Source organism: Leptothrix mechoopdaensis (SeqCode) (assembly GCF_053893855.1).
Map to the genome: position 1 here is coordinate 2,555,855 of NZ_CM132699.1, position 230,686 is coordinate 2,786,540.

General features: G+C 68.3%; 179 protein-coding genes, 6 tRNA genes, 2 pseudogenes and 2 riboswitches (2 of these 189 cut by a window edge). Of the genes and pseudogenes, 76 read left to right on the forward strand and 111 right to left on the reverse strand.

The window, feature by feature from the left end:
• The 11 genes from ACWA7K_RS11160 to ACWA7K_RS11210 all read left to right on the forward strand — a co-directional run.
• Nucleotides 1-1,263, forward strand: partial view of a glutamine synthetase family protein gene (locus tag ACWA7K_RS11160; RefSeq protein ID WP_456168525.1) — the 3' portion only. Its footprint begins 105 nt before the window's first position; the window shows 1,263 of its 1,368 coding nt (coding positions 106-1,368); the start codon falls outside the window, past its left edge; its stop codon occupies nucleotides 1,261-1,263.
• Nucleotides 1,264-1,298: 35 nt separating this feature from the next.
• Complete coding sequence (locus ACWA7K_RS11165) at nucleotides 1,299-2,696, forward strand: aspartate aminotransferase family protein (protein ID WP_456168527.1); 1,398 nt, start codon at nucleotides 1,299-1,301, stop codon at nucleotides 2,694-2,696.
• A gap of 158 nt (nucleotides 2,697-2,854) precedes the next feature.
• The gene (locus ACWA7K_RS11170; protein ID WP_456168529.1) at nucleotides 2,855-3,985 is read left to right on the forward strand and encodes a polyamine ABC transporter substrate-binding protein; all 1,131 of its coding nucleotides are present in this window, start codon (nucleotides 2,855-2,857) and stop codon (nucleotides 3,983-3,985) included.
• Between the two features lie 15 nt (nucleotides 3,986-4,000).
• Nucleotides 4,001-5,413 (forward strand): DUF3138 family protein, encoded by a 1,413-nt coding sequence (locus tag ACWA7K_RS11175; protein ID WP_456168531.1) that lies wholly within the window; start codon nucleotides 4,001-4,003, stop codon nucleotides 5,411-5,413.
• Nucleotides 5,414-5,415: 2 nt separating this feature from the next.
• Nucleotides 5,416-6,927 (forward strand): aldehyde dehydrogenase, encoded by a 1,512-nt coding sequence (locus tag ACWA7K_RS11180; protein ID WP_456168533.1) that lies wholly within the window; start codon nucleotides 5,416-5,418, stop codon nucleotides 6,925-6,927.
• 147 nt (nucleotides 6,928-7,074) lie between these two features.
• Entirely contained in the window at nucleotides 7,075-8,202 is a 1,128-nt protein-coding gene (locus ACWA7K_RS11185; RefSeq protein WP_456168535.1) for a polyamine ABC transporter substrate-binding protein, read from the forward strand.
• Nucleotides 8,203-8,267: 65 nt separating this feature from the next.
• Nucleotides 8,268-9,368, forward strand: coding sequence for an ABC transporter ATP-binding protein (locus ACWA7K_RS11190; RefSeq protein ID WP_456168537.1), 1,101 nt, complete (start codon nucleotides 8,268-8,270; stop codon nucleotides 9,366-9,368).
• 13 nt (nucleotides 9,369-9,381) lie between these two features.
• On the forward strand, nucleotides 9,382-10,332 hold the full coding sequence (locus tag ACWA7K_RS11195) for an ABC transporter permease (protein ID WP_456168539.1): 951 nt from the start codon (nucleotides 9,382-9,384) through the stop codon (nucleotides 10,330-10,332).
• Complete coding sequence (locus ACWA7K_RS11200) at nucleotides 10,329-11,168, forward strand: ABC transporter permease (RefSeq protein WP_456168541.1); 840 nt, start codon at nucleotides 10,329-10,331, stop codon at nucleotides 11,166-11,168. The genes ACWA7K_RS11195 and ACWA7K_RS11200 overlap by 4 nt, the downstream gene beginning before the upstream one ends.
• Before the next feature lie 22 nt (nucleotides 11,169-11,190).
• Nucleotides 11,191-12,507 (forward strand): type III glutamate--ammonia ligase, encoded by a 1,317-nt coding sequence (glnT, locus tag ACWA7K_RS11205; protein ID WP_456168543.1) that lies wholly within the window; start codon nucleotides 11,191-11,193, stop codon nucleotides 12,505-12,507.
• A 91-nt stretch (nucleotides 12,508-12,598) separates the two neighbouring features.
• Nucleotides 12,599-13,477 carry a DMT family transporter gene (locus ACWA7K_RS11210; protein WP_456168778.1) on the forward strand — a complete coding sequence of 293 codons (879 nt, stop codon included), beginning with the start codon at nucleotides 12,599-12,601 and terminating at the stop codon, nucleotides 13,475-13,477.
• Here ACWA7K_RS11210 and ACWA7K_RS11215 read toward each other — a convergent pair.
• The 7 genes from ACWA7K_RS11215 to ACWA7K_RS11245 all read right to left on the reverse strand — a co-directional run bounded on the left by ACWA7K_RS11215 (nucleotide 13,454) and on the right by ACWA7K_RS11245 (nucleotide 24,134).
• Nucleotides 13,454-15,388 (reverse strand): diguanylate cyclase domain-containing protein, encoded by a 1,935-nt coding sequence (locus tag ACWA7K_RS11215; RefSeq protein ID WP_456168545.1) that lies wholly within the window; start codon nucleotides 15,386-15,388, stop codon nucleotides 13,454-13,456. The genes ACWA7K_RS11210 and ACWA7K_RS11215 overlap by 24 nt on opposite strands.
• 4 nt (nucleotides 15,389-15,392) lie before the next feature.
• The gene (locus tag ACWA7K_RS11220) at nucleotides 15,393-16,691 is read right to left on the reverse strand and encodes a GGDEF domain-containing protein (protein ID WP_456168547.1); all 1,299 of its coding nucleotides are present in this window, start codon (nucleotides 16,689-16,691) and stop codon (nucleotides 15,393-15,395) included.
• Nucleotides 16,692-16,777: 86 nt separating this feature from the next.
• Entirely contained in the window at nucleotides 16,778-17,812 is a 1,035-nt protein-coding gene (dusA, locus tag ACWA7K_RS11225) for a tRNA dihydrouridine(20/20a) synthase DusA (RefSeq protein WP_456210108.1), read from the reverse strand.
• 97 nt (nucleotides 17,813-17,909) lie between these two features.
• Nucleotides 17,910-19,526 carry a hypothetical protein gene (locus ACWA7K_RS11230; protein WP_456168551.1) on the reverse strand — a complete coding sequence of 539 codons (1,617 nt, stop codon included), beginning with the start codon at nucleotides 19,524-19,526 and terminating at the stop codon, nucleotides 17,910-17,912.
• A complete protein-coding gene (locus ACWA7K_RS11235; protein WP_456168552.1) occupies nucleotides 19,523-21,667 on the reverse strand; it encodes a diguanylate cyclase in 2,145 nt (714 codons plus the stop codon). The genes ACWA7K_RS11230 and ACWA7K_RS11235 overlap by 4 nt, the downstream gene beginning before the upstream one ends.
• A gap of 89 nt (nucleotides 21,668-21,756) precedes the next feature.
• Nucleotides 21,757-22,380, reverse strand: coding sequence for a response regulator (locus ACWA7K_RS11240; protein ID WP_456168554.1), 624 nt, complete (start codon nucleotides 22,378-22,380; stop codon nucleotides 21,757-21,759).
• On the reverse strand, nucleotides 22,377-24,134 hold the full coding sequence (locus tag ACWA7K_RS11245) for a PAS domain-containing sensor histidine kinase (RefSeq protein WP_456168556.1): 1,758 nt from the start codon (nucleotides 24,132-24,134) through the stop codon (nucleotides 22,377-22,379). Before ACWA7K_RS11245 ends, ACWA7K_RS11240 begins: the two co-directional genes overlap by 4 nt.
• Before the next feature lie 286 nt (nucleotides 24,135-24,420).
• On the opposite strand from ACWA7K_RS11245, the gene ACWA7K_RS11250 reads away from it, so the two are divergent.
• Complete coding sequence (locus tag ACWA7K_RS11250) at nucleotides 24,421-25,443, forward strand: putative bifunctional diguanylate cyclase/phosphodiesterase (RefSeq protein ID WP_456210110.1); 1,023 nt, start codon at nucleotides 24,421-24,423, stop codon at nucleotides 25,441-25,443.
• A 159-nt stretch (nucleotides 25,444-25,602) separates the two neighbouring features.
• On the opposite strand, the gene selD is transcribed toward ACWA7K_RS11250, so the two are convergent.
• From selD to rimP, 8 genes are all read right to left on the reverse strand, one after another.
• A complete protein-coding gene (gene selD / locus ACWA7K_RS11255; RefSeq protein WP_456168560.1) occupies nucleotides 25,603-26,706 on the reverse strand; it encodes a selenide, water dikinase SelD in 1,104 nt (367 codons plus the stop codon).
• 28 nt (nucleotides 26,707-26,734) lie between these two features.
• A complete protein-coding gene (locus ACWA7K_RS11260) occupies nucleotides 26,735-27,706 on the reverse strand; it encodes a DMT family transporter (RefSeq protein WP_456168562.1) in 972 nt (323 codons plus the stop codon).
• Between the two features lie 29 nt (nucleotides 27,707-27,735).
• On the reverse strand, nucleotides 27,736-29,571 hold the full coding sequence (gene typA / locus ACWA7K_RS11265) for a translational GTPase TypA (protein ID WP_456168564.1): 1,836 nt from the start codon (nucleotides 29,569-29,571) through the stop codon (nucleotides 27,736-27,738).
• Nucleotides 29,568-30,593 (reverse strand): tRNA pseudouridine(55) synthase TruB, encoded by a 1,026-nt coding sequence (gene truB, locus ACWA7K_RS11270; RefSeq protein WP_456168566.1) that lies wholly within the window; start codon nucleotides 30,591-30,593, stop codon nucleotides 29,568-29,570. Before truB ends, typA begins: the two co-directional genes overlap by 4 nt.
• Nucleotides 30,594-30,621: 28 nt before the next feature.
• The gene (gene rbfA / locus ACWA7K_RS11275; protein ID WP_456168568.1) at nucleotides 30,622-30,993 is read right to left on the reverse strand and encodes a 30S ribosome-binding factor RbfA; all 372 of its coding nucleotides are present in this window, start codon (nucleotides 30,991-30,993) and stop codon (nucleotides 30,622-30,624) included.
• 70 nt (nucleotides 30,994-31,063) lie between these two features.
• Nucleotides 31,064-34,015, reverse strand: coding sequence for a translation initiation factor IF-2 (gene infB, locus ACWA7K_RS11280; RefSeq protein ID WP_456168570.1), 2,952 nt, complete (start codon nucleotides 34,013-34,015; stop codon nucleotides 31,064-31,066).
• Nucleotides 34,016-34,077: 62 nt separating this feature from the next.
• Nucleotides 34,078-35,556, reverse strand: a complete 1,479-nt coding sequence (gene nusA, locus ACWA7K_RS11285) for a transcription termination factor NusA (RefSeq protein ID WP_456168572.1) — start codon at nucleotides 35,554-35,556, stop codon at nucleotides 34,078-34,080.
• The gene (gene rimP / locus ACWA7K_RS11290) at nucleotides 35,553-36,164 is read right to left on the reverse strand and encodes a ribosome maturation factor RimP (protein WP_456168574.1); all 612 of its coding nucleotides are present in this window, start codon (nucleotides 36,162-36,164) and stop codon (nucleotides 35,553-35,555) included. The genes nusA and rimP overlap by 4 nt, the downstream gene beginning before the upstream one ends.
• A 641-nt stretch (nucleotides 36,165-36,805) precedes the next feature.
• Here rimP and fabI point away from each other — a divergent pair.
• From fabI to ACWA7K_RS11315, 5 genes are all read left to right on the forward strand, one after another.
• On the forward strand, nucleotides 36,806-37,600 hold the full coding sequence (gene fabI / locus ACWA7K_RS11295; RefSeq protein WP_456168576.1) for an enoyl-ACP reductase FabI: 795 nt from the start codon (nucleotides 36,806-36,808) through the stop codon (nucleotides 37,598-37,600).
• Between the two features lie 31 nt (nucleotides 37,601-37,631).
• The gene (locus tag ACWA7K_RS11300) at nucleotides 37,632-38,333 is read left to right on the forward strand and encodes a response regulator transcription factor (RefSeq protein WP_456168578.1); all 702 of its coding nucleotides are present in this window, start codon (nucleotides 37,632-37,634) and stop codon (nucleotides 38,331-38,333) included.
• Nucleotides 38,334-38,351: 18 nt separating this feature from the next.
• Nucleotides 38,352-39,890 carry a sensor histidine kinase gene (locus ACWA7K_RS11305; RefSeq protein WP_456168580.1) on the forward strand — a complete coding sequence of 513 codons (1,539 nt, stop codon included), beginning with the start codon at nucleotides 38,352-38,354 and terminating at the stop codon, nucleotides 39,888-39,890.
• On the forward strand, nucleotides 39,887-41,149 hold the full coding sequence (locus tag ACWA7K_RS11310; protein WP_456168582.1) for an ABC transporter substrate-binding protein: 1,263 nt from the start codon (nucleotides 39,887-39,889) through the stop codon (nucleotides 41,147-41,149). The genes ACWA7K_RS11305 and ACWA7K_RS11310 overlap by 4 nt, the downstream gene beginning before the upstream one ends.
• Nucleotides 41,150-41,284: 135 nt before the next feature.
• On the forward strand, nucleotides 41,285-42,277 hold the full coding sequence (locus tag ACWA7K_RS11315) for a glucokinase (RefSeq protein ID WP_456168584.1): 993 nt from the start codon (nucleotides 41,285-41,287) through the stop codon (nucleotides 42,275-42,277).
• Nucleotides 42,278-42,390: 113 nt separating this feature from the next.
• On the opposite strand, the gene ACWA7K_RS11320 is transcribed toward ACWA7K_RS11315, so the two are convergent.
• The 24 genes from ACWA7K_RS11320 to ACWA7K_RS11435 form a co-directional block, all read right to left on the reverse strand.
• Nucleotides 42,391-42,467 (reverse strand) — tRNA-Asp (locus ACWA7K_RS11320).
• A gap of 70 nt (nucleotides 42,468-42,537) precedes the next feature.
• A tRNA-Glu gene (locus tag ACWA7K_RS11325) sits at nucleotides 42,538-42,613 on the reverse strand.
• A 62-nt stretch (nucleotides 42,614-42,675) separates the two neighbouring features.
• A tRNA-Asp gene (locus ACWA7K_RS11330) sits at nucleotides 42,676-42,752 on the reverse strand.
• A gap of 58 nt (nucleotides 42,753-42,810) precedes the next feature.
• Nucleotides 42,811-42,886, reverse strand: a tRNA-Glu gene (locus ACWA7K_RS11335).
• Between the two features lie 35 nt (nucleotides 42,887-42,921).
• Nucleotides 42,922-42,997, reverse strand: a tRNA-Ala gene (locus tag ACWA7K_RS11340).
• Nucleotides 42,998-43,116: 119 nt separating this feature from the next.
• Entirely contained in the window at nucleotides 43,117-44,529 is a 1,413-nt protein-coding gene (gene gltX / locus ACWA7K_RS11345) for a glutamate--tRNA ligase (protein ID WP_456168586.1), read from the reverse strand.
• A gap of 32 nt (nucleotides 44,530-44,561) precedes the next feature.
• Entirely contained in the window at nucleotides 44,562-45,815 is a 1,254-nt protein-coding gene (locus tag ACWA7K_RS11350; RefSeq protein ID WP_456168588.1) for an O-succinylhomoserine sulfhydrylase, read from the reverse strand.
• A 37-nt stretch (nucleotides 45,816-45,852) separates the two neighbouring features.
• Nucleotides 45,853-47,373 (reverse strand): amidophosphoribosyltransferase, encoded by a 1,521-nt coding sequence (gene purF / locus ACWA7K_RS11355; protein ID WP_456168590.1) that lies wholly within the window; start codon nucleotides 47,371-47,373, stop codon nucleotides 45,853-45,855.
• 86 nt (nucleotides 47,374-47,459) lie between these two features.
• The gene (locus tag ACWA7K_RS11360) at nucleotides 47,460-47,972 is read right to left on the reverse strand and encodes a CvpA family protein (RefSeq protein WP_456168592.1); all 513 of its coding nucleotides are present in this window, start codon (nucleotides 47,970-47,972) and stop codon (nucleotides 47,460-47,462) included.
• 10 nt (nucleotides 47,973-47,982) lie between these two features.
• Nucleotides 47,983-48,813, reverse strand: a complete 831-nt coding sequence (locus tag ACWA7K_RS11365; RefSeq protein WP_456168594.1) for an SPOR domain-containing protein — start codon at nucleotides 48,811-48,813, stop codon at nucleotides 47,983-47,985.
• A gap of 127 nt (nucleotides 48,814-48,940) precedes the next feature.
• Nucleotides 48,941-50,254 (reverse strand): bifunctional tetrahydrofolate synthase/dihydrofolate synthase, encoded by a 1,314-nt coding sequence (gene folC, locus ACWA7K_RS11370; RefSeq protein ID WP_456168596.1) that lies wholly within the window; start codon nucleotides 50,252-50,254, stop codon nucleotides 48,941-48,943.
• Nucleotides 50,255-50,363: 109 nt separating this feature from the next.
• Entirely contained in the window at nucleotides 50,364-51,236 is an 873-nt protein-coding gene (gene accD / locus ACWA7K_RS11375; protein ID WP_456168598.1) for an acetyl-CoA carboxylase, carboxyltransferase subunit beta, read from the reverse strand.
• Nucleotides 51,233-52,057, reverse strand: coding sequence for a tryptophan synthase subunit alpha (gene trpA, locus ACWA7K_RS11380; RefSeq protein WP_456168600.1), 825 nt, complete (start codon nucleotides 52,055-52,057; stop codon nucleotides 51,233-51,235). The genes accD and trpA overlap by 4 nt, the downstream gene beginning before the upstream one ends.
• The gene (gene trpB, locus ACWA7K_RS11385) at nucleotides 52,054-53,370 is read right to left on the reverse strand and encodes a tryptophan synthase subunit beta (RefSeq protein WP_456168602.1); all 1,317 of its coding nucleotides are present in this window, start codon (nucleotides 53,368-53,370) and stop codon (nucleotides 52,054-52,056) included. Before trpB ends, trpA begins: the two co-directional genes overlap by 4 nt.
• 98 nt (nucleotides 53,371-53,468) lie before the next feature.
• Nucleotides 53,469-54,134 (reverse strand): phosphoribosylanthranilate isomerase, encoded by a 666-nt coding sequence (locus ACWA7K_RS11390; protein ID WP_456168604.1) that lies wholly within the window; start codon nucleotides 54,132-54,134, stop codon nucleotides 53,469-53,471.
• A gap of 38 nt (nucleotides 54,135-54,172) precedes the next feature.
• Nucleotides 54,173-54,979 (reverse strand): tRNA pseudouridine(38-40) synthase TruA, encoded by an 807-nt coding sequence (gene truA / locus ACWA7K_RS11395; RefSeq protein WP_456168606.1) that lies wholly within the window; start codon nucleotides 54,977-54,979, stop codon nucleotides 54,173-54,175.
• 53 nt (nucleotides 54,980-55,032) lie between these two features.
• A complete protein-coding gene (locus ACWA7K_RS11400) occupies nucleotides 55,033-57,729 on the reverse strand; it encodes a FimV/HubP family polar landmark protein (protein WP_456210112.1) in 2,697 nt (898 codons plus the stop codon).
• Nucleotides 57,730-58,092: 363 nt separating this feature from the next.
• Nucleotides 58,093-59,220, reverse strand: coding sequence for an aspartate-semialdehyde dehydrogenase (gene asd / locus ACWA7K_RS11405; protein ID WP_456168612.1), 1,128 nt, complete (start codon nucleotides 59,218-59,220; stop codon nucleotides 58,093-58,095).
• 93 nt (nucleotides 59,221-59,313) lie between these two features.
• Entirely contained in the window at nucleotides 59,314-60,426 is a 1,113-nt protein-coding gene (gene leuB, locus ACWA7K_RS11410) for a 3-isopropylmalate dehydrogenase (RefSeq protein ID WP_456168614.1), read from the reverse strand.
• A gap of 45 nt (nucleotides 60,427-60,471) precedes the next feature.
• Entirely contained in the window at nucleotides 60,472-61,119 is a 648-nt protein-coding gene (gene leuD / locus ACWA7K_RS11415) for a 3-isopropylmalate dehydratase small subunit (protein WP_456168616.1), read from the reverse strand.
• Between the two features lie 18 nt (nucleotides 61,120-61,137).
• Nucleotides 61,138-62,562: a 3-isopropylmalate dehydratase large subunit gene (leuC, locus tag ACWA7K_RS11420; RefSeq protein WP_456168618.1), complete on the reverse strand. Its 1,425-nt coding sequence runs from the start codon at nucleotides 62,560-62,562 to the stop codon at nucleotides 61,138-61,140.
• A 20-nt stretch (nucleotides 62,563-62,582) separates the two neighbouring features.
• Nucleotides 62,583-63,527, reverse strand: a complete 945-nt coding sequence (locus ACWA7K_RS11425; protein ID WP_456168620.1) for a LysR family transcriptional regulator — start codon at nucleotides 63,525-63,527, stop codon at nucleotides 62,583-62,585.
• A gap of 133 nt (nucleotides 63,528-63,660) precedes the next feature.
• Nucleotides 63,661-64,884, reverse strand: coding sequence for a hypothetical protein (locus tag ACWA7K_RS11430; RefSeq protein WP_456168622.1), 1,224 nt, complete (start codon nucleotides 64,882-64,884; stop codon nucleotides 63,661-63,663).
• Nucleotides 64,885-64,946: 62 nt separating this feature from the next.
• Nucleotides 64,947-65,729 carry a GntR family transcriptional regulator gene (locus ACWA7K_RS11435; protein WP_456168624.1) on the reverse strand — a complete coding sequence of 261 codons (783 nt, stop codon included), beginning with the start codon at nucleotides 65,727-65,729 and terminating at the stop codon, nucleotides 64,947-64,949.
• 77 nt (nucleotides 65,730-65,806) lie between these two features.
• On the opposite strand from ACWA7K_RS11435, the gene ACWA7K_RS11440 reads away from it, so the two are divergent.
• Entirely contained in the window at nucleotides 65,807-66,859 is a 1,053-nt protein-coding gene (locus ACWA7K_RS11440; RefSeq protein WP_456168626.1) for an aromatic ring-hydroxylating dioxygenase subunit alpha, read from the forward strand.
• A 56-nt stretch (nucleotides 66,860-66,915) separates the two neighbouring features.
• Nucleotides 66,916-67,194, forward strand: a pseudogene (locus tag ACWA7K_RS11445) (2Fe-2S iron-sulfur cluster-binding protein); the annotation flags it as partial.
• Nucleotides 67,195-67,277: 83 nt separating this feature from the next.
• On the opposite strand, the gene ACWA7K_RS11450 reads toward ACWA7K_RS11445, so the two are convergent.
• The 10 genes from ACWA7K_RS11450 to ACWA7K_RS11495 all read right to left on the reverse strand — a co-directional run bounded on the left by ACWA7K_RS11450 (nucleotide 67,278) and on the right by ACWA7K_RS11495 (nucleotide 79,371).
• Nucleotides 67,278-67,760: a hypothetical protein gene (locus tag ACWA7K_RS11450; RefSeq protein WP_456168628.1), complete on the reverse strand. Its 483-nt coding sequence runs from the start codon at nucleotides 67,758-67,760 to the stop codon at nucleotides 67,278-67,280.
• Nucleotides 67,761-67,772: 12 nt separating this feature from the next.
• Nucleotides 67,773-68,909: an ImmA/IrrE family metallo-endopeptidase gene (locus tag ACWA7K_RS11455; protein WP_456168630.1), complete on the reverse strand. Its 1,137-nt coding sequence runs from the start codon at nucleotides 68,907-68,909 to the stop codon at nucleotides 67,773-67,775.
• 152 nt (nucleotides 68,910-69,061) lie between these two features.
• Nucleotides 69,062-70,420, reverse strand: coding sequence for a methyl-accepting chemotaxis protein (locus ACWA7K_RS11460; protein WP_456161513.1), 1,359 nt, complete (start codon nucleotides 70,418-70,420; stop codon nucleotides 69,062-69,064).
• Between the two features lie 42 nt (nucleotides 70,421-70,462).
• Nucleotides 70,463-71,176: an RNA polymerase sigma factor FliA gene (locus tag ACWA7K_RS11465; RefSeq protein ID WP_456161514.1), complete on the reverse strand. Its 714-nt coding sequence runs from the start codon at nucleotides 71,174-71,176 to the stop codon at nucleotides 70,463-70,465.
• Nucleotides 71,177-71,190: 14 nt separating this feature from the next.
• Nucleotides 71,191-72,060 carry a flagellar biosynthesis protein gene (locus ACWA7K_RS11470; RefSeq protein ID WP_456161515.1) on the reverse strand — a complete coding sequence of 290 codons (870 nt, stop codon included), beginning with the start codon at nucleotides 72,058-72,060 and terminating at the stop codon, nucleotides 71,191-71,193.
• Nucleotides 72,061-72,067: 7 nt separating this feature from the next.
• Nucleotides 72,068-73,762 carry a flagellar biosynthesis protein FlhF gene (gene flhF, locus ACWA7K_RS11475; RefSeq protein ID WP_456161517.1) on the reverse strand — a complete coding sequence of 565 codons (1,695 nt, stop codon included), beginning with the start codon at nucleotides 73,760-73,762 and terminating at the stop codon, nucleotides 72,068-72,070.
• Between the two features lie 70 nt (nucleotides 73,763-73,832).
• Nucleotides 73,833-75,863 carry a flagellar biosynthesis protein FlhA gene (flhA, locus tag ACWA7K_RS11480; RefSeq protein ID WP_456168780.1) on the reverse strand — a complete coding sequence of 677 codons (2,031 nt, stop codon included), beginning with the start codon at nucleotides 75,861-75,863 and terminating at the stop codon, nucleotides 73,833-73,835.
• 77 nt (nucleotides 75,864-75,940) lie between these two features.
• Nucleotides 75,941-77,089: a flagellar biosynthesis protein FlhB gene (flhB, locus tag ACWA7K_RS11485; RefSeq protein WP_456161519.1), complete on the reverse strand. Its 1,149-nt coding sequence runs from the start codon at nucleotides 77,087-77,089 to the stop codon at nucleotides 75,941-75,943.
• 125 nt (nucleotides 77,090-77,214) lie between these two features.
• Nucleotides 77,215-78,483 carry an HD-GYP domain-containing protein gene (locus ACWA7K_RS11490; RefSeq protein ID WP_456161521.1) on the reverse strand — a complete coding sequence of 423 codons (1,269 nt, stop codon included), beginning with the start codon at nucleotides 78,481-78,483 and terminating at the stop codon, nucleotides 77,215-77,217.
• Nucleotides 78,484-78,690: 207 nt separating this feature from the next.
• Nucleotides 78,691-79,371 carry a c-type cytochrome gene (locus tag ACWA7K_RS11495; protein WP_456161523.1) on the reverse strand — a complete coding sequence of 227 codons (681 nt, stop codon included), beginning with the start codon at nucleotides 79,369-79,371 and terminating at the stop codon, nucleotides 78,691-78,693.
• 306 nt (nucleotides 79,372-79,677) lie between these two features.
• Between ACWA7K_RS11495 and ACWA7K_RS11500 the strand changes: the two genes are divergently transcribed.
• From ACWA7K_RS11500 to ubiA, 3 genes are all read left to right on the forward strand, one after another.
• Nucleotides 79,678-80,613, forward strand: coding sequence for a LysR substrate-binding domain-containing protein (locus ACWA7K_RS11500; RefSeq protein WP_456161524.1), 936 nt, complete (start codon nucleotides 79,678-79,680; stop codon nucleotides 80,611-80,613).
• 156 nt (nucleotides 80,614-80,769) lie between these two features.
• The gene (locus ACWA7K_RS11505; RefSeq protein WP_456161525.1) at nucleotides 80,770-83,379 is read left to right on the forward strand and encodes a putative bifunctional diguanylate cyclase/phosphodiesterase; all 2,610 of its coding nucleotides are present in this window, start codon (nucleotides 80,770-80,772) and stop codon (nucleotides 83,377-83,379) included.
• Complete coding sequence (ubiA, locus tag ACWA7K_RS11510; protein WP_456161526.1) at nucleotides 83,328-84,200, forward strand: 4-hydroxybenzoate octaprenyltransferase; 873 nt, start codon at nucleotides 83,328-83,330, stop codon at nucleotides 84,198-84,200. Before ACWA7K_RS11505 ends, ubiA begins: the two co-directional genes overlap by 52 nt.
• 4 nt (nucleotides 84,201-84,204) lie before the next feature.
• Here the strand turns inward: ubiA and pdxA are convergent, their stop codons facing one another.
• Nucleotides 84,205-85,266, reverse strand: coding sequence for a 4-hydroxythreonine-4-phosphate dehydrogenase PdxA (gene pdxA / locus ACWA7K_RS11515; RefSeq protein WP_456161527.1), 1,062 nt, complete (start codon nucleotides 85,264-85,266; stop codon nucleotides 84,205-84,207).
• 88 nt (nucleotides 85,267-85,354) lie between these two features.
• On the opposite strand from pdxA, the gene hisI reads away from it, so the two are divergent.
• The 6 genes from hisI to tatC all read left to right on the forward strand — a co-directional run bounded on the left by hisI (nucleotide 85,355) and on the right by tatC (nucleotide 88,274).
• Nucleotides 85,355-85,747, forward strand: coding sequence for a phosphoribosyl-AMP cyclohydrolase (hisI, locus tag ACWA7K_RS11520; RefSeq protein WP_456161528.1), 393 nt, complete (start codon nucleotides 85,355-85,357; stop codon nucleotides 85,745-85,747).
• Complete coding sequence (locus ACWA7K_RS11525) at nucleotides 85,744-86,115, forward strand: phosphoribosyl-ATP diphosphatase (RefSeq protein WP_456161529.1); 372 nt, start codon at nucleotides 85,744-85,746, stop codon at nucleotides 86,113-86,115. Before hisI ends, ACWA7K_RS11525 begins: the two co-directional genes overlap by 4 nt.
• A gap of 31 nt (nucleotides 86,116-86,146) precedes the next feature.
• Nucleotides 86,147-86,494, forward strand: coding sequence for a histidine triad nucleotide-binding protein (locus ACWA7K_RS11530; protein ID WP_456161530.1), 348 nt, complete (start codon nucleotides 86,147-86,149; stop codon nucleotides 86,492-86,494).
• A 100-nt stretch (nucleotides 86,495-86,594) separates the two neighbouring features.
• The gene (gene tatA / locus ACWA7K_RS11535; protein WP_456161531.1) at nucleotides 86,595-86,840 is read left to right on the forward strand and encodes a Sec-independent protein translocase subunit TatA; all 246 of its coding nucleotides are present in this window, start codon (nucleotides 86,595-86,597) and stop codon (nucleotides 86,838-86,840) included.
• 98 nt (nucleotides 86,841-86,938) lie between these two features.
• A complete protein-coding gene (gene tatB, locus ACWA7K_RS11540; RefSeq protein ID WP_456161533.1) occupies nucleotides 86,939-87,421 on the forward strand; it encodes a Sec-independent protein translocase protein TatB in 483 nt (160 codons plus the stop codon).
• A 64-nt stretch (nucleotides 87,422-87,485) separates the two neighbouring features.
• Nucleotides 87,486-88,274 (forward strand): twin-arginine translocase subunit TatC, encoded by a 789-nt coding sequence (tatC, locus tag ACWA7K_RS11545; RefSeq protein ID WP_456210114.1) that lies wholly within the window; start codon nucleotides 87,486-87,488, stop codon nucleotides 88,272-88,274.
• 13 nt (nucleotides 88,275-88,287) lie between these two features.
• On the opposite strand, the gene ACWA7K_RS11550 is transcribed toward tatC, so the two are convergent.
• The 4 genes from ACWA7K_RS11550 to ACWA7K_RS11565 form a co-directional block, all read right to left on the reverse strand.
• Complete coding sequence (locus ACWA7K_RS11550) at nucleotides 88,288-88,839, reverse strand: toxin-activating lysine-acyltransferase (protein ID WP_456161537.1); 552 nt, start codon at nucleotides 88,837-88,839, stop codon at nucleotides 88,288-88,290.
• 9 nt (nucleotides 88,840-88,848) lie between these two features.
• Complete coding sequence (locus ACWA7K_RS11555; RefSeq protein WP_456161539.1) at nucleotides 88,849-97,119, reverse strand: hypothetical protein; 8,271 nt, start codon at nucleotides 97,117-97,119, stop codon at nucleotides 88,849-88,851.
• The gene (locus tag ACWA7K_RS11560; RefSeq protein WP_456161540.1) at nucleotides 97,064-99,928 is read right to left on the reverse strand and encodes an Ig-like domain-containing protein; all 2,865 of its coding nucleotides are present in this window, start codon (nucleotides 99,926-99,928) and stop codon (nucleotides 97,064-97,066) included. Before ACWA7K_RS11560 ends, ACWA7K_RS11555 begins: the two co-directional genes overlap by 56 nt.
• A 311-nt stretch (nucleotides 99,929-100,239) precedes the next feature.
• Nucleotides 100,240-101,466, reverse strand: a complete 1,227-nt coding sequence (locus ACWA7K_RS11565; RefSeq protein ID WP_456168782.1) for a S1C family serine protease — start codon at nucleotides 101,464-101,466, stop codon at nucleotides 100,240-100,242.
• Between the two features lie 20 nt (nucleotides 101,467-101,486).
• Here ACWA7K_RS11565 and ACWA7K_RS11570 point away from each other — a divergent pair, with 20 nt between their 5' ends.
• A complete protein-coding gene (locus ACWA7K_RS11570) occupies nucleotides 101,487-102,242 on the forward strand; it encodes a Nif3-like dinuclear metal center hexameric protein (protein ID WP_456210463.1) in 756 nt (251 codons plus the stop codon).
• A gap of 16 nt (nucleotides 102,243-102,258) precedes the next feature.
• On the opposite strand, the gene ACWA7K_RS11575 is transcribed toward ACWA7K_RS11570, so the two are convergent.
• Entirely contained in the window at nucleotides 102,259-102,948 is a 690-nt protein-coding gene (locus ACWA7K_RS11575; RefSeq protein ID WP_456161544.1) for a glutathione S-transferase family protein, read from the reverse strand.
• Nucleotides 102,949-102,963: 15 nt separating this feature from the next.
• Nucleotides 102,964-103,827, reverse strand: a complete 864-nt coding sequence (locus tag ACWA7K_RS11580) for a dioxygenase family protein (protein ID WP_456161546.1) — start codon at nucleotides 103,825-103,827, stop codon at nucleotides 102,964-102,966.
• 209 nt (nucleotides 103,828-104,036) lie between these two features.
• Between ACWA7K_RS11580 and ACWA7K_RS11585 the strand changes: the two genes are divergently transcribed.
• Nucleotides 104,037-106,532 (forward strand): ABC transporter permease, encoded by a 2,496-nt coding sequence (locus ACWA7K_RS11585; RefSeq protein ID WP_456168784.1) that lies wholly within the window; start codon nucleotides 104,037-104,039, stop codon nucleotides 106,530-106,532.
• A gap of 68 nt (nucleotides 106,533-106,600) precedes the next feature.
• On the opposite strand, the gene ACWA7K_RS11590 is transcribed toward ACWA7K_RS11585, so the two are convergent.
• From ACWA7K_RS11590 to ACWA7K_RS11615, 6 genes are all read right to left on the reverse strand, one after another.
• Nucleotides 106,601-107,488 carry a DMT family transporter gene (locus ACWA7K_RS11590; RefSeq protein ID WP_456161548.1) on the reverse strand — a complete coding sequence of 296 codons (888 nt, stop codon included), beginning with the start codon at nucleotides 107,486-107,488 and terminating at the stop codon, nucleotides 106,601-106,603.
• Between the two features lie 602 nt (nucleotides 107,489-108,090).
• The gene (locus ACWA7K_RS11595; RefSeq protein ID WP_456161549.1) at nucleotides 108,091-109,638 is read right to left on the reverse strand and encodes a methyl-accepting chemotaxis protein; all 1,548 of its coding nucleotides are present in this window, start codon (nucleotides 109,636-109,638) and stop codon (nucleotides 108,091-108,093) included.
• A gap of 49 nt (nucleotides 109,639-109,687) precedes the next feature.
• A complete protein-coding gene (locus ACWA7K_RS11600) occupies nucleotides 109,688-111,496 on the reverse strand; it encodes a methyl-accepting chemotaxis protein (protein ID WP_456161551.1) in 1,809 nt (602 codons plus the stop codon).
• A gap of 42 nt (nucleotides 111,497-111,538) precedes the next feature.
• The gene (locus ACWA7K_RS11605) at nucleotides 111,539-113,740 is read right to left on the reverse strand and encodes a chemotaxis protein CheA (RefSeq protein ID WP_456161553.1); all 2,202 of its coding nucleotides are present in this window, start codon (nucleotides 113,738-113,740) and stop codon (nucleotides 111,539-111,541) included.
• Nucleotides 113,741-113,831: 91 nt separating this feature from the next.
• Nucleotides 113,832-114,194 carry a response regulator gene (locus tag ACWA7K_RS11610; RefSeq protein WP_456161554.1) on the reverse strand — a complete coding sequence of 121 codons (363 nt, stop codon included), beginning with the start codon at nucleotides 114,192-114,194 and terminating at the stop codon, nucleotides 113,832-113,834.
• An 82-nt stretch (nucleotides 114,195-114,276) separates the two neighbouring features.
• Nucleotides 114,277-114,738, reverse strand: coding sequence for a hypothetical protein (locus tag ACWA7K_RS11615; protein ID WP_456161556.1), 462 nt, complete (start codon nucleotides 114,736-114,738; stop codon nucleotides 114,277-114,279).
• A 207-nt stretch (nucleotides 114,739-114,945) separates the two neighbouring features.
• On the opposite strand from ACWA7K_RS11615, the gene ACWA7K_RS11620 reads away from it, so the two are divergent.
• Nucleotides 114,946-116,151: a response regulator gene (locus tag ACWA7K_RS11620; RefSeq protein ID WP_456161558.1), complete on the forward strand. Its 1,206-nt coding sequence runs from the start codon at nucleotides 114,946-114,948 to the stop codon at nucleotides 116,149-116,151.
• Nucleotides 116,148-116,777 (forward strand): response regulator, encoded by a 630-nt coding sequence (locus ACWA7K_RS11625; RefSeq protein ID WP_456161560.1) that lies wholly within the window; start codon nucleotides 116,148-116,150, stop codon nucleotides 116,775-116,777. The genes ACWA7K_RS11620 and ACWA7K_RS11625 overlap by 4 nt, the downstream gene beginning before the upstream one ends.
• 90 nt (nucleotides 116,778-116,867) lie before the next feature.
• Here the strand turns inward: ACWA7K_RS11625 and hisF are convergent, their stop codons facing one another.
• The 13 genes from hisF to ACWA7K_RS11690 form a co-directional block, all read right to left on the reverse strand.
• Entirely contained in the window at nucleotides 116,868-117,647 is a 780-nt protein-coding gene (hisF, locus tag ACWA7K_RS11630; protein ID WP_456161562.1) for an imidazole glycerol phosphate synthase subunit HisF, read from the reverse strand.
• Between the two features lie 3 nt (nucleotides 117,648-117,650).
• The gene (locus ACWA7K_RS11635; protein WP_456161564.1) at nucleotides 117,651-118,016 is read right to left on the reverse strand and encodes a nucleotidyltransferase family protein; all 366 of its coding nucleotides are present in this window, start codon (nucleotides 118,014-118,016) and stop codon (nucleotides 117,651-117,653) included.
• A complete protein-coding gene (locus ACWA7K_RS11640) occupies nucleotides 118,000-118,449 on the reverse strand; it encodes a nucleotidyltransferase substrate binding protein (RefSeq protein WP_456161565.1) in 450 nt (149 codons plus the stop codon). Before ACWA7K_RS11640 ends, ACWA7K_RS11635 begins: the two co-directional genes overlap by 17 nt.
• Entirely contained in the window at nucleotides 118,439-119,182 is a 744-nt protein-coding gene (gene hisA, locus ACWA7K_RS11645) for a 1-(5-phosphoribosyl)-5-[(5-phosphoribosylamino)methylideneamino]imidazole-4-carboxamide isomerase (protein WP_456161567.1), read from the reverse strand. The genes ACWA7K_RS11640 and hisA overlap by 11 nt, the downstream gene beginning before the upstream one ends.
• A 133-nt stretch (nucleotides 119,183-119,315) precedes the next feature.
• A complete protein-coding gene (hisH, locus tag ACWA7K_RS11650; RefSeq protein WP_456161569.1) occupies nucleotides 119,316-119,963 on the reverse strand; it encodes an imidazole glycerol phosphate synthase subunit HisH in 648 nt (215 codons plus the stop codon).
• On the reverse strand, nucleotides 119,963-120,574 hold the full coding sequence (gene hisB / locus ACWA7K_RS11655) for an imidazoleglycerol-phosphate dehydratase HisB (RefSeq protein ID WP_456168786.1): 612 nt from the start codon (nucleotides 120,572-120,574) through the stop codon (nucleotides 119,963-119,965). The genes hisH and hisB overlap by 1 nt, the downstream gene beginning before the upstream one ends.
• A gap of 72 nt (nucleotides 120,575-120,646) precedes the next feature.
• The gene (gene hisC, locus ACWA7K_RS11660) at nucleotides 120,647-121,747 is read right to left on the reverse strand and encodes a histidinol-phosphate transaminase (RefSeq protein WP_456161571.1); all 1,101 of its coding nucleotides are present in this window, start codon (nucleotides 121,745-121,747) and stop codon (nucleotides 120,647-120,649) included.
• Nucleotides 121,744-123,069 (reverse strand): histidinol dehydrogenase, encoded by a 1,326-nt coding sequence (gene hisD / locus ACWA7K_RS11665; RefSeq protein WP_456161573.1) that lies wholly within the window; start codon nucleotides 123,067-123,069, stop codon nucleotides 121,744-121,746. Before hisD ends, hisC begins: the two co-directional genes overlap by 4 nt.
• A gap of 31 nt (nucleotides 123,070-123,100) precedes the next feature.
• A complete protein-coding gene (gene hisG / locus ACWA7K_RS11670; protein ID WP_456161575.1) occupies nucleotides 123,101-123,754 on the reverse strand; it encodes an ATP phosphoribosyltransferase in 654 nt (217 codons plus the stop codon).
• Nucleotides 123,751-125,016 carry a UDP-N-acetylglucosamine 1-carboxyvinyltransferase gene (gene murA / locus ACWA7K_RS11675; RefSeq protein WP_456161576.1) on the reverse strand — a complete coding sequence of 422 codons (1,266 nt, stop codon included), beginning with the start codon at nucleotides 125,014-125,016 and terminating at the stop codon, nucleotides 123,751-123,753. Before murA ends, hisG begins: the two co-directional genes overlap by 4 nt.
• 145 nt (nucleotides 125,017-125,161) lie before the next feature.
• Complete coding sequence (locus ACWA7K_RS11680) at nucleotides 125,162-125,422, reverse strand: BolA family protein (RefSeq protein ID WP_456161577.1); 261 nt, start codon at nucleotides 125,420-125,422, stop codon at nucleotides 125,162-125,164.
• 85 nt (nucleotides 125,423-125,507) lie between these two features.
• Nucleotides 125,508-126,272 (reverse strand): ABC transporter permease, encoded by a 765-nt coding sequence (locus ACWA7K_RS11685; protein ID WP_456161579.1) that lies wholly within the window; start codon nucleotides 126,270-126,272, stop codon nucleotides 125,508-125,510.
• Nucleotides 126,269-127,210, reverse strand: a complete 942-nt coding sequence (locus tag ACWA7K_RS11690) for an ABC transporter ATP-binding protein (RefSeq protein ID WP_456161580.1) — start codon at nucleotides 127,208-127,210, stop codon at nucleotides 126,269-126,271. The genes ACWA7K_RS11685 and ACWA7K_RS11690 overlap by 4 nt, the downstream gene beginning before the upstream one ends.
• Nucleotides 127,211-127,340: 130 nt before the next feature.
• On the opposite strand from ACWA7K_RS11690, the gene ACWA7K_RS11695 reads away from it, so the two are divergent.
• Complete coding sequence (locus ACWA7K_RS11695) at nucleotides 127,341-128,057, forward strand: TetR/AcrR family transcriptional regulator (RefSeq protein WP_456161581.1); 717 nt, start codon at nucleotides 127,341-127,343, stop codon at nucleotides 128,055-128,057.
• A 12-nt stretch (nucleotides 128,058-128,069) separates the two neighbouring features.
• Here ACWA7K_RS11695 and ACWA7K_RS11700 read toward each other — a convergent pair whose 3' ends face one another.
• From ACWA7K_RS11700 to ACWA7K_RS11750, 11 genes and pseudogenes are all read right to left on the reverse strand, one after another.
• Nucleotides 128,070-128,438 carry a VOC family protein gene (locus ACWA7K_RS11700; RefSeq protein ID WP_456161582.1) on the reverse strand — a complete coding sequence of 123 codons (369 nt, stop codon included), beginning with the start codon at nucleotides 128,436-128,438 and terminating at the stop codon, nucleotides 128,070-128,072.
• Nucleotides 128,435-128,944: a GFA family protein gene (locus ACWA7K_RS11705; protein WP_456161583.1), complete on the reverse strand. Its 510-nt coding sequence runs from the start codon at nucleotides 128,942-128,944 to the stop codon at nucleotides 128,435-128,437. The genes ACWA7K_RS11700 and ACWA7K_RS11705 overlap by 4 nt, the downstream gene beginning before the upstream one ends.
• A gap of 171 nt (nucleotides 128,945-129,115) precedes the next feature.
• Complete coding sequence (locus ACWA7K_RS11710) at nucleotides 129,116-129,481, reverse strand: hypothetical protein (protein ID WP_456161584.1); 366 nt, start codon at nucleotides 129,479-129,481, stop codon at nucleotides 129,116-129,118.
• Nucleotides 129,482-129,597: 116 nt separating this feature from the next.
• Nucleotides 129,598-132,653 (reverse strand): annotated as a pseudogene (locus tag ACWA7K_RS11715) (type III restriction-modification system endonuclease).
• Nucleotides 132,654-132,663: 10 nt separating this feature from the next.
• On the reverse strand, nucleotides 132,664-134,625 hold the full coding sequence (locus ACWA7K_RS11720) for a site-specific DNA-methyltransferase (protein WP_456161585.1): 1,962 nt from the start codon (nucleotides 134,623-134,625) through the stop codon (nucleotides 132,664-132,666).
• Between the two features lie 107 nt (nucleotides 134,626-134,732).
• Nucleotides 134,733-136,622 (reverse strand): ATP-dependent nuclease, encoded by a 1,890-nt coding sequence (locus ACWA7K_RS11725; RefSeq protein ID WP_456161586.1) that lies wholly within the window; start codon nucleotides 136,620-136,622, stop codon nucleotides 134,733-134,735.
• 22 nt (nucleotides 136,623-136,644) lie between these two features.
• Nucleotides 136,645-137,319, reverse strand: a complete 675-nt coding sequence (locus ACWA7K_RS11730) for a DUF4391 domain-containing protein (protein WP_456161587.1) — start codon at nucleotides 137,317-137,319, stop codon at nucleotides 136,645-136,647.
• Nucleotides 137,316-140,591 (reverse strand): helicase-related protein, encoded by a 3,276-nt coding sequence (locus ACWA7K_RS11735; protein WP_456161588.1) that lies wholly within the window; start codon nucleotides 140,589-140,591, stop codon nucleotides 137,316-137,318. Before ACWA7K_RS11735 ends, ACWA7K_RS11730 begins: the two co-directional genes overlap by 4 nt.
• A 165-nt stretch (nucleotides 140,592-140,756) precedes the next feature.
• Nucleotides 140,757-142,853, reverse strand: coding sequence for an ATP-dependent DNA helicase RecG (gene recG / locus ACWA7K_RS11740; protein WP_456161589.1), 2,097 nt, complete (start codon nucleotides 142,851-142,853; stop codon nucleotides 140,757-140,759).
• Nucleotides 142,843-143,247: a type II toxin-antitoxin system death-on-curing family toxin gene (locus ACWA7K_RS11745; protein WP_456161590.1), complete on the reverse strand. Its 405-nt coding sequence runs from the start codon at nucleotides 143,245-143,247 to the stop codon at nucleotides 142,843-142,845. The genes recG and ACWA7K_RS11745 overlap by 11 nt, the downstream gene beginning before the upstream one ends.
• Nucleotides 143,248-143,250: 3 nt before the next feature.
• The gene (locus tag ACWA7K_RS11750) at nucleotides 143,251-143,475 is read right to left on the reverse strand and encodes an AbrB/MazE/SpoVT family DNA-binding domain-containing protein (RefSeq protein WP_456161591.1); all 225 of its coding nucleotides are present in this window, start codon (nucleotides 143,473-143,475) and stop codon (nucleotides 143,251-143,253) included.
• Nucleotides 143,476-143,608: 133 nt separating this feature from the next.
• Between ACWA7K_RS11750 and queA the strand changes: the two genes are divergently transcribed.
• The 3 genes from queA to ACWA7K_RS11765 all read left to right on the forward strand — a co-directional run bounded on the left by queA (nucleotide 143,609) and on the right by ACWA7K_RS11765 (nucleotide 147,752).
• The gene (queA, locus tag ACWA7K_RS11755; protein WP_456161592.1) at nucleotides 143,609-144,688 is read left to right on the forward strand and encodes a tRNA preQ1(34) S-adenosylmethionine ribosyltransferase-isomerase QueA; all 1,080 of its coding nucleotides are present in this window, start codon (nucleotides 143,609-143,611) and stop codon (nucleotides 144,686-144,688) included.
• Nucleotides 144,689-144,889: 201 nt separating this feature from the next.
• Nucleotides 144,890-145,294 (forward strand): c-type cytochrome, encoded by a 405-nt coding sequence (locus tag ACWA7K_RS11760; RefSeq protein WP_456161593.1) that lies wholly within the window; start codon nucleotides 144,890-144,892, stop codon nucleotides 145,292-145,294.
• A 52-nt stretch (nucleotides 145,295-145,346) separates the two neighbouring features.
• Complete coding sequence (locus tag ACWA7K_RS11765) at nucleotides 145,347-147,752, forward strand: ATP-binding protein (protein ID WP_456161594.1); 2,406 nt, start codon at nucleotides 145,347-145,349, stop codon at nucleotides 147,750-147,752.
• On the opposite strand, the gene ACWA7K_RS11770 is transcribed toward ACWA7K_RS11765, so the two are convergent.
• From ACWA7K_RS11770 to hemP, 7 genes are all read right to left on the reverse strand, one after another.
• Nucleotides 147,739-148,395 carry a LuxR C-terminal-related transcriptional regulator gene (locus ACWA7K_RS11770; RefSeq protein WP_456161595.1) on the reverse strand — a complete coding sequence of 219 codons (657 nt, stop codon included), beginning with the start codon at nucleotides 148,393-148,395 and terminating at the stop codon, nucleotides 147,739-147,741. The two genes, ACWA7K_RS11765 and ACWA7K_RS11770, sit on opposite strands and share 14 nt — an antisense overlap.
• 165 nt (nucleotides 148,396-148,560) lie before the next feature.
• Nucleotides 148,561-148,986 (reverse strand): ExbD/TolR family protein, encoded by a 426-nt coding sequence (locus ACWA7K_RS11775; RefSeq protein ID WP_456161596.1) that lies wholly within the window; start codon nucleotides 148,984-148,986, stop codon nucleotides 148,561-148,563.
• A 15-nt stretch (nucleotides 148,987-149,001) separates the two neighbouring features.
• Nucleotides 149,002-149,793 carry a MotA/TolQ/ExbB proton channel family protein gene (locus ACWA7K_RS11780; RefSeq protein WP_456161597.1) on the reverse strand — a complete coding sequence of 264 codons (792 nt, stop codon included), beginning with the start codon at nucleotides 149,791-149,793 and terminating at the stop codon, nucleotides 149,002-149,004.
• A gap of 44 nt (nucleotides 149,794-149,837) precedes the next feature.
• Entirely contained in the window at nucleotides 149,838-150,566 is a 729-nt protein-coding gene (locus ACWA7K_RS11785; RefSeq protein WP_456161598.1) for an energy transducer TonB, read from the reverse strand.
• 20 nt (nucleotides 150,567-150,586) lie between these two features.
• Nucleotides 150,587-151,282 (reverse strand): Fe2+-dependent dioxygenase, encoded by a 696-nt coding sequence (locus tag ACWA7K_RS11790; protein ID WP_456161599.1) that lies wholly within the window; start codon nucleotides 151,280-151,282, stop codon nucleotides 150,587-150,589.
• Between the two features lie 34 nt (nucleotides 151,283-151,316).
• Nucleotides 151,317-153,614 carry a TonB-dependent receptor gene (locus ACWA7K_RS11795; RefSeq protein ID WP_456161600.1) on the reverse strand — a complete coding sequence of 766 codons (2,298 nt, stop codon included), beginning with the start codon at nucleotides 153,612-153,614 and terminating at the stop codon, nucleotides 151,317-151,319.
• A 136-nt stretch (nucleotides 153,615-153,750) separates the two neighbouring features.
• Entirely contained in the window at nucleotides 153,751-153,954 is a 204-nt protein-coding gene (gene hemP / locus ACWA7K_RS11800) for a hemin uptake protein HemP (protein WP_456161601.1), read from the reverse strand.
• Nucleotides 153,955-154,058: 104 nt separating this feature from the next.
• Between hemP and ACWA7K_RS11805 the strand changes: the two genes are divergently transcribed.
• From ACWA7K_RS11805 to fabB, 3 genes are all read left to right on the forward strand, one after another.
• A complete protein-coding gene (locus ACWA7K_RS11805) occupies nucleotides 154,059-154,955 on the forward strand; it encodes a ChaN family lipoprotein (RefSeq protein ID WP_456161602.1) in 897 nt (298 codons plus the stop codon).
• A gap of 151 nt (nucleotides 154,956-155,106) precedes the next feature.
• Nucleotides 155,107-155,652, forward strand: coding sequence for a 3-hydroxyacyl-[acyl-carrier-protein] dehydratase FabA (gene fabA, locus ACWA7K_RS11810; protein WP_456168788.1), 546 nt, complete (start codon nucleotides 155,107-155,109; stop codon nucleotides 155,650-155,652).
• A complete protein-coding gene (fabB, locus tag ACWA7K_RS11815; RefSeq protein WP_456161603.1) occupies nucleotides 155,652-156,866 on the forward strand; it encodes a beta-ketoacyl-ACP synthase I in 1,215 nt (404 codons plus the stop codon). The genes fabA and fabB overlap by 1 nt, the downstream gene beginning before the upstream one ends.
• A gap of 61 nt (nucleotides 156,867-156,927) precedes the next feature.
• On the opposite strand, the gene ACWA7K_RS11820 is transcribed toward fabB, so the two are convergent.
• The gene (locus ACWA7K_RS11820; protein ID WP_456161604.1) at nucleotides 156,928-157,863 is read right to left on the reverse strand and encodes a LysR family transcriptional regulator; all 936 of its coding nucleotides are present in this window, start codon (nucleotides 157,861-157,863) and stop codon (nucleotides 156,928-156,930) included.
• A gap of 135 nt (nucleotides 157,864-157,998) precedes the next feature.
• Between ACWA7K_RS11820 and ACWA7K_RS11825 the strand changes: the two genes are divergently transcribed.
• The 13 genes from ACWA7K_RS11825 to ilvD all read left to right on the forward strand — a co-directional run bounded on the left by ACWA7K_RS11825 (nucleotide 157,999) and on the right by ilvD (nucleotide 171,332).
• Nucleotides 157,999-158,289 carry a DUF1127 domain-containing protein gene (locus ACWA7K_RS11825; protein WP_456161605.1) on the forward strand — a complete coding sequence of 97 codons (291 nt, stop codon included), beginning with the start codon at nucleotides 157,999-158,001 and terminating at the stop codon, nucleotides 158,287-158,289.
• Nucleotides 158,290-158,331: 42 nt separating this feature from the next.
• Nucleotides 158,332-159,504 (forward strand): tRNA guanosine(34) transglycosylase Tgt, encoded by a 1,173-nt coding sequence (tgt, locus tag ACWA7K_RS11830; protein ID WP_456161606.1) that lies wholly within the window; start codon nucleotides 158,332-158,334, stop codon nucleotides 159,502-159,504.
• Nucleotides 159,505-159,560: 56 nt separating this feature from the next.
• Nucleotides 159,561-159,791, forward strand: coding sequence for a type II toxin-antitoxin system Phd/YefM family antitoxin (locus ACWA7K_RS11835; protein ID WP_456161607.1), 231 nt, complete (start codon nucleotides 159,561-159,563; stop codon nucleotides 159,789-159,791).
• A 20-nt stretch (nucleotides 159,792-159,811) separates the two neighbouring features.
• On the forward strand, nucleotides 159,812-160,213 hold the full coding sequence (locus ACWA7K_RS11840; protein WP_456161608.1) for a type II toxin-antitoxin system VapC family toxin: 402 nt from the start codon (nucleotides 159,812-159,814) through the stop codon (nucleotides 160,211-160,213).
• A 21-nt stretch (nucleotides 160,214-160,234) separates the two neighbouring features.
• On the forward strand, nucleotides 160,235-160,876 hold the full coding sequence (locus ACWA7K_RS11845) for an SGNH/GDSL hydrolase family protein (RefSeq protein WP_456161609.1): 642 nt from the start codon (nucleotides 160,235-160,237) through the stop codon (nucleotides 160,874-160,876).
• Between the two features lie 83 nt (nucleotides 160,877-160,959).
• Nucleotides 160,960-161,994: a recombination-associated protein RdgC gene (locus ACWA7K_RS11850; RefSeq protein WP_456161610.1), complete on the forward strand. Its 1,035-nt coding sequence runs from the start codon at nucleotides 160,960-160,962 to the stop codon at nucleotides 161,992-161,994.
• 54 nt (nucleotides 161,995-162,048) lie between these two features.
• Nucleotides 162,049-162,190, forward strand: a riboswitch (glycine riboswitch).
• Nucleotides 162,191-162,200: 10 nt separating this feature from the next.
• A riboswitch (glycine riboswitch) is annotated at nucleotides 162,201-162,327 on the forward strand.
• Nucleotides 162,328-162,389: 62 nt separating this feature from the next.
• Complete coding sequence (gene gcvT, locus ACWA7K_RS11855; protein WP_456161611.1) at nucleotides 162,390-163,526, forward strand: glycine cleavage system aminomethyltransferase GcvT; 1,137 nt, start codon at nucleotides 162,390-162,392, stop codon at nucleotides 163,524-163,526.
• An 80-nt stretch (nucleotides 163,527-163,606) separates the two neighbouring features.
• Nucleotides 163,607-163,981, forward strand: coding sequence for a glycine cleavage system protein GcvH (gene gcvH / locus ACWA7K_RS11860; RefSeq protein WP_456161612.1), 375 nt, complete (start codon nucleotides 163,607-163,609; stop codon nucleotides 163,979-163,981).
• Nucleotides 163,982-164,079: 98 nt separating this feature from the next.
• Nucleotides 164,080-167,025, forward strand: a complete 2,946-nt coding sequence (gene gcvP, locus ACWA7K_RS11865; RefSeq protein WP_456161613.1) for an aminomethyl-transferring glycine dehydrogenase — start codon at nucleotides 164,080-164,082, stop codon at nucleotides 167,023-167,025.
• A 3-nt stretch (nucleotides 167,026-167,028) separates the two neighbouring features.
• Complete coding sequence (locus ACWA7K_RS11870) at nucleotides 167,029-167,376, forward strand: DUF2442 domain-containing protein (RefSeq protein ID WP_456161614.1); 348 nt, start codon at nucleotides 167,029-167,031, stop codon at nucleotides 167,374-167,376.
• A gap of 48 nt (nucleotides 167,377-167,424) precedes the next feature.
• A complete protein-coding gene (locus tag ACWA7K_RS11875; protein WP_456161615.1) occupies nucleotides 167,425-168,486 on the forward strand; it encodes a threonine aldolase family protein in 1,062 nt (353 codons plus the stop codon).
• Nucleotides 168,487-168,579: 93 nt separating this feature from the next.
• On the forward strand, nucleotides 168,580-169,335 hold the full coding sequence (ypfH, locus tag ACWA7K_RS11880; RefSeq protein WP_456161616.1) for an esterase: 756 nt from the start codon (nucleotides 168,580-168,582) through the stop codon (nucleotides 169,333-169,335).
• Between the two features lie 137 nt (nucleotides 169,336-169,472).
• Entirely contained in the window at nucleotides 169,473-171,332 is a 1,860-nt protein-coding gene (gene ilvD / locus ACWA7K_RS11885) for a dihydroxy-acid dehydratase (protein ID WP_456161617.1), read from the forward strand.
• Between the two features lie 4 nt (nucleotides 171,333-171,336).
• On the opposite strand, the gene ACWA7K_RS11890 is transcribed toward ilvD, so the two are convergent.
• From ACWA7K_RS11890 to ACWA7K_RS11900, 3 genes are read right to left on the reverse strand one after another with little or no spacing between them, the layout of a single operon-like run.
• Nucleotides 171,337-171,717 (reverse strand): c-type cytochrome, encoded by a 381-nt coding sequence (locus ACWA7K_RS11890; RefSeq protein WP_456161618.1) that lies wholly within the window; start codon nucleotides 171,715-171,717, stop codon nucleotides 171,337-171,339.
• Nucleotides 171,718-171,740: 23 nt separating this feature from the next.
• Entirely contained in the window at nucleotides 171,741-173,054 is a 1,314-nt protein-coding gene (locus ACWA7K_RS11895) for a hypothetical protein (RefSeq protein WP_456161619.1), read from the reverse strand.
• Nucleotides 173,051-175,042, reverse strand: a complete 1,992-nt coding sequence (locus ACWA7K_RS11900; protein ID WP_456161620.1) for an aminotransferase class V-fold PLP-dependent enzyme — start codon at nucleotides 175,040-175,042, stop codon at nucleotides 173,051-173,053. Before ACWA7K_RS11900 ends, ACWA7K_RS11895 begins: the two co-directional genes overlap by 4 nt.
• Before the next feature lie 113 nt (nucleotides 175,043-175,155).
• On the opposite strand from ACWA7K_RS11900, the gene ACWA7K_RS11905 reads away from it, so the two are divergent.
• The 7 genes from ACWA7K_RS11905 (at nucleotide 175,156) to ACWA7K_RS11935 (ending at nucleotide 184,226) form a co-directional block, all read left to right on the forward strand.
• Nucleotides 175,156-175,878: a response regulator gene (locus tag ACWA7K_RS11905; protein ID WP_456210117.1), complete on the forward strand. Its 723-nt coding sequence runs from the start codon at nucleotides 175,156-175,158 to the stop codon at nucleotides 175,876-175,878.
• The gene (locus tag ACWA7K_RS11910) at nucleotides 175,871-177,781 is read left to right on the forward strand and encodes an ATP-binding protein (protein ID WP_456161622.1); all 1,911 of its coding nucleotides are present in this window, start codon (nucleotides 175,871-175,873) and stop codon (nucleotides 177,779-177,781) included. Before ACWA7K_RS11905 ends, ACWA7K_RS11910 begins: the two co-directional genes overlap by 8 nt.
• A gap of 149 nt (nucleotides 177,782-177,930) precedes the next feature.
• The gene (locus tag ACWA7K_RS11915; protein ID WP_456161623.1) at nucleotides 177,931-179,130 is read left to right on the forward strand and encodes an FIST N-terminal domain-containing protein; all 1,200 of its coding nucleotides are present in this window, start codon (nucleotides 177,931-177,933) and stop codon (nucleotides 179,128-179,130) included.
• A complete protein-coding gene (locus ACWA7K_RS11920; protein WP_456161624.1) occupies nucleotides 179,123-180,226 on the forward strand; it encodes a diguanylate cyclase in 1,104 nt (367 codons plus the stop codon). The genes ACWA7K_RS11915 and ACWA7K_RS11920 overlap by 8 nt, the downstream gene beginning before the upstream one ends.
• 136 nt (nucleotides 180,227-180,362) lie before the next feature.
• Nucleotides 180,363-181,202 carry an N-acetylmuramoyl-L-alanine amidase gene (locus ACWA7K_RS11925; protein WP_456161625.1) on the forward strand — a complete coding sequence of 280 codons (840 nt, stop codon included), beginning with the start codon at nucleotides 180,363-180,365 and terminating at the stop codon, nucleotides 181,200-181,202.
• 131 nt (nucleotides 181,203-181,333) lie between these two features.
• A complete protein-coding gene (locus ACWA7K_RS11930) occupies nucleotides 181,334-182,365 on the forward strand; it encodes a caspase family protein (RefSeq protein WP_456161626.1) in 1,032 nt (343 codons plus the stop codon).
• Between the two features lie 25 nt (nucleotides 182,366-182,390).
• A complete protein-coding gene (locus ACWA7K_RS11935; protein ID WP_456161627.1) occupies nucleotides 182,391-184,226 on the forward strand; it encodes a hypothetical protein in 1,836 nt (611 codons plus the stop codon).
• A 37-nt stretch (nucleotides 184,227-184,263) separates the two neighbouring features.
• Here ACWA7K_RS11935 and ACWA7K_RS11940 read toward each other — a convergent pair whose 3' ends face one another.
• Nucleotides 184,264-185,067, reverse strand: a complete 804-nt coding sequence (locus tag ACWA7K_RS11940) for an SDR family oxidoreductase (RefSeq protein ID WP_456161628.1) — start codon at nucleotides 185,065-185,067, stop codon at nucleotides 184,264-184,266.
• Nucleotides 185,068-185,160: 93 nt separating this feature from the next.
• On the opposite strand from ACWA7K_RS11940, the gene ACWA7K_RS11945 reads away from it, so the two are divergent.
• Entirely contained in the window at nucleotides 185,161-186,090 is a 930-nt protein-coding gene (locus ACWA7K_RS11945) for an alpha/beta fold hydrolase (RefSeq protein WP_456161629.1), read from the forward strand.
• A gap of 35 nt (nucleotides 186,091-186,125) precedes the next feature.
• Nucleotides 186,126-187,985 (forward strand): EAL domain-containing protein, encoded by a 1,860-nt coding sequence (locus tag ACWA7K_RS11950; protein WP_456161630.1) that lies wholly within the window; start codon nucleotides 186,126-186,128, stop codon nucleotides 187,983-187,985.
• A 475-nt stretch (nucleotides 187,986-188,460) separates the two neighbouring features.
• On the opposite strand, the gene ACWA7K_RS11955 is transcribed toward ACWA7K_RS11950, so the two are convergent.
• Both ACWA7K_RS11955 and ACWA7K_RS11960 read right to left on the reverse strand, forming a co-directional pair.
• Entirely contained in the window at nucleotides 188,461-189,081 is a 621-nt protein-coding gene (locus tag ACWA7K_RS11955) for a YbhB/YbcL family Raf kinase inhibitor-like protein (RefSeq protein ID WP_456161631.1), read from the reverse strand.
• A 93-nt stretch (nucleotides 189,082-189,174) separates the two neighbouring features.
• Entirely contained in the window at nucleotides 189,175-190,134 is a 960-nt protein-coding gene (locus ACWA7K_RS11960) for a helix-turn-helix domain-containing protein (RefSeq protein ID WP_456161632.1), read from the reverse strand.
• A gap of 134 nt (nucleotides 190,135-190,268) precedes the next feature.
• On the opposite strand from ACWA7K_RS11960, the gene ACWA7K_RS11965 reads away from it, so the two are divergent.
• Genes ACWA7K_RS11965 through ACWA7K_RS11975 form a run of 3 tightly spaced genes read left to right on the forward strand, consistent with a single transcriptional unit; the run spans nucleotide 190,269 to nucleotide 193,391 of the window.
• Complete coding sequence (locus ACWA7K_RS11965; protein WP_456161633.1) at nucleotides 190,269-191,075, forward strand: ThuA domain-containing protein; 807 nt, start codon at nucleotides 190,269-190,271, stop codon at nucleotides 191,073-191,075.
• Nucleotides 191,072-192,175 carry a Gfo/Idh/MocA family protein gene (locus tag ACWA7K_RS11970; RefSeq protein WP_456161634.1) on the forward strand — a complete coding sequence of 368 codons (1,104 nt, stop codon included), beginning with the start codon at nucleotides 191,072-191,074 and terminating at the stop codon, nucleotides 192,173-192,175. The genes ACWA7K_RS11965 and ACWA7K_RS11970 overlap by 4 nt, the downstream gene beginning before the upstream one ends.
• Before the next feature lie 7 nt (nucleotides 192,176-192,182).
• Complete coding sequence (locus ACWA7K_RS11975; protein ID WP_456161635.1) at nucleotides 192,183-193,391, forward strand: MFS transporter; 1,209 nt, start codon at nucleotides 192,183-192,185, stop codon at nucleotides 193,389-193,391.
• Nucleotides 193,392-193,422: 31 nt separating this feature from the next.
• Here the strand turns inward: ACWA7K_RS11975 and ACWA7K_RS11980 are convergent, their stop codons facing one another.
• Together ACWA7K_RS11980 and ACWA7K_RS11985 are read right to left on the reverse strand one after the other, a co-directional pair.
• A complete protein-coding gene (locus ACWA7K_RS11980) occupies nucleotides 193,423-194,070 on the reverse strand; it encodes an SCO family protein (RefSeq protein WP_456161636.1) in 648 nt (215 codons plus the stop codon).
• Nucleotides 194,071-194,141: 71 nt separating this feature from the next.
• Entirely contained in the window at nucleotides 194,142-196,031 is a 1,890-nt protein-coding gene (locus ACWA7K_RS11985; protein WP_456161637.1) for a multicopper oxidase family protein, read from the reverse strand.
• Between the two features lie 569 nt (nucleotides 196,032-196,600).
• Here ACWA7K_RS11985 and ACWA7K_RS11990 point away from each other — a divergent pair.
• The 3 genes from ACWA7K_RS11990 to ACWA7K_RS12000 are packed head-to-tail and all read left to right on the forward strand — an operon-like array spanning nucleotide 196,601 to nucleotide 199,949.
• Nucleotides 196,601-198,004, forward strand: coding sequence for a cation:proton antiporter domain-containing protein (locus ACWA7K_RS11990; RefSeq protein ID WP_456161638.1), 1,404 nt, complete (start codon nucleotides 196,601-196,603; stop codon nucleotides 198,002-198,004).
• On the forward strand, nucleotides 198,004-199,134 hold the full coding sequence (locus tag ACWA7K_RS11995) for a YbdK family carboxylate-amine ligase (RefSeq protein WP_456168790.1): 1,131 nt from the start codon (nucleotides 198,004-198,006) through the stop codon (nucleotides 199,132-199,134). The genes ACWA7K_RS11990 and ACWA7K_RS11995 overlap by 1 nt, the downstream gene beginning before the upstream one ends.
• 56 nt (nucleotides 199,135-199,190) lie before the next feature.
• Nucleotides 199,191-199,949, forward strand: coding sequence for a gamma-glutamyl-gamma-aminobutyrate hydrolase family protein (locus ACWA7K_RS12000; protein WP_456210119.1), 759 nt, complete (start codon nucleotides 199,191-199,193; stop codon nucleotides 199,947-199,949).
• Between the two features lie 6 nt (nucleotides 199,950-199,955).
• On the opposite strand, the gene ACWA7K_RS12005 is transcribed toward ACWA7K_RS12000, so the two are convergent.
• The 7 genes from ACWA7K_RS12005 to ACWA7K_RS12035 all read right to left on the reverse strand — a co-directional run bounded on the left by ACWA7K_RS12005 (nucleotide 199,956) and on the right by ACWA7K_RS12035 (nucleotide 219,350).
• A complete protein-coding gene (locus ACWA7K_RS12005) occupies nucleotides 199,956-208,361 on the reverse strand; it encodes a tandem-95 repeat protein (RefSeq protein WP_456161640.1) in 8,406 nt (2,801 codons plus the stop codon).
• Between the two features lie 613 nt (nucleotides 208,362-208,974).
• Nucleotides 208,975-213,198, reverse strand: a complete 4,224-nt coding sequence (locus ACWA7K_RS12010; protein WP_456161641.1) for a beta strand repeat-containing protein — start codon at nucleotides 213,196-213,198, stop codon at nucleotides 208,975-208,977.
• Between the two features lie 130 nt (nucleotides 213,199-213,328).
• A complete protein-coding gene (locus ACWA7K_RS12015) occupies nucleotides 213,329-214,399 on the reverse strand; it encodes a LacI family DNA-binding transcriptional regulator (RefSeq protein WP_456161642.1) in 1,071 nt (356 codons plus the stop codon).
• Nucleotides 214,400-214,431: 32 nt separating this feature from the next.
• Nucleotides 214,432-215,859, reverse strand: coding sequence for an alpha-galactosidase (gene melA, locus ACWA7K_RS12020; RefSeq protein WP_456161643.1), 1,428 nt, complete (start codon nucleotides 215,857-215,859; stop codon nucleotides 214,432-214,434).
• Nucleotides 215,860-216,009: 150 nt separating this feature from the next.
• The gene (locus tag ACWA7K_RS12025) at nucleotides 216,010-217,314 is read right to left on the reverse strand and encodes an ABC transporter substrate-binding protein (RefSeq protein WP_456161644.1); all 1,305 of its coding nucleotides are present in this window, start codon (nucleotides 217,312-217,314) and stop codon (nucleotides 216,010-216,012) included.
• 108 nt (nucleotides 217,315-217,422) lie between these two features.
• Nucleotides 217,423-218,349, reverse strand: a complete 927-nt coding sequence (locus ACWA7K_RS12030; protein ID WP_456161645.1) for a carbohydrate ABC transporter permease — start codon at nucleotides 218,347-218,349, stop codon at nucleotides 217,423-217,425.
• Nucleotides 218,350-218,399: 50 nt separating this feature from the next.
• Nucleotides 218,400-219,350, reverse strand: a complete 951-nt coding sequence (locus ACWA7K_RS12035; RefSeq protein ID WP_456161646.1) for a carbohydrate ABC transporter permease — start codon at nucleotides 219,348-219,350, stop codon at nucleotides 218,400-218,402.
• 358 nt (nucleotides 219,351-219,708) lie between these two features.
• Between ACWA7K_RS12035 and ACWA7K_RS12040 the strand changes: the two genes are divergently transcribed.
• The 8 genes from ACWA7K_RS12040 (at nucleotide 219,709) to galK (ending at nucleotide 229,661) form a co-directional block, all read left to right on the forward strand.
• The gene (locus ACWA7K_RS12040) at nucleotides 219,709-220,752 is read left to right on the forward strand and encodes a LacI family DNA-binding transcriptional regulator (protein ID WP_456168792.1); all 1,044 of its coding nucleotides are present in this window, start codon (nucleotides 219,709-219,711) and stop codon (nucleotides 220,750-220,752) included.
• Nucleotides 220,753-220,884: 132 nt separating this feature from the next.
• Nucleotides 220,885-222,060 carry an ABC transporter ATP-binding protein gene (locus ACWA7K_RS12045; protein WP_456161647.1) on the forward strand — a complete coding sequence of 392 codons (1,176 nt, stop codon included), beginning with the start codon at nucleotides 220,885-220,887 and terminating at the stop codon, nucleotides 222,058-222,060.
• A 105-nt stretch (nucleotides 222,061-222,165) separates the two neighbouring features.
• Nucleotides 222,166-224,268, forward strand: a complete 2,103-nt coding sequence (locus ACWA7K_RS12050; RefSeq protein WP_456161648.1) for a beta-galactosidase — start codon at nucleotides 222,166-222,168, stop codon at nucleotides 224,266-224,268.
• Between the two features lie 26 nt (nucleotides 224,269-224,294).
• Nucleotides 224,295-225,527 (forward strand): ABC transporter substrate-binding protein, encoded by a 1,233-nt coding sequence (locus ACWA7K_RS12055; RefSeq protein WP_456161649.1) that lies wholly within the window; start codon nucleotides 224,295-224,297, stop codon nucleotides 225,525-225,527.
• 145 nt (nucleotides 225,528-225,672) lie between these two features.
• Nucleotides 225,673-226,587, forward strand: a complete 915-nt coding sequence (locus ACWA7K_RS12060; protein WP_456161650.1) for a carbohydrate ABC transporter permease — start codon at nucleotides 225,673-225,675, stop codon at nucleotides 226,585-226,587.
• Nucleotides 226,587-227,438 carry a carbohydrate ABC transporter permease gene (locus tag ACWA7K_RS12065; protein WP_456161651.1) on the forward strand — a complete coding sequence of 284 codons (852 nt, stop codon included), beginning with the start codon at nucleotides 226,587-226,589 and terminating at the stop codon, nucleotides 227,436-227,438. The genes ACWA7K_RS12060 and ACWA7K_RS12065 overlap by 1 nt, the downstream gene beginning before the upstream one ends.
• A 10-nt stretch (nucleotides 227,439-227,448) precedes the next feature.
• Nucleotides 227,449-228,462 carry a UDP-glucose 4-epimerase GalE gene (gene galE / locus ACWA7K_RS12070; protein ID WP_456161652.1) on the forward strand — a complete coding sequence of 338 codons (1,014 nt, stop codon included), beginning with the start codon at nucleotides 227,449-227,451 and terminating at the stop codon, nucleotides 228,460-228,462.
• A gap of 5 nt (nucleotides 228,463-228,467) precedes the next feature.
• On the forward strand, nucleotides 228,468-229,661 hold the full coding sequence (gene galK, locus ACWA7K_RS12075) for a galactokinase (RefSeq protein WP_456161653.1): 1,194 nt from the start codon (nucleotides 228,468-228,470) through the stop codon (nucleotides 229,659-229,661).
• An 80-nt stretch (nucleotides 229,662-229,741) separates the two neighbouring features.
• Here the strand turns inward: galK and ACWA7K_RS12080 are convergent, their stop codons facing one another.
• Nucleotides 229,742-230,269, reverse strand: a complete 528-nt coding sequence (locus tag ACWA7K_RS12080) for a c-type cytochrome (protein ID WP_456161654.1) — start codon at nucleotides 230,267-230,269, stop codon at nucleotides 229,742-229,744.
• A 133-nt stretch (nucleotides 230,270-230,402) separates the two neighbouring features.
• Between ACWA7K_RS12080 and ACWA7K_RS12085 the strand changes: the two genes are divergently transcribed.
• Nucleotides 230,403-230,478 (forward strand) — tRNA-Arg (locus ACWA7K_RS12085).
• Between the two features lie 112 nt (nucleotides 230,479-230,590).
• On the opposite strand, the gene ACWA7K_RS12090 is transcribed toward ACWA7K_RS12085, so the two are convergent.
• Nucleotides 230,591-230,686, reverse strand: the 3' end of a protein-coding gene (locus ACWA7K_RS12090) for a Bug family tripartite tricarboxylate transporter substrate binding protein (protein WP_456161655.1). It continues 924 nt past the right edge of the window; the window shows 96 of its 1,020 coding nt (coding positions 925-1,020); the start codon falls outside the window, past its right edge — the gene reads right to left on this strand; it ends in the stop codon at nucleotides 230,591-230,593.

Sequence of the window (230,686 nt, forward strand, 5' to 3'; positions counted from 1 at the left end):
CGCGGCAAGATCCTGCCGCGAGAGAAGTTCACCGAAGACCGCGGCATGCGCCTGCCCGAGGCGGTCGTCGCGATGGGCGTCACCGGCGAGTTCCCTGAAGAAGGGCCGTACTACGACGTCATCAACCCCACCGACCGCGACATGCACCTGCGCCCCGATCCGCGCACCGTGCGCATCGTGCCGTGGGCGACCGACCCGACCGCGCAGGTCATCCACGACTGCTACGACAAGGAAGGCCGCATCGTGCCGTTCGCGCCGCGCTCGGTGCTGCGGCGCATCTGCGAGCTCTACGAGGCCGAGGGCTGGAACCCGGTCGTCGCGCCCGAGCTGGAGTTCTACCTGGTCGCGCGCAACACCGATCCGGACATCCCGCTGAAGCCGCCCAAGGGCCGCAGCGGCCGGGCCGAGACCTCGCGCCAGGCCTATTCGATCGACGCGGTCAACGAGTTCGATCCGCTGTTCGAGGACGTCTACTCCTACTGCGAGCAGATGGAGCTGAACGTCGACACGCTGATCCACGAGGTCGGTGCCGGCCAGATGGAGATCAACTTCTTCCACGACCACCCGCTCGGGCTGGCCGACGAGGTGTTCTTCTTCAAGCGCACCGTGCGCGAGGCCGCGATGCGGCACGACATGTTCGCCACCTTCATGGCCAAGCCGATCGCCGGTGAGCCGGGCAGCGCGATGCACGTGCACCAGTCGATCGTCAACCAGGCCAACGGCCGCAACCTGTTCAGCAACGAGGACGGCAGCCCGAGCCGCGAGTTCTACTGGTACATCGGCGGGCTGCAGAAGTACATCCCGGCGGCGATGGCGCTGTTCGCGCCCTACGTCAACAGCTACCGCCGGCTGTCGCGCTTCACGGCCGCGCCGATCAACATCCAGTGGGGCACCGACAACCGCACCGTCGGCATCCGCAGCCCGGTCGCCGGACCGGCCGCGCGGCGGATCGAGAACCGCGTCATCGGCGCCGATGCCAACCCCTATGTCGCGCTGGCCGCCACGCTGGCCTGCGGCTACCTGGGCATCAAGAACCGCATCGAGCCGACGCCCGAATGCAAGGGCGACGCCTACCTGGGCGACTTCCAGCTGCCGCGCAGCCTGGGCGAGGCGCTGGAGCTGCTGCGCCACGAGAAGGACCTGGCCGACGTGCTGGGCCAGGAGTTCGTCACCGTCTACACCGAGGTCAAGGAGATCGAATACGCCGAGTTCATGAAGGTCATCTCACCGTGGGAACGCGAGCACCTGCTGCTGCACGTCTGACCCCCCGCGATGCACCCACCTTCAGGAGAAACCCGATGAACACGACTCAGACGACCCGGACCACGGCCGAATGGCAGGCCGCCGATGCGGCGCATTTCCTGCATCCCTTCACCGACTTCCAGGCGCTGGCCCGCAAGGGCTCGCGCGTCATCACGCACGGCGAGAACGTCTACCTGCGCGACAGCGACGGCCACCGGCTGTTCGACGCGATGAGCGGCCTGTGGTGCGTCAACGTCGGCTACGGCCAGCAGGCCCTGGTCGACGCCGCGACCCGGCAGATGCAGCAGCTGGCCTTCTACAACGCCTTCTTCCAGACCACCACGCAGCCGGCGGTCGAGCTGGCCGAGCTGCTGGCCGAGATCGCGCCGCCGGGCTTCCAGCACGTCTTCTTCTCGGGCTCCGGCTCGGAAGGCAACGACACCGTCGTGCGCATGGTGCGGCGCTACTGGGAGCTGCAGGGCCAGCCCGGCCGCGACGTCATCATCAGCCGCTGGAACGCCTATCACGGCTCGACGATGGCGGGCGCCTCGCTCGGCGGCATGAAGTACATGCATGCCCAGGGCGGCCTGCCGATCCCCGGCATCACCCACATCGACCAGCCCTACTGGATCGAACACGGCCGGGGCATGGACCGGGCCGCCTTCGGCAAGCTCGCCGCAAGCTGGCTGGAGGCCAGGATCCTGGCGGTCGGTCCCGAGCGCGTGGCCGCCTTCATCGGCGAGCCGATCCAGGGCGCCGGCGGCGTCATCGTGCCGCCCGAGACCTACTGGCCCGAGATCCAGCGCATCTGCGACCAGTACGGCATCCTGCTGGTCAGCGACGAGGTCATCTGCGGCTTCGGCCGCACCGGCAACTGGTTCGGCTGCCAGACGGTCGGCAGCCGGCCGGACCTGATCACCTTCGCCAAGGGCGTCACCAGCGGCTACGTGCCGCTCGGCGGCGTGCTGGTCGGCGAACGGGTCGCCAAGGCGCTGATCGAGCAGGGCGGCGAGTTCGAGCACGGCTACACCTACTCGGGCCATCCGGTGGCCTGCGCGGTGGCGCTGGCCAACATCCGGCTGATCCGCGAGCAGCGCCTGGTCGAGCGGGTGCGCGACGAGACCGGCCCCTACCTGGCGCAGCAGTTCGAGGCCCTGCGCGAGCACCCGCTGATCGGCGACACGCAGACCTGCGGCCTGATGGGCGCGATGCTGCTGGCCAAGGCCAAGGGTGGCGCCGAAGGCCCGGTGCTGTTCGATCCGGCACTGGAGGTCGGCATGATGTGCCGGGCCCACTGCTTCGCCAACGGCCTGGTGATGCGCGCGGTCGGCGACCGCATGATCATCGCGCCGCCGCTGGTCCTGACACGCGACCAGGTCGACGAGCTGATGGGGCTGATCCGCCACTGTCTCGACCTGACCTGGCAAGAACTGAAGGCGCGCGGGCTGACCTGATCAGCGCCGCACTGCCCACCCAACACCCGGGAGGGAGCCGGATCGGCGCCAGGCTGGTGCCGATCTTGCAACCCGAGTGGCGTGCCGCAGCCGGCGCAGACCGGCTCGACGCACCGAGGAAACCTGTCGTCGATCCACGAGAACCAGGAGCCGCTCTCATGCCCAACTTGCAGAACCCCCGTCATACCGTCCGCCGCTGGGCGCTGGCCGCACTCGCGGCCTGTGCCCTCGGCCCTGCCGCCGTCCAGGCCCAGGAAGAGGAGAAGGTCCTCAACATCTACAACTGGTCGGACTACATCGCCGAGGACACGATCCGGAACTTCGAGAAGGAGACCGGCATCCGCGTGCGCTACGACAACTTCGACAACAACGAGATCGTCCACGCCAAGCTGGTGGCCGGCAAGACCGGCTACGACATCGTCGTGCCGTCGTCGAACTGGGCCAAGCTGCAGATCGACGCGGGCCTGATCCGCAAGCTCGACAAGGCGCAGATCCCCAACCTGAAGAACCTCGACCCGGCGGTGCAGGCGCAGCTCGCGACCATGGACCCGGGCAACGAGCACATGGTCAACTGGCTGTGGGGCTTCACGACCGTCGGCATCAACGTCGAGAAGGTCAAGGCCGCGCTCGGCGGCATGCCGATGCCCGAGAACGTCTGGGACCTGGTCTTCAAGCCCGAGTACATCAGCAAGCTCAAGAGCTGCGGCGTGTCCTTCCTGGACTCGGCCACCGAGGTCGTGCCGGCCGCGCTGCACTACCTGGGCAAGCCGTCCTTCAGCAAGACGCCGGCCGACTACACCCAGGCGGCGGCGCTGCTCAAGAGCGTGCGGCCCTACGTGACGCTGTTCAGCTCGTCGGGCTACATCAACGACATGGCGGCCGGCGGCATCTGCGTCGCGCTGGGCTGGTCCGGCGACATCAACATCGCCCGCCAGCGCGCCATCGACGGCAAGACCGGCCAGAACCTGCAGGCGCTGATCCCCGTCACCGGCGGGCTGCTGTTCTTCGACTCGATGGTCATCCCCAACGACGCCACGCACCCCGGCAACGCGCACAAGTTCATCAACTACATCCTGCGTCCGGAAGTGCATGCCGGCCTGAGCAACAAGGTCTTCTACGCCAACCCGAACAAGGAATCGATCAAGTTCGTCAAGCCCGAGGTGGCCAACAACCCGACGGTCTTCCTGTCGGCCGCCGACATGGCCCGGATGAAGCCGCCCGGTGCCCTGAACAACGACCTGCGCCGACTGATGACGCGCACCTACACCGGCTTCAAGACCGGCCTCTGAACACGGGAGAACGACATGCAAGACACCCGCATCCAGACCTCGCTCGCCCCGGTCCTGTCGACCGTCGCCGCCGCCGCGCTGCTGGCGCTGGCGCTGCCCGCCGCCGCCCAGTCCAACGAGGAACTGCTGCGCGAGCTGCGCGCGCTGAAGGACCGCGTCAACCAGCTCGAACAGCAGCTGCAGTCGGCCAGGCCGGCGGCGCCTGCAGCCGGCCAGTGGGGCATGACGCCCGAGCAGTCGCAGGAGTTCGCGCGCATCGCCACCAAGGCCGAGGCCCTGGAGGACAACCGCGACGCGATGGGCTTCAAGGGCCTGAAGGTCTCGGGCTACATGGACCCGACCTACATCGTCAACAAGCGCCAGAACACGGCCGGATTCCAGTTCCTCAACGGCGTCGGCGACGACACCTATGCCTACGACAACTCGTACTTCGGCAGCGTCGCGCTGGACATCCTCAAGGAGACCGACAGCGGCACCAAGTACCACCTGACGCTGGTGCCGAATCGCGGCACCGAGTCGGTCATGACCGGCGGCAACCGCATCGTCCAGGAAGCCTCGGTGCAGGTGCCGCTGGGTGATCCGGCCACGCTGCTGATCGCCGGCCACGTGCCCGACTGGTCCGGCTACGAATACGCCCAGCCGACGCTGAACAAGCTGATCACGCACAACCTGCTGTTCGACCTGACGCTGCCGACCGCCTACACCGGCGCGGGCATGCAGGTCACCAGCGGCAAGTGGATCACCAAGGCCATGCTGGCCAACATGAACACCTCGAAGCGTTCGGCCGGCAACAAGGCGCCGGTGCTGACCTACCGGGCCGACTACGCCGCGACCGAATACTTCGGCGTCGGCTTCGCGGGCGTGCACGGCACGGCGGCCAACTTCACCGAGAACGTCGTCGACGGCACCGGTGCGGTGGTCACCCAGCCCGACTCGCGCGTCGACCTGTTCGAGATCGACGCCTTCTACACGCGCGGCGACTGGAACTTCAACGGCCAGTTCTCGGTCGGCCGCCAGGCCAGGGCGGCCATCTCGACGGCCGCGGGCACGACCACGCTCGACCCGGCCGACCTGCGCGAGGCCCAGTGGTGGGGCCTGTCGGCGCTGGCGTCCTACAAGTTCAGCCAGCGGGTCGAGGGCATCGTGCGGGGCGACTACATCCACAACCGCAAGAACGGCGGCGGCCTGCTGACCTATGCGACCAACAACGATCGCAACGGCATCGGCAACGACGGCATCGACACCGAGACCGGCGCCAACCGCTATGCGCTGACCTTCGGCCTGAACTACGCGATCGACCCGACCGTGGTGTTCAAGACCGAGGTGCGCTTCGACGGTGCCGACCGTGCGGTGTTCGCCGACGTCAAGACCGGCGTGGCCGCCAAGTCCAACCAGCTGCTCGCGACCTCGCTGGTCGTGAGCTTCTGAGCATGGCCGGCGCCACCACCCCCGGCAGCAGCCCCGACTGGCACGCCCGTGCCCGCGAGCTGGTCATCGACGGTCGGGCCTGGATCGGCGGCGAGCGTGTCGACGCCGTCTCCGGCGCGACCTTCGACAAGCGCTCGCCGGTCGACGGCCGGCTGCTGGCGGCGGTGGCGCGCGGCGAGGCCGCCGACGTCGACCGCGCGGTGCGGTCGGCCCGCGCGGCCTTCGAGGACGGCCGCTGGTCGCGCCAGCCACCGGCCGCGCGCAAGCGCGTGCTGCAGCGCTGGTCCGAGCTGATCAGCGCCGCACGCGACGAGCTCGCGCTGCTGGAGACGCTCGACATGGGCAAGCCGATCCGCTACGCGCTGAGCGTGGACGTGGCCGCGACCGCCCGCACCATCGCCTGGTACGGCGAGGCGATCGACAAGGTCTACGACGAGATCGCCCCGACCGGCCCGGGCGCGCTGGCCCTGATCACCCGCGAGGCGATGGGCGTGATCGGCTGCATCGTGCCGTGGAACTACCCGATGATCATGGCGGCCTGGAAGCTCGGGCCGGCGCTGGCCACGGGCAACTCGGTCGTCATGAAGCCCAGCGAGAAGTCGCCGCTGACGGCGCTGAAGCTGGCCGAACTCGCGCTGCAGGCCGGCATCCCGCCGGGTGTCTTCAACGTCGTGCCGGGCTACGGCCACGAGGCCGGCGAGGCGCTGGCGCTGCACATGGACGTCGACGCGATCGGCTTCACCGGCTCGACCCGCACCGGCCGTCGCATGCTGGACTACGCCTCGCGCTCGAACCTCAAGCGGGTCTGGAACGAGCTGGGCGGCAAGTCGGCCGTGCTGGTCTTCCCCGACCACCGCGACCCGGCGCAGGCCGCCCGCACCGTCGCCGGCGCGATGTACTTCAACCAGGGCGAGTCGTGCAACGCGCCGTCGCGGCTGCTGGTCCACGAGTCGATCGCCGACGAGGTCGTCGCCGTGCTGGCCGAGGAAGCGCCGAAGTACCGCCCCGGCGACCCGCTCGATGCCGCGACCGTGATGGGCGCGCTGGTCGACGACGGCCAGCTGCGCACGGTGCTGGGCTACATCGAGTCCGGCCGCGCCGAGGGCGCACGCTGCATCAGCGGCGGCGAACAGGCCCGCACCGGCAGCGGCGGGCCTTATGTCGAGCCGACGCTGTTCGACGGCGTCACGCCGCAGATGCGGATCGCCCGCGAGGAGATCTTCGGCCCGGTGCTGTCGGTGATGCGCTTCTCCGACGAGGCCGAGGCCGTCGCGCTCGCCAACGGCACCGACTACGGCCTGCAGGCCAGCGTCTGGAGCCACGACATCAACCGCGCGCATCGCGTGGCACGTGCCTTGCGAGCCGGCACGGTGCACGTCAACCAGTACGACGACGACGACATCACGGTGCCGTTCGGCGGCGTCCGCCAGAGCGGCAACGGCCGCGACAAGTCGCTGCATGCGCTGGAGAAATACACCGAGCTGAAGACCACCTGGCTGCGCATCGACGGCTGACCCGCGACCGATCCGAAGCGTGAAATCCTTGCACCATAATTCGCGCCGCAAAGCGCACCGGTCTCGCCGATCCGACGGGTGGAACCGGGCTGCGACGCAGTGTCTCGAAGACCCGACCCTTTACACCTCACCCGTGCAGGAGCCCTGATGAACACGAAGATCTCTCGCCCCGCGTCGATGCTCAAGACCCTCCTGGCGACCCTCGCGGTTGCCGCCTCCTTCGGCGCGCACGCGCAGGAAGAGAAGGTCCTGAACATCTACAACTGGGCCGACTACATCGCCGAAGACACGATCAAGAACTTCGAGAAGGAAACCGGCATCAAGGTCCGCTACGACAACTTCGACAGCAACGAGGCGCTGCACGCCAAGCTGGTCGCGGGCAAGTCGGGCTATGACATCGTGGTGCCCGGCTCGCACTTCGCCAAGCAGCAGATCGAGGCCGGCCTGCTGATGACGCTCGACAAGAGCAAGCTGCCCAACCTGAAGAACCTCGACCCGGCGATCCAGGCCCAGCTGGCCAAGATGGACCCGGGCAACGAGCACATCGTCGACTGGCTTTGGGGCTACACGACCGTGGGCATCAACGCCGAGCGCGTCAAGAAGGCCCTGGGCGACATGCCGATGCCCGACAACGCCTGGGACCTGGTCTTCAACCCCGAGTACGCCAAGAAGCTCAAGAGCTGCGGCGTGTCCTTCCTCGACACCGCCTCGGAAATCCTGCCGCTCGCGCTGAAGTACATCGGCAAGGAACCGCACAGCAAGAACGCCGAGGACTACAAGGCGGCCGGCGAGATGCTCAAGGCGATCCGTCCCTACGTGACGCGCTTTGCCGGTTCGGGCTCCGACTACATCGACCAGATGGCCACCGGCAAGCTCTGCGCGGTGGTGGGCTGGTCGGGCGACATCATGATCGCCAAGGACAAGTCGGCCAAGGCCAAGAAGCCGCAGCAGCTGGAAGTGCTGCTGCCCAAGACCGGCGGCCTGCTGTTCTTCGACACCATGGCCATCCCGAAGGACGCCAAGCATCCGGACAACGCGCACAAGTTCATCGACTACATCCTGCGCCCCGAGGTGCATGCGTCGCTGACCAACGCGGTGTTCTATGCGAACCCGAACAAGGCGTCGCTGGCCTTCGTGAAGCCGGCCATCGCCAAGGATCCGGCGGTGTTCCCGAGCGAAGCCGCGCTGGCCACGATGATCCCGCCGGGCACGCCCGACAACGCCACGCGCAAGCTGATCACCCGCACCTTCACCAACTTCAAGGCCGGCCGCTGAGCTGAGCCTGGACGGGCCGGCGCGCCGCCTCGCGCGACCGGCCCCCATCGACAAGAGGGAGCCTCATGAGCACTGCCCCGGGCGACAGCGCCTTCCTGCGGATCGAGTCCGTCGTGAAGGACTTCGGTGACTTCCGTGCCGTCGACCAGGTCAGCCTGGACGTCGCGCGTGGCGAGATCTTCGCCCTGCTGGGCTCGTCGGGCTGCGGCAAGAGCACGTTGCTGCGCATGCTGGCCGGCTTCGAGACGCCGACCTCCGGACGCATCGTGCTCAACGGCCAGGACTTGGCCGGCCTGCCGCCCTACCGGCGGCCGGTCAACATGATGTTCCAGTCGTATGCGCTGTTTCCGCACCTGACGGTGTGGGACAACATCGCCTTCGGCCTGCGCCGCGACGGCCTGCCCAAGGCAGAGGTCGAGCAGCGGGTCGAGGAGATGCTGCGCCTGACCCAGCTCGGCAAGTTCGGCAAGCGCAAGCCGCACCAGCTGTCGGGCGGCCAGCAGCAGCGGGTCGCGCTGGCCCGCAGCCTGGCCAAGAAGCCGCAGCTGCTGCTGCTCGATGAACCGCTGGGCGCGCTCGACAAGAAGCTGCGCGAGCAGACCCAGGTCGAGCTGGTCAACATCATCCGCAGCGTCGGCGTGACCTGCGTCATGGTCACGCACGACCAGGAAGAGGCGATGACGATGGCCTCGCGGCTGGCCGTCATGAGCGAAGGCCGCTTCCTGCAGGTCGGCGGCCCGGCCGACATCTACGAGACACCGACCACCCGCTTCGTCGCCGACTTCATCGGCAACGTCAACCTGATGGACGGCACGATCACGCTGGACGAGCCCGACCGCGTCGAGATCGGCTGCCCGGACGTCGTCCACCACGTCGGCCACGGCATCACCGGCTACCTGGGCATGCCCGTCACCGTGGCGGTGCGGCCCGAGAAGATCCACCTCACCCGCGAGCCGCTGGACCAGCCGCACAACCAGACGCGCGGCACCGTGCATGCGGTGTCCTACTTCGGCAGCCACACGCTCTACCACCTGAAGCTCGCCAGCGGCGCCACGCTGAAGGTGATGGTCGAGAACGAGGAGCGCCTGCACAGCGGCAACCCCGTCATGGGCGACGTGGTCTGGGCCAACTGGTCGCCGACCGCCCAGGTCGTGCTGACCCAATGAGCGGGACCCCCTGATGCCCGCCGCCCGCGCCCCCCTCCCGCAGCGCCTGCTCGCGCTGCTGCGTTCGCTCGGCGGACGTGGCAGCGTGCTGGGACTGCCCTACCTGTGGCTGCTGGTCTTCTTCCTGCTGCCCTTCCTGATCGTGCTGCGCATCAGCCTGGCGCAGATGGACGGCGCGCTGGTCAGCGACCTGTTCCACTGGACCGACACCGAGCTCACGCTGACGATCCGGCTCGGCAACTACCAGCTGCTGTTCACCGACGACCTGTACTGGTCGACCTACGGGCTGTCGCTGCTCTATGCCGGCGTCACGACGCTGTTCTGCCTGCTGATCGGCTACCCCTTCGCCTACTTCATGGCGCGTTCGTCGTCGGCGCTGCAGCCGCTGCTGCTGATGGGCGTGATGCTGCCGTTCTGGACCAGCTTCCTGCTGCGCGTCTATGCCTGGAAGGCCCTGCTCGACGCCGACACCGGCTGGGTCGGCACGGCGCTGAAGGCGATCCACGCCGACAAGCTGCTGTTCGCGATCGGGGCGATCCCGGCCGAGGGGCAGTTCATGTACAGCCCGTTCTCGCTGGTCATCGGCATGGTCTACACCTACCTGCCCTTCATGGTGCTGCCGCTGTTCGGCACGCTGTCCAAGCTCGACATCCGCCTGCTCGAAGCCGCGCAGGACCTGGGCGCGACGCCGTGGCAGACCTTCTGGCGCGTGACGGTGCCGCTGTCGCGCGGCGGCATCGTGGCCGGCGCGATGCTGGTCTTCATCCCCTGCGTGGGCGAGTACGTCATCCCCGAACTGCTGGGCGGCCCGCAGACGCTGATGATCGGCCGGGTGCTGTGGGACGAGTTCTTCAGCAACAACGACTGGCCGATGGCCTCCAGCGTCGCGGTGGTCATGATCATGCTGATCCTGGTGCCGCTGGCGATCTTCAACCGGGCCCAGACCGAGGCTGACAAGCGATGATCACGACGCCCACCGCCCGCTGGGTCAGCCGGCTCTGGCTGTTCGCCGGCTTCGCCTTCCTCTACCTGCCGATCGTCTCGCTGGTCGTCTTCAGCTTCACCGAGTCGCCGGTGCCCAACGTCTGGGGCGGCTTCTCGCTGCGCTGGTACGAGAAGCTGGTCGGCGACGAGGACATCCGCGCCGCGCTGTGGCTGAGCCTGCAGGTCGCCGCCGGATCGGCCACCGGCTCGGTCGTGCTTGGCACGCTGGCCGCCTTCGCGCTGGTGCGCTTCGGCAAGTTCCGCGGCCGCACGCTGTTCGCCGGCATGGTCAACGCGCCGCTGGTGATGCCCGAGGTGATCGTCGGCCTGTCGCTGCTGCTGATGCTGGTGTCGGTGCAGCGCGTGTTCGGCTTCCCCGAACGTGGCCTGATGACGATCTGGCTCGGCCACCTGCTGGTCGGCATGGCCTACGCGACGGTGGTCATCGCTGCCCGCCTGCGCGACCTGAATCCGCAGTTCGAGGAAGCCGCCCAGGACCTGGGCGCCCGCCCGGCGCAGGTCTTCTTCCTGGTCACGCTGCCGATGATTGCCCAGAGCATGATGGCCGCCTGGCTGCTGACCTTCACGCTGTCGCTGGACGACGTGGTGATGTCGGCCTTCCTGTCCGGCCCGGGATCGACCACGCTGCCGCTGGTGATCTTCTCGCGCGCCCGGCTCGGCCTGGACCCGACGGTGAACGCGCTGGCGACCGTGGTGATCGCGGTCGTCGCGGTCTTCGTGGTCGTCTCCAGCTACATGATCGCGGCGCGCGAGCGTCGCCTCTACAAGGAACAGCAGGCGGCGCTCAAGGGCTGAGCGCACGCGGCTGGACGACCGCATGGCACAGGCCCTCATCGTCGAGCTCGAACGCCAGGGCGTGCACACGCTGCTGGTGCAGTTCACGGACATCCACGGCGTGCCCAAGGGCAAGCTCGTGCCGGTCGACCAGCTCGAAGCGGTGCTGGTCGACGGCGCCGGATTCGCCGGGCCGTCGATCGCCGGCACCGGCCTGCCGCGCACCGGCCCGCGTGCCGAGTACCACGCCCGCGGCGACCTCGCCACGCTGCAGCCCCTGCCGTGGTGGCCGGGCGTCGCGCGCATCGTCGGCGACGGCCATGTGGCCGGCCAGCCCTTCGACGCCTGCCCGCGCCAGGTGCTGCACCGCCAGATCGCCCGGCTGGCCGGACATGGCTGGCAACTGCAGGTCGGCATCGAGCCCGAGTTCTTCCTGCTGCGCCGCGATGCCGACGGCCGCTGGCAGCCGGCCGATCCGCTCGACCGGCTCGACAAGCCCAGCTACGACCTGCAGAGCCTGCCGCGCCAGGCGCCGCTGCTGCAGGCCTTGCGCGCCGCGCTTGAAGCCGACGGCGCGCTGGTCCAGCAGATCGACCACGAGGACGCGCACGGCCAGTACGAGCTGAACTTCCGCCACGACGGCGTGCTGGCCAGCTGCGACCGCCTGATGCTGTTCAAGCTCGCGGCCCAGCGGCTGGCCGAGGAACACGGCGTCGTCTGCTCCTTCATGCCCAAGCCGTGGGCCAACCAGCCCGGCAGCGGCCTGCATTTCCACGTCTCGCTGTGGGCCGGCGAACAGCCGGTGTTCGAGGACGTCGAAGAAGCCCGCGGCCTGGCCGGCCACTTCATCGCCGGCGTGCTGGCGCACAGCGCGGCGCTGTGCGCGCTGGCCGCGCCGACGGTGAACTCCTACAAGCGGCTGGTGGTCGGCGAGAGCCTGTCGGGCACCAGCTGGGCGCCGGCCTATGTGGCGCACGGCCCGAACAACCGCACCGCGCTGGTCCGCACCCTGCCCGGCCGCTTCGAATGGCGCCTGCCCGATGCCAGCGCCAATCCCTACCTGGCGGCCGCCGGACTGATCGCCGCCGGGCTCGACGGCATCGCGCGCCAGCTCGATCCGGGCCCCGCCGTCACCGACGACCTGTTCGCGCTCGACCTGGCCACGCTGCGCGCGCGCGGCATAGCCGTGCTGCCGCAAAGCCTGGCCGAGGCCGCCGACGCGCTGGCCGCCGACACCGTGCTGGCCGAGGCCCTGGGCGCGACGCTGCACACCCAGCTGCTGGCCTTGCAGCGCGACGAGGCGCTGCAGTACGCGCGCCAGGTCACGGCCTGGGAACTGGCGCGTTATGCCGCGCGCTGACACGACCTTGACCCACGTCCCGTCCCCTTCCGCGACCGCGCCCGCCGCCCACCGCACGCCCTGGCTGTCCTACCTCTGCCTGGCCGCCAGCATGGCGCTGGTGGGCAGTTACGTGGGCCTGTCCAAGAGCCTGGTGGCCGTCTTCCCGGTCTTCCTGCTGGCGGGCCTGCGTTTCCTGATCGCGGCGGTCGCGATGGCCGGCTGGCTGCGCAAGCCCGCCGACGAAGCACCGCTCGGGCCGCGCCAGTGGCGCCTGCTGTTCCTGGAAAGCCTGCTCGGCAACTTCCTGTTCTCGATCTGCATGCTCTACGGCGTGGCGATGAGCACGGCGCTGGCCGCCGGCGTGATCATGGCGGCGCTGCCGGCCGCCGTGGCGCTGCTGTCGCGCATCGTGCTGGGCGAGCGACTGGAGGCGCGCGTGCTGGCCGGCATCGCCTGCGCCGTCGGCGGCATCGCGGTCGTGGCCTTCGTGAAGGCCGGCCCGTCCGGTGTCGCGCCGCTGGATGCCGGCCGGCAGACCTGGGGTCACCTGCTGCTGGTCGGCGCGGTGTTCTGCGAGGCCAGCTACGTGATCATCGGCAAGCAGCTGACCGGCCATGTCGGCGCGCGCCGCATCAGCGCGATCGTCAACCTGTGGGGCCTGGCGCTGGTCAGCCCGCTGGCGATCTGGCAGGCGCTGGGCTACGACTTCGGCGCGGTCGGCGCGGGCACCTGGGGCCTGCTGACCTTCTACGCGCTGGCCGCCAGCACCGCGACGGTGTGGCTCTGGATGACCGGCCTGCGACACGTCAGCGCCGCCCGCGCCGGCGTCTTCACCGTGATGCTGCCGCTGGCCGCTGCCGCCGTCGGCGTCTTCCTGCTCGGCGAGCGGGTCAGCTCACCGCAGCTGGCCGCCTACGCGCTGGCGCTGGCCGGCCTGCTGCTGGCGACCTGGCCGGCCGGGCGCTCAGATCGAGCGGTCGAACAGTGACTCGTTGACCGCGTTCTCGTGCTGCCGGTGCGCGGCCTTCTGCGCGTACATCGCCTGATCGGCATCGTCGAGCACCCCGTCGGCATCGGCATCCTGAGGCCCGAACACGCGCCAGCCCAGGCTGGCCCGGATGCCCTGCTGCAGGTCGCCCATCTCCAGCGGCTGTGACAGCGCGTGGTCGAGCTTGACCACCAGCTGCTGCACGTCCTGCAGCGCGGCCTCGGGCTCGGCGCCCAGGTCCGGGCAGACCACCACGAACTCGTCGCCACCGAGCCGCGCCACCGTGTCGCTCATGCGCACGTGGGCAACCAGCCGGCGGGCGGTCTCGACCAGCACGCGGTCGCCGGCCTCGTGGCCGTGGGCGTCGTTGAGTTCCTTGAAGTGGTCGAGGTCGATGAAGATCAGCGCGCCGTGGCGGCGGTCGCGGCGGGCCCGCACCAGCGCCTGGCCGAGCCGGTCCATCAGCAGCCGGCGATTGGGCAGGCGCGTCAGCGCATCGAGGAAGGCCAGGCTGCGGATCTCCTCCTCCATCGCCTTCTGGCGCGACACGTCGCGGTTGATGCTGGAGGCGCCGACCACGCGCCCGCTCTCGTCGTAGAGCGGCGCCACCGACACCGAGACGTCGACCCGATGGCCATCGCGGTGCAGCCGCACCGTCTCGAACGGCTCGATGACCTCGCCGCGCACGATGCGCGCCATGATCTCGGTCTCTTCCTGCAGCCGCTCCGGCGGCAGCAGCCGGGTGATGGACTGGCCGAGCATCTCCGGCTCCTGCCAGCCGAAGACCGCCTCGGCGCCGGCATTCCAGCTCGTCACGTGGCTGTCCAGCGACTTGCAGATGATGGCGTCGCGCGAGTACTGCACGACCGCCTCGAAGCGCTGTTCGGCCACGCCGATGCGGCGCAGCGACGCGCGGTAGAGCAGCCAGACCAGCACGGTCACGGTCAGCACGGCAACGCCGGCGAGCAGGCCGATCATCGTCAGCTGGCGCTGCCAGTCGGACACGAAGTCGTCGATCGCCAGGCCGACGATGACCACCAGCGGCAGGCCCTTCACGCGCCGCCAGGCGTTGATCCGCTCGATGCCGTCGATGGCGGTGCTGGCGGTGTAGAAGCCTTCGTCGCCGGGGCGGTTCATCTCGTCGCGCAGCTGGCGCGAGACCTCGGTGCCGCCGATCACCTTGTCCTCCTGGGCCGGCCAGGGCTTGCGGTAGACCAGCGCCATGCGCTGGGTGCGCAGCGTCGCGGCGCCACGTTCGCCCAGCTCCAGCCCTTCCACGACGCGGTCGAGCCGGTGGATCGGCAGGTCGGCGACGACCGCGCCGATGAAGCGCCCGGACGGGTCGATCACCGGCCGCATCAGCGTCAGCACCCACTCGCCGCCGGGCGTGTCGCGCCGCGGCCCTTCGACCAGCAGGCGGGCCGGCTTGAGCTGCGCCAGCCGCGCCAGCGCCCCGCCTTCGGCCAGCGCCGGATCGCGCTCGCCGCCGGTCAGCCAGCGGCCTTCGGCATTGGCGATGCGCAGGTCGCGCAGGCTGCTGGCGCGTTCGACCTGCTGCTGCATGGCCGGCGTCAGCGCGGCCTCGCCCTGGGCGCGCCGCGACTCGCGGGCGGCCACGACCATCAGGCTCGCGTCGGCCTGCTCGAACAGGCTGCGCACGTTGGCGTCGATCAGCCGGGCGATGTTCTGCGTCGCCAGGGCCGCACGTTCGCGCTGACGGTCGCGTTCGAGCATCAGCGCCAGCCCGGCCAGCGCCAGCACCAGCAGGACCACCAGGGCAACCGCGAGCAGGTAGGGCCAGCGCGGCGAGGCCGAACGCCGCGACGGCCGGCCCGGCCAGTGACGCCGGTGCGGCGGGCCGAAACTGCGGCTGACGATGGCGGACTCGGGCGTGTCCAGCGGGATCGTCATGCGTTCAGCCCTGCACCGCGTTCGGCGGTGCGACACCCACGGCACCCCGGCCCTGCTGGCGCACCTGCGCCAGCGCCTGTTCGGCGGCCGAGAACAGCCGGTCACATTGCTGCGGCACGGGCACCAGCGCCCGGCCGGGCTGGCACGACACGGCCAGGCAGGCCAGCGGCGTCGCGGTGCCGTCGGCCATTGGCAGGCGCAGGCGGTGGATCGCCAGGTGCAGGCGCTCGGCCAGCGAGCGGGCCTCTTCCTGGGTCGTCTGCGGCAGCAGGATCGCGAAGGTCTCGGTCGTCATCCGGCCGACCTCGTCGGTCGCCCGCAAGCTCTCGGTCAGCAGGTGCGAGACGGCCACCAGCACGCGCTCACCGGCCGGCGCGCCCCAGCGCTCGATCACCGGCCGCAGCGGGTCCAGCTCGACCAGCACCAGGCAGGTCTCGCCGCCGTGGCGCTGTGCCCGCATCAGCTCGCGCTGGATCAGGCGCAGCATCTCGACCCGGTTCCAGACCTGCGTGAGCGGGTCGCGCACGGCCTGCAGCTGCATCTCCTCGGTGCGCTCCTGCAGCTGCAGGCGACAGCTCTGCAGCTCGACCACCAGCGTCTCCTTGAGCACGTGCTTGCGCCAGATCATCAGGCTGACCATGAAGCCCAGCCCGCAGGCGATCAGGCCGTCGATGCGGTTGGCGACCAGCTGGGCACCGTCGCCCTGGGTCAGGCCGATCGCCCAGGCATAGACCAGGAAGGCCAGGCCGTACATCGGCGCCGAACGTTGCGGCCGCAGCAGGAACAGCGCGCCGACCAGCACGCAGCCGATCAGGAAGGACGTGATGCTCGCGCCGACCCACTGGTCGATGCTCGCCACGACGATGGTGAAACCGAACACGCTGCCGACGCCCCAGACCTCCAGCACCTCCTGCAGCCCGCGACGGTGACGCGGCTGGCGACGGGTCCAGACGATCAGCCCGCCGACCAGCGCCAGGTTGCCGGCCATCGCCAGATGCACCAGCACGACCGCCTCGCGCCAGCGCGCCCGCGCCTGGCCGAGTTCGACGTTCGAGCTGCCGACGGTGCTGGCCGCGCCGCCCGACGCCGCCGACGCCGGCCCCGCTCCGGCAAGTCCGAAATGGCGCAGCAGGCCGCTGCCGGAGGTCGGGGCGGCGACCGCGTGGTCGTTCCAGGAGCTGGCGACATGCAACAGGCTCAGCGGCACCAGCAGCGCCGTCAGCCAGATCATCCGGCGCAGGTTCTCGAGCAGCGCCTGGACCGCAATGCGCTCATTGCGAGCCCAGACACTGCGCCATTTCACGACCGCTCCCGACACCACCGCTCCCACCCGTTGTTCGCGTTGATCTTCACCGTCCGGTGCTGCGGGGCGCTGCGCCTCGCGGCGACTCAGCTCGACGCTTGGGAAAGTGTATTCGCCTGGGGTGCAGGCGCCGTGCCCGGTTGGGGCGCCCGTTCGTGCAACAGCGCCGGTGCGACGTCCCGCTGACGGGCGTCAGACCAGAACTGGCGCCAGGCGCGGGCGCCGGCCACGCCGTTCCACAGGCCCAGCGCATGGCGCATCGCCTGGGTCCAGGGCCGGCCGGCCTCGTGGCCGCGTTGCAGGTGCGCGATCCAGGCCGCCTCGACCTCGCGCCGGTCGGCCGCCGGTGCCGGCGTGCCGAAGAAACGCGGGTCCCAGCCGATCATCTGCCAGGGCTCGTGGTACGCCTGCCGGCCGACCATGACGCCGTCGACATGCTGCAGGTGGTGGGCGATCTCGTCGTCGCTGCGGATACCGCCGTTGATGACGATCGTCAGCTGCGGGAACTCGCGCTTGAGCTGGTGCACCAGCTCGTGGCGCAGCGGCGGGATGTCGCGGTTCTCCTTCGGGCTCAGGCCCTGCAGCCAGGCGTTGCGGGCATGCACGATGAAGACCTCGCAGCCGGCCTCGGCCAAGGTGCCGACGAAGTCGCGCACGAAGTCGTAGCGCTCGATGCGGTCGATGCCGATGCGGTGCTTGACGGTGACCGGGATGTCGACCGCGTCGCGCATCGCCTTGACGCCGTCGGCCACCAGCGCCGGCTCGGCCATCAGGCAGGCCCCGAAGGCGCCGCGCTGGACCCGCTCGCTCGGACAGCCGCAGTTGAGGTTGACCTCGTCATAACCCCAGCGCTGCGCCAGCTTCGCGCAGGCCGCCAAGTCGGCCGGTTCGCTGCCACCGAGCTGCAGGGCGACCGGGTGTTCGACCTCGCCGAAGTCCAGGTGCCGGTGCTGGTCGCCGTGCAGCAGCGCGCCGGTCGTGACCATCTCGGTGTACAGCCGCGTGTGGCGTGTCAGCAGGCGGTGGAAGTGGCGGCAGTTCGAGTCGGTCCAGTCCAGCATCGGCGCGACGCTGAGGCGCCACGGGCTGGGGAGGACGGCGGGTTCAGGAGACGGATGCATCGGCAGCGGGGCACAACGGGGCACAACGAGGCACAACGAAGCAGGAAGGCTCTCGGGTCAGCCCGCGATTGTCGGTGCAGACCCGCCCGGCCCCGTCTCACAGGTCGATGCTGAGGAAGCGCGCCGAGGTCAGCAGCACGGCGGCCGATGCGGCGTTGATGAGCGCGGCCTGGCGGATCTCGGCCGGCGCCAGGTGCCGGCGCCCCTCGCGCAGCAGCAGCACGTCGATGCGGTCGATCAGGCTGGTGACGACGCTGCGGTCGAGGTTGTCGACCAGCACGATCAGCGCCTCGCCGGCGATCGGGACGACCGCGTCGTTGCTGCGCAAGCTGCGCGCGAGCGTCTGCATCAGCGACGGCAGGCGCGGCGACGGCAGCGAGCTGTCGAGGCCGTCCGCCGGCCCGCCGACCGGCTCGGGCGGCGCGGTCGCGGCCGCGTGGGCGGGCGTCGACACCAGCCGGCCGATCGGGCCGACGGTCATCATCTCCAGCACCGGCTCGTCGGTCATGCGCTCGGTCTCGTTGCCGGACGACAGGGGCGCCAGGTTGCTGCTGGCACCGGCCGCGCGGTTGACGGGCATGTCGACGTGCAGCCACAGCACCGGCCGATCGGCCTGCGGGCCGCGACCGTAGCCCTGCCGGGCCAGGTGCCATTCGAGCGCCATGACGTTGCGGAAGGTCGGCGCGCCGGAGCGCGGCTCGGCGCGTCCGCGCCCGCCCGTGCCCCGCACGCGCGGCTCGTTCCAGACCATGCCCAGCAGGCCGACGATGCACAGCCGCAGGCACATCAGCAGCAGCACCGCGTAGCCGTCCGGTCCGTCGAACGGCGAGGCGCCGGGGTTCCAGTGATCGATCAGCAGCAGCAGGCCGACCGACAGTCCCGAAGCCAGCGCCGCTCCATAGACCCCGCCCAGCCAGCCGCTCAGGAAGGTGTAGGCCGGCAGCAGCACCATCGCGCCCGGCAGCGGGGCCAGCAAGGCCGCCAAGGCCGCCGCCGTGCCAGCGATGCCCGCCAGCACGCGCGCACCGGGGATCGGCCAGATGTCCCAGCTGAGCAGCGGAACGATCACCAGCACAGACACGCCGCTGGCCAACACCTGGCTCCAGCCGAGCAGCCACAAGGCGGCCCCCGGCTGCGAACCCAGCGCGACGCCGCCCATGACATGCAGCACCAGATGCAGGCCGACCACGCACAGCGCCACCACCACGGCCAGCGGCAGCAGCCGCAGGCCGATCAGGCGCGCGGTCGCGGCCAGACGGCGCAACGGCGGCGGGCGCCGGTCCCTCGCCAGCTCGACCCACATCGCCTCGACATGGCGGGCCGCGATGACCGCCTGGATGGCCAGCAGGTAACCGCAACCGAGGGCCTGCACGATGCGCTCGGGCCAGTCCAGGCCGTGGGGCTGCGCAAGGCGCTGGGCGCCCCCTTCCAGCAGCGCCAGCAGCAGCCCGAGCACGGCGACGCACCGGAGCGATCCGGCCCGCCACCGCATCGCCAGCACCACCGCCGGCCCGGTGGCCAGGGTCACCAGCGGCATGTCGCCCGGCGTGGTGCTGGCCTGCCCGGCACCGAACACCACCAGGGGCAGCAGAAGCGCGGCGAGCGCGCGCATCAGCAGCAGTTGTCGGTCGCCCGGTTGCGGCAGTCCGGCGGCCGCCACCGGCTTGTCGCCGGCGCCGCCTTCCGGTGTCGCCGCGTCGGTGCGCCGGTTCACGTCGCAGCCTCGGCGCCCGCCGCAGCGTCGGGTGCCGAGACGACGACGCGGTTGCGCCCGGCGTGTTTCGCCTCGTAGACGGCCGCATCGGCGCGCTTGAACAGCAGGTCGGCATCGTCGCCCGGCAGCGTCGCGGCCACGCCGATCGACACGGTGATGTGGGCAAAGCCGCCGTCGGTGGGGATCTCCAGCGCCGCGATGGTCTTGCGCATCTCGTCGGCACGGGACGCCGCGAAATCGAGGTCCGAGCCGGGCAGCACGACCACGAACTCCTCGCCGCCGTAGCGGCAGACCACGTCCTCGCTGCGGTGGTTGTCCTGCAGCACACGGGCGATCTGGCGCAGCACCTCGTCGCCACCGGCATGGCCGTAGTGGTCGTTGACGCGCTTGAAGTGGTCGGCGTCGACCACCATCAGCGCCAGCGGGCGGTTCTCGCGCTGGGCCCGGTGCATCTCGCGGCGCAGCGTCGCGTCCAGGTAGCGGCGGTTGAACAGGCCCGTCAGCGGATCGCGCACGCTGGCGTCACGCAGCTTGGACTGCAGCTGCTCGACCTCCTCGATGATCCGGCCGCGCTGGGCCGACAGCAGCGTCAGCTCGATCTCGGCGCGCTTGCGCATGGTGATGTCGATGGCCGCGGCGAACGCGCAGGGCTTGCCCTCGTATTCGACCGCCCGCATCGTTAGCAGCGACCAGTGCGCCGCCTCGGCGCCGACGCCCGGCCGCTCCAGCTCGATGTCGCGCAGGATGCGGCTGCTCTGCAGGCGCTGCATCAGTTCGCCACCCGGGCGCAGCGCCGGCAGGCTGTCGTGGATGCGCAGCTCGGCGGTGCTGCTGGCCAGACCGAGCGCGCCGATCGCGCGTTCGTTGGCATAGGCGACCTGGCCGTCGCGGATGCCGAACATCAGCACCGGGAAGGGCGCGACGTCCATCAGGAACTGGAAGCGCAGGTCGTCGTCGCCCTGTTGCTGACGGGCCGCCTTGAGCTGCTCGATCTCGGCCCGGCCCCGCGCGGCGATGCGCCACAGGCCCCAGACGGTCAGCCACAGCGCCAGCACCAGCCCGCCGAGGGCGAGGCGGATCGGATCGGGCAACAGCGCGACCGACTCGTGCCGCTCCGGTCTCAGCAGGCCCTCCAGCCGGGCGGCGTCATCCCTGCCGGCCAGCCCCAGCCGGACCTGCTCGACCGCCACGCGCTGCCAGTGCGACTGGCTCATGTGGCCCAGCTCGATGTCGTCGCGGCGGCTCAGGCGCTCCATCTCCTGGCCTTCCAGCACCAGCTGCTCGACGCTCTGGTGCGGCGTGTACAGGCGATGGATCAGCATCGCCGTGCCCTCGATGTCGTCGAAGGCAGCCTGCCAGCCTCGCAAGGTCGCGCGACGGAAACGTTCGACCCGCAGCGGCTCGCGCGCCAGCAGGGCCTCGGAGGTGAACAGCACCTCGCTGTAGAAGCCCGGCAGGCGCCGGTCGGGCTCGATGATCCAGTGCGGCACCCCGCGCCAGGCCAGCTCCTGGGCCTCGACCGTGCGGTAGCCCGCCATCAGGTCGAGCTCGCCCTCGGCGAACCGGTCGACCGGATCAGGCGGCAGGACCTGCGGCAGTCGGGCCAGGTCGATGCCCACGGCCGCCAGCGGCACGGCCAGTTCGGCCTGATCGGCCAGGTTGCCGCGCCACATGACGCGCCCGGACGCCAGTTCGGCCAGCTTCGGACCGGTCGGTGGATGGTCGGCCGTGCGGCCGTCGGACGGAGCGCGCCGGGCGATCCAGACCAGTGGCGACTCCTGCAGGATCGCGGCCAGCGCCACGACCGGCTCGCCCTTCATCCGTGCCAGCGCCAGGCCCGAATTGCCGACGCCGAACTGCGCCAGCCCGAGCCGCACGGCGTTGATCGACGAGGCCGAGCCATAACCCCCCGGGCGCAGCTCGACGTCGAAACCTTCCTCGCGGTAGTAGCCGCGCGCCAGCGCGACGTAGTAGCCGGCGAACTGGAACTGGTGCGACCAGCTCAGCTGCACCGACACGGCATCCATCGCCCGGGCCGGGCCGGCCAGCAACGCCCCCAGCGCGAGCACGAGCAGCCATGCCGCCCGGAGGCCCCTGCGCCAGCCTGGCGGTCCGGCGGCCTTCTCGATCATCCTGTCCATCCCTGGTCCCCGATGCGGTTTGACGGTCGGTGTCGCGGTTGTTGTCGTTGCCGTTGCCGTTGTCGTCGTCTGCTACTGCCGGCCGGAGCCTACATGTCCAGACCGCTGCGCATCGCGAGCCGGATCAAGTCGGCGTTGTTGTCCACGCCAAGCTTGCGCATCAGGTTCATCTTGTGGGTGCTGACCGTCTTGGCGCTGAGGAACATCCGGTCGGCGATGTCGCCCAGGCGCACGCCGGCGACGATCAGCGCGAGCACTTCCTTCTCGCGCCGGGTCAGGCGCCATTCGCCGCTCTCGCCCGGACCGTCCAGCACCATGCGCTGCGCCAGCGCGGACTCGACGAAACGCTCGCCGACGGCGAGCTTGCGCACGGCGGTCATCAGCGTCTGGATGTCGGCGCCCTTGCTGAGGAAGCCGCGCGCGCCCTGTTCCAGCGAGCGCTGCACGATCGACGGCGAGCCGTGCATCGTCAGCACCAGCACCGGCAGCGCCGGCCAGGTCTGGCGGATGCGCGCCAGCAGCACTGGCCCGCTCTCGCCGGGCATGTTGAGGTCCAGCAGCAGGACATCGGGCAGGCCACGGCGCAGCAGCTCGAACAGCGCCTCGCCATTGGCGGCCTGGCCGATCACGTCCATGTCCTCCTGACCGGCGAAGAGTTCCGCCAGACCGGCCCGCATGATGGCGTGGTCATCTGCCAGCACGATCCGGATCATGACTGGCCCTCCCCGACGATCGTTCGGCTGGACGCAGGCCACGGCATCTCCAGCCGCACCTTGCAACCCTGGCCGGCCTCGCTGCGCAGCTGGAGCTGCGCGCCGAGGCGCAAGGCCCGCTCCTGCATGCCGAACAGGCCGAAGTGGCCATGCCGGCGGCGCAAGGCCAGGTCGAAGCCGATGCCGTCGTCGACCACCTCGATCACCAGCACGTCGGTGCCGGCGCGCAGCGACACGTTGACCTGACGGGCCTGCGCATGGCGGGTGATGTTGCCGAGCGATTCCTGGACGATGCGGAACAGGTCCTGCGTGCTGTCGTCGTCCAGCGTGGCGCAGCGGCCGGCCGGGTCGTCGATCACCACCTCGCAAGGCAGTTCGGCGCGCAGCCGGAAGTCGTCGGCCAGCCATTCGATGGCGCTGGCCAGACCGAGTTCCAGCGCGGGCGGACGCATCAGCGCGCTGAAGTCGCGGACCATCTCGAGGGCCTCGTCGATCAGCTCGCCGACGGCATCGCTGCCACGGCCCTTCTCGTCGCCGCCAGGGGCCGCGCGGTCGAGCATCTGCACGCGCAGCTTGATCGTGCTGAGCACCTGGCCCAGCCCGTCGTGCAGGTCGGCCGCCATGCGCTTGCGCAGCTGGTCCAGCCGGGATTCGCTCTGCGCCGACAGCTCGCGCAGCTGCGCGCTCAGGTCCGACAGGTCCTGCGCCGCCAGCTGCGATTCGGTGACGTCCTGGACCGTGCCGTGGACCCGGATGACCTGACCGTTGCGGTCGGTCTCGGGTTCGACCCGCACGGCATGCCACTGCATCATCCGTCCGCCGCCGCGGCACGGGCATCGCACGATGATCTGGCCGGAGTGGCCGTCCAGCGCCTTGTCGCGCAAGCCCAGCAGCAGCGGCCGGTCGCGCGGGTCCAGCGCGGTGAGCATGTCCACCATCGTCAGCCGGCCGTCGATCGGCAGGCCGCCCAGCATGCGCAGCAGCTGCGGCGAACAGTGGAAGGTGCCGCTGCGCACGTCGTGTTCGAAGCTGCCGATGCGCGCCAGCGTCTGCGCGGCCTGCAGGTTGGCCTCCGAACGCCCCAGCGCCTGCAGAGCCTGTTCGCGCGCGGACACGGTCGCGAGCCACTCGGAGACGTCGCGCACCAGCATCAGCCGGGCCTCGCGGCCCTGGTAGTGCATCGGCCGCGAGTTCAGGTGCACGAAGAAGGTCGAACCGTCGGCGCGGCGGTGCTGCCACAGCCCGCCGCTGGCCGGCATGCCGCTGCCCAGGCGTTCGAGGTAGGTGTCCATCCGGGCGTGTTCCGCGCCGGTGTGCAGGTCGCCCAGCGACAGGCCGCGCCAGCCCTCGACGCGCCAGCCGTACTGCTCGCACGCGGCCGGGTTGGCCGACAGGATCGCGCGGGTCTCGACATCGACGATCAGCAGCGCCTGCGGATGGGCCAGGAACAGCAGGTCCTGGGCCTCGCGGTCATCGGAGACGAGTTCGGTGCCGTCCTGATCGGGCGTGCGCTCCTGCAGCCGTTGCTGGCATCGCGCCAGCGCCATGCGCAGGTCGTCCAGCGACAGGGCCTGCGCGTGCAAGGTGGCACGTGCGGCGTGCAGCAGTTCCTCGATCAGCGGGGATGCGCCGTCATCGGCGCGGCGGCGGATGCTGCGGGCCAGCGATCGGGCCTCGCGAAGCTGGTCGATCTGACGCCCCAGGCGTTCGATCAGCTGCTGGCTCTCCAGGTCGTGGTCGGGAAACTCGGACATCAAGGGTACGCGGGGAAAACAGGCGCCCGGGCGGCCTTGCCCTCTTCGGGACGGCTCACTGCGGTCAGGCCTGCGGGTGGATCGGTGGGGCGCATGCACGGCCAAGGAACCCGTGACAACCGGGATTGGTTCACACCGCACTGATGTGGGCAATCAGGGAAGCCTGAGCCATTTCAGCCCTGCCCGATGGGCGTTGAACCCGGCTGACCAGACACTGTTCCCGAATCAGAAACCGGATCTGCAACCGGTTTTCAGGCCATACCCAAGACTGCCGTCTCCCATGAGCATGACCCCGACATCCCGGACCGCCTACCGCCTGTGGCAGCGCTGGATGGGCGCCTCGCCGGCACCGGCGCGCCCCGACTTCGAGCGCACGCTGCCCATGCCCCTGCCGATGCGCGTCGCCAGGCGCGGCGGCGACGAGATCGTGACCGTGATCGAACCGCTTCATGGCACCTTGAGCCTGGCTGCGGCGGCGAACGGCGACACCCTGCAGATGTCGGATTGGGAAGATTCGGATGTCATCGATCCGGACGTCGCCGACGAGGGTCGGCCACTGTTGCGGGCCTTGGCCCGCGGCCAGTTCGAGCTGCATTACCAGGCCCAGTTCGATTGCGTCAACCGTCAATTGATTGGCGTCGAAGCCCTGCTTCGTTGGCTGGATCCGACACATGGCCTGCGCATGCCGGGCGAATTCATCGGCGCCGCCGAACGCAGTGGCGCGATCCGGCACCTCGACGCCTGGGCGCTGCGCACCGCCTGCCAGCAGATGCGGCATTGGCAGGACATGGGCATCGCGCCGCCCTTGATGGCCGTCAACGTGTCGGCCCCGCTGTTCGCCCGCGACGACCTGGTCGACCTGGTCGCCGAGGTGCTGCGCGAGACCGGTCTGGACGCGGATTGCCTCGAACTGGAGATCGTCGAGCGCGCGCTGCTGGACCCCGTGCACGCGGCACCGACGATGCGCCGCCTGCGCGCGATGGGCGTGCGGCTGGCGATCGACGACTTCGGCACCGGCTACTCGTCGCTCGGCTACCTGAGCCGCTATCCCGTCAACCGCCTGAAGATCGACCGCTGCTTCGTCGCCGCGATGGGCCGTGACCGCACCAGCGTGGCCATCACCGATGCGGTGGTCGCACTCGGCCTGAGCCTGGGCCTGGACGTCGTGGCCGAAGGTGTCGAGACCGAGGATCAGCTTGAACACCTGCGGCTGCACCTCTGTCCGGCGGCACAGGGCTGGCTGTTCGGCCACCCTCAGCCGGCGGGCACGTTCGCGCACCTGCTGCGGCGCGAAAACCAGCGGCGCTGAATCGAAGGCGTCAGGAAAACACGAGGCGACCAAGGCGATACCCGGGGGAAGTTGGCAGGCCCCGTGGCCTGCCCATCGTCCCTATCGGCTGCCGCCCGAGCGAATTCAGACCCGGTCGGGTATCACCGGCTCGAACATCGTCGAATCCTTGTCGGATGTTCAGCCGACGTACAGGCCGGTCGGACGTTCGACCGTCGCCGACAGCACCTCGCCGACCGGCCGGGCCGCCTCGAAGCCGTGGCGGCGGAAGGTCGCCAGCACGGCGTCCAGCGCGGCGGGCGCGCACGCCACCAGCAGGCCACCGCTGGTCTGCGGGTCGGTCAGCAGCGCGCGGTCGACCGCCGCGAAGCCGGCCGGCAGCGTGACCTCGGCGCCATAGCCGGCCCAGTTGCGGCCGGAAGCGCCGGTCACGCAACCCTGTTCGGCCAGGCCGCGCACGCCGTCCAGCAGCGGCACGGCCGACCAGTCGATCCGAACGGCGCAGCGCGAGCCGCGCGCCAGTTCCAGCGCGTGGCCGGCCAGGCCGAAGCCGGTGACGTCGGTCAGCGCATGCACGCCGTCGATGGCCGCCAGGTCCGGCCCCGGCGTGTTCAGGCGCGTGGTGGTGTCGAGCATCCGGGCGTAGCCGGCGTCGTCCAGCAGGTTCTTCTTCAGCGCGGCCGACTGCACACCCACGCCGATCGGCTTGCCCAGCACCAGCACGTCACCGGGCTGTGCATCGGCGTTGCGCTTGATGCGGTCGGGGTGGACCAGGCCGAGCGCCACCAGCCCGTAGATGGCCTCGACCGAGTCGATCGTGTGGCCGCCGGCGATCGGGATGCCGGCAGCGCGGCAGGCGCTCGCGCCACCTTCGAGGATGCGGCCGATCGTCGCCGTGCCCAGCACGTTGATCGGCATGCCCACCAGCGCCAGCGCGAAGATCGGCCGGCCGCCCATCGCGTAGACGTCGCTGATCGCGTTGGTCGCGGCGATGCGGCCGAAGTCGTGCGGGTCGTCGACGATCGGCATGAAGAAGTCGGTCGTCGCGACCAGCGCCTGCTCGTCGTTGAGGCGGTAGACGGCGGCGTCGTCCGAGGTCTCGATGCCCACCAGCAGTTCCGGCGGCAACGGCATCGCGGCGGTGCCGCGCAGGATCTCGGACAGCACGCCCGGGGCGATCTTGCAGCCGCAGCCGCCGCCATGCGAGAGCGAGGTCAGGCGCGGTTCGGCCGGGCGGGTGTCGGACGTCGAAGGTGTGGCAGGCGTGGCAGGCGTGGCAGACAAGGCAGGACTCCGTCAGGAGCGGGCCGGCTCAGGCCCGCGAGGTCGTTGCGGTCGATGGGGTCGTGGACGTCGATGGGGTCGATGGGGTCGAGGGCCGCACAGGCTCATCGCGTGAGCCCCACAGCGCCAGCGCCTCGTTGATGGCGAGCGCGGCCAGCACCAGCGAGCCGCCGCCGATCACCGCCGGGGTCGGCGATTCGTCCGAGCCCAGCCAGGTCCAGGCGACGCCGAACAGCACCTCCAGCAGGCCCAGCAGCGAGGCCTCGGGCGCCTTCAGCACGGCGCCGACGGCAACCGCCAGCACACACGGGATCGCCAGCTGCACGACGCCCAGCATCACCAGCAGGCCGACGTCATGCCGGCTGGCCTGCAGCGGCCAGGCCAGCGCCAGCATCAGCAGGGCCGACAAGGTGGTGCCGATCAGCACGGCCGGCGTCATGTCGCGGCGGTCGTCCGGATGGGCCCGCGCGTTGACCTGCGCCAGCGTCCACATCGTCGCGCCGGCGATCGGCACGGTCAGCGCGACCAGCGTGCCCCAGAGGTCGGAGGCCGATCCGCCGCCGACCTGCGAGCCGTACATCCACGCGATGCCGATGCCGGCCACGACGACCGCGATCCAGGTCCGCAGCGGCAGGCGCTGGCCCAGCACGATGCGGGCGATCAGCGCGGTGAACACCGGCGCCAGCGACATCGTGATCAGCACGTTGGCGACGGTGGTCATCGTCAGCGCCAGCATGAAGGACGTGAACAGCACGCACCAGCACAGCGCCGACAGGAACATCGTGCGGCCACCCTCGCGGATGCTGCGCCACAGCGTCGCCGGGCCGCGCCACCACGACAGCAGCAGCGCCAGCGCGACGCCGTTGGCGGCGGCGCGCCAGAAGGTCACCTCGAAGGACCGGGCCGAATCGAGGTGGCGCGAGACCACCCCGGCGATGCTCCACAGCAGCGTCACCACCAGCATGGTGGCCACGGCGCGGCGATGGGTCAGCGCGATCATGCCGGCCGGTCGACCTTCAGCGTCGGGACTCAGGCGACGGCCGATTCGCGCGAGGCGCGCTTGCGCTCGTGCTCGGACAGGTGACGCTTGCGCAGGCGCACGCTCTTGGGCGTGATCTCGACCAGCTCGTCGTCCTCGATGAACTCGACGCCGTACTCCAGCGTCAGCTCGATCGGCGGCGTGATCTTGATCGCGTCTTCCTTGCCGCTGACACGGAAGTTGGTCAGCTGCTTGGTGCGGGTCGCGTTGACGACGAGGTCGTTGTCGCGGCTGTGGATGCCCACGATCATGCCCTCGTACACCGGGTCGCCGGCCTTCACGAACATGCGGCCGCGGTCATCGAGCTTGCCCAGCGCGTAGGTGAAGATCTCGCCGGCATCCATCGAGATCAGCACGCCGTTCTTGCGGCTGGCGATGTCGCCCTTGTGCGGCTCGTAGCCGTCGAAGATGTTGCTGATCAGGCCCGAGCCGCGGGTCAGGTTCAGGAACTCGTTGCTGAAGCCGATCAGGCCACGCGCCGGGATGCGGTACTCGAGGCGCACGCGGCCACGGCCGTCCGGCTCCATGTTGACCAGTTCGCCCTTGCGCTCGCCGAGCGCCTGCATGACGCCGCCCTGGTGGGTTTCCTCGACGTCGGCGGTGACCAGCTCGATCGGCTCGCACTTGACGCCGTCGATCTCGCGGAACACCACGCGCGGCTTGCTGACGGCCAGCTCGTAGCCTTCGCGGCGCATGTTCTCCAGCAGGATGGTCAGGTGCAGTTCGCCCCGGCCCATGACCTCGAAGATGCCGTCCTCGTCGGTCTCCTTGACGCGCAGCGCGACGTTGCTCTGCAGTTCCTTCTGCAGGCGGTCCCAGATCTGGCGGCTGGTGACGTACTTGCCTTCACGGCCGGCCAGCGGGCTGGTGTTGACGCAGAAGTTCATCGTCAGCGTCGGCTCGTCGACCTTGAGCATCGGCAGCGGGCTCGGGTTCAGCGGGTCGGTCACGGTCACGCCGATGCCGATCTCGTCGATGCCGTTGATCAGCACGATGTCGCCCGGGCCGGCTTCGGTCACCTGCACGCGGTCCAGACCCTGGAAGGTCAGCACCTGGTTGACGCGGCCCTTGACGGCCTTGCCGTCCGGACCTTCCATGACGACCACGTCCATGCCCGGCTTGACGGTGCCGGCGTTGACGCGGCCGACGCCGATGCGGCCGACGAAGGTCGAGTAGTCCAGCGCCGAGATCTGCAGCTGCAGCGGCGCGGTCGGGTCGCCTTCATGCGACGGCACGTGCTTGAGCACGGTGTTGAACAGGGCCGACATGTCGGGGCCCCACTGCTCGCCCGGTGCACCCTCTTCCAGCGAGGTCCAGCCGTTGATGCCCGAGGCGTAGACGACGGGGAAGTCGAGCTGCTCGTCGGTCGCGCCGAGCTTGTCGAACAGGTCGAAGGCGGCGTTGATGACGGCGTCCGGCTTGGCGCCCGGCTTGTCGACCTTGTTGACGACGACGATGGGCTTGAGGCCCAGCGCCAGCGCCTTCTTGGTCACGAAGCGGGTCTGCGGCATCGGGCCTTCCTGGGCGTCGATCAGCAGCACCACGCCGTCGACCATCGACAGCGCACGTTCGACCTCGCCACCGAAGTCGGCGTGTCCGGGCGTGTCGACGATGTTGATGTGGGTGCCTTCCCAGCTGACGGCGCAGTTCTTGGCCAGGATGGTGATGCCACGCTCGCGTTCGATGGCGTTGCTGTCCATCACGGTGTCGACGACCTTCTCGTGTTCGGCGAAGGTGCCGCTCTGGCGCAGGAGCTGGTCCACCATGGTGGTCTTGCCGTGGTCGACGTGGGCGATGATGGCGATGTTGCGGATTTGCTTGGTCATGGCGTTGAGGCTGCGGCAACGGGCCGCATGGCCTGGATTTCGAGAGGGCTGAGAAGGCGGTCGGCGATCAGTTCGCCTGCTGTGATGTGTGCGCTGCCGAGCAGCGTGCGGCCATCCGGGCCGTAGACACGCACGGCCGCCTGGTCGGGGCCCTGGCCGCGGCGGCGCATGCCGGCCAGGAACCGGGCGGCGTCATCGGCCGCCAGCGTGAGCGCCGGCCAGTCGCGCAGCAGCGCGTCCGGCGGCAGGAGACAGGCCTCGCGGCCGGCCTCGTCGAGTTGCAGGAAATCTTCCAGCGAGATCGCCTGGGCCAGTTGCAGGGGGCCGCTGGCGGTGCGGCGCAGCGCCGACAGGTGGGCACCACAGCCGAGCCGCTCGCCGATGTCCTCGGCCAGCGTGCGGATGTAGGTGCCCTTGCTGCAGCGCACGTCGATCACCAGCTCGTGCGGCGCCGCAGCATCCCACGCGACGATGTCGATGCGGTGAATCGTCACCGCGCGCGGCGTGCGTTCCAGCACGATGCCCTCGCGGGCGTATTCGTAGAGCGCCTTGCCCTGCACCTTCAGCGCCGAATGCATCGGCGGCAGCTGCAGCTGCTCGCCGCTCAGCGCGGCACAGGCGGCCTCGATCGCGGCGCGGTCGCATTGCACCGGGCGTTCGAGCAGCACGGCGCCCTCGCGGTCGCCGCCGACCGTCGTCTGGCCCAGGTGCAGGGTGGCGCGGTAGGCCTTGTCCGATTCGAGGCTGACCTGCGAGAACTTGGTCGCCGCGCCCAGGCAGATCGGCAGCAGGCCGGTGGCCAGCGGGTCGAGCGTGCCGGTGTGGCCGGCCTTCTCGGCGCGCAGCTGGTTCTTGACCTTCTGCAGCGCGTCGTTGCTGGTCCAGCCGACCGGCTTGTCCAGCAGCAGCACGCCATGCACCGGCCGACGCGGCAGGCGCACGCGCGGCGCCGGAGCGGCCGCACCCACGCCCGTGCCGGCGGGGGCACGTGCGGTGTCGGGGGCGGTCAGCAGGTCGGACATCCGTTCAGCTCGGGGTTCAGTGTTGCGGTCAGTCTTCAGAGTCCAGCGCGCGGGTCGAGTTCGCCTGCCGGATCAGCGTGTTGATCTCGGCCGCCCGTTCGGTGGTGCGGTCGAAGTGGAAATGCAGCGTCGGCACGGTGTGGATCTGCAGGCGCTTGAACAGGCCGTTGCGCAGGAAACCGGCCGCCTCGTTGAGCGCCGCCTCGCATTCGGCCGAATCGCCGATCAGCAGCGAGAAATAGACCTGCGCGTGGGCATAGTCCGGCGTGATGTCGACCGAGTTGATCGTCAGCATGCCGATGCGCGGGTCCTTGAGCGTGCGGATCAGCTCGGACAGGTCACGCTGGATCTGGTCCGAGACCCGGAAGCTCCGATTCGGCGCCGCCTTCTTGTGTCGCATGGTTCAGGTCTTTCAAACGAGGAACCCCGCCTAGGCGGGGCTCCCGACGACTGCGGTGCAGCGAGCGGACTCAGAGAGTTCGCGCGACTTCCTTGATCTCGTAGATCTCCAGCACGTCACCTTCGGAGATGTCGCTGTAGTTCTTGAGCTTGATGCCGCACTCGAAGCCTTCCTTGACTTCCTTGACATCGTCCTTGAGTCGACGGACCGATTCGATCTCGCCGGTGTAGATGACGATGTTGTCGCGCAGCAGGCGGAAGCGCGCGTTGCGGCGCACCAGGCCCGAGGTGACCATCGAGCCGGCCACCGTGCCGATCTTCGAAGCCACGAAGACCTGGCGGATCTCGGCGGTGCCGAGCGCCTCTTCGCGCTGCTCCGGCGCCAGCATGCCGGCCATCGCCGCCTTCACCTCGTCGACCGCGTCGTAGATGATGTTGTAGTAGCGCAGGTCGACGCCGTTGCCTTCGGCCAGCTTGCGCGCACCGGCATCGGCCCGCACGTTGAAGCCGATGATGACGCCCTTCGAGGCGATCGCCAGGTTGACGTCCGACTCGCTGATGCCACCGACGGCGGCGTGCACGATCTGCACCTTGACCTCGTCGGTCGACAGCTTGAGCAGCGAAGTCGCCAGCGCTTCCTGCGAACCCTGCACGTCGGCCTTGATGATCAGCGGCAGCATCTGCGCGGCACCCTGACCCATGCTGTCGAACATGTTCTCGAGGTTCGCGGCCTGGCGCTTGTTCAGCGTCACTTCGCGGTACTTGCCCTGACGGAAGGTCGCGATTTCGCGGGCACGGCGTTCGTCGGACAGCACCATGAACTCGTCGCCAGCGGCCGGGACCTCGGTCAGGCCCTGGATCTCGACCGGGATCGACGGACCGGCTTCCTGCGCGTCCTTGCCGTCCTCGTCGAGCATGGCGCGCACGCGGCCATAGCTCTTGCCGGCCAGCACCACGTCGCCACGCTTGAGCGTGCCCGACTGCACCAGCACCGTCGCCACCGGACCGCGGCCCTTGTCGAGCTTGGCTTCGATCACCAGGCCCTTGGCCAGCGCCTCGACCGGCGAGGTCAGCTCCAGCACCTCGGCCTGCAGCAGCACCTGCTCGAGCAGCTCGTCGATGCCCTGGCCGGTCTTGGCCGACACCGGGCAGAACGGCGACTCGCCGCCGAACTCTTCCGGCACGACACCCTCGGCCACCAGCTCGCTGCGCACGCGCTCGAGGTTGGAGTCCGGCTTGTCGATCTTGTTGATCGCGACGACCACCGGCACGCCGGCAGCCTTGGCGTGGGCGATCGCTTCCTTGGTCTGCGGCATCACGCCGTCGTCGGCGGCCACGACCAGGATGACGATGTCGGTCGCCTTCGCACCACGGGCACGCATGGCCGTGAAGGCTTCGTGGCCCGGGGTGTCGAGGAAGGTGATGACGCCACGCGGCGTCTCGACGTGATACGCGCCGATGTGCTGCGTGATGCCGCCGGCTTCGCCCGCCGCCACGCGGGTGGTGCGGATGTAGTCCAGCAGCGAGGTCTTGCCGTGGTCGACGTGACCCATGACGGTGACGACCGGCGGGCGGGCCAGCGCCTCGCCCGAGGCGGCGGCGTGTTCCTCTTCCAGGAAGGCATCCGGGTCGTCGAGCTTGGCCGGGAAGGCCTTGTGACCCATTTCCTCGACCACGATCATCGCGGTCTCCTGGTCGAGCTGCTGGTTGATGGTGACCATCTGGCCCAGCAGCATCAGCTTCTTGATGACCTCGGAGGCCTTGACGCTCATCTTGTGCGCCAGGTCGGCCACCGAGATGGTCTCGGGCACATGGACCTCGTAGACCTGGGCCTCGACCGGGGCCTGGAAGTTCGAGCCGCTGTCGTTGCGGTCGCCACGGCGACCCCCACGGCCACCGGCCGGCGAACGCCAGCCACCGCGGCTGGTGTCCGGACCACGGCCCTTGGCCGGCGCGGCCGGCGTGCCACGCTTCTTGTCATCGGCCCAGCTCGACGAGAGCTTCTCGGACTTGACCGACTTCTTCTCGCCCGGCTTGGCGGTGGCGGCGGCGCCCGGAGCGCCCGGCGCAGCGCCGGTCTTCGGACGGTGGATGGTGCCCTTGATGCCGTCCTTGGGCGTCGCGCCCGGCGCCGGTACGGCCGGCTTCGGCTCTTCCGGCTTCTTGGCGGTCAGCACCTTCTTGGGCGCGGACATCATGGCGCGGATCGCGGCGGCCTCGGCCTCGGCGGCCTTGCGGCGCTTATCGAGCTCGGCGGCCTTCTGGGCTTCGCCGGCGGCGATGTCGGCGGCCTTGACGACACGCAGACCCGACGCGGGGGCGGCGGCCACAGGGGCAGCCGCAGGCGCCACGGCGGGTGCGGCGGCGGGCGCAGCAGCCACCGGCGCGGCCGGCGCGGGTGCCTCGGCCGGCTTGGCGGCGTCGGCCGGCGCACCGGTCGACACCGGGGTCGACACGGCAGCGGCGGCGGCAGCGGCAGCGGCCTCGGCGGCTGCACGTGCAGCGGCTTCGGCGGCGGCGCGCTCGGCGGCCTCGCGCTCGGCCTGCTCGCGGGCTTCACGTTCGCGGCGGGCTTGTTCTTCAGCCTCGCGCTGGCGTTCAGCGGCGGCCTGGGCCTCCTGCTCGCGCTGCAGCTCGGCCTGACGGGCGGCTTCTTCCTCGGCGCGCTGGGCCTCGAGGTCATCGGCCTCGGCCACGGCATCGCCGCCGGTCGAACCGACGTCGTCGCGCTTGACGAACACGCGCTTCTTGCGAACCTCGACCTGGATGGTGCGGGCCTTGCCGGAAGCGTCGGCCTGCTTGATCTCGCTGGTCGACTTCTTCGTCAGCGTGATCTTCTTGCGGTCGGCGCTGTTGGTGCCATGCGAGTTGCGCAGGTAAGCCAGCAGCTTTTCCTTGTCGGACTCGGTCAGCGGATCGCTCGCCGAGGCCTTGCTCACGCCAGCGTGTTGGAGTTGCTCGAGCAGTGTCGACTCCGGGCGATTGAGCTCGGTCGCGAACTGGGCAACGGTGGTCACTGCCATGTGGTGCTTTCCTCGGGGAACGTGCGTGTGCGGCGGTGTAGGGGTCGGTGCGGCGGGGTGGTTCAGGTGGTGAACCAGTGCTCGCGCGCCTTGAGGATCAGGGCCTTGGCGGCCGCGTCGTCGATGCCGGTCATCTCGGTCAGCTCGTCGACGGCCAGATCGGCCAGATCGTCACGGGTGTGGACGCCGCCATCGGACAGGCGGGCGATCAGGTCGGCGGTCAGGCCTTCCAGGTCGCGCAGGTCCTGGGACACCTCCTCGACCTTCTCCTCGCGGACGATTTCCATCGTCAGCAGGGCGTCCTTGGCACGGGTGCGCAGCTCCTGCACCGTTTCCTCGTCGAAGGCCTCGATCTCGAGCATTTCCTGCATCGGGACATAGGCCACCTCTTCGAGGCTGGTGAAGCCCTCGGCGATCAGGATGTCGGCAACTTCCTCGTCGACATCGAGCTTGTCGACGAACAGCGCGCGGATGCCATCGCTTTCCTCGGCCTGCTTGGCGGCCGATTCCTCGGCCGTCATGATGTTGATGCGCCAGCCGGTCAGCTCGGAGGCGAGCCGCACGTTCTGGCCACCGCGGCCGATCGCGATGGCGAGGTTCTCCTCGTCGACCACGACGTCCATCGCGTGCTTCTCCTCGTCGACGACGATGGACTGCACGTTGGCCGGTGCCAGGGCGCCGATGACGAACTGCGCCGGGTCTTCCGACCACAGCACGATGTCGACCCGCTCGCCGGCCAGCTCATTCGTGACCGCGTTGACGCGCGAACCGCGCACGCCGACGCAGGTGCCGATCGGATCGACGCGCTTGTCACGCGACAGCACGGCGATCTTGGCGCGCGAACCGGCATCACGGGCGCAGCTCTTGATCTCCAGCAGGCCCTGCTCGATCTCGGGCACTTCCTGGCGGAACAGCTCGATCATGAAGGACGGCGCCGAACGCGACAGCACGATCTGCGGGCCGCGCAAGGTCGGGTCGACCTCGATGATCATGGCCCGCACGCGGTCGCCGGTGCGCAGGTTTTCCTTGGGGATCAGCTCGTTGCGGCGCAGGCGGCCTTCGACGCGGCCGCTCTCGATGATCATGTCGCCCTTGTCCAGGCGCTTGACGGTGCCCACGAAGATCTTCTCGCCACGCGAGAGGAAGTCGTTGAGCAGCTGCTCGCGCTCGGCGTCACGGATCTTCTGCAGGATGACCTGCTTGGCCGCCTGAGCGCCGATGCGACCGATCGGCACGGACTCGACCGGCTCCTCGATGTAGTCGTCCACATCGATCTCGCCAATCTGTTCCTTGGCCTCGAAATGCAGGATCTCGGCCTCGGGCAGCTGCAGGCCGGCCTCGTCCGGCACGACATGCCAGCGCCGGAAGGTCTCGTAGACGCCGGTCTCGCGATCGATCGACACGCGGATGTCGACCTCGCCCTCGTACAGCTTCTTGGTGGCCGATGCCAGCGCCAGCTCGACGGCGCCAAACACCACATCACGGTCGACGTTCTTCTCGCGCGAGATCGCGTCCACCAGCATCAACAGTTCGCGGTTCATTCTTCGTGACCTCCGGTCTGCTCGGCCGCGCCTTCGGGCGCCACCTCGGTGCGGCGCTTGCGCCCCTTGAAGTCCACCACGGGCACCAGTCGTGCCTCGCGGACCTCGTCGAGCACAAAGCCCAGCACCGTGTCTTCCTTGCCGACCTTGAAGATCAGCTCGTAACTCGTCACCGCATCGGCGACCGGCGCCGTGGCAGCGGTGGCGTCGGTGGACGCCACATCGGGAATGGCGGGAGCGGCCGCGACGAGGCGCAGCACACCCTTGTAGTTCTTGCGGCCCTGGAACGGGACCTTCAGCGTGATCTCGATCTCGAGGCCCTCGAAGCGGGCGTAGTCGGCCGGCTTGCGCAGCGGACGATCGAGACCCGGCGAGGCGACCTCGAGCCGGGCGTAGTCGACGTTCTCGACCTCGAGAACATTGAGCAACTGGCGGGTGACGATCTCGCAGTCCTCGACCAACACGAACTCGCTGGGCCCGGTCGGATAGACGACGCCGGGCACGCGGTCGATGCTGACCTGCAGCAGGCCACGGGCACCCCGCTCGCACTCCACGAGCTCGTAGCCCATCCCGGTCACTGTCTTCTCGACGGCCTGCAGCCAATTCATCAACGTCGTCCCAAACCCCGTGTCACACGCCAGACTTCACTAACCCGCCCGCGCCAGGCGACAACCCGGCAGACGGCACAGCACCACACGACCAAAGGCAGCCCAGGCCGCGCAGCGTCGCAAGACCGGTCGCCTTGCCCGCCATGCAGCCGGCTGCCAGACCCTGGCCTCCAGACGAGACCACCGCGGTGTCTGCCGCAACAGGCCGGTCAGCTCAACGATGACACCCCGAAGGACACCAACACCGCTGCGCCGCCCGACCCGCGCCGGATGTCGCATCAAGACCTCTTGTCGGCGGGATTCGCAGGGCCTCTCCACCAGCAGCGGAGCGACACCCTCACGAACCACACGCGCAAAAAAAATGGGCCGGAAGCTCCGCCCATCCCTTCTGGCACCCGAAACATGTCCTGGCAGCCGGCAACGCCAGCCCCATGATTCCTGTTCCCGGTGACGTCGACCGACTCAACCGGACCCGACCCTTGAACCGGTCCGAAAACCAGCCCGAGGCGTACGCCCGATGCGCCTGCAAAGCCTTCACGCGAAACGCCGATGATAGCCGAGAGCGCCCGAACCGGCAACCAATCGTGAACTTTGCCTCCCTGGCGTGCCACAATCCCGGGCTTTATTCGAACGGAGACTCCATGGGTTTTCTCGCTGGCAAGCGCCTCCTGATCACCGGCCTGTTGTCCAACCGCTCGATTGCCTATGGCATCGCGCGCGCCTGTCACCGTGAGGGGGCCGAACTGGCCTTCAGCTACGTGGGCGAACGCTTCAAGGACCGCATCACCGAATTCGCCGCCGAATTCGACTCCAAGCTGATCTTCGACTGCGACGTCGGCAACGACGAGCAGATCGACCAGATGTTCGCGGACCTCGGCGTCGCCTGGCCGGAAGGCTTCGACGGCTTCGTGCACTCGATCGGGTTCGCGCCGCGCGAGGCCATCGCCGGCGATTTCCTCGATGGCCTGAGCCGCGAGTCCTTCCGCATCGCGCACGACATCTCGGCCTACAGCTTCCCGGCCATGGCCAAGGCTGCCGCGTCGCGCCTGCGCCCGAACGCGGCGCTGCTGACGCTGAGCTACCTTGGCGCCGTGCGCTACGTGCCGTCGTACAACACGATGGGCCTGGCGAAGGCGTCGCTCGAAGCCAGCGTGCGCTACACCGCGTCCAGCCTCGGCCCGAAGGGCATCCGCGTCAACGGCATCTCGGCCGGTCCGATCAAGACGCTGGCCGCGTCGGGCATCAAGGGCTTCGGCAAGATCCTCGACGTGGTCGAGAACCACGCCCCGCTGCGCCGCAACGTCACGATCGAGGACGTCGGCAACGTCGCCGCCTTCATGCTGTCGGACCTGGCCTCGGGCGTCACCGCCGAGATCACCTATGTCGACTGCGGCTTCAGCCAGGTGATGGGCGGCATCGCCGAAGGCGTCGCCTGAATGGCGCCCGGCTCGCAGGCGTGACGCCGACATGACCCACGCCCTGCGCGCCCTGCTGGCAGAGGACGACGCCATCCTGGCGGACGCCCTGTCGGCCAACCTGCGCCAGGCCGGCTTCCAGGTCGAGGTGGCAGAGAACGGCGCGGTCGCCGAGTACCTGCTGACACGGCAGTCGTTCGAGGTCGGCATCATCGACCTCGGCCTGCCGCTGGTCGACGGCCTGACGGTCGTCCAGCGGGTCCGGCAGGCCAAGCCGCAGATGCCGCTGCTGATCCTGACGGCGCTCGATGCGCTCGAACACCGGGTGGCCGGCCTCAACGCCGGCGCGGACGACTACCTCACCAAGCCTTTCGATTTCCCCGAGCTGGAGGCCCGCATCCGCGCGGTGCTGCGCCGTGCCGGGCTGAACGAAGCGGCCTTCGAGGGCGGCTCGACCGCCACCGCCGTCGGCCAGCTGGTCTTCGACCGCGACCTGCGCCGCGCCACGATCGCCGGCCAGTCGATGGAGCTGACGCCGCGCGAATGGCTGCTGCTGGACCTGCTGCTGACGCAGCGGCGCAAGGTCATCACCAAGGAGCAGATCGCCCAGGCCTGGTCCGCCGACCTGTCCGAGAGCGGCGGCCCGAGTTCGCTGGAGGTCTACATCCACCGCCTGCGCCGCAAGCTCGAAGGTTCGGGTGTGGGCATCCGCACGGTGCGCGGGCTGGGTTACCTGCTCGAGACGCAGGACTGACGTCCGCCCGGCCGGCCGATGAACCCGTCGAACCCCCCCGGGTCCAGCCGACTCTTCCAGCGCGTGCCGGTGCTGTCACCGGGACGTCGCTCGCTGCACCGTCACCTGCTGCTGTGGCTGCTGCTGCCGCAGCTGGTGTTGTGGCTGGCCGCCGCCGGCGTCAGCTACAACGTGGCGCTGCGCCACGCCAACCAGGCCAATGACCGCGGGCTCTACCTCGCGTCCCGGGCGCTGGCTCGGCAGGTCAAGCCGACCGGTTCGGGCCTTCGGGTCGACTTCCCGCGTGCGGCCAAGGACATCATCGAGTCCGACCCCGACGACCAGGTCTATTACATGGTCAGCACGCCGCCGGGCCAGTTCATCCTCGGCAACCTGAAGTTGCCGCCGCCGCCGCCAGAGGTTCCGGAGCCGATCGATCAGCCCGTCTTCTACGACGCCGTCATCGAGACCGGTCCGCCGCAGCAGTCGCTGCAGACCGCCGTGCGTGTCGCCGCGATCACGCTGCAGTGGGGCGATCTGGCCGCGCCGCAGCGCATGCGCGTGCAGATTGCCAAGAGCCGCGTCAGCCGCGAGGCGCTGACCCGCACGATCCTGGTCGACACCGCCCTGCCGCTGTCCTTGCTGATGGCGGCGATGTGGCTGCTCGTGAGCGTCGGCGTGCGCACCGGCCTGGCGCCGCTGGCCCGTCTGCGTGACGCGGTCAGCGGACGCGGCCCTGACGACCTCGCGCCGATCGAGCTCGACGCCGCGCCCGAAGAGGTGCGCGACCTCGCCGCCGCGCTGAACACGCTGCTGGCGGCCGTGCGCGACAACGTCGTGCACCAGCGCCGTTTCATCAGCGACGCCGCCCACCAGCTGCGCACACCGCTGGCCGGCCTCAAGAGCCAGACCGAACTGGCACTGCGCGAGACGACCGACCCGGTGCTGCACGCCCGGCTGGCCCGCGTGCACGAGAGCGCCACGCGCAGCGCCCACCTGGTCACGCAGCTGCTGACGCTGGCCCGCGCCGAACCGGAGTCGGCCGCCGCGCAGGCCCGCAGCCGGTTCGACCTGCGGCGTCTCGCCCATGACCTGACCGCCGAACTGGTGCCGCGCGCCCTGAAGGCCGGCATCGACCTCGGCATCGACGAGACCGAAGGCCCGTCACCCGAGACGCCTGAAGCGGACGGCGATGCGCCCGCCGGACCGGTCACGGCGCACTGGGTCGAGGGCAATGCGCTGCTGATCCGCGAAGCACTGAGCAACGTGATCGACAACGCGATCCGCTACAGCGGCCGTGGCGCCGAAGTGAGCGTGCGCTGTCGTGTTGATGGCCCGGACGGCGTGACGGTCGAGGTGGACGACAACGGGCCCGGCATCGCGGCGGCCCTGCAGGGCCAGGTCTTCGACCGCTTCTTCAGGGCCACCGCCGAAGGCACCGGCTGTGGCCTCGGGCTGGCGATCGTCAAGGAGATCGTCGAGCGTCATCACGGCCGCGTCACCATGCAGGGCCTGCAGCCACGCGGCTTGCGCGTGCGCATCACCCTGCCGGCAGCGCCTTCGAGAGCGCCGACATGACGGCAAGGCCCTCACGCACGAAACGCCTGTTGCAGCTGGGCGCGCTCGCCGGCTCGCTGCTGGCGGGGGCGCGCGCCGGAGAGGTGGAGGTCCTGCACTACTGGACCTCCGGTGGCGAGGCCCGCTCGGTCGCGGCGCTGAAGGCCCAGCTCGAGAAACAGGGGCACGCCTGGCGAGATTTCGTCGTCGTCGGCGGCGGGGGCGAGTCGGCCATGTCGGTGCTGAAGGCGCGGGTCCAGTCGGGCAATGCGCCGGCCGCCGCGCAGATCAAGGGGGCGACGATCCAGCAATGGGCCCGCGAAGGGCTGCTGACCCAGCTCGACGACATCGCCAGCCGTGACCGCTGGGACAGCCTGCTGCCGCCGGTGGTGGCCGATGCCATGAAGTTCCAGGGCAAGTACGTCGCCGTGCCGGTCAACGTCCACCGCGTCAACTGGCTGTGGGCCAACCCGGACGCCCTGAAGAAGGCCGGTGCGCGGCTGCCGACGAACTGGGACGAGTTCTTCGTGGCGGCCGACCGGCTGAAGGCGGCCGGCCTGATCCCGGTGGCCCACGGCGGTCAGTCGTGGCAGGAGTTCACGCTGTTCGAGAGCGTCGTGCTCGGCATCGGCGGTGCAGACTTCTATCGCCGCGCCCTGGTCCAGCTCGATCCGCCCACGCTGTATGGCGAGACGATGAAGCAGGCGCTCACCACCTTCCGGCGCATCAAGGATTACACAGACCGCGACGCGCCCGGGCGCGACTGGAACGAGGCGACCGCGATGGTGATCCGCGGCGAAGCCGGCATGCAGCTGATGGGCGACTGGGCCAAGGGCGAGTTCGTCGCAGCGGGCAAGGTGCCGGGCAAGGACTTCCTGTGCGTCGCCGCCCCCGGAACGGCGAAGGCCTACACCTTCAACATCGACTCGTTCGCGATGTTCCAGGTCCAGGGCGAGGAACGCATCCGGGCACAGAAGGACCTGGCGACCGCGATCCTGTCGCCCGAGTTCCAGGAGGTCTTCAACCTCAACAAGGGCTCGATCCCGGTGCGCATGGCGATGAACCTGGCACGTTTCGACGACTGCGCGCGCCTGTCGGCCAGCGACTTCGTCTCGACCGGTCGCAGCGGCACGCTGGTGCCCTCGATCGCCCACGGCATGGCCGTGGCGCCGGCCTTGCAGGACATGCTGCAGGAGATCGTCAGCCAGTTCTGGAACAACGACCGCATCAGCGTCGACCAGGCGACCCGCCGCCTGGCCGCAGCCGCCCGGACGCGCTGAGACGCGGACTGGTTCCCAGCTTGTAACCCGGGCGAGGCTTGGCGCCGCCGATGCCGCGCTACGATGCCCGATGCCTGCGCCGAACGCCCTCCAGGGGCCGCGCACCTTCCCGAATCCCGCCAGAAGAAGACGCCGATGAAGCCCTCCGCACCGCACGCCCCCTACCCCCGACTCGTCGGCGACATTGGCGGCACCAACGCCCGGTTCGGCTGGATCGCCGAGGCCCCGGCCGACGGAGCGGAGCCGCTGATCACCGACGTGCACACGCTGCCGACGGCCGACCATGCCCAGCTGGCCGACGCGGCACGCGCCTACCTCGCCCGCATCGGTCGCGGCCAGCCGGGCTCGATGGCCTTCGGCATCGCCAACCCGATCACTGGTGACGAGGTCCGCATGACCAATCACCACTGGAGCTTCTCGCTGTCGGGCCTGCAGGCAGAACTGGGGCTGCAGCGGCTGGTGGTCATCAACGATTTCACCGCGCTGGCGCTGGCCTTGCCTTCGCTGAAGGCCCACGAGATTCGCCAATTGGGTGGCGGTGCGGCACGTCCGAACGCACCGATCGCGCTTCTGGGTGCGGGCACGGGGCTGGGCGTGTCGGGACTGATCCACAGCGCCGCAGGCTGGACGGCACTGGCGGGAGAAGGCGGTCACGTGACGCTCGCCGCGACCGATGACCGCGAAGCTGCCGTGCTGGAGCACATGCGCCGCGTCTTCGGCCACGTTTCGGCCGAACGGGCCTTGTCGGGCAGCGGGCTGGTCAACCTCTACAACGCGGTGTCGCACCTGCACGCCTCGGCGGCACAGCCGCTGTCGCCGGCCGATGTCACGCAGAAGGCGCTGGACGGCAGCGACGCGGCGTGCGTCGAGGCAGTCGAACACTTCTGCGCCTTCCTGGGCAACGTCGCCGGCAATCTGGCGCTGTCGCTGGGCTCGCTGGGTGGCGTCTACCTGGGCGGCGGCATCGTGCCGCGCCTGGGCGCGTTCTTCGACCGCTCAAAGTTCCGCCAGCGCTTCGAGTCCAAGGGCCGTTTCGAGAGCTACCTTGCCGCGATTCCCGTCTACGTGATCGACGCCAGCGTCTCCCCTGCCCTGGCCGGCGCGGCACGCGCGCTGGGCGAGGACTGACCGGCGAGAGACAGGGCGTCGTTGCACAGACGGCGCCAGAAACAACAAAGCCGCTGCAGGATTTCCTGAAGCGGCTTTTCCATTGAGATCATCCAATCTGGCTGCAAACCAGATGGCGGAGTGGACGGGACTCGAACCCGCGACCCCCGGCGTGACAGGCCGGTATTCTAACCAACTGAACTACCACTCCGCAGTGGCAAACAAACTCTGGCCGAATCTGCAAAATCGCTAGCACGATTTCCGCCAAATCTCGGCAGATTTGGCGACCCCTAGGGGATTCGAACCCCTGTTACAACCGTGAAAGGGTCGTGTCCTAGGCCTCTAGACGAAGGGGTCAGACGCAATTCGATCACTGAAAAACAAACGGGCCATGATTTGAGCATGACCCGCAAGATACTTGGCGGAGTGGACGGGACTCGAACCCGCGACCCCCGGCGTGACAGGCCGGTATTCTAACCAACTGAACTACCACTCCGCGTCGGTGACGATCAGCAGAACCGCTTTTGGCGATTCCCGCCAAGTCTCGTCAAACTTGGCGACCCCTAGGGGATTCGAACCCCTGTTACAACCGTGAAAGGGTCGTGTCCTAGGCCTCTAGACGAAGGGGTCAAGACCTTTTCGTTCAAACTCGGCGGCACCCAAATTGGTGGAGGTAAGCGGGATCGAACCGCTGACCTCTTGCATGCCATGCAAGCGCTCTCCCAGCTGAGCTATACCCCCGTTGGTGACGTCGCAAACTGCCTTGGATATCTCAGGACATTTCTGTCTTTTGCCATCCGCCGCTGCTTGCTTCATCAAGCGCCGCCTTGTTCAAGCGAGAATGCAATTATGGAGTGGTTTCAAACACGACGCAAGCGTTCGAGCACAATTTTTTTGTCGAACAGCGACAACACGGCATCGACCGACGGCGTCTGTGCACGACCGCACACCGCGACGCGGACCGGCACGGCGAGTTGCGGCATCTTGAGCCGGTACTCGCCCAGCGTGTCCTTGAGCGCCTGGGCGATCGACGCCACGTCCCATGCCGCCAGATCCTCCAGACGCTGCGCCAGCGAGGCAACGGCCGGGCGCACCGCATCGGTCAGGTGCGCGGCACGGTCCTCGTCGCTCGGCTGGACGTCGCGGAAGTAGATCGACAGCCAGTCCGCCAGCTCGACCGTCGTGCTGCAGCGGTCCTTGAACAGCGCGCACAGCGCCGCCAGACGCTCGTCGGCCACCGCGTTCACGCCGATGCGTTCGAGCTGCGTCGCCACCAGATCCGCCAGCACCGCGTTGTCGCAGCGCTTCATGTGCTGGGCGTTGACCCAGCGGAGCTTGGCCTCGTCGAACTGGCCGGCGCTGCGGCCGAGGTGGTCCAGGTCGAACCACTCGATCAGTTGCTCGCGGCTGAAGATCTCGTCGTCGCCGTGGCTCCAACCCAGTCGGGCCAGGTAGTTGACGACCGCATCGGCGAGGTAGCCCTCGTCGCGGTACTGCGTCACCGGCTTGGCGCCGTGGCGCTTGCTCATCTTCTCGCCCTGCTCGTTGAGCACGGTCGGCAGGTGGGCATAGACCGGCGGCTCGTGGCCGAGCGCACGGAAGACGTGGATCTGCCGCGGCGTGTTGTTGACGTGGTCATCGCCGCGGATCACGTGGGTGATCTTCATGTCGATGTCGTCGACCACGACGCAGAAGTTGTAGGTCGGCGTGCCGTCCGGACGCGCCACGACCAGGTCGTCGAGCTCGTCGTTGCTGATCTCGATGCGACCCTTGACCTTGTCGTCCCAGACCACCGAGCCGCCCTTGGGCGTGCGAAAGCGCAGCACCGGCAACACGCCTTCGGGCACCGGCGGCAGCACCTTGCCCTCTTCCGGGCGCCAGGTGCCGTCGTAGCGCGGCTTCTCCTTGGCGGCCATCTGGCGCTCGCGCAGCGCATCGAGTTCGGCCGTGCTCATGTAGCAGGGGTAGACCAGGCCTTGCGCACGCATCTGCGCGAGCACTTCCTTGTAGCGGTCCATGCGCTGCATCTGATAGAACGGACCTTCATCGTGGTCCAGCCCCAGCCAGCGCATGCCCTCGACGATCACGTCGACGGCTTCCTGCGAGGACCGCTCGACATCGGTGTCCTCGATGCGCAGCACGAACACGCCCTTCGTGGCCCGCGCGAAGGCCCACGGGTAGAGGGCCGAGCGGATGTTGCCGAGGTGGATGAAGCCGGTCGGTGACGGCGCGAAGCGGGTGCGGACTTGGGTGACTGGGGGGACTTGCGACATGGGCAGCTTCATTCGGTTCGTGTTCGGGCCGGTCAGATCAGCGCCAGACCGCGCGCGAGATCGGCCTTCAGGTCGTCGATGTGCTCGAGGCCGACGGCCACGCGGATCATGCCCTGCGTGATGCCGGCGGACAGCCGCTGCTCTTCGGTCAGGCGGCCATGCGACGTGCTGGCCGGGTGCGTGATCGTCGTCTTGGTGTCACCCAGGTTGGCGGTGATCGAGCAGATGCGCGTCGCGTCGATGACCGAGAAGGCGTTGGCCCGACCGGCCGTGGCGCCCTCGCCCCGCACGACGAAGCTGACGACCGCGCCGCCGCAGCCGTTCTGCTGCGACATGGCCAGTTCATGCTGCGGATGCGACGGCAGCCCGGGATACCAGACGGCGGCCACCTGCGGCTGCTGTTCGAGCCACTGCGCCAGCGCGAGTGCCGACTCACTCTGCGCGCGCATCCGGATCGCCAGCGTCTCCAGGCCCTTGAGCACGACCCAGGCGTTGAACGGCGACAGGCACATGCCGGCCGAGCGCATCACCGGGACGAACTTGCCTTCGACGATGGCCTCGGGCCCGCAGATCGCGCCGGCCACCACGCGGCCCTGGCCGTCCAGGTACTTGGTGCCCGAATGGATGATCAGGTCGGCGCCCAGCTTCACCGGTTGCTGCAGGGCCGGCGAGCAGAAGCAGTTGTCGACCGCCAGCAGCGCACCGGCGGCATGGGCGATGTCGGCCAGCGCGCGGATGTCGCAGACCTCGGTCAGCGGGTTGCTGGGCGTCTCGGCGAACAGCAGCTTCGTCTCGGGCCGGATCGCGGCACGCCACTCGGCCACGTCGGTCTGCGAGACGAAGGTGGTCTGGACGCCGAACTTGCCGAACTCGCCCTGCAGCAGCTTGATGGTCGAGCCGAACACGCTGCGCGAGCAGACGACGTGGTCGCCGGCCTTCAGCAGGCCCATCACCAGCAGCATGATCGCGGCCATGCCGCTGGACGTGGCGATGCAGGACTCGGTCCCCTCGAGCGCGGCCAGCCGGCGCTCCATCATCATCGTCGTCGGATTGGTGAAGCGGCTGTAGACGAAGGCCTCTTCCTCGTTGGCGAAACGCGCCGCAGCGGTCGCCGCATCGGGGTGGACGAAGCTGCTGGTCAGGAACAGCGCCTCGGAGTTCTCGCCCCAGGGCGTCGCGGGCAGGCCCTCGCGCACGGCCAGCGTGTCCAGCCGCGCATCGGCGGGCAGGTCGACGCGGGGCAGGCGTTTCGGCTCGGTCCTGGATCGGTTCGTGTCGGTCGTCATGTGGCGCTCGTTGCGGGTTCCCGTCTCGGGCCCGGGTTCATTCGCTGGCGTTCTGGAGGGCAAGACGGCCGCGATCGGCAGCGCTTTCCTCGTCCTGGGGCTGGTTGCTGCGCTGGGTCTGCATGGCCTGGAAGTCGGCCGCGCTGACATCGCCGGTGATGTAGACGCCGTCGAAGCACGAGGCCTCGAAGCCCGCCAGCGCCGGGTTCAGTGCAGCCACCGCGCGCTTCATCGCGTCGACGTCCTGGTAGATCAGCGCGTCGCAGCCGATGTAGGCGCGGATCTCCTCCATCGAGCGGTTGTGCGCGATCAGCTCCTCGCTGGTCGGCATGTCGATGCCGTAGACGTTCGGGTAGCGCACCGGCGGCGCGGCCGAGGCCATGTAGACCTTGTTGGCGCCGGCCTCGCGGGCCATCTGCACGATCTCCTTGGAGGTCGTGCCGCGCACGATCGAGTCGTCGACCAGCAGCACGTTGCGGCCCTTGAACTCCATGCCGATCGCGTTGAGCTTCTGGCGCACACTCTTCTTGCGCACCGCCTGGCCCGGCATGATGAAGGTGCGGCCGACGTAGCGGTTCTTGACGAAGCCTTCGCGATACGGCTTGCCCAGCTTCTGCGCCAGCTGCATGGCCGACGGACGGCTCGATTCGGGGATCGGGATGACGACGTCGATGTCCGACGGCGGCATCGTGTTGATCACGCGCTGGGCCAGCGTCTCGCCCATGTTGAGGCGGGCGTGGTAGACCGACACGCCGTCGATCACCGAGTCGGGCCGCGCGAGGTACACGAACTCGAACACGCACGGGTTCAGCGACGGCGAAACGGCGCACTGCTGTGCGTGCAGTTCGCCGTTCATGTCGATGAACACGGCCTCTCCGGGCGCCACGTCGCGCAGCATGCGGAAGCCCGAGCCTTCCAGCGCGACCGATTCGCTGGCCACCATCCACTCGACGCCCTTGGCGCCTTGCTGCGAGCCCAGGCACAGCGGCCGGATGCCGTACGGGTCGCGGAAGGCCAGCAGGCCATAGCCGGCGATCAGCGCGACGACGGCATACGAACCCTTGACGCGCCGATGCACGGCGGCCACGGCCTTGAAGACTTCCACCGGCGACAGCGGCAGGTCCCGCGCGGCCAGTTCCAGCTCGTGCGCGAGGATGTTGATCAGGACCTCGGTGTCGCTCTCGGTGTTGATGTGGCGGCGATCGATGTCGAACAGCTCCTGCTTCAGCGCATGCGCGTTGGTCAGGTTGCCGTTGTGGACCAGCACAACGCCGAACGGCGCGTTGACGTAGAAGGGCTGGGCCTCTTCCTCGCTGTAGGCATTGCCGGCGGTCGGGTAGCGGACCTGGCCCAGGCCCATCGTGCCCGGCAGCGCACGCATGTTGCGGGTGCGGAACACGTCGCGGACCATGCCGCGCGCCTTGTGCATGAAGAACTTGGTGCCCACCGCCGTCACGATGCCGGCGGCATCCTGGCCGCGGTGCTGCAGCAGCAGCAGGGCGTCATAGATCTGTTGATTGACGGGCGAGTTCGACGTCACCCCGACGATGCCACACATCGTTCACTCCGAAAAAAGGGATCCCGCAAGCGCCGCCGTCGAGGGTCGAGGGCCAGCCGCTGCGGGACAACCCGTATTGTCCACGCTCAAGGCGTCACGCGCCGGCCCGAAGGCTGGGTCCAGTCGTCCGGCAGATAGGGCTTGACGCCGGCCAGTGCGGCCTGGGCGGCCGTCACCGAGACCGATTCGCGCCAGAACGGCTTGCGCGCCAGCGGCGTGAAGCCGGCCAGCGTCACCAGCAGCACGACGATCAGCGCGCCGCGCAGCATCCCGAACAGCCCCCCCAGCACGCGGTCGACCGGTGCCAGCACGCTGGCCTTGATGATCTGCGACAGCAGCCAGGACAGGATGCGCCAGACCAGCATCGCCAGCGCTAAGGTCAGCACGAAGCCGATGCCCACGCGCAGGCTGGACCCCGGCGGCGCCCAGCCCAGCCAGTCGCCGACCGGCAAGGCGGCCGAACGGGCCAGCAGCCAGGCGACCAGCCAGCCGAGCACCGACAGCACCTCGTGCACCAGCCCGCGCAGCAGACCGAGCAGCACCGACAGCGCCAGGATCACGACTGCGCCGATGTCGACCCACGAGGCGTCCAGCGTCATCGGGCGGGCCTCATTGCGGCACGATCATGCCGGGCAGGCCGGCGGCGCGCAGCTGGGCAGCGGCCTTGTCGGCCTCCTCGCGCGAGGCATAGGGGCCGACCCGCACGCGTGTACGGGTGCCGCCGGGCGTCTCGACGGTCTGCACGCTCGAACGCAGACCCAGCTTGTCCAGCTTCGCCCGGGTCTCGCGCACCGCATTCGCCTCGGCGAAGGCACCGACCTGGACCACGAAGTGGGCACCGTCGGCCTTGGGCGGCTCGGGTTTGGGGGCGGGCTTCTCGACCGGCTTCTCGACCGGCTTCTCGACCGGTTTCTCGACCGGCTTGACGGGCGGCTTGGTGGGAGGCTTTTCGGAAGGCTTCTCGGCCGGCTTTTCGGTAGGTTTCTCGACAGGCTTGACGACCGGCTTCGGCGGTGTCGGCTCGACCGGTGCGGGCGGCGGTGGCGGGACCGGCGCCGGCTCTGCCGCGACGGGTGCGACCGGTGCGGGGGTCGGTGCGGGGGTCGGCGCAGCGGGCGCCACCGGTGCCGGCGGCGTGGCCGGTGTCGTCGTGTTCGCGGGCGTCGGCTGCACGACCGCGACGGTGCCCGGCTGACCGTCCTGGCGCGCCCCTTCGACGGTCACCGGACCGCTGACGGGCCGGGGCTTGGACTCGAACACCATCGGCAGCAGCACGACGGCCAGCACGACCAGCACGGCGGCGCCGATCAGGCGTCGGCGGGCGCGAACGCGCAGCTGCTCGACGGCGGCATCGTCCTGCGGCACGGCGCCACGTCCGTGGCCGGGAACGGCGCCCGAACGGGCGTCTTGCGGTCGCTGAAGGAAGGAAGGCAGACGCATCAGGCGGAGGGTCCGGGTGGTCCGACGCGATGCGTCGGCGTCGGGTTGGAACGGTCGTCGATCGTCGTGATCGGCCTGGCGCAGGCGCAGGTCCGGTCGCCGGCGGGCATCGGACTCGGACCTCGGTTCACCCGAGGTGCGCGCTGCCCAGCCGCGGCAGTCCGGCCTCGATCACGCCACCCACGGTGTAGAAGGAACCGAAGCAGACGATTCTATCTGCCGGGTCCGCGCCGGCGATGGCCGCCGCCAGGGCGCTGGACGGGTCGGGATGACAGGAAATGGTGACCGCCGGCAACGGCGCCGAGCCGGCCGGATGCGCCGCCCGCGCCGCTTCGACGACCCGGGCCAGCTCGGCCGCCGGTGCCGCACGCGGCGTCGGCAGGTCGGCGCAATGCCACTGGTCGACCAGCGGCAGCAGCGGCTGGATCAGGCCGGCCAGGTCCTTGTCGGCCATCGCACCCAGCACGACATGGGTGCGCGGGTGATAGGCCATCTGGTCGAGGTTGCGCGCCAGCACGGCCGCGGCGTGCGGGTTGTGCGCGACGTCCAGCACCAGCGTCGGCTGGCCCGGCACGATCTGGAACCGACCGGGCAGCTCGACCATCGCCAGACCGTTGCGGACCGCCTGAGCCGGCACCGGCAGTCGCGAGCGCATGGCGTCCAGCGCAGCCAGCACGCCGGAAGCGTTGAGCAGCTGGTTGGCGCCCCGCAGCGCCGGGTAGGCCATGGCGTTGTAGCGCCGGCCCCGACCGCTCCAGGACCACTGCTGGCGATCGCCCGCGTAGTTGAAGTCGCGGCCGAAGCACCACAGGTCGACGCCCAGGTCGGCCGCGTGGGCCAGCAGGCTGGCCGGCGGCTGCGGGTCGGAGACGATGGCCGGGCGGCCGGCGCGCATCACGCCGGCCTTCTCGCGCCCGATCAACTCGCGGTCGGGCCCGAGGAACTCCATGTGGTCCAGGTCGATGCTGGTGATGACGGCGCAGTCGGCGTCGATCACGTTGACCGCGTCCAGCCGGCCGCCGAGGCCGACCTCGAGCACGACCGCATCGAGCGGCAGCGCCGACAGGTGGCGCAGCAAGGCCAGCGTGGTGAACTCGAAGTAGGTCAGCGAGCCGCCTTCGCGGGCCGCCTCGACGGCCTCGAAGTCGGCCAGCAGCGCATCGGCCCGGACGATCTCGCCGTTGACGCGCAGGCGCTCCTCGAAATGCACCAGATGCGGCGAGGTGTAGACGCCGACGCGGTAGCCGGCCTGCGTCAGGATCGCCTCCAGCATCGCGCAGGTCGAACCCTTGCCGTTGGTACCGGCCACGGTGAAGACCGGCACGTCGAAGCGCAGGTCCATGCGGCGGGCGACGCTGGCGACGCGTTCGAGCGTCAGGTCGATCGTGCGCGGGTGCAGGCGTTCGCAGTGCGACAGCCACTCGGCAAGGGTGCGGTACATCGGCAGGAAGGCTCCGGGACGGCGGTATCGGGACAGACCGCCCAAATGGACAGGGGCGCCTCGCGACGCCCCCGATGCGTGCCGGCCGTGGGGCCGGCCCGGTTCAAGCTCAGGCGACCGCGTCGGCGCTCTGGCGCTGCAGCATCGCCAGCACGCGGGCGATGGTCGGACGCAGCTGGCGGCGGTCGACGATCATGTCCAGCGCACCCTTCTCGACCAGGAACTCGCTGCGCTGGAAGCCTTCAGGCAGCTTCTCGCGCACGGTGTTCTCGATCACGCGCGGACCGGCGAAGCCGATCAGCGCCTTGGGCTCGGCCATCACGACGTCGCCCACGAAGGCGAAGCTGGCCGAGACGCCGCCCATCGTCGGGTCGGTCAGCACGCTGACGTAGGGCAGCTTCGCCTTGGCCAGGCGCGTCAGAGCGGCATTGGTCTTGGCCATCTGCATCAGCGACAGCAGGCCTTCCTGCATGCGCGCGCCGCCTGTGGCGGTGAAGCAGACGAACGGCACCTTCTGCTCGATCGCGGTCTCGACGCCGCGCACGAAACGCTCGCCGACCACCGAACCCATCGAGCCGCCCATGAAGTCGAACTCGAAGCAGGCGGCGACCAGCGGGATGCTCATCACCGAGCCGCCCATGACGATCAGGGCATCGGTCTCGCCGGTGGCCTCCATCGCTTCCTTGATGCGGTCGGGGTACTTCTTGCTGTCCTTGAACTTCAGCGGGTCGACCGGCACGACCTCCTGGCCGACCTCGTAGCGGCCCTCGGCATCGAGGAAGGCGTCCAGACGGGCGCGGGCGTCGATGCGGTGGTGGTGCGAGCACTTCGGGCAGACGTTGACGTTCTGCTCCAGGTCGGTGTTGTAGAGCACCGTCTCGCAGGACGGGCACTTGACCCACAGACCCTCGGGCACCGAGCGGCGCTCGGTCGGATTGGTCTGCTGGATCCTCGGCGGCAGCAGCTTGTCGAGCCAACTCATGCGCTTGCTCCTGGCGGAATTTGGAGGGAATCCAGCGCCGCGCGGATCTCGGCGATGAAGCCGGAGGCGGCTGAAACGACCTGCTCGCGCGGGGCGTCCTGGATCAATTGGATGATACGGGAACCGATCACGACGGCATCCGAGACCCGGGCGACGGCGATCGCCGTCTGGGCGTCGCGAATGCCGAAGCCCACCCCCACCGGCACGCGCACGTGCTCGCGGATGCGCGGGACCATCGCGGCGACCGCGTCGGTGTCGAGGTTGCCGGCGCCGGTCACGCCCTTGAGCGACACGTAGTAGACGTAGCCGGTGGCGATGCGGCCGACGTCGGCCATGCGGGCGTCGGTCGAGGTCGGGGCGAGCAGGAAGATCGGGTCCATGCCGGACGCGCGCAGCCGGGTCGCGAAGGCCTCGCATTCCTGCGGCGGGTAGTCGACCACCAGCACGCCGTCGACACCGGCGGCGCGGGCGTCGTCGACGAAGCGGTCCTGGCCGTAACGCTCGATCGGGTTGGCGTAGCCCATCAGCACGACCGGCGTGACGGCATCGCGCTGGCGGAACTCGCGCACCATGTCCAGCACGCGGGCGGTCGTGATGCCCCGTGCCAGCGCGCGTTCGCTGGCGCGCTGGATCACCGGGCCGTCGGCCATCGGGTCCGAGAACGGCACGCCCAGCTCGATCACGTCGGCGCCGGCGGCGGCCATGCCGTGCATCAGGTCGACCGTGACGTCGGCGAACGGATCACCGGCGGTGACGTAGGGAATCAGGGCCTTGCGGCCTTGCGCACGCAGGCGCTCGAAGGTGGCGGCGATGCGGTTCATCGGGCGGCTCCAGAAGTCGTTCCGGTCGTCGATCCACTCGCGCGGCTGAACTCGATGACCTGGTCGGCGGCACCCTGGCCCTTGACGGACTGGCCGCGACAGGACGGTCGACAGTAGAAGTCGGCACCCGACAGGTCGGCGACGGTGCCGATGTCCTTGTCGCCACGGCCGGACAGGTTGACCAGGATGTGCTGGTCGGGCCGCATCGTCGCGGCCAGCTTCATCGCATGGGCGACCGCGTGGCTCGATTCGAGCGCCGGGATGATGCCCTCGGTGCGGCACAGGCGATGGAAGGCGCTGAGCGCCTCGGCATCGGTGATGCCGACGTACTCGGCCCGGCCGATGTCCTTCAGGTAGGCGTGCTCGGGGCCGACGCCGGGGTAGTCCAGGCCGGCCGAGACCGAATGCGTCTCGGTGATCTGGCCATCGGCGTCCTGCAGCACGTAGGTGCGGTTGCCGTGCAACACGCCCGGCGCGCCACGCTGCAGCGAGGCCGAGTGCCGGCCCGATTCCAGGCCCTCGCCCGCCGCCTCGACGCCGATCAGGCGGACCTGCTCGTGCGGGATGTAGGGGTAGAAGATGCCCATCGCGTTGCTGCCACCGCCGACACAGGCGATCACCGCATCGGGCTGGCGGCCGATCATCTCGGGCATCTGCACCAGGCACTCGTCGCCGATGACACGCTGGAAGTCGCGCACCATCGCCGGATACGGGTGTGGGCCGGCCACGGTGCCGATGATGTAGAAGGTGTTCTCGACGTTGGTAACCCAGTCGCGCATGGCCTCGTTCAGCGCGTCCTTCAGCGTCTTGCTGCCGGACTCCACCGGCACGACACGCGCGCCCAGCAGGTGCATGCGGTAGACGTTCGGGCTCTGGCGCTTGACGTCCTCGCTGCCCATGTAGACCACGCATTCGAGGCCGTAACGCGCGCAGATCGTCGCAGTGGCCACGCCGTGCTGGCCGGCGCCGGTCTCGGCGATGACACGCGGCTTGCCCATGCGCTTGGCCAGCAGCGCCTGGCCGATGGTGTTGTTGACCTTGTGCGCGCCGGTGTGGTTCAAGTCCTCGCGCTTCAGGAAGATCTGCGCCCCGCCGATCTCGCGGCTCAGCCGGTCGGCGTGGTAGACCGGGCTCGGGCGGCCGACGAAATGGGCCAGCTCGCGGCGGTATTCGGCCTTGAACTCGGGATCGTCCTTGTAGTGGTCGTAGGCGGCGCGCAGTTCCTCGATGGCCTGGCTGAGCGTCTCGGCGACGAAGCTGCCGCCGTAGATCCCGAAGTGCCCGCGGGCATCGGGTTGCTGGTAATCGAACATGGTGTGTCTCTCGCGGAAGGGCCGCGCCACGGCGGGCACGGCGGGGACCGGTAGGAGCGCCGACGCGGGCGCTCCGGAAGGGGATCAGGCCGGATGTGTCAGACGGTCGGCGGGGTGGCAGCGAGCCGGGCATCGGCCTCGCGGACCGCGTCGCAGAAGCGGCGCATCAGGACAGGGTCCTTGATGCCCTTGCCCACCTCGACGCCGGAGCTGACGTCAACGGCACAGGGCCGGACGCGGGCGATCCCATCGATCACGTTTGCAGGACTCAACCCACCAGACAAAACGACCGGAGCGGGGACGTCGGCGGGAATGAGCGACCAATCGAAGACCTTTCCACCTCCCCCGTATCCCTCGACATGGGCGTCCAGGAGCAGGGCCTGGGCAGCGGGAAAAGTGCGCGCGAAGTTTAACAAGTCGAACCCATGCGAGACCCGCGCGGCGCGCAGGTAGGGTCGTCCTGCGGCATCGCACTGCGACGCCGTCTCGTCGCCGTGGAACTGCAGCAGCAAGGTGGGGATGTGCGCGCAGGCGCGGGCGATCTCGTCGGGCGTGGCGTTGACGAACAGGCCAACCGGCGTCACGAAAGGCGGCAGACGGCGTGCCAGCTCGGCGGCCTGCTCGACCGTCACGGCGCGCGGACTGCGGGCGTAGAAGACGAAGCCGATGGCGTCGGCACCGGCCGCCACGGCGGCATCGACATCTTCGGGCCGGGTCAGGCCGCAGATCTTGATGCGGGTGCGGGCAAAGGGCGGCTTGGACATCGGCAGGAAAGACCACCGGGCAAGCGGCGGCAGGCGGGTCAGAAGGACAGCACGGCGGTGTCCGCCGGCAAGGCATCGAAGGGCGGCGTGCGCTCGGGCAGGCCGAACCCGGCATCGTATCGCGGGCCCAGGAAATGCAACCCGTCGGGCATGAAGGTCGGCGCAGCGAGCTTGCGGTCGCGCGAGGCCAGCACGTCGGCCAGCCAGCCCGGTTCGCGCCGCCCGCTGGCCACCATGATCAGGCAGCCCATGATGTTGCGGACCATGTGGTGCAGGAAGGCCGAGCCCTCGAACTCCAGCCGCCAGATCGCGCCCTGGCGCCGGATCGTGATCTCGCGCAGCTGCTTGACCGGCGACAGCGCCTGGCACTCCGACGAGCGGAAGGCCGAGAAGTCGTGTTCGCCGATCAGCAGGTCGGCCGCCGCGCGCAGACGATGGCCGTCCAGCGGCCGGAAGGTCCAGCCGAGCCGGCCGGCCTCGATCGCGGGCCGCACCGGCGACTCCAGCAGCAGGTAGGCATAACGCCGGCCGCGCGCCCCGTTGCGCGCATGGAAGTGATCCGGCACGTGCCGGCACCACTGCACCGCGATGTCGTCAGGCAGGAAGGTGTTGGTGCCGCGGACCCAGGAGTAGTCCTCGCGCACGCGGTCGGTGTCGAGGTGGACGACTTGGTTGAGCGCGTGCACGCCCGCGTCGGTCCGGCCCGCGCAGACGGTGCGGACCTCACAAGCGGCGAAGCGGCCGAGGGCCGCTTCGAGCGCATCCTGCACCGTGCCACCGCCCGGCTGGCTCTGCCAGCCCTTGTAGGCGGTGCCCCGGTAGCTCAGGCCGAGCGCGACGCGCACGGCACCGAGCCCCTGGTCGGCATGGTCATCGCGGTGACGAGGTCATCGGCCGATCAACCCAGCTTGTCCAGCATGGCCTGGGCCTTGGCCCGCAGCGTGCCGTCGGCGTTGTCGATCACTTCCTGCAGCAGGTCGCGAGCGCCCTCGAAGTCGCCGATCTGGTTGAACTCCTCGGCCAGTTCCAGCTTGCGGGCCAGCGGGTCGGAACCGTCGTCGCCCACGCCACTGTCATAGGCCTCGACGTTCAGCGGGGCCGGGATCGAACCCGGGCGGCTCTGCGGCGCATCGAGGTCGAGCGACAGGTCGGCCAGGTCGATCGTCGGGCTCGGCGAGGCGGCCGGCTTGTTGCGCGGCACGTCATCGAGCTCGAAGTCCAGGCTGGCACTGCCCTGGAAGTCGCCCGTCGCCGGACGGCTGTCGAACGAGGACGGCGCACTGCCGAACGACGAGGGCACGCTCGGGAAGGTGTTCGACACCGACGTGCCGGGCCTCGGATCGTCCATCGCGGCCGGGACCGAGATGTCGAGGTCCACCGCCGCGCTGGGGGTGCCCAGCGGATCGGCGCTCAGGTCGAGGTCGGGCACGCTGTGCTCGAAGCGCGACGGCGACGGCACGATCGACTGCGGCATCGTGCTGGCGCCCAGCGGCTCGCCACCACCGGCTTCCGCCGTGCTGCCGATGCCCGGCGCACCGCCCGGCTCGTACAGCGGATTGTCCGGATCGATCGAGCGACCCAGCTCCTGCGCGCGGGTCCAGTCCTCGCCCTGACCGCCGGTCAGGCCGTAGAGCTCGCCGGCCAGCAGTTCATAGCCCTTGGTGTCGCGGCGCTTGGCGTAGACCTCCAGCAGCTTGGTGCGAATGGCGAGGCGATCCGGGTTGGCGCGCATCGCCTCCTTCAGGATCTCCTCGGCCTGCAGGTCGCGGCCATACGCGAGGTAGACATCGGCCTCGGCGACCGGGTCGACATCGCCGATGGCATCGATCTGGCTGAGCGAGTAGCTCATCGACGACGGCGCACCCGAGGCGTCACGCGTGTCGACGCGCTGGCCACCGCTCGCACCGAAGAACGAGTCGGGCTGCAGGCGGCTCTCCAGGAAGGAGGTCACGCCGGCGTCTTCCTTGTTGCGACCGCGCAGGCGGTAGTAACCCAGACCGACCAGCAGCGCGATCACCACACCGGCGCCCGGCAGGACCCAGGGGTTCTCGGACAGGGTGTCGAGCAGCGACGGCTCCTCGGCCATCGGCGGGGCCGGCGGCGCAGCCGAAGCTGCAGCACTGGCGGCTTCGCCAACGCCGGACATCGCGGCGGAAGCCGCAGCCAGGGCGGCATCGGCGGCAGCGGACGACGAGGCGGCCGCCACGACGACCGGAGCGGACGCAGCCGTCGGCTCGGGTGCAGGAGCCGGCGCGGGCTCAGGCGCCTTGGCGACCGGCAGGGTCGGCGCGGGCAAGGCCGGTGCGGAGGCCACCGCAGGCGTCGGTGCCGGCGCGGCGGCCGTCGACGCGGACGCGGCCTGCAGCTTCTTCAGGTCCTCGACGTTGCGGGCCAGTTCGCTGGCACGGGCACTCGCCTCCTTGGCGGCGCGGTCGGCGGCGATCTTGTCCTCGGGCGACACGGCGGGCGTCTTGCCGGCCACAGCCTTGCCCTTGTCGAGCTTGAGGCGATCCTGCTGGGCGGCCGCCGGCTGCTTCTGGTCCTGGACCTCGGCGGTGACCTTGCCACTGCCCTGTCGCGCCGGTGCGGCATCGCCAGCCGGGGCCGGGACGACGCTGGCCAGCTTCTGGCGGTAGGCGTTGAAGTCGGCGCTCTGGGCCACGATCACGCGACGGGCTTCCTGCGCGTCGATCGCGTTCAGCTGCTCGCCGGCCGGCACGTTCAGGATCACGCCCGAACGCAGGCGGTTCATGTTGTTGCCGACGAAGGCCTGCGGGTTGCCCTGGTAGAGGCCGACCAGCATCTGGTCGAGCGACACGCCGGAGGGCTGCACCTTGCGGGCGATCGACGACAGCGTGTCACCCGGGCGGACCTTGAGTTCGGTCGCGGCCACATCGGAAGCGGCCGGCGCGGGCGCGGCCGGTGCCTCGACCTTCTCGGGCTTCTCGGGCTTCTCAGCCTTGGCCTTGGACTTGCCACGAACGGCGAGGTCGCCCTTGCCCAGCGCAGCTGCGGGCGCGGTCGGAGCCGCCTCGACGGCCGGGGCGGGCGCAGGCTCCGCAGCCGGCGCCGCCGCCACGGCGGGTGCCGGGACAGGAGCGGGAACGGGTGCAGCGGCGACCGGCGCAGGCGCGGGAGCCGGAACCGGCGGAGCCGCTGCGACGGCGGGCGCCGGCGCGGAAGGTGCCTTCGCGGTGGCCGGCGGATCGAACAGCAGCGTGTATTCGCGCAGCAGACGGCCACTCGACCAGGACAGTTCGAGGATCACGTCGACGAACGGCTCCTGCACCGACTGATTGCTCGAGATCCGCAGGAAGGCGGAGCCGTCCGGCCGGCGCTGCAACGCGACGGACGTCTGCGGCAGCACCGGGTTGTAGTCGACACCGGCGATCCGGTAGGCATCCGGCGGTGCGATGCGCACGCGCAGGTTCGAAGCCTCTTCAGGCGTCAGGCTGGTGACGTCGATCTCGGCCCGCAGCCCTTCGCCGAGCGCGGATTGCACGGTCAGACGGCCCAGGCTCAGCGCCCATGCAGAAGGGCTGCCCGCGAGCAATGCGGTCAAGGCGACCGCGGCCGCCACCTGCTTCAGAGCCATGCGACCAGCGCCAGACATATCGGTTTTCAAGGCTTCTCCCATGCCCCAGCTTGGCTTGCGCACAAACCGACGCTTCAGGTCGAGCAAAAGTGCGTCAAACGAACGTAGTTTCAGGATTCAAGCGCCTCGGGACAGACCCTGGACAGACATCTCAAAAATCCTGAAAACACAATAACATCAAGAAGATACAAAGACAAGCTCATGCACTGCCTGATGTTCTGCAGGGTATCGAGGAATGTGCAGGTTGTTGTAACCGCCGTTGCCGGTCGACAACGACGGTTCTATCCCGTCCTGACACGGGTATCTCGCGGCCCGGTGCGCCGTTGCAGCGCCCGGGTATATCCGCGAGAGCAGGAACGCGCGTCAGGCGTCCAGCAGGATGCGCAGCATGCGGCGCAGCGGCTCGGCCGCGCCCCACAGCAGCTGGTCGCCGATCGTGAAGGCGCCGAGATACTCGGGGCCCATCGCCATCTTGCGCAGCCGGCCGACCGGAATCGTCAGCGTGCCGGTCACCGCCACCGGCGTCAGGTCACGGACGGTGGCCTCGCGGGTATTGGGCACCACCTTCACCCAGGCGTTGTCGGCGGCGATCATGGCCTCGATGTCGGCCAGCGGCACGTCGCGCTTGAGCTTGAAGGTCAGCGCCTGGCTGTGGCAGCGCATCGCGCCGATGCGCACGCAGAAGCCGTCGACCGGCACCGCGGGCGCACTGAAGCCTTCGCCCTGGCCCAGGATCTTGTTGGTCTCGGCCATGCCCTTCCACTCTTCGCGGGAGGTGCCGTTGCCCAGGTCCTTGTCGATCCACGGGATCAGCGAGCCGCCCAGCGGCACGCCGAAGTTGGCGGTCTCGGCATCGGTCAGCGAACGCTGCCTGGCGATGATCTTGCGATCGATCTCGAGGATGGCGCTCTTCGGATCGTCCAGCAGCGAACGCACTTCGCTGTTGAGCGTGCCGAACTGCGTCAGCAGCTCGCGCATGTGCTGCGCACCGCCGCCCGACGCCGCCTGGTAGGTCTGCGTGCTCATCCACTCGACCAGACCGGCCTTGTAGAGCGCGCCCACGCCCATCAGCATGCAGCTGACGGTGCAGTTGCCGCCGACCCAGTTGCGGCCGCCCTTGGCCAGCGCGTCCTTGATGACCGGCATGTTGACCGGGTCGAGGATGATGACGGCGTCGTCCTTCATCCGCAGCGTCGAGGCCGCGTCGATCCAGTGGCCGTTCCAGCCCGCCGCGCGCAGCTTCGGGAACACCTCGGAGGTGTAGTCGCCGCCTTGCGCCGTGATGATGATCTCGCAGCGCTTGAGCGCGTCGATGTCGAACGCGTCCTGCAGCTTCGTCTCGTTCTTCGCCATCGACGGGGCCGCGCCGCCGGCGTTGCTGGTCGAGAAGAACATCGGCTCGAACAGGTCGAAGTCGCCTTCGGCCTGCATGCGGTCCATCAAGACGGAGCCGACCATGCCGCGCCAGCCGACCAATCCTACGAGTGCCATGTGTATCGCCTTTCAGTGGTGTGTCCGGACCCCCGTGTTCCCCGGCTCGCTTCGCCGGGGTCCAGGTGTGGGGGCGAGACGATCCGGAGCTGACTAGCTCTTGGTAATCGTGGTGATGGTTTTGCCGCCGGTCTGTCCGACCAGGGCCGCGACGACCGCGTCACCCATCTCGCGCGTGCCGACCCGCTGCGTGCCTTCGGACCAGATGTCGCCGGTGCGCAGACCGGCGGACAGCACCGCACTGACGGCGGATTCGATCCGGTCGGCGGCTTCGGGCTGGTTGAGGGAGTAGCGGAGCATCATGGCAGCGGACAAGATTGTAGCCAGCGGGTTTGCAACACCCTGACCGGCGATGTCCGGCGCGCTGCCGTGGCTGGGTTCATACAGTCCCTGGTTGCGGTCGTTCAGCGAGGCCGACGGCAGCATGCCGATCGAGCCGGTCAGCATCGCCGCCTCGTCCGACAGGATGTCGCCGAACATGTTGCCGGTGACGACCACGTCGAACTTCTTCGGCGCCTTGACCAGCTGCATCGCCGCGTTGTCGACGTACATGTGGTCCAGCGCGACGTCCGGGTACTGCTGGCCGACCTCGATCATGATGTCCTTCCAGAACTGGAAGGTCTCGAGCACGTTGGCCTTGTCGACGCTGGTGACGCGCTTGTTGCGGCGGCGCGCGGCCTGGAAGGCGACGTGGGCGATGCGCTCGACCTCGGGGCGGCTGTAGCGCATCGTGTCGAAGGCTTCCTCGGCGCCCGGGAACAGGCCGTCGACGGCGGTGCGGCGGCCGCGCGGCTGGCCGAAGTAGATGTCGCCGGTCAGCTCGCGGATGATCAGGATGTCCAGCCCCGCGACCAGTTCCGGCTTCAGGCTCGACGCGTGGGTGAGCTGCTCGTAGCAGATCGCCGGACGGAAGTTGGCGAACAGGCCCAGGTTCTTGCGCAGGCCCAGGATGGCCTGCTCCGGCCGCAGCGCACGTTCGAGCTTGTCGTACTTCCAGTCGCCGACGGCGCCGAACAGCACCGCGTCGGCCGCCTTGGCCAGGTTCAGCGTCGACTCGGGCAGCGGGTGGCCATGCGCCTCGTAGGCGGCACCGCCGACCAGCGCGGTCTCCATCTCGAAGCTCAGGTCGAGCACGTTCAGGACCTTGACCGCCTCGGCGACGATCTCGGTGCCGATGCCGTCGCCCGGCAGGATGGCAATCTTCATGGGGATGCTTTCAGACGTTGAAGTGGGATGCGGGTGCCGCCGCGCTCACAGCGAGCGCTGCGCCAGCCAGGGCATGCGGGCCAGCCGCTCGGCCTCGTAGCTGCGGATCTTGTCGGCGTGGCGCAGGGTCAGGCCGATGTCGTCGTAGCCGTTGATCAGGCAGTACTTGCGGAAGGGCTGCACGTCGAAGGCGATCTCGGTGCCGTCGGGCTTGACCACCACCTGGCGCGGCAGGTCGATCGTCAGCTGGTAGCCGACGAAGCCGTGGACCTCGTCGAACAGCCGGGCCACGACCGACTCCGGCAGCACGATCGGCAGCAGGCCGTTCTTGAAGCAGTTGTTGAAGAAGATGTCGGCGTAGCTCGTCGCGATGATGGCGCGGAAGCCGTACTGCTCCAGCGCCCACGGCGCGTGTTCGCGGCTGGAGCCGCAGCCGAAGTTCTCGCGCGCCAGCAGCACCGAGGCGCCCTGGTAGCGCGACTGGTTCAGCACGAAGTCCGGGTTCGGCTTGCGGCTGGCCGGATCCTGGCCGGGCTCGCCCTTGTCCAGGTAGCGCCACTCGTCGAACAGGTTGGGGCCGAAGCCGGTGCGGGCGATCGACTTGAGGAACTGCTTGGGGATGATCGCGTCGGTGTCGACGTTGGCGCGGTCCATCGGGGCGACCAGGCCCTTGAGCACTGTGAAGGCTTGCATGTGGGTCCTCGCGGCGGATCAGGCGATGCGACGGATGTCGACGAAATGGCCGTTCATGGCGGCAGCGGCGGCCATCGCCGGGCTGACCAGGTGGGTGCGCCCACCGTTGCCCTGACGGCCCTCGAAGTTGCGGTTGCTGGTGGAGGCGCAACGCTCGCCCGGCTCCAGCCGGTCGGCGTTCATCGCCAGGCACATCGAACAACCCGGCTCGCGCCATTCGAAGCCGGCGGCGCGGAAGACCTCGTGCAGGCCTTCCGATTCGGCCTGCGCCTTGACCAGGCCCGAGCCCGGCACGACCAGCGCCAGCTTGACGTTGGACGCCACGCGCCCGCCGATGCGGCGCACGACGGCGGCGGCCTCGCGGATGTCCTCGATGCGGCTGTTGGTGCAAGAGCCGATGAAGACCTTGTCGATGCGCACGTCGGCAATCGCCTTGTTCGGCTCCAGCCCCATGTAGGTCAGCGCCCGCTCGATGGCCGAACGCTTGACGTCGTCCTTCTCCTTGTCGGGATCGGGCACGCGCTCGTCGATCGCCAGCACCATCTCCGGGCTGGTGCCCCAGGTGACCTGCGGGCGGATCTGGGCGGCGTCGAGCTCGACCACCGCGTCGAACACTGCATCGGCATCGCTGTGCAGCGTGCGCCAGTGGCTCACGGCCTGATCCCACTCGACGCCCTTGGGCGCGAACGGGCGGCCCTTGACGTAGGCCAGCGTGGTGTCGTCGACGGCGACCAGGCCGGCGCGTGCGCCCGCCTCGATCGCCATGTTGCAGACCGTCATGCGGCCTTCCATGCTGAGCGCGCGGATGGCGCTGCCGCCGAACTCGATCGTGTAGCCGGTGCCGCCGGCCGTGCCGATGCGGCCGATGATGGCCAGCACGATGTCCTTGGCGGTCAGGCCCGGCGAGAGTCGGCCCTCGACCTTGACCAGCATGTTCTTCGCCTTCTTGGCCAGCAGCGTCTGCGTGGCCATGACGTGCTCGACCTCGCTGGTGCCGATGCCGTGCGCCAGCGCGCCGAACGCGCCGTGCGTGCTGGTGTGGCTGTCACCGCAGACGACGGTCATGCCCGGCAGCGTCGCGCCGTTCTCGGGGCCGATGACGTGCACGATGCCCTGGCGCTGGTCCATGAACGGGAAATACGCCGCCGCGCCGAACTCGCGGATGTTGCTGTCCAGCGTCTGGATCTGCAGCTTGCTGATCGGGTCGGCGATGCCGTCGTAGCCCAGCTCCCAGCCGGTGGTCGGCGTGTTGTGGTCGGCCGTGGCGACCACCGAGCTGACGCGCCAGACCTTGCGGCCGGCCAGCCGCAGCCCTTCGAAGGCCTGCGGGCTGGTCACCTCATGGACCAGGTGGCGGTCGATGTACAGCACGGCAGTGCCGTCTTCCTCGGTGTGGACGACGTGTTCGTCCCACAGCTTGTCGTAGAGGGTGCGTCCGGTCATGGCGACTCCAGTCGGGCGGTTCAGGGGGCGGGGGATGAAGGGGATGGGGACACGTTGCCGGCGGGCCCGGACGGCGTCGGCGCGCCCTGGCACAGCAGGTCGACGAAGCGGCGCGTGACGACGGGCAGGACTTCCTGCGCGCGCACCGCGATCAGGTAGTCGCGGCGCGCCCACGGCTCGTCGAGCGCGACCAGCCCGATCGCGCACGAGCGCGACAGCCGCTGCGCGACACCGGTCGGGATGATCGCCACGCCCAGGCCGGCGGCGACCAGCTGCGCGATGGCGTCGAAGCCGCGCACCTGCAGCCGCGCCTTCAGGCTGCGGCCCTGCGCGGCGGCCTCGGCCAGGATGATGTCCTGCGCCGCTGCACCGACATGCAGGCCGACGAAGTCGACGTCGAGCAGTTCGGCCAGCTTCAGCGCCGTGCGGCGCGCCAGCGGGTGGGCCTTCGGCGCGATCACGGTCAGCTCGCCGTGGCGGTACAGGCGGGTCTGCAGGCCGCTCTCGATCACCGGCGGCACGAAGATGCCGACGTCGGCCTGGCCTTGCAGCACCGCGCGCTGCACCTGCGTGCTGGTCTCGTCCTCCAGGCTGACCTGCACGCCCGGATGGGCCTGCGAGAAGGCGGCCAGATCGGGTGGCAGGCATTCGGCGATGGCCGACGAGTTCGCCACCACCCGCAGCGTGCCGCGCAGGCCGTGGGCGTATTCGGCCACCTCGTCCTCCAGCGCGTTCAGGCTGGCGTGCAGCGAGCGGACGTGGCGCACCAGCGCCTGGCCCGCCGAGGTCGGCTCGATGCCGCGCGCGCGGCGCTCGAACAGCTGCACGCCCAGGCGCGACTCCAGGTCGCTCAGGCGCTTGCTCGCCGCGGCCAGCGCGAGATGCTCGCGCTGCGCGCCGCGGGTGATGCTGCGGGTTTCGGCGATGGCCAGCACGAGGTTGAGCGTGACGAGATCGAAGCGCATGGAAGGCTGTCCGGGACCCCGGTCAGCGGCGGGACGTCATCGTCGCACGCAGGCACCGCCGGGCCCATCGGGGGTCGGCAATTGTGCCTTCGCGCGGCGCGAAGGCTCGAAAACCTGATGGCCGTGGACGGATTCAGTCGGCCGGCTTCGGCGGCGGCGACGACGGCTCGGCGTGCCGGTCGGCCACCAGCAGCCCGAGCGCACCCAGGCAGCCGACCGCCCCGCCGATCAGCGCGGTGGTGTGGAAGCTGCCGAACTGGGCGCCGAGCGCGAACACGGCCGAGGCCAGCAGGTCGCCGAACAGCTTCTGGATCGCCAGCAGCGCGCCGGCCGTGCCCGGGCGTTCGTGCAGCAGGTCCTGCAGGTAGGTGATCTGCAGGCTGAAGATCAGCGCCCCGGTCGCGCCGCCCATGAAGGTCAGGCCCCAGACCAGCGGCGACGCCGCCGCGCCCTGCAGCAGCACCAGGTGCAGGCTGTAGAGCAGCCCGCCGGCCACCAGCAGGCGCGAGCGGCTGAAGCCGCGCCCCCACATCGGCAGCGTCAGCATCACCGGCACTTCCCAGCCCGCGACGATGCCCATGTAGAGCGCCGAATCGCCCGGGTTGCGCTCCGGCGTGGCCGCGAAGATCAGCGGCAGCAGCGAGGTGTAGAGCATCGGCACCGAGCTGACCGAGCCCATCATCGCCAGCCGCACCATCACCGGCTTGCGCAGGATCTCGCGGAAGGCCTGCCCCCAGTTGAGGCCCGACGGCGCGTCCTCCCAGTGCGTCTCGCCGTCGCGCGGCCAGCGCAGCACCAGCGCCAGCGTGGTCGCCGCGCTGACGGCGAAGGCGCCCCAGTAGACGTGCAGCAGCGCACCGCCGCCGCCGAGGAACAGCTTCCAGACCAGCATCGCCAGCAGGAAGGTCAGCGACATGCAGGCCCGCAGCGCCGACAGCACCGCCGTGCGCGCCTCCGGCCGGTGCGACAGCGCCAGCCGCGCCAGCGCGTAGTACTGGCCGGCCAGCGCCGCCGTCACCGGCACGGCGAAGCCGTGGCAGAACACGAAGGTGACCGGCCCGGGCGCCACCACCATCAGGCCGAGGCCGAAGGTGCCGACCGACGAGGTCAGGATCGCCAGCATCCGCCGGTTCGCATGCCGGTCGCCCAGCATGCCCAGCAGCACCGAGGCCGTCACCGCCACCGCCGAGGCCAGCACCAGCACGCCCGAGTAGGCCGACGGCGACAGGCCGAACTGCTGGATCGCCATCAGCGACTGGAACGGGTGGACCGATGCCGCGTAGGCGCCCAGGAAGAGCAGCGACAGCGCGGCGACCGGCAGCGCCGGGGTCAGCAGGATCAGCGAGAGGTAGGACATGCAGGCGACGGGTTCGGGGCAGGTGGCGCTACGGCGACGAAGGCCGGCAGTCTCGTCGATCCTCAGCCCGGCGGTGCCGGCGGCGCGAAACGCCCGCCGATCAGCGGACCGGCTTCGAGCCCGAGGTGGCGGCCGTAGCGGAAGCCGACCCAGGCGTGTTCGCGCATCAGCATCTCGACCCGCGCCGACTCGCGCAGCGCCAGCGCCTCGACCACCAGCTGGTGCTGCAGCTGGGCGTGCTGGAGCTTGCGGAACTCGCGGTCGAGCGCCTGCGGGTCGATCACGATCGAGTCGGCCGAGGCAAACGGCAGGTGGTCGTTGCGCGCGATGGCGTCGGCGATGACGCGGCTGGCGCCCGACTCGACCAGCGTGCGGTGGAAACGCTCGTTCAGCGCGCTCCAGCGGCCGATGTCCTCGGGCACCAGCCGGCCCTTGGCGAGCACCGCCTCGCCCTCGTCCAGGCAGGCCTGCAGCACGGCCAGCTCGTCGGCGGTGGCGCCACGTTCGGCCAGGTGGCGGGCGGCCAGGCCTTCGAGCACGCCGCGGACCTCGATCGCGCAGCGCACGTCCGCTTCCGAGATCGCCCGCACCGCATAGCCGCGCGCGCCGGCCTTCTCCAGCAGGCCCTCCTGCTCCAGCGTGCGGAAGGCCAGCCGCACCGGCGTGCGCGACACGCCCAGCGCCTGCGCGACCGGGATCTCGGCCACGCGCAGGCCGGGCGGGTAGTCGCCGTTGATGATCTTCTGGCGCAGCGCGGCGACCACGGTCGGGGTGTCGGATGACGGCGCGTCGGGCGAAGGCAGCGAAGAAGGCAAGTCCGGCATATCGCGGTCGATTGGATCCATCGGGTCTTCCTTCTTTGACATTCGTGACCTTGACCGCTCTAATTCAACCACGATTGGATCCAATCCAGGAGAGAAGGATGTTCATCCGGAACACGTGGTACGTGGCCGCCAGCGCCGACGAGATCGACGGCCAGCCGCTCGGCCGGATGGTCTGCGGCGAGCGCATCGTCTTCCACCGGGGCGCGCAGGGGCAGCCGGTGGCGCTGGAGGACTGGTGCCCGCACCGGGGCGCGCCGCTGTCGCTGGGCCGCGTCGTCGATGGCCTGCTGGTCTGCGGCTACCACGGCCTGACGATGGGTTGCGACGGCCGCACCGTCGCGATGCCGGGCCAGCGCGTGCGCGGCTTCCCGGCCTGCCGCACCTACCCGGTGGTCGAGCGCCACGGCTTCATCTGGGTCTGGCCCGGCGACGCGGCGCAGGCCGACGCGGCGCTGATCCCCGAGCTGGCCTGGGCCAGCGACCCGGCCTGGCGCTACGGCGGCGGGATGTACCACGTGCGCTGCGACCACCGGCTGATGATCGACAACCTGATGGACCTGACACACGAGACCTACGTGCACGCCGGCAGCATCGGCCAGCCCGAGATCGACGAGACGCCGTGCCGGACGACGGTCGACGGCGACACCGCGACGACCGCCCGCTTCATGGACGGGATCCAAGCGCCGCCGTTCTGGCGCATGGCGATGCGCGCCCACGGCCTGGACGACAGCGCGCCGGTCGACCGCTGGCAGGTCTGCCACTTCAGCCCGCCCAGCCACGTGATGATCGAGGTCGGCGTCGCGCTGGCCGGCCAGGGCGGGCGCGCGGCGCCGCTGGCGCAACGCGCGTCGGCCATCGTGGTCGACTTCATCACGCCCGAGACCGAGACCAGCATCTGGTACTTCTGGGGCATGGCGCGCAACTTCCGGCCCGACGACGAGGCGCTGACCGCGCAGATCCGCGAAGGCCAGCGCAAGATCTTCGGCGAGGACCTGGAGATGCTCGAACGCCAGCAGGCCAACCTGCTGAGATGGCCCGAGCGCGAGATGCTCAAGCTCAACATCGACGCCGGCGGCGTGCACGCGCGCAAGGTGATCGCGCGGCGGGTCGAGGCGGAACTCGTGGCCAGGTTGCCGGGGGTGACGCCATGACGCCCTCACCTTCCCGCCCCGCCGACAACGCCGTTGCACCCGAGACGGCCGGCTCGGCTGACCCGTCAGGCCGCTTCGAGGTCGAGCTCGCCAGCTCGGGCCGCGTCATCCCGATCGCGGCGGACGTGACCGTGCTGCAGGCGCTGCGCGCGGCCGGTGTCGACCTGCCCAGCTCCTGCGAACAGGGCATCTGCGGCACCTGCCTGACATCCGTGCTGGCGGGCATCCCCGATCACCGGGACCAGTACCTGGTGCCCGAGGAACAGGCCGCCAACGACTGCTTCCTGCCGTGTTGCTCGCGCTCGAAGACGGCGCGGCTGGTGATCGATCTCTGATCGATCCTAGCCAGCGGCGGCACACGACGAATACAAAAGAGCCCGCCGATGGCGGGCTCTTAAAGGACGGGCTAAGCGGTTGGTTACGCCGCCTTGGCATCGTCGTCAGGGCTGTTAATACGCCACTGCACGTCGTCGTTGAAGTCCATTTCCATGATGATTGGTTCTTCCGATCCGTTGACCCTGTTCCAGTGCATCACATCGAAAGTTAGTTGCACCGCGTCGCCAACCATTTGCTCACGGCGCTGTTGGAACGATCGGTGGGCGATCTTGCGCGGGGCGTCGTCAATGTCGGTCCAGAGCGTGGTCTGTTGACTGCCTTGCCACGTCGTGACGGCAAGATTCACACGATACGGCTTGCCTGTGACTTCATCGCGTCGCACCTCTTCACGTGCCGCAGCCGAGAACTGTTCCGCCAATCGATCCAACGCAGTTTTGGGCTTTGGCAGCGGCCAGCCCATGTTCGCCGCGTACTTGGCGACATCGTGCATGTCAACGGAGGTATGGCCAGTAGCCTCCTTGTAACGCTTAATGATGGCGTGCATTTCTTGTGCCTTCGTTGCCACGACAACCTCCGCTTAAAAATCAATCGAGGCAACATTGCCCCACCCATCGGCAACCGCCCCCGGTGTCACGATTGATCGGATCTTGACCAAGTGGCTTGTGAAGCGGTTGTACTGCCCAGTTCTCCGGCGTAACTGGCCTGCGACTAGCCCCGGATGAATCTTGAGAGTTGCGGCCACGCCAAGGATGTCGCGGTCAGCAAAAGTGGGCGCCTTGCGAGCGATGAAGCTGTCCATCGTCTTTTTGGGCACGCAGAACTCTGCTGCCGCACTGTTGGCGAAGAACTCTTCCTCGGAGACCGCTTCGTCTGACTTTGCGCCTTCGATATCGGTGTCGATGGTAATTTCAGACTTGCCGTGCTGCCGCAGGACATGTTCGAGTTCGTGTCGCAGCACGAACCAGAAGTTGTCGATTCGGTCAAAGCGCATCGAAAGCCCGATCACCGGTGCATTCTCATTGAGCCACAAGCAAACACCATCGATCTTTGCGGATGGCAGTGACTCAACGATCACGAACCTAATGCCGCACTCAGCCAAGATTCGAGGCACTTTTCGGGCCTCCTCGGCTGCAGCGAGCAAGGGTTTCAGCAGTTCAACCGCCCGCAGCCCACTAGCATGCGTGTAGTTTGAGACGAGCATATTTGCGGCGAGTTGCTTGACCCGGTACAGCCACGCTAGCTGAACAGGTGTCGCGTCCGCCGACACAGCTGTACGCTTTGCGGCGTGGGGCATTATCTCGATCTCTTCAACGCTATCGACCCCGAAGAAGGTGGACAAAGCCTTCTCAACCGCTGGCATGTCACGCACGTCTGAGGCATCCAACCAGCCTCGCTTGATCATTTCCGATACAGGCAGGCCGCCGAAGAGGTGCGCGCGGGTGGCGCGCTTTGGATTGGGGCGAGCGACAAGTCGAGCCTTTGCCAAGTCGAAGTCGCGCTGCAGTGCCAAAAACCGACCGGCCTCTACGCCGAACACCTCTTCAAGCGAGATCGCGATCTCTGGAGTGACTGCCTTCTTGTCGGTAATCAGCTTGCTGACGCCGGTCTCATCTGCTTCAAGGACTACAGCTAGAACGCGGTTAGTCCAGCCCCTCTCCTCGAGGAGGGCGGCGATCAGTTGCCCCGGGGTTCTAAACTGCGTGTCGGATTCCATGTTTGCGATTCTATGCCAACTTGCAAAAAATCGCAAACTCTCATTCTTTGGGCTGGCCGCGCTAGGCGCAAGCGGCGGGATCAGCCTGATCGTTGTGGATCAAGGGGCGTTTGCCTCGTCGAGAAATGCGACCTTGATCGAACCTTGATCGTTCAGAACTTGAACGCCAGCCGCAGCCCGCCCCAGTGGCGGCCGCCGACCTGGATCGGCGCGCTGGCCTCCTTCATCAGCACGTACTGGCCGCCGCCCATGTCGCGGCGGTAGGTCTGCAGCAGGAACGGTCGCTGGTTGCGGCCCGAGGCCAGGCCGGTGCGGTCGTTGAAGATGCGGCGGTAGCGGCTGTTGGCGGTGTCCCAGGCCAGGTCGCCGCGCTGCGGGTGGCAGTACTTGCGGTTGTGGGTCGCGACATAGCCGTTGCGGTCGGTCGCGATGCAGAACACGACCTTGTCGCTCCAGCCCAGCATCGGCTCCTGGATCGCCGGCAGCAGCTCGTCGCTCAGCGTCGTGTGGCGCGCGACATGCTGGGCCGGGTTGGTGCCCGCGATCGGCTGGTAGTGCTCGTCGAACAGGTCGGCCATCGAGATGCGGCCCTGCGCGACGGCCTGCTCGAAGGCGGCCGAGACCCGCGCCGCCGCGTCCTGCACGGCCCGGATGTAGGGCGTGTCGACGGTCTCGATGCCACTGCCGGCGAGGTCGTCGATCAGGCTCTCGGACAGCTTCAGGAACTGGTCGCTGCAACCCATCGCCGAGTCCAGGTTGATCATCGCGGCCTGCATCTCGTCACCCAGCCGGTGGGTCTGGTCGCTGACGGCGGCACAGGTGCTGCGGCTGTGGACCGCCGCCTCGTCGATGCGGGCGACACCCGCCTCGACCTGCGCGAACGCGAGGTGGATGCCGCGGGTCGGCTTGCGGTCGGCCTCGACGCGGATGTCCTGCGAGAAGGTCTCGATGCGCTCGTCCAGTTGCTTGAGCGTGCCCATGATGGTCTTGGAGGACGACTCGACGCGGCCGGCCAGGTCCTTGACCGCATCGGCGACGACGCCGAAGCCGCGTCCGGCATCTCCGGCGCGCTTGGCCTCGACCGAGGCGTTGAAGGCGACCAGCCGGGTCTGCAAGGCGATCTGCGTGATGTCGCCGGCGGCATCGGACACCTGCTTGAGCACGTTGACGATGCCGGCCACCTCGTCGGCGACCTGGCGGGCGACCTGGCGGGCGTTGGCGACGGCGGTCAGGCTGGCCTGGGTGGCGCCGCCGATGGCTTCCTGCGACGACTGCACGGCTTCGAGCTGGCGGTTCAGCTCGCTCAGCGCCTCGACCTGGCGGACGACGACCTTCTGGGTGTCCTCGATCGCGCCGCGCGCCTGCGCCGCGTCGCGGCCGATCTGCGAGGCCTGGCCGGACAGCCGGCCGATCAGTTCGGGTTCGAGCGTCGGCATCGCGGGCTCGACCGGCAGGCTGGCGATCGGGTCGTTCGAGGCGCCACGCGGGCGCCCGCGGAGAAAGGCCAGCATCGGCAAGCTCCTGTGAGGGGTTCGTTCAGGCCCTGGGCGAGTTCACCAGGCGCGCAGCTTGGCGCGCAGACGGGCAATCGACTGGCTGTGCAGCTGGCAGACACGCGACTCGGTGACGCCCAGCACGGCGGCGATCTCCTTGAGGTTCATGTCCTGCTCGTAGTACATGCTCATGACGTACTGCTCGCGCTCGGGCAGGTTCTTGATCGCGTCCACCAGCGCCTGGCGCATCCGGTGGTCGTTGAGCTGCGACAGCGGGTCGCCGCTCTCGTCGGCCACGTGGCGGTCGAGGTAGTCGTTGTCGCCGTCGTCGCCGCCGATGTCTTCCAGGTAGATCAGCTGGGTGCCGCGCACCTTGTTGAGCAGGTCCTGGTATTCGGCCAGCGTGACGCCCATCTCCTTGGCGATCTCGCTTTCCTGCGGCGTGCGGCCCAGGCGCTGTTCGAGGCGGTGCACGGCACCCTCGATGTCGCGCTGGTGCTTGCGGTTGCCGCGGCTCATCCAGTCGGCGCCGCGCAGCTCGTCGAGCATGGCGCCGCGGATGCGCTGGGTGGCGAAGGTCTCGAACTGCACGCCCTGGCCGCTGTCGAAGCGGCTCAGCGCATCGGTCAGGCCGATCATGCCGACCTGGATCAGGTCGTCGATCTCGACGTTGGCCGGCAGCTTGGCAATCATCTGGTGGGCCAGTCGACGCACCAGCGGGCTGTACTGCTTGAGCAGCGCGTTGACGTCGAGTTGTCCCTTGGCGGTGTACATGTGGGTCTCCGCGATCAGCTGATCGACAGGCGGGGGGCGGGCAGCGCGCTGCGCAGGCCGGCGTGTTCATGCTCGCTGGCCATCAGCACGGCGGCCGATTGGAGTGAGGCCTCGACCAGCGCCATCAGGCCGCGCGTGGGCACGGCGGTCGGCGGCTCGGCCGGGTCGACCCGCACGCAGCTGTGCTGCACGCCGCCGAGGAACATGTCGGCGCAGTGCGACAGGCGGTCGGCGACGGCCTGGGCACGCGGCGACTCGGGCGGCGCGCACAGCAGCAGGTCGTGGCTGAGCCAGTCGGCGCGCTGGGCAAACACCTTCATCGCGGCGTAGGCATGGGTCATGGCATCGGGCTGGTCGTCGCACAGGACGATCGGGCGGGGCCGGCTCAGGCCCTCGTCGCCACGGCCGAACAGGCGCGCGATCTCGACCGCGCTGGCGTGCACCAGCACGACCTGCGACTGCGGCGCGGCATCGACCACGGCATCGAGGAAGCCGCGGGTCGATCCCCGGCTGTCGACCCAGCGCACCGGCAGGCCACGGGCAGCCAGGTAATGGACACGGGCGGACAGCGGCTCGATGCCCTCGGCCAGATCGAAGCTCGACAGCTCCTCGGGCGGCGCACCGCGCTCGGAGGCGTCGACCAGCAGCGTGTCCAGCTCCATCAGCTCCAGCGCGCTGCACAGGCGTTCGATCAGCACGCCGCCGTGGGCGACGAAGGGGTTGGAGACGACCGGAATGAACCGCAGCGAGCGCTGCGAGAACAGCCGGCGCAGGCCGTCGGCCTGGTCGGCCGGCTGGGTGCGACGGAAGCTCGGCTGGCCGAGCAGCGTGTCGATCGACGGCGGAGCAGCGGGCTTGGACTTGCTGGCCATGGTGCGCGGCATCCCGGGTTCAGGCCTCGCTGCGGCCACTGCGGCCGGCGGACGGCGTGGCAGCGGCCGAGCGGCTGCTGCGACGCGGCGCGGGCGGCGCCGGCGGCGTGGCGAACAGCAGGTTGACGTCGTTGGCATCGAGGCGCCAGGCCTGCGTGCCGCTGTTGCGCAGCGCGCGCTGCATCAGCGCATGGGCGGTCAGGCGGTGCCAGTCTTCCGGCACGCGCTGGCCGTTGGCGACGGCCACGACCTTCAGGCGATGGCGGATCAGCGCGTCCAGCGCCGGGCCGAGCTTGACGGCCTCGTCGACCTTGGACAGCACGATGCCCTTGGCCTGGGTCGCCTTGTAGGCCAGCAGCACGTCCTCGATGGTCTCGCCCTGCGCGGCGGCGTTGACCACCAGCAGGCGCTTGATCGAGCGGTGCGACAGCATCTCCAGCAGCTCGCGGGTGCGCGAGTCGCGCTGGGCCAGGCCGGCGGTGTCGATCAGCACCATCTTCTTGGACGACAGCAGGTCGAGCAGGTCTTCCAGCGCGACACGGTCATGCGCGGTGTGGACCGGCACGCCAAGGATGCGGCCGTAGGCGCGCAGCTGTTCGTGGGCGCCCAGACGATAGGCGTCCAGCGTGATCAGGCCGAGGTTGGCCGCGCCGTGGCGGGTCGCGAAGGCGGCGGCCAGCTTGGCCGTCGAAGTGGTCTTGCCCACGCCGGTCGAGCCGACCAGCGCGAACACGCCGCCCTGGTCCTCGATGGCCGGATCGGCCTCGCCGGTGACCAGGTTGCGTTCGAGGATCTCGGTGGCCCAGGCGGTCTCGTCGGCCACCTCGTCACCGAGGCCGTCGACCAGCTTGCGGATCAGCGCGGGCGAGAAGCCGCAGTCGATCAGGCGGGCCGTCAGCTGGGCCTGCTTCGGGCTCTTCTGCAGGCGCTCCATGAAGGCCAGCGCGCCGAAGCGTTCCTCGATCAGGCCCTTCATCGCGCGCAGCTCGCTCATCATGGCGTGATCGGCTGCGCCGCTGCGGCTGGCGCTGCCGCCACGACGGTCGCTGCCGTGCAGCGCGTCGAGTTCGGCCGGCGTGGTCAGGCCGCTGCCGATGTCGGTGTCCTGCAGCGGCTGGACCGGCCGGCTGCGGCGCGACGGAGCGGCCGCCTGCGGGGCGTGGGCAGGGGCCTGCGCGGCCTGGCGGGCGGTCGTGGCCGACTGCGGCGACACCAGCTCGGCATAGGTCGGCAGATGGCCGGCCGGCGCGTCGCGCTGGGCCAGCCGCTGCTCGATCGCCTCGGGCGACACGGGCACCGGCTTCATCGTCTGGGCGCGCAGCTCGGCCTGGCGCTTCTTGAGCATGCGCTCGCGCACATAGTCCTGGAACGACAGCGTGCTCATCGCGAGCTGGCCGACGTCGTCCTGCACCGGCTGTTCTGGACGCTGCTGCGGCACCTGCTGGGCGGCACGGTCACGCAGCGAGCTGCGGGCCTGGCTGGCAGGGGCCGGGGCAGCGGCGCGCGGAGCCAGCGGCGCCGGGCGGGTCACGCCAGCGGCGACACCTTCACCGAAACGCTCGATCTGCTCGACGCTCTCGGGCGGCATGGCCAGGATCTCGACGCCTTCGGTGCAGGGCTTGGTCGACAGCACCACGGCGTTGTCGCCGAAGGCCTGACGGACCTTCTGCATCGCCTCGCGTGAGTTGCGACCGACGAAACGCTTGACGTTCATGCTGCCTCCTGCCGGGCCGATGCGATGGCCATGTCACGGGCGGTTGGCAGACCGATGGATGCGGGGTGGGTCATGCGTTCGCTCCGATGATCGAGCCGATGCGGATCGAGTGGGTGTCTGGGATCTCGCTGTGCCCCAGCACGCGCAGCCGGGGGGCGGCGCGCTTGAGCAGTCGTGCCACCGGCGAGCGGATCGAGTCCGGCACCAGCAGGCAGGCCGGGTGGCCGAGGTCTTCCTGGCGGCGCGCCGCATCGGCGGCACCGCGCGACAGGTGGTCGGCGACGCCCGGATCGAGCACCGCGCCGTGCGGAGAGTTGAGGGCCTGCGACAGCAGGCGCTCCAGCTCCGGCTCGATGGCGATGACGTCCAGCTCGCGCTGGCTGCCGTAGATCTGCTGCACGATGGCCGGGGCCAGCGCGATGCGCAGGCGGCGGGCCAGCTCGGCCGGGTCGGCGATCTGGCTGGCGTGTTCGGCCAGCGCCTCGATGATCGAGCGCATGTCGCGGATGTGCACGCCCTCTTCCAGCAGCAGCTGGAGGACCTTTTGCAGGGGGGCGATGGCGATCATCTTGGGAACCACGTCTTCGATCAGTTTGGGTGCCAGCTTGGTCACATGCTCGACCAGTGCCTGGGTCTCGGTGCGGCCCAGCAGACGGGCCGCGTGCATTTGCATCAAGTGTGAGAGATGGGTCGCCACGACGGTCGAGGAATCAACCACCGTGTATCCCGCCATTTGGGCGCTTTCGCGCTGGCGGTCATCGATCCAGGTGGCCGGCAATCCGAAGGCAGGATCGGTCGTCGTCGAGCCCTGCAGCGCCAGCGTGGCGTGGCCCGGGTTGATGGCCAGGTGCATGCCGGGGAAGGCCTCGCCCTCGCCGATCACCGCGCCACGCAGCGTGATGCGGTACATGCTGGGCTTGAGTTCGAGGTTGTCGCGGATGTGCACGGCCGGCGGCAGGAAGCCGACCTCCTGCGCGAATTTCTTGCGCACGCCGCGGATGCGGTTGAGCAGGTCGCCGCCACGGCCCTTGTCGACCAGCGCGATCAGGCGGTAGCCGACCTCCATGCCCAGCGTGTCGACCGGCTGGAGATCGTCCCAGCTGGCCTCGGCGTTCGGGTTGGCGGCGGCCGGTGCGGGCTCGGCCGGCGGCGGTTCGGCCTTCTTGCGTTCGGCCTCCTTGAACATCCAGCGCGACAGCAGGGCCAGGCCGCCGCCGATCAGCAGGAAGACCACGTGCGGCATGCCCGGGATGACGCCCAGCAGGCCGATCACGCCGGCCACGATGGCCACCGAATGCGGCGAGCGGAACATCTGGCCGACGATCTGCGTGCCGACGTCCTGGTCCTTGCCCACGCGCGAGACGACCATCGCCGAGGCGACCGAGATCAGCAGCGCCGGGATCTGCGCGACCAGCGCGTCACCGACCGCCAGCAGGATGTAGCTGCTGGCCGCCTCGCCGGCACCCAGGCCGTGCTGGGCCATGCCGATGATGAAGCCGCCGATGATGTTGATGAACAGGATCAGGATGCCGGCGATGGCGTCGCCGCGCACGAACTTGCTGGCACCGTCCATGGAGCCGAAGAACTCGGCCTCTTCCTGGACCTCGACGCGGCGGCGCTTGGCCTCCTTCTCGTCGATGTTGCCGGCGTTCAGGTCGGCATCGATCGCCATCTGCTTGCCGGGCATCGCGTCCAGCGTGAAGCGCGCGCCGACCTCGGCGATGCGCTCGGCGCCCTTGGTGATGACGACGAAGTTGATGACCACCAGGATCGCGAAGACGATCAGGCCGACCGCGAAGTTGCCGCCGATCAGGAAGTGGCCGAAGCTCTCGATCACCGCGCCGGCCGCGCCCGGGCCGGTGTGGCCTTCCATCAGCACGACCCGGCTGGACGCGACGTTCAGCGACAGCCGCAGCAGCGTGGTCAGCAGCAGCACCGTCGGGAAGGCCGCGAAGTCCAGCGGCTTGATCATGTAGGACGCCACCAGCATCACCATCAACGCGGTGGCGATGTTGAAGGTGAAGAACAAGTCGAGCGCGAAGGCCGGCAGCGGCAGCACCATCATCGCCAGCACGAGGATGATCAGCAGCGGCGCGGCCATGCCCTTGATGGCGGCCGTGTTGGCACCGAAGGCCCGCTGCAGCGGGGCCAGGAAAGGCAGGGCGTTGTCGAGCTTCATCAGGCTTGGACAGTCTTGACGTGATGGGGATCGAGCTCAGGCGGCACGGCGATGGCGGGCAGGTCGGACGGCCAGGGCGCCCGGCCGGCCAGCGCGGCACGCAGCTGGAACACGTGGGCCAGCACCTGGGCCACGGCGCTGTAGAGCGCGTACGGGATCTCGCGGTCGAGTTCTCCGTGGGCGTACAGCGCACGCGCCAGCGGCGGGGCCTGCAGCACCGGCACCTTGGCCTCGCGGGCGATGTCGCGGATCTTCATGGCCATCAGGTCGGCACCCTTGGCGACGATGCGCGGGGCGGCCTGCTTGCCGTCCTCGTACTTCAGCGCGACGGCGTAGTGGGTCGGGTTCATCACGACCAGGTCGGCGCTGGGCACGGCGGCCAGCATCCGGCGACGCGAGACCTCGCGCATGCGCTGGCGCAGACGGCCCTTCAGCTCGGGGCTGCCTTCCTGCTGCTTGTGCTCTTCCTTGACCTCCTGCAGGCTCATCTTGAGCTGCGACTGGTGCAGGTGGCGCTGCAGCGGCACGTCGATCGCGGCGAACACGGCCAGCACCAGCAGCAGCAGCCACAGGCCCGAGGCGATGCGGTCACCGGCCGCCGCGAAGGCCGCCGGCAGCGGCATGGCCTGGGTCAGCGCGAAGTCCTCCAGGTGGTTCCAGAGGTAGCTCGCCCCGACGATGCCCAGCACCAGCGCCAGCAGGCAGGCCTTGAGCATGTCGCCGAACTGGGCCTTCGAGAAGATGCGGCCCAGCCCCGCCAGCGGGTTCAGCTTGGAGAACTTGGGCGCCAGCGGCTGGAGGGTGAAGTTCCAGCCGCCCGAGACGACCGCAGCGGCCAGCGCCACCAGCGCGGTGACACCGCCGAGGCCGAAGCCCATCAGCAGCGTCGGGCCGAACATCTGCCCGAGGCGCTCCTGCATCAGGCGCGGCTGCACGACCGAGTTGACGTCGAAGCGCAGGCCGGCGGCCATCAGGTCGCGCAGGAAGTGCGTCATCGACGGCGCACCCAGCAGCACCAGCGACAGTCCGGCGGCGATCACGGCGAAGTGCCCCAGGTCGCGCGAACGGGCGACCTGGCCTTCTTCGCGGGCCTGTTTCAGGCGCCGCTCGGTTGCTGGCAGTTGTTTGTCTTGTGCGCTGTCGGCCATGAACGGTCCACTCCGGGTACCGACCGATTGTTCTCAGCGCAACGGAAAACTTGAGGGCGATAAGCGCCGTGAAAGTGGCGCTTTAGCGAGCTCCTGGCGGGCCCGGACGGCTGTGCCGTCGACCGTCAGCGACGCGGCAGGGCGCCGTCCAGCCACAGGTCGGCCAGCATCTCGGCCTTCCAGCGTTCGGCCGGCTCGACGCCGGTGATGCGGTCGGTGCCACGTGCCAGGTCGATGGTCTCGGGCGGGATCGGCAGGTCCGACTTGCTGGAGAAGAACACCTTGACGCGCGGCATCAGCAGCGAGGCATCGTTCTGTTCCAGCACCACGCCGATGCGGCCCGATTCGAGCCGGACCACCGTGCCGACCGGGTAGATGCCCACCGTCTTGACGAAGGCCTGGAAGATCGCCGGGTCGAAATGGCCCTTCCACTGCGCCATCTGGCGGACCGCCTCGCCCGGGTCCCAGGCGCCCTTGTAGGGCCGCACCGAGGTCACCGCGTCATAGACGTCGCAGACCGAGCCCATGCGCGCATGCACGCTGATCTGCTGAGCCTTGAGGCTCTTCGGATAGCCCGAGCCGTCGACCTTCTCGTGGTGGTGCAGGCAGACGTCCAGCACCATCGACGGCGGCGTGCCGGCGGCCACCAGCATCTCGTGGCCCCAGACCGGGTGCATCTTCATGATGCGGAACTCGTCGTCGGTCAGGCGGCCGTTCTTGTTGAGGATCGCCAGCGGGATGCGGGCCTTGCCCATGTCGTGCAGCAGGCCGGACAGACCGGCGATGCGCACGTCCTCGTCGGACAGCTTGAGGGTGCGCGCCAGCGCGACCATCAACGTGCAGACGGCGACCGAGTGGAGGTAGGTGTATTCGTCCTGGGTCTTGAGCCGCACCAGGCTGCTGAGCGCGGCCTGGTTGCGCGTGACCGATCCGATGATGTCGTCGACCAGCGGCATGCAGCCGTCGACCTGCAGCACGCGGCCCATGCGGGCGTCGGCGTAGAGGCTCTCGACCTGCTGCTTGGCCAGGTCGACGATGCGGGCCGCACGGCCGTATTCGTCGGCCGGACGGCAAGGCGCCAGCGATTCGGGCTCCGGCCGCACGGCCGGCCGCAGCACCTGGGGCGGCAGCTGGATCGGCGCCTCGGCGACCTCTTCCAGTTCGCGCTCGACCTGCACGGCGACCTCGTCCGCGGTCAGGCCGCCGTCGACGTCATGGCCGCGATCGGTGTCAATCCAGACCTCGCCGATGCCGCACTCGCGGACCCGGCGCAGGTCCTCGGGATCCTGCAGCAGGAACTTCTTGCGCCAGAAGGGGTGGTCCATCCAGGAGCCGCACAGCTCGTGGAGGAACATGCCCAGGCGCAGCTGGTCGACGGGGATACGCTTGAGCATCGGCGGGGGATGGGTGCGGCGGCGGACGGCAGGCTCGGGACGTGTTCCTGCCAGTATCGACCGAGGCGGCCCATCCCTGAACCCGGAAATCGAACCGGATCCACCCGTTGTTGACTTTGCCCGCCTTCTGGGCGTGAAAAAGCCCGGACGTGCCGGGCTTGTTCGGATCGCGAGGCGGTCGGCGCTGGTCCGGTCCGCCTTCGGGGATCAGCGGAACTTGGCGTTCTGCTTGACCGACAGCTCGGTCGGCAGCGACGACAGGTACTTCGCGATCGCCTTCAGTTCGGTGTCCTTGAACTGCTTGACCTGACCGCCCATGACCGCGTTGGCGCGGCCGACGTTGGCGTTGCCTTCGGTCTTGTACGAACGCAGGGCGGCGTACAGGTAGTCGGCCGGCTGGCCTGCCAGCTTCGGGATGCTGTTGGGGTCGACCGGCTTGCTGAAGTTGTCGCCGTGGCAGCTCGCGCAGGCGCCCTTGGTCAGCAGCTCGGCCACCGGGCCGGACGGTGCGGCCGCCGGAGCCGGCGTGGCGCCTTCGCCGTGCGAGGCGTAGAACGCGCCGAGGTCGGCCTTGTCCTGATCGGTCAGCGAACCGGCGATGCCGCGCATCGTCGGGTGCTTGCGGTCGCCCTTCTGGTAGGCGGTCAGGGCCGACACGATGTAGCCGGCGCCCTGGCCCGAGATCATCGGCACCTGGTAGACCTCGGGGAAGCTGGCGCGGTAGCCCGGGATGCCGTGGCAGCCGATGCACATGGCCGCCTTGGTCTTGCCGGCAGCCGCGTCACCCTTGATTTCCTGGGCCTGGGCGGTCGAGACACCGCCGACCAGGGTCAGCGTCGCGAAGGTCACGGCCCGCAGGACGGCGTGCGCAGAGAGCAATTGATTCATGGGGTTATCTTGATGCCGGTCATTGATACCAACCCGCAATTATAGGAAGCCGTCCGGACCCGTCACGTCCGGTCCGACACGGCGACGCCCGGGCGATGCCTGGGCACCACAGTGGGGACGACCGGACCGCGCCGGACCAGGGTTGATCCGGGTGCCCGCAAGGCCTGCCGACCGGCTTCGCGGCGGACCCGCAGCGCGTGTTTTTCAGCACAATCGACGCCACCGATCGGATCGGCCCGGCCCATGCAGGCGGACCCTGCATCCGGACATCGCCCTTCCCTGCACGGCACCCACGGCACGAACGAGATGACCCTCACCGAACTGCGCTACATCGTCGCCGTCGCCCGCGAGCGCCACTTCGGGCGCGCCGCCGAAGCCTGCTTCGTCTCGCAGCCGACGCTGTCGGTGGCGATCAAGAAGCTGGAGGAGGAACTCGAGGTCAAGCTCTTCGAGCGCGGCGGCAGCGAGGTCAGCGTGACACCGCTGGGCGAGGAGATCGTCCGGCAGGCCCAGGCCACGCTGGAGAACGCCGCGTCGATCAAGGAGATCGCCCGGCGCGGCAAGGACCCGCTGGCCGGCCCGCTGCGGCTCGGCGTGATCTACACGATCGGCCCCTACCTGCTGCCCGACCTGGTGCGCAAGGCCATCGAGCGGGTGCCGCAAATGCCGCTGATGCTGCAGGAGAACTTCACCGTGCGGCTGCTGGAGATGCTGCGCACCGGCGAGCTGGACTGCGCCATCCTGGCCGAGCCCTTCCCCGACACCGGCCTGGCGATCGCGCCGCTCTACGACGAGCCCTTCGTCATCGCGATGCCCGAGAAACACCCGCTGGCCACGCGCACCTCGATCAGCTCGACCGAGCTGAAGCAGGAGACCATGCTGCTGCTGGGCACCGGCCACTGCTTCCGCGATCACGTGCTGGAGGTCTGCCCCGAGTTCGCCCGCTTCGCCAGCGACGCCGAGGGCATCCGCAAGAGCTTCGAGGGCTCGTCGCTGGAGACGATCAAGCACATGGTCGCCTCGGGCATGGGCATCACCGTGGTGCCGCGGCTGTCGATCCCGCGCAGCGGCCACTCGGACAGCCCGCCGCTGGTGAAGTACGTGCCGTTCAGCGACCCGGTGCCGACGCGCCGGGTCGTGCTGGCCTGGCGCCGCACCTTCACCCGCTACGAGGCCATCGCGGCGCTGCGCAACGCGATCTACGCCTGCGAGCTGGCCGGCGCGAAGCGGCTGACCGACTGAGCCCGGCGCGGCGGCAAGGCATCACGCCGCATGCCGCCGGACGTCGCCGGGCGGCCCCGATTCGTGCCGGAATCGGCAGTTGGCACTCAAGTGCGGCGACGACAGGCCGAAACACCGGTCACGCGCGGCGGCCCTTCATGGCCCGCCGGGTCCAGCATGCCGCCCTCGCTCAAGTCCAGAACCTCCGCCAAGAATTCCAGCGCAGCGCCGTCCAGCCTGCCGCCCGGTGCCGCCACCCGGCCGCCTGGCGGGGTCGAGCGTCGCCGCGTCGAACGCCGCAGCGCCGATCGGCGCCAGCGCCCGCCGCGTCCGGACATCGACCAGCGCGCCAGCGCCGACCTGCTGCGCCAGCGCCAGGTCGATGCGCTGCAGCGCCATCTGCCCGTCGCCATCGGCGCCAGCCTCGTGATCACGCTGCTGCTGGCCGCCTTCGGCCCGCGCGCCGCGATCGACCCGAGCGTCTGGCTCTGGGCCTCGCTGGTGACCGCGCTCGAACTCGCACTGGCGCAGTTCTGGTGGCGCGGCCGGCGCGACCCGCGCCGCAAGGTGTCGGCCGACGCCTTGCGCCGGTTGACCTTCGGTGCCGGTCTCTATGGCCTGCTGTGGGGCCTGCTGCCGGGCTGGATGCTGGTGCAGTCGGGCGGCGACCGCAGCCTGGTCACGGCCGGGCTGATCGGCCTGTGCGCCATCGGTGCGGTCACGCTGGCGAGCCTGCCGGTGGCCGCCCATGCCTACCTGGGCGGCCTGAGCGCCGCGCTGGTGCTGACGCAGCTGCTCTACCCGGGCGCCTTCGACGGCATCGGCCTGCTGCTGTGGGGCGGCTGCATCGCCGTCCTGGCCAGCACGGTGCGCTGGACCTCGGTCAGCCTGCAGGCCCGCGTCCGTGCCGAACACCTGGCCCAGCAGCAGGGCCAGCTGATCAGCCTGCTGCTGCGCGACTTCGAGGACCAGGGCGCCGACGTGCTCTGGGAAATCGACACCTCCGGCCGTCTGCAGCGCGTCACCCGGCGCCTGTCGGGCGCCCTGGGCCTGCCGCTGACGGAGCTGAACCGCCGCCCGCTGCTGGCGGTGATCCAGCAGCTGCAGCGTGACCTGCCGGACGGCGAGCGCGAATCGCGCCTGATGCTGCAGCAATGCATGACCGAAGGCCGGCCGTTCCGCGACCTGCTGCTGCCGCTGATGATCCGCGGCCAGGCCTGCTGGTGGTCGCTGACCGCCAAGCCGCTGATCGACGAGGACGGCACCGCGATGGGCTGGCGCGGCGTCGCCCGCGACGTCACACAGGCGCGGCTGGCCGACCGGCGGCTGTCCTGGCTGGCCCACTTCGACACCCTGACCGGCCTGACCAACCGGGCCCATTTCCGCGTCCTGCTCGAATCGGCGATCCAGCGCCTGCGCCCGGGCGCGACCGGTGGCGCGGTGATGTGCATGGACCTGGACAACTTCAAGCACGTCAACGACACCTACGGCCACCCGGCCGGCGACGCCCTGCTGACGGAGGTCGGCCAGCGTCTTCGGCAGGCACTGCCGCGGGGTGCCGTCGTGGCACGGCTGGGCGGCGACGAGTTCGCCGTGCTGGTTGAAGGCCTGACGGAGACCGGCCCGCTCGACGCGCTGACGCAACGCCTGACCGAGTCGCTGGACGCGCCGATCCTGGTGCAGAACTCGCAGGTCCAGGTCCGCATGAGCATCGGCATCTCGCGCTACCCGGCCGACGGCCTGGCGGTCGACGAGCTGCTGCAGAACGCCGACCTGGCGCTCTACGACGCCAAGTCGCGCGAGCCCGGTTCGGTGCGCTACTACGTGCAGCGCCTGGGCGAGCAGGCGCGGCGGCGCCAGATGATGGAACGCGACCTGCGCGACGCGATCGAGCAGGGCCAGCTGTCGCTGGCGTTCCAGCCCAAGATCGCGCTGGACGGCTGGCGCATCACCGGCTTCGAGGCGCTGATGCGCTGGCGTCACCCGGAGCACGGCAACATCCCGCCGGTCGAGTTCATCCCGATCGCCGAGGACTGCGGGCTGATCCTGACGCTGGGCGAATGGGCCATGCAGGAAGCCTGCCGCTGCGCCGCACGCTGGCCCGGGGACCTGACGCTGGCGGTCAACCTCTCGCCGGTCCAGCTGATGGCGCAGAACGTCGTCGGCATGGTGCAGTCGGCGCTGAAGGACAGCGGCCTGGCGCCGCACCGGCTGGAGCTGGAGATCACCGAATCGGTCTTCCTGCAGGAGAACCGCAGCACGGTCCACCAGCTCGAATCGCTGCAGGGCCTGGGCGTGCGCATCGCGCTGGACGACTTCGGCACCGGCTACTCGTCGCTGGCCTACCTGCGCCGCTTCCCGTTCGACACGCTGAAGATCGACCGCGCCTTCGTGCGCGAGATGCTCATCAGCCGCGACGCCCGCGCGATCGTGCGCAACATCGTCGCGCTGGCCAAGTCGCTGCGCATGACGACGGTGGCCGAAGGCGTCGAGGAGCCGGCCCAGGTGCAGGTGCTGGGCGCGGAAGGCTGCGAGCAGATCCAGGGTTACCTGGCCGCCCGGCCGATGCCGGCGGAGGACATCCGTGCCTTCCTGCGCGGCTGGCGCGACCGCCGGCCGGTGATCAAGGCCGTCGGTGCCGGCCCGGACGGCAAGAAGACGGCGGGCCAGGACGATGCCGAGCCCCCGTCCGGCGCCGACGCCAGCGCGGCGGCTGCGGCCGATAATTTCGCGCCATGGACCTCGCCGCACCGCCCAGCTCCCGCCTTGCCCTCTACCTCGACCTGATCCGCTGGAACCGCCCGGCCGGCTGGCTGCTGCTGCTGTGGCCGACGCTGGCCGCGCTGTGGATCGCCGCCGGCGGCTTCCCCGGCTGGCACCTGCTGGCGGTGTTCACGCTCGGCACGGTCCTGATGCGCAGCGCCGGCTGCTGCATCAACGACGTGGCCGACCGCGAGTTCGACCGCCACGTCAAGCGCACGGCGCAACGCCCGGTCACGCGCGGCGCGCTGTCGGCGCGCGAGGCGCTGGCCGTCGGCGCCGTGCTCGCGCTGCTCGCCTTCGCGCTGGTGCTGACGACCAACGCGGCCACCATCGCCTGGTCGTTCGCGGCGCTGGCCGTCGCGCTGGTCTACCCCTACGCCAAGCGCCACGTCTCGATGCCGCAGGCCGTCCTGGGCGTGGCCTTCAGCTTCGGCATCCCGATGGCCTTCGCCGCCGTGCGCGGCGAGATCCCGCCGCTGGCCTGGGGCCTGCTGCTGGGCAACCTGTTCTGGGTGCTGGCCTACGACACCGAATACGCCATGGTCGACCGCGACGACGACCTGCGCATCGGCATCCAGACCTCGGCGATCACGCTCGGCCGCTACGACGTCGCCGGCGTGATGGCCTTCTACGCCGCCCACCTGCTGGCCTGGGGCTGGCTCGGGCTGTCGCAAGGCCTCGGCGCGGTCTATGTCGCGGGCCTGGCGGTGGCGGCCGGGCAGGCGCTGTGGCACTTCCGGCTGATCCGCGACCGCAGCCGCGACGGCTGCTTCCGCGCCTTCCGCGCCAACCACTGGCTCGGCTTCGCGGTGTTCGCGGGCGTGGCGCTGTCCTACGCGGGCTGAGCGGTCAAGCGCCGGCCAGACGTCGCGCCATGCGCAGCGCGGCGATCAGGCTGGCCGGATCGGCGATGCCGCGCCCGGCGATGTCGAAGGCGGTGCCGTGGTCCGGGCTGGTGCGCACGAAGGGCAGGCCCAGCGTGACGTTGACGCCCTCGTCGAGCCCGAGGTACTTCACCGGGATCAGGCCCTGGTCGTGGTACATCGCCAGCACCAGGTCGAACTCGCCCTGGCGGGCCCGCATGAACACCGTGTCGGGCGCGTGCGGGCCGCGGGCGTCGATGCCCTCGGCACGCGCGGCGGCGATGGCCGGGGCGATGGTCTCGATCTCCTCGCGGCCGAACAGCCCGCCCTCGCCGGCATGCGGATTCAGCCCGGCCACCGCGATGCGCGGCGTCGGCTGACCCCAGGCCGCTGCGCTGCGGTGGGCGATCCGCAAGGTGTCCAGCACGGCGTCGAAGGTGACGCGGTCGATGGCCTCGCGCAAGGCGCAGTGCACCGTCACCAGCACGGTCTTCAGGTGCTCGTTGGCCAGCATCATCCGGACATCGGCCGGGTGGCCCAGCGTGCCGGCCAGCTCGGCCAGCAGCTCGGTGTGGCCGGGGTGATGTTCGCCGGCGGCCGCCAGCGCCTCCTTGTGCAGCGGCGCGGTGACCAGCGCGGCGCCCAGGCCGGCCTGAACGGCGCCCGCCGCCTGGCGCACCGCCTGCGCGGCGGCCCGGCCGGCGTCGGCATGGACCTGGCCGATCGGCAGCGTGGCCAGATCGAGCGGTCCCCCCTGCAGCGGCCAGACCGCCAGCACGCCGGACGGCAGTGACGCCGCGTCGGCGGGCGTGCCGATGACCGCGATCGGCCGGCGCGGGCCGTCATCGCGTCCGCCCCCGCCAGCCCGCCGCACGAAGCCCGCCGCGCGTTGCAGCACGGCCGGGTCTCCCACCACGACCGCATCGTCCAGCTCGCCACGCAATGCGGCGGCGGCGATCGTCTCGGGCCCGATGCCGCACGGATCACCCATCGAGACGAGTAGCGGCAGGTCGGCAGGACGGACGTTGCGCGGGGCGGCGAGGTTCATGTCGGGAGCTTGGGATCGGTACGCTGAAGCCGATTGTCGATGCCCGCGCACGGGACTTGCATGAAGGGTCGGTTGCTACACTGAACCCATGCAATGGCTCGACAACATCACCTGGACCGCCGACGGGCTGGTGCCCGTGATCGCCCAGGAATGGCGCAGCAACGACGTGCTGATGTTCGCCTGGATGAACCGCGAGGCCCTGGCCCTGACCGCCGAACGCGGCGTGGCCGTCTACTTCAGCCGCTCGCGCAACCGGCTCTGGCACAAGGGCGAGGAATCGGGCCACGTGCAGAAGGTCCACGAGATCCGCCTGGACTGCGACAACGACGTCGTGCTGCTGCGCGTCGAGCAGCTCGGCCACGAGCCCGGCATCGCCTGCCACACCGGCCGGCATTCCTGCTTCTACCAGCGCCTGGACGGCCAGCAATGGGTCAGCGTCGACCCGGTGCTGAAGGATCCGGCCACGATCTACCGCGCATGAACACGACCCCGTCCCCCGACGCCGCCGGCAGCCTCGACACGCTGCGCGCGCTGGCCGACACGATCGCCCAGCGCCGCAGCGCCGATCCGGCCAAGAGCTATGTCGCCAAGCTGGTCCACAAGGGCCTGGACAGCATGCTCAAGAAGATCGGCGAGGAAGCCACCGAGCTGGTCATCGCCGCCAAGGACGCCGACCGCGAGCAGATCGTCTACGAGACCGCCGACCTGTGGTTCCACAGCCTGATCGTGCTGTCGCAGTTCGGCCTCGGCCCCGAGGACGTGCTGGCCGAGCTGCGCCGCCGCGAGGGCCTGTCGGGCCTGCAGGAGTTCGCGCAGCGCAGCCAGCCCGGTCCCGCCGCACAGCCCTGATCCCACCGATCCGAACCCCACCGAACCCGCGATGAGCCACGACCCGAACTGCCTCTTCTGCAAGATCGCCGCCGGCCAGATCCCGTCGGCCAAGGTCCACGAGGACGACGAACTGCTCGCCTTCAAGGACATCCACCCGGCAGCACCGGTGCACCTGCTGGTGATCCCGAAGACCCACATCGCCAGCCTGGCCGATGCCGACGACAGCCACGCCGCGCTGCTGGGCCGCATGCTGGCGCTGGCGCCGAAGCTGGCACGCGAGCAGGGGGCCACCAACGGCTTTCGCACCGTCATCAACACCGGGCCGGACGGCGGGCAGGAGATCTATCACCTGCACCTGCACATCATGGGCGGGCCGCGTCCGTGGAAACACGGCTGAACGGTTGAACCCTTGCGCGGCGTGAGCCTCTGAGACAGGGGCCCAAGCGCCCGCCGCCTAGAATCCTCCTCGAACTGAACCGACCTTCCGGAGCCACACCATGGGCCTGTCGACCACCCACCTGATCATCTTCCTCGTCATCATCGTGCTGATCTTCGGCACCAAGAAGCTCAAGAACATCGGCTCCGACCTCGGTGGCGCCGTCAAGGGCTTCAAGGACGGCATGAAGGACGGCGACAAGTCCGCCGACGCGGCCGCCCCGTCGGCCCAGGTCACCGCCGACGCCACCACCGCCAAGCGCGCCGCCGACGGCCAGACCGTCGACGTCGAGGCCAAGGTCAAGTGACCCCGGACCTGCGTCCGATCCACGTCCTGTTCCCCACCGGCCGCTGCCGGACGGTCCCCGCGACCGCCCCGGCGCGGCCGCGTCGCATCGCCTGATCCATGCTCGACATCGGTGTCACCAAGCTGCTCATCATCGGCGGCATCGCGCTGGTCGTGATCGGCCCCGAGCGCCTGCCGCGCGTCGCCCGCATGGCCGGCACCTTTCTCGGCCGGGCCCAGCGCTACGTCTCGGACGTCAAGGCCGAGGTCAACCGGTCGATCGAGCTGGAAGAGCTCAACAAGATGAAGGCGCAGTTCGATGACGCGGCCCGCGACATCGACCGCAGCGTGCACGACAGCATGAACCAGATCGGTGCAGGCCTCGAAGAGGACGCGCTGTCGGGTTCGACCTCGTCGAGCGACCCCTACGCCGCTGGCACCGGCTGGGAACCGCCGCCGCCCGAGTACCGCCATCCGGGCAAGAAATGGCGCCTGAAGGTCGGCGCCACGCCGCAGTGGTACAAGCACCGCGAAGGCGTCAAGCGCCACGTCCAGTCGGGCGCCGCGCGTGTCAAGCGCCACCGCCCGCGCCCGCTCGGCTGATCCTCGCCAACGCCCTGACCGATCCGGTCCGCCCGCCCCTCGACCGCCCCATGCGCCGCCGCCCGTGAGCCAGACCCCGAACCCCCAAGACGAACTCGCCGGCACCGAGCAGCCCTTCGTCAGCCACCTGATCGAGCTGCGCGACCGCCTGCTCAAGGCCGTCTACGGCATCGGCGTGATCTTCGCGCTGCTGGCGTTCTACCCGGGTCCGTCGCACCTCTACGACCTGCTGGCACACCCGCTGGTCGCCGCCCTGCCGCAGGGTTCCAAGATGATCGCCGTGGGCGTCGTCTCGCCCTTCCTGATCCCGATCAAGGTGACCGCGCTGGCCGCCTTCGGTGCGGCGCTGCCCTGGGTGCTCTACCAGGTCTGGGCCTTCGTCGCGCCGGGCCTCTACAAGCACGAGCAGCGGCTGATCCTGCCGCTGGTGGTGACCAGCACGCTGCTGTTCTACACCGGCGTCGCCTTCTGCTACTTCTTCGTCTTCGGTCAGGCCTTCCCGGCGATCCAGTCGATGGCGCCGACCTCGGTGGCCGTCAGCCCGGACATCGAGGCCTACCTCGACTTCGTCATCACGATGTTCCTCGCCTTCGGCGTGGCCTTCGAGGTGCCGGTGGCGGTCGTGATCCTGGCCCGGTTCGGCATCGTGACGATCGAGCAACTGCGCAGTTTCCGGCGCTACTTCTGGGTCGCGGCCGCGGCCGTCGCGGGCCTCGTGACGCCGCCCGACGCGGTGTCGATGGTCGCGCTGCTGCTGCCGATGGGCCTGCTCTACGAGATCGGCATCTACGCCGCGCAGGTGTTCATCAAGCACACCAAGGCGCCCGAAGAGGCCGACGGCGCGGCCTCCTGAGCCAGCGCTCCTGTCAGGACGGGTGAGGCGACGCCTGTCCGACGTCCGGCATCAACAGGCCGTGGTCGTCCATGAACGACTGCCGCCAAGCCCGCCGCGATGCACTCGGCACATTGACGCCGACAAACTCCTTGATATACCCAGTACTCCGACTGGGTTTCACGCGCAATGCACGCCCCATTTCATCGGGCATCACGAGCGTGCGCAGATACTGAATCAAGACCACCGGCGACAGGTCGAGACAGATCCAATCGACGAACCACAAGCGTGAACCCGACGACCAATCCTGGTCGATCAGGGAAGTGGTGCCCTTGATGTATTTGGCCTCCGTCGCCAGATCAAACCAGGCCCAGGACGCATAGGCAATCGGAATACCCCGCGCATCGCTGACCAGGGCATAGGAACCCCTCTTCAACGCGGACGTCGCGTAAGCGTGGAAGAAGTTCAACGGCGAGTGCACATGCAAGGCCGACCGCAGCCAGCAACTCATGATGTCCGCATAGACGATTCGCAGATCAGGAGTCGCTCGAAGCAGCAAGCCCTTGCCGTCATAAGTCAATTGCATGCCATCCCCTCAAATGACCGACTTGCCAGAATAGGCGGCCAGGTACATCAAGCTGTCGATGTAATCGCCACCGACCCCCAGGCCCTTCAACGAGATGACGCCATCCGAATGGTAGGACTTCAGGCTGTTGTTGACGCCCTGAACCGTCTTGAAGATTTCAGATCCCAGCTCTGGCGCCGTTGAATACAACTTGGCGATCGTGCTGGAGGCTGATGGACCGGAAGCCGAATCAAACGAGACCTTGACGTCCTTCTTCCCTTCCGAGAAATACTTGGCGTCCTTGATCACGATCTCCAGCAGGTTCTGTTCGGCATTGTCCTTCGAAGAGTTGAACAGGCCCCGCAGATCAGCTTCATCGCGCGACCAGCGAATGTCGCTCGAAGCCGCCTCTCCGAAATCGATCATCGACTCGACGCCCCCATCCGAGCCGACATAGACCACCAGTTCGGCGCCTCTCCCGACCGGCGCATTGACCTTCAGGAGGTCCGCATCCTCGGCACGCATCACGACAGTTGCGCCGCCGAAGACGGCAGAGAAGTCAGGACTGGACAGCTTGTCATCCACCTGGAACAGGTCGCTGCCCGTGCCGCCCACCAGGGACAGTCCGTTCAGGCCAAATCGGGCGACGTCATCGCCGACACCGAGGTCAGCAAATCCGGAAAAGTCCTTGAAATAGATGGAATCGTTGCCGCCACCTGCCAGCAGATCGAACTGACCACCCGTCACATCCAGACGATCACTGTTGGGTGTCAGGTAGACCTGCGAAACAAAGTCAACGACGGACGTCGACTTGTTGGAGGCCAGATAGTTGCCATGCTTGAAATCGTAGAACGCGTTGGCACCCGCCACGAGATTGACGTCGGCATTCTTGAACAAGCCGAAGTCCAGCAAGTTGATGCTCCGCGGATTCAGGCCGTAGATGTCGACGCCGGTCGACCCATAATAAGTCTGAACCGCACTCGACACATCCGTACCGATGACCCCGCTCTTGGCCGTCATGGCAAAGAAGTAGTCGTTTCCAGAATGACCCTGCAACTCCTCGAAGCCAACGAGCGACACGTTGAGGAAGGTCTCATCCAGATTCTTCAGGCCCCAACTCCCCCGCGCTCCGCTCTCGGTCCAGACATAGGTCTGATCTGACGAATCGTAGGAACTGTCACCTGCCAAGAGGAATGCATCCGTTCCATTGCCGCCATTTGCAGAGATCTTGACGTTGGCCAGCATATTGGGCTTGCTGGACCCTGCATCGAGGCTGTCGGCCAAGTAGAACTGATCATTGCCAAGACCACCGAAATAACTGCCCGACTTGCCAAGCTTCAACACATCGTCCCCGCCACCAGCGTCGACGTACTCGATCTCATTGCCGGCCTTGACCGTGACGGAAATGATGGCCTCCTTGCCGACACCCCCGTAGATCTTGTTGCTGCCAGAACCACCATCGACCGTCACGCCCAGCGCCGAAGTCGACTGGAAGACATCATCGCCTCCGTTCAGGATATAGGTGGCACCCGAAACATCACCCTGCACCCACTCCGCGTTTTCGCTCAGGTTGAAGGCCTCGATGTTCTTGAAGTCCCCCTCCTTGAGGTGCAGCATGTTGACACCTGGAATATAGGCATAAGGCAATGCATCGAACTTGACGTACTTGAAAATCGACGCGAGCGATCCGTCGTCCTTGCCTATCTTGCCCGGAACGAAGTCGCCGACATACGTATCACTCAAAACAAACTTGTAAGTCGGAAGCACGTTCTCCAAATCAAAAATAGAAGATGGATTAAACGACCTGTCATAAAAGATCTTTTTGCCCGCAGCACCTTGCGCCGCCAGAAAATCTGACAGTTTTATTGCACCAAAATCGACTCCCGAAACACTGCCGATGGCGCCGGCAGTCGGAGCCAAATCACCATAAGCATCCTCCCATGCGGGCGGCACGACGATGAGACCATCGCTATCGGCCGTATAGTTGTACATCCGACCAAAAGCCTTGAGGTATTCGTTGACAATGCCACGATAGATCGGAAGCTTCATGAAATCAGGAGTACTTTCCGCATCATAATATCCCATGAGGCTATAAAACACCAACTGCGACCACGTGTCGATGTGGTCAAAACCAACATAGTCGGTGACTATCTTTGCCAATATTGCCTTTTCAGAAGCATTGCTGGACGCAGCATTCTTTGACGTCACCATCGACCTCTGAGAAATCACAGAAAAGTCGATCACATCAACGCCGGCTCCGCCATCGTAGAAGTCCTTGACCCCGTATTCAAAGACGTTCGCCTTGCTGTTGCCGTAGAACTTGTCCGGGCCTAGGCTGCCGATCACCATCTCGACATTCTTCAATGTATCGGTGATCTTCTCCGAGAATCTCTCGACAAAAATCGACTTGACCTCCCGATAATCGACCTTCTCGGTTCTCTTACCGTACTGGATGTTTTCCGAACTGATGTTGCTGGCATAGATTCTCTGATTCAACAACTCCTTCTGGACCGTGATGTCACCGCTTTCATCGAAACGGAACTCAAGACTGGACAACTTCGAGCGGTCGCTGACCGCACCGTAGTCAACGGTATCCCAGCCATCCCCACCGTCGACAATTGCCTTCGAGATGTTGACCTTCAGATAGTCATTGCCCCCACCCAGATTGAGCCTGGTCGAGACGCTCCACACATCGGGGGAAGACAGATTCAAGGTGCCGATCGAATCGTCGGCGGAAGTCAGATGGAAGCCCACCAGTGTCGAGAGATCGACCGTCGAATTGCTGGCGCCATCGGTGATGTTCCACCCTTCGACCCCGAGAACCTTGATCTTTGAAGCGAACGAGTTCTTGCCGGCGTCGATGCGTTCCTTCTGGTATTTGAGTACCGGCGTGAGCGGCGTCAACAGCATCAGATGTTGCGACGCGGCCGAACTGGAGATATCGATCGTCCGCTTCTCCGTGTCCACCACCAACTTGTCCTCGGCCAGATTCTGGCCGGTGAAGCCCAGGGCTGTCGTATGGCTCAGGGGCAGGAACTCTGTGGTCTTCGTGATGCCAGCCAATTCACGCATCAGCGGATCATCGTGGGTCGTCAAGACGCCAATGACACGATCGACCTTCAGATCAGAATAGGTGGCCGTGAAGAAATCGACGACTTCCTTGTTCTTCACATAGTCCGCAACCTTGGAGATATGCGCGTTCGTGAAGTACTTCAGGAGATCGCCACCGGACTCCTTGAGCATTCGTTCCTTCGCCTTGTCCGCAAAACTCTCCAGCAACGGTTGCTTGACACCTTCGGCGATTCCTGAAATGGTTCCCAGGACGAGTTGAAGGCCGAAGGCAGCGCCGCCTGAAATACCACCCACTGCCGCGCTGTACTCAACGATGACCCCCCCGACGCCTGTGGCGAATTGAACTGCATAGACGGTCACCTCCAGATCGGCACTCGACCGAAGCAGGTCCGCCAGAATCTGGTCGCCGCTGTAGGTGTCTTGACGACCGATCAGATTGGCCAGTTCCTGCATCTTTCCGGCCTGTTCGTATGCCTTGACGATGGCGTAGATGCCTATCGGGTTCAAGGCACCAATCAAGTTCCCCAGGGCGAGCTTCGCAATGGACCCCTTCGAAGCGGCCCCCAGGAATGCGATCTCATTCGAAATGGCCGAGGTGGCCTTGGACGTGGCGATGCCACCGAAAATGTTCAGCGCCAGTTCACTCGCGATGGCGAGCTTTTCTCCGTCAGAAGCGGTGCCTGAGGTCAGACCCGCGACCGAAGACGCGATGCTGGCCAATGCCTGCACGCCGCCGGCCGCTGCGGCGATCTTCTGAAATGCTGACTTGTTCCGGGTCATCGTGTCGGCGAATTCCGAGCTGAACACCGGCCGTGACGTGCCCGGAATGGTAGCCTTGCTCAGATCCTTCGCGCCGATGGCGAATTGCGTCAACGCCAGACTGGAGTTGGCGACCACCCCGGAAATTGCCGCCGTCAAGTCAGCCGTCGCCTTCACGATCGCGATGTCCTTTGCACTTCCTGCGGGCATCTTCGACGTATTGACGATGTCCACGATCGTCGTACCGATGCTGACCAGACGCCCGATGGCCGCGATGGTGAACCCCAGTCCGCCATTGAAGGACTTGACGCCACTCCGGCCCCACTGATCGTTTTCGTTTGCCAAGATGGCGCCATACATGCCGCCACCCCAGATGAAGAGACGACCGAAGGCGAAGATGGAGTTGACGGCCAGCTGAAATCCGGCCTTTATGTCCTCATTGGTGTTTCCGGTGAGCTTGAAGTTATTCAACCTCTGACCAAAGGCGTACATCGTCGCCTGATACCAATCATAGGCAACGAAGTTCCCGACGATGGCCAGCAGCTGCTTGGCAGATTCCGGCCCCGTCAGCGGCTTGCCGTCCACCTTGATGTTGTGTTCAACGTCATAGGTCCACTCCTTGATGCGCCTTTCAGAAGCAGCCTGAAATCCGTAGGCAAACCAATAATTCCGGACAATGAGGGCCCATCGATCCTGGATCACCAGTTCGGTGAGTTCACTGGGGCGGACCGGCAGGATGAGGCTGGGCAGACTGGTGTTGGTGAGCAGGTCACCGATGTTCTTGAAGTAGTCCTCGATTGACTTTGTGCTGCCAGCAAAATCACTCATCTTGGACAGAAACTTCTTCATCTCCGAGATGTCGACCTCGGATGTTCCGCTCAGTGAGCTGGCCTTTTCAACCCGAATCCCGTCCAGCGCAATATATCCACCCTTTGCCGACGCATTGGATTGAATCAGCTTGATCGTGGAGACACCGGCTTTTTCCGGTGCATTGAACTTGATGACGTATCTGCTCCAGTCCCCAGTTCCGACGACGGTGGAACCAACCGACTTGCCATCAATCTCCAGACTCAGCTTGGGCAGAGCCGCCCCGGCCAGGTTGGACGCTGAATAGACAGACAGCTCGTAGCCTTCCCCGGGACGAAAGACAACATCTTTCTCTTGCCACAGGGCCTCGCCAGAATCCGTCGCCCGGTACAGCCCGAATCGGTTGTCACCATCAGCGTCGACCGTCAACTTCAGACCGTTGGCGTCATAGCCACTGACGACCGAATACTCGCCCAGCCGCAATCCATCACCCTTGGCATAGCCGGTTCCAAGTGTTTCATCGACAAAGAACCTGGCGATGAAATATTTCTCGGACTGAACCTTCTTGAACGACGCCAGGGACATGTTCAACCTGAGATCGTCGAGCGCGAAATCATTACCGGAACTTTCCGTGTTGAGATCTCTCAGACCGATCTTCTGGTCTTTGCCGGATTGAGGCGCCGTGAACCCGATCGCATATTCACGCCACTCCTTCCCGGACAACTCAACCGGCTTGCCGATATCCTTGCCATTCAAGGTCAACTGAAGCTTCGCAAACTTCTCAGACGTGCCGCCGGCAGCAAACAGCTTGACGATGTATTCGGTACTCTCCACCAGATTGACGTTGGCGTTGATCTGGATGACCTTCTTGCTCGAGTCGGCCGCCCCATCGGCAATCAAGAAACTGCCATCATCATCAGATGCTCGGCCCAGATCAAAGCCCCACTCCTTGAATTCACCTCGGACTGCATAGGTCCCTGGCCCGGGGAACGCACTGCTGTAGCCGTCAGCAAATTTGGTTGTGGAACCACTGAATCCTTCCCGGATCAGCACAATCTGCCCGAGAGCATTCTGCTTGTCCGGCACAAAGCTGTCGGGCAGCTTGCCCACCCGATCAATGTTGTTCAGCAGATCCGAATTGATCGTTGTGTAAGATATTCTCAGGTTATCAATGGCAAAGTCATTTCCACCCGCCTCGGTGGTGAGATCCCGGAAGCTGATCTTGTCGCCCGCCTTGGTTGGCGCGAACCTGATGACATATTCCTTCCAGCTCGTACCGACAATCTCGATGGACGCACCGACGTCGTCACCATTCACCGTCAACTGCAGTCTTGCCTTGCGTTCATCATTGCCAGTAGCCGCCTGGAATCTCAGTATGTATTCGACGTCAATCGCAAGTCGCCGTGGTGTCGTGATCTTGAGGAAGTGCTTTTCCGAGTTGATCGAGCCATCCACCATGAGAAACTTGCCATCCGAATCGGCCGCACCCGAAAGATTGAATCCCCATTCGTTGAAGGCATTGGTCACCTTGAAGGTGCCTGAACCAGGGAATGTGTCACGATACTCGTCCGAGTAACTTGACGCCGCCCGATTGAATCCTTCACGATAGAACTCGATTTCGACTCTGGAGCCAGATATCGTGGCGTTGTCCAGATAATACTTGACTGATTTGTTCGCAATCCCAACAACCGACGGCGACTGGGCGTACAGAAGACCGGCGTTCAGAAGCTTGTTGGATTCGGGATTGAAAAACGCCGACGGGTTGATCTTCTGCTTGCCGGCATCCGTGTAGATCATCGTGCTGGGCAAGAACTGAAGATACGCATTCAAGTCCTTGACATCCGCCGCCCCGACATCAAGTTCCTGGGGCAGCCTTCCGTCTGCCTGCAGGCCGGAGAGAAAGGCATTCTGAAAATTGACGATCTGCGCAAGCCAGTACTTCAAGGTCTCTTTTGTCGCCACATACAAACCACTGTCATAGCGAGTGACCCCGAGGCCCCAGGTGATCGAATCCTTCTTGACCACACCCTCCGGCGTACAAGCCACAAGAGAGTTGATGACGTCGACGGATTGCCAGTATGAGCCGGCCAAGGGGACCAGAGCGGAGTCCAGGTCATTGACCTTCACCAGATCGAAAACACCGTTGTAGATCTTTCGAATCGCGACAAGCTTGGACTTGGTGTTGTTGTCGGTGACCGCCTGACTGAATTTTTCACCGAGAAACAGCGATGCCGTCTGGTATTGATCCGTCCCTGCAGTCGCCGAAACCCCGGACGCGCCCAGCTGAACGTCGTCGATCGCAAACAGATTTCCGGTTGTCGACCGGTTCGTGTTGATGATCTTGATCGATGCGTTGGTGATCGTCTTGGTGGCGGTCCATGCAATGGATTGAGTGGTCCACTCCAACGTGTTCAGCACCAGGCCACTGGCGACGGTCGCCCCGTCCACATCAACCTTGATCGAAGCCGGATTATCCGAACTGCCCAACCCGCGAAAGGTCAACAGGTAGGTCTTGCCGGCGTAGATCGTGGCCCCGAACTCGTGGATGGGAACGCCTGCGTACGATGATCCCTTGGCAACCAGGAATTTCCCGGCACCCGACACCGGCTTGACTTGAACCGTGTCGATCGTGAAGTTGTCGACGATCGTGAAGTGCCCAGGCTTCAGTCCGTCCTTGGTCGTGCCCTCCGGGTCTCGTTCGTAGTTTCCACCCAGATTGGAGGCCGCCGAGTCGAAGTTCTCGGTTGTGATGTTGGTCGTGTTCTTGTTGAAGTTGCCGAAGTAGGTCTTTCTGTTCTTGATATCGACCGACAACTCCTGCATCCAGAACTTGATCGTCGCTCGCGATGCGTCATATATTTCCCACAACATCGCATTGCTGACGCCCAGGTTGTCAATCAGGGTGTCCTTGTAGACCGTCAGACCGAGCGAGCTGAGCTTGCCCAGGAACGTGATGGAATCGGCTCGGTTGCTTCCCAGGTTCAAGAAGCCGGATGAACTGCTCTGGAGCAGCGCTTCGAGTTGACCGTAGACACTTTCACGCTCGGTCAAGGGCAGCAGATCCTTGAATGTCTTCAGGGACATCACGAGACCCTTGCCGTCGTCGCCGATCCATGACTGCCCGTAAGGCACCAGTTGCGAATGCGATGACAGATCGAACTCGATGTTCGACTTCTTCTCGAGCGCACCTGCAAACGAGTCGCCGAGCAATACACGCCCGTTCGTGATGACCTTGGCGCCAGTTCCGTAATTGCCGGCCGCGTCGATCAGGCGTGTCTGCAAGACGCCTTCGTCGCGGAGCGTGCTGAGCGAAACGGCAGTCCAGCCATCTGAGCCGGGACTCTTCCAGGTGTTGCCGGAATCCGTTGAATATTCCCAGCGATCGCCGGCACTCAATTTGTCCATGATGAGCCGGACGAACGGCGTGCCATTCGTGAACATCAGACCATCAATCTTCCCGGCAAGCTCCACCGGGGCAGCCGTATCGATCTTGACCGTTCTGGAGGAGGACACAGCGGCCGCTCCGGTGGTCCCCAGGACCTTGACCGTGATCGTGCTGCTGGTGGCATCTTGTGGAATATCTGCCGACGCAAAGGTGGATGTCCACTCACCTGTGGCGTTTGCCTTGATGGTCTTGGTACTGGTGCCCCAGACTGACTTCAAGATTGCTGTTCGATTCTGCTGCGCCGTTGACCACGACGCCGGACTTCTTCTCTGCCGCGTTGATTCGATCGTCGCCGCTGACCAGATTGATGATGGGAGAGGTGCCGTAGATCACGTTGCGGCTGGCAGCGCTGATGTTGCCGGCCGCATCGCTGGATTTGACGGTGATGGTGCTCGCCACCGGATCGACAGGAATTTCTGATGACTCGAACTTGAGTGACCAGAATCCGGCGGGATTGACCTTGCTTGACTTGGTGGTCGTTCCCCATTTCACTTCCACGTTGCCGTTGGCCTCCGCCGTGCCATTGAGGGTGACCCCCGCGTTTTTCTCGGACAGGCTGATGCGATCGTCGCCGCTGACTCGGAAAATCACCGGGTCATATGGCATCGTCGTATCCACCGCCACCGAGGATGTATTGAGTGCGCTGATGTTGCCGACCGGGTTCGTGGCCTTGGCGGTCATGACCGTTCTTTCCGAGTCGGCCGGAATTTCCGACGCAGAAAAGACGGTCGTCCAGATGCCGGACTCGTTGGCCGAAACGATGCGGGTGCTCGAACCCCATTTCACTTCGATCTGGTTGTTCGCATCCGCAGTGCCGCTGACCGTGACACCGGCTGCCTTCTCTGCGGCATTGACCCTGTTGTCCGAGCTGACTGCATTGATCTTCGGTGCAGTCGGGGCGGCTGTATCGATCGTTACGCTGCGAACCGCGGTTGCGGTCACATTTCCTGCGTAGTCCCTGGCAGAAGCCATGATCGGCGTCTTCTTGCCATCTGACGGAATGCTGTCCGATGCAAATACAGTCGTCCACAGGCCCGTCGAATTGACGTTGATCAGCTTGGTGCTCGAACCCCACACCACGTCAACCGAGGTGTACGGATCCGAGATGCCGCTGACCGTGACACCTGCGGCCTTCTCTACCGCATTGATCGTGTTGTCCCCGCTGACGGCATTGATCAGGGGCATGATGGGAATGGACGTATCCACCATCACCGTGCCCGTCTCCGTGCTCACGTTGCCGGCGACATCCGTGGCCTTGACCGTGAAGGTGCTTTTCTCGGTGTCAGCGGGTATCTCTGTCGATGCGAAGGCGGTACTCCAGTTTCCCCACGAATTGGCCTTGGCGGTCTTGGTCACTTTTCCCCAACTCACCTCGACGCTGCCATTGGCCTCGGTGACGCCGCTGATCGTCACACCCGCCGCCTTCTCAGCGGCGTTGACCACATTGTTCCCGGCAACCGTGTCGATCGTGGACCAGGCGTACGAATCGATGTTGACCGAGTATTTGCTGGAAACCCACCTTGTATTGCCCGATGCATCTCGCACCTGCGCGGTGAGCGTGTGCAGGCCGTCCGCCAGGGTCGGCGTGGTGTATTGCCACGACGCGCCGGAGATGGCGGCGGTCCCCAGCAAATAGCTGCCGTCGTAGACGCCCAGCGTGTCGCCGCTGTTCATGGTTCCGCGGAAGTCGCCCGTGAGCGTCTGCGAGGTGTCGTTGCTGAGGTAGGTGCGGTCGATGTCCGCATACTGGATGCCCGACCGAAGGGTCATCTTGGCCGGTCCGGCACTGGGGCCCCAATCGCCAGCGACCCAGGCGCCCCGCAGGTCACTGTTGCCAGACGAGACACCGATCAAGTCCTCGGTGATCTGGGCCGCCGAGCGCTGACTGTCCCAGACCTGCACGTTCGCCACCAGCCCGACAAAACTGTTGGCTGCGGCGTAGTGGTTGCCGACCATGATCCCCCAATGTTCGTCAACGTTTGAGGAGGTTCTTCCACCCGTGCGGGATTGTTTCAAGACACCATCGACGTACACCTGCCAGTTGCCCCCGCCATCCGTGGCCAAGGCGTAGTGATGCCACGCCTTGTCCGGCGTGAAGCCTGCGACAGCGATTTCGCCACCCCCATCGCGGCTCCAGGTGATGAGCTTGCCGGCGCGCAGGAACAGTTCCATGCTGGTCACGTGAAACAACTGCTGCGTGGCCGCATCCGTGGGCAGGTCACATTTGAAACTGCCCTCCAACGTCAGTTCGTAGGTCAGATTGGTATCGATGAAGGCCGCATGGGTCGCGTCACCGCGCGTGGCACTGCTGATGCGCACGGCCTGTGATGCACTGACGGTCCATGAATGACCCGCGACGTCATCCTTCGCCGTCAAGAGACGCAAGGTATCCGAGGTGCTCGCCCTGGTTTCGGCCGTGGGAACTGCAGAGGTTGAAACAGCCGCGTAGGTGGCGACGGCGCCGGCAGCGGGTGTCGCCGCACGACCTGCCGCATCGGCCGGTCGGGCGACGACCATGGGCGCAGGCCCGCTTGCATGAGCGTCGGCCGAGGCAGTGGTCACCTGCGCGGCGCCGTGACCGTCGGTTGAACCGGACGAGTTGCTCGCCTCCGACGTCCCATGCATGCCCGCATCGGATGGCGGCATACCCTTGATCGACGGCACGGCGGTTTTCAAGGCCGCGTTGATTTTCCCGTCTGCGACTTGGGTATCGAGACGGCTGGCCATGGCACCCGTCATGTCGAACGGCAGGGCTTTGGAAGTGCGCAGCGTCGTCGCACCCGGGTTTCCCGAAATCGTGTTCGCGGAGATCGTGCCCAGGCCAGGGTCGGTCGGCCATTCATTCGCCGCAAACAGGGCGCTCCAGCTGCCGGTGGCATTGACGGTGACGAATTTCCGGGCGGCGCCCCAGATCACGGCAATCACGCTCCCGGCGGGCGCCGTGCCATTGACCCGCACGCCGTCCATTCTCTTGGCGTTGTGGATGTCGATGTTCTTCGCGATCGCATCAATGCTCAGGTTCGTCATGTTCATCTCCGTCATTTGATATATCAGCCCGCTTAATCCATGCGAATCAAGGCGAAACTCATGTTCGTCGTGACGATCCTAGCGACGTTCCCCTATCAAAAATAGGCGCAGGGATGACGAGTGAATGTCAGAATCTGACTCAAAGATATGATGTGGTTTCTACGATCAATCCCTTTCTAACCGCCCGATCGATTGATTCTTCAGATTCTGCGGATACCACTTACGGATAAACCCGTAACCGATACAAATAAAAAAAGTCCGCCATGGGCGGACTTTCTCGATGGGTGGCGGGTGCGATGCCGTGCGCGGTTTCAGCGCTGTTCGACTGTCGCCTTCTGTTTGGGCCGCTGCGCCACCTTCACCTGCACGTCGATCGCCCGGCCCTCGCGCAGCAGACGGAGGTTGGCGCGGCTGTGCGGCGGCAGGGCGGCCACCTCGTTGAGCAGCTGCGCGGTGCTGGCCACCGGATGCCCGGCCACCTGCTGCACGACATCGCCCGGTCGCACCCCCGCCTGGCTGGCCGGACCGTCGTCGAGCACACCGACGATCAGCACGCCGCGCGTGTCCTGCGCGACCTGGATCGACTGCGCCAGCTCGGGCGTCAGGTCGCGGGGCTGCACGCCGATCCAGCCGCGCGTGACGACGCCGTTGCGGATCAGGCCTTCCATCACCTGACGGGCCGTCGCGACGGGAATCGCGAAGCCGATGCCCATGCTGCCGCCCGAGCGGGAATAGATCGCCGTGTTGATACCGAGCAAACGGCCCTCGACATCGACCAGCGCGCCGCCCGAGTTGCCCGGGTTGATGGCGGCATCGGTCTGGATGAAGCTCTCGAAGGTGTTCAGGCCCAGCCCCGTGCGGCCCAGCGCGCTGACGATGCCGGAGGTGACGGTCTGCCCGACGTTGAACGGGTTGCCGATCGCCAGCACCGCATCGCCGACCTGCAGGGCTTCCGACTGGCCGAAGGCGACCACCGGCAGGCCCTGGGCCTCGACCTTCAGGACCGCGAGGTCGCTCTCCGGATCGGCACCGATGGTGCGCGCCTGCAGGCGGCGACCGTCATTGAGCACCACCTCGATGCGTTCGGCGCCCTCGATGACGTGGTTGTTGGTCAGCAGGTAGCCGTCGGCCGACACGATCACCGCCGAGCCCATGCCGGTGGACGGCGTCGGCGCGTTGCCCTTGTCGCCGAAGAAGCGGCGGAACCAGGGCTCCGAACCCTGCGGGCCGGTCGCGTCCTCGGTGGTCTGGACGCCACCGGTGGTGACCACGCTGACGACCGACGGGGAGGCCCGTCGCGCCGCATGGGCCAGGCTGTTCGGCGCGGCGCCCGGTGCCGTCGCATCAGCCGATCCGCTGGCGGCGGACGTGGCCGCCGCCGCGACGGTCGGAGCCGGCACCGGGCGGCTGGCCTCACCGGCGGGCAACCCCGGCGCCGCGCCGGCCGGCAGCCAGTCGGGCTTGAACGTGGCCAGCACGAAGACGACTGCCACGGCCACCGTGACCGCCTGGGAGAATGTCAGCCAGAGCCTGCGCATCAACATGGAGAACGAGTGTGGTGATCGGTCGCGAGGAATTGGCCGGCGTGTTCGGCAAACTGCTGGAGGCGGACCGTTTCAACGATTATGGGCCGAACGGTCTGCAGGTCGAGGGCCGCGCCGAGGTCCGGCACCTGGTCAGCGGCGTGACCGCGAGCCTCGCATTGATCGAGGCTGCAGCCGATGCGGGGGCCGACGCGATCGTCGTCCACCACGGTCTTTTCTGGCGTGGCCAGGACGGCCGCGTGACCGGCTGGATGAAGCGCAGGCTGGCGGCGCTGCTGGCCCGCGACATCAGCCTCTACGCCTATCACCTGCCGCTGGACGCCCACCCCGAGCTGGGCAACAACGCGCAGCTCGGCCGCATGCTGGGCTGGCAGGCCGATGGCCGTTTCGGTGACAAGGACCTCGGCTGGATCGGCACGCCAGCCGACGGCTCGCCGACCGACGCGCAGTCGATGGCCGCCCACATCGGCGCACGGCTGCAGCGGGCGCCGACCTGCATCCCGGGTGACGGCCGGGTGATCCGGCGCGTGGCCTGGTGCACCGGCGGTGCCCAGGGCTGGTTCGAGCCGGCCATCGCGGCCGGTGCCGACCTCTACCTGACCGGCGAGATCTCCGAGCCGCAAGCCCATCTGGCGCGCGAGACCGGCGTGGCCTTCGTCGCCTGCGGTCACCACGCCACCGAACGCTACGGCGTGCAGGCGCTGGCCGCGCACGTGGCCGGCCAGCACGGCCTGCGCCACACCCACGTCGACATCGACAACCCGGCCTGAGACGGGCCGACCTCGCTCAGGCGTAGGCGTAGGGCCCGCCGCGCTGCAGTGCGCGCTGGTAGGCCGGCCGGGCGTGGATGCGCGCCAGCCACGCCTTCGCATGCGGATGACGGCCGTTCGCGCCCAGCCCGGCGCGGTGTGCGGCGGCTTCGAGCGGGAAGCTCATCATGATGTCGGCGGCGCTGAACTCGGCACCCGCGAACCAGGGCTGGCGGGCCAGTTCGGCCTCGATGAAATCGGCCTGGCGACGCAGGTTCGGGCCGAAGAAGCCCTGCTCGGTTCGGGCCGCGATAGCCTTGGCAATGGGCTTGGCGAAGAACGGCATCGGCGCGGTCGCGATGCGGTCGAACACCAGCTTCATCAGCAGCGGCGTCATCGCCGAACCCTCGGCGAAGTGCAGCCAGTAGCGCCAGGCCAGCAGCTCGGGCGTGCCGGTCGCCGGCTTCAGGCGACCGTCGCCGTGGCGCTCGATCAGGTACTCGACGATCGCGCCGGTCTCGGCCACCGTGACGGTCGAGCCGTCGGCGGCGGTGTCGACGATGACCGGTGACTTGCCCAGCGGGTGCACCGCCAGCAGCTCGGGCGGCGCCAGCAAGGTCTCGCGATCACGCTCGTGGCGCCGGACCTCGTAGGGGAGGCCCAGTTCCTCAAGCAGCCAGAGGACGCGCTGCGAGCGCGAGTTTTCAAGGTGATGGACGGTCAGCATGGCCGGCATCATCGGTCATGCCGGCTGGGCCTCGCCCAGCGCCTCCGCCAGCCGTCCGGCCTGGGGGCCGAAGGCATAGGCGTCCATCGCCAGCATGCCGGCGTCGACGCTGGCGTGGATGCGCACGGCCGGCGACTCGCGGCCACCGGCACCGGCGGCGATGTAATACGGCAGCCAGTGCTCGTCGGTCGGGTGCTGCAGGGCCGCGTGGGGGGCCTGCTGGCGGTAGTCGATCAGGGCATCCCAGTCGCGCGCGGCGCCCTTGCTGCGGACCCATTCCTGGAACTCGGCCACGTCGGGCGAGACCGGCAGTTCGCGGTTGCCCTCGTGTGCATTCGGGCTGCTGAAGAAGCGCCGCAGGTTGTGGGTCAGCGAGCCGCTGCCGATGATCAGCACCCCCGCGTCGGCCCAGCGCGACAGCGCCTCGCCGAGCGCGAACTGGCGCGCCGGGGAGGCGTTGGGCACCAGCGTCAGCGGCAGCACCGGCAGGTCGGCGCCGGGCCAGGCGCGCTTCATCAGCGTCCAGATGCCGTGGTCCAGCCCGCTCGCGGCGACCGACTGCGCGGCCACGCCGGAGCCGGCCAGCGACTGCGCGATCTCGGCGGCCAGCGCCGGGGCGCCGGGCGCGTCGTAGCGCTGTTCGTAGAGCGCCTGCGGGAAGCCGCCGAAGTCGTGGATGGCCTCGTGGCGCAGGCCGCCCAGCAGCATCGTCTCGCGGGTCGACGAGTGCGGCGACACCACCAGCACGGCCTTGGGCCGGCCGAAGGCGGCTTCCACGGCCGGGCCGAGCCGGTCGAGGAACAGGGCGGCGGGCGACTGCTCGAGCGCGATCATCGGCGAGCCGTGCGAGACGTAGAGCGGGGGGAGGCTGTGCTTCATGGTGCCGTGATTGCAGCACGTGACGCCGGGCGTGTCGTTCGGGTCATTTGCACGCTGCGTTCGGCCCGAAACGGCCTTGGTGTAGCGTGCGGCCCATGAGCTCGACGCCCTCGCCCTTGACGCCCCTCCCGCACCTTCCCTTGTCCCAGGCGCCCGGACGCCGCCCGGCCCGCCCCGCCTCCGTGTGGCTGCTGGCGTGGCGTCAGCTGATGCGCGACCTGCGCGCCGGCGAGCTGCGGCTGATGGCTGTGGCGGTCGCGCTGGCGGTCGCCTCGATGTGCGCGGTCGCCTTCTTCGCCGACCGGCTGCAGCAGGGCATGGCACGTGACGCGCTGGCGCTGCTGGGCGGCGACGCCGTCGTCGCCAGCGACCAGCCGCTGCCCGAGTCCTTCGCCCGCAGCGCCGCCGAGATGGGCCTGCTGACCGCCCGCACCGCCGCCTTCCCGAGCATGGCGCGGGCCGACGAGGCGCAGGGCGGCGCCGCCCGGCTGGTGTCGCTGAAGGCCGTTGCACGGGGCTACCCGCTGCGCGGCGCGCTGCAGGTGGCCGACGCGGTCGATGGCCCGGTGCGCACCGTGGCGGACGGTCCGGCCGCCGGCACGGTCTGGGTCGACGCGGCGGTGCTGGACGCGCTGGCGCTGAAGGTCGGCGACGAACTGCTGCTGGGCGACGCCCGGCTGCGCATCGCCCAGGTCATCGTGCAGGAGCCCGACCGGGGCGCCGGCTTCGTCAACTTCGCCCCGCGCGTGCTGATGACCGAGGCCGATCTGGCCGCCACCGGGCTGGTCCAGCCGGCCAGCCGCATCACCTGGCGGCTGGCCGTGGCCGCGCGCGACGGCCGTGGCCGCGACAGCGCCGTCGGCGGCTATGTGCAATGGGCCCAGGACCGCATCGAGCGCGACAAGGTGCGCGGCGCGCGGGTCGAGTCGCTCGACAGCGCCCGGCCCGAGATGCGCCAGACGCTCGACCGCGCCGGCCAGTTCCTGCGCCTGGTCGCCGTGCTGTCGGCGCTGCTGGCGGCCGTCGCGGTCGGCATCGCGGCGCGCGGCTTCGCGGCCCGGCACCTGGACGGCTGCGCGATGCTGCGCGTGCTGGGCCAGCCGCAGCGCCGCATCGCGGCGATCTACGCGCTCGAGATCGGCGCGGTCGGGCTGGCTGCCAGCCTGATCGGTGTCGCGCTGGGCCTGCTCGTGCACCAGGTCTTCGTCTGGCTGCTGGGCGGGCTGGTCAACACCTCCCTGCCGACGCCCAGCGCCTGGCCGGCCGGCTTCGGCATGCTGGTCGGGCTGGTGCTGCTGGCCGCCTTCGGCCTGCCGCCGGTGCTGCAGCTGGCCCGCGTGCCACCGCTGCGGGTGATCCGACGCGAGCTGGGCCAGACCCAGGCCGCCAGCGCCGCCGTGCTGGTCGCGGGCGTGGCCGGTTATGCCGCGCTGCTGCTGGCCGTGGCGGCCGACTGGAAGCTCGGCGGCATCGCGATCGGCGGCTTCGCGGCGGCCTGGGCGCTGTTCGCCGGCCTGTCATGGCTGGCGGTCTGGGCCTTGCGCCGGCTGGTGCCCGAGGCCACCGCGCCGCGCTGGCTGACGCTGGCCACGCGCCAGCTGGGCGCCCGCCCGGCCCTCGTCGTCCTGCAGGTCAGCTCGCTGGCACTGGGCCTGATGGCGCTGGTGCTGCTGGTGCTGCTGCGCACCGACCTGATCGCCAGCTGGCGCGCCGCCACGCCGGCCGATGCGCCGAACCGCTTCGTCATCAACATCCAGCCCGAACAGGGCGACGACTTCCAGGCCGCGCTGCGCCAGGCCGGCGTCGCCCGCTACGACTGGTACCCGATGATCCGCGGCCGGCTGGTCGCGGTGAACGACCGCGAGGTCAAGGTCGACGACTACCCCGACGACCGCGCCCGCCGTCTGGTCGACCGCGAGTTCAACCTCAGCCACGCCGCCGCGCTGCCGTCCCACAACCAGGTCAGCGCCGGCCGCTGGCGCGACGACGAGGCCGATGCCGTCAGCGTCGAACAGGGCCTGGCCGAGACGCTCGGCCTGAAGCTCGGTGACCGGCTGCGCTTCGACGTCGCCGGCCTGCCGATGACCGGCCGCATCACCAGCCTGCGCAAGGTCGACTGGACCTCCATGCGCGTCAACTTCTTCGTCATGGCCCCGGTCGCCGCCCTGCCCGACCTGCCCGCCACCACGATCGCCGCGTTCCGCGCACCCGACGGCCGCAGCTTCGACAGCACGCTGCTCAAGCAGTTTCCGAACCTCACGGTGATCGACGTGTCGGCGCAGATCGCCCAGGTCCAGGGCGTGCTGGACCAGGTCATCGCGGCCGTCGAGTTCCTGTTCCTCTTCACCCTCGCGGCCGGCCTGCTGGTCCTGTTCGCCGCCGTCAGCGCCACCCGCGAAGCCCGCGAGCGCGAATACGCGCTGATGCGCGCCATGGGCGCCCGTCAGGCCCTGCTCGCCACAGTGCAACGCGCCGAACTGCTGGGCACCGGCGCGCTCGCCGGCACGCTGGCCAGCATCGCCGCGCTGGCGGTCGGCTGGGCGCTGGCGAAGTACGCCTTCAACTTCAGCTGGCAAGCCCCCTGGTGGACCATCCCGGCCGGCGGCCTGTCCGGCGCCCTGTTGGCCGGTGCGGCGGGCTGGTACAGCCTGCGCGAGGTGCTGCGCCGGCCGGTGACGGAGACGTTGAGGCGGGCGCAGGAGTGAATCGGCAGGGGGGATTTCCTGAAACTCTCGCCACTGGAATACGCCACTGCTTGAAAACTCGCGACGAATCAACCATGTGTTGTCGATCGGGAGAGCAAGATGGTGGCTCCGAGGATCATCATGAAGCCGACGCCGCCGAGGTAAGTGAGCCGCTCGCCAAGGATGATCATGGAAAACGTGATACCGAAGACGGGCGTGAGATTGAGCAGGAACGCCGAGATGTGAACGGGCACGGTCCGCATCCCGTGGATATAGAGCACGAACGACAGAAAATACGTGATGACGCCAGAGCACAGCGCGACCGGTGCGGGTGCCATCACCAGCTCTGCGCCTTGTCCTTGGAACACGGCAACCACCGCTGTGGCCAGCGTCGCGGCGACGAGTTGCCAGAAGATCAGCAGGACCGGATCGCATTCGTCGCCCACGAGCGACGCGGTGAACGACACATAAAACGCCGCTGCGAGCGTGCCGAGCGCAATCCAGACGACGCCCCATCCATTTGTTTCGGCATCAACATCGGCCAGCATGCTCACTGGCTCGCAGGCCAACACCACGCCGACGACTGCAACACAACCGTAGACCAGGACGCGCAAGGGCGTCGCTTTTCGAAATAGCACAAACGCGACGCCGACAATCATGAATCCTTCAGTCGCCTGCACCATGACGGCCTGCAAGGCAGTCGCTGAGGTGAGTCCGTAAAGCCCGAGCGCGTAGGCCAAGCCCGGTTCCAGGAGACCGAGCCAAGCAAGCCGGCGTTCTTTGTTGGACCACCGGATACGTCCACTGGCGAAAACACCGCACACCACCATGGCGGCGACAAGTTGATGGAATAAGAGCTGGGTTGCGTTGGTTGTGGTTGAAACAGCCAACTTTGCGAGTACCGTGCCGATGCCCCAGCATGCAGTGGCCAGGACGGTGAAGAGGATGCTTGCTCGGGCACTCGATGCGGCTGTCAAGAAATTCTTGGTAGATGAGGTCCGGCGCATTCTTGGCTTTCAGAGGTATCCAGGGGTTGTCGCAATGTTGCAGGCGGGATTTCAATTTCGCCAAGGCAGAAGTACCATTCGTAGCGCGTCGAATGCGTTTGCAGTCTCATCTTGGTAGCCCTCGGCAATCATGAAAGATATTCTTGCTCGGCAAGACATTCCTTGCTCGGAAGGTTTCTTTCAGGCCACGCCAATACACGCGACCCAGTATTGGCGCATCAACCCTGTGTCTAAATGACTGAATCGCACTCGCATCGCCGACGAGACGCCAGTTCAATACAGGGCACCGCGCCAACTATTTATCGAACCGACAACCGCGTCCAGTTCAGACAAACCCGTCGACTCGACTTGTCCAAAACCATCAAGTTGAGTAGTTTCTATTTTCAGGAACTCAGTAGCCCCAGATGCAATCTCGGAAACTGAGCACCAACCCGTCACCTGCGCCCACGGCCCTTGAACGCCGCACCCGGCCGGCTGGGCCGGCGCATTCGCGCGCGGAACCTCGCCCCAAATGACAAAAGCCGCGCCCCTCCCGGGACGCGGCCTGTGTTGACAGCGACGGATCGTGACGCTCAGGCGTGCGCGCCCTCTCGCGTGCGGAACACCTGCACCACCTGGTTCAGCCGCTGAGCCTGCTCGTTGAGGCTCTCGGCCGCCGCGCTGCTCTGTTCGACCAGGGCGGCGTTCTGCTGGGTCATCTGGTCGAGTTGCAGGACCGCGCCGTTGATCTGGCCGAGTTCGCTGCTCTGTTCGCTGGTGGCCGCCGTGATCTCGGCAATGATGTCGTTGACGCGGGCCACGCTGGCGACGATTTCCTGCATCGTCGAGCCGGCGTCGCCGACCAGGCGGGCGCCGCTGTCGACCTTCTCGACGCTGGCGCCGATGAGGCTCTTGATCTCGCGGGCGGCTTCGGCGGAACGGCCGGCCAGGTTGCGGACCTCGCTGGCGACGACCGCGAAGCCGCGGCCCTGTTCGCCGGCACGGGCGGCTTCCACCGCCGCGTTCAGGGCGAGGATGTTGGTCTGGAAGGCGATGCCGTCGATGACGCCGATGATCTCGGCGATCTTGCGGCTGGAGGCGTTGATCTCGTCCATGTTGGCCACCACCTGCGAGACCACCTCGCCGCCGCGCTGGGCGGCCTCGGCGGCGGAGTTGGCGAGCTGGTTGGCGGTGCGCGCGGCATCGGCCGTCTGGCGCACGGAACCGTTGAGCTGCTCCATCGAGCTGGCGGTCTGCTGCAGGCTGCCGGCGGTCTGTTCGGTGCGGCCCGACAGGTCCTGGTTGCCGACCGCGACTTCACGCGAGGCGGTGTGGATCGAGTCGACCGAGACGCGCACCTCCGAGACCGTGCGGCCGAGCGCCGACTGGGTCGCGGCCAGCGCACGCTGCAGGTCGCCGATCTCGTCCGGGCGCGAGGTGTCGAAGGGCTGCGTCAGGTCACCGGCACCCATGCGTTCGGCCTGGCGGCAGACCGACTCGATCGGGCCGCAGATCTTGCGCACCAGCATGGCGCTGGCGATGCCCTGGCCGATCGCGACCAGCGCCATCAGGCCGGTCACCAGCGCCAGCGTCAGCATGCGGCGTTCGCCGGACGACCGCATCAGCGCGGCGGTCGAATCGGACTCCAGCTTGACGATCGCCTGCTGCGCGGCGGCGTAGGCCTGCAGCGCCGGGGTGACCATGTCGCGCAGCGCCTGCGCCGGCACATCGGCCTCGGCGGCCTTGCGGGCCTGGGCGGCCTCGCGGGCGGCGATGTAGGCCTTGCGACGCGTGGCGACCTCGGCCAGCGCGGTCTGCAGTTCGGGGTCGTCGATGCTGGCTTCCAGCTGCTTCTGCAGCGTCGAGATCTCGGCGCTGGTGGCGGCCATCTCGGCCTTCAGCGCGGCGTTCAGCTCTGGATCGCGGCTGACCAGCGCGGCCATCGTGCGGGCCGCGTTCACCTGCGTCAGGCCGGCCCAGCGCAGGCTGGCCTCCAGCATGGCCTCGCGTTCCATGATGCGTTCGGTCGAGCGCGACACGTCGCGGCTGGTCAGGACCCAGGCGACGCTGGCGGCGATCGCCAGCACCAGGCCGATCACGATCGGCGGCAGCCACAGCAGGCGGCGGAGGTTGAGGTTCATGTCCGGGTCTCCGGGGGACTTCAGGGGGAGTGCCCTGTTCAGAAGCGGGTCAGAAGCTGGTCCAGTCGTCGTCCGGGGCGGTGACCGCCGGGGCCAACGGGGCGGCCGGCGTCATCGGGGCGATCGGCGCGGCCTTGGTCACGGGCTTGGTCACGGGCTGGTTTGCGGCCTTGGCCACGACCTTGGCCTTCACCGGCGCGGCCGGTGCCTGGGCGACCTGACGGGGCTGGGTCGGCGGCGTCGATGACGTCCAGGTCTTCGCGGGCGCCGGGACCGCCGTCGATGCGCTCGAGCCATCGATGCGGAACTGGCTGACGACGCTGCTCAGGCGCTGCGCCTGTTCGCGCAGGCTCTCGGCGGCGGCGGCGCTTTCCTCGACCAGCGCGGCGTTCTGCTGCGTCATCTGGTCGAGCTGGTTGACGGCGCTGCTGACCTGGCCGAGTTCGCCGCTCTGTTCGGTCGTCGCGGCGGTGATCTCGCCAATGATGTCGGTGACGCGCTGCACGCTCGACACGATCTCGGTCATCGTGCTGCCGGCGTCATGCACCAGGCGCGCGCCGCTGTCGACCTTCTCGACGCTCGCGCCGATCAGGCCCTTGATCTCGCGGGCGGCGTTGGCGCTGCGCTGGGCCAGGTTGCGGACCTCGCCGGCCACGACCGCGAAGCCGCGGCCCTGTTCGCCGGCACGGGCGGCCTCGACGGCGGCGTTCAGCGCCAGGATGTTGGTCTGGAAGGCGATGCCGTCGATCACGCCGATGATCTCGGCGATGCGGCGGCTGGAGGTGTTGATCTCCTCCATGTTCGTGATGACCTGCGAGACCACGTCGCCACCACGATGCGCCGCATCGGCGGCCGAGCTGGCGAGCTGGTTGGCGGTGCGGGCCGATTCGGCCGTCTGGCGCACCGTGCCGCTGACCTGCTCCATCGAGCTGGCGGCGTGCTGCAGGTTGCTGGCGGTCTGTTCGGTGCGGCCCGACAGGTCCTGGTTGCCGGTCGCGATCTGCGCGCTGGCCACCGAGATCGACTCGGCCGTGTGGCGGATGTTGCCGACGATGCCCTGCAGCGACTGCTGCATCGAACCCAGCGCGCGCATCAGGTCGGCCGGCTCGTCGCGGCCGACGACCTTGAGCTGCACGCTCAGGTCGCCTGCGGCGATGGCATCGGCGAAGCGGCGCGCCTCGTCGATCGGGCCGACGATGCTGTGCGAGTTCAGCAGCGTCAGCGGCGCAACGACCACGATCACCAGCGCCAGCGCCAGGCCGAAGACGGCCAGCGCCTGCTGCGTCGCATCGGTCAGCTCGGCCTGCGTCTGCACGGCCTCGTTCTGGACAATCTGGTCGATCGCCTCGATGTTCTTGACGATGCCGGCCATCAGGATCTTCGAGCGCTCCAGCACCCGGTCGACCGTGCGGTGGCCGTCATAGGCACCGGCCATCGTGTTGTCGACCGCGCGCGTGGTCGTGGCGACGTATTCCTGCAGCCGCTTGAGCGTGTCGCGGGCGATCGGGTTGTCCTCGTCCTCCTCGCCGACCAGCATCTCCTCCAGGCCCTTGCCGAGTCGGGCGTGGGCGGCGTCCCAGGCGGCCTTGTGGACCTTGAGCTGATCGGGCAGGTCGTAGTCGATGACCATGTTCTTCTCGGCGATGCGGATCTCGCCGAGGGTCGCGCGCAGGTCGGCCACATGGCCGGACTCGGCGACCGAGTGGGTCATGAAGTGATGGTTGAGCTGCTGCAGGTGGTGGCCGATCGCGACGCCGACACCGGCGAAGGCGATGAACAGCGCCAGCACCATCGCGATCGCGCCGTTCATGCGGGTGCGGATGGTGAACTGCCGCAGCATTGACTTGAGAGCGTCCATCGAGACTCCGGAAGGACAGGTGCCGACGACCTTGGGGATCGTTCAGTGGCGGGTGCGACGGACCAGCGAACCGGTGTCGAGGATCAGCGCGACGCGACCGTCGCCCATGATGGTGGCGCCCGAGACATCCGGGACGCGGCGGTAGTTGGCTTCGAGGTTCTTGACGACCACCTGCTGCTGGCCGAGCAGTTCGTCGACCAGCAGGGCCACGCGGCCGCCTTCGGCCTCGACGACGACCATGATGGCGGCGACCCGTTCGAAGTCGAACCGCGGCACCTCGAAGACCTTCTCCAGCTCGATCACGGGCATGTACTCGTCGCGCACCTGCACGACGCGGCCGTTGCCGCCGATCGTCTTGATGGTCTTGTCGGTGACCTGGAAGCTCTCGACCACCGAGGCCAGCGGCAGGATGTAGACCTCGTCGGCCACGCCCACGCTCATGCCGTCCATGATGGCCAGCGTCAGCGGCAGGCGCACCTTGACGCTCATGCCGTAGCCCTCGGCCGAGTCGATCTCGACGGTGCCGCCCAGGCTGGTGATGTTCTTCTTGACCACGTCCATGCCCACGCCTCGGCCGGACACGTCGGTGACCTGTTCGGCGGTCGAGAAGCCGGGCGCGAAGATCAGGCCCCAGACCTCGGCGTCGGTCATCGAGTCGGGTGCGTCGATGCCACGTTCGCGGGCCTTGCGGATCAGCTTGTCGCGCGACAGGCCGCGGCCGTCGTCGCGCACCTCGATGACGACCGAGCCGCCCTGGTGCGACGCCGACAGCGTGATCGTGCCGGTCTCGGGCTTGCCGCAGGCCAGCCGGTCGGCCGGCATCTCGCAGCCGTGGTCGCACGAGTTGCGCACCAGGTGGGTCAGCGGGTCGGTGATCTTCTCGATCAGGCCCTTGTCCAGTTCGGTCGCCTCGCCCTGCGTGATCAGCTCGACCTTCTTGCCGAGCTTGGCGGCGAGGTCGCGCAGCATGCGCGGGAAGCGGTTGAAGACCGTCGACATCGGAATCATCCGGATCGACATCACGGCTTCCTGCAGGTCGCGGGTGTTGCGGTCCAGGTCGTTCAGGCCGGCGATCAGGGTCTGGTAGACGACGGGGTCCAGGTCACGGCTGTTCTGCGCCAGCATGGCCTGGGTGATGACGAGTTCACCGACCAGGTTGATGAGCTGGTCGACCTTCTCGACCGACACGCGCAGCGTGCTGGAGTCGAGGCCGCCGCTGGCGGGTTTCTCGTGGCGCACGGTCGCGGACGGCTTGGCGGCGGCCTTGGCATCGCCCTCGTGCGCGGCGGCCACGGGGGCGGCGGCGGGCTTGGGGGCCGGGGCGCTGGCCTGGGCGCCGGGTGCGCCGGGGGCGTCATCAAAGAAGCCGTAGCCCGGGTCGACGGCCGGCGCAGGCGCGGGCGCCTCGGCGCTCGGTGCCGGATCGGTGTCCAGCGGCGCGGCGCCCATCGGCACGCCCGGGTTGCCGGCGTGGAAGCCGTAGCCGGCGCCGAAGGGGCTCAGCTGCACGGCTTCACGGGCGACGTGGAAGGTGAACAGGTCCAGCAGCTCGGCATCGCTGCTGCGGGTCACGACCTTGTAGCGGCGCATGCCGTCGCTGGCCTGGCCCATGTCGAGCGGCTCGATCGTGCCCAAGTCGGTGATCTCGGCGAACAGCTCGATCAGGCTGTCGGCCTGCTTCGGGTCGGCCAGCGGGCCGACGCGCAGGTCCAGCTCGCGCAGCGCGGCGACGACCGGGGCCTGGATGGTCGGGCGGGTCTCGGCCGCCGGGGCCGCAACGGGCGCTGCCGCGACTGGGGCAGCAGCCGGAGGCGGCACCTCGCCGGAGGCCAGCGACTTGATGTGGAACAGCAGCTCGGTGGTGTCGAGCGGATCGGCACCCGAACCCTGATGGCGGCCGAGCTGGTGGGCCAGCGCGTCACCGGCTTCCAGCAGCACGTCGATCATCCGGGCGTGCAGCGCCAGCTCATGGCGGCGCAGCTTGTCGAGCAGCGTCTCCATCTCGTGCGTCAGCGCCGCGACGTCGCTGAAGCCGAAGGTCGCCGCGCCGCCCTTGATCGAGTGGGCACACCGGAAGATAGCGTTCATCGCCTCGTCGTCCGCCGCCTCGACATCGAGCTCCAGCAGCAGCTGCTCCATGCGCTGCAGGTTCTCGCCGGCCTCCTCGAAGAAGACCTGGAAGAACTGGCTGAGATCGATGCCGGCGCCGCCGCCGACGCCGCCCTCGCTGGTCATTTCTGCCATGGTGGAATCCGTTGATCCGTGATGCGATGGAAGTCCGGCACGCCCGTGGGCGACCGGCCGCCCGCGCCAGGGCGCGGGCCCGTGGGGTGCGTCAGCGCACGACCTTCTTGATGACCTCGATCAGCTTGGTCGGGTCGAACGGCTTGACCAGCCAGCCGGTGGCACCGGCGCTGCGGCCGGCCTGCTTCATCTGGTCGCCCGACTCGGTGGTCAGGATCAGGATCGGCGTGGTCTTGAACTGGCTCGTCTCGCGCAGCTTCTTGGTCAGCGTGATGCCGTCCATGCGGGGCATGTTCTGGTCGGTCAGCACGAGGTCGAAGGACCGCGAGCCGGCCTTCTCCCAGGCGTCCTGCCCGTCCACGGCCTCGACCACGTTGTAGCCGGCGCTCTTGAGGGTGAAGGAGACCATCTGGCGCATCGAGGCCGAGTCGTCCACGGCGAGGATTGATTGCATGTCGCGCTCCGGAAAAAGGCTGGGTGACGGATGAGGTTCGGGAAAGACGTTCGAGATCGGCGTTCGACGGGGTGCGGGTCGGCTAGAACAGCTCGACCGAACCGGCATCCATCTCGTCCTGGGTGACAGGGTTGGGCCGCACGGGCGGCGCCTCGACGACGGTTTCGCCCTCGTCGTCACCGCCCATCGCCTCGCGCGCCAGCTGGTCGGCGCAAGATCGCAGGCGATGGTGGGTGTGGTGGATCAGCTGCGAGGCCATGTCCTGGAACTGCAGGGCGGTGACCGCGGCGGCCAGGTTCTGCATCGCGTCATGCAGCGCATGGGTGTCGACATGGGGCAGCGTGGCGGCCTGGTGCAGCAGTCCGCTGAGGCTGCTGTTGGCACCGTAGAACGAGGTCATCAGGGCTTCGCTCGCATCGTTGAGCAGACGCTGGAGTCGTTCCAGGTCGTTGCCAGCGCTCAGCAGATGGTCCTGAAGCTCGGCAGCCAGCAACAGCGGGAACGCGGGTTCCGCATCGGAAATCGGCTGATCGGACATCGGCATGTCGGCTCCGTGGCTGGACGTACGCGGCCTCGCCGTGATTTAGGCAAGCCGCGAGGGTTCGGTCGGCGCCCGGCTTGGGGCATCGATGGGTAGAATTTTTTCGTATGGGGGATTTGTCGTTGGCCGGATGACGCGGTGATTCCAGTCCCTTTTCTCGCCCGCCGCGCGTCTCCCGCCGCCCGTCCACCGTCTTCCGCCGGACCCCGCATGCAACGATCCACCAAGCCACGCCGCCTGCGCGTGCTGCACCTGGAAGACTCGGAGCTGGACCACCAGCTGCTGCTGGCCCACCTGCGGCGCGGCGGCATCGAGCCGGCGATCTTCCGGGTCGACAACGAGGTCGATTTCCTGGCCGCCCTCGGCCGCGACTGGGACATCGTCCTGTCGGACTACAACCTGCCGGGCTTCTCCGGCCTGATCGCGCTGGAGCTGCTGCGCGAGCGCGACCGGCTGATGCCCTTCATCCTGGTGTCGGGCGAGATCGGCGAGGACACCGCCGTCGAGGCGATGCGCAACGGCGCCTCCGACTACCTGCTCAAGAGCAACCTGACCCGGCTGGTGCCGGCCGTGCTTCAAGCGGTCGAGGCCAGCGAGAGCCAGCGCGCCCGGCTGCGCGCCGACGAGGAGCTGGCGCACTCGCGCAAGCGGCTGTCGGAGCTGGCGCAGCACCTGCAGACCAGCATCGAGATGGAGCGCACGGCCATCGCCCGCGAGATCCACGACGACGTCGGCGGCTCCTTGACGGCGGTCAAGTTCGACCTCGCCTGGCTGATCCGCCACGCCAAGGATCCGGCGCTGGTCGAACGCACCCATCAGGCGCTGGAGACGCTCAACCACGCGATCGAGGCGAGCCAGCGGATCATGCACAACCTGCGTCCGGCCATCCTCGAACAGGGCCTGGTCGCGGCGCTGCAGTGGATGACCCAGCGCTTCGAGCGCCGCAGCGGCATCGCGACCACCTTCCGCACCAGCCACGACCACCTGCGCCTGCCGCCCGGCGTGCCGCTGGTGGCCTACCGCACGGCCCAGGAGGCGCTGACCAACATCTCCAAGCACGCCAAGGCCACGCGGGTGCAGGTCGACCTGACGGTGGCCGCCGGGGTGCTGTCGCTGGAGATCAGCGACAACGGGCGCGGCCTGGCCAGCGGTGACCTGGCCAAGGCGCGCTCCTTCGGCATCCGCGGCCTGCACGAGCGGGCCGACACGGTCGGCGGCTGGGTCGAGCTGTCCAGCACGCCGCAGGGCACCACGCTGATCCTGTCGGTGCCGCTCGATCCGCGCGCGGCCAGCCGGCACAGCGGCGACGGCGAGCACGATGGCGACCACCACCACGAGCACGACGCCCAGCCGGTCCGACCGATCGACGGACCGACCAGCAGCGCACACGATCCTTCGACCTGGGGCGAGCTATGACACGGGTGATCCTGTGCGACGACCACGCGCTGATCCGGCGCGGCATCCGCGACACGCTCGCGGAACAACCGGACATGCAGGTGGTGGGCGAGGCCGGCGACTACGGCGAGCTGCGCGCGCTGATGCGCCTGCAGACCTGCGACGTGCTGGTACTCGACATCAACCTGCCCGGCCGCAGCGGCCTGGACGTGCTGCACGCGCTGAAGGAGGAAGGCGCGCCGGTCAAGGTCCTGATCGTCTCGATGTACCCGGAAGACCAGTACGCCTTGCGCGCACTGCGGGCCGGCGCCTACGGCTACGTCAACAAGGGCGGCGACCCGGCCCAGATCGTCGCGGCCGTGCGCATGGTCGCCCAGGGCCGCAAGTACATCACCGCCGAGATGGCGCAGATGCTGGTCGAGAACCTGACCGCGCCGGCCCCTGAAGCGGCCCACGACAAGCTGTCCGACCGCGAACTGCAGACGCTGGTGATGATCGCCTCCGGCAAGCGCCTGTCCGACATCGCCGAGGAACTGACGCTGAGCCCCAAGACCGTCAGCGTCTACCGCGCCCGCGTGCTGGAGAAGCTGGGGCTGGCGAACAACTCGGAGATGACGGTCTACGCCATCCGGAACGGCCTGGTCTAGCGCCAGTCGGGCCGAGCGCCGGGCCGCCCCAAGCCGGCCCGCATCCCCTCGGGGGATCGCCTGGCGTATCCGCCAGGCGAGGGGCAGACGTCAAATCCTGACGGGGATGCCGCGTGCGGCCATGACGGCCTTGGCCTGGGCAACGGTGTATTCGCCGTAGTGAAAGATGCTCGCGGCCAGCACCGCATCGGCCCCGCCGGTCTGCACGCCGTCGGCCAAGTGGTCGAGGTTGCCGACGCCGCCGGAGGCGATGACCGGCACCGGCACCGCGTCGGCGACCGCGCGGGTCAGTTCCAGGTCGAAGCCGCTCTTGGTGCCGTCGCGGTCCATGCTGGTCAGAAGGATCTCGCCGGCGCCCATCTGCGCCATCTGCGACGCCCAGGCCACCGCATCGATGTGCATGTTCTTGCGCCCGCCGTGGGTGTAGACGTCCCAGCCCGGGCCCTTGCTGGCGAGATCCTCGCCAACCCGGCGCTTGGCGTCGATCGCCACGACGATGCACTGCGCGCCGTACTTGTCCGACGCGTCGCGAATGACCTGCGGATTGGCCACCGCCGCCGAGTTGAAGCTGACCTTGTCGGCACCGGCATTGAGCAGCCGCCGCACGTCCTCGACGCTGCGCACGCCCCCGCCGACCGTCAGCGGGATGAACACCTGCGAGGCCACCGCCTCGATGATGTGCAGGATCAGGTCACGCCCGTCGCTGGTCGCGGTGATGTCCAGGAAGGTCAGCTCGTCCGCCCCCTGCTCGTTGTACCGCGCCGCAATCTCCACCGGATCCCCGGCATCGCGCAGTTCGACGAAGTTGACACCCTTGACGACACGGCCGCCGGTGACGTCGAGGCAGGGGATGATGCGTTTGGCGAGCATGGTTCAAGACAGCCGGAGCTGGGTATCAAACAGGGGTCGGCCGTCGGCGCGGATGCGCGCGAGCAGGCCGGGGTCATCGACCTGATCGAGCAGGACGAGGTCGACTTCCTGCGGCAGCAGGAGATCATCAATGGCGTCGGTCAGGCGCATAAGGCCAGCACTGCCAAGTCCAGGTGCGTCGATCGCGAGGTCGATGTCGGAGCCGGGACGGTGCATTCCCCTGGCCCTTGAGCCGAACACCCACACCCGGCTGACACATGGCTCTGCGGCGAGGACCGCTCGCAAGGCGTCGAGCGTGCGAACCGGCAACCCGAAAGACGAATCGGTCGACCTCAGGTCGGCGGCAGGCGACTCAGGCTTCGTCAACATCGGCCAGTTCACCCATGCGCACGGCAAAGGCCCGCAACAGCGTTCCGTAGTGGCCCGTGATGCGCTCGGAGAGGGTCTGGGCCAGCGCACGGTTGTAGGTGTGGCTGGACTGGTTCCGGCTCGCGATCATTTCCATCCAGCCTTCGCCGTCCTCGACCAGACCTGCCGCGAAGGCGGCGCGGGTCGCGTCACGGGAACCGGTCAGGTCGCTGCGGCCCTGGTGATAGAAGAAGTCCTTCATCACCTTCCAGGCCAGTTCGTGCGTGAACTCGAAGGCCTGGATCAGGCCTTGCTGCTCCAGTTCGGACAGCGGCCGCTGCGTCGACAAGGCGATGGCCGATTCGAGCTGTGACAGTGCGCGCTGGTAGTTGCCCAGACGAAGTCGCCAGCGAGGCGCCTCCGGCGTCGAGCCGTCCGGCGAGTCAGTCGCCATTGAGCTCGTCAGCCAGCCGCTGCCCGGCCGCGAAGTCGAGGTCGCCGGTGTAGATCGAGCGGCCGCAGATGACGCCTTCGACGCCTTCGCTTTCGACGCCGCACAGGGCGCGGATGTCCTCGAGGTTGGACAGGCCGCCCGAGGCGATCACCGGGATCGACAGGGCCTGGGCGAGCTTGACGGTGGCCTCGATGTTGATGCCCGAGAGCATGCCGTCGCGGCCGATGTCGGTGTAGATGACGCCTTCGACGCCGTAGTCCTCGAACTTCTTGGCCAGGTCGACGACCTCGTGGCCGGTCAGCTTGGACCAGCCGTCGGTGGCGACCTTGCCGTCCTTGGCGTCGAGGCCGACGATGATGTGCCCGCCAAACGCGGTGCAGGCATCGCGCAGGAAGCCGGGGTTCTTGACCGCGGCGGTGCCGATGATGATGTAGCTCAGGCCGTCGTCGAGGTAGCGCTCGATCGTGTCGAGGTCGCGGATGCCGCCGCCGAGCTGCACGGGGATCTCGTCGCCGACCTCGGCCAGGATCGCCTTGATCGCGCTCTCGTTGACCGGCTTGCCCGCGAAGGCGCCGTTGAGGTCGACCAGGTGCAGGCGCCGCGCGCCGGCGTCGACCCATCGGCGCGCCATCGCGGCCGGGTCCTCGCCAAAGGTGGTGGAGTCGTTCATGTCGCCTTGCTTGAGGCGCACGCACTTGCCGTCTTTGAGGTCGATGGCCGGGATCAGCAGCATGGCTGTGGGTCAGTCAGGAGAGGTCGAGGAAAGGTGGCACCCATCAGCACCGGGCCGCGCGCGGCGGAGGTGCGGGACACCGACGAGGGGGAAATCGAGCGCAGGACCGGGCGGGCGGTCCCATCGGCAGGTTTCACGGCTTCCAGCTGAGGAAGTTGCGATAAAGGGCCAGACCCTGGTCGGCGCTTTTCTCGGGGTGGAACTGGGTTGCAAAAATATTATCCCGCGCCACCGCGCTGGTAAAGCGCTCGCCGTATTCGGTTTCACCCGCACTGTGGGCCTCATCGGTCGGGGTCGCGTAGAAACTGTGGACGAAATAGAACCAGGCGCCGTCGGGCACCCCCGCCCAGACCGGATGCGGTCGCGGCTGGCTGACGCGGTTCCAGCCCATCTGCGGGACCTTGTAGCGGCTGCCGTCGGACTGGATGCGGCCGTCGAGCCGGAAGCGCCGCACGCGCCCCGGGATCAGCCCGAGGCCGGGCGTGTCCTGCTCTTCCGAATGGTCCAGCAGCATCTGCATGCCCACGCAGACGCCCATCAGCGGCTTGCTGGCGGCGGCCTCCAGCACGGCTTCCTTCAGGCCGGACTCCTGCAGCTCGCGCATGCAGTCGCGCATGGCGCCCTGGCCGGGCAGCACGATGCGTTCGGCGGCGCGAACGTCCTCGGGGCGCTGGGTGACGATCACCTCCAGCCCGGAATCCTGCGCGACATGCATCACCGCCTGCGACACGCTGCGCAGGTTGCCCATGCCGTAGTCGACGACCGCGACGGTCCGTGCCATCACAGGCTCCCCTTGGTCGACGGGATCACGCCGGCGCTGCGGGGGTCGAGCGTCAGCGCCATGCGCAGCGCACGGCCGAAGGCCTTGAAGATCGTCTCGCACTGGTGGTGCGCGTTCTGGCCCTTGAGGTTGTCGACGTGCAGGCTGACCAGCGCGTGGTTGACGAAGCCCTGGAAGAACTCGTAGACCAGCTGCGTGTCGAGCTGGCCGATCGAGCCGGCCGTGAAGTGGACATCCATCGCCAGGCCCGGACGGCCGGAGAAATCGACCACCACGCGCGACAGCGCCTCGTCCAGCGGCACGTAGCTGTGGCCGTAGCGGGTCAGGCCCTTCTTGTCGCCCACGGCCTTGGCCACCGCCATGCCCAGCGTGATGCCGACGTCCTCGACGGTGTGGTGGCCGTCGATGTGCAGGTCGCCATCGGCCTGGATGTCCAGGTCGATCAGCCCGTGGCGGGCGATCTGGTCGAGCATGTGGTCGAAGAAGCCGATGCCGGTGGCGAGCTTGGCGACGCCGGTGCCGTCGAGGTTGACGCGCACGGTGATGCGGGTCTCGTTGGTGTTGCGGGTGACCTCGGCGACGCGGGCGTCGGGTACTGGGCTGGCAAACACAGGGCTGGCGGAGGTGCTCACGGCAGGTCTCTCGTCTGGATGTATCGATGCGACAGGGTCAGGGCGACAGCTTCAGAGCGACGCGCGCAGGGCGTCGATCAGGCGGCCATTCTCGTCGGCCGTGCCCACGGTCAGGCGCAGGCAGTTCGCCAGCAGCGGGTGCAGGCCGGCGACGTTCTTGATCAGCACGCCGCGCGACTTCAGCGCCGCGAACGTGGCCGCGCCGTCGGCCACGCGGATCAGGATCATGTTGGCCTGGCTCGGCCAGACCCGCTGCACGCCCGGCATCGAGGCCAGCGCGGCCAGCAGGCGCTGGCGTTCGGCGCGGATCTGAGCAGCCTGGGCGGCGTAGACGTCGGCGTGTTCGAGCGCGAACAGCGCCGCCTCGGCATTGAGCACGCTGACGTTGTAGGGCGGGCGGACCTTGTCGAGCTCGGCGATCAGCGCGGCCGGGCCGCACAGGTAGCCCAGCCGGATGCCGGCCAGGCCGAACTTGCTGAGCGTGCGCATCACCAGCACATGGTCATGGCCGGCGGCCCGCGCCAGCCAGCTGCGCGCGGCGAAGGGCTGGTAGGCCTCGTCGACGACGACCAGGCCGTCCTGCTGCGCCACCGCGTCGACGATGCGGGCCATGTCGGCGTCGTCGAACAGGTTGGCCGTCGGGTTGTTCGGGTAGGCCAGCCAGGTCAGGGCCGGACGGTGTTCGGCGATGGCCGCGAGCATCGCGTCGACGTCCAGCTCGAAGTCGGCCGTCAGCGGCACGCCGACGAAGCGCAGGCCCAGCAGCTGCGCCGACATCGGGTACATCACGAAGCCCGGCAGCGGTGCCAGCACGGTCGCGCCGGGTCGGGCGCAGGCCAGCGCAAGCAGCGAGATCAGCTCGTCCGAGCCGTTGCCCAGCATCAGCGACCAGCCCTCGGGCAGCCCGGCGTGATCGGCCAGTGCGGCCTTCAGCGTGTCGATGCGCTGGCCGGGGTAGCGATTGATCGCGACCGCACCAAGCCGCCGGCCGAGTTCGGCCTGCAGCTCGGGCGACAGCACGTGCGGGTTCTCCATCGCGTCGAGCTTGACCAGCCCGTCGGCCGGCTGCACGACATAGGCGTGCATCGCCTGCACGTCCTCGCGCAGCGTGCGGGCCAGCCGCGTCGGCACGCTCGTGGGCAGCTTGCTCATCGCGGCGTCCGATCCTTCAGACGGAACTCGGCGGCCTGCGCGTGGGCCTGCAGGCCTTCGCCATAGGCCAGCTCGGCGGCGATGGGGCCGAGCACCTGCGCGCCGGCCTCGCTGACCTCGATCAGGCTGCTGCGTTTCTGGAAGTCGTAGACGCCCAGCGGCGAACTGAAACGCGCGGTGCCGCTGGTCGGCAGCACGTGGTTCGGGCCGGCGCAGTAGTCGCCCAGCGATTCGCTCGTGTAGGCGCCCAGGAAGATCGCACCGGCATGGCGCAGCAGCGGTTCCCACCGGTGCGGGTCGGCCGAGCTGACTTCGAGATGCTCGGGCGCGATGCGGTTGCTGATCTCGCAGGCCTCTTCCATCGAGCGCGTACGGATCAGCGCGCCACGGCCTTCGAGCGAGGCGCGGATCACGTTGCGACGCGGCATGGCGCCGATCAGCCGGTCCATCGCGGCATGCACCGCGTCGAGGTAGGCGGCGTCCGGGCACAGCAGGATGCTCTGCGCCAGCTCGTCGTGTTCGGCCTGGCTGAACAGGTCCATCGCGACCCAGTCGGGCGGCGTCGTGCCGTCGGCCAGCACCAGGATCTCGCTCGGGCCGGCAATCATGTCGATGCCGACGAGGCCGAAGACGCGCCGCTTGGCGCTGGCCACGTAGGCATTGCCCGGGCCGGTGATCTTGTCGACCCGCGGGATGCGGGCCGTGCCGTGCGCCAGCGCCCCGACCGCCTGCGCGCCACCGATCGTGAAGGCGCGGCTGACGCCGGCCACGTAGGCGGCGGCCAGCACCAGCGCATTGCGCTCGCCGCCGGGCGTGGGCACGACCATGATGATCTCGCCGACCCCGGCCACATGCGCGGGCAGCGCGTTCATCAGCACGCTCGACGGATAGGCCGCCTTGCCGCCGGGCACGTAGATGCCGACACGGTCCAGCGGCGTGACCTTCTGGCCCAGCAGCGTGCCGTCCTCGTCGCGGTAGCTCCAGCTCAGGCCGCAGGCCTGCAGCTGGCGCTCGTGGTAGCTGCGCACCCGCTGCGCGGCGGTCTGCAGCGCCGCACGCTGGGCCGGCGTGATGGCGTCGAACGCGGCCTTCAGCTCGTCGCGGGTCAGCTCCAGCGCGGCCATGTCGGACACGTCAAGGCGGTCGAACCGCGCCGTGTAGTCCAGCACCGCCGCATCACCACGGGCCTGCACGTCGGCCAGGATGTCGGCCACGCGGGTCTCGATCTCGGCATCGGTCTCGGCCGACCAGTGCAGCACGCGCTGGAAGTCGGCGTCGAACGTGGCGGACGAGGTGTCGAGGTGGCGGACGGCGATGGACATGTCGGCTTCGGAGGTCGGATCGTGGGGAGGTTCAGCCGCGTGCCGCGACCGCCGCCGCGAAGGCGTCGATCATCGGGCGCAGGCGTTCGCGCTTGAGCTTCAGCGCGGCCTGGTTGACGACCAGGCGCGAGGAGATCTCGAGGAAGGGCTCGACCTCGCGCAGCCGGTTCGCCTTCAGCGTGCTGCCGGTCGACACCAGGTCGACGATGGCATCGGCCAGGCCCGTCAGCGGCGCCAGCTCCATCGAGCCGTAGAGCTTGATCAGGTCGACGTGCACGCCCTTGTCGGCGAAGTGGCGGCGGGCGATCTCGGTGTACTTGGTCGCCACGCGAATGCGCGAACCCTGCCGCACGGCGCTGTCGTAGTCGAAGTCGTCGCGCGTGGCCACGCTCATGCGGCAGCGGGCGATCTTCAGGTCGAGCGGCTGGAACAGGCCTTCGCCGCCGTGTTCGAGCAGCACGTCCTTGCCGGCCACGCCCAGGTCGGCGCCGCCGTGCTGGACATAGGTCGGCACGTCGGTGGCGCGCACCAGCACGACGCGCACGTCGGGCCGGTTGGTCGCCAGGATCAGCTTGCGGCTCTTGTCCGGGTCCTCGGTGACCTCGATGCCGGCGGCGGCCAGCAGCGGCAGGGTCTCCTCGAAGATGCGGCCCTTGGACAGGGCCAGCGTGATGGTGTCGTTCATCGCGTTCTCTCGATGTCCGCGCCGATGCCGCGCAGCTTCTCTTCCATGCGGTCATAGCCGCGGTCGAGGTGGTAGATGCGGTCGACGCGGGTCTCGCCCTCGGCCACCAGGCCGGCGATGACCAGGCTGGCCGAGGCGCGCAGGTCGGTCGCCATGACGGTCGCGCCCGACAGGCGCTCGATGCCCTCGACGATCGCCGTGTGCCCGTCCACGGCGATGTGCGCACCCAGGCGCACCAGCTCGTTGACGTGCATGAAGCGGTTCTCGAAGATCGTCTCGGTGACCCGCGAGGTGCCCTGCGCGATGCAGTTCAGCGCCATGAACTGCGCCTGCATGTCGGTCGGGAAGGCCGGGTATTCGCTGGTCCGCAGGTTCACGCCCTTGGGCCGGCCGCTGGAACGAACGCGGATCCAGTCCGGGCCGCATTCCAGCTGCACGCCGGCCTCGCGCAGCTTGTCGAGCACCGCGTCGAGGTGATCGGCGCGGGTGCGGCGCAGCGTCACGTCGCCACCGGCGGCGGCCACCGCGCACAGGAAGGTGCCGGTCTCGATGCGGTCGGCAATGATCTCGTGCGGCTTGGCCGGCGCATGCAGGCGCTCGACGCCCTGGATGCGGATGCGGTGCGTGCCCTGCCCTTCGATGCGCGCGCCCATCGCCACCAGCAGGTCGGCCAGGTCGGTGACCTCGGGCTCCTGCGCGGCGTTCTCGAGCACCGTCTCGCCGTCGGCCAGCGTCGCGGCCATCAGCAGGTTCTCGGTGCCCGTCACGGTGACCATGTCGGTGGTGATGCGCGCGCCCTTCAGGCGCTCGGCGCGGGCGACGATGTAGCCGTGTTCGACGACGATCTGCGCACCCATCGCCTGCAGGCCCTTGATGTGCTGGTCGACCGGCCGCGAGCCGATCGCGCAACCGCCCGGCAGCGACACGCGCGCCTCGCCGAAACGCGCCAGCAGCGGGCCCAGCACGAGGATCGACGCACGCATGGTCTTGACCAGGTCGTAGGGCGCCTCGCGGGTGGTGATCTCGCTCGCGTCGAGCACGACCTGATCGGGCTGCGACTCGCTGCGATCGGCCTTCACGCCCAGGTGGCGCAGCACCTTCAGCGTCGTCGAGACGTCCTGCAGGCGCGGCACGTTGGCCAGCGTCATCGCCTCCGGACAGAGCAGCGCCGCGCAGAGTTCGGGCAGGGCGGCGTTCTTGGCGCCGGAGATGGTGACCTCACCCTGCAGGGTGCGGCCGCCGCGGATCACGAGCTTGTCCATGGGCGTGCGGGGCGTGGGGCGAATCTGGAACGGGAAGCGGATCGGGCAATGACGACGGGCCGGGGCACGACGCTTGCGGCGATGGGCGGGCGGGACTGCGGGGGCTGCGCCGTCGCGGTCGTCGTCGACGCCGCGCCGGAGCGGATCAACCTTGGGTGGTCGACGCGGCGACGGCCCATTCGGCCGGCGTCAGCGTCTTCATCGACAGCGCGTGGATCTCCTCGCGCATGCGATCGCCGAGCACCGCGTACACGGCCTGATGGCGGCGGATGCGGCTCAGGCCCTCGAACTGCGTCGAGACGATGGTGGCGAAGAAATGTCGGCCGTCGCCCTCGACCTGCAGATGCTCGCAGGACATGCCGGCGGCAATGAGGGACTGGACGTGCTGGGGTGTCGGATCGGCCATGGTGGCGAAATTGTACTGGCCGGCCCGACCGCCCCTGGCCTTGCAGGGCCGGGCCGGCTGGACACCGACGCATCCGGGGCGCGGTTCAATGCCGCAGCTTGTACCCGCTCGCCAGCAGCCGCAGGCAGACCGTCGAGACGACCGCCAGGCTGCCGCCGACCACCGACAGGCTGAGCCAGGGCGAGACGTCGCTGACGCCGAAGAAGCCGTGGCGGAAGCCGTCGATCATGTAGAAGAACGGGTTCAGATGGCTGGCCGCCTGCCAGAAGGCGGGCAGGCTGTGGATCGAATAGAAGACGCCGGCCAGGAAGGTCATCGGCATGACGATGAAGTTCTGGAAGGCCGCCATCTGGTCGAACTTCTCGGCCCACAGGCCGGCGATCAGGCCCAGCGTGCCCATCAGCGCCGCGCCCAGGATCGCGAAGACCAGCGCCCAGACCGGCTGCGCCAGGCCGGGCGGCGCGAACCAGACCGTCACCAGCAGCACGCCCGTGCCGACCGCCAGCCCGCGCACGACCGAGGCACCGACGTAGGCGACGAACCAGGCCCAGTGGCTCAGCGGCGTCACCAGCAGGAACACGAGATTGCCGGTGATCTTGCTCTGGATGAGGCTGGACGAGCTGTTGGCGAAGGCGTTCTGCAGCACGCTCATCATCACCAGCCCGGGGATCAGGAAGCTGCTGTAGCCGACCTGGTCGTAGACCTTGACGTGGTCCTCCAGCACGTGGCCGAAGATCAGCAGGTAGAGCATGGCCGTCAGCACCGGTGCGGCCACCGTCTGGAAGCTGACCTTCCAGAAGCGCAGCACCTCCTTGTAGAACAGCGTGCGCGCGCCCGCGAGCCGGCTCATGCGGCCTCCTCGGCGATGGCCGGTCGTGCCGAGCCCGCCCCTTGCATGATCTCCAGGAAGACGTCCTCCAGGTCGGCGCGGCCGATCTCCAGGTCCTCCACCCTGACGCCGGCCGCGCGCAGCCGCGCCAGCACCGACTCGACCGCCGCCGCGTCCGGCGCCTTGACCTGCGCGATGCGCCCGGTCACGCGGGCCTGCGCGGCCAGGTCGGACGGCAGCACGTCGTCGGTCTTGAAGCGCAGCATCGTGCTGGCGGTGCCGGCCAGCAGGTTGCTGGTGCGGTCCAGCGCGACCACGCGACCCTGCTTGAGCATGGCGATGCGGCCGCACAGGGCCTCGGCCTCTTCCAGGTAGTGCGTCGTCAGCAGGACGGTGTGGCCCTCGCGGTTCAGCCGCGCGATGAAGCCCCACAGCGTCTGGCGCAGCTCGACGTCGACGCCCGCGGTCGGCTCGTCCAGCACGATCACCGGCGGGCGGTGCACCAGCGCCTGCGCAACCAGCACCCGCCGCTTCATGCCGCCCGACAGCTGACGCATGTTGGCGCCGGCCTTGTCGGCCAGACCGAGGCCTTCAAGCAGCTCGTCGATCCACGCGTCGTTGCCGCGCACGCCGAAATAGCCGCTCTGGATGCGCAGCGTCTCGCGCACGCTGAAGAAGGGGTCGAACACCAGTTCCTGCGGGACGATGCCCAGCGACTTGCGCGCCGCCGCGTAGTCGTCGACGACATCGTGGCCGTGCACGACGACCCGCCCGCTGCTGGCGCGCGCCAGGCCGGCGAGGATCGAAATCAGCGTCGTCTTGCCCGCGCCGTTCGGCCCGAGCAGGCCGAAGAACTCGCCCGGCTGGATGTCGAAGGCCACATCGGACAGCGCATTCAACGCGCCGCGCGGGGTCTGGAAGGTCTTGTTGACCTGCTGGAAGGAAATGGCCGGGTTCATCGGCGGCGGATTGTAGGCAGCGCACCCGAGCGCGCGGCAGCCCGACGCAAACCCCCATGCGAGCGGCCACATGGCGGTGATAGATTGACCGCGCCCAGCACCACCCGCCCCGCCGATCGATCGCCCTGCGATGACCTCCCGCCCGACCCGCACCGACCCGATGCCGCTCGATGGCGAAGCCCGCAGCGATCGTAAGGCCCCGCGCCGCACGGCCGAACGCATCCTCGACCACAGCCTGGCGCTGTTCAACCGCTACGGCGAACCGCACGTCTCCACCACCGTGATCGCCGCCGAGCTGCACATCAGCCCGGGCAACCTGTACTACCACTACCCCGCCAAGGAAACGCTGGTCAACTCGCTGGTCGACCGCTACGAACGCGCGCTCGACAGCACCCTGGCCGATGCCGGCGACAGCACCGACGCCACCGGCGCCTGGCGCCTGGTCCCCGCGCTGCTGCGCCTGGGCTGGGACTACCGCTTCATCTTCCGCGACCTGAACGACCTGCTGACCCGCAACCGCCAGCTCGAGACCCGCTGCCAGGCCGCCCTCGCCCGCCAGACCGCCGCCGTGCGCGAACGCGTCTCCGCGCTGTGCCACCTCGACGGCCACCCCCTCGACCCCGAAGGCGCCGACGCGCTGGCCACGTCCATCGTCGTGCTGCTGACCTACTGGCTCAGCTACGAATACGTCCGCGCCCCCCGCCAGGCCCTCGAACCCGCCAACGCCGAAGCCGCCATCTCACGCGGCACGCGGCAGGCGATGGCCTTGCTGTGGCCGTATCTGAAGGGCGAGCACCGCGAGATGCTCAGGCGCGCCGAGCCGGCGCCCACGCCCCACGCGGGTTGACGGCCGACGGCCTCAGTCGGTGTTCTGCCCGATGCGCCAAAGCACGCCGGACGGGTCGATGAGGCAGAAGTCCTTCATCCGCCACGGCTGCACTTCCATCTCGGTACACCGCACGCCATACCGGCCGATGACGCCGCTGGCCTGCACATGCGCCCACCAGGCCTCCACGTCCGCCACGAGGATGTGCATCATGAAGTTCTCGGCCAGCCCTTCGGCGCAGTAGTCCTGCAGCAGGAAGCTCACATGCCCGAAGTGGAAATACGCCACGCCGCCGCCTTCGGACGCCATCGTGAAACCGAGGTCGCGATAGAACTGCTTGGAAACCTCGAAGTCCCGTGACGGGACAAACGCCTTGATTTCCGTGACGCGGAGGTTGGTCATGACGAGGTCCGGGGCGACGTTTGGGATGACGTGTGGGATGACGTCTGGGCTGTGGCCGCAGACGGAACCCCGTCCGCCCCCGGCGTCTTCATCACGGGGCTCGCCAGACCCTTGCCGTGCAAGGGCACATCCTTCAGCGCCGCCAACCAGGGCATCGCCGACTCACCCCAGAGCTGCGCCACCGGCACCAGCTGATCACGCTGGTCGACACAACCCAGCCGCAGATTCATGACCTTGGGCTCACCATCCGCCTCGGTCGCATACAACTGCGTTCCACACTCCGGACAGAACGCCTGCACCCGCCGATTGCCACTTTCCGCGACCTTCACGTAGTGCTTGGCCGCCCCCGTCATCACGACATCCCCCACCGGCGTCGGCAACACCGCCCGAAACGGCGCCCCCGACATCGTCTGGCAGTCCGCGCAGTGACACACCAGCACCCGCTTCGGGTCGACGGTGGCCGTGAAGGAGATGGCGCCGCAATGGCATTTGCCGGTGATGTGCATGGTGGGGGTTGGTGAAGTTGCAGATTGAGGCTAGCGGCGCATGCAGGCCGGATGCATGGGGTTTGCCCTCAAGTAGCCACAGTTGGATCAAACGAGGGTCTAGACCGGGGGATGCCCTATCACGCCACGACCGGCCGAGTCACGAAGCGCTATTCAAATCGACTACCCAACTCAAACCACGGATCGGCGTTTGAACGCGCCATTCCGATTAAAGAACGCCATATACCTCGGCAGCTTCAGGGCATCACCCTTGCTCAACACCACCTTCGACTCCAGTCGACCAAAGAAAACACGAGATAAGACAAACCGACTATCTGGAAGATTTTCCTCGCGTTCAAACTGATAGGTTTTGAACAAAACTCGCCTCGCCAAGCCTTTACCCGGGCCATCGTACGACGCAACCACGCACTCCTGCCCAACATGGATGACAGGCAACATCCCGGCCTGAGCGCCCGAAAGATTCAAGTCAAAGAACGCTCCTGCGCCATAGATAAGCTCGTGATCGCGCCCATCAAGGTGAATCATGCGAATGACCATGGAGACACTCCGGTGAAAACGGACCAACGAGAACCATCAACTGCTGCGGGAATGACCGAGAACGCGTGCAATCATCTCAGCCTCATCAAGACACCCGGACACAACCCCGCAAAGAGCTACCTGACGATTTGCATCAATTCCTCGAAACTTGTCACTACGCTATACGCCAAGTTATCAGACGCCAATCGATGATTCACGTCATCAAAGAACTTGGTCGCGCATTTGATCTTCACCCTTTCAATTTCACGCAATTGCATACTCGACATCGAGCCCTTGGTCTCGGCCACAAAGTAGACATGCTTGACGGCACCTTCCTTGAAGGCGATGGCCCAATCAGGGTTGTAGTCGCCTACGGGCGTCGGAATCAAGAATCCGCGCGGCAGTTTCGCGTAGACCACGACGTCTGGACTCGTATCCAACTCAGACACGAACTCGCGTTCAATATTTGAATCCGTCAGAACGTAGTCGTAGACATGTCGCTGAAGCTTCTTGCCGGCCCTGCTGAATTCCTGCTTGGTCGTGCCTGCCGTGAAGATGTCCATGTCGTATCGGTCATCCACCGGGTCATAGGCCAAATGTTCGATGATGACCGTGGCCTTCTGTTCATTGATCAGACGTACAGCCTCTGAAATGAAGCCCTCAGGGCTGGTCTTGAACAACGCAAACACCGCAGCATTCATCCCCTTCAGAATCTCGACCACCGCACGACGGGTGAGTTGAGTTCCCTCCGATATCTTTCCAACCAGATCGTACTTGACGACGGAGCCGACCGAACGATACTCGGATTCGACTTCAGTGACCTTGAGTTCGAACCCCTCACCAGAACGGATGTCGTCGTAGGAAACACGTTCCGTCTGTTCACCGCGCTGGATTGTGTACTGCAAAGGCGTCACTCGCAGACCGGCGTTCTTGTCGTTCAGCGCCGCCACGGCCTTCTGGATCAGTTCTGTCTCGTCAAAGCTGACACTGTAGGCAGCTCTTCGGTTGATGTGTTCCCACAGCGCCCTGAACTCTTGTTTGTGGAAGTTGGCGTTGAGCGGGTTCTTCTTGGGGCGACGGTCGTCGCCGATCTCAGGCAACTGGTTGGCACTGAACACGCTGTCAATCAGTTGGAAGACCTGATCCGCGTAGGGTTTCAGCTCTGCAGGCAACTCAGCCAGTGTCTCGGCCTTTTTCGCGTCGTGATACGCGCCCGAAATGCGATCGGCATCATCGGTGTAGTCGTTCTTGAGCAGATACTTGTAGATCTGCCTAGCCAGATGCGGACTGACCTCCACGTTGCCACTGGACGTCTTCAACACCTTGCCAGTGAAGAATGCTTCGTCTGCCACTTTCGGGCGAGCAGACAGCGAGTCGCTGATGTCCCTCTGCAGCGCCGCAACAAAATCCTTGTAGCTCTCACTCGCCACCACGGTGAGCACATTCACGTCATGGACGATGGCCGGATGATCCATGCGGTCGCCCTGCTGGTTGACCGACAAGCGCAGCCCACGACCGACTTCCTGGCGGCGCGACACCGTGTTGTCGCTGTGCTTGAGAGCGCAGATGACGAACACGTTGGGGTTGTCCCAGCCTTCGCGCAATGCCGAATGCGAAAAGATGAACCGCACCGGTTCCTTCAGCGACAGCAGGCGCTCCTTGTTCTTCAAGATGAGGTCGTAGCCTCAACGTCATTGGACAAGCCGACGTTCTCGCCGCGCTTTTCCATGTCCGGGTCGACATCGCGCTTGGATTTCTTGTCGATGGAAAAATAGCCACTGTGCGTGTTCTCGGCGGCGATGCCCTTGAGGTACGCGACGTAGGAAGTCTCGTCCAGGTCAAGAACCTCGTTCAGATACAGGTTGTATTCCTCTTCGAAGATTCGGGCGTATTCACCTTTCTCATCCGGCCGTCCGTAGTCACGATACTTGGCAACCTCGTCGATGAAGAACAAGGTCAGCACCTTCACACCTTGCTGGAATAAGGCCTGCTCCTTGTCGAAGTGAGCCTTGATCGCCTCACGGATCTGGATGCGCCGCAGTGTTGCCTCGGTCACATCACCTTTCGCATCTCCGACTGTGAGCTGGTCGCCATTCGAGAAACTCAAGGTATCCGTATTGGCATCGATATCCGCCACGACAAAGCCATTGCGATACTGGTCCATGCCGTTCGACAGGTCATACAGGTTGTCACCCTTGGACAGCTTTCTGACGACTCGCTTGATGTTGCCGCCGACCAGCTTTTGCTCAAACTCGACACGGGCCTCCGGCGGCTTCTTGCTGGATATCTCGATGGACTGCAGATAGAGATAACCAGCGGTGCCAGCCAAACCCTTGACCGAGATGCCACGAACGGCGATCTTCTTCACCAGCCTCTGGTTGTAGGCGTCCAGCGCATCCAGCCGGTGAATCTTGTTGTGCGTGGTCTTGTGGGTGGCCGAGTAGCGCAGCACCATCAATGCATTGAACGCTTCCAGGGACTGCAGAGTCTGCGCGCCTTCCATCTTCTGCGGTTCATCCAGGATGAGGATGGGCCGGTTTGCGCTGATGACATCAATTGGACGACGGGACTGGAAATCATCCAGTTCTTCATAGATCCGACGATTGTCCGCGCCACGCGCAGCAAATGCCTGCACGTTGATGACCATGACATTGATGCCGGCATCCGACGAGAAGCTCTCCAGGTGGTGCAGTTGCTTGGAGTTGTAGATGAAGAAGCGCGCCTTTTTCTGGTAGGTCTCCAAGAAATGCTCGGCGGTGATTTGAAGCGACTTGGCCACACCCTCACGGATGGCAATGCTGGGCACCACGATGATGAATTTGCTCCAACCATAGTGGCGGTTCAACTCAAAGATCGTCTTGAGGTAGCAGTAAGTCTTGCCCGTGCCTGTTTCCATTTCCACGTCAAGGTTGACGCGGGCAACCCTGTTCGTCACCAGTGCCTCGGACACCGGCAGGTTCTGCCCGCGTTGCACCAGTTGGATGTTGTCCAGAAGGTCAAGATCGGACAGCTTCAGATCCGCGTTCTTGAACCCGGCATCAGAAAACAAGCCTGCGGAAACATTCTTGCTTTGACCTGGATCGATGCGATAGGTTACAGCCTTGGCTGATGCCGGCGGCTGGCCCTTGAAACAATCCACCACGGCTTGCACCGCCGCAGATTGGTAGGCCTGGGTCTTGAACTTGATTTTCATCGCCAGCCCTTCAGATGCATTTCACGTCGGTAGATGGCGACAACTGCTTGAAGATTTGTTCTACATTGATCTTGACCGCACTGTTCTTGAATCCCGCATCGCGGAACACCACGCGCAGCGGCTGCGTCTTGGCCAGTTCCTTCACGAACGCTTCATCGACTCCGCCATGACCGTCGAAACAGGCAGCCAGCGCATTGCTGTCCACGAAGAACACATCCTTGCCTTGAATGGCCTGCTTGTCGATGGGCAGCGCAAGGTCAACGCCCCAATCGAGCATTACTTGGAACAGCAGGTCTTCAGGAGTCCGATCCGGCTTGATGTTGTCGACGAACATGTCGAGGTTGGGTTTCTCCAACATATCGGGTGAATAGAAGATTTCGGCCATGTTCGATGCATCAATCTTCAATGCCCGAAAGCCGATGTCCCCGGCACCGATGGCACCGCCAGAGGAAATTCTCTTTCCGGCCTCTCGCAGACGCTCTCTTGTGATATCGGCAATCGTCGCGAAGCCTGTACGCCCTGTTTCCTCGGGAATCTGTACCAGGATGAATCGTCGTTTGGACCCCTTCGCCCTGTTAACTTTCATGACCGCATGCCCTGTGCTGCCTGAACCGGCAAAGAAGTCAAGAATGATGTCGTCGGGGTTGGTAACCAGTTCAATCAGCTCGGTCAGGACATCGGTATTCTTCGGGAAAGGAAACCAGCCTTTGCCGACGAGTTCTTCGACTTCAAGCGTCGCGGAACGGCCATCACGGTAGAACACGGACGAGTACGGCTCGCTGTCGATCTCAAACAGGTAGCTTTTGCGTGTCGGGATCGTCGTCTCGTCAGGCCCAAAGTGAATACGCGGTGGTGTCTGCGCAAGGGCCCATTTGGTTTTTTCCTCGTCCCACCGCCAACCTGTTGACGGCTTTTTGCATGACTTTCCGGTGACTGGGTGCAGGATGTCGTGGCGTGGCCGAGACTCACGGCCGTCATCCGGGCCAGCAAAGTTATCTGCGAAGTACAGTCCGCGATCATCAGACCAGTTGTAGTGCTTGTGGGCCTTGCGAGGATCTTCACTCGGAAGTTGCTTGTACCAAGCCTGCATTTCTGCCCGGACGGCCTCGTGGTCGCTTCCTAGGCTGGCTCGCAGCTCTGCATACTTCGCCAGTACGAGATCGGCGCCTTCTTTCGGTCGGCGCCAGGGCCCATTGGCAAGCACCGAGTCCTTGTCCCGGACGTAGCAGAGAATGTACTCGTGGACCTTGGCAATCAGCTTCGAATCGCCCTTCTTGGACCGTTGCCAGACAATCTGGCCCACAAAATTCTCTTCGCCAAACACTTCCCCGCAAACCTTGCGGAGGTTATCCGCCTCGTTGTCGTCGATTGAGATAAGGATTACCCCATCATCCCGAAGCAGATTGCGAGCAAGCTTCAGGCGCGGGTAGATCATGGACAGCCAGTCAGAATGAAAGCGACCGTTAGCCTCGGTATTGGCTACAAGTCTTCCACCCTCTGAATCAGTCTGACCGGAATTTCGAAGGTAGTCGCCAGATTCGGAACTAAAATCATCCCTGTATATAAAGTCTTTCCCAGTGTTGTATGGCGGATCAATGTAAATAAGCTTCACCTTGCCAAGGTAAGATTCTTGGAGCAACTTCAATGCCTCCAGGTTATCGCCTTCGATAAAGAGGTTGCGCGTCGAATCAAACTCAACACTTTCCTTGCGACTGGGACGCAGAGTCTTTGCAATCGGCAAATTAGCCTGAAGTAAAGCTTCCCGCTTACCAGGCCACGTCAGCGAAAATCTTTCCGGCGATCCCTCAACATAAACACCTATCAGTTCACTCCTAAGCCGATCAAAATCCACTAAAAGCTTCAACACCCCATCTTCGCCTTTAGCCTCTGTCACGCAACCCGGAAACAGATCGCGGAGTCGCGCGATGTTTTCTTGAACCAGGTCGAGGGAGTGCATTTTGAGCTTGTCCATGGAAATCCTTCGATTGGCAATCGAATCAATAGATATTTATCGTCCGCCCAGACACATTTGAATCGGCGGCGCTTGATCAGCAAAAAGCGTTCGGCATTCAAGCCAACTCAACCCGACTTGGCCAAGCCCCGAACGTTGACGAGAATCTGCTGAAGCATTTCGGGAACAACGCCTTCGGCCTCCAGCGTTGCTTTGCGATATGCGAGCTGGTTCTTTGATAGGTTGATGCCAGCAGCATCTTCAATGTTCTTGCAGGCAGCGCGCCATTCAGGCCACTCTGTTTCAAGAAACGACTCCAGATGGTCATCAAATACTGCAAAATCGTTCGCCACCTGACCTGGCGGGAAATCCTCAGGGCGACGATCAAAGTACTTCAGCAAGGTGTGATTTGCCGCGACATGCCCCTTTCGCTCGCCTTCGATATCCTTTTTCTTCCCAGCCCGCGGAGGTCGGTCCGCGAAACCTCGATCAGCGTCAAACAAGACATACACAGGAATTCCCATAGAAGTCAGGATGGCGTGGACGAGTGGAATGAATGACTTGCCGTTGGCCGGTACGATGGATACGCCGGACGCCTCTAGCGAACCAAAAGCCTCCCTGTCACCCAGGCCATAGAAGATCGCGCATTCCGTTGTACCTTCAACGACGAATGCGCGATTGGAGAATAGCGCTACAGCCAGTTGATCCGAGAAGACGCCGTCAAGTTGACGTTCGACCTTACCGCCATCCATTACACCATTCAGCTTCTTCTTGACGTCCGCCACGGTGGCATGATGGATGGAAACCGGTGGGTCGCGGTCATAGGATCGTGTCAGGCGTCGGACTTGATGAAAGTAGCGCGGCTCCAGGAAATACGGGCTGTGCGTGGCGTAGGTGATCTGCATGCGCTTCCCGGCGTCCTCAGCAAGTGACCTGAGAACCTTCGCGAACGCCTGGGCCTGGATAGGGTGTTGATAAAGCTCCGGCTCCTCGATCGCCAGACAAATGACCCCTTCAGCAGACGCTGCTCCGGACTGCGCCAGGAGTTGCAGCGCGGATATCAGAATCGTGCGCTGAAAACCATGCCCTTGTCGATCGACGGCCGTCGCGTTCTGCCCATCGATGACGGACACCTCGAAGGTAGTGCGCGGGGCCTTGAGTTCGACCTCTGCCGGGGCGACTGTGATGACGCGTCCCGGCGCGTAGGAACTCACCACTTCATTGAGTTTTGTGGTGATCTCGGAAAGCTGACCGGAGAACTTTTCCTCATAAACCCTTTGCTGCTTGATCCGCGATTCCTCGACGATCCGGGCGATTTCAACATCGGCCGCAGTTCGATCGACAGATCGCTCCAGGATTCTGCCGATGATGCTCGACTTTCCATCGATGGACTCTTCACTTGCGCGGAGGTCCGCAGTGACCAAAACGAAGTCAAACAGACCACTCATCTTGCCGCCACTGTTGAATCCAAAGAAGTTGGTCAACAACGTCTCGGGGGCTTCAGCGAGCGAATCGATGTGACTTGTTTCCCACGCCGTCATCACCTGGCTGGCAGCTTCGGTACTGGTCCACGCAGGCAATCCCAGTTCCGGACTCGAAGCGCGCAGTTCGTTGTACGCAGCCTTTTTTTCACTTGCCGCCGACTTCAAACGAATGGCATTGAACGGGGGATAACTCTTCGAGTTCGCCGACAGACTTTCAGTGCCGTCCGGCTTTCGACACTTCCACGCAGTGAATGTCGAGACTCCTTCCGGAGCATATTTCCCCAGGGCTTCACGATCCTTGGCCGTCAGGTTATCGAAAGTGACTTGCACTTCGATATCCTGGTCCACCGCACCAAATGAACAATCCTTGTCGGTCAACTGCCCGGCCTTGCCATTGAAGAACCAATCGACAGCACGAAGGACGGTCGATTTTCCCGCCCCGTTGGGTCCGATGAAGGTCGTGACCATGTCGAATGGAATGGTCACATCCTTCAATGTGCGAAAGTTCTGAATACGTACAGATTGAATCTTCATTTGATTTCGACTCCCTTGCACTTCAAGATTTCAACTCCTGCAATTCTTCCAACAAGCTCCGCAAGTGGCCATTGATTTCCACCTTCCGATTGAATTGTCTCGTCTGCGCAAGGCGAAATCTAGTCTTGGCGATTTCATTTTCCTTGACGATCACCTGTTCCGCACGGCGCACGAGACAATCTATGGTTTCAAGGGGACGGGCCTCGAGTGGCAGCAAGGTTCTGAGCAATTGCGCGTAGAGGCCACCGAGGTCAAGCGCCAGCGGCAGCGCGGTGCGCGCCTCAGTCACAGCCGACCAAGGCGATTCAAAGTACCGGGAACAAACCCAAGTCAGAACGGCTGTCTCGCCGGGCCGCTTGTATGCGGCGACTGCCCGACTCTTGGCCGTCTCCTCTTGCCCATGGGACAGTTCAAAGATGATGGGGAACTGCACGGCGCCGTCGATGCACCTGAGCACGTCGTGATGCAGTTCAGGCGTCTTCAGTTGGATCGCGAAGACCTGTATTTCCGGCACGCCCGGCTTTGCGGCCAGGTTGATGGTCTCCGGAGCCAGCTTGTAGCGCCAGACGATCTGCTCGACCTGATCCACGAACAAGTCCTTCAGTCTGGAGTTTGCTCCACTGTGTTCGTAGATCTTGTTCTTGGGCAGGACGCGGTCGACTTCGGCTTGCTTGGGGAATGCGAATAGAGCGCTCACTCGGGCTCCTGGATCACCAAGAAGGTGATGAGTTCGAAGTCGTCCAGGCCAGAGATGGTGTTGGTCAGCGCCGTGGTCTTGCCCCCGGTGAACAGGCTGTCCAGGTCCTTCTCTTCCTTCACCTCGATCATGGAGCGGATGGCCTGACCTAGCAGGTCGGAGTACACCTGCATCTGCCGCCCCTCGGCCGTCTCGTCATTGAAGAGCTGGGTTACGTTGGTGATGGGCTTGTCCTGGCCCTTGCAGCAGGTGCGAGCCAAGTCCAGAAGGCGCTTCACCTCGGTATGGTCGTGCACCACATGGCCTGCCCGGTCGATGTAGACAAGGTAGTACGGGTGCAGCCGGTTGTGCTGGTTGATGTTGACGCCCGTGTTGAGATTGCGCAGCGTGAAGATGACACCGGGGTGCAAGCCCATGGCGGGTTTGGCGGGCACCACGGCGTGCATGCCATTGGGCACGTTGCCAAGCTCGCCATGCTCCTTGACGTAGTTGAGCAAGTCCATGCGGAAGTCGTTGAGGCCGAGGTCGGTGATGGACACACCGGTCTTCAAGTCTTCCAGCTCGATGACTTCCTCTTGCAGGCGACGGAGCTGCTCCTTGCGATATGACACGTCGTTCGCCTGGGCGGACAGCACGTTGTCATCGCCCGTGGCGGTCACGTCCGCAATCATCATGCGGCTCTCTACCCGGTCCTTGAGATTGATGTACTCGTCGAGGGTGATGTCGGGCCAGTAGTTGACCAGCTGGATGCTGGTATTGGGCGAACCGATGCGGTCCACACGGCCAAACCGCTGAATGATTCGGACGGGGTTCCAGTGGATGTCGTAGTTGATGAGGTAGTCGCAGTCCTGAAGGTTCTGGCCTTCTGAGATGCAGTCCGTGCCGATCAGCAAATCGACCTCGGCGGGCTCGCTTGGCAGCACAACGGCCTTCTCCTTGGAGTGCGGTGAGAACAGCGTCAGCAGCTCCTGGAAGTCGTAGCCCTTTTTCAGCGTGGACTTTGGTGCGCCCTTGCCGGTCACCTTGGCGGTGTGCAAGCCATGTGCTTCTTGCAGCACGGGGGCGAGGTTGGCATAGAGGTAGTCGGCTGTGTCTGCGAAGGCGGTGAAGATCAGCACCTTCCTATTGCCGGGGTTGATCGGGTTGGCGATCTTTTCCAGCACATGCGCCTTGAGATGTTGAAGCTTGGCGTCGTCCTCGGGCGTGATCTTGTTCATCGAGGCCAACAGTGTGTCGATGAGTTCAAGGTCGCCCTTCAGGTCGCGTTCCCACGAGGGAAGGTCCATGTCTCCGAGACTGATCTTGACCTTGCCACCGATATCTCCGGTGTGGTCGTCGAGGATGGGCAGTTCGTCGTCGTCGCCTTCGAGGTTCGCCAGAACCTCGGTCAAGTCACCCACGCTGGCTGACGCGCCCGAATGGTTGAAGGCGGCGATCTTCGCCAGGGTGCCGTGGTGGTTGCGGCGCAAGGCGTTCAACGTCAGCCGGAACGATTCGACTGAGCTTTCGAGCCGCTTGAGCAGGTTCACCGTCATCAAGGCCTGCAAGCCGGTCTCACGGTCAGCCTGTTTGAAGGTCTGTTTGTTGGCAACCTTGGTGTCGTAAGCCTCTTCGTATTTCTTGAGCCGGCTGGGCAGGATGTAGCTGATCGGTGCGTACACCGCCAGCTTCAGCAAGGACAGCTGGGCAAAGATGTCATTGAAGCCCATCACGTCCGTGCGTGCAGTCAGCGAGGCGTGATAGGTCAAGGGCTTGCGGCGCTCAGGAAACTGGCCGATGTCCTTGGTGTCGTAAAAGGTCTGGATGTGTTTGCGCGAGCGTGCGATGGTCACGCTGTCCAGCAGCTCGAAGAAATCGAAGTCCAGTGAGTCGAGGATGGCGCGCGCAGTGCGCTCTTCAGGGGGCAACTTGGCCCAGTTGTTGAACGCGGTCTGCGCGCCGCGGAAGATTTCTTCGACGCTCTTGTCCGTCTTGAGCTTCTTGCTGAGGATTTCGGAGTCGCCTTCGTAGGCCAGCGCCAGCTGATTGCGTAGGTCTGCAAATCGGTTGTTGACCGGGGTGGCCGACAGCATCAGCACCTTGGTCTTCACGCCCTCCTTGATGACTTTGTTCATCAGCTTCTGGTAGCGCGTCTCCTTGTCCTTGTAGGCGTCGTTGTTGCGGAAGTTGTGGGACTCGTCGATGACCACGAGGTCATAGTTGCCCCAGTTGATCCGGTTCAGCGGTGTGCCGAATGATTCGCCGCTGGTGCGGCTGAGGTCGGTGTGGCAAAGAACGTCGTAGTTGAAACGGTCCTTGGCGAAGATGTTGGTCCTGAGGTTGCGGTTGTAGTTGAGCCAGTTGTCGGCCAACTTCTTGGGGCACAGCACAAGAACCGACTTGTTACGCAGCTCGTAATACTTGACGACAGCCAGCGCGGTGAAGGTTTTTCCCAAGCCTACGCTGTCAGCCAAGATGCAGCCGCTATAGGTTTCCAGCTTGTTGATGATGCCGGTGGCCGCATCCCTCTGGTAGTTGAAGAGCTTCTTCCAGATCAGCGTGTCCTGATAGCCGGTGCGGTCGTTGGGGAGCACGTCCTCGTCGATCTCGTCCAGGAACTCGTTGAAGATGTTGTAGAGCATCAGGAAGTAGATGCTTTCGGGCGAGTTCTCTTGATACACCGAGGCAATGTGTTCGCAAATCTGCGCAGTCACGTCCTCCAGTTTCTCGGGGTCGTTCCAAATCTGGTCGAACAGGCTGAGGTAGGTGGCGGCAAACGCGGGCTCGTCCATCTTGTTGACGAAGTTGGACACCGCGTTGCCTTGCTGGTAGCCCAAGTCCACTGCAGTGAAGCCATGAAGCGGCATGTAGGCCGTGTTTGCGCCATTGGCCTGAACCACGGCGAATGGCTGCATGGGCGCCTTGGTGCAATTGCTTTTGAACCGGGCCTTGCGGCGAATCCAATCGGCGCACTCCTTGGCAATGGCCCGCTGCGTCAGCTTGTTGCGCAGCTGAATCTCAAACTCGCTGCCGTACAGGCTGCGCTCGCGGTCGAGCTTGGGGATGTGGAATTCCCTGCGCTCTTTGCGAATCTTGTCGGTGACCTCGCTGGCCGTGAAAGTGGGTGAGGTGAAGATGAAGCTGAGTTCGTCGATCTTTCCCAGTTCAGCTTTCAAAGCCTCAAAGGCGTACATCGAGAAGCACGAAGCGGCGACCTTCAGCTTTGCCTTCGGCTTCAGCGTTGCCTTGAGGTCGTCTCCCAGCAGACGGGTGATGTTGTCAATCAGTTCCATGACTCTCGATGGTCCTCTCCCTTGACTGGCACTGAGTTCCAGTTTCGCTGTGTCGAGTATGCCAAGGAGCCCTTGAGAATCGATATATCTGCCAACAACATCACGACCGGAACGCCGCCGCCTGCCTCACCCCCTTGTATTGGTTGGCACAAGTTCACGCCCCCTCTACGCCTTCAAGAACTCCATCCTCCCCCCCAACCACCGCCTGATCTGCGCCTGCGCAATCGCCGGCTGTTCGTCCAGCAATTGAGGCGCCACGTCGCGGGCGTGGGAGAGGAGGTCGCCGTCCTGGGCGAGGTCGGCGAAGCGAAGCAGGGCGTCGCCGCTTTGGCGGGCGCCCATGAATTCGCCGGGGCCGCGGATCTCGAGGTCGCGGCGGGCGATCTCGAAGCCGTCGGTGGTGTCGGCCATGGCGCGCAGGCGTTCGCGGCCGGTCTGGGAGAGGGGGCCGGTGTAGAGCAGCACGCAGACGCTGGCCACCGCGCCACGGCCGACGCGGCCGCGCAGCTGGTGGAGCTGGGCGAGGCCGAAGCGCTCGGCGTGTTCGATCACCATGACGCTGGCGTTGGGTACGTCCACGCCGACCTCGATGACGGTCGTGGCGACCAGCACCTGCAGGCGGTTGGCGGTGAACTCGGCCATCACGGTGGCCTTGTCCTGCGCCTTCATGCGGCCGTGCAGCAGGCCCACGCCGATGCCGGGCAGTGCGGCGCAGAGCTGTTCGTGGGTCTCGGTGGCGTTGCGCAGGTCGAGCGCCTCGCTTTCCTCGATCAGCGGCACGACCCAGTAGACCTGGCTGCCCTTGGCGACCTCGTCGCGCACCCGTTCGATGACCTGCTCGCGCCGGTCGGACGAGAACACGCGCGTGACGATGGGCGTGCGCCCGGGTGGCAGTTCGTCGAGCGTCGAGACGTCGAGGTCGGCGAAGTAGGTCATCGCCAGCGTCCGGGGGATGGGCGTGGCGCTCATCATCAGCAGGTGCGGCTCCAGCGGGTGGGCGCTGCCCCGGCCGGCTTCCAGCGCCAGCTTGCGGCGCAGTTCCAGCCGCTGGGCGACGCCGAAGCGGTGCTGTTCGTCGATGACGGCCAGCCCGAGGCGGGCGAACACGACGTCGTCCTGGATCACCGCATGGGTGCCGACGACCAGCTTGGCGGCACCGCTGGCGACCTGTTCGACCATCGCGGCGCGGGCCTTGCCCTTGCGGCTGCCGGTCAGCCAAGCGGTCTCGATGCCCAGCGGCTGCAGCCACTGCACCAGCTTGCGGAAGTGCTGCTCGGCCAGGATCTCGGTGGGCGCCATCAGCGCACATTGCCAGCCGGCGTCCATCGCCACCGCCGCCGCAAGCGCGGCCACCACGGTCTTGCCGGAGCCGACGTCGCCCTGCAGCAGCCGGTGCATCGGCTGCGGCCGGGCCAGGTCGGCGGCGATCTCCTCGGCGACACGGCGTTGCGCGCCGGTCAGCTGGAAGGGCAGCACCGCCAGCAACCGGTCGACCAGCCCGCCGCGCGACGAGGCCAGCGCCGGCGCCCGCAGCCGTGCCCGTTCGCGCTGGGACTGCAGCTGCGAGAGCTGCTGGGCCAGCAGTTCCTCGAACTTGATGCGCAGCCAGGCCGGGTGCTCGCGTTCCTGCAGCGCGTGCAGGCCGATGTCGGGCGTCGGGTGGTGCAGCAGGTGCAGGGCCTCGCGCAGCGTGGGCACGCCACGCGGCAGGATGTCGGCCGGCAGGATCTCGTCGAGCCGGGCACGCGAGAGCCCCGCCGCCACGGCCTTGCGCAGATAGGCCTGCGGCAGCTGCGCGGAGGTCGGGTAGACGGGAGTCAGCGCCTGCGCCATCGGCTCGCCGGGCGCCACGGCGCGGAAGCTCGGGTGGACGATCTCGCGGCCGAAGAAGCCGTGCCGCAGCTCCCCGCGCACCCGCACCCGCGCACCGACGGCCAGCGTCTTCTGGTGCGAGGGATAGAAGTTCACGAAACGCAGGATCAGCCCCTGCAGGCCGGGCTCGCCGTCGTCATCGGGCAGGGCCAGCTTGACGATCAGCTGGCGGCGCGGGCGCAGCTCGATGCGCGACTCGCGCACGATGCCTTCGAGGTGCACGGTGTCGCCCTCGTGCGCGGCCAGCAGCGGCGTCAGGCGGGTCTCGTCCTCGTAGCGCAGCGGCAGGTGCAGCGCGAGGTCGATGTCGCGCGTCAGGCCGAGCTTCTGCAGCGCCCGTTGCGGGGCGCTGAGCGGCTTGGCCGAGGGGGTGGGCGAGTCAGGCGGCACGGTGGTCGATGTTGACGCGCAACCAGGCGGCGAAGTCGGATTCGTCCAGATCGCCGTCGACCACGTCGAGCAGCGTGATGACGCTGGCGGCGTCATCGGCGGTCAGCCGCAGGCCATTGAGGATCAGGAACAGCTCGACCGCGACGAGGGCCGTGCGCTCGTTGCCGTGGCAGAAGGGCTGGCCGCGCGCGATGCCGACGCCATAGGCGGCGGCCAGGTCGGCGGCATCGGGCTGGCCGGCGGCGGCGAGCTGTGGCGGCCGGGCCAGCGCGGCGTCGAAACGTCCGCCCTCACGTTCGCCCGACGCCCCACCGTGCTCGGCGAGCTGCTCGTCGTGGACGGCCCGCAGCACGTTCGCGGCCAGCCAGACCCAGCCCTGCCCGGCGCTGGTCATCGCTTATTTGGCGAGCGCGTGCAGCACGGCCCGGCGCGACTTCATGACCTCTCGGGCGGCCTTCATCTGGGCCTCGAAGACGGGGTCGTGCGGTGTCAGGCGGACACCATCCGGCGCCTCGGTCACATAGACCGTGTCGCCCTTCTCCAGCTTGAGCCGCGCCAGCATCTCCTTGGGCAGGATGACGCCGACCGAGTTGCCGATCTGGGTGAGCTTGAGGGCATGCATGGCGGGGCTCCTGGAGGGGGCGGAACGCGGGTTCCGGGCGGTCGCTCAGGTTATAACGTTTGTTATATTCTGCCGCCCGTCGCCCCTCCGCCGCAAGAGACTTGCCGTGATCGATCCGAACCTGACCCCGAACTTGACCTCGACCCTGACGGTTTCCGACTTCGACTTCGAGCTGCCGCCCGAGCTGATCGCGCAGCACCCGGCCCCCGAGCGCAGTGCGTCGCGGCTGCTGGACGGGCGTGGCGCGGCGCCGGTCGACCGCATCTTCCGCGAGCTGCCCGCACTGCTGTCGCCGGGCGACCTGCTGGTCTTCAACGACACCCAGGTGATCCGCGCCCGGCTGCATGGCGCGAAGGATTCGGGCGGCTCGGTCGAGGCGCTGGTCGAGCGGGTGCTGCCAGTCGGCCCGGCCGGCACGCACGAGGTCTGGGCCCACCTGCGCGCCAGCAAGTCGCCCAAGCCGGGCCAGGGCGTGGTGTTCCGCAGCGATGCGGGTGACACCTTCCGCGCCGAGGTGCTGGGCCGCTGCGGGCCGGAGAACGGGCTGTTCCACCTGCGCTTCCCGTCGGACGTGTTCGCGCTGCTGGAACGCTGCGGCCACATCCCCCTGCCGCCCTACATCACCCATGCGGACGATGCCGAGGACGCGCGCCGCTACCAGACCGTGTTCGCGCGCACGCCCGGCGCGGTGGCCGCGCCGACGGCCGCGCTGCATTTCGACGAGGGCGTGCTGGCCGACCTGGATGCACGTGGCATCGGCCGCGCCAGCGTGACGCTTCATGTCGGCGCGGGCACCTTCCAGCCGGTGCGGGTCGAGCGGATCGCCGAACACCGCATGCACAGCGAATGGTTTGATGTGCCGGCCGCGACGGTGGCCGCCATCGAGGCCACGCGGGCACGCGGCGGCCGGGTCGTCGCGGTCGGCACGACGACGCTGCGGGCGCTCGAATCGGCCGCCCGCGACAGCGCCGAGCAGGGCCTGCCGCTGCAGGCCGGCGCGCGCGAGACGGACATCTTCATCACGCCCGGCTTCCCGTTCCGCGTGGTCGACCGGCTGATCACCAACTTCCACCTGCCGCGCAGCACGCTGCTGATGCTGGTCAGCGCCTTCGCCGGCCATGCGCACATGCACGCGCTCTACGCCCACGCCATCGCGCAGCGCTACCGCTTCTTCAGCTATGGCGACGCGATGCTGCTGGACCGGACGTCCTGACGCATCGACGCCCGGATGGCCCTGTGCCACGCCGCCACAACGCGGCGTTCCAAACTGGTGTTGCAGTGCAGCAGCGACGCGACGAACGCGCGCCCGGCTGCTCCACGTTGACAAAAGGCCCGTCGCACTTGACGCGGCTCAAAGGCGGCCGGCCGACAGGCTTCAAGCTGACGCCATTCCCTTGAAGAACGGAGCGTCAACATGACCACGAATGCCCTGAACCGCCTTGCCATCAACGCCACGCTGCTGCTGGCCGGCGCCACCGCCTTCGCCACTGCGCAGGCCGCCGGCCTGAGCGACGACGCCGCGCACCAGCTCGCCGCCAAGGCTGGCTGCCCCACCTGCCACGCGGTCGAGCGCGGCGCCAAGGGCCCCGAAGGCCTGCCGCCGATCGGTCCGGCCTGGCGTGACGTGGCGCAGAAGTACAAGGGCCAGAAGGGCGCCGAGGACGCGCTGACCAAGGCCGTGCTGCAGGGTTCCAACCCCTATGACAGCCACTGGAAGGGCAAGGCCTCGGGCCTGGCGATGCCGCCGAACGCGGTCGCGATCGGCAAGGACGACGCCCGCAAGCTGGTCGGCTGGATCCTGAAGCTCGACCCGAAGTGAGCCCCGCCAGGGCGGCCCCGCGCGGGTCGCTCTGCGATCATCGGCGCCGCCGATGATCGACCGATTCCTGCCCTTCCTGACCGCCCTGCTGCGGCTGTTGACAGCCCTGACCGTGCTCGCGGCCAGCACCGTCCAGGCCCTGCCCGGCCCGTCGCCATCGGCCTTGTGGCTGAACCAGGCCGTCTTCATCGCCGAAGGACGCCGCAGCACCGAACCCGAGCTGGTCAAGCTGCCCGACACCTGGGGTGCGCGTGGCCTGCGGCCCGACGGGCGGGGCGTCTACCAGCTGCACTTCACGCTGCCCGCCGCGCCGCGCCAGGCGTGGTCGCTGCGCATCGACCGGCTGGCCGACCTGCACGAGATCCGCCTCAACGGCAGCCTGCTGGCCGACACGCTCGGCAGCGAGCCCGGTCGCCATGCCGACGGCGACGGCACGGTCGACCGGCGCGTGCCGCTCAGCCGAGGCGTGCCGATGCTGATGCCGCTGCCGCCCGACCTGCTGCGCATGGGCGACAACGAGCTGCAGGTGCGGGTGCGCCACAGCACGCGCGGGGGGCTGTCGGACATCCGGCTCGGCCCGGCCGCCGAGATCGCGCCCGGCCATCGCGACGAGGTGCTGCTCGAACACACCCTGCCGCTGTTCCTCAACGGCGGCGGCACCGCGCTGGGCCTGTTCATGCTGATGTACGGCTGGCAACGCCGCCGGCAGGACGGCCTGACCGCCGGCTTCGGCCTGCTGTGGCTGCTGATCTCGCTGCGCGGCAGTGCCTACACGCTGTTCTATTCGAGCCAGCCGGGGCTGTGGTTCGACGGGCTGATGTATGTCTCGCAGATCCTCAGCGCGCTGCTGCTGGGCCTGCTGGCGCTGGCGCTGGCCGAGCAGCCGCGGCACCGCTGGCGTCAGGTGCTGCTGGCGCTGAACGTGCCGCTGATGGTGCTGGGCGTGCCGGCCAACGTGTTCGGCTGGACCGACACCTTGCGGGCCTGGACCTACCCGCTGGTGCTGGTGGCGGTGGTGCCGCCGCTGGCGCTGGTCGCGCAGCGGGCCTGGCGGCTGCATTCGACCCGGCGCGCGCTGATGCTGGCCTCGCTGCTGCTGCTGATCGGCTCGGCGCTGCACGACTACCTGGCCTGGCGCGGTGCGCTGTCGGTGATGGCGCACTACTGGATGCCGCTGGCGCTGCCGCTGGTCTTCGCGGTGTTCGCGTCGACGCTGGTGCAGCGGCTGGTGCGCGGGCTCGAACAGGTCGAGCAGGTCAACGCCCTGCTGGAGGAACGCGTGACCGAGCGGACCCGTGCACTCGAACTGGCGCACCAGAGCAAGTCGCGTTTCCTGAGCGCCGCCAGCCACGACCTGCGCCAGCCGGTGGTGACGATCGGCCTGCTGGTCGACCTGCTGCGCGAGCACATCCAGGCGCCAACCCAGCGCCGCATGATCGACCGGGTCCACGATGCGGTCGCCTCGATGGAGACGCTGCTCAAGGGCCTGCTGGACCTCTCGCGGCTGGAGGCCGGCTCGGTCCAGCCGCGGGTCACGACGGTCGAGCTGCAGCGCCTGTTCGACGCCATCGCGCCGCATGCCGGCGAGTCGGCCAGCCGGCGCCGCCTGAAGCTGCGGCTGCGGCCGACCCGGCTGGCGGTGCGCAGCGACGCGGTGATGCTCGAACAGGTGCTGCGCAACCTGGTCGGCAACGCGCTGCGCTACACCGAACGCGGCGGCGTGCTGGTGGCCGCACGGCGGCGCGCCGGCCAGGTCGAGCTGCGCGTGATCGACACCGGCCCGGGCATCGCCGCCGACCAGCAGGAACACATCTTCGAGGAGTTCGTGCAGGGCGGCCATGCCAGCGGCGCGAGCCCGGCTGACGGCCATGCCGGCCTGGGTCTGGGGCTCGCGATCGTGCGGCGCTCGCTGGCGTTGCTGGCTCATCCGCTGAGCCTGCGCTCCGAGCCCGGCCGGGGCAGCAGCTTCAGCATCCGTCTGCCCGAGGCCGCGCCACTGCCGCCGGTTGCGCCGGTCACGCCACCGCCCGGCGAGCCGCTGCGGCACTGGCGCATCGTGCTGGTCGACGACGATGCGCAGGTGCGCTCGGCCGTCACGGCCCGGCTGGCGGCCTGGGGTGCGGCGGTCGAGTCGCACGCCGGCCTGGCCAGCTTCCGGCAGTGGCTGGCGTTGCGCCCGCGCGGCCACAGCGGCATCGACTTCCTGGTGACCGACCAGCGCCTGATCGGCTCGGTCGCGATGGACGTGATCGACGCGCTGCGCAGCTACGCCGGCCCGGTGCCGGTGCTGGTCATCACCGGCGACACCGATGGCCACGAGCTGGCGCGCCTGCAGGCGCAGGGCATCCCCGTGCTGCACAAGCCGTTCCGGGCCGAGGCGCTGCTGGGCATGCTGCTGCAGATCCGCGCCCAGCAGGACGGCCAGGCCGGCAACGTCGCCAACCTCAGTCGAAGGTGATGCCCATGCGCGCGGCGGCCACGATGGCCTGGGTGCGCGAGCCGACGTCGAGCTTGCGGAACAGCGCCAGCAGGTGGGTCTTGACGGTCGACTCGGCCAGATCCAGCTCGCGCGAGATCAGCTTGGTCGAACGCCCGGCCACCAGCAGCCGCAGCACGTCGACCTGACGCGGCGACAGGCCCAGCGCGTCGAGCCGCGCCTCGCGCAGGCGTTGCGGATCGGCGTCGGCGCCGGTCACCGGCACGAGGTCGCGGTAGATGCCGGCCGGCAGGTAGGTGCCGCCGTCCAGCACGATGCGCAAGGCGCCCTCGATCTCGGCCAGCCGGGCGGTCTTGGGCACGAAGCCGGCGGCGCCCTGGTCGATCGCGGCCAGGATGGTCTCGGGCCGCTCGTCGGCCGACATCACCACCAGCGGGACATCGCCGACAGGGGCCTGCAGCCGCTGCAGGCTCGACAGGCCCTGGCTGTCGGGCAGCCCCAGGTCCAGCAGCACCAGCTCGATGTCGGGGTGCGCGGCGAGCGCCTGCAGGGCCTCGGCGATGTCGGCGGCGCCGATCAGCTCGACGGCGGGAAAGCGCTGGGCCATCAGCATCGAGAAGCCGTCGCGGAACAGCGCGTGATCGTCGACCAGCAACGCCTTCATCGCGTCGCCTCCCGACCGGGACTGCGCCCGTGACCCACCGTTCCTGCCCTGCCCGCCTGCATCAACCCGCTCCCGTGGCGCATCGCCATGACCGCCCTCGGGGAACTATAGCGATGCCTGTTGCGACGCCTGTTGCGAGGCCTGTTGCGACGCCTATTGCGACACCTACCGCGAGCCGCCCTCCGGCTGGCTGACGAAGCCGATGCGCGACAGGCCGGCGGCGGCCGCGTCGGCCAGCGTCTCGGCGACATGGCGGTAGGCCACGTCGCGGTCGGCGCTCAGGCGGATCTCGGGCTGCGGCTGCTGCCGTCCGGCCGCATGCAGACGGGCGACGGCCTCGTCGCGGCTGACCGGCTGGCCGTTCCAGTGGCGCCGGCCCTGCACGTCGATCGAGACGTCGATCGCGACGACCTCGGCGGCCTGCGGCTGGCTGCTGGCCTGCGGCAAGCGCAGCCGCACGCTGTGGGTCAGCAGCGGGGCCGAGACGATGAAGACCACGAGCAGCACGAGCAGCACGTCGATCAGCGGGACCATGTTGATGTCGGCCACCGGCGCGCTGGCGCTGCGGCGGTCGAAGCTGGCGAAGGCCATGTCGCGACCCTCCGCTCAGGCCGCCACGGGCCGCACGACCGCGACCGGCACAGTGCCCGGCACGGCGGCCGATCCCGACACGCTTGCCGGCCGGGCCGACACCAGCGTCGAGCCGGTCGACAGGAAGGTCAACAGCTCGAAGGCATAGGCATCCAGCCGGCCGTTGAGCACGCGGTTGCTGCGGCTGAAGGCGTTGTAGGCGACGACCGCCGGGATGGCGACGGCCAGCCCGACGCCGGTCATCACCAGCGCCTCGCCGACCGGTCCGGCAACCTGGTCGAGCGAGCCGGCACCGCCCTGACCGATCGCGATCAGCGCGTGGTAGACGCCCCAGACCGTGCCGAACAGGCCGACGAAGGGGGCGGTGGCGCCGATCGTCGCGAGCAGCGTCAGCCCGTTCTCCAGCCGCGTGCCTTCCTCGTCCAGCACCTTGCGGATCGTGCGGGTGATGAAGTCCTGCAGGCTGCCGGCCTCTTCCAGCCGGGCGGCGCCCTGCCGGGTGTGGTGGTCGCGCGCCTGCAGGGCGTGGGCGGCCAGGTGGCCGAAGGGCTCCTGCACGCCGTGGACCTGCAGCTCGCCCTGAACCGCCTCCAGCGAACGGGCGTTCCAGAAGAAGTCGAGGAAACGCTGGCTGCGACGGCGTTGCAGCACCTGGCCGATCCCCTTGACGAGGATCAGCGCCCAGGAAGCCACCGACATCAGCAGCAGCAGCGCCAGCAGGGTCAGGCCGATGGCATCGGACTGGGCGATGAAGTGGCCGAAGCCCAGCGGGGTCGGGGATGGGGTCAGGGTCGTGATCGGGGTCATGTCGACTTCTCTGGAGGTCAGGGATGCGGGGACGTTCGTGAGGCTCAGAACGTGAACTCGGCCTCGGTGTCGGCGAGGAACTCGATGGGCAGGCCGTCCTGCAGGCGCGGCCGGGCACGCGACTCGCGCGCCTTGGCCAGCGCCTCGGCGTCGAGCGCGGCGTGGCCGGAGCTGCGCAGCAGGCTGACCTGGCGCGGCAGGCCCTGCGCATCGAACTGGATGCGCACGGTGACCACGCCCTGCTCGCGTCGCCGCAGCGACTCGCGCGGATAGGCGTAGACCGGCGCGCGGACCCAGTCGGTCGCGGTCAGCGTGACCCGGCGCGGTGCGGCCGGTGCATGGGGCAAAGCCGTTGCGGCGGCCACGCTGGCGGCGGTCGGCGCGGTCGGCTCCGCGGCGACGGGCTGGGCCACCGGCGCGGCGGCCTGCGCCGATGCCTGCGTCGGCGCCGGTTCAGGCGACGGTGCCGCCGCCAGCAACGGTGCGGGGGCGGGGGCGGGTGCGGGTGCGGGTGCGGGTACTGCGGCGACGGGACGCGTCGGACGGATCGGCACAGGGGCCGGGGCGCGTGTCAAGGGCGTCTGCGGTGTGGCAGCCGGCATCACCCAGTCGACCTGGATCGACGCCAGCTCGGCACGTGGCAGCACCGCGTCACGTTGCAGCCACAGCGCGCCGGCGGCAGCGAGGTGCGCGGCGAATGCGGCCAGCACCAGCGTGGCGCGGCCACGCGGGCCGAGCGGGTCGCTGAAGTCGGCATGAAGGTCGAGGCTCATGTCTCGGCTCAGGTCTGGGCTCATGTCTCGGCCCATAGCCGCAAGAGGTTGTGATACGTCCCGGTCAGCCCGATCACGCCGGCATCGGTCTCGCCGACGCTCTGGCGCAGGTGCATCAGGTGGCGGTCCATGTCGAACAGCAGGCGGCGCTGCTCGTCGCTGCGCACCATGCTCTCGATCCAGAAGAAGCTGGCGATGCGTGTCCCGCGCGTGACCGGCTCGACCCGGTGAACGCTGGTGCCCGGGTAGAGCACCAGGTCGCCGGCCGGCAGCTTGACGCGCTGGCTGCCGTAGGTGTCCTCGATCACCAGCTCGCCGCCGTCGTAGTCGGCCGGGTCGGCCAGGAACAGCGTGCAGCTGACGTCGGTGCGGACCCGCTGGCCCGTCTGCGGCCCGCTGGTGATGAAGCGCACGGCGTTGTCGACGTGGTTGCCGAAGGCGTTGTGCGCACCACCGTAGCGGTTGAACAGCGGCGGAAAGACCTTCTTCGGCAGCGCCGCCGAGAAGAAGGTCACATGCCGGTTCAGGCCGGCCAGCACGAGCTTCTGCAGCGCCTGGGTGGTCGGATGAGCCTGCGGCAGCTGCAGGTTGTTCTTGACCTGGGCGGACTGCACGCCGGCCGTCACGCCGCCGTCGGCCCACGGGGCGTCGAGCAGCAGCGCGCGGGCCTGCGCCAGTTCGTCGGCGCTCAGGACCTGGGGGACATGGAGCAGCATCGGATGCCCTGGTGACGGGTGCGCGGGACGGGCCTCAGAACTTCACGGTGCCGGTGACCTGCAGCGTGCGGCCGGCACCGGGCACGTAGTGGCCGCGGTAGAGGCTGGCGCCGTAGAGCCGGTTGGTGACGTTGGCGAGGTTGGCCTTGACGAGGTAGCGATCGGGCTCAATGGCGTATTCGCCCATCAGCTCCAGCGTGGCGTAGCCCGGCGAGGTGACCGCCGTGGCCGCCTGCTGGTCGGCCGGCGTGCTGGCGCTGCGGAAGTTGACGCCGCTGCCCACGCGCAAGGCGGGTGTCGCCTGCCAGCTGGCCCACATCGAGCCGCTGTGTTTCGGCGTCAGGCCAGGCCGGTCGCCGGCCCGGTTGCCGAAGGTGGTGGCGGTCGGCGCGGCCACGTCGACGCGGGCGTCGGGGATCCACATCCACGACAGGTAGACGCTCCAGTCGCGCGCCAGCCGGCCGGTGACGTCCATGTCCAGCCCCGTGGCGTGACGCCGGCCCGACAGCAGCAGCGCGGTCGCGGCGGTGTCCGGATCGGTGTTGCGCTCGTTGGTCTTGACCGAGCGGAACAGCGCCACGCGGGTCGTGAACAGGCGGTCCTCGCTGTCGATGCGCGCGCCGATCTCGGTGTTGATGCTCTGCTCGGGCGCGGTGTTGGCGCTCAGCGCGTTGTACGAATACGAGTCGCCCGAGGTGTTGTACGAGTTGCCCCACGAGGCGTGGAAGCTGTGCAGCGCGCTCGGCTGCCAGATCACGCCCAGGCGCTGGCTGAACTCGCCGATCGACTGCTGGTAGCGCGTCACCGCGCCGGTGGCGGCGATCTGCTCGAAGTCGCCGCGCATGCGGTCATGGCGCAGGCCGCCGAGCAGCTTCCAGCCAGGGGCCACGGTCACGAGGTCCTGGGCGTAGACGCCGATGTTGTGGTTGACGAAGCCGCTGCCCTTGCGCAGCAGACGGGCGTCCTCGTCGATCCAGGCGCCGTCATCGGGCGTGCCGGCGTTCGTGACCGGCTTGGTCAGGTTGACGCCGGCCGGCGTGCTGGCCGCATAGACGACCTTCTCCTCGCGGGCGACGTCGACGCCGCTGACCCACTCGTGCTTCAGGCCCAGCGCCTCGAAGCGGGTGCTGAAGTCGCTCTGTGCATGCAGCGTGTCGAGGTCCTGGATCTTGAGCTGCGTGCCGCGCGTGAACACGGTCGCGTCGCTGAAGGTGTCGAGCGTGGGCTGCGCCGTCGGGCAGGCCGGGTTGGCGGTCTGCTGGCACAGCCGGATCGTGCTGGCGCGCTGGTCGCGGCTGTAGACGCCGCGCCGCACGGTGGTCTTCAGCGAGGTGTCGGCGTCGAAGCGGTGGCGGTGGTCGAAGGTCGCGGTGCTGGCGTTGCCGTGATTCCGGTCGCTGGCCATGCCGTAGTAGGCGTTCGGGTCGAGCGCGCCGTTCATCGTCCGGTCGGTCGCGGCGGCGCTGGCGCTCGGGCTGATCCACGGCAGGCCGTAGTGGATGCCGTTGCGGTTCTCGAGGTGGTAGAGCGACACGCCGAACTCGTCCGGATGGCCGACGTCCCAGCGGAAGTTGGCGGCCAGACCGCGCTTGTCGAGCCGGTTGCCGGCGCCGTCGCTGTCGGCCTTCGTCGCCATCGCGTTCAGGCGCAGGGCGGCGTCCTGGCCGGTCACGACGTTGAGGTCGCCGACGACGCGGCGGTAGGCGTGGCTGCCCAGCGTCACGTCGACCTGGCCCTCGTCCATCAGGTAGGCCTGCTTGGTGACCTGGTTGGCGGCGCCGCCGGTCGAGCCGCGGCCGAACAGCATCGAGGCCGAACCGCGCAGCACTTCGAGGCGGTCCCAGTTGAAGGAGTCGCGGTCGTAGAAGGCCGGGTCGCGCATGCCGTCGATGAAGATGTCGCCGGTCGCCTGCAGCGAGAAGCCGCGCAGGCGGATGTCCTCCTCGCCGCCTTCGGCCGCCAGGAAGGTGATGCCGGCGGTCTGCGTCAGCGCCTGCTTGAGCGTGTCGAGGTTGCGGTCGTCGATCAGGCGTTCGGTGACGACGCTGATCGACTGCGGCACGTCGCGCAGGTCCTGCTCGGACTTGCCGATGCGGGTGCGCGTCACCTGCAGGCTGTCGCGGCCCTGCACGGGCACGTCCGGGGCGGTGACGGTGACACGCGGCAGCGTGGCCGGTTCGGCCGCCGTGTCGTCGGCGGCAAAGGCCGCGCCGGACAGGCCCAGGCCGCAGGCCAGGGCGCCGAGCGGCATCAGCGGCATCAAGGCGGCGGTGCGGGGGTTGCGGTTGACGCGGTGTTCAGGACGGTTCGAGACGTGATCGGCCGGGGCCATGGGTCAGCTTCCACAAGACGGGTTGACATCCGAAAAGCGGGGTCGACGACCTGGACGGGCCGGCGACACATGACCTGGCGATGGGCTGGGCCGCGAATCTGCGAGTGAGACGTTCAGCGCCGCGACGCGGCGGCGCTCATTTGGTGAGGATCAGCCGTCCGAGCGAGGTGCGGCGCAGGCGGTAGCAGGCACCTTCGTGCTCGATCAGCACCTCGTCGGCGCCTTGCAGCAGATCGACGCTGCGCAGGCGACGCGGGGCGTCGAGTCGGGTGGCCGGACCCGCCGCATGGGGCTGGGCCGAGGCGTCCGGCGAGGGGGTAGGAGGTGCTGCTTCCGACATGCTTTGCAGTCTAATGCGAATTATTCTCAATTGCAAATCATTCTCATCTGGACCGATTACAGTCTGGCTTACACCTGCCCAGGCGGCGGCGCTATCGTCGGCTCATGACACGCCTTGCCGCCCTTGCCGCACCCCTGTTCGCCCTGCTGCTGGGGGCCTGCGCCACGCCGCCGTCCACCCTGAACCTCGACCCGGCGGAGAGCCGCATCTGGCTGGTCGGCGAGGTGCATGACAACGCCGCGCAGCACGCGATGCGGCTGAAGGCGCTGGACGCCCTGCTGGCGCGCGGCGAGCGCCCGGCGCTGCTGATGGAACAACTCGACCTGGACCGGCAAGGCGAGATCGACCGGCTGCGCTCCGGGGGAACGGCCGAACAGGTCGCCGACAGGATCGCCGCCCTCGACGGACCGATGTCCGGCTGGGACTGGGACTTCTACCGGCCCTACATCGAGCGCGCCGTGTCGCACGGCCTGCCGCTGGTGGCCGTCAACGTCTCGCGCGACGCCGCCCGGCGCGTCATCCGCGAAGGTCTGGCCGCGCAAGGCTTTGACGCCGCCGTGCCCGAGCCGCTGCTGGCCGAACAGGCCCGGCTGATCGAGGCCTCGCACTGCGGCATGGTCGACGCGCCGATGGCCCGGCGCATGGCCGCCGCGCAGATCGCCCGCGACCAGGCGATGGCCAGGGCCGTCACGGCGGCGGCCGAGGCGACGCCGCGGATGGTCGTGCTGCTGGCGGGCAACGGCCACGTCCGGCGGGACCTGGGCGTGCCGCGCTGGCTGGCGCCGGCGCTGTCGGCGCAGACGCGCGTCGTCGGGCTGGTCGAGGCCGGCGGCGACGACCCGCCCGGTCCGGCCGGCATGGCGCCCTACGACCGGCGCATCGAGACCCCCCGCCAGCCGCGCGAGGACCCCTGCGCCGGCATGACACCGCCGCGACCTGCGTCAACTGGGGGAACTTCCCCGGCGCCGGGCGCCAGAACGATCGACACGCCGACGCCGTGACGACCGAGAATCGCCGATGTGGCGCGCTACAGTCGCGTGCTGCGCGCAGCGCCCCCTTCGAAGCCCCCTGAAAGCCGGTCCGTCCCTGCGATTTGCCGGCCCATCCCGAGTGTCGACCACCATGAATGCACCTCAAATGCCGTCCACAGGCATGCCCGCCGTCTCCGGCCAGAGTCAACGTGACCAGGGCCGCCACAGCTACAGCCGCGACGAGCTGCTGGCTTGCGGTCGCGGCGAACTGTTCGGCCCGGGCAACGCCCGCCTGCCGCTGCCCAACATGCTCATGATGGATCGCATCGTCCGCATCGACGACACCGGCGGCGAGTTCGGCAAGGGCACGATCGAGGCGGAACTCGACATCGTCCCGGACCTCTGGTTCTTCGGCTGCCACTTCGAGGGTGACCCGGTCATGCCGGGTTGCCTGGGCCTCGATGCCCTGTGGCAACTGGTCGGCTTCTGGCTCGGCTGGCGCGGCAATCCCGGCCGCGGCCGCGCGCTCGGCGCCGGCGAGGTCAAGTTCTTCGGCCAGGTTCTGCCGAGCGTCAAGAAGGTCACCTACCGCCTGGACCTCAAGCGCGTCATCGAACGCAAGCTGGTGATGGGCATTGCCGACGGCCACATGTACGCCGACGGCCGCGAGATCTACACCGCCACCGACCTGAAGGTCGGCCTGTTCACCTCGACGGAAGATTTCTGATGCGCCGCGTCGTCGTCACCGGATACGGCATCGTCTCGAGCATCGGCAACAACGCCGACGAGGTCGCCGCCAGCCTGCGCGAAGGCCGTTCGGGCCTGACCTTCAACCCCGCCTATGCCGAGAAGGGCATGCGCTCGCAGGTCAGCGGCCGGCCGACGCTGGACCTGGAAGCCGCGATCGACCGCCGCACCATGCGCTTCATGGGCGACGCCGCCGCGTATTCCTACGTGGCGATGCAGCAGGCCATCGCGCACGCCGGCCTGACGCCCGAGCAGGTCTCCAACCCGCGCACCGGCCTGGTCGCCGGCTCGGGTGGTGCGTCCAGCCTGAACCAGGTCTGGGCCGCCGACACGCTGCGCGCCAAGGGCATCAAGCGGGTCGGCCCGTTCATGGTCACGAAGACGATGGGCAGCACGGTCTCGGCCTGCCTGGCCACGCCGTTCGGCATCAAGGGCGTGAACTACTCGATCACCTCGGCCTGCTCGACCAGCGCGCACTGCATCGGCCACGCTGGCCAGCTGATCGCCTGGGGCAACCAGGACGTCGTCTTCGCCGGTGGCGGTGAAGAGGAAAGCTGGGAGCTGTCGCTGCTGTTCGACGCGATGGGCGCGATGTCCAGCTCGTACAACGACACGCCGTCCAGCGCCTCGCGAGCCTTCGACGTCAGCCGCGACGGCTTCGTCATCGCCGGTGGCGGCGGCATGCTGGTGCTCGAATCGCTCGAACACGCGCAGGCCCGTGGCGCCAACATCCTGGCCGAGCTGGTCGGCTTCGGTGCCACCTCGGACGGCCACGACATGGTCGCCCCGTCCGGCGAAGGCGCGGTGCGCTGCATGCAGCAGGCACTGGCCAACGTGAAGACGCCGGTCGACTACATCAACGCCCACGGCACCTCGACGCCGGTGGGCGATCTGGCCGAACTCGGCGCGGTCCGGCAGGTCTTCGGCGACAACATCCCGGCGATCAGCTCGACCAAGTCGCTGACCGGCCACTCGCTTGGCGCGGCCGGCGTGCAGGAGGCGATCTACTCGCTGCTGATGCTGCGCGACAACTTCGCCGCCGCCTCGGCCCACATCGAGAACCTGGATCCGGCAGCCGAAGGCATGCCGATCCTGCGCGAACGCCGCGATGCACCGATGAACACGGTGCTGTCCAACAGCTTCGGCTTCGGCGGCACCAACGCGACGCTGGTGTTCTCGCGCTTCAACGGCTGACGCGGGCGTCCGGCGCTCGAACCACGACGGGGCCTGCGGGCCCCGTTCTTCATGGCGCCGCTCAGGTGGCCGACGCGAAGCCGCGCAGCGTCGTCAGCACCTGCCGCACCGCCGCGTCGAGCTGGGCCTCCGGGCGATGCGCCAGCGCCAGTTCGCGCGGCAAGGGCGGGTCCAGCGGGCGCAGCTGCATCGGCAGGTTCGACGGGCTGTGCGCCAGCGGCATGCCGTCCGGGCCGGCCGCCGGTGCGCCGTCGGGCACCCATTCGGCCGGCAGCACGGCCGCGCCGTAGCCGGCCGACACGAGGCTCTTGATCGCCTCGTTGTAGTTCAGCTCGATGCGCGCCCGCGGCTGCAGGCCGGCGCGGGCGAACCAGCCCAGGATCAGCTTCTGCGTCAGCGTCGACGAGCCGTTGGCCACCATCGGCCGGGCCGCCAGCCAGTCGGGCGTGACGACCTCGGGGGCGTCCCAGCCCGGCGGGATGAAGGCCAGCATCAGGTCGCGCCGCCAGTGGCTCATGCGCAGCTCCGGCTCGGCCGGCTGCGGCAGGGCGACGATGCCCAGGTCCAGCGTGCCGGCGCGCAGCCGGGCGACAGTCTCGATCGAGCCCAGGATGCTGACCTCCACATCGATCTCCGGTGCCACCTCGGCCAGCCGCGCCAGCACGTGCGGCAGCAGGTAGACCAGCACGCCGGTGGAAGTCGCCAGGCTGACCTTGCCGGCCAGCCCGTGGGCGCTGCGGCGCACCTGTTCCTCGGCGTCGTCGGCGTCCTTCAGCAGGCGCCGGCCACGGTCGACCAGCAAGGCGCCCGCCGCCGTCGGCACGGCGCCGCGCGGACCACGGTCCAGCAGGCTGGCGCCGAGACGCTGTTCGAGTTCGCGCACATGCAGGCTGACGGTCGGCGGCGCCAGGTGCAGCGCCTGCGAGGCGGCGGCGAAGCTGCCCAGGTCGGCAATCGTCACCAGCGTCTGCAGCTGGTCGAGGTTGAGGTGGCGCATCGGCGGTGCCCGGTCTTGACGTCAGGGAAGCTGATGGTAGACGTCAGATCATTCAACTTTTCAGCAGGCACAAGACCCCTCACCATCGAGGCTCCCGAGACCACTTCACACCGCGACACCCCACCGGAGCCCACGATGACCGCCGCCACCGCCGCCACCGTTGCAACCCTCGCCACCAGCCTGGGCGCCCTGCCCGCCGCTTTGGCCGGCGACACCAGCTCGCGCCAGTTCCGCCGCGCCGGCCGCCACCTGCTGGCCGCAGCCCGGGCGCTGATGGCCGCGCTGGTCAGCCTGCAGGCCGAGGCCGCGCGCCGCCGCGCCGACCGCGACGTGCTGCTGGCGATGGATGCCCACGAGCTGCGCGACCTGGGCATCGGCCGGGGCGAGATCGAGGCCTGGACCTGCACGCGCCGCCGCGTGCGCTGATCGGGCACCGATCCGGCCGGGCGGGCTGAGACAATCCCGCCCATGCTGAATTTCGAACTCCTGGGCACCGAAGGCCACGCCCGACGCGGCCGTCTGACGCTCAACCACGGCGTCGTCGAGACGCCGATCTTCATGCCCGTGGGCACCTACGGCACCGTCAAGGGCGTGATGCCGCGTGACCTGGAAGCGATGGGCGCCCAGATCATCCTGGGCAACACCTTCCACCTCTGGATGCGCCCCGGCCTGGACGTCATGGCCCAGTTCGGCGGCCTGCACCGCTTCGAGACCTGGGAACGGCCGATCCTGACCGACTCCGGCGGTTTCCAGGTCTGGTCGCTGGGCGACATGCGCAAGATCAGCGAGGAAGGCGTGCGCTTCGCCTCTCCCGTCAACGGCGACAAGCTGTTCCTGACCCCCGAGGTCAGCATGCAGATCCAGACCGTGCTCAACAGCGACATCGTCATGCAGTTCGACGAGTGCACGCCCTACTGGCAGGGCGCCAAGGGCGTCGGCCACATCACGACCGAGAAGGAAGCGCGCGAGTCGATGGAGCTGAGCCTGCGCTGGGCCGGCCGCTCCAAGGCCGAGTTCGCGCGGCTGGCCAACCCGAACGCGCTGTTCGGCATCGTGCAGGGCGGCATGTTCGAGAACCTGCGCGAGGCCTCGCTCGCCGCGCTGGTCGAGCTGGACCTGCCCGGCTACGCCATCGGCGGCGTCAGCGTCGGCGAGCCCAAGGACGAGATGCTGCGCATCATGGGCCACACCCCGCACCGCCTGCCGGCCCACAAGCCGCGCTACCTGATGGGCGTGGGCACGCCCGAGGACCTGGTCGACGGCGTGGCCTGCGGCGTCGACATGTTCGACTGCGTCATGCCCACCCGCAACGCGCGCAACGGTCACCTGTTCACCCGCTACGGCGACCTGAAGATCCGCAACGCCCGCCACAAGACCGACGAGCGCCCGATCGACGAGACCTGCGCCTGCCAGGCCTGCGCGGGCACGACCGACGCCTCCGGCCGCAGCACCGGCGGCTTCAGCCGCGCCTACCTGCACCACCTCGACCGCTGCGGCGAGATGCTCGGCCCGATGCTGGCCAGCATCCACAACCTGCACTACTACCTGAACCTGATGCGCGAGGTCCGCCTGGCTCTCGACGAAGGCCGCTTCGAGGCCTTCCGGGCGCAGTTCAAGGCGGATCGGGCGAGAGGGGTCTGAAACTTGACCCGCCCATGATGGTCAAACAGAATGACCAACTTGAATCCGGAGTCAACATGCCCCAGCACTACAACATCGCCCAAGCCAAGGCTCAGCTGTCTGAACTGGTGCAACGTGCGCTTGCCGGCGAGGACATCGTGATCGCACGCGACAACAGACCGTTGTTGCGTCTGACACCGATCGTTCCGGCAAGGGCCGTGCGGCGTCCCGGCAGTGCAGCAACGGAAGTCGTCCAGCTTGCCGACGATTTCGACGCCCCGCTGGACGACTTCAGCGCCTACCGCTGAGCCTCCAAGCTGCGCTGTCCATGCCCGCCGTCCGCCGAACGTTGCTGCTCGACACCCATGCCTTCCTGTGGTGGGTCAGCGACCACCCTTCCCTGTCGGCGACGGCCCGTTCGGCGATCGCGGATGCCGACAACGACTGTCTGTTGAGCGTTGCCAGCTGCTGGGAAATGGCCATCAAGATCAGTCTGGGCAAACTCCAGCTGAGCAGCCGGCTCGATCGTTTCCTTCCCGAGCAACTGGCGGCCAATCAGTTCCGGCTGCACCCCATCGACCTGCGCCACACCCTGCGTGTGGCGCAACTCCCCTGGCACCACCGCGACCCGTTCGACCGCCTGATGCTGGCCCAATGTGCCGAGGACGGGCTGATCCTGGTCAGCGCCGACACGACGCTTCAGGCCTACGGTCTGGATGTTCTGTGGTGACCCGAACCCGAGACCCCCACCATGAAGACCCTGCTCTGCTACGGCGACTCCAACACCTGGGGCAGTGACCCCGTGACCGGTGCGCGGCTGCCGCTGGGCTTGCGCTGGACCGGGCGGCTGGCGGCTGCCCTGGCGCCGACGGTGCGCGTGATCGAGGAAGGCCTGCCCGGGCGGACCACCGTGCTGGAAGACCCGATCGAGGGCATCACCGTGTCGATGTCGGGCGCGAGCTACCTGCGGCCCTGCCTGGCCTCGCACCGGCCGATCGACGCGGTGCTGCTGATGCTGGGCACCAACGACCTGAAGGCGCGGTTCCGGCTGTCGCCGTTCGAGATCGCGCAGGGCATGGCGCAGCTGGTGCGCATGATCCAGGGCAGTGCCAGTGGGCCTGACCGCCAGGCACCGGCCATCGTGCTGGTCTCGCCCACGCCGATCCTGGAGGTTGGCGGCCTGGGCGAGCTGTTCGCTGGCGGGGCCGAGAAGTCGCGCCGGCTGGCCGGCCATGTGGCCGATGTGGCCCATGCGCACGGCTGCACCTACGTCGACGGCGCGGCGCTGTGGTCGGTCAGTCCGGTCGACGGCATCCACTTCGACGCCGACGCGCACGCCGCCTTCGCCGCCGGCATCGAGCCGGTGCTGCGCGGGCTGCCGGCACTGCGCTGAGCGCGTCGACCTCCTTCATTCCGACGCTTCCTTCCACTCCGGCCGCTGCGCCCAACGGACGCAGCGGCCTTTCCTTCCCGACGATGTTCAAGAACCTGCTGATCTACCGCCTGGCCGAGACCTGGCAACCCGACTTCACCGCACTGGAAGCCGCCGCCGACGCGGCCACCTTCATCCCGTGTGGCGCGACGCAGCCGATCTCGGCCGGCTGGGTGGCCCCGCGCGGTCGCGCCCACGGCACGCTGGTCGAATCGATCGGCGGCCATTGGCTGCTGCGGCTGATGGTCGAGCAGAAGGTGCTGCCGGGTTCGGTCGTCAAGCGCCGCATCGACGAGATGGCCGAGCGCATCGAGGCCGACACCGGCCGCAAGCCCGGCAAGAAGCAGCGCAAGGACATGAAGGACCAGGCCCAGCTCGAACTGCTGCCGCAGGCGTTCACCAAGCAGCTCGGCCTGCCGGTCTGGATCGCCCCCGAGCAGGGCCTGCTGATGATCGACGCGGCCAGCACGGCCCGCGCCGACGAGGTCATCACGCTGTTGACCAAGGGCCTGGCGGGCTTCTCGATCGAGCCGATCCACACGGCGCTGTCGCCGTCGACCGTGATGGCCGGCTGGCTGCTGGCGGGCGCGGCGCGGCCCGGCGAGACCGAACTGCCGGAAGCCGCGATCGAGCCGCCGGCCGTCTTCACGGTCGACCGCGACTGCGAGCTGAAGGCGCCCGACGAGTCCAAGGCGGTCGTGCGCTACGCCCGTCACCCGCTCGACACCGACGAGGTGCGCAGCCACATCGAGCAGGGCAAGCGCCCGACCCGCCTGGCGCTGACCTGGAACGGCCGCGTGTCCTTCGTGCTGACCGACCAGATGGTGCTCAAGAAGATCGAGTTCCTCGACGGCGTCTACGAAGGCCAGCCGCCGGGCAACCACCGCGATGCCGACGAGGCCTTCGACGCCGATGCGGCGATTGCCACCGGCGAGCTGATCCAGCTGATCCCCGACCTGCTCGATGCCCTCGGCGGCGAGCAGCAGCCGGGCATGCTCGTGCCGACCGAGCCGGTCGCGACGACCGCACCACGCGCGGTCACCACACCCGCCGGCAACGAGCCGCCGCCCTGGGAATGAACCCGCGCCGAGGTCGGGTCCGGGCCTGACAAGCCCGGAAGGCGTCGGCTACACTGGCCGCCGCCAGGAGAGAGCCGCTGGCCTGCAGGTCCGATCAACACGGGCCCTTCCGCAGGTTGAGGCAGCCGCCGAAGGCGCAGAGACCGGCCGAGCAAGCCGGCCTCGAACGCTCAGGCAAAAGGACTGGCACACGTCTGCGCAACAGACGTCACCTCACTGGAGAGAGACCGCCACGGCCCACGGCCGGCAGGCGGTCCACCGAAGGGGCAAGCGGCGTGGTGGCCCAACCACCGAGCCGTCAATCTCTCAGGTAAAGCGGACAGCGAGGGCACACCCGGCGACCGACAGGTCGGCGGGTCCGGATGGCGCCCCATCCAACGCCCTCGGAGCCTCAGATGTCCGCTGACACGCCCTCTTCTGCCTCTGCCCTGCTGCAGACCCCGCTGCACGACCTGCACCTCGAACTCGGGGCCCGCATGGTCCCCTTCGCCGGCTACGCGATGCCGGTCAACTACCCCGCCGGCATCCTGGCCGAGCACCGCCAGTGCCGCGAGTCGGCCGCGCTGTTCGATGTCTCGCACATGGGCCAGCTGCGGCTGGTCGGCGATGACGCCGCCCGCGCGCTCGAGAGCCTCGTGCCGGTCGACGTCGTCGACCTGGGCGTCGGCCGCCAGCGCTACGGCTTCTTCACCAATCCGTCGGGCGGGCTGCTCGATGACCTGATGATCACGCGCCGCGCCGACGACCTGTTCCTGGTCGTCAACGCCGGCTGCAAGGACGCCGACACGCGCCACCTGATCACGCACATCGGCCACCGCTGCCAGGTCATCCCGATGCCCGAACGCGCGCTGCTGGCGCTGCAGGGTCCGAAGGCGGTCGACGCGCTGGCGCGCATCAACGCGGGCGTCGCCTCGCTGACCTTCATGACCGGCGGCCACTACGCGCTGGCCGGGGCCGACTGCTACGTGACCCGCTCGGGCTACACCGGCGAGGACGGCTTCGAGATCTCGGTGCCAGCCAGCCACGCCATCGCGCTGGCCCGCACGCTGCTGGCCCAGCCGGAGGTCGCGCCGGCCGGCCTGGGCGCCCGCGACACGCTGCGGCTGGAGGCCGGCCTGTGCCTCTACGGCCACGACATCCACGCCGCCACCTCGCCGATCGAGGCCGGCCTCACCTGGGCGATCCAGAAGGTGCGCCGCCCCGGTGGCGCGCGTGCCGGTGGCTACCCCGGCGCCTCGGTCATCGAGGGCCAGCTGACGCAGGGCGCGACGCACAAGCGCGTCGGCCTGGTCGGCCTGGAACGTGCCCCCGTGCGTGAAGGCGCCACGCTGCATGATGCCCACGGCCACAAGCTCGGCACGGTCACCAGCGGCACCACCGGACCGACCGTCAACCAGCCGATCGCGATGGCCTACGTCGCCACCAACCACGCGGCACCTGGCAACACGCTCTACGCCGAAGTCCGCGGCAAGCGCCTGCCGATGAAGGTGACCCCGCTGCCGTTCGCGCCGCACCGATACTTCCGGGGTTGAGCGACGCCCGGGCGGGCCGTCGCTCGGCCCGTTCGCCTCACCCTCCAGACATCCTCGCCATCTGTTTCCAGGAGCCCTACATGCCTCTCCAGTTCACTTCCGACCATGAATGGATCGATGCCGCCGACGCCAGCGCGGCCGTGGTCGGCATCACCGTGCACGCGCAGGACGCGCTCGGTGACGTGGTCTTCGTCGACCTGCCCGCCGTGGGCGCCACCTTCGCCAAGGGCGAGGTCGCCGGGGTCGTCGAATCGGTCAAGGCCGCCGCCGACCTGTACGCGCCGGTCAGCGGCGAGATCGTCGCCGTCAACGAGGCGCTGCGCGACGACCCGTCGCTGGCCAACAGCGATCCGCTGGCCTCGGGCTGGTTCTTCAAGGTCAAGCTGAGCAACCCGGCCGAACTCGCCGACCTGCTCGACCAGACCGGCTACGACGCGCTGCTCAAGACGCTCTGACGCGCCCGCGTCATGACGCTCTCACGCGCCTGACGCCGACCCGGACCGCCCCGCCCTTGCGGCGCGGTCCGGCCGCACCTCCTTTCATCGCCGCCACCATGCCCGCCCAGCATCCCCACGCCGCACCGGTCAGCCTGACCGCGCTCGAGAACCCCACCGAATTCACCGCCCGCCACATCGGCCCCGATGCCACCGACGAGCAGCACATGCTGTCGGTCATCGGCAGCGCCAGCCGGGCCGCCCTGATCGACGCCATCGTGCCCGCCAGCATCCGCCGCGCCGCCGCGATGGACCTGCCGCCCGCCGCGACCGAAGCTGCCGCGCTGGCCGAGCTGAAGGCGCTGGCCGGCCGCAACCGCGTGCTGCGCAGCTTCATCGGCCAGGGTTACCACGGCACCCACACGCCCGGCGTCATCCTGCGCAACATCCTCGAGAACCCGGCCTGGTACACCGCCTACACGCCCTATCAGGCGGAGATCAGCCAGGGCCGGCTGGAGGCGCTGGTCAACTTCCAGACCCTGGTCTGCGACCTGACCGGCATGGCGATCGCCAACGCGTCGATGCTCGACGAGGCCACCGCCGCCGCCGAGGCCATGACGCTGGCGCGCCGCAGCGCCAAGGCCAAGGGCAACGCCATCGTCGTCGCCGGTGACTGCCACCCGCAGACGATCGAGGTGATCCAGACCCGCGCCCGGCCGCTCGGCCTGGTCGTCAAGCTGGCCAACTCGGCCGCCGAATGGGATGCCGCGCTCGCCGCCGACGACTACTTCGCCGTGCTGGCCCAGTACCCCAGCACCAGCGGTCGCATTGACGACCTGCGCGCCGATGTCGAGCAGGTCCACGCCCGCTCGGCCGCCTTCATCGTCGCGGCCGACATCCTGGCGCTGACGCTGCTGGTGCCGCCGGGCGAATGGGGCGCCGACATCGTCGTGGGCAGCACGCAGCGCCTGGGCATGCCGATGGGCGCGGGCGGTCCGCACGCCGCCTTCATGGCCTGCCGCGACGACTTCAAGCGCTCGATGCCGGGCCGCCTGGTCGGCGTCAGCATCGACAGCCACGGCGCGCCGGCCTACCGGCTGGCGCTGCAGACGCGCGAGCAGCACATCCGGCGCGAGAAGGCGACCTCCAACATCTGCACCGCCCAGGTCCTGCCGGCCGTCGTGGCCAGCATGTACGCGGTCTACCACGGCCCTGCCGGCCTGACGCGCATCGCCACCCGCGTGGCCGCCTACGCCGCCGTGCTGGCACGCGGCCTGGAACAGCTGGGTCACACGCTGAGCCACCCCAGCGCCTTCGACACGCTGTGCCTGCACACCGGTGCACGCACGGCCGAGTTCGCCGCCAAGGCCGTCGCCGCCGGGGCCAACCTGCGCACCTACTGGGGCGACCACCTCTGCATCGCGCTGGACGAGACCACCACGCGTGACGACCTCGCGCTGCTGTGGGGCGTGTTCGCCGCGCCGGGCCAGACGCTGCCCAGCGTCGAGGCGATCGAGCGCGACGGCATCGCCCTGCGCATCCCCGCCGCGCTGCGCCGCACCAGCGCCTTCCTGACGCACCCGGTCTTCAACACGCATCACAGCGAGACCGAGATGCTGCGCTACATCCGCAGCCTGTCGGACAAGGACCTGGCGCTCGACCGCAGCATGATCCCGCTGGGCTCCTGCACGATGAAGCTCAACGCGACGGCCGAGATGATCCCGATCACCTGGCCCGAGTTCGCCCAGGTCCACCCCTATGCGCCGGCCGACCAGCTGGCCGGCTACGCGCAGTTGAACGAGCAGCTCTGCGCCTGGCTGTCGCAGGCCACCGGCTATGCCGGCATCAGCCTGCAGCCCAATGCCGGGTCGCAGGGCGAATACGCCGGCCTTCTGGTGATCCAGGCCTGGCACGCCAGCCGCGGCGAGGCCCATCGCGACATCTGCCTGATCCCCGAATCGGCCCACGGCACCAACCCCGCTTCGGCCCAGATGGCCGGCATGCAGGTGGTGGTGACCAAGTGCGATGCCGAGGGCAACATCGACCTGGCCGACCTGCGCGCCAAGTGCCAGCAGCACCGCGAGCGGCTGGCCGCGATCATGATCACCTACCCGTCGACCTACGGCGTGTTCGACACCCACGTCGGCGAGATCTGCGCGCTGGTGCATGAACACGGCGGCCGGGTCTACGTCGACGGCGCCAACATGAACGCGCTGGTCGGCGTGGCCGCACCGGGCCAGTTCGGCGGCGACGTGAGCCACCTGAACCTGCACAAGACCTTTTGCATCCCGCACGGCGGCGGCGGCCCCGGCGTCGGGCCGGTCTGCGTGGTCGACGACCTGGTGCCCTTCCTGCCGGCGCATCGCAGCGGCGGGCTGGAGACGACGGCACAGGCCATCGGCGCCATCAGCGCCGCACCGCTGGGCAACGCGGCGGTGCTGCCGATCAGCTGGATGTACGTGCGCATGATGGGCGCGGCCGGCCTGCAGGCCGCCACCGAGACGGCCATCCTGAGCGCCAACTATGTGGCCGCGCGGCTGGCCGACCACTACGACATCCACTTCAGCGGCGGCATCGACGGCGTCAAGGGCGGCGGCGTGGCGCACGAGTGCATCCTCGACCTGCGCCCGCTGAAGGACAGCTCCGGCGTCACCGCCGAGGACGTCGCCAAGCGCCTGATCGACTACGGGTTCCACGCCCCGACGCTCAGCTTCCCGGTCGCCGGCACGCTGATGGTCGAGCCCACCGAGAGCGAACCGCGCGCCGAGCTGGACCGCTTCTGCGACGCCATGATCGCCATCCGCGAGGAGATCCGACAGGTCGAACGTGGCCTCTGGCCGCGCGAGGACAACCCGCTCAAGCACGCCCCGCACACGGCGGCCAGCCTGCTGGCCGAAGACTGGCCGCACCCCTACAGCCGCGACATCGCCGCCTACCCGGTCGCCAGCCTGCGCCAGTCCAAGTACTGGTGCCCGGTCGGCCGCGTCGACAACGTGCACGGCGACCGCAACCTGTTCTGCAGCTGCGTGCCGGTGGCGGAGTACGCGTCTGCAGCGGAGAGTTGAGCGATGCCGGTCATCTCGATGAACTGCTCGCCGACTGGCAACTCGCTGCCAGCGGTGAACTGCCCTACAAGATCGACCCCCTGTGAGGTGTCCATGCATTGGGATGTGAAGACCGTCAAGCCACTGGCGAACCACCGGATCCACGTCGAACTGGCGGATGGCCGCCAAGGTTTGTTCGACCTGACGCCCTACCTGGACCACGGCGTGTTCCGGGAGCTGCGGGATCCCGTCTACTTCCGCCGCGTCGGCATCCAGCTCGGTGCGGTGACCTGGCCGAACGGTCAGGACATCGCACCCGAGACGCTGGTCGCGGGATTGGTGTCGTCGGACGCTTCGGCAACGCTGTCGTGAAGCTCCCGTGCCGCCTCATACAACGTCGGTGAAGAAGAAGGCTCTCGCATGACCCAGCAGTTCGCCAGCGACAACTACGCCGGGATGTGCCCGAACGCGGCGCGGTGGTTCCAGGATGCCGGGGCCAGCGGGCATGAGCCGGCCTATGGGGAGGACGGCTGGACGCAGCGGGTGTCGGAGGCGCTGCGCGAGCTGTTCCAGACCGACTGCGACATCTACTTCGTCTTCAACGGCACGGCGGCCAACTCGCTGGCGCTGGCCTCGCTGTGCCAGAGCTACCACTCGGTGATCTGCACGTCGGTGGCGCACATCGAGACCGACGAGTGCGGCGGGCCGGAGTTCTTCTCCAACGGTTCCAAGCTGCTGGTGGCCGATGCCGACAGCGCCGCCGGGCGGCTGGGCAAGCTGACGCCGGACGCCGTCGAGGCGCTGGTGACCCGGCGCCACGACATCCACTACCCGAAGCCCAAGGTCGTCAGCCTGACCCAGGCGACCGAGCTGGGCACCGTGTATTCGGTCGAGGAGGTGCGCGCCATCGCCGCCATCGCCAAGCGCCGGCACCTGAAGGTCCACATGGACGGCGCGCGCTTCGCCAACGCGGTCGCGACGCTGGGTTGCCACCCGAGCGACATCACCTGGCGGGCCGGTGTGGACGTGCTGTGTTTCGGTGGCACCAAGAACGGCCTGCCGGTCGGCGAGGCGGTGGTGTTCTTCGACCGCGACCTGAGCCAGGACTTCGCCTGGCGCGTCAAGCAGGCCGGCCAGCTGGCCTCGAAGATGCGCTACATCTCGGCGCCGTGGCTGGGTCTGCTGGAGAACGACACCTGGCTGTCCAACGCCCGCCAGGCCAACGCGATGGCGCAGCGGCTGCATGCGGCGATCCGGCACCTGCCGGGTGTGCAGGTGCTGCACGAGCCGCAGGCCAACGCGGTGTTCGCGCGCCTGCCGGCGGCGGCGGCCACGGCGCTGCGGGCCAAGGGCTGGCGCTTCTACGAGTTCATCGCCGGCGGCGGCTGCCGCTTCATGTGCGCCTGGGACACCACGCCGGAATCGGTCGACGCATTCGCGGCCGACATCGCCGCCGCCGTGGCGGCTGCCGCTCCGGCCTGAGCCGGCCGACAAACGCAGCATTCAAGCCGGGGCAACGGTGCGGGTCATGACGGGGCTCAGAATCGGCGCCGTCCCGAACCGTTGAAGAACGCCATGACGAACGTCCCGAACACCGCCTCGAACCCCGACCCGCACGCCGCCAACATCGAGCTGCTGCCCGCCGACGGCGCCCCGCGCCAGCTGATGCTGCTGCTGCACGGCGTCGGCGCCAATGCCGCCAACCTGCTGCCCCTGGCGCGGGTGCTGCAAGCCCATTTCCCGCAGGCCGCCGTGCTGTCGCTGCAGGGCTACGACCGGTTCGACGGCATGCCGCACGACGGCTCGGCGCGGCAGTGGTTCTCGATCCGCGGCAACGTCGAGGCCGAACGTCCGGCCCGCGTCGCCGCCGTGCTGCCGCGTCTGGTGGCCGACATCCGCGCGCATCAGGCGCGCCTGGGCGTCGGCGAGGCGGCGACCGCGCTGGTCGGCTTCTCGCAAGGCACGATCCTGTCGCTCGAAGCGATTGCCGCCCACGACGGCCTGGCCGGCCGCGTGCTGGCCTTCAGCGGCCGCTATGCGACGCTGCCGGAACAGGCGCCCAAGCTGACCACGCTGCACTTCTTCCACGGCAGCGCCGACCCGGTGATCCCCGTGCGGCATGCCAAGGACGCGATGCAGCACCTGGCGCAGCTCGAAGGCAGCGACGCCACGATCGACATCGCCGAGGGCGTCGGCCACGAGCTGAACGCCGCGCTGCTGGACTGCGCGCTGCACCGCCTGACGCATCACATCCCGATGCGGACCTGGCAAGCGGCGCTCGGTGGCGTCGCGGCGGCGGCCTCGCCGGCCGGTGGCGACACGCTGCAATGAGCGACTGGGCCGGGCCCCGGCCTTCCCCGGCTGAGAATGCGGTCTTCCTGTAGATCGCGGCCCCTCGCCTTGGCGAGAATGCGCGCCGCACCGTCTCCAGCCAGACCCAACCCAGCCCCCGACCAAAGGTAAACCCGATGCCCGCCTACCGCTCCAAGACCTCCACCGCCGGCCGCAACATGGCGGGCGCGCGCTCGCTGTGGCGCGCCACCGGCATGAAGGACGACGACTTCAGCAAGCCGATCATCGCGATCGCCAACAGCTTCACCCAGTTCGTGCCGGGCCACGTCCACCTGAAGGACCTGGGCCAGCTGGTGGCGCGCGAGATCGAGTCGGTCGGCGGCGTCGCCAAGGAGTTCAACACCATCGCCGTCGACGACGGCATCGCGATGGGTCACGACGGCATGCTGTATTCGCTGCCCAGCCGCGACATCATTGCCGACTCGGTCGAGTACATGGTCAACGCCCACTGCGCCGACGCGCTGGTGTGCATCTCCAACTGCGACAAGATCACCCCCGGGATGCTGATGGCCGCGATGCGCCTGAACATCCCCGTCGTGTTCGTCTCCGGCGGCCCGATGGAAGCCGGCAAGGTGCGCCTGGCGGTGCCGGGCACGCAGACGGTCCAGATCAAGAAGCTCGACCTGATCGACGCGATGGTCATGGCCGCCGACAGCAAGGTCAGCGACGCCGACCTGGCCGAGGTCGAGCGTTCGGCCTGCCCGACCTGCGGCTCCTGCTCGGGCATGTTCACCGCCAACTCGATGAACTGCCTGACCGAGGCGCTCGGCCTGTCGCTGCCGGGCAATGGCACCGTGCTGGCCACCCACTCGGACCGCGAGGCGCTGTTCAAGCGCGCCGGCCGCCTGGCTGTCGACCTCTGCAAGCGCTACTACGAGCAGGACGACGCCAGCATCCTGCCGCGCTCGATCGGCAAGAAGGCCTTCGAGAACGCGATGACGCTGGACATCGCGATGGGCGGCTCGACCAACACCATCCTGCACATCCTGGCCGCCGCGCAGGAAGCCGGCATCGCCTTCGACATGGCCGACATCGACCGCCTGTCGCGCGACGTCCCGCAGCTGTGCAAGGTCGCCCCCAACACGAACAAGTACCACATCGAGGACGTGCACCGCGCCGGCGGGATCATGGCGATCCTGGGCGAGCTGGACCGCGCCGGCAAGCTGCACACCGACGTGCCCACCGTGCACGCGCCGACGATGAAGGACGCGCTGGACGCCTGGGACATCGCCCGCAACCCGTCCGAAGAGGTCCAGACCTTCTACAAGGCCGGCCCGGCCGGCATCCCGACGCAGGTCGCCTTCAGCCAGTCGACCCGCTGGCCGAGCCTGGACACCGACCGCGCCGAAGGCTGCATCCGCTCCTATGAACACGCCTTCTCGAAGGAAGGCGGCCTGGCCGTGCTGCGCGGCAACATCGCGCTGGACGGCTGCGTCGTCAAGACCGCCGGCGTCGACGACAGCCTGCTGGTGTTCGAGGGCCCGGCCCATGTGGTCGAAAGCCAGGACGAGGCCGTCGAGCACGTGCTGAACGACCAGGTCAAGGCCGGCGACGTGGTGGTCGTGCGCTACGAGGGCCCCAAGGGCGGCCCCGGCATGCAGGAGATGCTCTACCCGACCAGCTACATCAAGTCCAAGGGCCTGGGCAAGGCCTGCGCGCTGCTGACCGACGGCCGCTTCTCGGGCGGCACCTCGGGCCTGTCGATCGGCCACTGCTCGCCCGAAGCGGCGGCTGGTGGCGCGATCGGCCTGGTGCGCAACGGCGACCGGATCCGCATCGACATCCCGAACCGCTCCATCGACGTGCTGCTGAGCGACGAGGAACTCGCCCGTCGCCGCGCCGAGCAGGACGCCCTGGGCTGGAAGCCCGCGCAGCCGCGTCCGCGCAAGGTCTCGGCCGCCCTGAAGGCCTACGCCCTGCTGGCCACCAGCGCCGACAAGGGCGCCGTGCGCGACCTGTCGCTGCTGGGGGACTGAGGCCTCACTCGGCCCGCAGGCCGGCGAGGTAGTCGACGATGGCCCGGCGGCGGGCCTCGTCCTTCAGCCCGGGAAAGCTCATGCGCGTCCCGGGCACCAGCGACACCGGGGCCAGCAGGAATCGCCCGAGCGTGTCCTCGTCCCAGCGCACGGCGGCCTGCTTCATGGCCTCCGAGTAGTCGTAGCCCGGCGCAGTGCCCGAGAGACGGCCGACCACGCCCAGCAGCGCCGGCCCGATGCGGTGGCCGGCGTTGGACGAATGGCACGGGCCGCAGGCGCTGTGAAACGCCCTGGCCCCGTCCTGTGAAGGTTCGGGGGCGGCAGCCGACACGAAAGCGGGCGCGCCTGCCAGCGCCAGCGCGGTGCAGCCCCGCACGAGGGACATCAGGCCATGAGTCGCGTGGTGCATCACAGGGCCCAGAGGAAGTAGACGAACAGCGTGTCGTGGTCGGCAGCCTGGCCGGCCTCGCCATCGAAGACGGTGTGGTGCGTGAGCGTGGCACCGACCCGCGTGCGCATGCCCGCGTGCCACGGCGGTGGCGGGAAGAACGGGTTGATGACGTAGGCGTCGAGCTGCACGCCGGCCGTGTCGGGCCGGCCGCTGGCGGTGGTCCAGAACCCGGGGGCGGCCGGGCCGGTGCGGCGGAAGTGGCCCAGTGTCACGGCCTTGTCCTTGCCGTGCAGCCAGGTCGCCGACGCCTTGAGGCTGTCGAACCGGATCGTCGAATCCGCCTGCGTGTCGACGTGCCAGTCCTCGCGCTGTCCCGACAGCCGCAAGGTGCCCTCGTGCGGGCCGTGCGCCTCGTGCCACAGCAGATCGAGCCCCAGCACCCGCACGCGTGCACCGCCAGCTTCCGAGCCACCGGGCGAGTCCAGCCGCGTCGACAGGGCGCTGCCGCCGACGCTCCAGGACCCGGAGGGCAGGCGCATCTCGCGCGCCACCCGCCCCAGGGCCGCCGTGCCGACGATGCGGCGCTGCAGGTCCGGCTCGATGCCCAGCAGGTCCTGCGTCGGCCGGGGGATGCCGCCATAGGCCCCGAGTTCCGCATACCAGGCATCGTCGACGAAGCCGTAGACGCTCGCACCGGCGGCGCGCTGGACCAGCGGCCCTTCGAGCAGCGGCTGATGTTTCGGCACCGGCCCGGCCGTCGTGCGGGCGTAAGGCCAGGACCGGGCTGGCGACGCGTTCCACGGGTCGTGGAAACCGGGGTTGTTGTTCACGGCGATGCCGTACACCAGGTCATGCCCGCCCAGCGCCGTGCTGTCGGCCGCGCGCACGTCGACGTTGCCCAGCCGCAGACGCTCGGCCTGCGGGCTGTAGACCAGCTCGGCGTAGGCCCCCACGTGCGCCGTCAAGGCACCGCCGCTGATGAGCTTGGCGCGCTGCAGCAGCACGTTGTCGTTGCGGCCGAGGTGCGGCCCCAGGTCAGCCCGGTCACGGGCGATGTGGGTGGCGCCCAATTCCAGGTAGCCCGACAGGGGCACGCCCGGCGTGCCACCGGTCATCGTGTAGCCGCCGAGCATGAATTGCCGGCCGAAGGGCGTGAGTTCCGGTGGCGAGGTGTGGCAGGCCGCGCAGGGCTGGCCGGTCTGGCGGGCGAACAGCGGCGTGGCGGCGGCCATCGGGGCCGTCAGCGCCAGCAGCATGGACATGACCATGCCGCCGGCCAGGGCCGTTGCCAGCGTCTCGACCCGCGCTGCCAGTGCGTTGCGGCGCCTCATGCGTCGACCTGATCGAGGCGGAAGCTGGCGCGCAGGTCGGGCTGGTGGTCGCACGCCCTGTATTCACCGGTCGCCGGGTCCTGGACATATCGGCCCGTCTGACCGCCACGCGCGATCACCGCCAGCGCATCGGCGAAGGCATCCACGTCGGCCAGCGTGTTGTACAGGCCGAAGCTGATGCGCACCATGCCGGGCACCTGGCGGTGATCGCCCTGCAGCAGCTCCGTGCGAACCTTGCGGGCAGCGGCGGCATCGAGCCTGAGCAGCTCCAGCAGGTAGGGATGCGCGCAGAAGCAGCCGTGCCGCACGGCAATCGCGAACTCGGTCGACAGGATCGCGGCGACCAGGCCGTGCGGCACCTGATCGACGTTGAAGGCGATGACACCCAGTCGACCGGCCGCCGAGGCCGGGTCGGCCTGACCGTAGACGCGCACGTTCGGCAGTGCCGCCATCCGGGTCAGCGCGTGGGCCGTCAAGGCCGCCTCGTGACGGGCCAGCCGATCCATCCCGTGACGTGACAGGGTCTGAAGGGCCGCCGCCAGCGCCACGGCGCCCACCACGTTGGGCGTGCCGGCCTCGTCGCGATCCGGTGCGGCCGCCCAGGCCACCTCGTCCGGCGAGACGAACAGCACCGTGCCGCCACCACATTGATCCGGCGCACCGCGCTCGAAGGTGTCCCGACGGCCGATCAGCACGCCGGTGCCGAAGGGCGCATACATCTTGTGTCCGGAGATGGCGAGGTAGTCGAGGTGCGCCGGATCCGACAGCGGCCGCATGTCGATCGCACGGTGCGGGGCCAGCTGGGCGCCGTCGACCAGGATGCGTGCGCCGGCCGCGTGGGCCCGGGCCGCGATGCGGTGGATGTCGGGCAGGTGGCCGGTGACGTTCGATCCGCCGGTGATCGCGACCAGCCGGACCCGCCCGGCGTGCGCGTCCAGCAGCGCCTGCAGATGCGACTCGTCCAGCCCGCCGTGTTCATCCGCACGGATGCGAAGGACCTGCGCGCGGGCACGCCACGGCAGGTCGTTGCTGTGGTGCTCCAGCTGCGAGACGAGCACGATGTCGTCGAAGCCGAGATCGAGCCGGGCGGCCAGCTTGTTGATGGCCTCGGTCGTGTTCTTGACGAAGATCGCGACATGCGCATGGGGGTCGGCACCGACGAAATCGAGCACCACCTGGCGGGCATCCTCATAGGCCAGCGACGCCACCTGGCTCTTGTGGCCGGCACCGCGGTGCACCGACGAATACCAGTCCATGAAGCGACGGACCGTCGCCATGACCTCCAGCAGCACGGGCGTGCTGGCCGCGTTGTCGAGGTTCACGGCGCGCCGGAAAGTCCCGTCCAGGACCGGCACCTGACGGTGCTGGCCGACCACCAGCGGCGCGTCGACGAGCGTCTCGGACGTCTCGGGCGCCTCGGATGTCCCGGGCCGCGCCGGCCACTCGCACGCGCCGTGGGCGCAGATCTCGTAGGCGGGATCCTTGCGCGTCCAGCCACGACGCACCAGCAGGCCATGCAGCTCGCAGCCGATGCACAGGCCCAGCACGGCCTCCAGCCACATCAGCACCAGGCAGATCAGGCAGATCGTCATCGGCACGGCGCCCCGCACGCCGGCCTGCGTGACGAGCACCATGGCGGAGGCCATCGCGAGGCCCAGCGTCCAGGCAAAGCGCTTGGGCGTCGCGGACGCCCATTCCGGTGGCTTGCGCCGCATCAGCCAGCGGGCGACCTGGCGCACGGGGCTGTGCTGGAAGCCGAACCACACGCGGACCAGGAACTCGATGAAGAGTCCGGCGCTGATCACCTGCATGGGCCCGTAGGCCCTGACGACGAAGGCGCTGACGAACGCGTAGGCCGCCAGCACCATCGTCACGCCCGCTGCGGCGCGGACCTCGTGTTCATTGAAGACACCCGCTCGCAGCGGCTTGCCGTCGACGCCCAGTCCGAAGATGGACTGGCCGTAACGCGGATTCAGTGTGTGGGTCATGACTTCTCCTTCGGCCCATTGTTCTGAGGCCGTCCGAGCCGGTCCATAAGCCGTTTGGACTAGCCGGGAGACGGGTGATCGCGATAGTCCAAACGTGCTATCGACTCACCTCGGTGCCGCTTCGAGACTCGGCCGGATCGACCGTCAAGGCCTTCCTGCCCTCCTCGCGCCTGCACACCATGCCAATCAACCTGCCCGTCACCCTCGCCCGGCGCCTCGTCCTGCTGGTCGATGACCACGGGCTGTTCCGCGCCGGCCTGAAGCTGCTGCTCGAGCGCCATCCCGCCCTCAACCTGCAGGTGCTCGAAGCCGGCTCGATCGACGAGGCGGTGTCGCTGCTGCGGCTGGAGTCGTCGATCGAACTCGTGCTGCTGGACATCCGGCTGCCGGGCCTGAGTGGCCTGGCGGGCCTGCAGCAGATCCGCCAGGCCCATCCGGCCGCGCGGGTCGCGATGCTGTCAGGAGAGATCAGCCCGCCGATCATTGACGAGGCCCTGAGCCGGGGCGCCGACGGCTTCATCCCGAAGTCATCGCGTCCGGAGGTGGTCCACGCGGCGGTGGCGGCCCTGCTGGAGGGCCGACGCCACTTCCCGATGGTCGAGGGGACCGGCTCGGCCGGCACCCACACGGACAACCTGCGGCTGACGCCGCGACAGCTGGAGGTGCTCCGGCTGCTGGCCGAGGGCCTGACCAACAAGGTGATCGCCCGCCGCCTGGGCCTGTCGGAGAACACCGTCCGGGTCCATGTGGCGGCCACGCTGTCCTGGTTCGGCTGCAGCACCCGGATGGAGGCCGTCCACCTGGCACGACAACGCGGCATCCACTTCGATGTCTGAGCGCCGGCCGGACGACCTGACCGCTGCCGTCAGGGGTGGCTGGCGCCAGATCCGCGACCTGATGTGGCCCGGGCCGGCCACCCCGGACGAACGGCGTGAACAGGTCGCGCTGGTCCGCAGCAACTTCACGATCGCGCTGGCCTGCGCCTGTGGCGGCGCCTGGGTCCTGCTGATCGCGCTGGACCGGCATGGCTCGACCCGCCACTGGATCTGGGGCCTGGCCTACACGCTCTACACGGTCGTGATCGCGCTGCGGGTGCGGGCCTGGGATCACGACGGCGCGCCTGACACCGATCGGCGGGTCCGCTGGCTGCTGCTGCTGATGGCGGGACTGGGCAGCTTCTGGGCCGTCCTCTTCAGCGCCTTGATGACAGCCGGCGAACAGCCGCCCATCCTGGCCGCCGCGCTGATGGTCACCAGCGTCCAGGCCGGTGCCCTGGCGTTCACGGCACCGCTGCTGCGCGTCAACCTGGCCTTCACCTGGCCCACGCTCGGGGCGGCCGGCATCACCTCGACCTGGCAGTTGATCGAAGGCCGGACCGACCCGCTCTTCCCCACCACGATGGCCTGGGGACTGCCGATCTACGTGCTGGCCAACTGGTACTTCGCGGCCAACGCGTATCGCTCGACGCTGCAGGGCATCCGGCTGCGGTTCGAGCGGCAGGACCTGATCCATCAGCTCGCGCACGAGCACCGGCTGTCCGACCAGGCCCGCCGTCAGGCCGAGGACGCCGATCGAGCCAAGAGTGTCTTCCTGGCCGCCGCCAGCCACGACCTGCGCCAGCCGATCCATGCGCTCGGGCTCTACCTCAGCGCGCTGGAGCGGGACGGCCTGGGGGAGCGGCAGCTGCGCACGCTCGAGGGTGTCGACCATGCGCTGGCGGCCAGCCGCGAACTGCTCGATGACCTGCTCGACTACTCGCGCATCGAGGCCGGCGTGGTCCATGCCCGGATGATCCCGATGGGCCTGCAGCACCTGCTGTTCCGGCTGATCGAGGAATACGGCCAGCAGGCCGACCAGCGTGCCCTGGTGCTGCGACTGCGCGACACGCCGGCACAGGTCATGGCCGATCCGATCCTGATCGAGCGCATCGTCCGCAACCTGCTGAGCAACGCCCTGCGCTACACCGCGCGTGGGGGCGTCCTGGTGGCCGTGCGCCGCAGGCTCGGCCGCCCGGGCGGATCGGCAACACCGCCTGGCACGGCAGGCTGGACGATCGAGGTCTGGGACACCGGCGCGGGCATCGGGGCCGCCGATCGCGACGACATCTTCCGGCAGTTCTACCAGCTCGGCCTGCAGGCCCACGACCACCGCAAGGGGCTGGGCCTCGGGCTGGCCATCGTCAAGGGCCTCTGCGAGGCGATGGGCGCGCAGGTCAGCCTGGCCTCGCGCCCGGGACGTGGCAGCGTCTTCCGCGTCCACCTGCTGGCCGCGCCGGCGGGCAGCGAACGCCGGCTGCTGGCGCAGGCGCACCATGCCGCGTCGACCGCCGCGAAGGACCCGCGTTCTCACCGGCTCGCGCGGGACTTGCGCGTGCTGCTGATCGACGACGACGACCAGGTGCGCGCCGCGCTGGTCCTGGCCATCCTTCGCGCCGGGTGGCAGCCGCGCAGTGCCGCGACGATCGACGCCGCCCTGGAGGCGGTGGCCGGCTGGCACCCGCACATCATCGTCTCGGACTACCGGCTCGGCGAGGCACGCCACGGTGGCGACGCGGTGCGGCTGCTGCGCGAACGCCTGGCCGACCCGTTGCTGCCGGCCCTGATCGTCACCGCCGACACCGCACCGGACCGCCTGCGCGATGCCCAGCGCGAACGCGCCGTGCTGCTGCACAAGCCGCTGTCGGCCGCAGCGCTGATCGACGCGATCGATCGCAACACGGTCGGCTGGTTCAGCGCCTGAACCCACCTGAACACGGGGAAGGGTCTACCCCAGGCGCCCGGGTCGGCATGACTCGGATCAAATCCGCCTATGAATCCGGATGCCAAAGTGCGGTCGCTCCAGACGAGACATGACCGATGCGCACGTCCGGATCCCGCAGGACGACGGACGTGTCACAGACCCCCCACTCGCCAGAGGCGCCCGGCGCCGACGAGGCGACCCGGCTGAAGCCGGGCATCCGCCTCGGACATGTCGCGGCCACCGATGCCGCCGAGGCGGTCCGGCTGTTCCATGCCGAGGTGGCGCAGCCCGACGCCGCCCTGGTGCTGTTCTCGTGCACGCCCGACCTCGACACGGCCGTCGTGGCCGCCGAGATGGCGCGCCGCTTCGGCGACACGCTCGTGGTCGGCTGCACCAGCGCCGGCGAGTTCGGCCCGCTGGGCTACGCCACCGGCACCCTGGCCGGCTTCAGCCTGCCGGCCGCGGATTTCTCGGTCGTCAGCCGCTGCCTGGAGCCGCTGGCCGCGTTCGAGCCGGTGCACGGTCGCCTGGCGGTGCAGGAGATGCTGCAGGCGCTGGAGCGGGACGACCCGCACGGCCTGGCCGCCGAACCCGGTTTCGCGCTGCTGCTGGTCGACGGGCTCTCGGGCGCCGAGGAACGCCTGACGCGCATGCTGCAGACCGCCCTGGGGAGCATCCCGCTGGTCGGCGGTTCGGCCGCGGACGGACGGGCATATGGCCGCACCGAGATCTGCGCCGGCGGCCGGTTCGCGTCCGACCGCGCGGTGCTGCTGCTGGTGCGCAGCCGCTGGCCGGTGCAGGCGGTGATGACGCAGCACTTCATGCCCGGAGACCGGCGCGCCGTGGTGACCTCGGCCGACGCGCCCAACCGCATCGTCCACGAGATCGACGGCCTGCCGGCCGCGCAGGCCTATGCGCAGCTGGTCGACGTGCCGGTGGAGGCGCTGGACTCGGCCCGCTTCGCCGCCGCGCCGGTGGCCGTGATGATCGGCGGCCTGACCCACATGCGCTCGATCAGCAAGGCCCTGCCCGGCGGCAGCCTGAAGTTCCATTGCGCGATCGACGAGGGCATCGTGCTGCGCGTGACCCGCAGCGTCGACCTGCTGGGCAAGCTCGAACGCAGCTTCGAGACGCTGGCCGAGCGCCTGGGCGGCCTGCAGCTGGTGATCGGCTTCGACTGCATCCTGCGGCGCCTCGAGATCGAGCAGACCGACCTGGCCGACGGCGTCGGCGAGCTGATGCGGCGCCACCGCGTGGTCGGCTTCAACACCTACGGCGAACAGTTCCGCGGCGTGCATGTCAACCAGACCTTCACCGGCGTGGCGATCGGCGGGGCCGGCCATGCCTGACGATGCAGAGAGCCTGCGGGCCGAGAACCGGCGCCTGCACAGGATCATCGAGGTGCTGATGGACCGGGCCGAGCGGGCCACGGACATCCAGGGCAACGAGTTCAGCCTGTTCGAGACCGCCGTCATGCTCGACGAGCAGGTGCGCCAGCGCACCGCCGACCTGGAGGCCGCGCTGCGCGAGAACGAGCGCATCAACCGGGCGCTGCGCGAATCGGAGTCGCGCTACCGCACGGTGGTCGACCAGTCGCTGGTGGGCATCGCGCTGATCGACGGCGGGCGCTTCGTCTTCACCAATCCCCGCTTCGACGAGATCTTCGGCTACAGCGCCGAGGAGATCCTCGCGAAGGGCCCTTACGACCTGGCCCTGCCGGACGACCATGCCCTGATCGACGCGCAGTTCCAGCGTCGCCTGAGCGGCGAGACCGACCGCGTCCACTACCAGCTGCGCTGTCGCCACAAGGACGGCCATCCGCTGGTCGTCGAGATCCACGGCAGCCTGATGGAAAGCGGCGGCCGGCGCGTGCTGGTCAGCATCGTGCAGGACATCACCGAGCGCACCCGCGCCGAACACGAGGTCCAGGTGCTGCAGGAACGCCTGCGCGAGCAGTCGCTGCGCGACCCGCTGACAGGCCTGTACAACCGCCGCCACCTCGACGCCGCCCTGCCGCAGGCGCTGGCCCAGGCGCGCAAGGCCGGCCAGCCGGTCAGCCTGCTGATGGGCGACCTGGACCACTTCAAGCGCATCAACGACGTGCACGGTCACCCGGCCGGCGACGAGGTGCTGCGCCGCGTCGCCGCCTTGCTGCGCCGGCATGCCCGCAGCAGCGACATCGCCGGGCGGTATGGCGGCGAGGAGTTCCTGCTGATCCTGCCGGGCCTGGCCAAGGCCGATGCCGGTCAGCGCGCGCGCCAGCTGATCGAGGCCATCGCGGCGCTGCTGCTGCCGATCGACGGCCAGACGATCCGCCTGACCTCGTCGATCGGCGTCGCGGCCAGCCCGGACGATGGTGACGACGCCGAGGCGCTGATCGCCGCCGCCGATGCGGCGCTGTACGCGGCCAAGCATGGCGGCCGCAACCGGGTCGAGATGGCTTGAGGCGGCAGACCGGCCACGACCGGACCCGAATTGCGAATTCCGTCTCGCCGCAAGAGGCCTCGTCCACCATCCGATGCTGGCGCGTGGCCCGCGCGGCAGCGCAAGATCGGGCCCCTTCACGGACAGGAGGCCGGACATGCTGCGGATCGACAACCACAGGCTCGTCGGCGAGGGCTGCACGTACAGGGCCACGCCCAACATCGGCGGCCCGCTCAGCCCGCGCTATCTGGTGATGCACTACACGGCTGGGCGCTCGCTGGAGAGCTCGGTCACGTCGCTGTGTACCCAGAAACCCAGCGGCAATGCCTCGGCGCACGTGGTGCTGGGCCGCGACGGCCGGATCGTCCAGCTCGCGCCGTTCAACGTCGTGACCTGGCATGCCGGCCTCAGCGCCTGGAACGGGCTGACCGGCCTGAACACGGCCAGCATCGGCATCGAGATGGACAACGCCGGCGCGCTCGACAAGGTCGGCGACCGCTACGTCGCCTGGTTCGGCGAGGCCTACCCCGACAGCGAGGTCCGCGTCGCCGCCCATCGCCACGGCGGTCCGGTGCGCGGCTGGCATGCCTACACGGCCGCGCAGATCCAGCGCGCGACCGAGCTGGCCGAGCTGCTGGTGTCGACCTACCGGCTGGAGGACGTGCTGGGCCACGAGGACATCGCGCCCGGCCGCAAGACCGATCCGGGGCCGGCCTTCCCGCTGGCCTCCGTGCGCGCCCACGCGCTGGGCCGCGAGGACGACACGCTGCCGCGCCGCTGGGTCGACGCGACCTCGCTGAACATCCGCACCGCGCCGGACGCGCAGGCACCGGCGGTGGCGCCGCCGCTCAAGCGCGGCACCGAACTGCTGCTGCTCGAAGCCGGCAGCCGCTGGAGCCGCGTCGAGGTGGCCGGCCCGACCGACCTGGAAGGCTGGGTCAACAACAGCTTCCTGGCCGACCACGCACCGCCGGGCAAGACACCCCGTGCGCGCTGAAACCTCCTGATACGGCTGCGCACTGGACAGCGCCCGAAGCGGTGCGCTGTACTCCGACGCCGTCCGGCACGAGGTCGAGGAAACCGCCGCACGCACCCATGACACGACATCCAGAAACGACAGGAGCAGACATGGCACAGGAACAGGTCCCCGCCAAGACGGCGGTTGCGAAAAAGGCCGTTGCGAAGAAGGCCGTTGCGAAGAAGGCGGTCGCCAAGAAGGCCGCCGCGAAGAAGGCCCCCGGCAAGGCGACGACCACGGCGGCGCGCAAGCCGGTCGGCCTGTCGCTGCACATCGGCCTGAACTCGGTCAGCCCGAAGCATTACGGCGGCTGGACCGGTGACCTGGTGGCCTGCGAGGCCGATGCCCGCGACATGGCCGCCGTCGCGACGTCGCGCGGCATCAAGCCGACCCTGCTGCTGACCAAGACCGCCACGCGCGCCCGGGTGCTCGCCGCGATCGACCTGGCCGCCCGGACCCTGGTCGCCGGCGACTACTTCCTGCTGACCTTCTCCGGCCACGGCGGTCAGGTCGACGACGTCAGCAACGAGGAAGACGACAAGCTCGACGAGACCTGGTGCCTCTATGACGCACAGCTGATCGACGACGAGACCTACGTCGCGCTGAGCCGCTTCGCGGCCGGCGTGCGCATCCTCGTGCTGACCGACAGCTGCCACAGCGGCACCTCCGTGCGCGCCGCCCCGCCGATCCCGGGCCTGAGCCCGCTCGGCCCGCGTCCGCGCCAGATGCCCACCGCCATCGCGCGGCGCACCTATGCGGCCCACAAGGACTTCTACGACAAGCTGCAGCGCGGCATCGCCCGCACGGCGGCCGGCCGGGCCGCCAGCGCCGATCCGGATGCCGTGCTGGCCGGCCTGACGATCTCCCCCACCAGCACGCGCCTGCCCGGCATCGTCAGCGCCTTCAAGGCCTCGGTGGTGCTGATCTCGGGCTGCCAGGACAACCAGACCTCGATGGACGGCGACCACAACGGCGCCTTCACCGAACAGGTCCTGAAGGTCTGGAACGGCGGCAAGTTCAAGGGCAACCACCGGCTGTTCCACAGCCGCGTGCGCGCCGGCCTGCCGCCGACGCAGTCGCCCAACCTGTACACCCTGGGCCCGGCCGCGACGCTGCTGGCGCAGGACCCGTTCACGCCCTGATGGACGCCCGCACGTCCCGCCGCCCATGTCCCTGCATGCGCCGATCTGCCTGAGCCACCGCGGCGACGCCGGCGAGCGCGCCGCCCGGCGCCTGCAGGCGGGGCTGCGCGAGCTGTTCGGCGAACCGGTCGTCGATCTGGTCGGGCTGACCGAGGACGAGGTGCCCGCCCAGCTCGGCCCCGGCAGCGTGCTGCTGGTGCTGCTGACGCCCGACTACGCCGACCTGCCGGCCGACCCGGATGCCGACGGCGTCGGCCGACCCGCCGAACCCGTGCGACAGCACCTGCTGGCCGCCCAGAACACCCGCGCCCACCTGCAGGTGCTGCGGATCGACCAGACCGCGCCGCTGATGGCGCACGGCCTTCCGCCCGACCTGGTGACGCTGGCCGCGCAGCCATCCCTGCCGCTGCGCCACGACCACTGGGGCGCCGACCTGGCCGCGCTGGCCGCCGAGCTGGTCACGCTGGGTTTCCTGCCCGATGAACGCGAGGCGCCGCTGCTGGCCGGCCCGTCCGCGCCGGGTGGCCGGCGACATCCGTGGCGCCAGCTGGCCACGGTCGGCGCGCTGGCGCTGGTGCTGGCCGGCGCCGTCCACCTCGGGCTGGAGGCGCTGGACGAGCGCGAGGCCCAGGTCCAGATGACGCTGGCGCAGCAGGCCCAGTTCTCCGTCACGCCCGACCTGGTCGTCGCCCGGCAGGCCTGGGAGAAGGCCCTGCAGGCCCGTCCCGACATCGGCCTGGCCCATTTCCAGCTCGCCCAGCTGCTGCTGCGCCAGCATGAGACCGCCCTGGCGCGCAGCCACCTGTCGGCCGCCCTGCGCGACCACGACGGCCTGCCGCTCGCACGTCGTCAGGAGGCCCTGCGGCTGCTGGCCGTGCTGTCCGACGACGACGAGCCCGGCGCGATCGACCGGCCGATCGACCGGCTGGCGGTCGAGGCCACAGCACCGGCAGCGGCGCTGGCCGACGGCGGGCTGGAGATCCCGGCCGAGCCGACGGCGGCCGGCACCCGTCCCGCCAACCGGCCCGGCGCCAAGGCCACGCGCGACATCGAGGCCGTCGCCGCCCAGGCCGAACGGGCGGCGCTGGCGGCCCTGCGGCCGCAGCCGTCCACCGACCTGCTCTACGGCGCCGACGCCCCGCCGCTGGCGCTGCTGGCCAGCCGGATCGCGCCGACCTCGGAACTGCAACGCGAGCTGGCGCAGCGGCTGGACGCGCTCTACGCGGCCGACCCGCAGGTGCGCTGGAGCGCCGCGAGCGAGCTGGAGGTCGCCAGCCAGCTGCATTCCGACCTGCTGCCGCTCGCGGTCGACCGTGCCGAAGCCAACCTGCTGCACCGCGCCGGCACCGCCGCCGTCACCGATGCCGCCCGCGCCACGCTCGACCTGCTGGTCGACGCCAGCCCGCTGACGCTGGCACTGCACCGCCAGGCCGTGCTGCGCTTCGTCGACGTCGTCGCGATGCTCGGCCCGGCCATGCGCCAGCAGGGCGAACAGGTGCGCGAGCGCATCACCGGCTACACCCGCCTGCCGCAGCCGGTCGTCTACATCCAGCTGGCCGACGAGTCACAGCGCGCGCTGGCGATGCGCCTGGCCACCCGGCTGGCCGACGCCGGCTGGCGCGTGCCCGAGTTCGCGCTGGTCGGCGACCAGGCCCCGAGCCGCACGGAGGTCCGCAGCCAGGGCACCAGCCACCAGGGCCTGGCCCGCTGGATGCGCCGCCTCGCCAGCGACCAGATCGGGCAGACCGCCGATCTCGTCAATCTGCGCCAAGCCCGGCCGGCCGGCGATGTCTACGAACTCTGGCTCGACCGCGACCTGTGCCGCGCGGGTGGACGGGTGGTGAACGGTTGTCCGGGGTGAGGCTTCGAAGGGGAGCCCAAATCCCCCCCACCCCCCTTCACCGCCCCCCCGCCACATCCATCACCGCCCCCGTCACATACGAAGCCGCCGGCGACAGCAGCCAGACGATGGCCTGGGCGATCTCGTCGGCCGTGCCGGGGCGCTGCATCGGGACCTGCGGAGCCAGGCGCCAGGCGCGGTCGGGCTGGCCGCCGCTGGCGTGGATCTCCGTGTCGATGATCCCGGGGCGGACCGCGTTGACGCGCACGCCCTCGTCGGCGACCTCGCGCGACAGGCCGATCGTCCAGGTGTCGAGCGCCGCCTTGGTCGCCGCGTAGTCGACGTACTGGCCGGACGAGCCCAGCCGCGCCGCGACGGACGACACGTTGACGATCGCACCGCCCTTGCCACCGCCTGACCGCCGGCTCAGGCGCCGCACCGCCTCGCGCGAGACGTACATCGCGCCGAGCAGGTTGATGCCGACCATGCGGCGCAGGCGCTCGCCGCTCATCTCGTCGCAACGCTGCGCGCGGTCGACCACGCCGGCGTTGTTGACCAGGCCGCGCCAGGCCAGCCCTTCGGCGTCGGCCCAGGCGTCGATCGCGGCGAAGGTGGCCAGCACCTGGTCCTCGTCGGCCACGTCCAGCCGCCAGGCCCGGGCGCGCACGCCCAGGCCCTGCAGTTGCGCGACGACCGCGTCGGCCGCCGCCGCATCGCTGGCGTAGGTCAGGGCGATCTGCCAGCCGGCCGCAGCCGCCAGCCGGGCGGTCGCCGCCCCGATGCCGCGGCTGCCGCCGGTGACCAGCAACAGCGGGGCGCGACCGTCGTCGTCAGGCGTGGGGGTGAGGATCGAGGGGGTCATGGGCGTCCGGTGCAGGTTGAACTCGCTCGGGTTATTGTTCAACGTTGTCCGGTTCAACGTTGTTCGGCGCATCGCCCAGCCCCAGGAGTCCCGATGTCCGGTCTGCACACCGCCTGGTTCGAAGGCTTCCAGCCCCAGCAGTTCGAGGTCGACGGCCTGCGGCTGTTCGCCCGCATCGGCGGTCGTTCGATCGACGACGAGTCCGCGCCGGTCCTGCTGCTGCTGCACGGCTTCCCGCAGAGCCACGCGATGTGGCACCGCGTCGCGATGCGGCTGGCGCCGCACTTCCGCCTCGTGCTGCCGGACCTGCGCGGCTACGGCGACTCGGACAAGCCGCCCGGCGCGCCCGACCACGCCAACTACAGCAAGCGCGCGATGGCGGCCGACCTGGTCGCGCTGATGGCCTCGCTCGGGCACCGGCGCTTCCACGTCTGCGGCCACGACCGCGGCGCGCGGGTGGCGCACCGGCTGGCGCTGGATCACCCCGAGCGCGTCGAGCGCCTGTGCGTCATCGACATCGTGCCGACGCTGACGATGTACGAACGCACCGACATGGCCTTCGCCTCGGCCTACTACCACTGGTTCCACCTGATCCAGCCGGCACCGCTGCCCGAACGGATGATCGGCGGCAACGCCAGCTACTACCTGCACGCCAAGCTCGGCGGCTGGGGCGCCGGCGGGCTGGACCACATCGAGCCGCCGGCCCTGCTGGACTACGAACGCTGCTTCTGCAACGCCGCCGGCATCCACGCCGCATGCGAGGACTACCGCGCCGCCGCCAGCATCGACCTGGTCCACGACCGGGTCTCGCGCAGTGCCGGCCAGCAGGTCGCCGCCCCGCTGCACGTGCTGTGGGGCGAGCGTGGCGTGGTGCATCGCCTGTTCGATCCGATCGCCGACTGGCAGGCCGCCTGCAGCGGTCCGGTCAGCGGGCAGGCCCTGCCGGCCGGCCACTTCATTCCCGAAGAATTGCCCGAGGAATGCGCCCTTTCCATGAGCCGTTTTTTCCTGGGTGAGTGCTAGCATCGTTTGGGTTTCCCCGGGGAGGATCGAAGGCCATGAAGACCCTGCGCATCGTGATCCTCGACGACGGTGGCGACGCGCCACCGGGCCTGCGCAGCGGCCAGCTGCCCGGCATCGACCTGCGGCAGCTCGAAGGCCTCAGCGGCCACGATGTCGCCGCGCTGCTGCGCGAGCACTCGATGCCGGCGCCCTTCGTCGACACCAACCTCGACAGCCTCGGCGGCCCGCCCACCGACTTCGCCCACAGCGACCTCGAACAGGAACTGCGCAGCGCGCTGCAGACCCAGCACGGACAGCCGGTCGCCCTGCTGCTGGGCCACGCGGAACACGGTCCCGACAGCCCCTTGCAAGCGGCGGGCGGCGGCCTGCCCTTCGAGCGCCTCAACGCCAGCCTGATGCGCGCGCTGCGGCGCCATGAACTCGAAGCGGCGCTGGCCGAGTCCGACAGCCGCCTGCGCCGCATGGGCCTGGCCGACCGCCAGACCGGCCTGCCCAGCCGCGAGCTGTTCCTCGACCGGCTGGAACAGGCGACCGCCTCGGTCATGCGCGGCGGCAATGCCTTCGCGACGCTGGTGATCGGCTTCGAATGGCCGCAAGGCAGCACCGACACGCTCAGCCCGGCCGGTGCCGATGCGTTGATCGAAGCCCTGGCGCGCCGCCTGCAGCGGCTCGGCCGGCGCTCGGACAGCTACGCCCGCATCGGCGGCCACACCTTCGCCGCGCTCCTGCTGGGCAACAACAGCGTCGCCGGATCGACCGCGATGGCGCACAAGATCACCGAACAGCTGGCCCGCCCGGTGATGGCCGACGGCCGCTCGCTGGACCCGAAGGTGCGCGTGGGCATCGCCCTGTGTCCGCAGCACGGCACCGACGCGCGCAGCGTCATGCTGCATGCCCAGGCCGCGATGGAGCAGGCCCAGCACAGCCGCCGCGAGGTGGCGGTCTACGACGCCCGACTCGGCCTGCGCGCCGGCAGCGGCCATGCGCCGACCGCGCTGCGCGCCGATGCCGTGCGCCCGCCGCCGACCGAGGAAGCGCTGGCCGCGCAGTTCGCGCTGGCGCTTGAACACGACGAACTGGGCCTGGTCTTCCAGCCGGTCGTCAACCTGCACCCCGGCGCCGACGGCAGCCTCGACTGGACGCTGCGCCGGCTGGAGGCGCTGACGCGCTGGCACAGCGCCAGCTGGGGTCCGATCGCGCCGTCGACCTTCATCCCGATCGCCGAACACCACGCGCTGATCGCGCAGCTGACCGACCGCATGCTCGACCGCGCCTTGCGCACGGCGACACCGTGGCGCGAACAGGGCCTGGTGCCGGCGCTGTCGATCAACGTGTCGGCCCGCCTGCTGGAGGATCCGGACCTGCCCGAACGCCTGCAGGCCTTGCTGCAGGCCCACCAGTGGCCGGCCGATGCGCTGATGCTGGAACTGCCCGCGACTTCGCTGTCTCAGCCCGGCGAGGTGGCTCAGGGCGTGATCCAGCGGCTCGACCGCATGGGGCTGCGGCTGATCGTCGACGACCTCGGCAGCGGCCTGTCGGCCTACCTGTCGCTGGCCGAACTGGGTGCGTTCGCGGAACTCAAGGTCGACCTGCGCAGCCTCGGCCGCTCACCGGGCCATGCCGCGCCGGCACCGTCACCGGAACGCCTGCACAGCGGACTGGGCGGCCACGCACCGGACCGCGGTGCGGCGGTGCTGAGCTCGCTGCTGACACTGGGGGCAGGCCTCGGCGCCCAGGTCGTCGTCACCGGCGTCGAGGACGCCGAGACCGCCGCCTGGCTGCTGAAGGTCGGCTGCCACGCCGCCCAGGGCTACGCCTGGAGCCGCCCGCTGCCGCCCGAACAGGTCAAGGGCTGGTGCGCCGCCCAGGCGGCGACGCGCGGGCTGAAGCACTGAAAGTGCGTCGCCGGAGGGCGACGTGGAATGAACCCCTCACCCTACCCTCTCCCGCAAGGGGAGAGGGAGTCTTGCCCCGTCGTGATCGGTGTTATTACGATGGCTCATTCGATGAGCCAGTCACGCCGACTCGCCAACGCGACATCCCTGCAACCGCGTCCTCCCTCTCCCCTTGCGGGAGAGGGACCGAGGGTGAGGGGTTTCCCGCCAGGCGCACCAGCCCGCCGTCCAGCAAGTGCGTCGCCGGAGGGCGACGGGGAATGAACCCCTCACCCTACCCTCTACCGCAAGGGGAGAGGGAGTCTTGCCACGTCGTGATCGGTGTTGTTGACGATGGCTCATTCGATGAGCCAGTCACGCCGACTTGTCAGCGCGACGCCCCTGCAACCGCGTCCTCCCTCTCCCCTTGCGGGAGAGGGACCGAGGGTGAGGGGTCTCCCGCCAGGCCCGACAAGGTCACGCCCGGCGTCCCAACTCAGCGGCCGTAGGTTGCCGTGAACGTCGCCTTGCCCAGCAGCTTGTCGCCCAGGCCCTTGTTCAGCACGAACGACATCAGCGAGGCGGTGCCGGTGCGGGGGACGCCTGCAGCGGCGACGACGTCTTCCACGGCCAGCGCGTACAGCGTGAAGTTATAGCGGTGCGGCTTGTCGCCGACCGGCGGGCAGGGGCCGCCCCAGTTGCCGTTGGCGCCGGTCGCGCCGGTGTCCTGGAAGTCGGTGGTGCCGCCGAAGGCCGCGCCGGGCAGCTTGGTGGCGCCGTTGCCGGCGCCGCGCGGCAGGCCGGTGGCGCTGGCGGGGATGTTGTAGACGGTCCAGTGCCAGAAGCCCGCGCCGGTCGGTGCATCCGGGTCATGGACCTGCAGCGACAGCGACTTCGTGCCGGCCGGCAGGTTGCGCCAGACCAGGGCCGGCGAGACGTTGGTGCCCTGGCAGCCGAAGGCGCCGAGCACGTAGTCGTTGCTGAAGGTGCCCGAGGCGAGGTCCGGACTTTCCAGCGTGAAGGCGCCTTGGGCGGCGGCCGGCAGCGTGGCGGCAGACAGGCCGAGGGCCAGGGCGGCGGCCGGCAGGCTGCGAGCGAGGAGCTTCTTCGTTTTCATCGGGATCCCTTTCGTGTCAGCGCCGGGCCGAGTGCCGCACCTGCGGCCCTTCGTCCAGTCCGGCGGGCGGCCATGATGCACGTTTTCGCACTTTCAGGCTGCCAGCGCGGCCGGCTGCAGATGGGCGCTGCGCCACTGCCCCGGCGTCTCGCCGAAGTGGCGGCGGAAGCTCTGGATGAAGTAGCCCGGCGTCGCGTAGCCGCAGGCCCAGGCGATCTCCTTGATCGCCATGTCGGTGTCGGACAGCAGCCGCGCGGCGCGTTCCATGCGTTGGCGGTTGATGTAGGCGACGAGGTGTTCGCCGCTGGCCTGGCGGAAGCGGTGCGACAGGTAGTCGGCGCTGACGCCGCTCTGCTCGGCCAGCCGGCGCACGCTCAGCGCGTGGTCGCCGAGCTGGTTCTGGATCAGCACGCGCAGCCGGGCGATGGCCGTCGGCTCGGCGCGCGCGGCCGGCACGCCAGCCTCGTCGATCACGCGGCGGGCGCAGGCCAGTGCGGCGATGACGAGCGCACGCACCTGCCAGTCGTCGGCATCGGGCACCTCGGCGGCCGCGCCGAGCCAGTCCAGCAGCCGGGCGGCGTGGCCGTGCTGGCGCGAGTCGAGGTAGAGGATGCCGGGCGCGCCCGGCGCGTGTTCATGCGCCAGGTGGCAGGTCAGCACGCTGCCGTCGGCATAGAGCACGACGTTGCTGAACGGCTCGCCGTCGTCACCCGGGCGGACCTGTTCGTGATGCAGAAGCCGCGCCGGCATCAGCAGCGCCTCGCCGGGGCCGACGGTCACCGGGCCGCCCGGCAGGCCGAAACGGGTCCAGCCCGAGACCTGCAGGAACAGCTCGGGCGCGAGGTGGAAATGGCCCTCGCCGCGCGCCACGCCGGACGCACCGGCAGAGGCCGGCCGGTGCAGCGGCCAGCCGCCGCGGCCGAGCCCGTCGGCGAAGGTGTCGAGCTGCTCGCGCAGGCGGCGGGCCAGGGCCGCCTCCAGTTCTGGCGGGCGATCGACCGGGTCGGTGAAGGGCGCCGGGCAGTCGGGGCGGTGATCCAGGATTTTTGACATCGATCGCAGTTTTCTGGCTTCGCTTGCGCTTGAGAGGGGCGGCCTGGCGAATCTATCCTGCCGGCTGTTCATCCCGCAAGCCCGGACATTCCGTGGCACTGCACGACCCTCACCCCCACCTGGAAGACCTTCCGATGAAGTCGAAGATTTCTGTCATCGTCTGGAACGAATACGAACACGAGCAGAGCAACCCGGCGATTGCCGCGATCTACCCCGAGGGCATCCATGGCGCCATCGCCGCCGGCCTGCGCGAGGTGCCCGGCCTGAACCCCGGCGCGCTGCCGGTCGAGGTCACGACCGCCACGCTGGACCAGCCCGAGCACGGCCTGACCGAAGCCCGCCTGGCCGAGTGCGACGTGCTGCTGTGGTGGGGCCACCGGGCCCACGGCAAGGTCGCCGACGCCATCGTCGACCGGGTGCAGAAGCGGGTGCTCGAAGGCATGGGCCTGATCGTGCTGCACTCGGGTCACTTCTCGAAGATCTTCCGCCGCATGCTGGGCACCAACTGCTCGCTGAAGTGGCGCGAGGCCGACGAGAAGGAGCGCCTGTGGGTGGTCGAGCCGTCGCACCCGATCGCGGCCGGCCTGGGCGAGTACTTCGAGCTGCCGTATGAGGAGATGTACGGCGAGCGCTTCGACGTGCCGGCGCCCGACGAGACGGTGTTCATCTCGTGGTTCGAGGGCGGCGAGGTGTTCCGCTCCGGCCTGTGCTGGCAACGTGGCCACGGCCGCATCTTCTACTTCCGCCCGGGTCACGAGGCCTACCCGACCTACTTCGATGCCAACGTGAAACGCGTGCTGGCCAACGCGGTGCAATGGGCCAACCCGCGCGTGCAGATCGTCGACGTCTGCCCGATGAGCCCGGCGCTGGAGCCGATCGCGCCGAAGAACGTCAGCTTCGCCAAGGCCGGCGTGGTGCAGGACAAGAAGGACATCGAATGAGCGACTACCAGAAGCAGGCCGCCGCGCTCACGTCGCCCGGCACCTCGTCGACCCCGGACACCGGCCGCAAGCTGCGCATCGGCGTGATCGGCCTGGGCATCGGCCGCATGCACATCGAGGGATGGCGTCAGCACCCGGGGGTCGAGGTCGTCGCGATCGCCGATCCGGACCCGGCCCGCCTGGCCGCCGTCGGCGACCAGTTCGGCATCGCCGGACGCCACGCCAGCGCCGAGGCGATGCTGGCCGCCGGCGGGCTGGACGTCGTCAGCGTCTGCACGCCCAACAAGTTCCACAAGGACCTGACGCTGGCGGCGCTGGCCGCCGGCTGCCACGTGCTGTGCGAGAAGCCGATGGCGATGAACGCGAGCGAAGGCCGCGAGATGCTGGCCGCCGCCAAGGCCGCCGGCAAGCGCCTGATGATCAACTTCAGCTACCGCTTCAGCGCGCCGTCGCGGGCCCTGAAGGCGCAGGTCGAGACCGGCCAGTTCGGCGACTTCTACTTCGGCCGCACGGTCTGGCATCGGCGTCGCGGCATGCCCGGTTTCGGTGGCTGGTTCGGCACCAAGGCGCTGGCCGGCGGCGGTCCGCTGATCGACCTGGGCGTGCACCGGCTGGACCTGGCGCTGTGGCTGATGGGCTACCCGAAGCCGACCTGGGTGATGGGCGCGACCTACGACCCGATCGCCCGCGAGGCCGCCAAGGCCAGCGGCAAGACCTTCGACGTCGAGGACCTGGCTTCCGCCTACGTCAAGTTCGAGAACGGCGCGACGCTGGTGCTGGAGGCCTCCTGGGCCGCCCACATCCAGGAAGCCGAGCTGATGGAGACGCGCCTGCTGGGCACGAAGGCGGGCCTGCTGCAACGCAATGTCAACGAGGGCTACGAGTTCGAGGCCTACATCTTCAGCGACGGCGGCGGCGCGCAGCTCGACACGCACATCCACGTGCCCAAGACGCCCGCGAAGTCGGCGATGCACGACTACGCCGAGGCCATCCTGACCGACCGGCCGCACCCCGCGTCCGGCGAGGAAGGGCTGGTCGTGATGGAACTGCTCGACGCGGTCTACGAAAGCGCCCGCACCGGCGCGCCGGTGAAACTCTGAGCCCGCCATGACGACACCCGATCCGATGACCCCTGCGCTGCAGGCCACCCTCGACGCCACGCCGGACTCGTCCTCGCTGGCGCAGCGCCTGCGCGCGGCACGCTGGGCCACCCGCACGCTGTTCGCGATGCTGGGCCTGCTCGCCGGCGTCTGGGGTGCGCACATCCCGTCGATCAAGGAACGCTACGGCATCGACGAGGCGGTGCTGTCGGCGGTGCTGTTCAGCGCCGCTGTCGGGGCGGTCGGCTCGGTGTTCTTTGCCGGCCGCTTCATCGGCCACCTGGGCGCGCGGCGCGCCAGCCTGATCACCGGGCTGGTGCTGTGCAGCGCCCTGGGCAGTGCGCTGCTGTGGCCCTCGGTCTACGTGCTGATGGCCACCAGCGTCGCCTTCGGCATGTCGATGAGCGTGTTCGACGTGACCATCAACTCCGAAGGCACCGCCCTCGAACGCGACGGCGGCCAGCCGATCATGGGCAACCTGCATGGCTGCTTCAGCCTGGGCGCGATGGCCGGTGCCGCCGTGGCCGCGTCGATGCTGCGGGCGCAGGTGCCCGCCGCGCTGCAGCTGGGCGGCGCCGCTGTCGTGCTGGCCACGGCACTGGTCATCGCCAACCGCTCGATGCTCGACGCCCGCCCGGCCCCGCCGGCACCGGGCGAGGAGCAGCGCCATTTCGTCTGGCCGCGCGGCCTGCTGCTGCTGATCGGCCTGCTGATCTTCGCGGGCATGACGGCCGAAGGCGTCATGTACGACTGGTGCGTGCTGTTCCTGAAGCAGGAACTGGGCATGCCGCAGGACCAGGCGGCGGCCGGCTATGCGGTCTTCGCCGGTGCGATGGCGGCGGCGCGTTTCGGCGGCGATGTCCTGCGCGCCCGCTTCAGCGAGAAGCTGCTGTTGCGCAGCAGTGCGGCGCTGACGACGGTGTCGATGGCGGTCGTGCTGCTGAGCGGCTCGCCGACGATCGCGCTGATCGGCTATGCGCTGATCGGCGCGGGCCTCGCGCCGATCGTGCCGATCCTGTTCAACGCCGCCAGCCGGGTGCCCGGCAGCAGCAGCGCGGCGGCCATCGCGGCGGTCTCGTCGATCGGCTACAGCGGCTTCCTGGTCGGCCCGCCGCTGATCGGCGTGATCGCCCACAACTGGTCGCTGACGGCCGCGATGGGCGTGGTGGTCGTGGCCGCTGGCGCGCTGGCGATCGGCGCCCGCAAGGTCGACTGACCGACCGGCCCCGGCGGGCCGGGCCGGCCCTTCAGGCCAGCTCGAAGCGGATCATCCGGGCGATGCCACGCGCGCTCGTCAGCGTGTTGGCGTGGCCCCATTGCACGCGCCGCTCATCGCCGACCACGGCGGCGCCGGAGTGGCTCAGCAGGTCGTCGTTCGGGTCGTCGCTCATCAGGCCGAGCGCCTTGGCGACCTTCTCGACGTTGGCCACGCTGCCGGTCACGAAGGTCCAGGCGCCGTCATGACCTTCACGGCCGTCGATGCCGTGCGCGCGCCGGTAGGCCGCCAGTTCGACCGGCGTGTCGGTCAGCGGCGTCAGCGTCAGCGAGATGAAGTGCAGGTCGCGGGTCCGGCTGCCCAGGTGGTGCCGGGCCTCGACCAGCTTGCGCGTGGCCGGTCCGCAGATGTTGCTGCACGAGGTGTACATGACGTTGATGACGACCTGCCGGTCGCGCACCAGGTCGTCGTAGAAGCGGACCGTGCGGCCGTCGTGCGTCAGCAGCGGCACGTTGGGCAGGCGGCGCTGGCGCACCCGCTCGCGCGGGTCGTCGAGCGCCGCGCGCACCGGTGGCGTGGTGCCCATCAGCGCGGCACCGGCGGCCAGCAGGCCGGCGCCGAACAGCGTGCGGCGCAGGGCGCTGTCGGGGGTCGTGGCGAGGGGCGAGGCGAGGGGCATGGCAAGAGTCCTGGCGTTCATGTCGTGGCTCCGGAAGGCTCGATCGGATCGGGGTTGTCGCGCGTCCGGGCTCATGGCCGCGTCTTCCGGTCACCGACGTCGTCGACCGCGAACAGCAGCATCATTCCCTTGTCCTCGTGGACCACGTTGTGGCAGTGCAGCGGGTAGACGCCGGTGTAGTCGGTGGCCTTGACCCAGTACTCGACCTCGTCGCCCTCGCCCAGCCAGATCACGTCCTTGCGGGCGTACTCGGGCGAGCTGGTCGGGATCGGCTTGCCGTTGCGCTTGATGATCCGGCCCTCGACGAAATGGTTGTGGATCGGGTGCGACCAGCCGCCCCCGGTGCGGTGGATCCAGCGCTCCATCGCGCCGCGCTTCATCGTGAAGCGGACCTCGTCGCAGTTGATCGGCAGGCCGTTGCAGACCCAGCCGCCATTGCTGCGGCCCCAGTCGAAGGTCCGCGTGATGACGGGGGTTTCGAGCGGTGGCAGGGAGATCGGCGCGAAGTTCGCGATCTCCGACGGATGCCGGCTCTGGTCGGTCACCGCCGCGCCGATGCGGAACTCCATCAATGCGTTGTCCGGGTTGCCCGGCGGCAGCAGTTCGTTCTCCGGGCCGCGGCCGTTGACCTGCAGCAGGCGGTTCTCCAGCCACAGCCGGGTCGCGCCGGCCGCCGGGCCGCCGGCAGCGGTCAGCTCGCGGAAGTCGATGATCACGTCGGCACGTTCGGCGCAGGACAGCCGCACCGACGTCACCTTCAACGGCTTGGGCAGCAGGTTGCCGTCGCTCGCGACGACCCAGAAGGGGATGACCTGCGACGGCTGGTCGGGGTTGACCAGGAACAGCTGGTGGAAACGCGACGGGCCGACGTTCAACAGGCGAAAGCGGTAGCGCCGCTGGAACACGTCCTTGTAGGGCTGCACCTTGCCGTTGACGAGGTAGCGGTCGCCGACATGGCCGTCGTCATCGAAGACATCGAAGACCGCCTGCTCGGTGCGAGGGTCGAGCCGCAGGTCCGAGAACATCACCGGCACGTCATAGGCCGGGTAGCTCGGCAAGCGCAGGCCGGTGGTCTCGTCGCCGGTGTCGTGCTCGTTGAAGATCAGGTGGAAGCCGCACAGGCCCTTGTAGACGTTCTCCGCCGTGTGGGCCTCGCGGTGGTCGTGATACCAGAGGGTGCCCAGCGTCTCGCGCACGTCGCCATCGGGCATGCCGGGTTGGGTGAAGCCGGCCCGCTTCATGTTGTAGTAGTAGTCGTAGTACTGGCCGGGGAAGAAGAAGCGGCCCTGCGTGAACGGGTCTTCCGACAGGGCCCCCAGGCGCGGATCGCACGGTCCGCCGTCGCTGTCGGGCGCCGAGTGGAAGTTGTGCAGGTGCGTCGAGACCGAGTACTTGCCGAAGCCGCCGGACGGCGGGCCCTTGGGCAGCTCGTTGTAGCGCCGCACCAGGATGGCGGTGTTGGCGCCCGCCTGGTAGCGGCTGACGATGGTCGGCATCGGCGTGGTCGGCGGGTCGGCCTTGAGGTCGGCGCCGCCGAGGTTCGAGCCCCAGAAGTTCACCTGCGGCCGCAGCTGCGGATGGATCGACACCGGCGGCACCGCGCCGTAGCGCTGCGCGTAGAAGAAGCGCGGCGGGTTGCGCTCGCGCAGCTGGTGCGGCTCGCCCCGGCCCTCGTGGGGCAGGCCGGTGGCCGGGTTGACCGCGCGGTTCGGCGCGACCGTCGGCGGCAGCGCGAAGGCCGGGTCCGACAAGGCACGCTGCGGCAGCTCGGGCGGGGTCGGCAGCGGCTCCAGGAACGGCGTGACGCGCGGGCTCGGCTCCGGCTCGGCGGCACGGGCGGGCGTCGCAGCCCCCGCCAGCCACGCGGCCGGCGCTGCGCCCAGGGCGAACTTGAAGGCCTGGCGGCGGCCCTCGACGGGTTCGGACGACGGCGCGAGATCGGACTTCCGGACGGGTGACATGGCTGGATTTCCTCGTGATCGTCGACAAGATGTGTCAAAAGCAGAACTTCAGTGACCATCCGGAAGGACTTCCGTGATGGCCATATGTCCTGGACATACGGCCGGCAAGCCGGATCGGATGCACCGAAGATTTCTTCAGCTCAACTTAAGGTTGCGAATCGTATCGAGTCACGAATTGATAAAAGCCGACTCTTTTCGCCCTGATGGGTGGGGTTATTGGGTTTATTAACCCACATTGACCGGCCATCAACCCACACGGCGTGACTTCTTCACGTCAGAAGGCTGGACACACCGCTGACATGCTGCAGAACCGACCTTGAACAAGGGAACGCTTTCCATTCAGTTTTGGTGAAGGTTTTCTGTCGACCCACTTCACCTGTCCAGGTGCGGGCTCGCGCACCTGGTCACACCCGGTCCCGCGTCTGACATCTGGATGCGAAGACGACACCCGAAGCGGACTTTCGCGCCCCTACATTGGCCAGCCGACCGATGTCCGCCCGCGCGGTGATCGACCGGGACGACCCGGACGACCCGGTCGCGGCAGGCGAAACACAAGACGAGGAGACGCGATGGACTGGCTGGAAGACGTGGCCCGGGTGCTGCACATCGAACCCTGGCCGCCCGACCCGGGGGCGCTGTTCTGGGCCGTGCTGATGCTGCTGGCCGGCGGCCTGCTCGGCGAGCTGGTGGCGCGCTGGACCCGCCTGCCGCGGGTGATGGGCTACACCGCCGCCGGCATCGCGATGGCGCTGTCGGGTCAGGGCCTGACGGGTGCGGCGATGCCCGCCTCGCTCAAGCTGGTGATCGACCTGGCGCTGGCGCTGCTGCTGTTCGAGATCGGCGCGCGGGTGCGGCTGCGCTGGTTGCGCGACAACCCGGCGCTGCTCGCCACCAGCCTGGCCGAGGCGCTGCTGACGCTGCTGACGGTGCATGCCGCGCTGCGCTGGGCCGGGCTGGATCCGGCGCTGGCGCTGGGCTGCGCGGTGCTGGCGGTGCCGGCCTCGGCGGCGGTCGCCGGGCGGGTCTCGCTGGAGCTGGGCGCCGCCGGCCAGGTCACCGAACGGATGATCCTGCTGACCGCCCTGAACACGCTCTACGCCGCCCTCGGGCTGACGCTGCTGCGCGGCTGGCTGAGCGTCGAGACGCTGGGCGACTGGCTGCCCGCGCTGTCCCGGCTGGGCTACAACTTCTTCGGCTCGCTGCTGCTGGCGCTGATGCTCGCCAAGCTGGTCGGCCTGGTCGCACGCCGGCTCGACCTGCGCAACGACCACGCCGTGCTGCTGCTGCTCGGCCTCGTGCTGGTGGCCATCACCGTCGCGCGTTCGCTCGCGCTGTCGACGCTGCTGGTGCCGCTGCTGGCCGGCATGGCGCTGCGCAACCGCCACGACCGGCCGTGGGTCTGGCCGCGCCACTTCGGCACGGCCGGTGGCGTGCTGGTGCTGCTGCTGTTCGTGATCGTCGGCTCGGCCTGGACGGTTGACGCGCTGCGCACCGGCCTGCTGCTGGGCGCCGTGCTGGTCGCTGCGCGGGTGCTGGCCAAGCTGCTGGCGGTGATGGGCTTCGCGCGGCTCAGCGGCCTGGCGCCGCGCCAGGGGCTGGCGCTCGGGCTGTCGCTGGCACCGCTGTCGGCGACTGCGCTGGTGATGCTGGCCGAGCTGACCGCCATCCACCCCGACTACGGCCAGAAGCTCGGCCCGATCGTGCTGAGCGCCATCGCGCTGCTCGAACTGGCCGGCCCGCTGGCCGTCTGCGCCGCGCTGAAGCTGGCCGGCGAGGTCGCCCCGGTGCCGCAGACGCCCAGCCGCGTGCCGGCCGCGACGCCCGGGCGACCGGCGGTGCCGCGAGCGGCATTTCCTGCGTCCTCGTCGGTGGCCGAAACACCCGTCCTGCCGGTGATGCCGGTGATGCCCGCCGTGCCAGCCGCCCTCGTCGGCCACGGCATCGTCCAGGAGATCGGCGGGGTGCTGTCTTGATCCGTCTCGAACCCTTCGCGCGCTCGCGCTCGCTGACCCTCGGCGTCGAGCTGGAGCTGCAGATCGTCAACACCCACGACTACGACCTGGCGCCGTCGGCCAAGGACCTGCTGCGGCTGGTCGACCGCCTGAAGGACACGCTGCCCGGCAGCATCGTCCCGGAGATGACCGACAGCATGATCGAGCTGTCGACCGGCATCTGCGTCGACCACGCCGATGCGCTGTCGCAGCTGGGCCAGCTGCGCGATGCCCTGGTCAGCTGCGCCGACCAGCTCAACCTCGGCCTGTGTGGCGGTGGCACGCACGCCTTCCAGGACTGGAGCCAGCGCCGCATCTTCGACAAGCCGCGTTTCCAGGAGCTGTCGCAGCTGTACGGCTACCTCAGCAAGCAGTTCACGATCTTCGGCCAGCACGTGCACATCGGCTGTCCGGGGCCGGACCAGGCGCTGGTGCTGCTGCACGGCCTGTCGCGCTTCATCCCGCACCTGATCGCGCTGAGCGCGTCGTCGCCCTATGTGCAGGGCACCGACACCGGCTTCGACTCGGCCCGCCTCAACTCGGTGTTCGCCTTCCCGATGTCGGGCCGCGCGCCCTTCGTGACGACCTGGGACGACTTCCAGGTCTACTTCGAGAAGATGACCCGCACGGGGGTGGTCCGCAGCATGAAGGACTTCTACTGGGACATCCGGCCGAAGCCCGAATACGGAACGATCGAGGTGCGTGTGCTCGACACGCCGCTGACGATCGAGAAGGCCGCCGCGATGGCCGGCTTCATCCAGTGCCTGGCCCGCTGGCTGCGCATCGAGCGGCCCTACACGCTGCAGGAGGACGACTACCTGCCCTACACCTACAACCGCTTCCAGGCCTGCCGCTTCGGGCTCGACGGCCTGTTCGTCGACCCGCAGACCGGCGAGCACCGCACGCTGCGCGACGACATCCTGCTGACCTTCTCGGCCCTTGAAGTCCACGCGATGGAGTTGCGCGCCGAGGGCGCCATCACCTATCTGAAAAGCGAGATCGCCCGGCATGGCAACGACGCCGGCTGGATCCGCGACGTGCAGTCGCGCGAGGGCCTGCTGGCCGAAGTGGTGCGCCAGCAATGCACACGCTGGGCCGGTCGCGCGTCTTGAAGCCGGCAGGTCCGGGCTCGGAAGGCTTGCCGCCGTCTCGCCCCTTGCTGATCGGCATGACCGCGCGGCTGATGCACCAGCCGCCGGCCGAACTGGGCTTTCGGGGCAAGACGCTGCAGTACCTGGAACAGTCGCTGGCCCATTGGGTGATGGCCCACGGCGCGATGACGGTGATGGTGCCCACGCTGGGCTTCGATGCCGAGGTGGCGCGCCGCAAGGTCGGCGTGCACCACTACGTCGAACTGCTCGACGGCCTGCTGCTGCAGGGCGGCGCCGATGTCAGCCCCTTGAGCTACGGCCAGCAGCCGATGCACCCGGCCTGGCGCGGCGACGCCGTGCGCGACCGCTACGAGATCGAGCTGATCGAGGGCTTCCTCGCCGCCGGCAAGCCGCTGCTGGGCATCTGCCGCGGCTGCCAGCTGCTCAACGTCGCGCTCGGCGGCACGCTCTACCAGGACATCGCCACGCAGCGCCCGGAGGCCATCCGCCACGTCGACGCCGAGCTGTACGACCAGCACGCACACGCGCTGCGCATCGAGCCGCACAGCCGGCTGGCGAGCCTCTACGGCACGCCGGCCGGTGCGCGGGTCAACAGCATCCACCACCAGGCCATCGACCGTCTCGGCGGCGACCTCGTGATCGAGGCCCGCAGCGCCGACGACGGCATCGTCGAAGCCATCCGCGCCCGCGGCGACCTGTTCGTCGCCGGCGTGCAATGGCACCCCGAGTTCCACCTCACCCGCCCCGACCTGCTGAACGCCGAGCCGCTGATGAATGCCTTCCTGGCGGCGATGCGGGTCAGGCGGGGGCGGTGAGTGGGGTCAGATGACCCTCAGGTTCTGGTTGACCAGCACCTCCAACCCGTTACCCGTGGTGTACGCACTGTAGAGCTCACCACCATACAGGATGTCCGAGACCGTCCGACTCCACACCGGACCATTCGTCACGGCTGAATACAACGCGACCGAGTTCGTGTCATCACCGGTGACGATCAGCTGGTGCTTGTTGACACTCGAAGGCAGGCCGGTCCAGCCATTGCTGCCGTTGAAAAGATTCATGCCGGTCATTTCCAGCACATCGCGCTCAGTCAGCGCCAGCGTGTTGAATTCACCGTGGAGGTCGATCCGTTCAACGCTTTGAATGAGCGCTCCGACCTTGGCATTGCCCAAAGCCACGTTGGCCATGATGGTCAGATCGAATGTCACATTGTCGCAAGCCAGCTGGATCGTATCGATGCCGGCGCCACCGTCGATGCGCGCACGCTGACCGTTGACGACACCACCCGCGAGTTTGTCGAGGTTGTCCTCGTTGAGTACGAAGACGTCGTCACCCAGACCGCCGTACAGCACGTCGGCGCCACCATTGCCCGTCAGGACGTCATTCCCGCGGTTGCCCACCAGCGTCTCGCCGGCGGACGTCCCGACCAGCTTGTCAGGGTTGACCGTGCCGTACTGATCCACGGCGGAGGCGTACTTGACGCCAGACGCACTTCCGAAGAGGACAGTGCTGCTGCCGGTCCGGTTGTTCGCTGCATACTCGCCGACGATCAGGTCAGCAAGGCCGTCACCATTGACATCGCCGGCTGCGCTGACGCTGCGGCCCGCCTGCCCGCCGCTCACCTGGCTGTCAATCGCGAAGCCCGTCTTCTCTTCGTCCACCTTGGACAGGTCGACACTGCCGCCGTCGACCTTGCCGAAGACCACATAGCTTCTGCCATTGCCATCACCATAGCCGTACTGACCGATGATCAAGTCACTCAGGCCGTCCCCGTTCACGTCGCCTGCCGAACTGACGCTGCCACCGGAATAGCCATAGCTGTTGGGGGCCGTGATCGCGAAACCCCCCGTTCCCGCTGCAATATCGGCCAGTTTGATTGGAGACTGAATGGACGTTCCGAAAACCACATAGCTCTTGCCGGTGCTGACATCCTCCACATTGGGTGCACCGATGACCAGGTCCGCGAGCCCATCACCATTGACGTCGCCAGCGCTGCTGACGCTATAGCCGGCGTAATCGCCTTGCGCTTCTCCGAAAATTTCCAACGCATCGCTCGATGAAATGTGTTGCGACAGGTCGATGTACTCCGTCCCAGACTTGCCAAACACCAGATAGCTCTTTCCGTTCGATGCTGCCTGTGGAGCACCCATGATCAGGTCGGCCAGGCCATCTCCGTTGAAGTCTCCCGCGCCGCTGACGCTACTGCCCGCTTCTCCCTTCACGCCGGTCTCGCCGTAGATCGTGAAGCCACCAGAACCGTTGTCCACATTCACCAGATCGTTGAACGATCCGCCACCACCGGCAGTTCCAAAGACCACATAGCTTTTGCCGTCTTGGCTGTTGTCTGCGCTTGCGCCGATGATGAAGTCCACCATTCCGTCACCGTTGACATCGCCTGCACTGCTGACGCTGGCACCGATGCGTTTGGTTCCAGAATCGCTGAAGGACATGCCGACCGAGCTACTCATGGAATCAACGCCGACGTCGAAGCCTGTTTTCTTGCCGTAGACCACATACGCCCGGCCGACTTCACTCAAACTGGCAGGTGCACCGACGATCAGATCGGACAGGCCATCACCATTGAGGTCGCCAGCGGCGCTGACACTGTAGCCAACGCCGAACGTATATCCTGAGGCGCTAAATAACTTGAATCCTGGAGCCGATATGCCGAACATGCCGAATTTGGAGAGATCCACCGATTGTCCATCGGCGTGCCCCCAAATCACGTAGGCACTGCCCACGCCGTTATCGGAATTCGGCGCTCCGACGATCAGATCGTCGAAGCCATCACCATTGACATCACCCGCACCGCTGACACTGAACCCGACCTGTGCACCGGAGCCAGTTCCCACGATGCCGAAACCAGTGGCGGCGACTTCCGCCTTCACCTGAATCGCGGTGGCCGACGCCTCCTTGCCGTCCCAGGCCTTGACCGTGAAGGCATTCAGGGTGCCGCTGGCAGAGGCTTCACTCTGCCATTGCAGCTTCTCGCCCTTGCCGAGCATCGTCGTGCCCGCCGTCACATCCTGCCAGGCCGCACCACTCCACTTCTGCAGCGTTCCGGTACTGACCGCCTCGATCCGGAAGCTCAGCGGGTCGCCATCGACATCGGTCGCATTGCCTGCTGCCAGCAACTGTGCATAGGTGATCTCGGTGAACGCCCCCGGCACAAAACCATTCAAGTCATCGACGCGGGTCAGCGTCGGGGCATCCTGGACGGCACCCACATTCACCTTGACCTGAACCGCCTGATCTGACGCAGCCGCGCCATCCCACGCCTTGACCGTGAACGCGTTCAACGTGCCGTTGGCATTGGCAGCGCCCTTCCATTGCAGCTTGTCGTCCTGGGCGACGATCGTGGTGCCGGCCACCACATCGGCCCAGGCCGAGCCGGTCCACTTCTGGAGCGAGCCGCTGCTGATTGCCTCGATGCGGAACTTCAGCACATCGCCATCCACGTCGGCTGCATCGGCAGCGGCGGCCAGTTGCGCGAAGCTGATCTCGCCGAAGGTGTCTTCGGTGAAGTCAGCAAACGACCTGACCGTCGACAGTGTCGGCTTGTCATTGACCGCACCCACCGTCACCGTGGCGGTGTAGGTGTTGTGGCCGCCATCGCTGTCACTCACCGTGTAGGTGAAGGTGTCGGTGCCGTTGAAGTTGGCATTGGGCGTGTACGTGTAGCTGCCGTCAGCCTTGACCACGACGGCGCCGTGCGTGGCGCTGGTGGCCAGCTTGTAGGTGACGTCGTCGCCATCGACGTCCGTCGCGGTGGGCAGACTGCCTTTCAGCACGACGTCTTCCGTGGCCTCCAGGTCCTTGTCCGCTGCGGTCGGTGCATCGTTGACCACGCCCACCGTCACCTCGACGGAGTACGTGTTGCTGCCGCCGTTGTCGTCGCTCACCGTGTAGCTGAAGGCGTCGGTGCCGTTGTAGTTCGCGTCGGGCGTGTAGGTGTAGCTGCCGTTGGCATAGACCACCACCTTGCCGTGATCGGCGTCGTATTCGAGCGCATAGGTGACGTCGTCGCCGTCGACGTCCGTCGCGGCGGGCAGGTAGCCCTTCGTGATGACGTCTTCCGTTGCCTCGATCGACACGTAGGCCGCCGTCGGCGCGTCATTGACCGCACCCACCGTCACCGTCGCGGTGTAGGTGTTGCTGCCGCCCTTTCCGTCACTCACCGTGTAGGTGAAGGTGTCGGTGCCGTTGAAGTAGGCATTGGGCGTATAGGTGTAGCTGCCGTCCTCGTTGACCGCCACGGTGCCATGCGTGGCGCTGGTGGCCAGCTTGTAGGTCACGTCGTCGCCATCGACGTCCTTCGCAGTCGACAGGCTGCCTTCCAGCGCAACGTTTTCCGTGGCATCCAACTCCTCGTCCGCTCCGGTCGGTGCATCGTTGACCGCGGCCACCGTCACCTCGACGGTATAGGTGTTGCTGCCGCCCTTGCCGTCGCTCACCGTGTAGCTGAAGCTGTCGGCGCCGTTGAAGTTCTTGTCGGGCGTGTAGGTGTAGCTGCCATCGGACTTGATCACCACGAAGCCGGAATCGGGAACCAGGGCGATCGCGTAAGTGACGTCATCGCCGTCGATGTCCGTCGCGGTGGGCAGATAGCCCTTCTTGATGACGTCTTCCGTCATGGCGATCGACACGTCCGCCGCCGTCGGCTTGTCATTGACCGCACTCACCGTCACGCTGGCGGTGTAGGTGTTGCTGCCGCCCTTGCCGTCACTCACCGTGTAGGTGAAGGTGTCGGTGCCGTTGAAGTTGGCATTGGGCGTGTACACGTAGCTGCCGTCAGCGTCGACCGAGACGGCGCCGTGCGTGGCGCTGGTGGCCAGCTTGTAGGTCACGTCGTCGCCATCGACGTCCGTCGCGGTGGGCAGGCTGCCTTTCAACACGACGTCTTCCGTGGCCTTCAATTCCTTGTCCGCTGCGGTCGGCGCATCGTTGACCGCACCCACCTCCACCTCGACGGTGTAGGTGCTGCTGCCGCCCTTGCCGTCGCTCACCACGTAGCTGAAGGTGTCGGTGCCGCTGTAATTCGCGTCAGGCGTGTAGGTGTAGCTGCCGTCGGCATTGATCACGACGAAGCCGTTGTCAGCGTCGGTGTCGAGATCGTAGGTGACGTCGTCGCCGTCGATGTCCATCGCGTTGGGCAGGTAGCCCTTCCTGATGCCGTCTTCCGTCGCATCGATCGACACGTCCGCCGCCGTCGGCGCGTCGTTGACCGCACCCACCGTCACCGTGGCGGTGTAGGTGTTGCTGCCGCCCTTGCCGTCGCTCACCGTGTAGGTGAAGCTGTCGGTGCCGTTGTAGTTGGCATCGGCCGTGTAGCTGTAGCTGCCGTCGGCCTTGACTTCAACCGTGCCGTGAATGGCGTCAGTGGCGAGCTTGTAGGACACGCTGTCGCCATCGACGTCCTTCGCCGTTGCCAGGTTGCCCGTCTTGATGACGTCTTCCTTGGCCGCGAACGTCGAGTCCGCTGCGGTCGGTGCATCGTTGGCCGCAGCCACCGTCACGGTCGCCGTGTAGGTGTTGCTGCCGCCGTTGCTGTCGCTCACCGTGTAGGTGAAGCTGTCGCTGCCGTTGTAGTCGGCGGTGGGCGTGTAGCTGTAGCTGCCGTCGGTCTTGATGACCACCGTGCCATGCGCGGCGTCGGTGACCAGCTTGTACGAGACGCTGTCGCCATCGACGTCCGTCGCAGTGGCCAGCTTGCCCGACTGGATCACGTCCTCGGTCACCGCAATGGCCATGTCGGCCGCCGTCGGCTTGTCATTGACCGCACTCACCGTCACGCTGGCGGTGTAGGTGTTGCTGCCGCCCTTGCCGTCGCTCACCGTGTAGGTGAAGGTGTCGGTGCCGTTGAAGTTGGCATTGGGGGTGTACACGTAGCTGCCGTCAGCGTCGACCGAGACGGCGCCGTGCGTGGCGCTGGTGGCCAGCTTGTAGGTCACGTCGTCGCCATCGACGTCCGTCGCGGTGGGCAGGCTGCCTTTCAACACGACGTCTTCCGTGGCCTTCAATTCCTTGTCCGCTGCGGTCGGCGCATCGTTGACCGCACCCACCTCCACCTCGACGGTGTAGGTGCTGCTGCCGCCCTTGCCGTCGCTCACCACGTAGCTGAAGGTGTCGGTGCCGCTGTAATTCGCGTCAGGCGTGTAGGTGTAGCTGCCGTCGGCATTGATCACGACGAAGCCGTTGTCAGCGTCGGTGTCGAGATCGTAGGTGACGTCGTCGCCGTCGATGTCCGTCGCGGTGGGCAGGTAGCCCTTCCTGATGCCGTCTTCCGTCACATCGATCGACACGTCTGCCGCCATTGGCGCGTCGTTGACCGCACCCACCGTCACCGTGGCGGTGTAGGTGTTGCTGCCGCCCTTGCCGTCGCTCACCGTGTAGGTGAAGCTGTCGGTGCCGTTGTAGTTGGCATCGGCCATGTAGCTGTAGCTGCCGTCGGCCTTGACTTCAACCGTGCCGTGAATGGCGTCAGTGGCGAGCCTGAACGTCACGCTGTCGCCGTCGCTGTCCGTGGCAGTGGCCAGGTTGCCCGATTTGAGGACGTCTTCCTTTGCAGAGATCGTCGTGTCAGCGGCCGTTGGCGCAGCGTTGACGGCGCCCACCGTCACCTCGACGGTGTAGGTGTTGCTGCCGCCCTTGCCGTCGCTCACCTTGTAGGCAAAGCTGTCGCTGCCGCTGTAGTCGGCATGGGACGCGTAGCTGTAGCTGCCGTCGGCCTTGACCTCGACCGTTCCGTGCGCGGCGCCGGTGGCGAGCGCATAGGTGATGTCGTCGCGGTCGACGTCCACGGCGACTGCCAGGCTGCCCGTCTTGATGACGCCCTCCGACGCAGCGATCGACATGTCGGACGCCGTTGGCGCGTCATTGACGGCACCCACCGTCACCGAGGCGGTGTACGTGCTGCTGCCGCCCTTGCCGTCGCTCACGGTGTAGGTGAAGCTGTCTGCGCCGTTGAAGTTGGCATGGGGGTTGTAGGTGTAGCTGCCGTCTGCGTTGACGGTCACATCGCCGTGCGTCGCACTGGTGGCCAGCTTGAAGCTGACGGCGTCACCGTCGACGTCCTTCGCAGTCGCCAGGTTGCCCGTCTTGATGGCGTCTTCCTTGGCCGCGATCGCCGTGTCCGCTGCGGTCGGCGCATCGTTGACTGCGCCCACCGTCACGGTCGCCGTGTAGGTGTTGCTGCCGCCGTTGCTGTCGCTCACGGTGTAGGTGAAGGTGTCGGCGCCGTTGTAGTCGGCCGCTGGGGTGTAGCTGTAGCTGCCGTCGGTCTTGATGACCACCGTGCCGTGCGCAGGACCAGACGCGAGCTTGTAGGACACGCTGTCGCCATCGACGTCCGCTGCTGCGGCCAGTTGGCCGGTCTTGAAGACGTCTTCCGTTGCCACGATCGGCAGGTCGGATGCCGTCGGCGCGTCGTTGACTGCGCCCACGGTCACGCTGGCGGTGTAGCTGTTGCTGCCGCCCTTGCCATCGCTCACCGTGTAGGTGAAGGTGTCGGCGCCATTGAAGTTGGCATGGGCCGTGTAGCTGTAGCTGCCGTCGGCATTGAGTTCAATCGTGCCGTGTGTGGCGCCTGTCGTCAGCCTGAACGTCACGCTGTCGCCATCGACGTCCGTCGCAGTCGCCAGGTTGCCCGTCTTGATGACGTCTTCCTTGACCGCGATCGTCGTGTCTGCAGCGGTCGGTGCGTCGTTGACCGCCCCAATCGTCACGGTTGCCGTATAGGTGTTGCTGCCGCCGTTGTTGTCGCTCACCGTGTAGGTGAACGAGTCACTGCCGTTGTAGTCGGCCGCGGGCGTGTAGCTGTAGCTGCCGTCGGTCTTGATGAGCACCGTGCCGTGTGCAGGACCGGTGGCGAGCTTGTAGGACACGCTGTCGCCGTCGACATCTGACGCAACGGCCAGTTGGCCGGCCTTGAAGACGTCTTCTGTTGCCGCGATCGACAAGTCAGACGCCGTCGGGTTGTCATTGACGGCACCCACCGTCAACGTCGCGGTGTAGGTGTTGCTGCCGCCCTTGCCGTCGCTCACCGTGTAGGTGAAGCTGTCCGCACCGTTGTAGTTGGCCTTGGGCGCGTAGGTGTAGCTGCCGTCGGCCTTGACGTCCACGGTGCCGTGCACAGCGCCGATGGCGAGCGTGTAGGACACGCTGTCGCCTTCGATGTCCGTCGCAGCGGCCAGCTTGCCCGTCTTGATGACGTCTTCGGTCGCTGCAATGGCCGTGTCGGCCGCAGTCGGTGCATCGTTGACCGCCGTGATGCGCGTCGCAAGGCTCACCGTGGTGCTGCTGAAGGCCGTTGAACCGCCGTTCTGGCTCACGTCGACGGTGTCGCCCGAGCCCTTGGCGTTGCCGGAGTTGTCAACCAGGCGAACGGTCAGCGCCCCCGGCTCGCCGGCGTAGTTCGGCGCCGGCATGAAACGCAAGAGAGTGGCACTGGCCAGGTAAAGCGCCGCACCGTCGGACAGACCGTTGACGGCAACCTCCGCCCAGGTCGTCCCATCCTTCGAGAACTGCCACTTTCCCTGCTCGGCTGTCGACGCGTTGGCCGTCACCGCCACAGCCGCGAGCTCGTGGGCGTTGTCGCTGAAGTTCTTGGCGAAGAGGCTGTTCACCGTGGCGCCCGTGGGCGCAGCCACGTCTTCATTCACGGCGGACAGGGTCGCACTGCCACTCGCCTTGGGGGCCTGATTGACCGGAACCTTCGTGACCGACTGGACAAGGGCCCCGACGCTGCCGGCGACTGCGGCGCCCGCCGCCACCTGGGTCATCAGGGAGAGTTGCGAAAGCGAGGACATCGTCGACGCGCCCGATGCGGCCGCCTGACCGACACCCTGGACAACGGACGCCGGAACCGGCGGAGTCGTCGTGGCCGCGATCGAAGAAGGTGACGCCGGCGTGAAGACTGAGTTCTGGGCCAGCACCTCCGTGATCGACCCTGCACCTGGATTCGCCAACGAATCGATCCCTGAATCGAATGCATTCCCCATCCCCGCCACGTCATCGAGATTCGCCTCGATGGGCGACGCGACGGCATCGTCGTCGACTGGCGGGGCCTGAAGCTGCTCGTCCTCGACGCGCCTCGCGCGTGCATCCGTCGCCACCGTCGCGGCGGACGGCTTCTTCATCGGCTTGCCGGACGGGCTGTCCGGTGCTTGCGGTTGAGAAAGGGCGGGAACAGCGGTCTTTTGCGTGTCGTCGTTGACTTGAACGGGCTTCATGGGGCTACCTGGTTGTCGTGATCGGCTGCCGCTGCAACGGAGGGCGTCACAGAACAGTCTGGAAATTCAGGAGCGGATTCTTGAGACCGGTTACGTGACTGCGAATTACCAAAACAAGTTGACTGTGATGCAAGAAGCTCGCATCAGTTGACCGGCTGGCCAGACAACCTTCTGGCGAAGAAATGCGACGACTCGCTGCAGCATCGACACAGGCGCACAGAGACACGCCTCGAGACGGCATCGAGAGGCGGGTAGCAAAGTTCTGTCGACCGGAAGACCCTGGCATCGGCTGCCAGTGCGCGAAAGTTACGTGCGCACACGCAAGCTCGGGCGCGGATGTGAAGCAGCACGATGGCGAGCTTGATGTCGCCCATGCCACAGGCCGGTGCAGGGACCGACCGACTGGCTCATGGTTTGAGCCACTCGGAATCGGACTGACAGGCGGATCCCGGACCTCGGGAGTGGAACGGCGGGTCGCTTGACCGACCTCGTCCGAACGTGAACCGGGAGTCACCCCGAGTTCCACCTCACCCGCCCCGACCTGCTGAACGCCGAGCCGCTGATGAATGCCTTCCTGGCGGCGATGCGGGTCAGGCGGGGGCGGTGAGAGGGGTCAGATGACCGGGTTCACCGACAGGTTCTGGTTGACCAGGACCTGCGTCAGCCCTGAGGTGTAGGCGTGGAAGGTGTTGCCGTCATGGGTGACATCGTCGACGGCACGGGTCCAGCCTGATCCGGCCAGTTGCAGCACGTCGCCCGCATGGCCCTGCACGACCAGCTGGTGCAGGCCGACGCTGGCCGGCAGGCCGGTCCAGCCGTTGCCGGCATGGAAGGTGTTCATGCCGCTCATCTCCAGCACGTCGCGGGCGTCGAGCTTCAGGACGTTGTGGCCGCTGCCGGTCAGGTCGATCACCTCGATGCCCTGCAGTCGCGCGCCGACTCGGAGGTCACCGGCGGCCACGTTCGGCAGGGTGGTCAGGTCGAAGACCAGGCCGGCGCCATCGAGCTGGATCGTGTCGATGCCGCTGCCGCCATCGATCCGTGCCCGCTGACCGTCGACGACACCGCCGGCGAGATGCGCGAGGTTGTCGGCGTTCAGCACGAAGCGGTCGTTGCCGGCACCGCCGTACAGGACATCGGCGCCGCCATGCCCCGTCAGGGTGTCGTTGCCGGCCTGACCCACCAGTGTTTCGCCTGCCGATGTGCCATCCAGCATGTCGTTGCCGGTGCTGCCCATCTGGTCGACGGCGGTGGCATGGCGGCTGCCGGAAGCGCTGCCGAAGACCACCTGGCTGCGGCCGGCGATGCCGTTGGCGCCCGATGCGCCGATCAGCAGGTCTGCCAGGCCATCACCGTTCACATCGCCCGCCGCGCTCACGCTGACGCCGCTGAGATCGAGGGCCGCCCTTCCGTCGACGGCAAAGCCACCGGTGCCGGCGCCGACCGCTGACAGGTCGACGGCGGTGCCATCGGCCTTGCCGTAGACCACGAAGGTCCTGCCCGTGTGGCCATTGACGCCTGAGGCGCCGACGAGCAGGTCGGCCAGACCATCGCCGTTGACGTCGCCCGCGCTGCTGACACTGGCGCCGCTGCCGTCACCGGCGAAGGCGCCGTTGATCGCGAACCCGCCACCGTGTCCGGCGGCCAGTTCACCCAGGCCGACGACCTGGCCGTCCGCCTTGCCGAAGACCACGTAGCTCCTGCCCGCACCGGCGCTGGCACCCCAGGCGCCGACGATCAGGTCGGCCAGGCCGTCGCCATTGACGTCGCCGGCCGCGCTGACGCTGTGACCACTTGCGTCGCCGTCCGCTTCGCCGTCGATCACGAAGCCGCCGATCTCGAGGACGACATCGGACAGGTCGACCCCGGCGCCATCGGCCTTCCCGAAGACCACATAGCTCTTGCCGATGCCGCCGTGGGCCTTGTCCGCCCCGACGATCAGGTCGGCCAGGCCGTCGCCGTTGACGTCGCCTGCGGCGCTGACGCTGCCGCCGACGCCATCGCTGAAGGACTCGCCATAGATCGCGAAGCCGCCATGGCCCGAGTGGATGGCCGATTGATCGACTGGTGCGCCATCGGCCTTGCCGAACACCACGTAGCTCCGGCCTTCCTGGTTCGCGCCGACGATCAGGTCGGCCAGCCCGTCGCCATTGACATCGCCCGCGCCGGAGACGCTGTAGCCGCCGGCACCCGCAAAGGCATCGCCGTTGATCGCGAAACCACCCGTCCCCTGCGAGATGGCCGACAGGTCGACCGCCGCACCATCGGCCTTGCCGAACACGACATAGCTCTTGCCGAAGGTGATGGCCGCGCCAGAGGCGCCGACGATCAGGTCGGCGAGGCCGTCGCCATTGACGTCGCCCGCACCGCCCACGGCGATCCCGGACAGGTCGCCGGAGAGTTCGCCGCGGATCACGAAGCCGCCATGGCCGGCGTCGACGGCCGACAGCTTGACGGACTGGCCATCGGCCTTGCCGAAGACCACATGGCTGCGTCCCTGCCATTGGTCGGCGCCGTGGGCGCCGACGATCACGTCGGCCAGGCCGTCGCCGTTGACGTCGCCCGCCGCGCTGACGCTGGCGCCGCTGCGGTCCTCGGGCCGGTTGCCCAGGATGTCGAAGCCCGCGACAGCTGCGGCCACATCGGCCCTGACCTGGACGGTATTGCCCGATGCGAGCGCACCATCCCAGGCCTTCACCGTGAAGGCGTCGATGCTGCCGCTGGCGTTCGCCGCGCCTTTCCAGCGCAGGGTCTCGCCGCTGGTCACGGTCGTGGTGCCGGCCACGGCGTCCGACCAGGTCGCGCCGTTCCACTTCTGCAGCGTCCCGCTGCTGACCGCGACAACCTGGAAACCCACGGCATCGCCGTCGCGATCGGCCTCGTCGGCCGCCGCGAGCAGGTCGGCGTGGCGGATCACGCGGAAGGTGTCGGACAGGCAGCCCTGCAGCACATCGACCTTCGACAGCGTCGGCGCGTCATTGACGGCGTTGACCTGGAAGGTCATCGCGTAGTCGCTGGCCGAGTGGTCCTTGCCGTCGCTGACGGTGTAGCGCAAGGTGGCCCAGGCACTGCCGTTGGCGTCGGCCTCGGGCGTGTAGCGCAAGCGGCCTGCGGCGATGTCGGCCGCCGACAGGTCCTGCTTGGTGTCGACCGGCTGCCAGCTCTTGCCGTCGTCGTAGGTCAGCAGGCCGCGCTGGGGCAAGACCGTCATGCGCACGCTCTGCAGCTGGTCAGCGGCGTCGGCATCGTGGAAGTGGAAGTCGGCGAGGCTCAGCACCTTGACGGTGTCCTCGTCCATCACGCAGGTCGACGACTCGGCCGTCGGCACCTGGTTGGCGGCCGGCGCGTCGGCCACCCTGCGCAGCCGGACATCGTCAATGCCGAAGTCGTTGCTGCTCGACAGCGTCGAGAAGTCGCGCAGCGCGATCCGGGCGGTGCCCGTCTCGGTCGCGACGAAGGTCAGCAGCTGTTCGCTCCAGCCGGCACCCGCCGGCGGCCGCATCGCCAGACCGACGTCCTGCCCACCGACCTGGAGCTTCAGCAAGACGTTGGCATTGGCATTGACCCAGACGCTGAACTCGTAGGTCGCGCCCTTGACCAGCGCGACGTCCTGGCCCCAGAAGATCCGGTTGGACTGACGGGCGCCGTCGACCATCAGGAAATGGTCACCCTGGCCGCCGTGACCGGTGTTGCTGCCGAGGCCCCAGGCCGGCGGCGCGGTGACCACGGCGGCCGTGCCGGCGCCGTTGGCCTGGTCGTGCACGACGTAGTCGGTCACGAAGGTCTGATTGGCACCGTTGAAGTCGCTGCCGGCCAGCAGGTTGCCGTCGGTCGACGCGGCCCGATCGACCACCTGCAGGCGGATGTCGTCGATGCCGACGTCGTTGTACGCGGCCGCCGTGGCCCGGTCCCGCAGCGCGACGGGCGTGGTGCCCGTGGTCGTCGCCACGAAGCTGACCACCAGCTTCTGCCAGCCGCCACCGGCCATCGGCACCGCCGCGCTGCCGACGTCGATGCCGCCGACCTGCAGCTGCAGCGCCGTGTTGTTGTTCGCGTTGGCCCAGTAGCTGAACTCGTAGGTGTTGCCGGCGACCAGCGCGACGTCCTGGCGCCAGAACGCCTGGGTGGCATCGGTCGCGCCGTCGACCATCAGGAAGCGGTCACCGCTGCCGCCGTGGCCCGTGCGACTGCCCAGGCCCCAGGCCGGCGGTGCCGTCACCACGGCGGCCGTGCCGGCGCCGTGGGCCTGGCCCTGCAGCCGGTAGTCGCTCGAGAAGGTCTGGAAGCTGCTGTTGAAGTCGCCTCCCACGATCAGGCTGTCGGGCGCCGGCACCGGCAGGTCGACCGCCCGCAGGCTGAGGTCGTCGAGGCCGAAGTCGTTCGAGCTGCTGCCGGTGGCCAGGTCGCGCAAGGCGACGCGGGACGTGCCCGATTCGGCCGCGATGAAGCTCACGGTCATCTTCTGCCAACCGGTTCCAGCGGCGGGCACCTGCACCAGGCCGACGTCGCGTCCGCCGACCTGCAGCTGCAGGGCCACGCCGGCATTGGCATTCACCCAGACACCGAACTCGTAGGCCTGGCCCTGGACCAGCGTGATGTCCTGACCCCAGCAGACCTTGCTGGCATCGGTGGCGCCGTCGACCATCAGGAAGCGGTCACCGCTGCCACCGTGGCCGGTGCGGCTGCCCAGTCCCCAGTTCGGTGGGGCCGTCACGACGGCGGCGGTGCCGGCGCCTGCGGCCTGCGAGCGCAGCAGGTAGTCGGTGACGAAGGTCTGTTCGAGGCTGTTGAAGTCGCCGCCGAGGATCAGGTTCGGGCGGGGGGGTGCGAGCGTCATGGCGTCTCCACGTGGGTTGGTCGTGCGGGCGATGCTCGACCGCAAACCCCCGAAGGGTCATGACATGTCCGGGTGGAAAGACTCGAAACGAGGGTGGATGCGGATGCTGCCGATGCCGCAAATGCGGGGGTCAGCGGCGCGCGCCGCAGGACTCGCGCACGACCAGCTCGGGTTCGGTGATGGCGTCGCCGAAGGGCGGGCGCGGCACCTTGCGCAGCTGGGAGACGAGGCTGATGACGGCCTCGTGGCCCTGTTCGATCGGGTGCGTGCGCACCGTCGTCAGCGGCGGGCTGGCGTAGGCGGCCAGCGGGATGTCGTCGAAGCCGACGACGGCGATGTCGTCGGGCACGCGCAGGCCGGCCTCGGTGATGGCGCGCAGCGCGCCGAAGGCGATCGTGTCGTTGCCGGCGAACAGCGCGGTGATGCGGCGCTCGGGCGGCAGGCTCATTTGCTGAGCCAGCAGCTGACGGGTGGCGGCCAGGCCGCTGGCGGCGCTGATGTCGGCGTGGGTCAGCCAGGCGGGATCGGGCGTGATGCCGTCTTCCTCCAGCGCCTCGCGCCAGCTGCCGATGCGCTCGTGCGACGCCAGGATCTCGGGCGGCGCGAAGGCGACATGGCCGATGCGGCGGTGGCCCATGCGCTGAAGGTGCGCCAGCAGGTCGGCGGTGGCGCGGTTGTTCTCGGTCGGCAAGGCCTGGATGTGCTCCAGCCCGCGTGGCGCACGACCCAGCACGACCAGCGGGATGCCGGCCTCGACGATGCGGTGCAGGTGCTCGTAGACGTCGCGGCGCGGGCTGACGATCAGCAGGCCGTCGATGCGTCGGGCCTGCACCAGCTGGATGAATCCGCCGGGCTCGCGGCCTTCGCCTTCGGTCGACTCGATCAGCAGCTTCAGGCCCTCGCGGTGGCAGGTGTCGTTGACGCTGGCCACCATCTGCGAGAGGAAGACGTCGGTGTAGAGATGCGCCGCCTGCGGGATCACCAGCCCGACCGTGCCGCTGCTGCCGCCGGCCAGCTGGCGGGCAGCGGCGTTGGGCGCGTAACCCAGCTCGCGGGCAACGGCCAGCACCCGTTCGCGGGTGGTCTCGCTGATGCCGCGGTTGTCGACGCCATTGAGCACGAAGCTCACCGTCGTGCGCGAGACACCCGCCTGGCGGGCGACCTCGGCACTGGTGGTGGGCGTGCGCAGCGTGTCGGTCACGGACTGAGGAAAGGCTCGGTCGGGTCGGCCGTTCAGCCGTGCAGGTACTCGGGCAGGAAGGGCCGGTGCGCCGCCAGCAGCTCGTCGACCATCGCGCGGATCTGCGACAGGTCGAGCGTCGCGGCGGTGTGCGGGTCCAGCATCGCGGCATGGTAGACGTGCTCGCGGTTCTTCTTCAGCACCGCCGCGACGACCAGTTCCTGCACGTTGACGTTGGTGCGCATCAGCGCGGCCAGCTGGACCGGCAGTTCACCGATCCGTGTGGGCTGCACGCCGTTGTGGTCGACCACGCAGGGCACCTCGACGGCGCAGCCTTGCGGCAGGTTGTCGATCAGCTGGTGGTTCAGGACGTTGCCGTTGATCGTGCAGGGCTGGCCGGTCACGACCGAATGGATGATCGAGCTGCCGTACTCGACGCTGCGCTCGACATGGCGCAGCCCTTCGAGCATGTGCGGCGCGTCCTCGATCGAGCGCTTCATCACGTGGATGCCGGCCGCACGCAGCTGCGCCAGCAACGCGGCCGGGTCCTGCGAGCCGGGCGTCTCCAGCTCGCGCTCGATGTAGGGCCACGCGTGTTCGAAGACCTGGCAGCGGCCCGGGTACTCGTCCAGCGGGATGTTGAACTTCTTCAGCAGGTCCTCGCGGCCCTGCTTGATGAACCACGGCACGTACTCGGCGAAGTGCTCGCTGGACTCGGTCGGGAAATGGCCGAGCTGGTGCAGCATCTCGTAGCGCACGCGGTTCCAGTCGGGCATCGCGCCGGTGCGGTGGATCTCGCGCAGTCGCGGGTAGAGGTCCTGGCCCTGGTGCTCGAAGCGCAGGTAGAAGGACATGTGGTTGATGCCGGCGCAATGGAACTGGATCTCCTCGACGGGGATGCCCAGGTCACGCGCCAGCTCGCCGGCCGTGTGCTGCACGCTGTGGCACAGGCCGACGGTCGGGATGCGGGTGGACGACGCGTTCAGCGCCCACGTGATCATCGCCATCGGGTTGACGTAGTTGAGGTGGATCGCGCCAGGCGCGCAGACCTCCTCCATGTCGCGCAGCATGTCGAGCATCACGGGGATGGTGCGCAGCCCGCGCATGATCCCGCCGATGCCCAGCGTGTCGCCGATGGTCTGTTCGAGGCCGTACTTCTTCGGGATGTCGAAGTCGGTCACGGTCGCCGGCTTGTAGCCGCCGACCTGGATGGTGTTGATGACGAAACGTGCGCCGTCGAGCGCGCGGCGGCGGTCGGTGCTGGCGGTGATGACCGGCTTGGCGCCGAGTGCATCGGCGATGCGGTGTGCGACCTGTTCGGACAGCGACAGACGGTGCGCGTCGATGTCGTGCAGCGCGATCTCGGCGCCGGCCAGTTCCGGCCAGGCCAGGATGTCGCCCAGCAGGTTGCGGGTGAACACGGTGCTGCCGGCACCGATCAGCGTGATCTTCAGGCGGCGGGTCGAGGCGACGTTCGTCATGGTGTGCGGATGAACTTCAGGACGTTGAAAAGACGTGCCGGAGCGAACAGCCCCGGCACGTGAACCCGCGCTGGCGGAGTCCCTGCCGACAGCGCCTCGGAGACATCAGGTCGATCGACCGGACGGGCACGGGCCCGCCCGGTCAGCTCATCACTTGAACAGCGCGTTGACCTGCGTGTTGGCGTCCTTCAGCGCGGTCGCGGCCGGGGCCTTGCCACGCAGCACCGAGTCGATCGCGTTGGCCATCAGCTCGTTGACCTGCGAGCCGTTGTCGGCGATGGGCGCCAGGAAGGTCTTGCCCTTGGCCATCTCCAGGAAGGCCGAGTCGTCGATGCCCTTGGCCTTGTGCACGGCGGTCACCGTGTCAGGCAGGCCCTTGACCGCCGGGAAGACCACGCCGGCCTTGGCGATGACGCTCTGGCAGGCCTCGGAACCCAGGTACTTGACCCACTTCCACGCTTCTTCCTTGACCTTGCTGCCGACCCAGATCGAATCGGCCAGGCCGTTGAACATGGTGGCGCGCGTGCCGGTCGGGCCCTTGGGCAGCGGCACCCAGGCGTAGTTGAACTTCGTGTTGCTGGCGAAGTGGTTGATCATCCACGAGCCCTCCGGAATGATCGCGGCCTTGCCGGCCATGAACATGCCGCCCGAGCCCAGCTTGCTGACGTCCTCGGCCGTGGCCGACACGCCCTTGCCCGGCAGGCCGGCGATGTACTGGATGGTCTCGGCCAGCTTCGGGTCGTCGTAATAGAACTTGCCGGCCCAGGGCTTGTCCTGGAACTTGAAGCCGTTGGAGACGGCGAAGTGGCTCCATTCGGTCTGGCCCATCATGCCGCCCGAACCCGGGTTCTGATAGCCGTAGGTGGCGACCTTGGTCTTGTCGAACTTCGGGCTCAGCGCGTTGTTGCCGTTGGCGTCGATCGTCAGCTTCTTGACGATCTGCTCGAAGCTGCCGCCGTCCTTCGGGTTCCAGGTCATGTTGTTGAGATCGGCCAGCGTCACGCCGGCCTTCTTCGCCACGTCCATGTTGACGATGAAGGCGATGGTGTCCCAGTCCTTGGGCAGGCCGTACTGCTTGCCGTCACGGCCCCAGATGTCGTAGAGGCCGTTCGAATAGATGTCGGTCTTGACGCCGTCGCGCTTGACCAGCGGGGCCAGGTCGACGAGCTGGTTGTTCTTGGCGAACTCGGGGTACTTGGCCAGGTGGTTGGTGAACACGTCCGGCGCGGTGCCCGAGATGAAGCCGGTCGAGATGCCGGTCCAGTACTCGTCCCAGCCCTGCTGGCTGATCTTGATCGAGATGCCGGGGTTGGCCTTCTCGAAGTCGCTCGCGCACTGCTGGTAGGCCGGGCGCTGGCCCGAGTCCCACAGCACGTACTTGACGTCGACGGCGTGGGCGGCACCGGCGGCGGCGAGCAGCGCGGCGGCGGACAGGATGTGACGGCGGATGGTCATGGACAGGTCTCCTCTGGGGTCATGAAAGGCGCCGGTGTGGCGCTGGGGGGAAATGCAGGCCGTTGGCCGGCAATGCGGGGGATTTGGAACGGCAGGAATGGATTTGGTTCACTTGCTGCCGCTGAACTGGACGGACTCGACCACCTTGCGGCCGAAGGCGACCAGCAGCAGCAGCGTGGGCAGGATGGTCAGCGCGGTCGCGGCCATCAGGCCGGTCCAGTCGGGCTGGCCCTGCGGCGTCTGCGACTTGAAGCTCTGCAGGGCGACGGTCAGCACGCGCTTCTCCTCGTCCTTGGCCACCAGGAAGGGCCAGAAGAACTCGTTCCACATGTTGATGCCCTGCAGGATCGCGATGGTCGCGATCGGCGTGGTCGCCAGCGGCAGCACCACGGTCCAGAAGATCCGCAGCGGCGAGGCGCCTTCGAGCATCGCGGCCTCTTCCAGGTCTCGCGGGATCGACATGAAGAACTGGCGCAGGAAGAAGATGCCGAAGGCCGAGAACAGGCAGAACGGCGCGACCATGCCGGCCAGCGTGTTGAGCCAGCCGAGGTCCTTGACCAGGATGAAGTTGGGGATGAAGGTGACGACGCCGGGCACCATCATCGAGGCCACGAACAGCCCGAACAGCACGTCGCGGCCGGGGAAGCGCAGGCGGGCGAAGGCATAGGCGGCCATCGCGCTGGTCAGCACCTGCATGACGACCACGATGCCGGTGAACGCGAGCGAGTTGACCAGCGCGCCGATGAAGTTGATCTGCGCCCCCGAGCCGCCATGCGACATCGCCTCCTCGGGGCTGAGCAGGCCCAGCACGCGCAGGAAGTGCGCGGCGGTCGGGTGATCGGGGAACAGCTGCGCGCTCTGCGTGAACAGGTCGGTGCTCGGCGTGATCGCGGTCTTCAGCACCAGCCACAGCGGCGCCAGCGTGACGAACATCATCAGGCCCAGGATGCCCCAGGCGAGCCAGCGCGAGGCCGACACGCGGCGGGCGCGCACGCTGGCGGATGGGACGACGGGGGTGGGAATGGCTGCAGACATGGCGATGCTCTCTTCGCGTTTCGGGCCGTGTGGATCGGGGTTCCCGCCGATCAGGCCAGGTCGTTCTCGTTGGCCCGCAGGATGCGCATCTGCACCATCGTGTAGGCGATCATGACCAGGCACAGCGTCATCGACATCGCCGAGGCGTAGCCCATCTTGTAGAAGCTGAAGGCGTTCTGGACGATGTAGTGGACGATCACGCGGGTCGAGTCCAGCGGCCCGCCATTGGTCGCCACGGCCACGGTGTCGAAGATCTGGAACGAGCCGGTCACGCTGGTCACCAGCACGAACACCATCACCGGGCGCAGCAGCGGCAGCGTGATGCGGCGGAACATCTGCCATTCGCTCGCGCCTTCGAGCGCGGCGGCCTCGTAGAGGTAGCGCGGGATGTTCTGCAGGCCGGCCAGGAACAGCAGCGCGATCAGGCCCATGTGACGCCAGATGTTGACCGCCGCGACGGTCGCCAGAGACTGGTCCGGACTGGCGAAGAAGGGCTGGCGGTCCAGGCCGGTGGCGGTGATCAGGTGGTTGACGCCGCCCAGCAGCGGGTCGAGCAGCCAGACCCACATCAGCGCGACCAGCACGTTCGACAGCAGGTAGGGCAGCAGCACGACCGACTTGACGAACAGCGAGCGGGTCAGCCGGTCCATCGCGACGGCCAGGAACAGCCCGAGCACGGTCTGCAGGGGGATGTTCAGCAGCACGTAGTACAGCGACAGCTTCATGCCCTGCCAGAAGCGGCCGTCGTCGAGCATCTTGGCGTAGTTGGCCCAGCCGACCGGCTTGGGCGGGCTCAGCAGGTTCCAGTCGGTGAAGCTGATCTCCAGCGCCCGCACCGCCGGCATCGCATAGAACAGCACGAAGCCGATCAGCGCCGGCAGCACCAGCATCAGGCCGGTGACGGTCTCCAGCCGGCGCAGCGGCGAGACGGCGGCACGCAGGTCACGCAGCACGCGGGCAACGCCCTTGAGCGGGACGGGACCTGGGGTGGAAGTGGACATCGCGGCAGACCTGTCGGTGTGGAGCCTGTGCAGGCGGTGAATCGTCGCGTCCAGGCTTCCTGCCGTCTTCCGGCCAGCACCTAACGCGTGTTAGCTCGAAGGATACGCAGCCGGCCGATTCATGATCATGGTGTTTCCACCAATATCAGCAAATTTATTAGCTATCAGCATCCGATCCATGATCGACCCAGAGACCGCCTTGCCCCGCGTGGAGCGCCCGGCCGGACGGCTGGCGGGCGGCACGCGCGCCGGGATCGCGTCGCGCAGCGCCAATAATTCGCAACCGCCGCCGATCGACCTGCCCGAGACGACCGTGACCCCACGCAAGCCCGCCCCTCCTCCCAGCCGCCGCCCGACCATGACCGATGTCGCCAAGGCGGCCGGCGTGTCGCAATCGACCGTGTCGATGGCGCTCAACAACGTCAGCAGCGCCCGCCTGTCGGACGCCACCCGCGCCAAGGTATTGAGCGCCGCCGTCGAGCTGGGCTACCGCCTGCCGCGCCGCGAAGGCAGCGCCGACGAGGTCCTGCCGGCCGATGCCGCCGGGCCGCGCCGCAACCTGATCGGCTACCTGGTCGACGAGATCTCGACCAGCCCGCACCCGGTCGTCAGCGTCGACGGCGCGCGCGACGCGGCCTGGGAACACGGCTGCGTGCTGAGCGTGTGCGTGACCCGCAGCAACGCCGACCAGGAAGCCGCCGCGATCGCCGCGCTGCGGGCCCATCCGCAGCTGCTGGGCGTCATCTATTCGACGATCTTCACGCGCGCGGCGCAGGTGCCGGAGGCGCTGCACGAGGTGCCCACCGTGCTGCTGAACTGCCACGACGACGGCGGGCGTTTCCCGACCATCGTGCCGGGCGAGGTGGGCGGCGGCCATGCGGCGACGGACCACCTGATCAGCGCCGGCCACACCCGCATCGGCTTCATCAACGGCGAGCCGTGGATGGAGGCCGCCAAGGACCGCCTGAAGGGCTACCGGCGCGCGCTGGCGACGGCCGACCTGCCCTTCGACCCCGCGCTGGTGCGCGACGGCGACTGGATGAACAGCGGCGGCTTCGACGGCACGATGGCGCTGATGGCGCTGCCGCGTCCACCCAGCGCGATCTTCTGCGCCAACGACCTGATGGCGATCGGCGCGCTGGAGGCGCTGGCCCAGCTCGGCAAGAAGGTGCCCGAGGACGTTTCGCTGATCGGCTACGACGACCAGGAGATCTCGCGCCACACCCACCCGCCGCTGACCACGATGGTGCTGCCCAACTACGAGATGGGCCGCGCGGCGGTCGAGGCCCTGCTGGCCGAGAGCGCCACCGCCGAGGCCGGCCCGCGCAACGGCGGCCACCGCCGCGCGCTGACCAAGATCGACTGCCCGCTGGTGGAACGCGAGACGGTGCGGCGACGCTGATCGCCCGCCCGTTGGCGGGGTTTTCGAGGATCGATCGGGGCGGGTTTTCACCAATTATCGCTAATTTTATTAGCACCACAATCAGCCCCATCCCATCGACCCGCGCCGACGCCCGCCGCACCCCCACCCACCATGGCCAGCATCGAACTCCAGAACGTCTTCAAGGCCTACGGCGACATGCCGCCGGTGATCCGCCAGGTCGACCTGCAGATCGCGCAAGGCGAGTTCTGCGTCTTCGTCGGCCCGTCGGGCTGCGGCAAGTCGACGCTGCTGCGCATGATTGCCGGGCTGGAGGACATCACCTCCGGCGACCTGCGCATCGGCGGCACGCTGATGAACGAGGTACCGCCGGCGCATCGCGGCGTCGCGATGGTGTTCCAGACCTACGCGCTGTTCCCGCACATGTCGGTCTACGAGAACATGGCCTTCGGCCTGGGGCTGGCGAAGGTCGACAGGAAGGTGATCGACGAGAAAGTCCGCGCCGCCGCCCGGGTGCTGCAGCTCGAACACCTGCTGGAGCGCAAGCCCAAGGCCCTGTCGGGCGGCCAGCGCCAGCGCGTGGCCATCGGCCGGGCCATCGTGCGCGAGCCGGGCGTGTTCCTGTTCGACGAGCCGCTTTCCAACCTGGACGCCGCGCTGCGCGTGCAGACGCGCTTCGAGATCGCCAAGCTGCACCGCGACTTCGGCCGCGCGTCGACCGTCTACGTCACGCACGACCAGGTCGAGGCGATGACGCTCGCGGACCGCATCCTGCTGCTCAACACCGGCGATGCGGTGGCGCGCGAGGGCTCGGTCGCGCAGTGCGGCTCGCCGCTGGAGCTCTACCACCGGCCGCGCAACCTGTTCGTCGCGGGTTTCATCGGCTCGCCGAAGATGAACTTCCTGAAGGCCACGCTGGTCAGCGCCGGGCCGGGCTCGGCGGTCGTCAAGATCAACGGCACGAACGAGCAGCTCGAAGCGCATGTCGACGCGCGCAGTCTGCAACCCGGCACGCCGGTGACGCTGGGCATCCGCCCCGAACACACCGAGCTGGGCACCGCCACGCAGCACATCGTGCGGCCGGTGCAGTGGCAGGAGCGGCTGGGCGAATCGACCTTCCTGTACCTCGATGCCGGCGACGGCGAACACAGCCTGGCCGCCGGTGGCGACGCGCTGGTCGCCAAGGCCCCCGGCCACGCCCACGCGGTCGCCGGCCACCGCATCGCACTCGCGATGCCAGCCGCCGCCATCCACCTGTTCGACCCGCAAGGCCACGCCCTGCCCCGGCTGATCGCGGACACGGACCTGCTGTTGCCGCAAGCGGCTTGAACGGCGACCTGATCGCCGCCCGAGAACCACGCCCGAACCCTTCCCCGCAGGCTCACGCGATGAGCCTGCGTGGGCCGACCTCACCCTGACGACACCCGACCGTCCATGCAACTCGGCGTCTGCTACTACCCCGAACACTGGCCGCGCGACTGGTGGGCCGACGATGCCCGCCGGATGCGCGAGATGGGCATCACCTGGGTGCGCATCGCCGAGTTCGCCTGGAGCCGCATCGAGCCGACGCCCGGCACCTTCGACTGGTCCTGGCTGGACGAGGCGGTCGAGACCCTGCATGCGCAGGGCCTGAAGATCGTGATGTGCACGCCGACCGCGACGCCGCCGAAGTGGCTGGTCGACGCGATGCCCGACATGCTGGCGATCGACGCCAACGGCCATCCGCGCGGCTACGGCTCGCGCCGCCACTACTGCTTCTCGCACGCCGGCTACCGGGCCGAGTCGCGCCGCATCAGCCGCGCGGTCGCCGAACGTTATGGCCGTCACCCGGCCGTCGCCGCCTGGCAGACCGACAACGAATACGGCTGCCACGACACGGTGCTGAGCTATTCGGACGCCGCCAAGGCCGGCTTCCGGCGCTGGCTGGCGCAACGCCACGGCAGCATCGAGGCGCTGAACCAGGCCTGGGGCACCGTGTTCTGGAGCATGGAATACCGCAGCTTCGACGAGGTCGACGCCCCCGTCGGCACGGTCACCGAAGCCCATCCGGCGCACCGGCTGGACTGGCGCCGCTTCGCGTCGTCCGAGGTCCGCGCCTTCAACCGCGAGCAGTGCGACATCCTGCGCGAGCTGTCGCCCGGCCGGCCGGTGTCCCACAACTACATGGGCTTCTTCACCGAGTTCGATCACCACGAGGTGGCGGCCGATCTCGACATCGCGACCTGGGACAGCTACCCGCTGGGCTTCACGCAGAACTTCTTCCTGCGCGCCGACGAGAAGGCCGCGCTGGCCCGCACGGGTCACCCCGACATCCCCGCCTTCCACCACGACCTCTACCGCGGCATGTGCGCCAGCGTGCGCCCCGGCGCCCCGGGCCATGGCCGCTGGTGGGTGATGGAGCAGCAGCCCGGCCCCGTCAACTGGGCCAGCTGGAACCCGGCCCCGCACGACGGCATGGTGCGGCTGTGGACCTGGCAGGCGCTGGCCCACGGGGCCGAGGTGGTCAGCTACTTCCGCTGGCGACAGGCGCCCTGGGCGCAGGAGCAGATGCACACCGGCCTGCACCGGCCCGATCGCAGCGTCGACCAGGGCGGGCTCGAAGCCGCGCAGGTCGGCGAGGAACTGCGTGCGCTGCCGCAGCTGGCCGAGCTGGCCGCGCCGGGCATCGTCAACCGCGTCGCGCTGGTGTTCGACTACGCCAGCGTCTGGATGGCGCAGATCCAGCCGCAGGGCGCCGACTACAACCCGGTCGAGCTGCACTTCCGCGTCTATGCGGCCTTGCGCGCCCTGGGCCTGGACGTCGACATCGTCTCGCCCGCCGCCCTGGTCAACGCCACGCCAGAGGCCTGGCGCCTGATCGTGCTGCCGGTGCAGATGCACGCCAGCGACGCGCTCGCCGCCGCACTGGCGCGGGCCGCGCAGGCTGGCGCGCAGGTCGTGCTCGGGCCGCGTGCCGGGTCAAAAACGGACATGCTGTCCTTCCCGGCCGAACTGCCGCCCGGCGCGCTGCGGCCGATCGCCGGTGTCGCCGTGCAACGGGTCGCCTCGCTGCCGCCGGGCCTGTCGGTGACGCTGCTGCCGACCGCCGAACTGGCCGGTGGCTGGACCTCCAGCGAGGTCAGCCGCTGGCGCGAGGACCTGGCAGTGACCGAGGGCGTGACGGTCGAGGCCGTCTTCGGCGACGACGGACGGCCGGCCCAGACCCGCCATGCGGTTGGCTCGGGCGCCGTGCGCTACGTCGCCGGCTGGCTCGATGAAGGCGGCTGGCGCGCACTGCTGCAGCGCGCCGCCGAATCGGCCGGTCTGGCGGTCGAACCGCTGCACGACGGCCTGCGCATCAGCCGCTTCGGCGCGCTGACGCTGGCCTGCAATTTCTCCGACGCGACGCTGCACTGGCAGCCGGACGGGTCGGACCACGGATCCACGTCGAGCCGGCCGCTGATCGGCGGCGCGACGCTGGCGCCACGGGGCATCGCCCTGTGGCACACGCAGACGGCGCCGTCCCCATCGGGCGCCGACACCGCACCGCAGGCCTGACGGCCTGCCACAACAGGAGACTGACGATGACGATGCGCAACAAGGCACGACTGAGTGCCCTCGCCCTGGCCGGGCTGGCCTGGGTCAGCGCCCAGGCCGGCACGCTGGTGATCAACACCGATGCGTCCGACCCGGCGCCCAAGGCCGCGTGGGATGCGATGGCCAAGGGCTTCATGGCCGCCAACCCGGACGTGACGGTCAAGATCAACACCTTCGACCATGAAGGCTTCAAGACCTCGATCCGCAACTTCCTGACCGCGGATCCTCCGGACATCGTGACCTGGTACGCCGGCAACCGCATGGCCCCGTTCGTCAACGCCAACCTGTTCGACGACGTGTCCGACGTCTGGGCCAAGGAAGGCCTGAACGACAAGCTGAAGTCGGCCGCCGCGTCGATGACCATCGGCGGCAAGCAGTGGGGCGTGCCCTACACCTACTACCAGTGGGGCATCTACTACCGCAAGGACATCTTCGCGAAGAACGGCATCGCCGTGCCGACCGACTGGAAGCAGCTGGTCGCCGCCTGCGCCAAGCTGAAGTCCGCCGGCGTCACGCCGTTCGCGATCGGCACCAAGGCCCTGTGGCCGACCGGTGGCTGGTTCGACTACCTCAACATGCGCGTCAACGGCTACGAGTTCCACATGGACCTCACCGCCGGCAAGGTGCCCTACACCGACAAGCGCGTGCAGGAAGTCTTCGACCGCTGGGACGAGCTGACCAAGCCGGGCTACTTCCTGGCCAACCACGCCGGCATCGACTGGCAGGACGCCGTGCCCGCCTTCGTCAAGGGCGAGGCCGCGATGTACCTGATGGGCAACTTCGCGGTCGACCCGATGAAGAAGGCCGGCCTGAGCGAGGCGCAGCTGGGCTTCATGCAGTTCCCGAAGATCAACAACGTGCCGATGGCCGAGGACGCCCCGACCGACACGATCCACATCCCCGCCAAGGCCAAGAACAAGGCTGACGCACGTCGCTTCCTGGCCTATGCCGCGAGCGCCAAGGTGCAGTCGGAGGTCAACGCGATCCTGGGTCAGCTGCCGGTCAACAAGGACGCCACGCGCCCGACCGACGTCTACCTCAAGGACGGCTTCGCGATGCTGTCGAACGCCTACGCGCTCGGCCAGTTCTACGACCGCGACGCGCCCGCCGAGATGGCCAAGGCCGGCATGGAAGGCTTCCAGCGCTACATGATCAAGCCCGAGTCGCGCAAGGAAGTGCTCGAACGCCTCGAACAGGTCCGCGGTCGCGTCTACAAGTAAGGCGCAGCGTTGACCCGACGGGCGGCCCCTGAGCCGCCCGCGCCCGGACCGGTCCCCATGCCCGGTCCGGGCGCTGCCAGAAACGGACATGCCGAACCCGGCCGTCCGAAGCTGATTCCCCATTCCCTCGGAACCCTCCACCGCCATGAGCCAGACCCCTGTGCCCCGGCACTTCTCCTGGTGGACCCGCCACCAGCGCGACATCGCGCCGTGGCTGTTCCTCGCGCCCGCCGCGCTGATGTTCACGGTCTACGTGCTGGTGCCGATCGTCGAGTCGATCGCGCTGAGCTTCTACGACTGGGACGGCCTGGGCGCCGCCCGCTGGATCGGCCTGGACAACTACCGCGAGCTGGCCACCGACCCCGACTTCTTCATCGCGCTGAAGAACAACGTGATCTGGCTGGTGGGCTTCCTGCTGGCCGTGCCGATCGGCCTCGGCCTGGCGCTGTTCCTGAACCAGACGGTGTTCGGGATCCGCGCGATCAAGTCGATGTTCTTCTTCCCCTTCGTGATCTCGCAAGGCGTGATCGGCCTGATCTTCACGTGGTTCTACAACCCGGCCAACGGCCTGGTCGGCGAGATCTTCGGCCTGTTCGGCATGCAGCCGATCTCCGTGCTGGCCGATGAACACTGGGTGACCTACGGCATCGTGCTGGCCGGCCTGTATCCCCAGGTGGCCTACTGCATGATCCTGTACCTCACCGGCCTGAACAACCTGCGCCCCGACCTGATCGAGGCCGCGCGCCTGGAGGGCGCCAAGGGCTGGTCGATGCTGCGCCACGTGGTGCTGCCGCAGCTGCGGCCGGCCACCTTCATCGCGGTGGTGGTGACCATCATCGGCTCGCTGCGCAGCTTCGACATGATCTCCATCATGACCTCGGGCGGCCCCTACGGCAGTTCGCGCGTGCTCGCCTACTACATGTACGAGAAGGCGCTGTCCGAATACGGCTACCGCATGGGCTATGGCACCGCGATCGCGACCGTGCTGTTCGCGGTCATGCTGGTCTACATCCTGTTCGTGCTGTGGCGCATCCACCAGCAAGAGAAGGAAACCGCCTGATGTTCCCGACCCCGATCGCCAAGACCTCGGCGCCGACCCGCTGGCTTTATCAGGTGGCCCTGCCGATCGCGCTGATCGTCTGGCTGCTGCCGATCATCGCGGTGGCGCTGACCTCCCTGCGTGGCCAGGGCGACATCGCCAGCGGCAACTACTGGGGCCTGCCCACGCAGTGGCAGGTCATCGAGAACTACACCGCCGTGTTCACCAACACGCCGATCCTGCGCTACATCGGCAACAGCTTCCTGGTGACGCTGCCGACGGTGATCGGCGCGGTCTCGCTGGCCTGCCTGGCGGGCTACGCGCTCGGCGTCTACCGCTTCAAGCTCAACCTGCTGGTCTTCTTCATCTTCGTGGGCGGCAACTTCGTGCCGTTCCAGATCCTGATGGTGCCGGTGCGCGACCTGAGCCTGCGCATGGGGCTGTACGACTCCATCACCGGCCTGGTGCTGTTCCACATCGCCTTCCAGACCGGCTTCTGCACCTTCTTCATGCGCAACTTCATCCGCGACCTGCCGATGGAACTGGTCGAGGCCGCGCGCATCGAGGGCGCCAACGAGTTCCAGATCTTCTGGCGCGTGGTGCTGCCGCTGGTCCGCCCGGCGCTGGCCGCGCTCGCGGTGCTGGTCTTCACCTTCATCTGGAACGACTACTTCTGGTCGACCGTGCTGATCCAGGGCGACCACGCGATGCCGGTCACCGGCGGGCTGAAGTCGCTCAACGGCATGTGGGTGGCGCAGTGGCACCTGGTGTCGGCCGGCTCGATCGTCGCGGCGCTGCCGCCGGTGGCCATCTTCTTCCTGATGCAGAAGCAGTTCATCGCCGGCTTGACGCTCGGCGCCTCGAAAGGCTGACGGACCCGACATGAACATCCTCGTCACCGGCGGGGCCGGCTACATCGGCAGCATCACGACGATCGCGCTGATCGCGGCCGGTCACCGGCCGGTCATCCTCGACAACCTGCACAACGCCAAGGCCGGCGTGATCGACCGCATCGCCGAGGTCGCCGGCAGCCGTCCGGCCTTCGTGCAGGGCGACATCCGCGACCGCGCGCTGCTCGACGACCTGCTGGTGCGCGAGCGCATCGACGCGGTCATCCACTTCGCCGGCCTGAAGGCGGTCGGCGAGTCGGTGGCTCAGCCGCTGAGCTACTTCGACAACAACGTGCACGGCACGCTGGTGCTGCTGGCGGCGATGCAGGCGGCCGGCACGCGCACGCTGGTCTTCAGCTCGTCGGCGACGGTCTACGGCGACGCGCCGGTGCTGCCGCTGCGCGAGGACGCGCCGACCTCGGCCACCAATCCCTACGGCCGCAGCAAGCTGATGGTCGAGCAGGTGCTGGCCGACCTGGCGCGTTCGGACCCGTCGTGGTCGCTGACCGCGCTGCGCTACTTCAACCCGGTCGGCGCGCACCCGAGCGGCCGGCTCGGCGAAGACCCACAAGGCGTGCCGAACAACCTGATGCCCTTCATCGCCCAGGTCGCCGTCGGTCGGCGCGAGTTCCTGAGCGTCTATGGCAACGACTACCCGACGCCCGATGGCACCGGCGTGCGCGACTACATCCACGTGATGGACCTGGCCGAAGGCCACCTGGCCGCGCTCGACCACGGCCACGGCCGCGCCGGCCTGCACGTCTTCAACCTCGGCACCGGCGCCGGTGTCAGCGTGCTGCAGATGCTCGCGGCCTTCGGTGCCGCCTGCGGCCGCGAACTGCCACACCGCATCACCGACCGCCGCCCCGGCGACGTCGCGGCCTGCTGGGCCGATCCGGCGCGGGCGCAGCAGCAGCTCGGCTGGCGCGCCACCCGTGACCTGCGCGCGATGTGCGAGGACACCTGGCGCTGGCAGTCGGCCAACCCCCACGGCTACGGCGACTGACGACCATGCCCGACACGACCCAGTCCCTGACACAGGCGCTGCAGGACCGCGTGCTCGCCTCGTTCAGGACGGCCTACGGCACGGCGCCGACCTGCCTCGTGCAGGCGCCCGGCCGCGTCAACCTGATCGGCGAACACACCGACTACAACGACGGTTTCGTGCTGCCCTGCGCGATCGAGTACCACACGCTGGTGGCGGCCCGCCCGCGCGACGACCTGCAGGTGCGGGTCGTCGCGGCCGACTACAGCGACCGCATCGACACCTTCGGCCTCGATGCGCCGATCACGCATCTCGACGAGCCCGGTCTGGCCTGGTCGAACTACGTGCGCGGCATGGTGCAGGCCCTGCTGGCCGATGGCCTGCCGCTGCGCGGCTGCGACCTGGCGGTGGCCGGCAACGTGCCGCAGGGCGCCGGGCTGTCGTCATCGGCGGCGCTGGAGGTGGCGATCGGCCAGGCCTTCAAGTCGCTGCAAGGGCTGGACGTCGATGCGACGCGCCTGGCGCAGCTGGCGCAGCAGGCCGAGAACCGCTTCGTCGGCATCCAGTGCGGGATCATGGACCAGCTGATCTCGGCGCGCGGTGCCGCCGGCCATGCGCTGCTGATCGACTGCCGCAGCCTGGCCGCGCAAGCCGTGCACCTGCCCGACGACATCGCCGTGCTGATCGCGCATTCGCACGTCCGGCGCGGCCTGGTCGACAGCGAATACAACACCCGGCGCCAGCAATGCGAGGCGGCGGCGCGCCACTACGGCGTCGCCGCGCTGCGCGATGTCGACACCGCCCGGCTGCTGCAGGACAAGGCCGATATGGACGAGCTGACCTTCCGCCGCGCCCGCCACATCGTCACCGAGAACCAGCGCACGCTGGACGCCGCCGCCGCGCTGGCCGCGGGCGACATGGCGAGGGTCGGTGCGCTGATGGCGGCCTCGCATGTGTCGATGCGCGACGACTTCGAGATCACGGTGCCGCCGATCGACCATCTGGTCGAGATCCTGCAGCGTGTCATCGGCCATGCCGGCGGCGCGCGCATGACCGGTGGCGGCTTCGGCGGTTGCGTGGTCGCGCTGCTGCCGGAGTCGCAGGTGCCGCAAGCGCAGGCGGCGCTGGCGGCCGAGTACCGCGCACCGGGCGGCGAGCCGGCGACGGTCTACATCTGCCACCCGAGTGCCGGGGCCGGGCCGCTGGCGTTCGGCACCTGAAACGACCTGACGCGGACAGACGAAAAAAAGCCGACCCTCGGGTCGGCTTTGTCGACGTCGGGAGACGTCCGTTCGTCAGGTCACTGCGCTGCGGAAGCGGCTGCAGCCGGAGCCTTCGGCTCCTCGAACTTGGCGCCGCCGGCGTTGGCCATGTAGACCACGGCGCGGGCGATCTCGTAGTCGCTGAAGTCGCCGCCGCCCTGTGCGCCCATCGCGCCCTTGCCCTTCAGGGCCGAGTTCAGCAGGGCTTCCAGGCCGGTGGCAATGCGCGGGGCCCAGGCACCGGCGTCACCGAACTTGGGCGAGCCCGCCAGGCCAGCGGTGTGGCAGGCGGTGCACTGGGCCTTGAAGACGTCCTCGCCAGTCTTGGCCGGGCCACCTTCGAGCTTGATCGCGACCTGACCGACCGGCGCGATGCGCGCGGCCGTGGCTTCCGGACCCATCGCGTCGACGCCCGCGCCGTCGCGCGCCGTCGAACCCACGTTCTTCACCAGCAGCACGATCACGAAGATCGGGACGATGAAGGCGAAGACGACGGCCGCAATCAGCTGCTTGGGCGTCTTGATCGGGCTTTCGTGTTCGTCGTGGGCGTGTTGAGCGTCGCTCATGGTGTCCTCAGTTGTTGAATCCGCCGCGCACCCGACTGGCGGTGCGCAAAACCGCAGAATTATAGAGGGCCGACAACTGCGCCCGGTGTTGCGTGCAGACACCGCGCATCTTGCTGCTAGACTCTCGTTTTTCGCGCCCGTAGCTCAGTGGATAGAGTATTGGCCTCCGAAGCCAAGGGTCGCTGGTTCGATCCCAGCCGGGCGCGCCAAACCAAGCAGCAAGCAGCAAGTCCCGAGGAGCCTTCCTCGACAACGACGCCGACCTCGAGTCGGCGTTGTCGTTTCCGGGGCGGGTGGACCGCAGCGGTCAGGCGGCGACGCTCACTCGATCACCACCTTCGCATCCTTCACCAGCCTGGCGAACTTCTCGGTCTCGGCCTTGATCTGCTGGGCCATCTGCTCGCTGCTGTTGCCGAT

What these genes read in the sequence shown, in the direction of transcription:
- ACWA7K_RS11165 (WP_456168527.1), top strand. Translation starts at nt 1,299, where the DNA reads ATGAACACGACTCAGACGACCCGGACCACGGCCGAATGGCAGGCCGCC.
- ACWA7K_RS11170 (WP_456168529.1), top strand. Translation starts at nt 2,855, where the DNA reads ATGCCCAACTTGCAGAACCCCCGTCATACCGTCCGCCGCTGGGCGCTG.
- ACWA7K_RS11175 (WP_456168531.1), top strand. Translation starts at nt 4,001, where the DNA reads ATGCAAGACACCCGCATCCAGACCTCGCTCGCCCCGGTCCTGTCGACC.
- ACWA7K_RS11180 (WP_456168533.1), top strand. Translation starts at nt 5,416, where the DNA reads ATGGCCGGCGCCACCACCCCCGGCAGCAGCCCCGACTGGCACGCCCGT.
- ACWA7K_RS11185 (WP_456168535.1), top strand. Translation starts at nt 7,075, where the DNA reads ATGAACACGAAGATCTCTCGCCCCGCGTCGATGCTCAAGACCCTCCTG.
- ACWA7K_RS11190 (WP_456168537.1), top strand. Translation starts at nt 8,268, where the DNA reads ATGAGCACTGCCCCGGGCGACAGCGCCTTCCTGCGGATCGAGTCCGTC.
- ACWA7K_RS11195 (WP_456168539.1), top strand. Translation starts at nt 9,382, where the DNA reads ATGCCCGCCGCCCGCGCCCCCCTCCCGCAGCGCCTGCTCGCGCTGCTG.
- ACWA7K_RS11200 (WP_456168541.1), top strand. Translation starts at nt 10,329, where the DNA reads ATGATCACGACGCCCACCGCCCGCTGGGTCAGCCGGCTCTGGCTGTTC.
- glnT (WP_456168543.1), top strand. Translation starts at nt 11,191, where the DNA reads ATGGCACAGGCCCTCATCGTCGAGCTCGAACGCCAGGGCGTGCACACG.
- ACWA7K_RS11210 (WP_456168778.1), top strand. Translation starts at nt 12,599, where the DNA reads ATGGCGCTGGTGGGCAGTTACGTGGGCCTGTCCAAGAGCCTGGTGGCC.
- ACWA7K_RS11215 (WP_456168545.1), bottom strand. Translation starts at nt 15,388, where the DNA reads ATGACGATCCCGCTGGACACGCCCGAGTCCGCCATCGTCAGCCGCAGT.
- dusA (WP_456210108.1), bottom strand. Translation starts at nt 17,812, where the DNA reads ATGCATCCGTCTCCTGAACCCGCCGTCCTCCCCAGCCCGTGGCGCCTC.
- ACWA7K_RS11235 (WP_456168552.1), bottom strand. Translation starts at nt 21,667, where the DNA reads ATGGACAGGATGATCGAGAAGGCCGCCGGACCGCCAGGCTGGCGCAGG.
- ACWA7K_RS11240 (WP_456168554.1), bottom strand. Translation starts at nt 22,380, where the DNA reads ATGATCCGGATCGTGCTGGCAGATGACCACGCCATCATGCGGGCCGGT.
- ACWA7K_RS11245 (WP_456168556.1), bottom strand. Translation starts at nt 24,134, where the DNA reads ATGTCCGAGTTTCCCGACCACGACCTGGAGAGCCAGCAGCTGATCGAA.
- ACWA7K_RS11250 (WP_456210110.1), top strand. Translation starts at nt 24,421, where the DNA reads ATGACCCCGACATCCCGGACCGCCTACCGCCTGTGGCAGCGCTGGATG.
- ACWA7K_RS11260 (WP_456168562.1), bottom strand. Translation starts at nt 27,706, where the DNA reads ATGATCGCGCTGACCCATCGCCGCGCCGTGGCCACCATGCTGGTGGTG.
- typA (WP_456168564.1), bottom strand. Translation starts at nt 29,571, where the DNA reads ATGACCAAGCAAATCCGCAACATCGCCATCATCGCCCACGTCGACCAC.
- truB (WP_456168566.1), bottom strand. Translation starts at nt 30,593, where the DNA reads ATGTCCGACCTGCTGACCGCCCCCGACACCGCACGTGCCCCCGCCGGC.
- rbfA (WP_456168568.1), bottom strand. Translation starts at nt 30,993, where the DNA reads ATGCGACACAAGAAGGCGGCGCCGAATCGGAGCTTCCGGGTCTCGGAC.
- infB (WP_456168570.1), bottom strand. Translation starts at nt 34,015, where the DNA reads ATGGCAGTGACCACCGTTGCCCAGTTCGCGACCGAGCTCAATCGCCCG.
- nusA (WP_456168572.1), bottom strand. Translation starts at nt 35,556, where the DNA reads ATGAACCGCGAACTGTTGATGCTGGTGGACGCGATCTCGCGCGAGAAG.
- rimP (WP_456168574.1), bottom strand. Translation starts at nt 36,164, where the DNA reads ATGAATTGGCTGCAGGCCGTCGAGAAGACAGTGACCGGGATGGGCTAC.
- fabI (WP_456168576.1), top strand. Translation starts at nt 36,806, where the DNA reads ATGGGTTTTCTCGCTGGCAAGCGCCTCCTGATCACCGGCCTGTTGTCC.
- ACWA7K_RS11300 (WP_456168578.1), top strand. Translation starts at nt 37,632, where the DNA reads ATGACCCACGCCCTGCGCGCCCTGCTGGCAGAGGACGACGCCATCCTG.
- ACWA7K_RS11305 (WP_456168580.1), top strand. Translation starts at nt 38,352, where the DNA reads ATGAACCCGTCGAACCCCCCCGGGTCCAGCCGACTCTTCCAGCGCGTG.
- ACWA7K_RS11310 (WP_456168582.1), top strand. Translation starts at nt 39,887, where the DNA reads ATGACGGCAAGGCCCTCACGCACGAAACGCCTGTTGCAGCTGGGCGCG.
- ACWA7K_RS11315 (WP_456168584.1), top strand. Translation starts at nt 41,285, where the DNA reads ATGAAGCCCTCCGCACCGCACGCCCCCTACCCCCGACTCGTCGGCGAC.
- gltX (WP_456168586.1), bottom strand. Translation starts at nt 44,529, where the DNA reads ATGTCGCAAGTCCCCCCAGTCACCCAAGTCCGCACCCGCTTCGCGCCG.
- ACWA7K_RS11350 (WP_456168588.1), bottom strand. Translation starts at nt 45,815, where the DNA reads ATGACGACCGACACGAACCGATCCAGGACCGAGCCGAAACGCCTGCCC.
- purF (WP_456168590.1), bottom strand. Translation starts at nt 47,373, where the DNA reads ATGTGTGGCATCGTCGGGGTGACGTCGAACTCGCCCGTCAATCAACAG.
- ACWA7K_RS11360 (WP_456168592.1), bottom strand. Translation starts at nt 47,972, where the DNA reads ATGACGCTGGACGCCTCGTGGGTCGACATCGGCGCAGTCGTGATCCTG.
- ACWA7K_RS11365 (WP_456168594.1), bottom strand. Translation starts at nt 48,813, where the DNA reads ATGCGTCTGCCTTCCTTCCTTCAGCGACCGCAAGACGCCCGTTCGGGC.
- folC (WP_456168596.1), bottom strand. Translation starts at nt 50,254, where the DNA reads ATGTACCGCACCCTTGCCGAGTGGCTGTCGCACTGCGAACGCCTGCAC.
- accD (WP_456168598.1), bottom strand. Translation starts at nt 51,236, where the DNA reads ATGAGTTGGCTCGACAAGCTGCTGCCGCCGAGGATCCAGCAGACCAAT.
- trpA (WP_456168600.1), bottom strand. Translation starts at nt 52,057, where the DNA reads ATGAACCGCATCGCCGCCACCTTCGAGCGCCTGCGTGCGCAAGGCCGC.
- trpB (WP_456168602.1), bottom strand. Translation starts at nt 53,370, where the DNA reads ATGTTCGATTACCAGCAACCCGATGCCCGCGGGCACTTCGGGATCTAC.
- ACWA7K_RS11390 (WP_456168604.1), bottom strand. Translation starts at nt 54,134, where the DNA reads ATGTCCAAGCCGCCCTTTGCCCGCACCCGCATCAAGATCTGCGGCCTG.
- ACWA7K_RS11400 (WP_456210112.1), bottom strand. Translation starts at nt 57,729, where the DNA reads ATGGCTCTGAAGCAGGTGGCGGCCGCGGTCGCCTTGACCGCATTGCTC.
- asd (WP_456168612.1), bottom strand. Translation starts at nt 59,220, where the DNA reads ATGGCACTCGTAGGATTGGTCGGCTGGCGCGGCATGGTCGGCTCCGTC.
- leuB (WP_456168614.1), bottom strand. Translation starts at nt 60,426, where the DNA reads ATGAAGATTGCCATCCTGCCGGGCGACGGCATCGGCACCGAGATCGTC.
- leuD (WP_456168616.1), bottom strand. Translation starts at nt 61,119, where the DNA reads ATGCAAGCCTTCACAGTGCTCAAGGGCCTGGTCGCCCCGATGGACCGC.
- leuC (WP_456168618.1), bottom strand. Translation starts at nt 62,562, where the DNA reads ATGACCGGACGCACCCTCTACGACAAGCTGTGGGACGAACACGTCGTC.
- ACWA7K_RS11425 (WP_456168620.1), bottom strand. Translation starts at nt 63,527, where the DNA reads ATGCGCTTCGATCTCGTCACGCTCAACCTCGTGCTGGCCATCGCCGAA.
- ACWA7K_RS11430 (WP_456168622.1), bottom strand. Translation starts at nt 64,884, where the DNA reads ATGTCCTACCTCTCGCTGATCCTGCTGACCCCGGCGCTGCCGGTCGCC.
- ACWA7K_RS11435 (WP_456168624.1), bottom strand. Translation starts at nt 65,729, where the DNA reads ATGGATCCAATCGACCGCGATATGCCGGACTTGCCTTCTTCGCTGCCT.
- ACWA7K_RS11440 (WP_456168626.1), top strand. Translation starts at nt 65,807, where the DNA reads ATGTTCATCCGGAACACGTGGTACGTGGCCGCCAGCGCCGACGAGATC.
- ACWA7K_RS11455 (WP_456168630.1), bottom strand. Translation starts at nt 68,909, where the DNA reads ATGGAATCCGACACGCAGTTTAGAACCCCGGGGCAACTGATCGCCGCC.
- ACWA7K_RS11460 (WP_456161513.1), bottom strand. Translation starts at nt 70,420, where the DNA reads ATGCTGGCCTTTCTCCGCGGGCGCCCGCGTGGCGCCTCGAACGACCCG.
- ACWA7K_RS11465 (WP_456161514.1), bottom strand. Translation starts at nt 71,176, where the DNA reads ATGTACACCGCCAAGGGACAACTCGACGTCAACGCGCTGCTCAAGCAG.
- ACWA7K_RS11470 (WP_456161515.1), bottom strand. Translation starts at nt 72,060, where the DNA reads ATGCCGCGCACCATGGCCAGCAAGTCCAAGCCCGCTGCTCCGCCGTCG.
- flhF (WP_456161517.1), bottom strand. Translation starts at nt 73,762, where the DNA reads ATGAACGTCAAGCGTTTCGTCGGTCGCAACTCACGCGAGGCGATGCAG.
- flhA (WP_456168780.1), bottom strand. Translation starts at nt 75,863, where the DNA reads ATGGCCGCGCCGCTGCTGATCATCCTCGTGCTGGCGATGATGGTGCTG.
- flhB (WP_456161519.1), bottom strand. Translation starts at nt 77,089, where the DNA reads ATGGCCGACAGCGCACAAGACAAACAACTGCCAGCAACCGAGCGGCGC.
- ACWA7K_RS11490 (WP_456161521.1), bottom strand. Translation starts at nt 78,483, where the DNA reads ATGCTCAAGCGTATCCCCGTCGACCAGCTGCGCCTGGGCATGTTCCTC.
- ACWA7K_RS11495 (WP_456161523.1), bottom strand. Translation starts at nt 79,371, where the DNA reads ATGAATCAATTGCTCTCTGCGCACGCCGTCCTGCGGGCCGTGACCTTC.
- ACWA7K_RS11500 (WP_456161524.1), top strand. Translation starts at nt 79,678, where the DNA reads ATGACCCTCACCGAACTGCGCTACATCGTCGCCGTCGCCCGCGAGCGC.
- ACWA7K_RS11505 (WP_456161525.1), top strand. Translation starts at nt 80,770, where the DNA reads ATGCCGCCCTCGCTCAAGTCCAGAACCTCCGCCAAGAATTCCAGCGCA.
- ubiA (WP_456161526.1), top strand. Translation starts at nt 83,328, where the DNA reads ATGGACCTCGCCGCACCGCCCAGCTCCCGCCTTGCCCTCTACCTCGAC.
- pdxA (WP_456161527.1), bottom strand. Translation starts at nt 85,266, where the DNA reads ATGAACCTCGCCGCCCCGCGCAACGTCCGTCCTGCCGACCTGCCGCTA.
- hisI (WP_456161528.1), top strand. Translation starts at nt 85,355, where the DNA reads ATGCAATGGCTCGACAACATCACCTGGACCGCCGACGGGCTGGTGCCC.
- ACWA7K_RS11525 (WP_456161529.1), top strand. Translation starts at nt 85,744, where the DNA reads ATGAACACGACCCCGTCCCCCGACGCCGCCGGCAGCCTCGACACGCTG.
- ACWA7K_RS11530 (WP_456161530.1), top strand. Translation starts at nt 86,147, where the DNA reads ATGAGCCACGACCCGAACTGCCTCTTCTGCAAGATCGCCGCCGGCCAG.
- tatA (WP_456161531.1), top strand. Translation starts at nt 86,595, where the DNA reads ATGGGCCTGTCGACCACCCACCTGATCATCTTCCTCGTCATCATCGTG.
- tatB (WP_456161533.1), top strand. Translation starts at nt 86,939, where the DNA reads ATGCTCGACATCGGTGTCACCAAGCTGCTCATCATCGGCGGCATCGCG.
- ACWA7K_RS11550 (WP_456161537.1), bottom strand. Translation starts at nt 88,839, where the DNA reads ATGCAATTGACTTATGACGGCAAGGGCTTGCTGCTTCGAGCGACTCCT.
- ACWA7K_RS11560 (WP_456161540.1), bottom strand. Translation starts at nt 99,928, where the DNA reads ATGACGAACCTGAGCATTGATGCGATCGCGAAGAACATCGACATCCAC.
- ACWA7K_RS11565 (WP_456168782.1), bottom strand. Translation starts at nt 101,466, where the DNA reads ATGCGCAGGCTCTGGCTGACATTCTCCCAGGCGGTCACGGTGGCCGTG.
- ACWA7K_RS11575 (WP_456161544.1), bottom strand. Translation starts at nt 102,948, where the DNA reads ATGCTGACCGTCCATCACCTTGAAAACTCGCGCTCGCAGCGCGTCCTC.
- ACWA7K_RS11580 (WP_456161546.1), bottom strand. Translation starts at nt 103,827, where the DNA reads ATGAAGCACAGCCTCCCCCCGCTCTACGTCTCGCACGGCTCGCCGATG.
- ACWA7K_RS11585 (WP_456168784.1), top strand. Translation starts at nt 104,037, where the DNA reads ATGCGCGACCTGCGCGCCGGCGAGCTGCGGCTGATGGCTGTGGCGGTC.
- ACWA7K_RS11595 (WP_456161549.1), bottom strand. Translation starts at nt 109,638, where the DNA reads ATGAACCTCAACCTCCGCCGCCTGCTGTGGCTGCCGCCGATCGTGATC.
- ACWA7K_RS11600 (WP_456161551.1), bottom strand. Translation starts at nt 111,496, where the DNA reads ATGGACGCTCTCAAGTCAATGCTGCGGCAGTTCACCATCCGCACCCGC.
- ACWA7K_RS11605 (WP_456161553.1), bottom strand. Translation starts at nt 113,740, where the DNA reads ATGGCAGAAATGACCAGCGAGGGCGGCGTCGGCGGCGGCGCCGGCATC.
- ACWA7K_RS11610 (WP_456161554.1), bottom strand. Translation starts at nt 114,194, where the DNA reads ATGCAATCAATCCTCGCCGTGGACGACTCGGCCTCGATGCGCCAGATG.
- ACWA7K_RS11615 (WP_456161556.1), bottom strand. Translation starts at nt 114,738, where the DNA reads ATGCCGATGTCCGATCAGCCGATTTCCGATGCGGAACCCGCGTTCCCG.
- ACWA7K_RS11620 (WP_456161558.1), top strand. Translation starts at nt 114,946, where the DNA reads ATGCAACGATCCACCAAGCCACGCCGCCTGCGCGTGCTGCACCTGGAA.
- ACWA7K_RS11625 (WP_456161560.1), top strand. Translation starts at nt 116,148, where the DNA reads ATGACACGGGTGATCCTGTGCGACGACCACGCGCTGATCCGGCGCGGC.
- hisF (WP_456161562.1), bottom strand. Translation starts at nt 117,647, where the DNA reads ATGCTCGCCAAACGCATCATCCCCTGCCTCGACGTCACCGGCGGCCGT.
- ACWA7K_RS11635 (WP_456161564.1), bottom strand. Translation starts at nt 118,016, where the DNA reads ATGTTGACGAAGCCTGAGTCGCCTGCCGCCGACCTGAGGTCGACCGAT.
- ACWA7K_RS11640 (WP_456161565.1), bottom strand. Translation starts at nt 118,449, where the DNA reads ATGGCGACTGACTCGCCGGACGGCTCGACGCCGGAGGCGCCTCGCTGG.
- hisA (WP_456161567.1), bottom strand. Translation starts at nt 119,182, where the DNA reads ATGCTGCTGATCCCGGCCATCGACCTCAAAGACGGCAAGTGCGTGCGC.
- hisH (WP_456161569.1), bottom strand. Translation starts at nt 119,963, where the DNA reads ATGGCACGGACCGTCGCGGTCGTCGACTACGGCATGGGCAACCTGCGC.
- hisC (WP_456161571.1), bottom strand. Translation starts at nt 121,747, where the DNA reads ATGAGCAAGCTGCCCACGAGCGTGCCGACGCGGCTGGCCCGCACGCTG.
- hisD (WP_456161573.1), bottom strand. Translation starts at nt 123,069, where the DNA reads ATGTCCATCGCCGTCCGCCACCTCGACACCTCGTCCGCCACGTTCGAC.
- hisG (WP_456161575.1), bottom strand. Translation starts at nt 123,754, where the DNA reads ATGAACGACACCATCACGCTGGCCCTGTCCAAGGGCCGCATCTTCGAG.
- murA (WP_456161576.1), bottom strand. Translation starts at nt 125,016, where the DNA reads ATGGACAAGCTCGTGATCCGCGGCGGCCGCACCCTGCAGGGTGAGGTC.
- ACWA7K_RS11680 (WP_456161577.1), bottom strand. Translation starts at nt 125,422, where the DNA reads ATGGCCGATCCGACACCCCAGCACGTCCAGTCCCTCATTGCCGCCGGC.
- ACWA7K_RS11685 (WP_456161579.1), bottom strand. Translation starts at nt 126,272, where the DNA reads ATGAGCCGGCTCGCGGGCGCGCGCACGCTGTTCTACAAGGAGGTGCTG.
- ACWA7K_RS11690 (WP_456161580.1), bottom strand. Translation starts at nt 127,210, where the DNA reads ATGAACCCGGCCATTTCCTTCCAGCAGGTCAACAAGACCTTCCAGACC.
- ACWA7K_RS11695 (WP_456161581.1), top strand. Translation starts at nt 127,341, where the DNA reads ATGACCTCCCGCCCGACCCGCACCGACCCGATGCCGCTCGATGGCGAA.
- ACWA7K_RS11700 (WP_456161582.1), bottom strand. Translation starts at nt 128,438, where the DNA reads ATGACCAACCTCCGCGTCACGGAAATCAAGGCGTTTGTCCCGTCACGG.
- ACWA7K_RS11705 (WP_456161583.1), bottom strand. Translation starts at nt 128,944, where the DNA reads ATGCACATCACCGGCAAATGCCATTGCGGCGCCATCTCCTTCACGGCC.
- ACWA7K_RS11710 (WP_456161584.1), bottom strand. Translation starts at nt 129,481, where the DNA reads ATGGTCATTCGCATGATTCACCTTGATGGGCGCGATCACGAGCTTATC.
- ACWA7K_RS11720 (WP_456161585.1), bottom strand. Translation starts at nt 134,625, where the DNA reads ATGGACAAGCTCAAAATGCACTCCCTCGACCTGGTTCAAGAAAACATC.
- ACWA7K_RS11725 (WP_456161586.1), bottom strand. Translation starts at nt 136,622, where the DNA reads ATGAAGATTCAATCTGTACGTATTCAGAACTTTCGCACATTGAAGGAT.
- ACWA7K_RS11735 (WP_456161588.1), bottom strand. Translation starts at nt 140,591, where the DNA reads ATGGAACTGATTGACAACATCACCCGTCTGCTGGGAGACGACCTCAAG.
- ACWA7K_RS11745 (WP_456161590.1), bottom strand. Translation starts at nt 143,247, where the DNA reads ATGACCAGCGCCGGGCAGGGCTGGGTCTGGCTGGCCGCGAACGTGCTG.
- ACWA7K_RS11750 (WP_456161591.1), bottom strand. Translation starts at nt 143,475, where the DNA reads ATGCATGCCCTCAAGCTCACCCAGATCGGCAACTCGGTCGGCGTCATC.
- ACWA7K_RS11760 (WP_456161593.1), top strand. Translation starts at nt 144,890, where the DNA reads ATGACCACGAATGCCCTGAACCGCCTTGCCATCAACGCCACGCTGCTG.
- ACWA7K_RS11765 (WP_456161594.1), top strand. Translation starts at nt 145,347, where the DNA reads ATGATCGACCGATTCCTGCCCTTCCTGACCGCCCTGCTGCGGCTGTTG.
- ACWA7K_RS11770 (WP_456161595.1), bottom strand. Translation starts at nt 148,395, where the DNA reads ATGAAGGCGTTGCTGGTCGACGATCACGCGCTGTTCCGCGACGGCTTC.
- ACWA7K_RS11775 (WP_456161596.1), bottom strand. Translation starts at nt 148,986, where the DNA reads ATGGCCTTCGCCAGCTTCGACCGCCGCAGCGCCAGCGCGCCGGTGGCC.
- ACWA7K_RS11780 (WP_456161597.1), bottom strand. Translation starts at nt 149,793, where the DNA reads ATGACCCCGATCACGACCCTGACCCCATCCCCGACCCCGCTGGGCTTC.
- ACWA7K_RS11785 (WP_456161598.1), bottom strand. Translation starts at nt 150,566, where the DNA reads ATGAGCCTCGACCTTCATGCCGACTTCAGCGACCCGCTCGGCCCGCGT.
- ACWA7K_RS11790 (WP_456161599.1), bottom strand. Translation starts at nt 151,282, where the DNA reads ATGCTGCTCCATGTCCCCCAGGTCCTGAGCGCCGACGAACTGGCGCAG.
- ACWA7K_RS11795 (WP_456161600.1), bottom strand. Translation starts at nt 153,614, where the DNA reads ATGGCCCCGGCCGATCACGTCTCGAACCGTCCTGAACACCGCGTCAAC.
- hemP (WP_456161601.1), bottom strand. Translation starts at nt 153,954, where the DNA reads ATGTCGGAAGCAGCACCTCCTACCCCCTCGCCGGACGCCTCGGCCCAG.
- ACWA7K_RS11805 (WP_456161602.1), top strand. Translation starts at nt 154,059, where the DNA reads ATGACACGCCTTGCCGCCCTTGCCGCACCCCTGTTCGCCCTGCTGCTG.
- fabA (WP_456168788.1), top strand. Translation starts at nt 155,107, where the DNA reads ATGCCCGCCGTCTCCGGCCAGAGTCAACGTGACCAGGGCCGCCACAGC.
- fabB (WP_456161603.1), top strand. Translation starts at nt 155,652, where the DNA reads ATGCGCCGCGTCGTCGTCACCGGATACGGCATCGTCTCGAGCATCGGC.
- ACWA7K_RS11820 (WP_456161604.1), bottom strand. Translation starts at nt 157,863, where the DNA reads ATGCGCCACCTCAACCTCGACCAGCTGCAGACGCTGGTGACGATTGCC.
- ACWA7K_RS11825 (WP_456161605.1), top strand. Translation starts at nt 157,999, where the DNA reads ATGACCGCCGCCACCGCCGCCACCGTTGCAACCCTCGCCACCAGCCTG.
- tgt (WP_456161606.1), top strand. Translation starts at nt 158,332, where the DNA reads ATGCTGAATTTCGAACTCCTGGGCACCGAAGGCCACGCCCGACGCGGC.
- ACWA7K_RS11835 (WP_456161607.1), top strand. Translation starts at nt 159,561, where the DNA reads ATGCCCCAGCACTACAACATCGCCCAAGCCAAGGCTCAGCTGTCTGAA.
- ACWA7K_RS11840 (WP_456161608.1), top strand. Translation starts at nt 159,812, where the DNA reads ATGCCCGCCGTCCGCCGAACGTTGCTGCTCGACACCCATGCCTTCCTG.
- ACWA7K_RS11845 (WP_456161609.1), top strand. Translation starts at nt 160,235, where the DNA reads ATGAAGACCCTGCTCTGCTACGGCGACTCCAACACCTGGGGCAGTGAC.
- ACWA7K_RS11850 (WP_456161610.1), top strand. Translation starts at nt 160,960, where the DNA reads ATGTTCAAGAACCTGCTGATCTACCGCCTGGCCGAGACCTGGCAACCC.
- gcvT (WP_456161611.1), top strand. Translation starts at nt 162,390, where the DNA reads ATGTCCGCTGACACGCCCTCTTCTGCCTCTGCCCTGCTGCAGACCCCG.
- gcvH (WP_456161612.1), top strand. Translation starts at nt 163,607, where the DNA reads ATGCCTCTCCAGTTCACTTCCGACCATGAATGGATCGATGCCGCCGAC.
- gcvP (WP_456161613.1), top strand. Translation starts at nt 164,080, where the DNA reads ATGCCCGCCCAGCATCCCCACGCCGCACCGGTCAGCCTGACCGCGCTC.
- ACWA7K_RS11870 (WP_456161614.1), top strand. Translation starts at nt 167,029, where the DNA reads ATGCCGGTCATCTCGATGAACTGCTCGCCGACTGGCAACTCGCTGCCA.
- ACWA7K_RS11875 (WP_456161615.1), top strand. Translation starts at nt 167,425, where the DNA reads ATGACCCAGCAGTTCGCCAGCGACAACTACGCCGGGATGTGCCCGAAC.
- ypfH (WP_456161616.1), top strand. Translation starts at nt 168,580, where the DNA reads ATGACGAACGTCCCGAACACCGCCTCGAACCCCGACCCGCACGCCGCC.
- ilvD (WP_456161617.1), top strand. Translation starts at nt 169,473, where the DNA reads ATGCCCGCCTACCGCTCCAAGACCTCCACCGCCGGCCGCAACATGGCG.
- ACWA7K_RS11890 (WP_456161618.1), bottom strand. Translation starts at nt 171,717, where the DNA reads ATGTCCCTCGTGCGGGGCTGCACCGCGCTGGCGCTGGCAGGCGCGCCC.
- ACWA7K_RS11895 (WP_456161619.1), bottom strand. Translation starts at nt 173,054, where the DNA reads ATGAGGCGCCGCAACGCACTGGCAGCGCGGGTCGAGACGCTGGCAACG.
- ACWA7K_RS11900 (WP_456161620.1), bottom strand. Translation starts at nt 175,042, where the DNA reads ATGACCCACACACTGAATCCGCGTTACGGCCAGTCCATCTTCGGACTG.
- ACWA7K_RS11910 (WP_456161622.1), top strand. Translation starts at nt 175,871, where the DNA reads ATGTCTGAGCGCCGGCCGGACGACCTGACCGCTGCCGTCAGGGGTGGC.
- ACWA7K_RS11920 (WP_456161624.1), top strand. Translation starts at nt 179,123, where the DNA reads ATGCCTGACGATGCAGAGAGCCTGCGGGCCGAGAACCGGCGCCTGCAC.
- ACWA7K_RS11925 (WP_456161625.1), top strand. Translation starts at nt 180,363, where the DNA reads ATGCTGCGGATCGACAACCACAGGCTCGTCGGCGAGGGCTGCACGTAC.
- ACWA7K_RS11930 (WP_456161626.1), top strand. Translation starts at nt 181,334, where the DNA reads ATGGCACAGGAACAGGTCCCCGCCAAGACGGCGGTTGCGAAAAAGGCC.
- ACWA7K_RS11935 (WP_456161627.1), top strand. Translation starts at nt 182,391, where the DNA reads ATGTCCCTGCATGCGCCGATCTGCCTGAGCCACCGCGGCGACGCCGGC.
- ACWA7K_RS11940 (WP_456161628.1), bottom strand. Translation starts at nt 185,067, where the DNA reads ATGACCCCCTCGATCCTCACCCCCACGCCTGACGACGACGGTCGCGCC.
- ACWA7K_RS11945 (WP_456161629.1), top strand. Translation starts at nt 185,161, where the DNA reads ATGTCCGGTCTGCACACCGCCTGGTTCGAAGGCTTCCAGCCCCAGCAG.
- ACWA7K_RS11950 (WP_456161630.1), top strand. Translation starts at nt 186,126, where the DNA reads ATGAAGACCCTGCGCATCGTGATCCTCGACGACGGTGGCGACGCGCCA.
- ACWA7K_RS11955 (WP_456161631.1), bottom strand. Translation starts at nt 189,081, where the DNA reads ATGAAAACGAAGAAGCTCCTCGCTCGCAGCCTGCCGGCCGCCGCCCTG.
- ACWA7K_RS11960 (WP_456161632.1), bottom strand. Translation starts at nt 190,134, where the DNA reads ATGTCAAAAATCCTGGATCACCGCCCCGACTGCCCGGCGCCCTTCACC.
- ACWA7K_RS11965 (WP_456161633.1), top strand. Translation starts at nt 190,269, where the DNA reads ATGAAGTCGAAGATTTCTGTCATCGTCTGGAACGAATACGAACACGAG.
- ACWA7K_RS11970 (WP_456161634.1), top strand. Translation starts at nt 191,072, where the DNA reads ATGAGCGACTACCAGAAGCAGGCCGCCGCGCTCACGTCGCCCGGCACC.
- ACWA7K_RS11975 (WP_456161635.1), top strand. Translation starts at nt 192,183, where the DNA reads ATGACGACACCCGATCCGATGACCCCTGCGCTGCAGGCCACCCTCGAC.
- ACWA7K_RS11980 (WP_456161636.1), bottom strand. Translation starts at nt 194,070, where the DNA reads ATGCCCCTCGCCTCGCCCCTCGCCACGACCCCCGACAGCGCCCTGCGC.
- ACWA7K_RS11985 (WP_456161637.1), bottom strand. Translation starts at nt 196,031, where the DNA reads ATGTCACCCGTCCGGAAGTCCGATCTCGCGCCGTCGTCCGAACCCGTC.
- ACWA7K_RS11990 (WP_456161638.1), top strand. Translation starts at nt 196,601, where the DNA reads ATGGACTGGCTGGAAGACGTGGCCCGGGTGCTGCACATCGAACCCTGG.
- ACWA7K_RS12000 (WP_456210119.1), top strand. Translation starts at nt 199,191, where the DNA reads ATGACCGCGCGGCTGATGCACCAGCCGCCGGCCGAACTGGGCTTTCGG.
- ACWA7K_RS12005 (WP_456161640.1), bottom strand. Translation starts at nt 208,361, where the DNA reads ATGAAGCCCGTTCAAGTCAACGACGACACGCAAAAGACCGCTGTTCCC.
- ACWA7K_RS12010 (WP_456161641.1), bottom strand. Translation starts at nt 213,198, where the DNA reads ATGACGCTCGCACCCCCCCGCCCGAACCTGATCCTCGGCGGCGACTTC.
- melA (WP_456161643.1), bottom strand. Translation starts at nt 215,859, where the DNA reads ATGACGAACGTCGCCTCGACCCGCCGCCTGAAGATCACGCTGATCGGT.
- ACWA7K_RS12025 (WP_456161644.1), bottom strand. Translation starts at nt 217,314, where the DNA reads ATGACCATCCGCCGTCACATCCTGTCCGCCGCCGCGCTGCTCGCCGCC.
- ACWA7K_RS12030 (WP_456161645.1), bottom strand. Translation starts at nt 218,349, where the DNA reads ATGTCTGCAGCCATTCCCACCCCCGTCGTCCCATCCGCCAGCGTGCGC.
- ACWA7K_RS12035 (WP_456161646.1), bottom strand. Translation starts at nt 219,350, where the DNA reads ATGTCCACTTCCACCCCAGGTCCCGTCCCGCTCAAGGGCGTTGCCCGC.
- ACWA7K_RS12040 (WP_456168792.1), top strand. Translation starts at nt 219,709, where the DNA reads ATGACCGATGTCGCCAAGGCGGCCGGCGTGTCGCAATCGACCGTGTCG.
- ACWA7K_RS12045 (WP_456161647.1), top strand. Translation starts at nt 220,885, where the DNA reads ATGGCCAGCATCGAACTCCAGAACGTCTTCAAGGCCTACGGCGACATG.
- ACWA7K_RS12050 (WP_456161648.1), top strand. Translation starts at nt 222,166, where the DNA reads ATGCAACTCGGCGTCTGCTACTACCCCGAACACTGGCCGCGCGACTGG.
- ACWA7K_RS12055 (WP_456161649.1), top strand. Translation starts at nt 224,295, where the DNA reads ATGACGATGCGCAACAAGGCACGACTGAGTGCCCTCGCCCTGGCCGGG.
- ACWA7K_RS12060 (WP_456161650.1), top strand. Translation starts at nt 225,673, where the DNA reads ATGAGCCAGACCCCTGTGCCCCGGCACTTCTCCTGGTGGACCCGCCAC.
- ACWA7K_RS12065 (WP_456161651.1), top strand. Translation starts at nt 226,587, where the DNA reads ATGTTCCCGACCCCGATCGCCAAGACCTCGGCGCCGACCCGCTGGCTT.
- galE (WP_456161652.1), top strand. Translation starts at nt 227,449, where the DNA reads ATGAACATCCTCGTCACCGGCGGGGCCGGCTACATCGGCAGCATCACG.
- galK (WP_456161653.1), top strand. Translation starts at nt 228,468, where the DNA reads ATGCCCGACACGACCCAGTCCCTGACACAGGCGCTGCAGGACCGCGTG.
- ACWA7K_RS12080 (WP_456161654.1), bottom strand. Translation starts at nt 230,269, where the DNA reads ATGAGCGACGCTCAACACGCCCACGACGAACACGAAAGCCCGATCAAG.